Source organism: Streptomyces sp. NPDC086554, assembly GCF_040686095.1.
In the GTDB taxonomy this organism is placed as follows: Bacteria; Actinomycetota; Actinomycetes; order Streptomycetales; family Streptomycetaceae; genus Streptomyces.
Genome location: NZ_JBFBJK010000022.1, coordinates 1 through 173,859, shown reverse-complemented (window position 1 = coordinate 173,859; position 173,859 = coordinate 1). Strand labels below are relative to the sequence as shown.

The window sequence follows — 173,859 nt, the reverse complement described above, 5'->3', positions numbered from 1 at the left end:
CCGGTGCGCGAGGGGCCGGTTGACCGCGGACCAGAGCAGGGCGTAAAGGCCGACGAACCAGGAAACGACGGCCCTCCAGGGAGCGACGGCCACCCCGAATGATCCGGTCGCCAGACGCTTGACGAAGCCGGGACCCATCCCCGAGCGGCCGCGCACCCCTCCAGCGGGACGGCACGTGAAACGAACCAGTCCGCACCCGGCGCTCAAGCCGGATGACCCATCCCCGCCACTTTCAGGCCAACCGGGCGGCCCCGGCGCCAACTCAACGCCGGGCAAGAAAGCCCCCGCCAAATGCCTCAGGCATCAGCTCGGCAGCTCCCACACAGTGGCGGCTATGCGGACCGGGCCTGCAGTCGGCGCGGACACAGTGCGCAGATAGGCCGTGCGCCCTTCCATGGTTTGCGCACAGAACCGGGAACCTCGGGTCAGTTCGGCGGCATAGGCACCGTTCTTCTCGACGGCGTCCGCGCACTCGGCCTCGCTGGGCGCGGGGCCGGAACCAGGAAGCGGCGCCAGCGTCAGCTCACTGCCCTCGGTGGTGAGGGTCGGGCTACCGGAGGTGGCGCCGACGTACACGTCGACTCCCTTGATGTCCGGGCCGGAGACAAGAGGGGGTGTGGAATCCAGGTCGACGTTCTCGCCGCCGTTGGGGAGTTCGACGCGTACTGTCCCCGAGAACCTGACCTTCGGCGAGGCCTGTTCCGCACTCCCGGCGTCGGACGGTGCGGTCGACGCCGCGCCCTTGTCCGCGGCACTCGCGTCAGGTTGCTCCGAGTCGGAGGACCCTCGGTTTCCGATCACCACTGTGACGACGATGCCCACAATCGGGATGACGATGCCGACCAACCACCATGCCCAACGCGGCTGATGAGGCTGAGGCGGGCCGGCCGGAGGGGGCGGCATGGGCGGAGGCGGCATGTAAGGCGTGCGGGACGGCAGGTCATCGGAGTCCGTGGTCATGGACACCTAACCTATGTTCTCTCGCTTCTCGTCGGGGAGCGGTTCCCGCAGGTCACTCAGGACGGCACGAACTCGTACTGCAACTCGTAGAGGTGGCCCGCCTTGACCATCACCGTCGCCTCGATGGGCCGTTCGTCATCGCTGTGGACGACGCGCAGAGTGCGCAGCACCGGGAGGCTGCTGGGGAGCAGGAGAGCCGTGTACTGCTCCTGGGTGGGAACCCGCGCCGAGACTCGGTCCACGCTGAGCCGCGGAGGGAAACCGAGACCGGACAGCAGGGCCGGGGTGCCACCACGAATCCTGCGCCGCTCCGTGATCGGGGTGCCCCGGGCGATCTCCACCGGATAGTAGGAGGCGACCAGCTCCACCGGCTCGTCGTCGATGCTGAGCAGCTGGCGGCGCAGCACCGCCACACCGCCACCGCCGAGCCCCAGCGCCGCCGAGACATCCGCCGGCGGCACCACCTCGGCCACCTCCAGCAGCGTGCTCCGAGGGCTCGCGCCGTGCTCGACAGCCTCGGTCAGCCAGCGATACGGGCGCCCGTCCCCGGCAGGAGCCATGTACGCGGCCGGCCGCAGGGTCCGCTGGCGGTGCTCGCGCACGGTGACCGCCGCCCCGGCCCGGCCGACGGCCAGGCCCTCATCCTTGAGCAGCTGGAGTGCCTTCTGCACGGTGGCACTCGACGCATCGAATCTGGCCTTGAGCTGCGCCGTCGAGGGGAGCCTGGCCCCCGGAGCCAGCTCACCGCTCATGATCTCGTCCCGCACATCGGCGGCGATGCGCTCATGGAGGGCACGGCGGTCGGACGCGTTGGCATCGGTACGGGGCACGGTCATCCGATCCGAATCTCGTAGCGCAGCCGCTGGCGGGTGGCAGGCATCGTCATCAAGTCCGCCTGGATGGCCCGGCCCTCCGCATCCAGGGTGACCCGGGCCAGCCGCAGGACCGGCTCGTCCGGACCTGTGCGCAGGGCCGCCCGCTCCTCCTCGCTCGGCATCCGGGCAGTGACGTCCTCGCGCACGGTGACCCCGGAATGCCCGAGCTCGGCGAGCAGAGTCACCGCGCCGCCACGGATCTTGGCCGTGGCGGCCAGCGGAGTCGCCCTGGCGATCTCGACGGGGTAATAGGTGTCCGTCAACTCATTGGGTTCACCGTCGAGTTCGATGATCCGACGCCGAACGACCACGGGTCCCCCTTCGGCTACGCCGAGCAGTTCGGCCACCTCACGGGGTCCCCCAGGGCCGCGAATTCGAGCTGGGCCTCTCGATCTCACCCGCCGACGCCGAGCTCCGCGCCTTCGGCGTCACGGAACACTCGGTGGGCAAGACCGTGTGGCTCATGTTCAAGGCGGTGAATGCCACCTGCGGTGAACAGGGCACCGGGGCCGCCCGGTTGTCCTGAGTTTGGCGGTTCCGGGCTGGGAGTCAAGGGCGCTCCGCTGCGCTACGCGTCGGCTGCGCCGATTCCGCTTCGCTTCACCCTTGACACCCGTCCCTCCACCGCGAGAAGCGAGATGACCGGGCGGCCCTGGAAGCGGGGCTCACGGGGACCGGCCGTCAGGCCATCCGGCTTGAGCGCCGGGTGCGGACTAGTTCGTTTCACGTGCCGTCCGTCCGGCTGGAGGGGTGCGCGGCCGCTCGGGGATGGGTGCCGGTCTCGTCAAGCGTCCGCCGACCGGACCTTCCGGGGCGGGCGCCGGGTGGGAGGGCCACAACTCACCGTTTCTGGTCGCCAGTTGATTCCCGGGACTGGCCGGTGAGGGGGTGCGGGGGACCTACTTCGGCAAAGTTGCGTTTCGCAGGGCCGCGCGCCCCCCTTGTGCCAGAACACAACTTTCCCAAAGTAGGTCCCCCACCCCCAGTCGCCGACCCCCGCCATTCGTGACGCGCGACCCGTGACGGCCAGCCCGGGAGATCCGGTCGGCGGACGCTTGACGAGACCGGCACCCGTTCCCGAGCCGACCGCGCACCCATGACACTGACGGCACGTGCAACGAACAAGTCCGCGCCCGGCAGGAAAGCCGGATGACCCGACGGGAGTCCCCGAGAGGCCCGCTTCCTGGGCCGCCCGGTCGGCGTTCACCTGCGGTGGAGGGGTGGTTGTCAAGGGTGGAGCGAAGCGGAATCGGCGCAGCCGACGCGGAGCGCAGCGGAGCGCCCTTTACAGCCGGCCCGGAACCGCCAACCTCGTAACAGCGGGCGGCCCCGGCGCCAATCGAGCGCCGGGCAAGAAAGGCCCCGGTGGCACGGCGGAAGAGAGACCGGGGCTCACACCCCCGGTGGACGCGACTCCAGCCCCTCTGCCAGTACCTCTGCCAGGTGCCGTCCCCTTACCCCCTCCCCCAGCTGCTCCAGCTGCGTGCGGCAGGAGAAGCCGTCCGCCAGGACTTCCGCCGAAGCGGGAGCCGCGCGCACCGCCGGGAGCAGTTGTTCCTCCGCGCACGTGCGCGAGACCTCGTAATGGCCCGCCTCGAAGCCGAAGTTGCCCGCCAGACCGCAGCAGCCTCCGCTCAACTCGCCCTCCAGACCCGCCTTCTGACGGAGTCGGCGTTCCGGGGCGTCGCCCAGGACCGCGTGCTGGTGGCAGTGGGTCTGGCCGACCACCGGGCGGTCGATGCGTGGCGGGCGCCAGTCTGGAGCGCGTTCCTCCAGGACCTCGGCGAACGTGCGGACCGCGGCGGCAAGGTGATGGGCTCGCTCGTCGTCGCCGAGGAGTTCGATCAAGTCCGATTTCAGGGCCGCGGCACAGCTTGGTTCCAAGACCACCACCGGTGCGCCGCCCTCCAGGAGCCCCTCCATGTGGTCCAGGGTTCGTCTCAATAGCGTGCGGGCTCGGTCCAGTTGGCCCGTTGATACGTACGTCAGGCCGCAGCACACCCCGCTTCCCGGCACGAACACCGTCAGGCCCGCGTCCTCAAGCACCCGCACCGCCGCCCGGCCCACCTCCGGCGAGAGGTGGTCCGTGAACGTGTCCGGCCATAGGACGACGAAGCGGTCGGAGGACACGATCTGCGTTCCCTTGCGGCGTGACCGCTTGAGCCACCAGCGGCGGAATGTCTCCGGGGCGAGGCGCGGGATCGACCTTTCCGGGGCGATCCCGGCAAGGCATTTGGCCCAGCCCGCCAACACGGCCACTCGGGAGAGGGTGTTCGCGAGGCGGGCCGTGTGCGTGCGGGACGCCAGGCGCAGCCACAGCGGCAGCCAGCCCATCGCGTAGTGCGACGCGGGGCGGCGCCTGCCCTCGTAGTAGTGGTGCAGGAACTCTGCCTTGTAGGTCGCCATGTCCACGCCCACCGGGCAGTCCGAGCGGCATCCCTTGCAGGAGAGGCAGAGGTCCAGGGCTTCGCGGACCTCCGTCGAGCGCCAGCCGTCCTTCACCACCTCCCCCGCCAGCATCTCGTGCAGCAGCCGCGCCCGGCCCCGCGTCGAGTGCTCCTCCTCGCCCGTCGCCCGGAAGGAAGGGCACATCACCCCGCTTGCCGAATTTGTCGATTCTGTACGGCACTTGGCCACCCCTACGCACCGCCGTACCGCCGCCGAGAAGTCGCCGCCGTCGTGCGGATAGCCGAAGGCGACGTCCACCGGCTTCCTCGGCAGCGGGGTGAAGCGGAGGTTCGCGTCCAGCGGCGCGGGGCGCACCAGCATTCCGGGGTTCAGGAGGTCCGCCGGGTCCCATGCCCCCTTTACCCGCTCGAAGAGGCGTACCAGGTCGGCGCCGTACATCTTGGGGAGCAGTTCCGCCCTCGCCTGGCCGTCGCCGTGTTCGCCCGACAGTGATCCGCCGTGCGCGACGACCACCTCCGCGAGGTCCTCCGAGAAGCGGCGGAAGCCTCGTACTCCCTCCTCGCTCATCAGGTCGAAGTCGATGCGTACGTGAATGCAGCCGTCCCCGAAGTGGCCGTACGGAGTGCCGCGCAGGCCGTGGTCCGCAAGCAGCGCCCTGAAGTCCCGCAGATACGCGCCCAGCCGCGCGGGCGGCACCGCGCAGTCCTCCCAGCCCGGCCACGCCTCACTGCCGTCCGGCATCCGCGTCGCCGTCCCGCTGGCGTCCTCCCGGACCCGCCACAGCGCGCGCTGCCCCGCCGGGTCGGTGACCACCACCGAGTCCACGGAGCCGCTGTCGCCGGAAGCCGCCTTCGCGATCGCCTCCGCACGTGCGCGTGCCTCGGCCTCGCTGCCGCCGCCCGTCTCCACGAACAGCCAGGCGCCGCCCTTGGGCAGCCCTTCCGCGCCGCGCACCAGGTCGGCGGCCATGCCCTCCACCGTCAACGGGCCGTGCGGAAGCAGGGCGGCGGCCGCTTCCGCCGCCGCGCTCTCGTCGGCGTATCCGAGAACGGCGAGGGCACGTGCGCGTGGCGCCTCGACGAGGCGCACGGTCGCTTCCGTCAGGACGGCGAGCGTGCCCTCCGAGCCGCAGTAGGCGCGGGCCAGGTCGACGCCGCGCTCGGGGAGCAGGGCGTCCAGGGCGTATCCGGAGATGCGGCGGGGCAGCTCCGGGAAGCCGGTCCGCAGGAGCTTCAACTCGGCGTCCACCAGGGGGCGCAGGCCCTCGGGGGCGCCTTCCCAGCCCTGGGCGAGGCCGAGCCTTTCGCCGCCCGAGGTGATGACCTTCAGGTGGTGGACGTTGTCGGCGGTGGTGCCCCAGGCCACCGAGTGGGAGCCGCAGGAGTTGTTGCCGATCATTCCGCCGAGGGTGCAGCGGTTGTGGGTGGAGGGGTCGGGGCCGAAGGTGAGGCCGTGCCGGGCTGCCTCGTTGCGGAGGCTGTCCAGGATCACTCCTGGCTGGACGACCGCCCTTCGTGCGTCGGCGTCCAGGGCGGTGATCTGGTTCATGTGGCGGGTGAAGTCGAGTACGAGGCCCACCCCGGTGGCCTGTCCTGCGATGGAGGTGCCTGCGCCGCGGGCGACCACGGGGACGCGGTGCTCGCGGCAGACCGTCAGCGCCGCCGCCACGTCGTCCGCGTCGCGCGGGGCGAGGACGCCTTGCGGGACGCGTCTGTAGTTGGAGGCGTCCATGGTGTGCAGGGCGCGGGCGGTCGTGGAGAAGTCCACCTCCCCGCGTACGGCGTTTCGTAGGGCGCGCTCCAGATCTGCGTGATGGTTCATGCGGTTCTCCTTTCCCCGCTGTGTTCATCAGCGCACTTCGTGCGCGGGCACCCCTTCCCGACCTTCCCGACTAACGCCGGGCAATCGGGTGGGTGGGCGGGAAAGATCCGCCGCGGAGCGGCGGCTTTGAGCGGGGTCCGGGGCAGAGCCCCGAGGCGTCCACCCCGCGTGGGGGCGCGATCTCACCCGGCGGACACCAGTCAGACCCCGTGCCCTGAGCCGCTAGGCTCACCCCGTGGCTGAGATCCAGATTCCCGCTGACATCAAGCCCGCCGACGGACGTTTCGGCGCGGGCCCCTCCAAGGTGCGCACGGAGGCGCTGGACGCGCTCGCCGCCACCGGTACCTCTCTGCTCGGCACCTCCCACCGCCAGGCCCCGGTCAAGGACCTGGTCGGCCGGGTGCGCGAGGGCGTCAAGGACCTCTTCTCCCTCCCCGAGGGCTACGAGGTGATCCTGGGCAACGGCGGCTCCACCGCCTTCTGGGACATCGCGACGCACGGCCTGATCGAGAACAAGTCGCAGCACCTCAGCTTCGGCGAGTTCTCCTCCAAGTTCGCCAAGGCCTCGAAGCTCGCCCCCTGGCTGGCCGAGCCCACCGTCATCACCAGCGACCCGGGTACGCACCCGGAGCCGCAGGCCGAGGCGGGCGTCGACGTCTACGCGTTCACGCACAACGAGACCTCGACCGGCGTCGCGGCCCCCATCAAGCGGGTGGCCGGCGCGGACGCGGGTTCCCTCGTCCTGGTGGACGCCACCTCCGGCGCCGGCGGCCTGCCCGTCGACATCGCCGAGACGGACGTCTACTACTTCGCCCCGCAGAAGTCCTTCGCGTCGGACGGCGGTCTCTGGATCGGCGTCTTCTCTCCCGCCGCGATCGAGCGTGCCGAGCGGATCCACGCGTCCGGCCGCCACGTCCCGGAGTTCTTCAGTCTCCCGACGGCGATCGACAACTCCCGCAAGAACCAGACGTACAACACCCCGGCCCTCGCCACGCTCTTCCTGCTCGGCGAGCAGCTGGAGTGGATGAACAGCCAGGGCGGGCTCGAGTTCACGACCGGCCGCACGGCCGCCTCCTCGCGCACGCTGTACGGCTGGGCCGAGGAGTCCAAGTACGCGACGCCGTTCGTCACGGACCCGGCCAAGCGCTCGCAGGTCATCGGCACGATCGACTTCGCGGACGAGATCGACGCCGCCGGGGTGGCGAAGGCGCTGCGGGCCAACGGGGTCGTTGACACCGAGCCGTACCGCAAGCTGGGCCGCAATCAGCTGCGCGTGGCGATGTTCCCGGCGATCGACCCTGCGGACGTCGAGGCGCTCACCAAGTGCATCGACTACGTGATCGAGAAGCTGTAGCAGTAGTTCTTCGTACGACGACGGGGGCGCCCGGCACACACCGTGCCGGGCGCCCCCGTTCGCGTACGGAAAAGCTCCTCAGCGGCTCAACTGCTTGAACTTCCGTACCGCAAGCGGCAGGAACACCAGCGAGACCACCAGCGGCCACACCACCGCCATCAGGATCGCGTGCTGCTCGACCCAGCTCGCGCCGCCCGCGCCCGGGTTGCCGAACAGTTCGCGTGCCGCCGTGCCCGTGGAGGACACCGGGTTCCACGCGGCGATCGGCGCCAGCCAGTCCGGCATCAGCGAAGGCGCCACGAAAACGCTGGAGATCATGGTCAGCGGAAACGCGACCGCGTAGAGGCCGCCCGCCGCCTCCGGGGTCGGGACGACGAGGCCCAGGTAGACGCCCACCCAGATCAGGCTGAAGCGCAGGAGCAGCAGGAGGCCGAAGGCCGCCAGGGTCTGCGGCAGGCCCGCGCTCGACCGCCAGCCGATGGCCAGCGCCGTCAGGGCGAGGATCGTCAGCTCGGCGCAGGCCACGATGAGGTCGGCGAGGCCGCGCCCGGACGCCACCGCCGACGGCGCCATCGGCATCGAGCGGAAGCGGTCGATGACGCCCTTGGCGGAGTCGGTGACGACGCCCATCGCGGTGTTCATGAAGCCGAAGGCCATGGTCATCACGAACATGCCGGGCATCAGGAACTGCTTGTAGTCGCCGTCCTCGCCGCCGCCGGGCACCTTCATCGCCTCACCGAAGACGAAGCCGTACAGGAGTACGGAGATGATCGGGAAGCCCAGCTGCCAGGCGATGTAGACCGGTTGGCGCTGGTAGTGGGTGAGGTAGCGGCGGGTGATGTTCCAGGCGTCCGCGAGCGCCCAGTAGAGGCGCCCGCGCGAGGTGTCCGCGGTCAGTGCGACGCTCATGCCGCGACTCCGTTCTTCTCGTCGGTGCCGATCAGCAGCGGTGGGTCCGCCCGGCGGCCCGTCAGCCGCAGGAACACGTCGTCCAGGCTCGGCCTGCGCAGGCCGATGTCCTCGATCGCGATGCCTTGGTCCTGGAGCGTCCGCGCCACCTCGGTCAGTGCGCCGACCCGGTCCGTGACGTCCGCCTGGACGCGGCGTTCCAGGGCGGTCGTCTCCGGTACGCCGTCGGCCACCCGGGACACGGCGGTCCACGCCGCCGACAGATCGGCGGCATCGCGCACCACGACCTCAAGGCAGCTGCCGCCCACCGTGGACTTCAGACCGTCGGGGGTGTCGTCGGCGATAGCGCGGCCCTGGTCGATGACGGTGATCCGGGACGCCAGCTTGTCGGCCTCCTCCAGATACTGGGTGGTCAGCAGGACCGTCGTACCGTCCGCGACCAACTTCCGTACGGTGTCCCAGACTTCGAGGCGGCTGCGCGGGTCGAGTCCGGTGGTCGGCTCGTCCAGGAAGAGGACGGCAGGCGCGAGGATCATCGAGGCGGCGAGGTCGAGCCTGCGGCGCATGCCACCGCTGTAGTCGCCCGCGCTCTTGTCGGCCGCCTCCACCAGGTCGAACTGTTCCAGGAGTTCCTGGGCGCGGCGGGCCGCCCGCTTGCCGCCCAGGTGGAAGAGGCGGCCGAACATCTCCAGGTTCTGCCGGCCGCTGAGCACCTGGTCGACCGCCGCGTACTGCCCGGTGAGGCCGATGCGGGCGCGTACGGCGTCGGGGCTGCGGACGACATCGGCGCCCGCGACCTCCGCGCGCCCGCCGTCGAGCCGTACCAGTGTCGAGAGGATGCGGACGGCGGTGGTCTTGCCCGCGCCGTTCGGCCCGAGCAGTCCGTGCACCGTGCCGCGCGCGACCGTGAGGTCGAAGGCGTCCAGGGCCTTCTTCTCGCCGTAGCGCTTCTCCAGGCCCTCGGCCCGTACCGCGTAGTCGTTCCCGTCCATCGCCTGCCCCTCCAGCCAGTTCCGCCACAAGCCCAGTGCGCCATGCGCCACACCCGATGAGTACGGCGTACTCAATTGAGAGTACACCGTACCCAGTTTCGCGGGTACACCGTACCCAATTACTTCTCGGACCATTAGGCTGAGCGCCATGACGAGCACGAACGGCGGCGACGTCCAGCGCACCGGCAGCGACATCTCCCGCAGCCTCGAACTGCTCTGGGGCAGCGGCGAGCGCCCGGCGCGGGGCCCCAAGCCGGGGCTCACCCTGGAGCGGATCGTCACCGAGGCGGTGCGCCTCGCGGACGCCGAGGGCCTCACCGCGGTCTCGATGCGCCGCCTCTCCACGGAGCTCGGCACCGGCACGATGTCCCTGTACCGCTACGTCCCCGGCAAGGCCGATCTGGTCGACCTGATGCTGGACCGCGTGTACGCGCCCCCCGAGGACCCCGATGGCGCGGCGCCCTGGACCGGCGGCTGGCGCGAGGGCGTCGAGGAGTACGCCCGCGAGACCCTCGTCCTCTACCGCCGCCACCCCTGGCTGCTCCAGGTCAACCAGGCCCGCCCGGTGCTCGGCCCCGGAGCCGTCGGCGGCCTCGACCGGACACTGTCCCGGATCAAGCCGATGGGCCTGACCGACCCCGAGCTGATCGGGGTGATCGTCATGACCGAGGGGTACGTCACCGGTGTCGCCCGCACCCAGGTGCAAGAGATCGAGGCGGTACGCAAGACCGGCCTGTCCGACCAGGAGTTCTGGGAGGCGCAGGCCCCGGCCCTCGACAGGATCATGCGCAGCGGCCGCTATCCGGCGCTCGCCGGGCTCTCCGAGGACGCGTTCGGCCCGGACTTCGACCACTTCGAGTTCGGCCTGCAGCGGCTGCTCGACGGCCTCGACGTCCTGGTCGCCCGCCGCAAGGCGCAGGAGCAGGAGCAGGAGCAGACAGCGGGACAGGACGGGCAGAGCACGTGACATATCCGGCGATCAGTGCCTCTATGGATACATGACGCCGAAACCCGCGAGCCCACCGAGCCCCGCGCTCGCCCCGTTCGTGAAGCAGTACACCGTCCTGCTCACGAGCCACAAAAAGGACGGCACGGGCGTGGGCGCCCCCGTCAGCATCGTCGTCGAGGGCGACCACGCGTACGTCCGCACCTACGCCAAGGCGTGGAAGGCCAAGCGGATGCGCCGCAACCCCGAGGTCGAGATCGCCCCGTCCACACTGCGCGGCGCACCGACAGGACCCGAGATCAAGGCACGGGTACGGCTGCTCGACCAGGGCGGCGAGGAGAACAAACACGCGGCGAAGCTGCTCAGGCGCAAGTACCCGGTACTGCACGGCCTGTTCGTCCCACTCACCCACAAGATCACGCGGGACAAGACACTGCACTACGAGGTACGGGTACTGGGCGAGTAGCACTGCGGTTGAGCGCCCCGAAGGGGCGCGGGGCTGTGACACTTGCGGCTCCGCCGCGTGGGCGCGACCAGCCACTGACGGCCCGCAGATAAATACCGGCCTAGCGCCGCCGCAACATCCGCTTCAGGCCAAGGAAAGCGGCCAGTACAACCGCCAAGGCCAACGCCCCCACCTTGAAGTCCCCGTCGAGCCCGGAGCCCCCGCCACCCCCGGCGTCCGGGCCCGAACTCCCGCTGCCTGAACCGGCGGTGCCGCCCGCGCCCTCCACCTCCACCGGTTCGACCTCGCCCTGTTCGCCCTCGGTGCCGTACATGAGGGTCGTACCGTCCAGGGTGTACGACACCGACTCCCCCTGGCCCTGCAGCGGCACGCTCAGCCGTCCCTCGCGCGCCGGCATCTTCCCCTCGCCCTTCCAGGCGTACGAGACACCACCCAGGTAGCCCCGCAGCGCGAGCTGCTTGCCGTCGGGGGAGAACGCGCCGTCGGTGGCCCACAGGCCGGTCTTCCCGAGGCGCTTGAAGACATTGACCCCGGAGGCGGACATCTGCGCCGGACCCTCGTACAAGGCCCCGCCCTCCTCCTTCTTGTCGGCGATGTAGATCCGCCCGGTCTTGGGGTGGACCATCAACGCCTCCGCGTCGCGCGCCCCGTCCTCGTACTTCACCGTGTACTGGGTGGCGCGCACGGTCTGGTCGCGGAGCTGCTTCGGCTCGGGCAGCTTGTAGATCCACACGTGGGACCAGGTGCCGCCGAGGTTGTCGCCGATGTCGCCGACGTAGAGGTTCCCGTCGCTGCCGACGGAGACCGCCTCGACGTCGCGCGGCGTCCCGACGCCGGTCAGGGTGATCGTCGCGACCGTCTCGCCGGTCTTGCCGTCCACGGCGTAGAGCAGCGCCCCGCCCTTGTCCTGGTCGTTGTGCGTCCAGTAGACGCCCGGGTGGGCGCGGGACGCGGCGAGGCCGCTGGACTCGATGATGCGGGGGTCCTTCATGGTGAACCCGTCGTGGCTGTCGTCGGCGGCGGCCGGAGCGGCGGCGCCGAGCAGGACCAGGCAGCCGGCGGCGGCCGCGGCACCCATCGAAGTACGCAGTGAACGCATGGCCCCCAGCCTGCCACCCCGGCGCGGGGCGGCGGGCGTCCGGCGGGTGTTGAGCCTCACATCGCAGGCCGGGGGCCTGATCCGGGATGATGAGCGGATGCTCAGGTTCATGTTCGTCGGCGACTCGATGACGATCGGAAGCGCCGGGGAACACACCTGGCGGCACCGGATGTGGCAGCACCTGCGGTCCTCGCTCGGCGAGCACGGCGACGAGGGCTTCGCCGTCGTGGGCCCGCGCCTGACCCTGCACGACAAGTCCACCGGCGAACCGACGTCGCACGCCTACGCCGACGGCACGGACCCCGCCTTCCCCCGCAACCACCTCGCGGGCTGGGGCGAGGGCTGGCTGCACATGGCGCCGCAGATCGCCGACGCGGTGCGCCGCGACGCACCTGACGTGCTGCTGATATCCCTCGGCCTGATCGACCTCGGCTTCTACACGAACGCCGAGCAGACCGCCGAGAACATGCGCCGCTTCGTCGCTCAGGCCCGTACGGCGAACCCGCACATCCGGATGGTCATGCTCCCCGTCATACCGAACGTCCGGGCCCGCACGGACGCCCCGTTCGCGGCGGAGGTCGCCCGCTTCAACACGCTGCTCGCGAAGGCCGTCGCCGACCTCGACACGGGCACGTCCCCGCTGCTCCTGGCCTCGTCCCCGCCGTCGTACGACATCGACGTCGACACGTACGACGGGACGCACCCCAATGCCTCCGGCGAGCACCGCCTCGCGGGGGCGTTCGCCGACGCCATGCACCAGGCGTGGGGCGTGGGCGCGCCGTACGGGACGACGCGCCCAGAACTGCTCAACTCACTTACTACCGGCTGAAGTTGGCCTTGAGGGCCTTGAGCCCCTCGATGTCCCACTTCGTGTACTGACCGGCGTACTTCTTGACGCGGTCCTCGCTGCCGCCCTTCGCCCTGCCGTGGCCGCCGTTGGGCGAGCACATGACCGGGGTGTCCTTGCTGCTGTTGCTGACGCACTCGAAGGGGTCGACGGTGTTGTTGGCGTCAGGCCCGTCGGCATTGGCGTGGTCGAGCCCGATCGAGTGCCCGATCTCATGGCTCATCATGTTCGAGACGCGCGCCGGGCCGATCGCGTAGTCCCCCGGCTTCCAGTACTCGCTGTCGACCCATATCCACCCGCCCCACGCACTCTTGTTGCCGCTCGCCGAGCAGGGGAACGCCTGCGAGTAGCCCGGCTTGTTGCCGGGGGTGAAGGGCCGGTACTTCAGTCCTACGGTGATGACGTGACGCTCGGCGGTGGAGCAGGCGTTCTGCTCCTTGTGATAGCCGTCGGCCAGCGTGAACTTGGTCCCCGTGATCGCGGTCAGCTGCGCCGCGGTCTTCTTCAACTGCGCCCGCAGCTGGGACTCTGCGGTCTTGGTCTGCGCGGCGGTGAGCTTGGTCTCGGAGGCCTTGGGCTTGACGAGATGGATGACGTACGGATCCGGGCTGAGCGACTGGATCCCCCGGCCGTTCAGGATGCGCCATCCGGTGCCCTTGTACACGTCCCCCGCGGCGTACGCCGGATTGCTGAGTGCGACGAGCCCCGCGGCGGCGGCGAGCACGCCGACGGAGCGGACGATCTTCTTCATGGTCATGCAGAGATCTTCGCGGAGGGGGCCAACAAGTCCCCAACGGGGGGGTGTCTTTGGCGGCCGCCGGCCCGTCTCAAGCGCGCGGGGCGGCGCGGAATCGCCTCCGCGCCGCCCCCGTTCCCCCGTTCCCCCCGTCCCCCGTCCCCCGTTCGCCCCCCGTGTGTTCCCCCGGTCGACCTCAGGACCTCAGGACCTCAGTACTTGCCCCTGGCGCTGGACCGTGCCGCGATCCAGCCCTTCTTACCGCTGGGCAACTTGGAGTAGTACCACCAGTTGCCGTGCGGGCTGAGACCCTTGCAGTACGCCTTGAACTGGTCGTTGAAGTACAGCCCCTTGGTGATCTTGTACGTCGCGCCGGGACCACTGTGCATGTATGCCTCGTGGCCGTGGTCCTCGTAGTTGAAGATGTCGATGTGCCGCCAGTGGTTGGTGACGTTCTGGGAGCAGGCGGCGCTGCCCACCGCTCCCGCCGTCGGCGCCACAGTGACGGACCCCGCGAACAGCGCGGCCCCCACCGCGGCCACCGTCCCCATCCTGCGCCACCTGATCCTGCTCACTCGCTCTCCCTCATCCCGCGTCGTTCGTGCCGGGCGCCCCCGTGACGCCCGGCAGGAAGAACGCTAGGCAGCTCCGCCAACACACCGCCAACAGCGGCTTCGTACTTTGGTCGGCGGGTGCGCGGGCGATCGCATCCCTTCGTCGGCCGCTCCCGGCCGGAAGACGGATGCCCGCCCCGCCACCGCTTTCTAGCGTCGAAGCATGACGGTCGAGATCAAGAACACGGACGCCCGCACCGGTCCCCGCCGTGCGGGCGTGCTCCCCGCCGAGCGGGCCCTGGCACCCGACCTCGCGCGCGGGCTCATGCTGCTGTTCATCGTCCTGTCCAACACCGCGTTCCATCTGACGGCGGCCAGGCACGGTCCTTCCGGGTGGCAGCCGGTGGACGGCGGATGGTTGGACCATGCCGTGCAGTTCACCATGATCACCGTCCTTGACCTGCGTATCTATCCGCTCTTCGCGTTCCTCTTCGGGTACGGGATGATGCGGCTCTATCTGCGCCAGACGGCGGCGGGGACGTCGGAGCGGGACGCGGTGCGGCTGCTGCGGAGGCGCAGTCTGTGTCTCGTCGTCATCGGGCTGCTGCACGCCACGCTGCTGATGGCCGGGGACATCATCGGCTTCTACGGCGTGGTCAGCCTCGTCCTCGGCTGGCTGTTCCTGCGGCGCAGTGACCGTGCGCTGAAGTGGTGGATCCGGATCGCCGCCGCGCAGTTCGTGCTGCTGGCCGCCCAGCCCGTCGTATCCGCTGTGCTGGCAGGGGAGTTGGGTTCGCTGGGGGACGCCGGTGCCGAACCGGGTGCCAATGCCTACGCCGCCGGCGAGTCCAGCTGGGTGGCGGCCGCCGGGACCCGCTTGAGCAGCGGGCTCTTCGTGACCTTCGCCGCCGCACCGCTCTCCCTGGTCGGCGGCGCGTACGTCGTCTTCCTGCTCGGCTTCTGGGCCGCGCGCAAGGGCGTACTGGAGAACCCGGGCCGTCATCTGCCGTTGCTGCGGTGGACCGCCGTGACCGGCATCGCGGTGGGCTGGCTGGGGGCGCTGCCCGCCGCGCTTGCGCATGTGGGGGCTCTTGATGTCCCGGACGACGCGCAGAGCGAGGGCGGCGTGCTGACGATGGTGCGGGACGCCACGGGGAACGCGGCCGGGCTCGGGTATGTGGCGGCGGTGGCGCTGTTCGCCCACTGGTGGACGCGGCGGCAGTCCCGCAGGGGTACTCGGGCGCTGTCAGCCGTGACCGCGGTGGGCAAGCGCTCCCTCTCCTGCTATCTCGCCCACTCGCTCCTCTTCGCCCCCGTCCTCGCCGCCTGGGGCCTCGGCCTGGGCGAGCACCTGTCGAGCGCGACGATGGCGCTGTTCGCGGTCGGGGTGTGGCTGGTCACGGTGGCGGGCGCGTACGCACTGGAGCGGGCGGGGCGGCGTGGCCCCGCGGAGGCGGTGCTGCGCAGGGTCATGTACCGGCAGGGCATCCTCAACTCCGGGCGGCGCTCGGCCTAGGGAGCGGCAGTTGACGTACACGTCGTAGTGCAAGCGGACTACCGTAGCTGTGCATGGGGGAGAACACGGTCTCCGGTGGCCGTCAGGACGCTGTCGTCCAGGCCGGCACGGTCCACAACGTGACCATTACGTCGTCTACGTCGTCGCCGCAGAGCGAGGAAACGCTGCCGCGCTATCTGCGGGATCCCGACCGCTGGCCGCTCACCGACGAGTGGGAGGCGCTGGCGGCGGGCGCGCACCGGGCGCGGCCCGGCGATGACGGGAGCAAGCTTCCGCCGTACGTCGAGCGGGACGTGGACGCGGGTCTGCGCGAGGCGGTCGCGCGGGGCGGTCTGATCGTGGTCGTCGGCGACTCCACGGCGGGGAAGACGCGGGCTTCGTACGAGGCGGTGCGGGCGGTGCTGCCGGGCCGGCGGGTGGTGGCACCTCCGCCGGGTGGTCACCTGGAGCGGGCTCCCGAGGTGGTGGAGCGGGCAGGGGTGCCGTGCGTGGTGTGGCTCGACGATCTGGAGCGGTATCTGGGCCCGGAAGGTCTTGAGCCCGACGTGCTCGACGATTTCGTCAGGCTGGATGTCCCCGTCGTCGCGACGATGCGCCTCAAGCCGTACGAGACGTTCAGCGTCGACCAGGAGGACGGCATCGGTTCGCGGGTGCTGCGGCTTGCCGAGGTCGTGGACCTGAACCGCTTGTGGAGCGAGGTGGAGCTGTCCCGCGCCGGCGACTGCGACGACTCACGCATCGTGGACGCCGTCGCGCACCACGGCACTTACGGGATCGGCGAGTACCTGGCGGCGGGGCCCGCCCTGCTGCGGGAGTGGCGGCACGCGTGGGCGGCGCAGGGGCATCCGCGCGGGGCGGCACTGGTGTCGGCGGCCGTCGACCTGACGCGCACGGGGCTGCGCGGACCGTACCCGCAGGAACTGCTGGTGCAGCTGCACGGCCACTACCTGTATGCGGCGGGCGGGCATGCGCTGCGGCCCGAGCCCCTGCAGGAAGCCTTCGACTGGGCGTCGCGCGTGCGGCTCGGGGTGACGAGTCTGCTGGTGCCGGTGGGGGAAGAGCAGTGGGCGGCGTTCGACTACCTGGTGGATGCCGCGGAGTCGGCGGTCCCGGGCTGGACGTGGGACGGGGCGCTCGGCAGCGCCGTGGACGAGAAGGACGGCTTCGCCATCGGGGTGAACGCGTACCGGGCCGACGAGCACACGGTCGCCGAGGCGGCTCTGCGGCCGCTCGTCGACGCCGGCCACTTGGCGGCCGCGTTCAACCTCGCCTTTCTCCTCGCGGAATCCGGCCGCACCGACGAGGCCGAACAGCTCTACCGCCACGCCCACGACAACGGTCATTCCAAGGCCGCCAACAACCTCGCCATCCTCCTGCAGAAGGCCGGCCGCGCCGACGAGGCCGAGCAGCTCTACCGGCACGCCCACAGCAACGGCCACCCCAAAGCCACGCACAACCTCGCCATCCTCCTCGCAGACATCGGCCGCACCGACGAAGCCGAGGCGTTCTACCGGCACGCCCACAGCAACGGCCACCCCAAAGCCGCGTACAACCTCGCCATCCTCCTGCAGAGGGACGGCCGTACCGAGGAAGCCGAGCACTTCTACCGGCGCGCCCACGACAACGGCCACCCCGGCGCCGCCAACAACCTGGCCATCCTCCTCGCGGAATCCGGCCGCACCGAGGAAGCCGAGCACTTCTACCGCCACGCCCACGACAACGGCGACTCCAAAGCCGCGTTCAACCTCGCCAATCTCCTCGCGGAGTCCGACCGCGCCGGGGAAGCCGAGGAGTTCTACCGGCGCGCCCACGACAACGGCCACCCCGGCGCCGGCAACAACCTCGCGAATCTCCTCGCCAAATCCGACCGGACCGACGAGGCCGAACGGCTCTACCGGCACGCCCTCGACAACGGCCACCGCAGCGCCGCGTTCAACCTCGCCATCCTCCTCGCCAAATCCGACCGCACCGACGAGGCCGAACGGCTCTACCGGCACGCCCACGACAACGGCCACCGCAGCGCCGCGTTCAACCTCGCCATCCTCCTCGCCAAATCCGACCGCACCGACGAAGCCGAGCACTTCTACCGCCACGCCCACGACAACGGCCACCCCAAGGCCGGCACCAACCTCGCCAACCTCCTGCAGAGGGCCGGCCGCACCGACGAAGCCGAGGCTCTGCGCCGCCAGATCCGGGGAGACGACGACTGACGGTCACCCGTGGCGTCGGCCGACCGCGCCTCACACCGCCCGCGTCAGCCGATTCGCCAGCGTCGACATCGTGTACGTACCGATGCCGAGGACGACCTCCAGCGCGTTGCGCTCCGTGTAGCCGTGGGAGAAGAACTCCTTCAGCCGGTCGTCATCGACTCCACCCGCGGTCGCAAGCACCTCAAGCGTGAACTGCCGTACCGCTTCGAGCCGTTCGTCCTCCAGCGGGCTTCCCTTCCGCAGCGCGGCGATCAGCTCCGTGCCCGCGCCCAGCTTGCGCAGCTTCCCCGTGTGCATGGTGACGCAGATGTGGCAGTCGTTGCGTACGGCGATCGTCATGATGACGACCTCCCGGGCCACCGGCTCCAGCGTCGAGCGCTCGAAGCTCGCGCTCAACTCCAGGAAGCCGTTGAGGAGTTCGGGTGACTCGGCGAGGAGCGCCACCGCGCTCGGGGTCTTGCCGAATGCGGCTGCCGTGCGCTCCATCGCGGCGCGCGACTCGGCCGGTGCGGTCTCCACGGTGTGCTCGGTGAACAAGAGGTACCCCCTACGATGGACAACATGGTTGACGATAAGAAGGTAAACCGGGTTGACGATTCCCGCAAGGGGGTCGAGGAGCCCGAGAGCGACGGGCGTGGCTACGAGCTGCCCCTGCTCCTCTTCGCCGGGTTCCGCACCCTCATCGACCGGCTGCACGCCGAGCTGGCCCGGCAGGGACACCCGGACGCCCGCCCGGCGCACGGCTTCGCGATGCAGGCGATCGGGATGCAGGGCGCGAGCGCCAGTGAGGTCGGGCGCCGGCTCGGGGTCTCCAAGCAGGCCGCGGGCAAGACGATCGACCGCCTCATCGCCCTCGGCTACGCGGCACGCACCGACGACCCCGCCGACGCCCGCCGCAAACTGGTCCGGCTGACCCCGCACGGCATCGACGCGCTCGCCCGTTCGGCGGCAATCTTCGAGGAGCTGCACGCGGAGTGGGCCAAGGCCGTGGGCGCGCGGCGGCTGCGGGCCATGGAGGACGATCTGCGGGCCGTCGTCCCGGCGGAGGCGTTCCGGCTCGACGCGGCGGGGTGGATCAGCGGCTCGTGACCTTGTCTCCGTGCGTATCGTTGTACTGCGCGGCTGCACTCGACCGAGAGGCGGCCGGGGAGGAGCGCCACGATGACCGCGGTGGATGTACGGACCGACAGGATCGAGATGGCCGACAGCAGCGATGAGCGCACTCTGGACATGATGTTCGAGTGGCTCGAGAAGATGCCCGTCCCCGAGGGAATCAAGGTCGAGATTGTCGAGGGACACATCTTCATGACACCTCAGCGGGACACTCACTGGGAGATCATCGCGGACCTCTACGAGCAGTTGCGGACCAAGTACCCCCGGAAGCGCGTGAAGTCCGACGTACGCGTCGACTACCCGGGCCATCTCAACGGCTTCGCGAGTGACGTGACAGTGATGGCAGACGGCGCCGCCAAGACGGACGAGGGACGTTGGCGCTACCAGGACGTCGAGTTCGTCGCCGAGGTGATCTCCAAGAAGACCGGGCTGAACGACTACGGCTCGAAGAAGACGACCTACGCCGTCGCCGAAATCCCTGTCTACCTCATCGCCGATCCTTACCAGGGCAAGTGCCACCTCTACACCGAGCCCACGGACGGGGAGTACGCGACCGAGACGACCGTCGCCTTCGGAGGCGAACTGGACCTCACCCGCACCCCCGTAGGCCTGACCCTCAAGACCGACGAGTTCCCCCGCGACTGACCCGCACCTCCGCGCCGACCCCCTTGCGTTGAGCGCACTCGAAGTCGTTGGCTAAGCAGTCATGAAGTACACGCAGCTGGGACGCACAGGGCTCAAGGTCAGCCGGCTCACGCTCGGGACCATGAACTTCGGGCCACAGACCAACGAGGCCGACAGCCACACGATCATGGACGCCGCGCTCGGCGCGGGGATCAACTACTTCGACACCGCCAATGTCTACGGCTGGAGCCCGAACAAGGGCCGCACCGAGGAAATCATCGGCACCTGGTTCGCGCAGGGCGGCGAGCGGCGCGACAAGGTCGTGCTCGCCACGAAGCTGTACGGGAGCATGGCCGTCGACGAAGAAGCGCCGTGGCCCAACCACGACAAGCTCTCCGCGCTCAACATCCGCCGGTCGGTGGAGGCGTCGCTGCGGCGGCTGCAGACCGACTACATCGACATCTATCAGTTCCACCACATCGACCGCCGGACCCCCTTCGAGGAGATCTGGCAGGCGGTCGACGTCCTCGTGCAGCAGGGGAAGATCCTTTACGCCGGGTCCTCCAACTTCCCCGGGTACAAGATCGCCCAGGCGAATGAGGTGGCCGCACGGCGCGGCAGCTACGGGCTCGTCAGCGAGCAGTGCCTGTACAACCTCGCCGAGCGCAGCGCCGAGATGGAGGTCATCCCGGCCGCGCAGGACTACGGCGTCGGGATCATCCCGTGGTCGCCGCTGCACGGCGGGCTGCTTGGCGGCGTACTGAAGAAGGAGGGCGAGGGCGTACGGCGTGCCAGTGGGCGGGCCGCCGCGGATCTCGCGAAGCCGGAGGTGCGCGCGCAGGTCAAGGCGTACGAGGAGCTGCTCGACAAGCACGGCCTCGAGCCGGGCGAGGTCGCGCTGGCCTGGCTGCTCACCCGGCCCGGCGTGACCGCGCCGATCGTCGGGCCGCGCACGGCCGAGCAGCTCGACTCCGCGTTGCGGGCGGTCGAGCTCGAACTGTCGGCGGAGGTCCTGGGCTCGCTGGACGAGATCTTCCCCGGGCCGGGGCCGTCTCCGGAGTCCTTCGCCTGGTAAGCGCGTAAGGCATACGCATACGCGGGCGGGCCGCGTCGGCCGGTTGCTGCCCTAGCTGCCGAACGCGGCCGCCACCGCCACTACGACGAACATCATCACGAGCACACCGGCCATGATCCGGTTCCTGGTTTTCGGGTCCACGTAGTCGAGGTTAACCGGCGCCGCCGAGCGGCCAGCGCCCGACCACCTCGTAACGGGGCCGCTCCCCCGGCATCCCACTCCTTGGCAGATTGCTGCGTACGAGGGTCAACTCGTCCACGGTCCACTCCTCGCCCCGGAACGTGGCGAGCTCGTCGGCGTACGGGGCAAGCGGTGGATCGCCCTTGCCGCGGGCCAGGGTGAGGTGGGGGCGGTAGTGGCGGTGCTCCTCCATGGTGATGCCGGACTTGCGGGCCGCGGCGTTTGCGCGGGCGGCGAGCAGGCGGAGGGTGTCGATGTCGCCCGCGACGCCGGTCCACAGGGCCCGGTCGCCGAAGTGGCCTCCGGCGTGGAGGGAGAGGGGGAAGGGGGTGGTGCGGTGTGCGGCGCGGGACAGGCGCTCGGTGAGGTCCGGGACGGTGTCGTCCGCGACCTCCGCCATGAAGGCGAGCGTGAAGTGCCAGCCGTCCGGGGCGGTCCAGCGGAGGTCCTTGGCGCCCGGAAGGGTCTTCAACTTGGCTGCGGCCTGGGCGAGTTCGTCCACCACCGCGTCCGGCGGGAGCACCGCCGCGAAGAGTCTCATGGTGCGATTCTGGCCTCCGGCGGCCTTCCATCACCGGTGACCCGCGTCACACCCGACTCCTGTCAGCAATCGGAGCGCCGTCTCGTTCAAGGGACACGCGAACGAGACAGGAGCAACGCCATGAAGCACCGCATCGTCGTACTCGGTGCCGGATACGCCGGGGCCTTCGCCGCCGGAAACCTGGCCCGCCGGCTCTCCCCCGCCGACACCGAGATCACCGTCGTCAACGCCGTGCCCGACTTCGTCGAGCGGATGCGGCTCCACCAGCTCGCGATCGGCCAGGACCTCACGTCCCGCAAGCTCGCCGACGTCTTCGCGGGCACCGGGGTGCGGCTGCGCCTGGCGCGCGTCACCGGCATCGACCCCGAGCACAGGACCGTCGCCCTGACCGGCGACGACGGGGACGGCGAGCTGGCGTACGACACGCTTCTCTACGCGCTCGGCAGCTCCGTCGCCCACCACGGAGTCCCCGGCGTGGCCGAGTACGCCTTCGACGTCACCGGCAGGTCCTCGGCGCTGCGGCTGCGCGAGCGCCTGGCGGGCCTGAGTGAAGGCGGCACCGTGCTTGTCGTCGGTGAGGGCCTCACCGGCATCGAGACCGCCACCGAGTTCGCCGAGTCCAGGCCCGACCTCTCGGTCGCGCTCGCTGCCCGCGGCGATCTTGGCGCCTGGCTCTCCCCGAAGGCGCGCCGTCACCTGCGCCAGGCCTTCGACCGGCTCGGCGTCACCGTCCACGAGCACACCGGCATCGAAGCCGTCGAGCCGACACGGGCGATCGCCTGCGGTGTCGACGGGCCGTCCATCCCGGCCGACGTGACCGTGTGGACGGCCGGGTTCGCCGTGCACCCGATCGCGGCCGCCGGCGGCCTGGAGGTCGCAGAGACCGGCCAGATCGTCGTCGACCGCACCATGCGCTCGGTCTCGCACCCGGACGTCTACGCCGCCGGTGACAGCGTCTACGCGATCGGCGAGAACGGCAGGCCGCTGCCGATGTCCTGCGCCTCGGCCGGCTTCACCAACATGCAGGCGACCGCCGCGATCATCGCGCGCCTGACGGGTGGCAAGGTCCCGACTGTCGGGATGAAGTACTACGGCAACCACATCAGCCTCGGGCGGCGGGACGCGATCTTCCAGATGGTGGACGGGGACGTCCGGTCGAAGTCCTGGTACCTGGGCGGTTGGACCGCCACGCGGTTCAAGGCGGGCATCCTCAAGGGCTCCGCGTTGGGCATCGCCCACCCGACCTTCGGCATGCCGAAGCGCAGGCGCCGCCTGGCCGCAGCGCCTGACCGGTCCGGCGCGAAGGCCGCCGCATAGGCGGTGCCCCATACGGTGTTCCGCATGGACATTGCAGCCGTCGATCGGTTCGAGGCAAGCCGGGGCCGGCTTGCCTCGCTCGCCTACCGCCTGCTCGGCTCGGCCGCCGACGCCGAGGACGCCGTGCAGGACACGTTCCTGCGCTGGCAGGCCGCGGACCGCGAACAGGTCGAGGTGCCGGAGGCGTGGCTGACCAAGGTCGTCACCAACCTCTGCATCGACCGGCTCCGCTCGGCGCAGGCGCGCCACGAGCGGACGGCCGGGGCCTGGCTGCCCGAGCCGCTCCTCGACGGCGACCCGATGCTCGGCCCTGCCGACACCTTCGAGCAGCGCGAATCGGTGTCCTTGGCCGTACTGATCCTCTTGGAGCGCCTCTCGCCGGTCGAGCGGGCCGTCTATGTCCTGCGCGAAGCCTTCTCCTACCCCCACGCCGAGATCGCCGGGATCCTCGACATCACCGAGTCCGCCAGCCAGCAGCACGCCCACCGGGCCCGGACCCGGGTCGCCGCCGAGCGCCGCCGCGGCGTCGAGGCCGACGCCGCGTCCGCGCGCCGGGTCGTCGAGGAGTTCCTCGCCGCCGCCACGTCGGGGCGCACGGAACGCCTTGTGGCGCTGCTCACCGACGACGTGACGGCGGTCTCGGACGGCGCGGGCCTCGCCAAGCGGCTGCAGCGGTACACCACGCGCGAGCGGGTCGCTACGTACGTACGCGCCGGCTTCAAGCCCACGCCGGCGAAGAGGCGCCTGGCCGGCGGCTCGCCCGCGATGCACATCGCGCTGGTCAACGGCTCCCCGGCGGTCGTCGCCGTGGTCGAAGGCCGGGTCGTGGGCGCCGTGGCGTTCGAAGTCACCGACGGCAAGGTCGCGTCCCTGCGCGGCATCGCCGCCGCGGACCGGCTCACGCGCCTCAACGAGGCCTGGCAGCAGCACGAACCGGACGCGCCGGTCATCAGCGCCTGGTGACCGGCGCCCGATGGTCGGCGGTCGGGAAGGCCGGCGGCCCAGGACCGCACCGGCCAGTTGCCACGCGGCAGCAGAAACCCGGAGGGAATGGGCCGCCCGGCGCAGGCATCCGTGTAGGGGGCGGATACCTGCGCCGGAGGGACCGAGAAGCCCGGCAGGCATCCGTGGGGGGAGAGGGGATGCCTGCGCCGGGGGCTTCGTCATCGACTCTGGCACACGGCGCGACGGACCTGAGTGCTCGATTCACCGATGCCGTCCAACCGTTCACTGAAGTCACTACGGCTCATCACGAAGGGCAAGCGGCAAATCTCCCGTCGGTCCGATTTGTCCGCGTAATGTCACCGGTCATCAACCAGGCTTATGCGTTCAACAATTCGGGCCGTTCGTGCCTTTGGAGAAATGTCGATGCCGCTTCAATCCCTCACCTCCTCGGCGCGCTGCTCTTTGATGCCGCGGACTACCACATTTCGTCCACCGGACGGGGTGTGGCGATCGCTCGACTGGTACGTGCAGGAAACAATGGGGGCACGAAGCTGCCGTGAAGCTCAGTCCATCGTCAAAGAGCGATGGAACAGGCCGGAAGTGGCTTGCCTGCGTAAGCGCGCGTACCGGCTCGGCAACGGACAGGTGGAGCCCGTGGCGCTTCGGCTGGCAGCGATCAGCGTCAATTGCGGCTGGCTCGGCGTCATTTCCGAAGCCGGGGCGGTGGCGACCGGCATACCTGGACACTTCGCCGATGTATGGGCGGTGGTGGCGCAGCGCCTGGGTACCGTCCAGCTCGGCGCTGCCCCTTTGCTCGCCGTCGTGAACCACGCCTCCTCCGTCTCACCCGGAGACGGACTGCATCCGGTCCTGAAGTGGACGGGAACGGAGTGGTTCAGTCGGATTGACCTGCTGCTTGCCACGGCGGCACGAATCGACGCGATCAACGCGTCCGTGCTGCTCAAGTCGCACCTGCTGGAGCACGGTGCTGCCCGGCCGTTGACCGTAGTGCGTGCGCTGGACCGCGTCACACGAGTCCAGAGCATCGTGCACGACGTACTGGCCAGGCGCCACGAAGCCGTTGCGAACGCGCCGTGTCCGGCTGCCGGTCTGACTGCGGCGCGGACTCTTGCCGCGGAGGCTCCCGATGTCCCCGACGGCGTTCCGCCGCGTCTCCTCACACCGGTCCAGCAGGCGGTGGAGGCGCTGCTGGGTCTGCACACGCCGGCAGGCGGACCGGCGGGCATCCCACGAGCCCGGCGGTGCTTGGGCCGTGAACAGCTGCAGGCCCTCCTCGACCTCGATCGCGTCGGTCATGAGGTTCGTGTTCTGGCGGAGAACGACAGGCAGGTGGCGGCGGCTTACGGACCTGCCGTGATGGCGCTCCGCGAGAGCAACACGCTGTACCGGCGGCTCATCGATGCTGCGGTCGAGCCGTTGGCGGAGCGCGGCCGGGTGACTGCGTTGGCGCAGTGGAAATGACCGGTCGCGAACGGGCCCCTGCGCGCCCACGCCGGCCGGGGAGTCGCGGTGCGGGTCGGCAAGCGAGCGTGTTCCGGCGCTTCCTTGCCGTCGGCGCCTTTCTCTTCGTGGTGTGGTGGGTGCAGTTCGGGGCGGTGCACGGCTCTGCGGAGGGGGCGCACACCTCTCCGCCCGTCGCCACGGCGAGTCCTCGGCCCCAGGCCCAGGCCCCGCCGGCATCGGCAGCCACGCCGCCCGGGCGTCTGCCCTTCGACCGTGAGCTCGCACTCGGCGGGCACTTCACGGTCGTGCCAGGGCATCAGCCCCCGGCCCATGGGGGAAAACGGGGGCGCGGACTGCGTTACCGGGTGGACGTCGAGAACGGGCTGGCTGCCAAAGGGCTGGACGGCGGCTACGTTGCGTCGTTCGTCCACCGGACGCTGAACGACCCTCGGAGCTGGTCGCACGAGGACGGCGTGTCCTTCGAGCGGGTGTCCGGCGGACGTGTCGACTTCGTCGTCACTCTGGCGAGCCCCGGAACGGTCGACGCCTGGTGTGCCGGAGCAGGTCTTGACACGTCGGATCAGACGGTGTCCTGCGACGCCCACAACACCGAACGCGTGATGGTCAATGCGTACCGCTGGGCGCAGGGTTCGCCCACGTACGGAGACGACATGCTCGGCTACCGGCAGATGGTCGTGAACCACGAGGTCGGGCACCGTATCGGCCACGGCCACGAACTCTGCGCTGTCGACGGCGCGTCCGCTCCTGTGATGATGCAGCAGACCAAGACGCTCACCTCGGGTACGGCCACGTGCCGGCCCAATCCGTGGCCCCACCCCTGAGGGTCACTGCAGGAGCAGTCTGATCTCCCTGTCGAGATCGAAGTGAAGGTGCTCCGCGCCTCGCGGTACGAGGGCCGCCATCCGTCCGCACCATGCGTCCACCTCATGGACGCTTGCCGAGAGCAGGCATTCGCCTACGTCGGAGGCGAGGCTGAGGTACACCCTGTCCCCGGTGTACTGGCGCATGGGCCATATCCGTACATCGCCCTGCCCGGCGAAGTAGCGGCGGCCGTCCAGCAACAGGTCACGGGCGAATACCCAGGTGACCGGAGCCTTGCCGGCCAGGCGGAACGTCACGGTCATTTCGAAAGGGCGCAGGGCGCTGTAATGCAGCCGAGCCAGGACCAGCTTTCTTTCGCCTTCGCCCTGCAGCAGCATGAAAAGGCTGTTCTGTACGCTCAATTTCACGATGCCGATGTCTCCCGATGGCGATTCGTCGCCCGTGTAGGTGTGGATCCGAGCCGCGGAAAACGTTAGCCCCCCGGTGAATGAAGCCAGTGCGGCCGGGGCGAATGCTCATCCTTTTCCGGATTTCTGTAGACGTAAGTGAATCGATGCCGACCGCTTTCATATCGTTCGGCCGTCGACCGTATACGGCCGTGGGAATCCGGAAAGCCGAAAGGAAACCGCAGGAATGATGGAAAAACCGGTTCGCGGTCCGGAGATTCAAGGGGCGCACCGACCGCATGGCGGCCTCGATGGTCCCGGCGTGGACCAGACCCAAGTGCTCCCCGTGATCACCCCCGGCCGGGACACCCGCACCGCTTCCGCCGGATCCCGGGCGGCCGACCGTACGGCCTCGCTCCGGGCACCCCGCATGCCTCACCTGTGCGAGCGCGAGCGGCGGGCCGTGTCCGGGTGGGCGGGAGCCGTCATGGCGGTGTCGGCCACAGTCGGCGGCTTGGTACTGCTCTCGATCGCCGGCGTCCGCGTGCCGGGCCTGGGCGCGTTCGCGCTCGTGCGGCCGGACGCGGCCCCCGCCCCGGTCTTCTGGCTCGGCGCCGCCGTGTGCGCCCTCATCGCGGCGTTCGCGCTGTCGGGGCTGACGTGGGGGCGCGACGACACCGCTGCCGCTCTCAGCTGGCGTCACGGCTACCGGGGCACGGTTCGCCGGGCAGGTTTCCTCTGGGTTCCGCCGCTGCTGCGCCGCCATCCCGTCGATGTGCGGCTGCGGCACTGGCGCAGTGACGACATCCGGGCCGTGGACGGGCGTGGCATCGCGCTCAGCGCCGTGGTCCTGGTCGTCTGGCGCGTGCGGGACACGGCGCGTGCGGTCTTCGGTGTGGAGAACCACGAGGCGTATCTGGTGGCGGTCGTGGAGGCCGCCGTCTGCCGGATCCTGCCGTCGCTGCCCTGCGACGCGTTCGGCGAGAGCGGGCCGTCGCTGCGGGACGGCGAGTCGCTCGCGGACCGCCTCACGGCCGCCGTCGCCGCCGAGTGCCGTGCGGTCGGCATCGACGTCTATTCCGTACAGCCCTCGCACCTCGATTACGCGCCCGACATCGCGAGGGCAATGCGGCGGCAGCAGCTGTTCGCACTGGACGCGCAGTTGCGGGAGGCGGTCGTGGACAACGTGGTGGACACCGTCAGCGACACCGTCGACCGGCTGATCGAGCGGGACCTGGTGTCGCTCGACGAAGAGCAGCGGTCCGCGCTGGTCAGCGATCTGACCGTGGCTTTCTACGCGGCTCGCGGGTCGGCCCCTCTGCTGGCCATGGAGCCACCGCGCGTGCTGGGCGATGGCGAGCCTTCCTAGACCCTTCCCTCAGACACAGGCTCTTGGACCGCGGCCCCAGCACAGGCCGGGGATCCGGCGCTGGGGAGCCGCTTCACAGCCGGTCGTCGGTACCTTCGTTCGCCTATGGCGCTGTGATCGTCAACGATCGACCCGAGCTCTGCCCTGAGGATCAGCACAGTTGTTGATCACGATGGAGAGAGCCGATGGCCCCGATACCGCCGCCCGACTTTCGCGAACTGCCTGCGCGGCCCGACTGCACCTGCCCCGGCTGTGCGGTCGCGGCCGCCACCCCGTTGCCGAGAACCGCTGCCTCGCCGGTCTGTTCCCGTGCGACCCGGCTCGCCGCGGTGACGACGATGGCCGGCGCCGCTCTCACGGGCCTCGGCGCGGCTCCAGCCCACGCCACAGCCCCGACCCACGTCGCGACACAGGTCCATGCCAACCCCACCGTGGCCGCCGACTCCGTCGCCGCCCGCAATACCTCGACGCGTGCGGAAATCCTGGCCCGGGCGCAGGCATGGGTCGACGCCCGTGTTCCGTACAGCATGAACAGCTCGTACCAGGGCTACCGCACCGACTGCTCCGGCTTCGTGTCGATGGCCTGGGGGCTCGGCGCGAGCCACTGGACCGGTGACCTCCACACGTACGGCGTGCGCATCACGAAGGAGCAGTTGCAGCCCGGCGACATGCTGCTGTTCCACAACTCCGCCAATCCGACCCGCGGTTCCCACGTGGTCCTGTTCGCGGGATGGGCGAACCGCGCGCATACGCGGTACACGGTGATGGAGCAGGCCGGCGGCCGGGGCGCCGTGAAGCGGACCGCCCCCTACGCGTACTTCCGGAACTCCTCCTCGTACGTCCCCTACCGCCTGAAGGGCCTACGGGACGGCGGAAGCTCCGGGGGCGGCGGCTCGCACCACAAGCCGAGCGGCGCCTTCCCGGGTGCGGACCGCTTCGGACCCGGCGCGCGCAACGCCTACGTCACCAGGCTCGGCAGGATGCTGGTCGCCCGCGGTGGAGGACGGTTCTACCCGCAGGGTCCCGGTCCGCGGTGGACCGCGGCCGACCAGGCCGCCACCCGCGCCTTCCAGCGGGCGCAGGGATGGTCCGGCCCGGATGCCGACGGCATTCCCGGAGCACATACGTGGCGACTGCTCATCGACGGCGCGGGCCATGACATTGCTGGGCAGGAAAGCGCTGGGCACGCCGGGCATGCCCCTGACTTCCCCGGCACCCGGTACTTCGGCCCTGGGCGCAGCAACGCCCACGTGCAGCTCCTCGGGCAGCAGCTCGTACGCAAGGGGTACGGGCAGTCGTACCGCCACGGGCCGAGCCCGGCCTGGTCCGAGAGCGACCGGCGTGCGGTGGTGGCGTTCCAGCGGGCCCAGGGCTGGACGGGAGCGGACGCGGACGGTTACCCCGGCCCGGAGACCTGGCGGGTGCTCTTCCCCTGAAGCGGACTGCGTAAGATATGACCGAATTTCCGTTTCATCACCGCATTTCGGCGTGATGTGCCGCCTTCGGCGAAAGATCCATGTTGACCCCCCGCCCTTGCCAGGACGCCTTCGAGCGCTGGTACTTCGCGCTCCTGGCGCCCGTCGGACGGACACCGTGGACCCGCGCCGATCTGCTGATCGTCGTCGTCCTGGCCGCGGAGGCGCTGCAGAACGCGGTCACCCCCGCTCCCGGGCTGGCGCGCGGCTTCCCGCTGAGCACCGTGGCCGGCCTGGCGGTTGCCGTGGCCTGCCTGTGGCGGCGCCGGGCCCCCCTCGCGGTGGCCCTGCTGACCATGCCCGCCCTGATGCTCAGCGGCTGCCCGATTCCGGTCTTCGTCGTCCTCTACGGGCTGGCCAAGTACCAGCGTGGGCGCCGGCCGGTCGTGATCGGGCTCGGCTGTGTTGTGTACGGGACACTGCTGTTCCTGCTCCCCGGGCCACTGTCCCTGATGGACGACGTTCTCGTCTCGACCGTCTTCGTCGTCTTCCCCGTGCTGTTCGGCCTGGGCGCGGGGGCGTACGAGCGGAGCATGGCGGCCCTGCGCGAGGAGCGTGAGCGCCGGATCGCCCAGAGCAGGGTGGAGGAGCGGATCCGGCTGGCCCGGGAGATGCACGACATCCTGGGCCACCGCATCACGATCATGTCCATGCACGCGGGGGCGATCGAGCTGGCGCCCGGGGCGGAGCCCGAGGTCAGGCAACTGGCGCGGTCGGTCGGCGACACATCCCGGGCCGCCATGCGCGATCTGCGGCAGGTGCTCGGCGCACTGCGCGACGGCGATGAATCGGTCATCGTGGGCCGCTGTCCGACGGATCTCGACGAGCTGGTGGAGCAGGCCCGGGCCTCGGGCATCGACCTCGCGTTCGTTTCCGACGTTTCCGATGGTTCCGATGGTTCCGATGTTTCCGACGTGGCGGGTGCCATCCCTCCCGAGGTCGCGCTGACCGTGTACCGCACGGTCCAGGAGGCACTGACCAATGTGGTGAAGCACGCTCCGGGAGCGGCCGCCGAGGTACGGGTCGTGCGATTGGCCGGGGCGGGCGAGACAGGCGGAGCGGGTGAGGCGATAGAGGCCCGGATACGGAATGGCCGAGGGCGCCACACCCGTGCGGTCCCGCAATCGCCGACGGCCGCGCGAGGCGGCGGGTTCGGCGTGATCGGGCTGCGTGAACGGGTGGGGTTGCTCGGTGGCGAGTTCCACGCGGGCCCCACTCCGGACGGTGGCTGGGAGGTCGTGATGTCCGTCCCGCTGGGTGTCCCGGTTCCGGAGGGCTGTCGGCCCGGCCCTCGACGACCGCTGACCGGCCGTGGCTCACCTTCGTCGACCGTTTGTTCACCTTCGTCGACGGGCGCCGTGTCACCCTCCACATTCAAGACCTCGAAGGAGCAGCAACCACATGATCCGCGTGCTTGTGACGGATGACGAACCGCTCGTACGGTTCGGCCTGCGCATGCTGCTGAACACGGCGGATGACATCGATGTCATCGGTGAGGCGTGCGACGGCACCGCAGCGCTCGCCCGGGCGCGGGAGCTGGCACCCGACATCGTGCTCACCGACCTGCGGATGCCCGGGATGGACGGCATCACGGCCACCAGGCAACTGACGGCACTGCCGAACCCGCCGGCCGTGCTCGTGCTGACCACCTTCGACACCGGCGAAGGGGTCACCGAGGCCCTCCAGGCCGGCGCAGCGGGCTATCTGCTCAAGGACGCGCCGCCCGAACAGGTGCTGAGCGCGGTACGCCTGGTCGCGGCCGGCGGCACGGTGCTGGCCTCCGCTTCGGCCGCCCGCCTCCTGGAATCGTCCTCGCGCGCCGCCGGGGCGTCACGGATCCCGCCCGAACAGCGGCGTCGGCTGAGCATGCTGGGCGAGCAGCAGCGGGAGATCCTGGGGCACCTCGGCGGCGGCATGTCCAACGCCCAGATCGCCCGGCGCATGTATCTGACGGAGGGCACGGTCAAGGCGTACGTGTCGCGGCTGCTGACCACTCTCAAGGTCGAAAACCGGACCCAGGCCGCGATTCTGGCTCACCAGGGCGGACTTCTGGAGGAGGCGACGCAAGGCGGGTCCGTGAGCGGCTGAGGCGTCGCCCTCGGACGCCGGAAGGTACGTGGACCGCGTCCCGCGCCGGGTCGCCGAGGCTGTCGACCGGTGCGGGCATGCGTCAACGGATGCCGGCCTCGGCCAGGAGTGCGGTGAAGGCCGTCAGGTCGTACTTCACCGCGTCGGTGCGGACGACGACACCGTCCACGGCCACGGTCGGGGTGGTCGCGGCCCGCGACGCTGCGAAGGCCCGTTGGGAGTCGGCAGCCCACGAGTCGTGCACGCCGGAACGGAGCTTCGCCTCAAAACCCTTGGCCCGAAGCCCGGCGACCGCTTCGGCCACCCGCGTGAGGAACTCCGCCGTGCAGTCGGCGACGCCTCTGGCGGGCCCCGAAGCCATCAGCGCGGCACGGAACTCGGGGAACACGCCCAGGTCCAGGGCGGTCCGAAGTGCGGCTGCCGCGAGCGCGGAGCCCTTGTCACCACGCCGGTCGTCCAGGAACGAGGCGATCGTGTATCGGATCTTCACTGAGCCGTTGGCCGCCAGGGCGGCCAGCTTCGCGCCGGCGACCGCCTCGAAGCGGCGACAGTACGGGCAGCGCGGCTCCTCGTACACGTGCACCGTATGGGCCGCCGTGGGGTCGCCCACGGTGATCGTCACGCCGTCCCTCTCCAGCCGCGCGGGCAGCGTCCTGAGAACGCCCGTCGCCGACGCCGGGCTGTTCCATCCGTCTGCCGCGGGGCCCGGTCGCTGGTCCGCGCCGGCGCACGCCGTGGCGGTGAGGGCGAGTACCACGACCGTCGCCACCACGGAGAGGGCGGGAGACATACGGGAGACGGGGGATGACTCGTACAAGGAAAACTCGTTCCGCCGGTTCAAAAAGGAAAGCGGCCGGGACGTCTGATCCCCGTGGGACCACCCTGACCCGCACAGACGCCCCGGCCGCGATATATGCGGGGCCTGCCGGGACCCCGCACGTCCATGCTGCCCACTTTCACCGCAGAAGAAGTGAATCAGCCGGTCCGGTGTGGTGGGCGAAAGTGGACTACTTATCAGAGCTTTCAGTTCACCATCGGCGTGGATAGCGCGGCGATGCTCATCGGTGTTCCCACTGCTCAAGTGGAGAGTGCTGATTGATGGAGGAAATTGAAATGGGTAAGGAAACCCGCGCCCGGCGCGCCAAGCAGCTGTCCAAGTGGGCGGCCCTTCCGGTGGGTGTGCTCGCGTCCGGCGCGATGGTGTTCTCCGCCACGAACGCCACGATTCACGCGAATGCCTTCAACCACGACAACAAGATCGCGTCGGGTACGTGGTCGGGCTACAAGGTCACCACCAGCAAGCCCGGCAAGGCAGTCGTCAACATGGACAACATGGTCCGCGGCCAGAGCGGCGACGCCCGGGTCACCTACACCTTCGACCGCGACCCGGACTCCAGGGACAAGCTGGTCGGCAATGTGATCCTGAGCCAGTTCACCGCGAAGGACGCCAACGGCAAGCGCATCAAGGACCTTGCCAACTCTGAGCTGGCGAAGCATGTCAACCTCTCGTTCTCGGCCACCGGCTTGACGAAGCCGGTGACGCACACGGTCGCCGAGTGGTACAAGCTGAGGAAGCGGGACGGCTTCGGCCCCGCCCTGGTGAGCAGCCTGCCGGTGGACCACTCGGATACCAAGTCGCAGGTCCATGTCATGTGGTCGCTCTCGAAGGACGCCCCGCTCGACGCGCGCAACAGCTCGCTCGGCTTCTCCCTGGGTGGCGAGCTGGAGTCCACGAAGTAGTCCTGCGGTGAGAGACCGGCGCGGCACACGGGATCCGGCATGGGCCGGGTGCGTGGGCCGCGCCGGTTCCGTGAGAGATGACATGAAGAAGGTGTACGAGCGTGAGTGACCGTCAGCCCGAGGTGGCTGTCGAGGGGTCGGCCGAGAAGTCCGCCGGGGAGTCGGCCGAGAGCTGGCTGCAGGTATTGCGCGTGACCGGCTGCCGTGCCGTGGTGACCATGACGACCTCGCTGTTGTGCTTGCCGCTGCTGGCCCTGGCCTGGGGCTGGAACCCGTCGGTGGTGGTCTCCGGCTCCATGGAGCCCGCGCTCAGCAGGGGTGACGTGGTGATGGTGCGCGCGGTCGAGGCGACGGACGTGGGCGCCGGTGCTGTCATCGCGTTCACCGACCCGGCGCACGGTGACCGGATGACGACCCATCGGGCCATCGAGCGGCACAACGGGAACTCGTACGTGACCAAGGGCGACGCCAACCCCGACCCGGACGACGAGATCGTCACCCCCGATCGACTCAAGGGAGCGGTAGCAGCGGTCGCACCGCTGGCGGGAAGTGCGTGGCTGTGGTGGCAGGAGGGGCAATGGGGGTGGCTTGCCCTCACCGTGGCGCTCTGTGCGCTCGTGCTGCGGGGCTGTGTGGAGCGGCCAGTCGTTCTCGGCCAGGCCCGGCTCGGACGACAGGGCGCCTGAGCCTGGCGGTGTGGTCCGCGCGGGTTGGCAGCATCGGGCTGGAGGGGGGCTCAGGGCCGAGCCAGCCGGGGGAACACGGGGCGTCGTGTCGGTGACCCCAAGTCCGTGCGGGCAAGCAGGAGATCGTACTGCCCTCCTTCCTGCACGAGGACGTCCGCCGCCGCGACACGTTCAGTCGCCCCGCCATGGCGCGGTTGCCTGTCATGACCGCCACCATCCTTGCCGAGGACTCCCGTACCGACCAGGGCTGGGACTTCGGTACCTACCCGTACGCACTGGAGTCCCTGGTGCTGCCGTACCTCGGTTCCGGGTCCGTCAGCGGCAAGCGTGGCCCGAAGGACAGCGCCGAAGTCTTCATTCCACAGAGCGGACCGCGCTGATCTATCTGCACAAGATAAGCCCCGGGCCGCTGGCCTGGGGCTTATCTTTGGAGCGGGTGACGAGAATCGAACTCGCGCTCTGAGCTTGGGAATCTCCCTGCTCCGGGTCGACTGCTGCGCGGGCGGTGGCGGCGAACTCGCCGCGTACTACAGACGCAACGGGTTCACGTTCACGCGGACCGAGGGCTCACGCCGCCGTCGCCAGCTGCTCCCGCGGCACGAACTGCACATGCTGCCGGCCGCGCCGCAGATCCACCTTCAGGCGGAGGTTCGCCGCGCGTGCCAGCATCAGGCCGACGCCCACCGCCGCGAGCGCGCAGACCAGGCCGCCGACGGCCATGCTCAGGCGGACGCCGTACGCGTCGGCGAGCCAGCCGAAGAGCGGGCCGCCCAGCGGCGTACCGCCGGTGAAGACCATCATGAACAGCGACATGACGCGGCCGCGCATCTCGGGATCCGTGGCCATCTGGACCGAGGAGTTGGCGGTGACGTTCACCGTCAGACCGAGGATGCCGATCGGGATGATCAGCGCGACGAACATCCACAGGTCGGGCGCGAAGGCCGCCACCATCTGCAGGACACCGAAGGCGATCGCCGCCCCGGCAAGCAGTCGCAGGCGTGACGTGCCGCGGCGCGCCGCGAGCAGCGCGCCCGCCAGCGAACCGACTGCCATCAGGGTGTTGAAAAGCCCGTACATCCCCACGCCGCCGTGGAAGATGTCGTCCGCGAAGGCGCTCATCCAGATCGGGAAGTTGAACCCGAAGGTGCCGACGAAGCCGACGAGGACGATCGGCCAGATCAGTTCGGGGTGCTTCGAGACGTAGTTCAGGCCTTCTCGCAGCTGGCCCTTGCCGCGCGGCTTGCGCGGGGTGTGGTGCAGTTCGCTCGTACGCATCAGGAGCAAGCCGGTCAGCGGTGCGAGGAACGACAGGCCGTTGGCCAGGAACGCCCAGCCGGGGCCGACGGCCGCGGTGAGTCCGCTCGCCACGGCGGGGCCGACGAGCCGCGCCGACTGGAAGTTCGCCGAGTTGAGGGAGACCGCGTTGCGGACCTGGTCCGGGCCCACCATCTCGGAGACGAAGGACTGCCGGGTCGGGTTGTCGACGACCGTGACGAGGCCGGTGAAGAAGGCCGCCAGGTAGACGTGCCAGACCTGGACGTTGCCGCTGAGCGTGAGCACGGCGAGGAAGAGGCCGCTGAGGCTCATCGCACCCTGGGTGCAGAAGAGCAGCTTCCGCTTGGCGAACCGGTCGGCTATGACGCCGCCGTAGAGGCCGAAGAGCAGCATCGGCAGGAACTGCATGGCGGTGGTGATGCCCACGGCCGCGGACGATCCGGTGAGGCTCAGGACCAGCCAGTCCTGGGTGATGCGGGCCATCCAGGTACCGGTGTTGGAGACAACGGCGCCGGAGGCGAAAAGCCGGTAGTTGCGGATCTTCAGCGAGCTGAACATCGACGACTTACCGGCCGGGGTCTTGTCGAGGGCGGTTGGTGCGGGGGCGGAGTCTGCTCCGGATCCCGTACTCAAAGTGGGTTCGCCTCCTTGGCGTACGTGACAGGGTTTCCTGCCGGGTTACAGATGGGCGAGCTTCTCCAGGACCGGAGCGGCGGCACGCAGCCGCGCCCACTCGTCCTCGTCGAGGTGCTCCGCCAGACCGGCGAGCCAGACGTTCCGCTTGCGGCGGCTCTCTTCGAGCATGGCCTCGGCGGTCTCGGTCTGGGTCACCACCTTCTGGCGGCGGTCCTCGGGATGCGGCTCGAGCCGGACGAGACCCTTGGCTTCGAGTAGCGCCACGATGCGGGTCATCGACGGCGGCTGCACATGTTCCTTGCGGGCCAGCTCACCTGGGGTGGCGTGGCCGCAGCGGGCGAGGGTGCCGAGCACCGACATTTCGGTGGGGCTCAGCGATTCGTCGACCCGCTGGTGCTTGAGTCGACGGGACAGGCGCATCACGGCGGAGCGCAGTGAGTTCACGGCGGCGGCGTCGTCACCATGGGAGAGGTCCGGCATGTTCGTTAGAGTAACTCATTACTCTACCTAAAGACCACCCGGATTCCCGCGTCGGACTACACAGAACCCTTTCGTCACCCATATGAGTGAGGTGACTTCGGAAAGTGAGACGCGCGCGGCGGGGCGGCGGCGACCCTGTCACGCATGGGATCGACAGTGCTCAGCCTGCGGATGGACGGTGAGCTGCTCGACCGGCTCAAGCAGCACGCCGCCAAAAGAGGAATGAGCGTCCAGGACTATGTGGTCCGGACGCTCATCCGTGATGACTTCGACGAACGCTTTGCGACGTCCGTCGAGGAGACAGAGAAGTTCTACGGGGCCGCGTAAGAGCGACGCGCCCTACGTCAGCCCAAGCGCCGGCATCAGGTAGTAGAACCCGAACACCGCCGACACCACGTACATGGCGACCGGCACCTCCCGCCCACGGCCTGCGGCCAGCCTCAGCACGGTGAAGCTGATGAAGCCGATGCCGATGCCGTTCGTGATCGAGTAGGTGAACGGCATCATCACCATCGTCAGGAACGCCGGGATCGCGATGGTGAAGTCGCTCCAGTCGATCTGCCCGATGGAGCCGGACAGGATCAGGAAGCCGACCGCGAGCAGCGCGGGTGTGGCCGCCTGGGACGGCACCATCGTCGCGATGGGCGTGAGGAAGAGCGCGACCGTGAAGAGGCCACCGGTGACGATGTTGGCGAAGCCCGTGCGCGCGCCCTCGCCGACGCCCGCGGTGGACTCGACGAAGCAGGTGGTCGCCGATGAGGACGAGGCGCCGCCGGCCGCGACGGCGATGCCGTCGACGAACAGGATCTTGTTCATGCCGGGCACATTGCCCTTGGAGTCGGTCAGCTTGGCCTCGTCGCTGACGCCCATGATCGTGCCCATGGCGTCGAAGAACGTCGAGAGCAGCACGGTGAAGACGAAGAGGGTGCCGGTGAGCATGCCGACCTTGCCGAAGCCGCCGAACACGCTGATCTGACCGATGAGACCGAAGTCCGGGCTCGCGACCGGGTTGCCGGGCCACTTGGGTGTCGTCAGGCCCCAGGAGGGGACCGTCGCGACGGCGTTGATGATCATCGCGGTGATCGTCATGACGACGATGCTGATGAGGATCGCGCCGGGCACCTTGCGCACGAGCAGCGAGAGCGTGAGCAGCGCGCCGAGCACGAAGACGAGAACCGGCCAGCCGGTGAGGTGGCCGTCGCCGCCGAGCTGCAGCGGGACCGTGGTGTGCGCGGCGTCCGGGATGCGCGAGACGAAGCCGGAGTCGACGAGGCCGATCAGCATGATGAAGAGGCCGATGCCGATCGCGATGCCCTTGCGCAGGCCCAGCGGCACGGCGTTCATCACGCGCTCGCGCAGTCCTGTCGCAACGAGCAGCATCACGATGAAGCCCGCGATGACGACCATGCCCATCGCGTCGGGCCACGACATGCGGGGCGCGAGCTGGAGGGCGACGACGGTGTTCACGCCGAGACCGGCGGCGAGCGCGATCGGGACATTGCCGATGACACCCATGAGCAGCGTGGTGAAGGCGGCGACCAGGGCGGTCGCTGTGACCAGCTGGCCGTTGTCGAGCTGGTTCCCGTACATGTCCTTCGCGCTGCCCAGGATGATCGGGTTCAGCACGATGATGTAGGCCATCGCGAAGAAGGTGGCGAAGCCGCCGCGGACTTCCCTGGCCAGCGTGGAGCCCCGCTCCGTGATCTTGAAGTAGCCGTCGAGGCCGCCTTGCGGGAGCTTCGGCGGCTCATTGCTGGCGTCGACCGGGGCGGTGGCCGAGGAAGGCATGCGGGACCTCATGGGCTCTAGGAAGGGAAAGATCGTTAAGCGGCGACTTTAAGATCGAATTGTTTCTTCGTACGAAAGCAATCAGCCATTAACGAACCGTTTCAGTATGAATACATGAGACAGAAATCGCTATCTCCGCGCGTAGACCCTTGAGCCACAAGGCCTGCCCGCCCCCCGACCTGGCCGGTCCCGCCCTCTCGTAAGGTGTACTCATGGCGAAGTGGACCCCCAAGCACGAGGCGCCGGAGCCCCTTGAGGGCCCCGTCGTCGCCACCATCACGGGCGGCACGATCCTTTGGTTCGTCCTCTTCCTGGTCCAGCTGCCGTTCTATGGCTGGTTCGACGACCGCGACGCGACGTGGTGGATCTGGACCTGCCTCGCCGGAGCGGGTCTCGGCCTGATCGGCATCTGGTACGTCCGTGGGCGCGACGCCGCGATCAAGCGAGCCGCCGAAGATTCAGCGCGCAAGGCGGCCGGGGCCGCGGAGTAGCCCGTACGACCACGGGACCGTTCGCGTCCTACCGTGGTCGGATCTTTCCGGCACTCAAGGGGTGAACGACCCTTCCCGCCCTTACCGTCGAGGGCATGACGCATATCGACGCGGGCGCCGAGCTCGACCCGGTCCACCCGGTGGCACCGGCCACCGGACGCGCGACGGGTCTTACGGCCGCACAGGTCGCCGAGCGGGTCGCACGCGGCGAGGTCAACGACGTACCCGTACGCAGTTCGCGCTCGACCACCGAGATCATCCGGGCGAACGTCTTCACACGGTTCAACGCGATCATCGGCGTGCTCTGGGTGATCATGCTCGGCGTCGCGCCGATCCAGGACAGCCTCTTCGGCTTCGTCATCATCGCCAACACCGGCATCGGCATCATCCAGGAGCTGCGCGCCAAGAAGACCCTGGACGGGCTCGCGGTCATCGGCGAGGCCAAGCCGACCGTGCGGCGCGACGGCGTGGCCGCCGAGATCTCCACCTCCCAGATCGTCCTCGGCGATCTGGTGGAGCTCGGCCCGGGGGACAAGATCGTCGTGGACGGCGAGGCGGTCGAGACCGACAGCCTGGAGGTCGACGAGTCGCTCCTGACCGGTGAGGCCGACCCGGTCATCAAGAAGCCCGGCGACCGCATGATGTCGGGGTCCTTCGTCGTCGCGGGCGGCGGCGCTTTCACCGCGACGAAGGTCGGCCGCGAGGCGTACGCCGCGCAGCTCGCCGAGGAGGCGTCGCGCTTCACGCTCGTCCACTCCGAGCTGCGCAGCGGCATCTCCACGATCCTCAAGTACGTGACGTGGCTGATGGTGCCGACCTCGATCGGGCTCATCATCAGCCAGCTCGTCGTCAAGGACGACAACTTCAAGGAGTCCATCGCCTACACGGTGGGCGGCATCGTCCCGATGATCCCCGAGGGGCTCGTCCTCCTGACCTCGGTCGCCTTCGCGATCGGTGTGATCCGCCTCGGCCGCAAGCAGTGCCTGGTGCAGGAGCTCCCCGCCATCGAGGGCCTGGCCCGCGTCGACACGGTCTGCCTGGACAAGACCGGCACGCTCACCGAGGGCGGCATGGACGTCACCGAGCTGCGCTCGCTCAACGGCTCGGACGAGACGTACGTACGCAAGGTCCTCGGCGCCCTCGGTGAATCGGACCCGCGCCCCAACGCCTCGCTCCAGGCGATCATCGACGCCTACCCCGACGCCGAGGAGTGGCGCTGCACCGAGTCGCTGCCCTTCTCGTCGGCCCGCAAGTACAGCGGCGCCTCCTTCAGCGAGGGCGACGGCGACAACTCGACGTGGCTGCTCGGGGCGCCGGACGTGCTGCTGCCCGCCGACGACCCGTCCCTCACCGACATCGAGAGCCTGAACCAGCAGGGCCTGCGGGTGCTCCTGCTTGCCCGCGCCGCCGGTGATCTTGACGACCCGGACGTCGCCGCAGGGGCCCGCGCCACCGCCCTTGTCGTCCTGGAGCAGCGGCTTCGCCCGGACGCCTCGGACACCCTGCGCTACTTCGATGAGCAGGACGTCGCCGCCAAGGTCATCTCCGGCGACAACGCGGTCTCGGTGAGCGCGGTCGCGGGCAAGCTGGGCCTGCCGGGCGCGGAGAACACGGTCGACGCCCGCCGGCTGCCCACGGAACAGGGCGAGATGGCTCAGGCCCTGGACGCCAACTCCGTCTTCGGCCGGGTCACCCCGCAGCAGAAGCGCGACATGGTGGGCGCGCTCCAGTCGCGCGGGCACACGGTCGCCATGACGGGCGACGGCGTCAACGACGTACTCGCCCTGAAGGACGCAGACATCGGCGTCTCGATGGGCTCGGGCTCGGAGGCGACACGGGCGGTCGCCCAGATCGTGCTCCTCAACAACAGCTTCGCGACGCTGCCGTCGGTGGTCGCCGAGGGCCGCCGGGTCATCGGCAACATCACCCGGGTCGCGACGCTGTTCCTGGTCAAGACCGTCTACTCGGTGATCATCGCGCTGCTCGTGGTCTGCACACAGGTGGAATACCTCTTCCTGCCCAGGCACCTCACCCTGCTCTCGACCCTCACCATCGGCGTCCCGGCGTTTTTCCTCGCACTCGCCCCCAACAAGGAGCGGGCGAGGCCGCACTTCGTGCGCAGGGTCATGCGGTACGCGATCCCGGGCGGCGTCGTCGCGGGCGTCGCCACCTTCGCGACGTACCTCCTGGCCCGGCACCACTACGAGGGCGCGGGCGCGCGGGAAGCCGAGACCAGTGCGGCCACGCTGGCGCTGTTCCTGATCGCCATGTGGGTGCTCGCGATCATCGCCCGCCCGTACACGTGGTGGCGGATCGGCCTGATCAGCGCGATGGGTCTCGGCTTCCTGCTTGTGCTCACCGTCCCCTGGCTCCAGGACTTCTTCCAACTGAAGCTGGTGGGTACGACGATGCCGTGGGCGGCGGTCGCGATCGCGGCGGCGGCCTCACTGGTCATCGAGGTCATCTACCGCTGGGTGAGCCGCCGCTTTCCTGCTTAGTGCTTTTGTGACCGGGGTTTTGGGGGGCCGGTTTTTTGGGTGCGGGTGCGTCGTGGCTGGTCGCGCAGTTCCCCGCGCCCCTTCGGGGCGCCCCCCCGCTGTCAGTCGAACCAGCGGTCCCTCTCCAGCTCCTCAGTCCGGGACGGATCCTCAAGCAGCGCCGCCACCTCGAAACGCCTCGGCCACTGCCCCGCCGCCCAGGCGAGCCCGGCCGCCACGCCCTCCAGCGTCGCCGCATGGATCGTGCCGTCCGGCATCCGCCGCCAGTCCAGCTCCACGCCGCCCGCGATCAGCTCGTCGTGCTCGATGTACGTCTCCGGGGTCGCGGAACCCAGCAGGATCCGCACCGACTCCGGCACCGGATGTTCCGCTCCCTCGCCGGCAGGCGACACCGCCGCCGTCTCGCTCAGTCGCCGTACCTGGAACAGCTCGGCCAGGTCCGCCGCCTTGCGGGGCTCCACGGGCAGCAGCGCCACACCGTCGGCCACCGGCAGCAGGTCGGGCGCGTCCGCCACCACCGCGTCCGCCACGTCGACCACCACGACCTCGCCGTCCAGCACGGCCCGCACCTCGTCCGGCAGCGTGACCTGCTCCGGGTCCAGGTCGGCCAATGCCCCGTAGAGCGCGTGCAGTTGGGCCGCCGAGACCGTCCGCTCGGGGTCCGCGAGGCGGTCGAGGAGTTCGGCCGCGCCGCCGGGCTCCTCCAGGAGGGCGGCGACCGACGTGCGTACGCCGAGGGCGCGCAGCACCTGCTCGTCGTCGAAACCGGAGGCGTCGGCGGCGTCGTAGAGACCTTCGAGCAGCGGGTCGCCGCCCGAGGCCCGCAGACCGGCGGGACGGCGGCCGCCCAGGACCGGGTTACCGCGCAGCCACCACGCCGTGTACGAACGGACGGTCTCCGTCGTGCCGTCCGGGAGCAGGATCCGCAGCGGCTGCGTCAGCGCGTCCCGCAGCGGCGGGCGCGAGAGCAGGGCGAGGGCTTGGGGCCAGCGGTCCTCGTCGACCAGGTCGAGATCCCGTACGGCGACGATCTCGGTCGCGACCGGCGGTACGGGCGTGTCCGGAAGCCGGTCGAGGACGTCCTCGCACCACACGTCGACGGCGTCGAGCAGCCCCGCGTCGTCGGGCTCGGCGAAGTCCCCTTCGCGGGGTTCGAGTTCATCGGGATCGAGTACGACATCCGTGGCGCGGACGAGGGCGAACGTAGCCAGGACGCCGCATGCTGCCAACGGCTGTTCTCCCCAGCGATCGGCCAACTCGGCGTCCACCATGGCGAGTTCGTCCTCGCGCATGACCTCGGCGAACGGGCTGCCCGGCAGCACGAGTTCACCGGCGGGCGCCGGCTCGCCGTCCTCGTCGGGCAGCGCGAGCGCGCCGAGCCAGGGCTCGTCGCCGGGCCCGAGGTTGGCCGCGCGGACGAGTCCGAGGACCAGATCGGCGAGTTCCTCCGCGTCGAGGGCGTCCTCGTCCCAGGTGTCGTCGTCGAGGGAGGCCGCGACGGCGGCACGGACCTGCGGGGTCGTCAGGACGGCGCGGGGCGTGGCGGGCAGCGCGCCGAGCTTCTCCAGGAGGGGGTGGACGGCGTCGGGGTGCGCGACCTTCAGGCCGAGCCGGGCGAGTGCCGCCGGGTCGGTGTCCTCGCTGTCCGCGCCCGTGAGGGGGAGCAGGACCTGGCGGGGCCCGATCGTCGTACGCCCGTCGGCGAGCGGAACAGGCAGGCCCGTCAGCCGGTCCGGGTCGACGCCGGCGAGGGCGTCGTACAACCGCCGCCACCAGTCAGGATCCTTCTCCAGACCGGCAAGCCGGTCGATCGCCTCGGTCAGCGGGACCCGGGCGACACCGAGGGTGCGCAGCTCGGCGCGGCGTTCGAGCCCGGCGGGCAGCAGGCTGGGCAGCACGTCGGCGAGCACGCGTACGGTCTCGGCACCCGCGCCCTCCACGACCTCCGCGTCACGGGGCCGCAGCGCGACGGGAACCTCCCAGTCGGGGACGTCGGACGCGTCGTCCTTCGGGGCGGCGGGCTCGACGGCGGGCGGCAGGAAGGCGGTGCGGGGCAGCCGGTCGAGGATGGCCTGGCGCAGCGCACCGTCGAGTTCGCTCTTGCCGAGCGGCCCGGGGACGAGACCGATGATCCCCTCCCCCACGGGCCGCCAACCGGCGAGGAGTTCGGCGTACGCGTCCGCCGCGCGCTGCACGAGGAAGTCGGTCAGCGGACCCGGCGCGGCATGCCGCCGGGTCGTGTCGAGCGGGAACGAGGCGATGAGCAGCGCGGGCACCCCGAGCGGCTCGTCGCTCGGCGTCGGCGCGTGCAGCACGGGGGCGCTGCGGGGCGGGCGCGGGGCGCCGTCGCGGTCGGTGGGGACGGCCCAGGTCACGGACCAGTGGGGCCGCAGCCGCTCCTCGACGGGGCGGCCGGCGAGCAGCTCCTGCGCAAGGGGGCCTTGTTGCATGACGGTACGCCAGCGAGTCGTACGGTCCTGGTCCTGGTCCTGGTTCTGGTCCTCACGGCTGTCGGATACGTCGACGTACCCGTCCCCGGCGGTACGCCTCAGGACGCGCGACTCGGCGTGCCCGACCTGCACGACGACTTCTTCGAGTCCGGGAAGGGCGAGGAGCAACGCATCGTCGATCCCCTCAAGGAGACGGGTGACGAGATCCTCGGCGGCGGCGTCGCGCAGCGGCAGGATGACGACGGTGTCGTACCCGTCAGGGGCGGTGCCCTCGGCGGCGAGCGGCAGCCGCAGCAGCGGCACATGTCCGTCCCGGCGCCGGATCTCGTCGCCGAGGCCCGGGCTGAACCGGGCGGTGTCGGCGGCGAGTTCGCGGGCCTCACCGAGGGACCAGCGGACGCCGCCGGTACGCCCCACGACGGCGGGCTCGTCGGATACGGCGAGCACGGCGGCGAAGCCGACGCCGAACCGTCCGACGGCGGTCTCCTCATGCCCTTCCCGCTTGGCGGAGGCGCGGAGGGTGGAGAGCGACTCGACTCCGGCGGCGTCGAGGGGGGCGCCGTTGTTGGCGGCGGCGAGGACTCCGTCCCGGAGGGTGAGGGCGAGGCGGCCCCGTGCCCCGGCCCTGGCCGCCGCATCGGCGGCGTTCTGCGCCAGCTCGACCACGAGCCGGTCACGGTAGCCGCCGAGGGCGAGGTCCTCCTCGGCGTTGGCATCCTCACGGAACCTCGCCGGGCTGGCCGCCCAGGCATCGAGGACTCCCCGTCGGAGCCGAGCCGTACCGAACGGGTCAGTCCCCTCGGCCGCCGGCCGCACGGTCTTGCTCACGGTGTCGTCTCCCTCGCTTGGTTCGCGGGCGAACGGTACCGCGTCCTGGCCGGGGGCCTGGGGCGGCACGTTCCCCTGACCGGGGGTGGTGCCCCGGGGGCGCCGGGGCCGACGGCTTCCGGAACCCGGGGGTGGGCTTCCCCTGCGGGCGGCTGGGGGGCGGTGTTCCCGGTACCCGGGGGCGGGGCCCTGCGGGCGGCCGGGACAGGGTGTTCCGGTGCCCGGGGCGGGGCCCTGCGGGCGCGGCCGGGGCAGGGTGTTCCCGGTACCCGGGGCGAGGCCCTGCGGGCGGCGGCCGGGGCTGGTGTGTCGGCTGCGGGTCGGCGGTGGGATTTCCGCGCTCCGCGCGGGTTTTTCCCGCCCACCCACCCGATCACCCGGCAGGGCAATCGGGTGGGTGGGCGGGGAAAGATCCGCGCGGAGCGCGGGAGGAGTTCGTACTGGCCGCAGACGGAAGTGGACAGCTCGCGGGGACGCCCGGGCAAGGCCGACCCGCGGCCCGCAGCCCCGGCCCACCCACGCGGAACGCGGACGAGCAGCCCCCGGCACGGCCCCGGGCGGAGCGCGAAGGCCCCGCAGCCCCGCCCAACCGCGCGGAACGCGGACAAGCAGCCCTCGGGCACCCGCGCGCTGCGGGGTGACCGGGCGGGTGGGTGGGGTAGACCCGCGCGGAGCGCGGGAAGGTGCCGGTCGCCGCGTCGCGGGGGGGGGGAGGGACACCGGGAGACCCGGCCCCCCAGCGCAAAGCCGCGGGAAGAAGGACCAGCCGCCCCCGCCACGACCCCGGGCGGAACGCGAAGGCCCCGCAGCCCCGCCCAACCGCGCGGAACGCGGACAAGCAGCCCTCGGGCACCCGCGCGCTGCGGGGTGATCGGGCGGGCGGGTGGGGTAGACCCGCGCGGAGCGCGGGAAGGTGCCGGTCGCCGCGTCGCGGGGGGGGGAAGGGACACCGGGAGACCCGGCCCCCCAGCGCAAAGCCGTGGGAAGAAGGACCAGCCGCCCCCGGCACGACCCCGGGCGGAACGCGAAGGCCCGCTGGCGTTCGTCCTCGGCACAACCCCGGACGGAGCGCGAAGGCCCACTGGCGTTCGCCCCCGCCACGACCCCGGGCGGAGCGCGAAGGCCCGCTGGCGTTCGTGCTCGGCACGAGCCCGGGCGGAGCGCGGAGGCCCCGCGGGCCCGCCCAGGGGCCGGCTACCCCCAGCGGGAGCTCAGGAGTGGCCGAGGTCCTCGCTCGGGCCCTCCGGCGGGACCGAGCCCGAGTCGGAGGACGGGCGCAGGGGGAGGACGTCGACCCGGGTCTCGTCCAGGACCGGTTCCGCCGGGCGCGGGGGACGGGGCATGACGGCCGCCTCGGAGTGCCCCCCGCAGCCGTACGCGAGAGACACCACCTGACCGTCCGCCGGACTGAACTCGTTCGCGCACACCCCGAACGCCTGGCCGAGCGACCCGCCGATCGGCGCGAGGAACCCGCAGCTGACGCAGGTCGCAGGCGCCGCCTGCGCCATCGCGGTCTTCGCTCCGTGCGTCTCCTCCCACCGGTCGGCCGCGGTATGCAGGCCGTACCGGGAAAGGACACGGGCCCGGCGCATGCCGAGTTCGTCGGCCACCGCGGCGATCGAGCCGCGGGCGGGTGCCAGCGGCAGCTCGGCGGGCGGCCCGGCCGTCACCTCGGCGTCCTCCGCCTCGACCAGCTCCGCCATCTCCTCGGAGACCGCGGAATTCGGCGGCGGCTCCTCCTCGCCGGAGAAGCCGGGCTCCAGGCGGAGGTCCTCCGCGTCGGTCGGGAGCAGGTCGCCGGGGCCCATGTCGCCGGGGCGAAGACGCTCGCTCCACGGCACCCACTCGGGGGCCAGCAAGGCATCGGGGCCCGGAAGGAGCACCGTCTCGTCGAGCGTGACGAACTTGGCCCGCGAGGCGCGCGCCACCGTCACCGCCCAGCGCCAGCCCCGGTAGCCGAACTCCTTGCATTCGAACAGGTGCGTGACCACGCGATCGCCCTCGACCACGACATCGACATGCTCACCGACGACACCCGGCGCTGCGGCCTCCTCGGCCGCCTCACGCGCCATTCCCACCGCCTCGGCGCACAGGCGGTCGGGAGTACGCGGGGTACGCGGGGTACGGCTTCGCGTTGTCGCTGCGCTCACAGGTATCGCTTCTCTCCTACGCCGTCTCACGAGTGCGCCACCCATACGCGGGAGTGCGGACGGAGCGGACCAAGGGGCCGCGTCGACGTCCGCGCCCGAACGTCCTCGGGCGCACCTACGTCATCCATTCTGCGGGATGAGCGAGAGGCGCGCGGCCAAGAACTACCGCCGCAGGCGCGCTACGCACGCTACCTTCTCCTGGCCCCTGGGCCTACACCGGCGTGCCCGGCCCCTGCGGCCGGGGCCCGCCGGTGCCCGCCGCTTCGCGGAGGATTTTCCCGCCCACCCACACGATTACCCCGCGTACCCGGCTGTCGATGCGCACTAGCGCAGGCCAATAGAGGGCACTATGACGAGGTGGCCGCCGCAAGGTCCTCTCAGGGAAACAGCGGAGCGGGCTCGGCGCTGAGCAGGGCCGTCCGTTCCGTCGGGCGTGCCCTGCATCTGCCCTTCACCGGGACCGCACGCGGCATCAGGAAGGCCACGCACGCGCACGGCGCCGGCGAGTCCGGGCTCGGCAAGCTCATCGAGCTGCACGGCGTGAACGGCGCCGGCGACGTCATGATCACCGTGGCGCTCGCCTCGACCGTGTTCTTCTCCGTGCCGACGGACGAGGCCCGCGGCCGTGTCGCCCTCTATCTCGCCATCACCATGGCGCCCTTCACCCTCCTTGCCCCCGTCATCGGCCCGCTTCTGGACCGCCTCCCGCACGGCCGCCGCTATGCGATGGCCGCCGCGATGCTGGCCCGTGCCCTGCTCGCCCTGCTCCTGTCGGAGGCGGTGATCACAGGGAGCATCGAGCTCTATCCCGCCGCGCTGGGTGTCCTCGTGGCCTCGAAGGCGTACGGCGTGGTGCGCAGTGCCGTGGTGCCACGGCTCCTGCCCGCCGGGTTCTCGCTGGTCAAGGCCAATTCCAGGGTCACTCTCGGTGGGCTGCTCGCCACCGGTATCGCCGCGCCCATCGGGGCGGGGCTGCAGGCGCTCGGGCCGCGCTGGCCGCTCTACGGCGCCTTTGTGATCTTCGTCGTCGGGATGTTCCTGTCCCTCTCGCTGCCGCCCAAGGTCGACTCCGCGAAGGGCGAGAGCAAGGCGCTGCTCGCCGCCGACGAGGAGCATCTGCATCTGCACGCGCGGGTCGAAGCCGCGGCGGACACGTCCAAGAAGCGGAAGCTGGGGCTGCGTACCGTCGGACCGGCCGTCACCCACGCCCTTGCCGTCAACGCCGCGCTGCGCTGTCTCTCCGGGTTTCTTATTTTCTTCCTCGCTTTCCTGCTGCGCGAGGAGCCGCTCGGCGGGCAGAGCGCGGCGGTGTCCCTGGGGATAGTGGGTGTCGCGGCGGGCGTGGGGAACGCGCTCGGCACGGCTGTCGGTGCCGGCCTTAAGTCGCGGGCGCCGGAGATCATCATCGTGACCGTCGTCGCCTTCGTACTCGGCGTCGCGGTCACCGCCGCGCTGTTCTTCTCGGCGGTCGGCGTCGCCTGCCTCGGCGCCGTCGCGGGCTTCGCGCAGGCCATGTCGAAGCTGTCCCTGGACGCGCTGATCCAGCGGGACGTCCCCGAACAGGTGCGGACCTCCGCCTTCGCCCGCTCGGAGACGATGCTTCAGGTGGCCTGGGTGATCGGCGGCGGCATCGGCATGGCGCTGCCGCTGAACGGGTCGCTCGGCCTCTCGGTGGCCGCCGCGATCGTCGCCGTCGGCTGGCTGACGACCGTGCGGGGCCTGCTCTCGGCGGCCCGGCACGGCGGCCCGCGGCGGCGCCGAGTGGCGTGAGCCCGTCGGAATTACGGGGTTCGGCACACAGCGGCACACAAACGGCGGGGTGCGGCACGCCGCGACCCCCACGTGGCAGGACGGCACGGGGTGCCCGATAGCCTTCGCCCATGACCTCCCTGCTCCGCGGCGGAGCCGCACACGTTCACAGCTCGGCGCGTCGCCGCCGTTCCGTGGCTGCCATTGGCGCTGTCTCCGCCGGACTCCTCGTCCTGTCCGCCTGCGACAAGCCGACGCCGCTCGCCACCGTCACGGTCGGCAGCAACTCGGTGAACACCGAGGCCTCCTGCTACAACGACGGCGAGGAGCTCAAGCAGTCCCAGCTGCAGGGCTGCCTGAAGGACAAGGACGTCAAGTCCATCAAGGTCGATCCCGACGAGAAGGTCCGCTTCGGCGTCGACCCGGAGATCGCCGAGAAGGGCTGGACGCTCCTGATGAACGGTCAGCCGCTCACCGAGTCCAGCGACAAGACGTACGTCGTCATCCCGGGCAGCGTCTTCTTCAATCAGCAGTACGGCGGCGGCGCCAACGCCACCACCGTCAGCCTGCTCGAGGGCGGCAAGGGCTCCGGGTCCAAGGCGACGGGCCTGTGGTCGTTCAAGCTCGAGAAGGACTCCTGACCGCGTCCTCGGTGACCTCCGTACGCGTTCTTGTGGCCACCGCCGTCCCGGCCGAACGGGACGCGGTGGCCAAGGGCCTGCCGCCTGAGTACGGCGATGTCGTCGCCGCCGGGGTGGGCCCCGCCGCCGCTGCCGCGCACACCGCGGCTGCCCTCGCGCGCGGCATGTACGACCTCGTCGTGTCCGCCGGAATCGGCGGCGGCTTCCGGCCCGACGCGCCCGTCGGCTCCCTCGTCGTCGCCGACGAGATCACCGCGGCCGATCTGGGCGCCCAGACGCCCGACGGGTTCCTGCCGGTCACCGAGCTCGGGTTCGGTGCCGTCACCCACCTCCCGCCGCCGTCCCTCGTACGCGACGTGGCCGCGGCGACCGGCGGCCGCGCGGGCGGCGTCCTCACCGTCTCCACCGTGACCGGTTCCGCCGAGCGCGCCGCCGAGCTGCGGCGGCGCCACCCCGGTGCGCTCGCCGAGGCGATGGAGGGGTTCGGGGTCGCCGAGGCGGCCGCCGCGTACGGACTGCCCGTCCTGGAGATCCGCGCGGTCTCCAACGCCGTCGGGCCGCGGGACCGCGGCGCCTGGCGGATCGGCGACGCGCTCGCCGCGCTGACTGACGCGTTCGGGAAGTTCGCGCCCGTACTGGAGAGTTGGAAGAGGCATGACTGAGACCCAGGCCCAGGTGGACCGGCCGCTGCGGATCGCGTACTCGCCCTGCCCCAACGACACGTTCGTCTTCGACGCCTGGGCGCACGGCCGGGTGCCCGGCGCGCCCGAGCTCGACGTCACCTTCGCCGACATCGACATCACCAACGGCATGGCCGAGCGCGGCGAGTTCGACATCCTGAAGGTGTCGTACGCCGTGCTGCCCTATGTCCTCGACGAGTACGCGCTGCTGCCGTGCGGCGGGGCGCTCGGGCGCGGCTGCGGACCGCTGGTGCTGACCCGGGAGCCGGGCGTCGACCTCACCGGCAGGACGGTGGCGGTGCCGAGCGAGAAGTCGACGGCGTATCTGCTGTTCCGGCTGTGGGCCGCGGACCTCGTGCCCGGCGGGGTCGGCGAGATCGTGGTGCTGCCCTTCGACCAGATCATGCCCGCGGTGCGGGACGGGAAGGTCGACGCGGGGCTCGTCATCCACGAGGCGCGCTTCACCTACCAGAACTACGGCCTGCACTGCCTCGCGGACATGGGCGAGCACTGGGAGCAGACGACGCGCCTTCCGATCCCGCTGGGCGCGATCATCGCCAAGCGGTCCCTCGGCGCCGAGCGGCTGCGGCAGCTCGCCGACGCGGCGCGGACCTCCGTACGCATGGCCTGGGACGACCCCGAGGCGTCCCGGCCCTACGTCCAGGAGCACGCCCAGGAGATGGACCCGGCGGTCGCCGACCAGCACATCGGCCTGTACGTCAACGAGTTCACCGCGGATCTCGGCGAGAGCGGATATGCGGCGGTCCGGGGCCTGCTGACGCGGGCGGCCGCGGAGGGCCTTGTCCCGGCGCTGCCGCCCGGCGCGCTGAACTTCGGCTAGATCTCGCAGGTGGGGCGGGCCGAAAAGCTTCGGCCCGCCCCACGTACGGAAAGAACAGCTCGGCTAGACGTCCAGTTGGTCCGCCACCGCCCGGAGCAGGCCCGCGATCTTCGCGCCGGATGCCTTGTCCGGGTAGCGGCCCTTCTCCAGCATCGGCGTGATGTTCTCCAGAAGCGTCGTCAAGTCCTGCACGATGGACGCCAGTTCGTCCGGCTTACGGCGCTGGGCCGCCGCAACCGACGGGGTCGGGTCGAGGATCGTGACCGAAAGGGCCTGGTCACCGCGCTGGCCCGCGACGACGCCGAACTCGACGCGCTGTCCGGGCTTGAGTGTGTCGACGCCGGCGGGCAGTACGGAGGAATGCACGAAGACGTCGCCGCCGTCATCGCGGGAGAGAAAGCCGAAGCCCTTCTCGCTGTTGAACCACTTGACCTTGCCGGTAGGCACGTGAAGTCCTCGTCCTCGTACTTGTCGTCGTACTCGTCTATGCCGCGGAAAAACGGCTCTGGATAGCACTACAGCGGGTCGCCCGACCCGCCAGGACCAAGACTATTGGTCCGGGAGCCGGTGACAAGACGTCCCCGGATTCTTCCTTCGCGCTGGGAACTACCCTGGTGGGGTGCGTGACAAAACCCAAGCGAATTCCGCCGGACCGGGCGATGGCCTGGTCCGTGCCGGAGCGATCGTCTTCTTCGTCGGAGCCGTGGCCACTCTCGTCACAGTGGCCCCGCTTTTCCTCGGCACGGATCCCTTCCCGTCCATCGCGTACGCGGTGTGCATGCTGATGGGGGTCGGATTCCTCATCGCCGGGGCCGGAGTGCTGCGCGGTATCGCCGTCCAGCGCCGCGAGGCCAGGTCCGCCGCTACTTAGCCGCGCTGTCGGCGACGTACGACGCGAGCCAGGCAGGGAACTCCGTCAGGTCGCCGAGCACAACGTCCGCGCCCGCCGCGCGCAGTTCGGCTGCGTCGCACGGCCCGGTCGGCACCGCGACGGACAGCGCGCCCGCCGTACGCGCGCCGCGTACATCACCGGTGTGATCGCCGACGTACACCGCCGCGTCGTGCTCGCGCAGCGCCTCCGCCTTCGCCTCGGCCCACAGCCAGCCGATCACCGCGTCCGCCTCGATGCCGAGGTGCGCCAGGTGCAGCTTGGCGTTGGGCTCGTGCTTGGCGGTCACCACGATCGCGCGGCCGCCGTGCGCGCGGACCGCGGCGACGGCCTCCCGGGCGCCGGGCATCGCGAGCGCCGGGGCGATGGCGTATGTGGGATAGATCTCACGGTAACGGTCGCCCATCTCCTGGATCTTGTCCTCGGGGAACCAGTGGCGCAGCTCCTCCTCCAGGGGCGGGCCGAGGCGGGTGATGGCCAGATCGGCATCTATGTACGTGCCCGTCTCCGCGGACAGTGCCTCGTAGGCCGCCTTGATGCCGGGCCGGGAGTCGATCAGGGTCATGTCGAGGTCGAAACCGACCGTCGGAGCGCGAGAGGTCATGGGGCCATTGTGCAGAGGCCCGACGGCCGGGGGACTGGGGTTAGGGTCGGCCCTTAGGCTTAGCCAAGCCTTACCTCTGCTCTGCCTCTGATGTACCTCCGCTGTACCTCCGTCCTGCCGATTCCTCCGAAACGAGCTCAGCCGATGCGTGTGCCAGCCAGACGCGCTGTCGCGATGACGGCGGCCGTACTGGCCCTGCTGCTCGCGGTCCTGCTCAGCCTCTCCGTCGGCGCCCGCGCGATCGCGCCGTCCGCCGTCTTCGACGCCCTGCTGCACGGCGGGCACAGCGACGCCGCCGAGGTAGTCCGCGAGATGCGGGTGCCGCGTACGGTCATCGGCCTGATGGTGGGCGCCGCGCTCGCCCTGGCCGGCACCGTCCTGCAGGGCATCACCCGCAACCCCATCGCCGACCCCGGCATCCTCGGCGTCAGCCAGGGCGCGTCGGTGGGCGTCGTCATGGCGATCGCCTTCGCCGGGGTCCACACGCTGACCGGATACGTCTGGTACGCCTTCGTCGGCGCGGGCATCGCGTCCGTCGCGGTGTACGCGATCGCCGCGAGCGGACGGGGCGGGGCGACGCCCGTGAAGCTCGCACTCGGCGGCGCCGCGATCAACGCGCTCCTCGTCTCCCTGACCACCGCCGTCCTCACCACCAAGGCGTCCGCCCTGGACGAGTTCCGCTTCTGGCAGGTGGGTTCGCTCGCCGGACGTGACGCGGAGATCGTCGGGCAGATCTGGCCGTTCCTGCTTGTGGGTCTTGTGCTCGTGCTGTCCGCGGCGCGCGGGCTCGATGCGCTCGCCCTCGGCGAGGACGTGGCGAAGGGGCTCGGGCAGAACGTCGCGACGGTGCGGATCGTGGGCGGCCTCGGGGCCACCGTGCTCACCGGCGTCGGGGTCGCGGCCGCCGGGCCCATCGCCTTCATCGGGCTCGCCGTCCCGCATATCGCTCGCGCGGTCGTGGGCAGTGGGCATCGCTGGGTGCTTCCCATGGCCGCTGTCCTCGGGCCGGTGATGCTGCTCGTCTCCGACACGGTCGGGCGGATCATCTTCCCGCCCAGTGAGGTGCCTGCGGGTGTGATGACCGCGCTCATCGGGGTGCCGTTCCTTGTGACTCTGGTGCGCCGGAAGGCGGTTGCTGCCTGATGGCCGTCGACTCGAAACCGCCGCTTCGCGGCGGATCTCTCCCGCCCGCCCACCCGACTCGGTCCATCCGACCCGCTGGGTACTGGGTGCTTCGCGTCAGCAGCGCAGCCTTCCTGCTGCACCGCCGGGCAACGGCGGTCACCGCCGCCCTCACCCTGCTCCTGGCGGCCGCCTGCCTCGCGTACCTCTGCGTCGGCGAGTCCTTCGTCCAGCCCGGTGAAGCCCTGAAGGTCGTCTTCGGGCAGCCGTCCCCCGACGAGCTGGTCGTGGGAACGCTGCGCGAACCCCGCATGGTCGTCGGCCTCCTCGTCGGCGCCGCGTTCGGCGTCGCAGGCGGGCTGATCCAGACCGTCGCCCGCAACCCCCTCGCGAGCCCCGACATCATCGGCATCAGCCAGGGCGCGAGCGCCGTCACCGTGGGGGCGATGACCCTCGGGGTCACCTCGTACACCGTGCTGCCGTATCTCTCCGTGCTCGGCGGCGTCGCCGCCGCCGCTCTCGTGTACGTCTTCGCCTGGCGCGGCGGCCTGCACGCCACCCGCTTCGTGCTGATCGGCATCGGCTTCGCGATCGCCCTGCGTTCCGTGACGACGCTCTTCATGACCAAGGGCGACTATCTCGTCGCCCAGCAGGCGCAGATCTGGATGACGGGCTCGCTCAACGGCCGCGGCTGGGCGGAGGCGGAGCCCCTCGGCCTGACCCTGCTCGTGCTGCTCCCGTTCATCGCGTGGGCGGCCCGCGCCCAGCGCTCCGTGACCATGGACGACGACACGGCGACCGCGCTCGGGGTGCGCCTGGGACACGTACGCCTCGGTCTCGTCCTGCTCGGCGTCGTCCTCGCCTCCGTGGCGACCGGTGCCGCGGGGCCCGTCGACTTCGTGGCGCTGCTCGCCCCGCAGATCGCCCGCAGGCTGACCCGCACCGCGCAGATCCCGCTGCTCTGCTCGGCGCTGCTCGGCGCGCTGATCGTGGTCCTCGCGGACCTGCTCGCCCGCCGTCTCTTCTCGCCCACGGAACTCCCGGTGGGTGTGCTGACCGCGGCGATCGGAGCCCCGTACCTGATCTGGCTGATCGTGAAAAGTCACAGCATCCGCAGCCGTTCCGTCCGCAATGGAGGCACCTCGTGACCGGCGCCTGTCCGAATGCCCGCCTGAGCGCCCGCGAGCTGACCCTCGCCTACGAGGACCGGGAGGTCGTGCACGCCCTCGACCTCGCGGTCCCGGACGGCGAGGTCACGGTCATCGTCGGCCCCAACGCCTGCGGGAAGTCGACCACCCTGCGGGCGCTCGGCCGCCTCCTCAAGCCGAAGAGCGGCGCGGTCCTGCTGGACGGCGAGGCCCTCGCGAAGCTCCCCACCAAGAAGATCGCCCAGCAGATCGGGCTGCTCCCGCAGACGCCCGTCGCGCCCGAGGCGATCACCGTCGGCGACCTCGTCGCGCGCGGCCGCCAGCCGCACCAGAGCTGGTGGCAGCAGTGGTCGGACGCGGACGAGAAGGCGGTGACGGAGGCGATGGAACGTACCGACGTGTCCGCGCTCGCCGAGCGCTCCGTCGACGAGCTCTCCGGCGGCCAGCGCCAGCGCGTATGGATCGCGATGGCGCTCGCCCAGGACACCGACCTGCTGCTCCTCGACGAGCCGACGACCTACCTCGACATCTCCCACCAGGTCGAAGTCCTCGACCTGGTGCGCCAGCTCAACCACGACCGCGGCCGCACCGTGGTCGTCGTCCTGCACGACCTCAACCAGGCGGCCCGGTACGCCGACCACCTCGTCGCCATGAAGGAGGGCCGGATCGTCGCGGAGGGCGCTCCGGCCGATGTCGTCACCGAGGAGCTCGTACGCGAGGTCTTCGGTCTGGAGTGTGTGGTGGTGCCGGATCCGGTGACCGGCTCACCGCTGGTCGTCCCCGGAGCTCCGTGGGCCGCCGAGTCACCTGCCCAGTCCTCCCCCACACCCTCATCCGCTCGAAAGGTGGCCCAAAAGCCATGACCGCCATGACTGCCACGCCCAGCTCCCCGAACCGCCGCCGCGCGCTGGCCGCCGGCGCCCTCGCGCTCAGCGGCGCGCTCGCCCTGTCGGCCTGCGGGTCGTCGGACTCCGACAAGAACGCGGCGGACTCCGGCGAGACGCATGTCGTCAAGACGGCCATGGGCGACGTGTCGGTCCCGGTGGCGCCCAAGCGGGTCGTGGTGCTCGACACCGCCGAGCTGGACTCCGCGATCACGCTGGGCGTGAAGCCGGTCGGCGCCACGCACGTCGAGGCGGAGTCGGGCTTCCTCGGCTACCTGCCCAAGGACAAGGTCAGCGGCATCAAGGACGTCGGCGAGATGCTGAACCCGAACATGGAGGCCATCGCGGCCCTCGACCCGGACGTCATCCTCACCAGCAAGATCCGGCACGGCGCCAAGTACGACCAGCTCAAGAAGATCGCGCCGACGGTGATGACCGAGACCACCGGCTACCCCTGGAAGGAGAACTTCCAGGTCCACGCCGACGCGCTCGGGAAGAAGACCGAGGCGAAGAAGGTCGTCGCCGACTACCAGGCGCACGCCAAGAAGGTCACCACGGCCGTCGGCGGCCCGGAGAAGGCCAAGGCGACGAAGGTCAACGTCATCCGCTTCATGGAGGGCGCGGACATCCGCCTCTACGGCGAGCAGAGCTACATCGCCACGCTCCTCAAGGATGTCGGCCTGGGCCGCTCGCCGATCTCCGCGAAGGCGAAGGACGGCTTCTCCTACGACCTGTCCCCCGAGAAGATCGACCTCGCGGACACGGACGTCATCTTCCAGGCCACGTACGGCGATCCGAAGAAGGCCAAGGAGACGCAGACCGTCGGCAGCAGCCTCTGGAAGAACATGAAGGCGGTCAAGTCGGGCAACGTCCACACCGTCGACGACGAGCTGTGGATCCAGGGCATCGGCTACACCGCGGCGAACAAGATCCTGGACGAGATGCAGGCGGATCTGACGAAGTAACTTCCGCTCGGTTTACGGCCGTTGCCGCTGCGATCTCCACAACAGGTAGAGCGCGGAGGCGACGGCCGCGCCGCGTACCACCCAGGGCCAGGTGTCGGCCATCGCGTCGTTCATGTGGCCGTCGCGGACGGGATCGCCCCAGCGGCCTTCGTTCCTGCCCCACAGCCAGGTGATCCCGGCGGCCACGGAGAGCCCCGGAAGGCCGAGTACGGCCCATTTCGCCTCGGCGCGGCTGAGCCTGCGCGATGCGTAGGCGAGGAGCCAGCCGCCGCCGAGGGCAAGCCAGTTGCCGAGGATCGCGCCGACGGTGAGGAGCGCGGCGGCGAGCAGGAGCAGGGGGTTGCTGAAGCCGGGGCGGGCGTCGGCGTCGGCGTTGGCGTCGGCTTTGGCCCGTCGGCGAAGCCGGAGCCGCCGCCGGGGAGCGGGCTCCTCATCCTCGCCCTCGCCTTCAACCCCCTCTTCGTCCTCCTCCCACTCCTCCTCTTCGGGCTCGTCGTCGGGGCGCTTCTTCGCCGGGGGCTTGAGTATTTCGGGGATCTCCACGCCGCCGACGAAGCCCGGCACGCTGTCGGCGAAGCCGAAGGGGCCATTGCCGTCGCCCCGCTCCACCCGCCACCAGTCGGGCTCGGAGCCGCTCGGGCCGAGCTCGTCCGTGCCGGCGAGGTGCGGCGGCGACGGGCGGAAGTCCTCCTGCGGGAGCTCCGGTTCGTCGGCGGCGGGGCGGGGGCGGGGGACGATGCGGCGCAGGCGTTTGGGGCGCTGGGGCGGTTCTGCGGTGCGCTGGGTGGGGACGGCGGCGCGGGGTACGTCCGGCCCCGCGCCGGAATCCGCACTTCCCGAGGCTGCCGCCTCGACGAGGTCCTCCGGGGTGCCGAGGCGGTCCAGGATGCGGCGTATCGCTGCCGGGTTGTCGGCCGTGGCCTTGGCCCGGCTGCGGTCGATCTCGTTGCGGAGTTCCGAGACGAGGCGCATGCGGGTGCCTGACGGCAGTTGGCGCTGCTGGGCCAGGTCGCCGACGCGGCTCAGATAGTCGTAGACGAGCTGATCGCTCTCGATCCCCACGAAGTCCCCTCCGGGGCGGCGGTGTTGCCTCGACGGTATCGCGTGTCCTTGGTTGCCCCGCGTCTCGGGGCGAGGAACAAGCTTTCCCGCCCACCCGCCCACCCGCCCACCCGCCCGATTGCCCGGCATCACGGGTCATCACGGGTCAGCACGCCGCACCCACCGCCCAGGTCCGCGAAACGCCCGGCCCCCGCCCCCGACCCGCTACCGTGGCCGGGATGAGCACCGACGAGCAGACACAGCGTCCAGCGGACACCCCCCGGTCACTCGCCGAGGCGCTTCGGTCCCGTGGCGACGAGTCGCTCGGTGCGCTGCTGCATGCCCGCCCCGACCTGCTCACCCCTGTCCCGACCGACCTCACCCAGCTGGCCACCCGCGCCGCGACCCGCGCCTCCGTCGTCCGCGCCCTTGAGCGGCTCGACCGTTTCGCGCAGCAGGTCGCCGAGGCCCTCGCCGTGGCCCCGGAGCCCGCGACGTACACCGAACTGCACGCGCTGATCGCCGGAGACCAGGGAGGCGATGGCAGCGACACGGCAATCGAGGAAGCGCTCGGCCGGGCCATCCGCGTCCTGCGTGAGCAGGCCCTCGTCTGGGGCGCCGACGACCGCCTGCGCCTCGTCCGCACCGCACGCGAACTGCTCGCCCCCGCCCCGCAGTACCCCTCCCCCACCGGCCTCGGCCCCACGGTCGCCGAGGCCACCGCCGGCATGTCGCCGAACCGCATCCAGGACATCGTCGCGGCGGCCGGGCTGCCCTCGACGCACGACGCGGTCTCCGCGGTCCGCTCGCTGACCGAGCTGTTCACGGACCGCACCCGAATGTCCGCGCTGCTCGACGAGGCGCCCGCCGAGTCCGTCGAGGTGCTTTCGCGGCTCGTCTGGGGGCCGCCGTACGGCCAGGTGACCGCCGACCCGGCGCGGCATCTGCGCTGGCTCCTCGACCGGGGCCTGCTCCTGCCCACCTCGCCCGGCACCGTCGTACTCCCCCGCGAGGCGGCCCTGCACCTGCGCGCCGGCCGCGCGCACCGCGTACTCGAACCGGCGCCGCCCGCCGTGGAGCCGCTGCGCGAGCACCGTCCACAGGTTGTGGACGCGGCGGCGGCGAGCCAGGCGTACATGGCGCTCGACACGGTCGAGGAGCTCCTGAAGGACTGGGACGAGGGCGGCCCGACGGTCCTGCGGGCCGGCGGCCTGAGCGTGCGGGATCTGAAGCGGACGGCGGTGGCCCTGGACGTACCGGAGCCGGTGGCCGCGTTCTGGGTCGAACTGGCCTACGCGGCGGGCCTGGTGGCGTCGGACGGCGAGGCGGACGAGCGGTACGCGGCGACACCGGCGTACGACGACTGGCAGGAACTGCCCGCCGCCGAGCGCTGGTCGGCGCTTGCCACGGCCTGGCTGACGGCGACCCGCACGGCGGGCCTGATCGGCGGCCGCGACGGCAAGGACCGCACGCTGTCGGCGCTGGGCCCGCACCTGGACCGCTCCTCGTCACCGGAGATCCGCCACCGTGTCCTGACGCTCCTCACGACACTCCCGGACGGTGCGAGCCCGACGCCCGACTCGCTCCTGGCAAGGCTCCGCTGGGAGCGCCCGCCGCGCGGTTCGGCAGGCGGCGGGGCATCCGCGGGCGGCGTGTCCACGGGCAGCGCATCCGCCGGCAACGCACCCATGGAACTACGCGCCCGCATCGCCCAATGGACCCTGAACGAGGCGGAGTTGCTGGGCATCACGGGCCGCGGCGCGCTGTCGTCGCACGGCCGCGCCCTGCTGGGCTCCGAGGAGGCCGCAGGGGCCCCGGCGGCCGCCGCGCCCGCCCCCGCCGAGCTCGCCGTCTCGGCGGCCCGCGCCGCCCGGCTCCTCACGCCCCTCCTCCCCGAGCCCCTCGACCACGTGCTCCTCCAGGCGGACCTCACCGCGGTGGCCCCCGGCCCGCTGGAGCGCCCGCTCGCCGAGACCCTCGCCGTGCTCGCCGACGTGGAGTCGAAGGGCGGCGCGACGGTGTACCGGTTCACGCCCGGCTCCGTGCGTCGCGCCCTTGACGCGGGCAAGTCCGCCTCCGACCTGCACGCGTTCCTGGCCGCACACTCCCGCACGCCGGTCCCGCAGCCGTTGGCCTACCTCATCGACGACGTGGCCCGTAAACACGGCCACCTGCGGATCGGCGCGGCTTCGGCCTACGTCCGCTGCGACGACGAGGCGCTCCTGAACGAGATCCTGGCCGACAAGCGCTCCCAGGGCCTGCGCCTGCGCCGCCTCGCGCCCACCGTGCTCGCCGCGCAGGCCGACCCCGGCGCGCTCCTCGAAGGACTGCGCGCGATGGGCTTCGCCCCGGCGGCCGAGAGCGCCGAGGGCGACGTACTGATCCACCGCGCGCACGCCCACCGCACGCCGCCACGCACCGCCCCCGAGCCCGTCCACGACGGCCCGCCGCTGCCGGACGACACCATGATCGGCGCCGCGGTGCGCGCCATCAGGGCGGGCGACCTGGCCTCGACGACGCCGCGCAAGACAGCCCCGGAGACGGCAGGCGCACTCCCTCGCACGACGGCCGCGGAGACCCTCGCCACGATGCAGGCGGCCGTCCTGACCGGCGAGGCCGTATGGATCGGCTACGTGAACGCGGAGGGCTCGGCCAGCCAGCGCGTGATCGCCCCGATCCGCGTCGAGGGCGGCTTCGTGACGGCGTACGACCACACGGCGGACGAGGTCAGGACGTATCCGCTGCATCGGGTGACGGGGGTCGCTGAGCTTGCGGACGACTGAGACGCCCGCGGGCGGAAGCAGCGGGTGAGGCCCGCAGCACAGTCAGGGCGGTAATCGCGCGCCATGCGGCACACTGGACGTTTGGCTTACCGAAAGGGTGCGCGCGTGAATGGTCCCCTGATCGTCCAGTCGGACAAGACTCTGCTGCTCGAGGTCGACCACGAGCTGGCCGACGCCTGCCGCCGTGCCATCGCGCCCTTCGCGGAGCTGGAGCGTGCTCCCGAGCACATCCACACCTACCGCGTCACGCCGCTCGGCCTGTGGAACGCCCGTGCGGCGGGGCATGACGCGGAGCAGGTCGTGGACGCCCTTGTGGAGTTCTCCCGCTACCCCGTGCCGCACGCGCTGCTCGTGGACGTCGCGGAGACGATGGCCCGCTACGGCCGGCTCACGCTGTCCAAGCACCCGACGCACGGGCTCGTCCTGACCACCACCGACCGGCCCGTACTCGAGGAGATCTTGCGCTCGAAGAAGGTCCAGCCGCTCGTCGGTGAGCGGGTCGACGCGGACACCGTCGTCGTGCATCCCTCCGAGCGTGGGCAGATCAAGCAGACGCTGCTCAAGCTGGGCTGGCCCGCCGAGGATCTTGCCGGGTACGTCGACGGGGAGGCGCACCGGATCGACCTCGCGGAGGACGGCTGGGCGCTGCGGCCGTATCAGAAGCAGGCCGTTGAGGGGTTCTGGCACGGCGGGAGTGGCGTTGTCGTGCTGCCTTGTGGGGCCGGGAAGACGCTCGTCGGGGCCGGTGCCATGGCCGAGGCCAAGGCGACGACGCTGATCCTCGTGACCAACACCGTCTCCGCCCGGCAGTGGAAGCACGAGCTGGTGAAGCGGACCTCGCTGACCGAGGACGAGATCGGTGAGTACAGCGGGACGAAGAAAGAGATCCGGCCGGTCACCATCGCGACCTATCAGGTGCTGACCACCAAGCGGAAGGGCATCTATCCGCACCTGGAGCTCTTCGACTCCCGTGACTGGGGGCTCATCGTCTACGACGAGGTGCATCTGCTGCCCGCGCCCGTCTTCAAGTTCACCGCCGATCTGCAGGCGCGGCGTCGTCTTGGGCTGACGGCCACGCTGGTGCGGGAGGACGGGCGGGAGTCCGATGTCTTCTCCTTGATCGGGCCCAAGCGGTTCGATGCTCCTTGGAAGGAGATCGAGGCTCAGGGGTACATCGCGCCCGCCGACTGCGTGGAAGTGCGGGTCAATCTGACGGACTCGGAGCGGCTTGCGTACGCGACCGCCGAGGCGGAGGAGAAGTACCGGTTCTGCGCTACGACCGCCACGAAGCGGAAGGTGACGGAAGCGCTGGTCAGGAAGCACGCCGGTGAGCAGACTCTCGTCATCGGGCAGTACATCGACCAGCTCGACGAGCTGGGCGAGCATCTGGACGCGCCCGTCATCAAGGGCGAAACGACGAACGCGCAGCGCGAGAAGCTGTTCGGCGCCTTCAGGGAAGGCGAGATCTCCGTGCTCGTCGTGTCCAAGGTCGCGAACTTCTCCATCGACCTGCCCGAGGCTACGGTCGCGATTCAGGTGTCCGGGACGTTCGGCTCCCGGCAGGAGGAGGCACAGCGGCTCGGCCGTGTGCTGCGCCCGAAGGCCGACGGTCACGAGGCGCGCTTCTACTCCGTCGTGGCGCGGGACACCATCGATCAGGACTTCGCGGCACATCGGCAGCGGTTCCTTGCCGAGCAGGGGTACGCGTACCGGATCGTCGATGCGGATGAGCTGCTGACCGAGGGCTGAGGCCGACGCCGGTCGCCGTCAGGCTCAGGAGCCCGCGAGCATCGCCACCGGGATCGTCACGACCGACGTGAGGGCGAACGCCGTCCGCAGCCACGCCGCGCGCGAGTCACGCGGCGTGAGCCAGCCCGCCGCCAGGCAGCCGGTGCCGCCGAGCAGCGCGAGTACGTAGCGGGCCACCAGGTCCTGGTGCTCCGGCGACGACGCGTCACCGAGCTCCGCGTCGAGCGAGACCACGTACCCGCCGAGCACGAGGAGCAGCACCACGACGGGGGTCGCGAGAGTAGGCCCGAGGATGCGGCTCGGGCGGGGGACGGGGTGCGCGACGGCATAGGCGGCGTTACGGGCGGCCCACGCCTCCCGCGGCTCCGTCTCGGTTCGCGGCTCGGTCTCGGTTCGCGGCTCGGTGTCCATGGGGCGAGTCAACCTCCGCGCGCGGCGCGGGCACCTCCGTCCCCGTACTCAGACACGTACTCAACATCGGCAGCAACGCCACGCCGAGCAGCACGTACGGCGACGCCAACGGCTGCTGCCAGTACGGGAGTTGCAGGTCCAGGTCGCCCTGGTGCGGGATCAGCCACAGGGTGCGGGCCGTGAAGAGGGTCGCCACCGCCGCGGTCAGGCGGGGGCGGCCCTCCGCCATGAGCAGGGCCATGAGCGGTACGCACCACACCCAGTGATGGGACCAGCTGATCGGGGAGATCAGCAGGGCGGTGGCCGCCGTCAGGAGGATGCCGCGGGGTTCGGTCTTGGCGCGGCGGGCCAGCCAGAGGCCGAGCGCGGCGGTGAGGGCTGCGGGGGCCAGCCATGCGACGCCTGGGGTGGGGTCGTGCAGTGCTCTGGCGATCAGGCCCTGGAGCGACTGGTTGTCGACGATCCACGCCTTGCCCACGCGGCTCGTCTCGAAGAGGCGGTGCGTCCAGAAGTCGGCGCTGGCGGCGGGGAGTACGAGGGCGCCGAGAGCGACGGTGCCGGTGAAGGCCACCAGTGCGGTGCAGCCCTCGCGTACGCGTCCTCTCAGGAAGAGGTACGCGATGAAGATCGCGGGGGTGAGTTTGATGCCGGCCGCGACGCCGAGCGCGAAACCCTTGCCAGTGGCGCCTGGCGGGCGGGTGAGGTCCCAGAGGATCAGGCAGGCGAGGGCCAGATTGATCTGCCCGAACAGGATCGTCTGGAAGACGGGCTCCAGCCAGAGCGCTGCCGCTGTGGCCGCGAGGAGGAGCGCGGGGCGGGTGCGGGTGTCTGTCAGGCGGGCGGAGAGGTGGATCAGGAGGGCGAGGAGGGTGATGTTGCCGAGGATGAAGGTGAGCTTGAGGGCGGGGAGGGAGAGCCAGGTGGTGGGTACGAAGAGGATGGCGGCGAAGGGTGGATAGGTGGCGGGCAGCTCCCACTCGGTAACGGTGAACCCGTAGAGGTCCGTCCCGTTGGCCACGGCGGCCCCCTCGGCCCGGTAGACGAGGGCGTCGGCCATGGGGATGCGTTGCGCCAGGCAGAGGGCGGCGATGGCCAGGAGCGAGGCACCGAGCAGGCCGCCCGCGGCCAGGTTCGCACCCTGGCGTGACCGTATCGTCACTGTCGGTTCCGTCACGGCGGTGACCTTAGCGGGTACGGGGCGGAGGACCGCGCCGCAGGCTGTGCCCCTGTGCGGCTCCGCCGCGGGTAGCGCCCCGAAGGGGCGAATGCGCGAACTGCCCGCTACGGGGTGATCGGGCGGGTGGGTGGGAAAGGCCTGTTCAGCGCTCCGAGGCTGCGGGGCGCCCCCAGAAGCCGCCCCCGAGAGGAAATTCGTTGGCCCTGCCACGCAGGCCCACATAAGATGCCCCGTCTGCCCGCGGGATGCGAACCCCGCCGTCGACCGGACGGAAACCGGTCGGCCCCTGTCGCACACGCCACCCGCACCGCCGGAGATGCACCCATGCCCGCAGAGTCCGACCCCCTGGCCCGCGAACGGGCCCACCTCGCCGCCTCCCGAGGAGCGCTCCGCGCCATGCGTGAGGACGCCGAGGCCCTCGACATCCGTGACGTCACCGCGAACTGGGTGAACGCCGCCGTCCTGCAGAGCCAGATCGACGAGCGGATCAAGTCCCTCGCCGATCTCTCGCACACGCCTCTCTTCTTCGGACGGCTCGACTATCTGCACGCCCCCGGCGCCGAGCAGGCGGAAGGCGCCGAGGGCGAGCAGTTCTACATCGGGCGGCGGCATGTGCACGACGCCGAGGGCGACCCCATGGTCATCGACTGGCGGGCACCCGTCTCGCAGCCGTTCTACCGGGCCTCGAAGAAGACGCCGATGGACATCGGGCTGCGGCGCCGCTTCGGCTACACCGGCGGCGAGCTCACTGCGTACGAGGACGAGCACCTCAGCGACCAGGAAGAGGCCGAGCAGACCAGCAAGCTCCTCCAGCAGGAGATCGAGCGGCCCCGCGTGGGGCCGATGCGGGACATCGTCGCCACCATCCAGCCCGAGCAGGACGAGATCGTCCGCAGTGGTCTCGGCGGAAGCGTGTGCGTCCAGGGTGGGCCCGGGACCGGGAAGACCGCCGTCGGCCTGCACCGCGTCGCCTATCTGTTGTACGCCCACCGTGAGCGGCTCGCCCGGACCGGCACCCTCGTCATCGGGCCGAACGCCTCCTTCCTGCACTACATCGAGCAAGTGCTGCCCGCCCTCGGCGAGTTGGAGGTCAAGCAGGCCACCGTCGACGACCTCGTCGCGCATGTGGAGGTGCGGGGCACGGATGATCCCATCGCCGCTGTCGTCAAGGGCGACGCCCGCATGGCCGAGGTACTGCGCAAGGCCGTGCGCTCGCACGTGACCATGCCCACCGAGCCCCTCGTCGTCGTGCGCGGGTCCCGGCGGTGGCGCGTGCCCGCCCATGAACTCGAGGAGATCGTGGGGGAGTTGCTCGAACGCGATATTCGGTACGGGGCCGCCCGTGACGCCCTTCCCCAGCGCATCGCCCACGCCGTACTCGTCCGCATGGAGCAGGCCGGCGAAGCCCCCGACGACCGCGTACAGGACGCCGTCGCCCGTAACCCCGCCGTGAAGGCCGCGGTGAAGGCCGTCTGGCCGCCCGTCGATCCCGCGAAGCTTGTGCTGCGGCTGCTCTCCGACGCCGACTTCCTCGCCGAGCACGCCGAGGGGATCCTGACGGAAGAGGAGCAGAAGGCCGTTCTGTGGGCCAAGCCCGCCCGTAGCGTCAAGAGCGCCAAGTGGTCCGCCGCCGATGCCGTGTTGATCGACGAGGCGAGCGATCTCGTCTCCCGTACTCATTCGCTCGGGCACGTGGTGCTCGACGAGGCGCAGGACCTCTCGCCCATGCAGTACCGCGCCGTGGGGCGACGCTGCACCACCGGTTCCGCCACCGTCCTCGGCGACCTCGCGCAGGGCACCACGCCCTGGGCGACCCGGAGTTGGGCCGAGGCCCTCGCTCACCTGGGCAAGGGTGACGCCGTGGTGGAGGAGCTGACGGCCGGTTTCCGCGTGCCGCGCGATGTCATCGCGTACGCGTCCCGGCTGCTGCCCGACATCGCGCCCGGACTCGCGGCGGTCGACTCGGTGCGGGAGTCGCCGGGATCGCTCGCCGTGCGGCACGTCGAGGACGTCTCGGCGCTCGACGCCGCCTGCCTGGAGGCATGCGCCGATTCGCTGCGGCACGAGGGGTCCATCGGTCTTATCGCCGCGGACGCCCGCATCCCCGCGCTCGCCGACGCCCTGACGGCGGCCGGGATCTCATACCTCTCCCCCGGCCAGGAGACCACGGCCGACGCCCGGCTCACGCTCGTACCCGCGTCGCTGGCCAAGGGTCTTGAGTACGACTATGTGGTGCTCGACGAGCCCGCCGCCGTGGTGGACGGGGAGCCGGACGAACGGACCGGTCTGCGCCGGCTGTACGTGGCGCTGACCCGTGCGGTGTCCGGCCTGATCGTGGTGCACGCGGCGGAGCTGCCTGCGCAGCTCGCTTAGGGCACTTCGCTGGAAGTCCGGGCGCGGGTACGTCGTGGCTCGTCGCGCAGTTCCCCGCGCCCCTTCGGGGCGCTGCCCCGAATCACGAGGCAGCCTCCTTGGACGGCAAGTGCGTCACGACCAGCGCGATGCCCGTAATCGTCACGATGCGCGTGGCCGCGTCCAGGCCGTTCCAGTCCTCCGACTGCCACATGGCGAACCACTCGCCGCCGATCCCGATGAAGCCCACTCCGAACAGCAGGAGGAGCATCAACAGGCCGATGGTGCCCGCGCGTTGGGCGCGGCGCAGGCCCTCGGGGCGGCGCAGGCCCCTGGCCCACAGGACCGTCGCCGTGCCGAGGACGAGCGCGGCCAGCGTCTCCCAGGCGATGATCGCCACGTACGCCGTGTCCTGCAGCGCGGTGGACTCCACCGCGCGCCACATCAGGTCGTCGTCCTTGAACGTGCTGTCCATCGCCAGGACATGGCGGACGAACTGCTGGTTGGAGTCGAAGTCGGTGATGTTCCCGAACGCGACGAGCGCGATATAGAGCGCGAGCGTCCCGGTGAACAGCAACGCGACGACGGGCAGTGTCCCGGCCCTGAGTATTCGTTCCGCGGGACGCGTTTTCTCAGCTGGTCTCGACATGAAGTCCCCTCCGTTTCGATCCCAGTTGTATCGGCCCCGCAGGGAATCGATCAATCGTCGACCGCGGCCCTCCACTGGGCGACGGCCGCCGCGGAGACCGGTGCCGACCAGCCGTCCGGACGCGACGCCCCGCCGATGTGGAAGGCGTCGACGCCCGCCGCCCGCAGCCGCGGAAGGTGGTCGAGGCGGAGGCCGCCGCCGACCAGGATCTGCTGTTCGTAGCCGGGCTCCCCGGACCGTGCCGCCTCGGTGAGGAGCGTGGTCAGACCCTCGTCGACGCCTGCCGCCGAACCCGCAGTGAGGTAGGTGTCGAGGCCCGGCAGGTCCGCGAGCTGCTTGCGCAGGGCGTCGCGGTCGGCGGCCCGGTCGATGGCCCGGTGGAACGTCCAGCGGCAGCCGTCCAGGGCGCCGACCACCGTCTCGACCGCGGCCAGGTCGGGGCCGCCCGCCTCGTCGAGGAACCCGAGGACGAACTCGTCGGCGCCCGCTTCCCTGAGCCCGCGGGCACGGCGTACGAGAGCATCGACGTCACCTGCGGCGAATCCGTCCGCGAGGCGCAGCATCACGCGCAGGGAGATGTCCACGGCTGCGCGGATCTCGGCAAAGGTCTCGCGGGACGGGGTCAGGCCGTCCGCGGCCATGTCGGTGACCAGCTCAAGGCGGTCGGCGCCTCCGGCCTGGGCGGCGACGGCGTCCTCGGCATCGAGGGCGATCACCTCCAGGACTGCACGCTTGCTCATGGATGTCTTCCTTCGGGTCCGGGGCCGCGGGCGCGGGCAACAGGCAAACAGGTCTAGTCCAATTACCCAGCCTACGCGCAGATCACCCCGGCGCGCCCCAAGCGCACCGGGGTGATCGTGGAGACCGTTCAGCTCAGCGGCTTGAATCCCCTCAGGCGCAGGCTGTTGCCGACCACGAAGACCGAGGAGAAGGCCATCGCGGCGCCCGCGATCATCGGGTTCAGGAGGCCGGATGCCGCCAGGGGCAGCGCGCCCACGTTGTAGGCGAAGGCCCAGAAGAGGTTCGACTTGATCGTGCCGAGGGTGCGGCGCGAGAGGCGGATGGCGTCGGCCGCGGCGCGCAGGTCACCTCGTACGAGGGTCAGGTCGCCCGCCTCGATCGCGGCGTCCGTGCCCGTGCCCATCGCAAGGCCCAGGTCGGCCTGGGCGAGCGCGGCCGCGTCGTTCACGCCGTCGCCGACCATCGCGACGCTGCGGCCCTCCGCCTGGAGGCGCTTGACCACGTCGACCTTGTCCTGCGGCATGACCTCGGCGATCACGTCATCGGGGGCGATGCCGACCTCGGCGGCCACCGATGCCGCGACGGCCTTGTTGTCGCCGGTCAGAAGGATCGGGGTGAGGCCGAGCGCGCGCAGGCGCTTGATCGCCTCGGGGCTCGACTCCTTGACCGCGTCCGCGACCTCGAGGACCGCACGCGCCTCGCCGTCCCAGGCGACGGCGATGGCCGTACGTCCTGCCGCCTCGGCCTCCGCCTTGGCGCGCTCAAGGTCGACGGGCAACTGCATCGCCCACTCGGCGAGCAGCTGGGCACGGCCGACCAGGACCGCGTGGCCCTCGACGATGCCCTGGACGCCGAGTCCCGCGACGTTCGCGAAGTCCTCAGGGGTGGGCAGCGTGCCCACCTGAGCTGCCGCACCGGTGGCGACGGCCTGTGCGATGGGGTGCTCGGAGGAGTGCTCCAGCGCGCCTGCCAGGCGCAGCACTTCGGCCTCGGTGGTGCTGTCCGCCGCGTGCGTGGCGAGCAGGGTCATCTTGCCGGTGGTGACGGTGCCGGTCTTGTCCAGGACGATCGTGTCGACCTTGCGGGTGGTCTCAAGGACCTCCGGGCCCTTGATCAGGATGCCGAGCTGGGCGCCGCGCCCGGTGCCGACCATGAGGGCGGTCGGCGTGGCGAGCCCAAGGGCGCAGGGGCAGGCGATGATCAGTACGGCGACCGCCGCGGTGAAGGCGGCGGTCAGGCCGGAGCCATTGCCGAGCCAGAAGCCGAGGGTGCCGATGGCCAAGGCGATGACGACCGGCACGAAGACCGCGGAGATCTTGTCGGCGAGGCGCTGGGCTGCGGCCTTGCCGTTCTGCGCGTCCTCGACGAGCTTGGCCATCCGGGCGAGCTGGGTGTCGGCGCCGACGCGGGTGGCCTCGACGACCAGGCGGCCGCCGACGTTCAGGGTGGCGCCGGTGACGGCGTCCCCGGAGGCGACCTCCACCGGCACGGACTCGCCGGTGAGCATGGAGGCGTCCACGGCCGACGCGCCCTCGACGACCTTGCCGTCGGTGGCGATCTTCTCGCCGGGCCGCACGAGGAACCGGTCGCCGACCTTCAAGTCACTGACGGGGATGGTCTCTTCACGCCCGCCGTCACGGATGACGGTGACGTCCTTGGCGCCCAGCTGGAGCAGCGCCTTGAGCGCGGCCCCGGCCTTCCGCTTCGACCGGGCCTCGAAGTAGCGCCCGGCGAGGATGAAGGCGGTGACGCCGGCGGCGGCTTCGAGGTAGATGTTCCCGGCGCCGTCGCTCCTCGCGATGGTCAGCTCGAAGGGGTGCGTCATGCCGGGCGTGCCCGCCGTACCGAAGAAGAGCGCCCACAGCGACCAGAGGAAGGCCGCCGACGTACCGACCGAGATGAGGGTGTCCATGGTGGCCGCGCCGTGCCGCGCGTTGGTGAAGGCGGCCTTGTGGAAGGGCCAGGCCGCGTACGTCACGACCGGCGCCGCCAGGGTCAGGGAGAGCCACTGCCAGTACTCGAACTGCAGGGCAGGGACCATCGCCATCGCGATGACGGGCAGGGAGAGCAGGACGGCGGCGGTCAACCGCTGGCGCAGGGGCCGCAGTTCCTCGTCGGCGGCCGCCTCTTCGTCGGTCGGTGTGTCCGCGCCGGTGTCGGCGTTCGCCATCACCGGGGCGGGCTCCTTGGCGGTGTAGCCGGTGGCTTCGACGGTCGCGATCAGGTCCTGTACGGCGATGTCCTGGCCGTTGTAGCTGACCTTGGCCTTCTCGGTGGCGTAGTTGACGGTCGCCTCGACGCCGTCCATGCGGTTGAGCTTCTTCTCGATCCGGGCGGCGCACGAGGCGCAGGTCATGCCACCGATGGCGAGTTCGACCTCTGCGGTGGAGGCCACCTCGGTGGTGCCGTGAGTGGTGGACATGGCTGCGGGCTCCTCGCGATCCGGGTACCCGGGGTGGGTACCGCTGACGAGATCTATGTATACCCCTGGGGGGTACCGAAAGCAAGAGGGGATCCGGGGTTGACTTGATACCCCTAGGGGGTATCTTCGAGGCATCGACCGGCCGACCCGCTCACCTCACCCATAGGGAGTCGCCATGAACACCGGACTGAAGATCACCGCCTTCGCCGCCGCCGTCGCCGCGACGTTCGGCACCGCGTACGGCGTGGGGAAGGGCGTCGACCCCGTGACCTCGCAGAAGAAGCCCGCGAGTGAGCACGGGGGCCATGGCGGAGAGGAGGAGGCCGCCGGCGCCGGTGCCGGCGAGAAGCAGGGCGGGGGCCACGCGGCCACCGTCCCCGGCGGCCTCCAGATCTCCGAGCGCGGCTACACGCTTGGCCTGAAGACCACCCGCATCGACGCCGAGAAGCGCGAGCAGCTGCGGTTCACGATCGTCAGGGACGGCACCGGCAAGGACGGCACGGGCAAGAACGTCACGGGCAAGAACGTCACGGCGTACCAGAAGGAACACGACAAGGAGCTGCACCTCATCGTCGCCTCACGCGACCTGACGACCTACCGCCATCTGCACCCGACCCGCGCGACGGACGGCACCTGGTCGACGCCGGTCGAGCTCCCCGAAGCGGGCGGCTACCGCATCTTCGCCGACTTCAAGCCCGCGGGCGTAAAGGAGGGCCTGACGCTGGGGGCGGATCTGGCGGTGGCGGGCAAGTACGACCCCGCGGGTCTGCCGGCCCACAACGCGAAGGCCTCGGTGGACGGCTACGAGGTCAGCCTCAAGGGCGAGTTGAAACCGGGGAAGTCGGCGGGCCTGACCCTGAGCGTGTCGAAGAACGGCAAGCCGGTGACTGATCTCCAGCCGTACCTCGGTGCGTACGGGCATCTGGTCGCCCTGCGTTCCGGGGACCTGGCGTACCTGCACGTCCACCCGACCGGTGAGCCGGGCGACGGCAGGACCGAGCCGGGGCCCGGAGTCTCCTTCCAGGCGACCGCGCCCAGTGCGGGGGCCTATCGGCTGTTCCTGGACTTCAAGCATGAGGGGGAGGTGCGGACGGCGGCGTTCACCGTCCACGCGGGGGGCTCCGCCGGTGGAGCGGATGCCGGGGCCGAGTCGGGGGACTCGGGGCACGCGCACTGAGCGTCGCCGTGCGGGGGCGTGTGTCGCTGCGGGTCTGTTGTGGCTGGTCGCTCCCCCAAGTTCTCGGCTTCGCTCGAACAGGGGGGACCCCCTTCGCGGCGGAGCCGCACATGTCAGAGCCCCGCGCCCCTTCGGGGCCCGAAAGCCCCGGCCTTCCCCGGCCGGGGCTTTCGCATGTCCTGCTGCCCTCAGTCGAAGATCGGCAACTCCGTCTCCTTCGCGCCCGCCAGCTCATAGCGCGTCCCCGTCAGCGGGCGGCCCGTGTACAGCCTGATCAGGGTGGGGGCGTCGCCGATGTAGCGGGCTGGCGGGCGCTTGCCGTCGGGGACTCCCAGGACCAGCGGCTCGTCCCAGCCGTCGACGTCCGCGTGCAGCGGCAGCGCAGACGTCCTCCTGCTGTGCTCCGCGAGCAGCGGCAGCGCGTCCGCGAGGCCGTCGCCGCCGTACGCGCCGGGCAGGCCCCAGGCCTCGCGCACGTCCCCCGCGTGCACCCACTCCCCCAGTGACACGCCGTCGAGGCGCCCCTTGGCCTTGACCATGATCTCGCCCGCCTCGGTCATCCCGCGCTCCAGCTCGTCCACGATGCGGGAGTTGGACCAGTCGGCGCGCTCGGCGATGTCGCGCTCGTTGCTCTCGGGGCTGTACACGCCCTCCTCGAAGCGGGTCTCGACGACACGCATCAGCGCGGAGCCGCAGTGCGCGAGCATGTGCCGCACGGTCCAGCCGGGACAGCAGGTCCTGATCTCGTACGTGGAGTCGTCGGCGCCCCTCAACAGCGGGATCAGTACGTCGCGTTCGGTGCGCAGGAGGCGTCCGGGGCGCTCGGGGTCGTAGGTCTCGTCACGGTTCGGAGTGGTGGTCATGTCTGCCAGCCAAGCTTGTACGGCGCCGCGCGGCAATGACATGGCAACGGACGGGGCCGGAGTTTCCAGCCCGTCCGGCGGAAACATCCAGCCCGTCCGGCGATTGAGGACGAGTACGGCGGAGCCGACGACAGACGGTCACCCCACTAAGCGTTCACCTTCTCCTTCGCGGCAACCGACTCTCCCCGCATCACCAGGAGCGTGACGGCGCCCCCAATCGCGGCAACGGCCGCCGCGCCGGTGAACGCCGCACTGAACCCGTCCGTCAAAGCAGGCAGATTGCCCAGCTCCCCCGCCCCCTGCGACGTCGCAAGCGCGGTCAGCGCCGCGAGGCCAAGCGCGGAGCCCACCTGGTACGTGGTGTTGACGATGCCGGAGGCCAAGCCCGCCTGCTCCTGCGGGGCGCCGGACATCGCGGCCATCATCGCCGGGATGTACGCGAGGGACATACCGAGCGCCGCCACCAGCGAGGCCGGAAGCACGTCGATCACGAACGAGCCGGTCGGGCCGACCTGCGCCAGCCACACCAGGCCGAGCGCGAGCACCAACAGGCCCGTGCCGATCAGCGACTTGGCCCCGAAGCGGCCGAGCAGCCGCGCCGTGATGGCCGTCATGAAGACCATCAGGAGCCCCGTCATCGGCAACAGCGCGGCGCCGGACGCGAACGCCCCGTACCCCATCACCTGCTGGAGGTAGAGGTTGAGGAAGTACCACATCGGGATCCACGCCGCGCCGAGCAGCGTCATCGCCAGGTTGGCGGAACCGAGCCGCGGGATGCGCCACACCTTGAGCGGCATCAGCGGTTCGCGCACCGACTTCTGGATGAGGAGGAAGAGGCCCAACAGGGCGCCGGCCCCGGCCAGTTGGAGGACAGTCGAGGACGATCCCCAGCCCGCCTCAGGCGCCCGTACGACCGCGAAGACGGCGAGTGCGAGACCGGCCGTGACGGAGACCGCGCCGAGGATGTCGACCGAGCCGCGCTTGCCCTCGACCGCGGGCAGCAGGCGCGTCGCCGCGAGGGTCGCGACGCCGATCGGTACGTAGATGACGAACACCCAGGGCCAGCTCAGCCACTCCGTGAAGACTCCGCCGAGGAAGACTCCGGCGGTGCCGCCCGCGGGGGCCGCCGCTCCATAGAGGGCCATTGCCTTGCCGAGCTCCTTCGGGTCGTGGCCGAAGAGCATCATCAGGAGGGTCATCGCGGCGGGCGCGATCAGCGCGCCGCCGACGCCCTGCACTGCGCGCCCGACGACCTCGACGGTCGCGGTCTGCGCGGCCGCGGCGATGACGGATCCCGCGATGAGGACCACCCAGCCGGAGGCGAAGACCTTGCGCGCCCCGAGCAGGTCGGAGAGGCGCCCGCCGAGCAGCAGCAGGCCGCCGAAGGCGATGACGTACGCGTTGAAAACCCTTCCCCAAGCTCTCAACTACGTTCGAGCAGGGGAGACCCCATCCAACTCACCCTGCGAGAAGCCCAGGTCCCGCTGCATCTCGGGGAGCGCGACCCCGATGATCGAGGTGTCCATGATCACCATGAACTGGGCGGTGGCGAGCACGAAGAGCGCCCACCAGCGCTTGGGATTGGCGGTTGACATGACGGTCCCCTCCTGAGAGTCCAAAGAGCGCAAAGAGTCGAGCCAATCTCAATACCCCCAAGGGGTATTCAGCGCTGGGAAGTTAACATACCCCCTAGGGGTACTCAAGGGTTAGGGTCGCCCCATGGCCGACGACGAGAACGACGAGCTGCGCGGGCGCTGGCTCACGACGCTGCTGCGGGCGCGGGACACGGACGAGTGCGTCTACGACCCGTACAAGTACGCCGACAACCTGCTCGCCCGCTGGGCCGAGCCGCAGCGGCGGTACCACACCACCGCCCACCTGACGGCGGTCCTCGACCACATCGACGTACTCGAAGAGCACGCGGAGGACCCCGACCTCGTGCGGCTCGCGGCCTGGTTCCACGACGCGGTGTATCTGCCCGAGCGCTCGACCAACGAGGAACGCTCGGCCCGCCTCGCCGAACGCGCCCTGCCCGAGGCCGGGTTGACCGACGCGAAGACCGCCGAGGTGGCCCGCCTCGTACGGCTCACCGTCAGCCACGACCCCGCCGACGGCGACCTCAACGGCGAGACGCTGTGCGACGCCGACCTGGCGATCCTGGCCGCCGCCCCGGACGCGTACGCCGCGTACGCCGCCGCCGTGCGCGAGGAGTACGCCTTCGTCCCCGACGACGCCTTCCGCGAGGGCCGGGCGGCCGTGCTTCGCCAACTCCTCGCCCTGCCAAGGCTGTTCCGTACGCCGCACGGGGCGCGGGAGTGGGAGGCGCGGGCGCGCGCGAACCTCGCGACAGAATTGGAGCTGCTCAGCCCCTGACGCTCCCGTACTCTCGGCGCATGCTTTCCATGGGCGGGGATCAGGTGGACGAGGCCGTGGCGCACGCGGCGCGGGTGCTGCGTACGGCTGCGGGGCTCGACTGGAGCGTCAAGGCCGGTGGCCTGGAGTGGAGTTGCCTGCAGACCGCCGAGCACATCGCGGGCGATCTCGTCGCGTACGCGGGGCAGTTGACGGGCCGCGCGACCGATGCGTACGTCCCGTTCGACATCTCCCTCGACGAGGGCTCGGGCCCCGAGGACGCGATCAGCGTCATCGAGGCGACCGGCGGTCTCTTCTCGGCGGTCGTCCGGACCACGCCGCCGGGGGTACGGGCGTTCCACCCCTACCCCCACGGCAGCGCCGACGCGACGGGCTTCGCGGCGATGGGCGTCGCGGAGGTCCTGCTCCACACGTACGACATCGCGCGGGCGCTCGGCGTCGACGCGAAGCCACGGGCCGGGCTGTGCGAGGCCGTACTCGCCTGGATCTTCCCGCAGGTCACGCCCGCGTCCCGGTCCGAGGAGCAGTGGGCGACGCTGCTCTGGGCCACGGGGCGTGGCACGCTGCCGGGGCGGCCCCGCCTCGACCGGTGGCGCTGGCACAACTCCCTTGAGATCCCCGCCGGACGGATCGCCCTGCGGGAGGTCAGGCCCGCGGCGGCCGCGGATCTCGCCGTGGGCGGTACGGGGGGTCTGAACTGGATCGAGGGCGGGCCGTTCGAGGGGACGCGGACGGCGGCGGAGATGGTGACAAAGGCGTACGGGTCCGGGGTGCACCGGCCCGAGTGGGGCATGTTCGCGCTGGTCCGCACGGAGGACGACGTCGCCGTCGGCGGGATGGGGTTCCACGGGCCGCCGGACGAGGAGGGGACGGTGGAGGTCGGCTACGACCTGGCGGTCGCCGCGAGGGGTTGCGGCTACGCTTCCGAGGCGCTGTCCGCCCTCTCCGCGTGGGCGCTGGACCGTCCCGGGGTGTCCGCTCTCCTTGCCGTGATCGAGCCCGGCAACGCGGCTTCGCAGGGGGTGGTGACGCGGGCGGGATACGTCCGCGTCTCCGACCGGGAGGAGAACCGGGCTTACGTCCGTCGTGCGTGACGGTCCAAACTTTCCCGCCCACCCACCCGATTACCCGGGGTAATGGGTGGGTGGGCGGGAAAGATCCGCCGCGGAGCGGCGGGCCAGTCCGGGACCGGCCCGCACCCGAAACAACACAAGCCCCCCCCACCGGGGAATGTAAGCCGTCACCCCAGCGCTCACCCCCGTCATGCCGACCCCTGCCCCAAAGGCCCCCGCTGCTCGCCGTGGCGACCCTGCGGCTCCCACGGCGCACGACACTCATCACGCTCATCACGGTCTTCGGCATCGGGCAGGTCGCCGGTGCGCTCGCGCCCACAGCGGGCCCGCGCCATGGCCGTGATGATCGGCGGGCTCAGCATCGCGAACGTCCTCGGCGTCCCCGCCGGTGCCTTCCTCGGTGACAACTTCGGCTGGCGTTCGGCCTTCTGGGCGGTCGGCGTCGCCTCCGCCGTCGCGCTCGTCGGCGTACTGACCCTCATCCCGCGCATCCCGCTCCCGGACGAGAAGCCCGAGCTGAAGAGGGAGCTCGCCATCTACCGGGACCGGCAGGTCTGGCTCTCCGTCGTCGTCACCGCGCTCGCCGCGGGCGGCGTCTTCTGCGCGTTCTCGTATCTCTCGCCGCTCCTGACGGACGTCGCCGGGCTCGACGAGGGCTGGGTGCCGACCGTCCTCGGTCTCTTCGGGGCGGGCGCCCTCATCGGCACCTGGATCGGCGGCCGCATCGCCGACGCGCACCTCTTCGGCGTCCTGCTCAGCGGCATCGCGGCGTCCACCCTCTTCCTCATCGCCCTCGCCCTCTTCTCGGGCACGGCGGCCGTCGCGGTCACCCTCTCCTTCCTCCTCGGCGTCTCCGCCTTCTATACCGCCCCGGCCCTCAACGCCCGTATGTTCAACGTCGCCGGCGCCGCGATGACGACGGTGGCGATCGGCGCCGTGGCGGTGTCGCTGCGGCTGCCCCGCAGGACACCGAGCCGCGTGGTCACGGCTTTCTCCGCCGGCAGCACGCAAGCGGGGGCCGACGTCGAAGCCGCCCGCTAGCAGCGCTCACTCCAGAGGCCGCAGGAACCGCCGCTCGTAGCGGCGGATGCACCCCGTCCGGCGCGCAAGCTCGAAGGCCTCCTGGCACTCGGGGTCGCTCGCGCTGTCGGTGCGGTACCGCTCGTACTCGGCGAAGCTCGGGAAGGAGAAGAGGGCGTACGCGATGTCGCTGTCGCCCTCGCTCGGCAGGAAGTAGCCGTGGTGGTCGCCGCCGAAGCGGTTGACCAGGGTGACCCAGCGGCGGCCGTACTCCTCGAAGTCATCGATGCGGTCGGGATCGATCTCGTACTTCAGATGAACGGTGATCATGCGGCCCACCCTAGGCTCGAACCGCCTTACGCCGGTCTGCCCTTGGGCCTGCGCAGCCCCGCCTCCGTGAGCCGCCGCACCAGCTCCTTGGAGCCGATCTCGACCGCGCCCGCGCGCACCGCGTCCCCGTACCGCTCCGACGGCACGTCGTAGTGATCGCGCTCGAAGGCGCGGCGAGGGGCGCCGATGGCCTCCGCGAACGCATGCAGTTCCTCGTACGAGACGTCGCTGACCAGGTGCGACCACATGCGGCCATGGCCCGGCCAGGTCGGCGGGTCGATGTAGAGCGTCACGTCAGGTCCGTCCCCGTCAGGCCGCCCACCGGGGCCACGACGACTCCCGCCTTGCCGCACACCCGGTGCGGGTCGGGGCCCAACTCCGGTTCCACATCCAGCGCGTGCGGGTCGCCGGAGCCGCAGACCGGGCACAGCGGCCAGCGGCCGTAGCGCTCCAGGAGGGAGTCCTGGACGTCCTGGGCGACGAGCCCCGCGACGTACTCGACGCCGTCGGGCCACTGCTCGACCCACCAGCGGCGGTGCGCCACCGCCTCCTCGACCAGCGAGACGACCTCCGCCTCGGCGACCTCGCGGGCGACGAGGTCGGCGATGACGAGTGCGCGCGCGGCGTGCAGCGCCTGCTCCAGGGGGTCGATCGCGTCCATGCAGCCATTGTCCACCCCATGCGCAACCTGCCAGAGGCCCGTCCGAGACCGGGACCAAAGGGGTCTTGACCCTTCCCCGCTCCGAAAATATCTTTCAGGTGTGACCAATGATGTGAAGGAAATTTTCGCGGGCGCCGCGCCCCCCGCCCCGGCCGCCCTCGCGGCCAAGGTGCGGACCCTCGCGCCGTCCATGACCCGCTCCATGCAGCGGGTCGCCGAAGCCGTCGCCGGCGACCCGGCAGGCTGCGCGGCCCTCACGGTCACCGGCCTCGCCGAGCTCACCGGCACCAGCGAGGCGACGGTGGTCCGCACCGCCCGCCTGCTCGGCTACCCCGGCTACCGCGACCTCCGCCTGGCCCTCGCCGGACTCGCCGCCCAGCAGCAGTCGGGCCGCGCGCCCGCCGTCACCGCGGACATCGCCGTCGACGACCCCATCGCGGACGTCGTGGCCAAACTCGCGTACGACGAGCAGCAGACCCTCGCCGACACCGCCGCCGGGCTCGACACCGTGCAGCTCGGCGCCGCCGTCGCCGCGCTCGCCGTCGCGCCCCGCGCCGAGATCTACGGCGTCGCCGCCTCCGGCCTCGTCGCCCAGGACCTCGCGCAGAAGCTGCTGCGCATCGGCCACATCGCCCATGCGCACTCCGACCCGCACCTCGCGGTCACCAACGCCGTCACCCTGCGGGCCAAGGACGTGGCCATCGCGATCACGCACTCCGGGTCGACCGGCGACGTCATCGAACCGCTGCGGGTCGCCTTCGAGCGGGGCGCCACGACCATCGCGATCACAGGCCGTCCCGGCAGCCCGGTATCCCAGTACGCGGATCACATACTGACCACCTCCACCGCGCGCGAGAGCGAGCTGCGGCCCGCCGCGATGTCGTCCCGCACGAGCCAGCTGCTCGTCGTGGACTGCTTGTTCGTGGGCGTCGCCCAGCGGACGTACGAGACGGCGGCGCCCGCGCTCGCCGCCTCCTACGAAGCGCTCGCCCACCGCCACAGCCCTCGCGGCAGCAGCCGCTGAGCCCGCAGAGCCGCTGAGCACGCAGCAGCCGCTGAGCCCGCACACGTACCGGACCCGCCACCCCCGCCCGCGTATGAAAGAGCCGCACGCCATGACTTCCACGACCGACGCCAGCGACGCCACCGACGAGAACTACGGCGAGCTCCGAGCCCAGCTGGACACGCTGACCACCGAGGCGTTCCGGCCCGAGCTCTCCGAGATCGACCAGCTGCCCACGCTGGAGATCGCGAAGATCATGAACGGCGAGGACGCCACCGTGCCCGCGGCCGTCGCCGAGCAGCTCCCGGCGATCGCCGCCGCCATCGACGGCACCGCCGCGCGGATGGCCCGCGGCGGACGGCTGATCTACGCAGGCGCGGGGACGGCCGGGCGCCTCGGCGTGCTCGACGCGTCCGAGTGCCCACCGACCTTCAACACCTCCCCCAGCGAGGTCGTCGGCCTCATCGCGGGCGGCCCGAGCGCCATGGTCACGGCGGTCGAGGGCGCGGAGGACAGCAAGGAGTTCGCCGCCGAGGACCTGGACGGGCTCGGGCTCACGGCGGACGACGTGGTCGTCGGCATCTCCGCGTCGGGCCGCACCCCGTACGCCATCGGCGCGGTCGAGCACGCGCGTTCCCGCTATGGCGCTCTCACCATCGGCCTGTCCTGCAACGCGGACAGCGCGCTCGCGGCGGCCGCCGACCACGGCATCGAGGTCGTCGTGGGCCCCGAACTCCTCACCGGATCCACCCGGTTGAAGGCGGGCACGGCCCAGAAGCTCGTCCTCAACATGCTGTCGACGATCACGATGATCCGCCTCGGCAAGACCTACGGAAACCTGATGGTCGACGTACGCGCGTCGAACGAGAAGCTGCGGGCCCGCTCCCGCCGCATCGTGTCGCTGGCCACCGGCGCGACCGACGAGGAGATCGAGGCCGCACTCGCCGCCACCGACGGGGAGGTGAAGAACGCCATCCTCACCATCCTCGGCGGTGTCGACGGCCCCACGGCGGCCGATCTGCTCGCGTCCTCGGACGGCCACCTGAGGGCAGCCCTGGACTCCGCACGCACCTCCTGACCACCGCACAGCAAGGCACCGCACAGCAAGGCACCGCACCATGGCACCTGAGAACAAGAACCGCGCCACAGCCGCCGCGATCCTCCCCCTCGTCGGCGGTGCCCGGAACGTCACGTCCATCGCCCACTGCATGACGCGCCTGCGCCTGAGCCTCGCCGACCGCTCGCTGGTCGACGACGAGGCCCTGAAGGCACTGCCCGCCGTGATGGGCGTGGTCGAGGACGACACGTACCAGATCGTGCTCGGCCCAGGCACGGTCGCGCGGGTCACGCCGGAGTTCGAGACGCTGGTGGAGGAGGGCAGGTCGCAGGCTCCCGCCCCCGAACACGCCTCCACCGCCGACGAGTTGGCGGCGCAGGGCGCGGCCCTCAAGGAAGCCCGCAAGGCAAAGAACGCAACGCCCTTCAAACTCTTCCTGCGCCACATCGCGAACATCTTCGTCCCCCTGATCCCCGCCCTGATCGGCTGCGGCATCATCGCGGGCATCAACGGCCTCCTGATCAACCTGGAATGGCTCCCCTCCATCACCCCGGCCCTGGCGGCCATCGCCTCAGGCTTCATGGCGCTGATTGCCGTCTTCGTAGGCTTCAACACGGCGAAGGAGTTCGGCGGTACGCCGATCCTGGGCGGCGCGGTGGCGGCGATCATCGTGTTCCCGGGTGTGGCGAACATCGAGGCGTTCGGCCAGAAGCTGTCGCCGGGCCAGGGCGGCGTGCTCGGCGCACTCGGCGCGGCAGTCCTCGCCACGTACATCGAGAAGTGGTGCAGGAATGGGGTCTCCCCTGGTCGAGCGAAGTCGAGAGCTTGGGGAAGGGTCCCGGGGGCCCTGGACGTTCTCGTGACCCCCACGATCACGGTCCTCCTCTCCGGCCTGGTCACGATCTTCGGCCTGATGTTCCTGGCAGGCGAGGTATCCACCGGGATCGGGACCGCGGCCGACTGGCTCCTGGACAACACGGGCGCGTTCGCGGGCCTGGTCCTTGGCGGCCTGTTCCTCCCCCTGGTGATGCTGGGCCTGCACCAGGCCCTGATCCCCATCCACACCACACTCATCGAGCAGCAGGGCTTCACGGTCCTGCTCCCCATCCTGGCGATGGCGGGCGCGGGCCAGGTCGGCTGCGCGATCGCGGTGTACAAGCGCCTGAGGCACAACACCTCAATCCGTACGACGATCAAGTCCGCGCTCCCCGCAGGCTTCCTGGGAGTCGGCGAACCCCTCATCTACGGCGTCTCGCTCCCCCTCGGCCGCCCCTTCATCACGGCGTGCGTGGGCGGCGCGGCGGGCGGCGCGTTCATCGGCTTCTTCTCGATGATCGGCGAGAAGGTCGGCTCCACGGCGATCGGCCCGTCGGGCTGGGCGCTGTTCCCCCTCCTGGACGGCAACAAGGGCCTGGGACCGACGATCGCGATCTACGGCGGCGGCCTGCTGGTCGGCTACGCGGTGGGCTTCTTCACGACGTACTTCTTCGGCTTCAGCAAGCAGATGCTGGTGGAGTTGAACACAGAGACGGTGGCCCCGGAGCAGGTGGTGGCGGGGTCCGCCGGAGCGACTCCCGAACCAACAAAGGAACCGGCCACGGCCTGAGGCAGTTCCGGACGCACGTCGACGCGGGCTGCACCCTTCCGTGGGGTGCCGCCCGCGTCGATGTGTACACACAGCCGCGTACACGCGAGTACGCTGACGTCATGAGCGAGAACGTCACCATCCGTGAAGCCCGCGCCCATCTCGCCGAGGTCGTCGACAAGGCCGAGGCAGGCGAGGTCACCGTGCTGACGCGCAAAGGAAAGCGTGTGGCGGCGCTGGTGCCCATAGAGGTTCTGGACGCGCTCGATGAAGCGGCCGACGAGCTCGCGGCCCGCGAGGCCGAGCGTCACCGCGACGACCCGACGGTAAGCATGGCCGAACTGCTCGCGGACCTCTTCGAGGGCGACGGCAGCCGAGGCGACGCCGCGTGAAATACGCGTTCCGCTTCACTACGCACGCCCAGCGCCAGCTCCGCGCCATCGACCGCCAGCAGGCCCTGCGCATCCTGACGGCTCTCACCTCACTCGGCGACGACCCGCATCGCGACGACGCGGACAGCAAGAAGCTCACGGGACACGACGGCCTGTACCGCCTCCGCGTGGGCAACTACCGGGTGGTTTACGAGATCCGCGACGACGTCCTGGTGATCCTGGTCGTCAACGTAGGCAACCGGCGGCGCGACGTCTACCGCAACCCGTAGCCCAAAGTCGGAGCCCCCGCCTCTCCTGCGCCGCGTGGCCACCGCGATGAACGCCTCCCCGCGGGGAGTTGTCCGCGAACTCCCCCGGAATTGTCCGTGATCGGTAACGGACGCATCCCTTCGCCGCCGATCTCCGTCCTGCCCTGTGGTCAAAGTGACCGGGGAGCGGCGAGGGGCCGGACGCAAAGGGGCGGGACATGGCACGGCACAGTGGCGGGCGGGGCTGGTACGGCAAGCTGATCGGGGCGGCGCTCGGGGTGACGATGCTCGCCACGGGTGCAGGGGTGTGGAGCGCACAGGCCGGTACGGCAGACGACTCCCCGGCGGCGAAGGCACCGAGCAGCGCCGCCAAGCCGGTCTCGGCGACCATCGCGCACGCCTCGGAGGCGGGCAAGCGCGGCGTCAACCTCACCATCGACGACGGCCCCGACCCCAAGTGGACCCCTCAAATGCTCGACCTGCTGCGGGAGTACGACGTGAAGGCCACGTTCTGCATGGTGGGTACGCAGGCGCAGGCGCACCCGGACATCGTGAAGAAGGTGGTCGCGGCCGGGCACCGCCTGTGCGACCACTCGGTGTCGCACGACACCGCCATGGACAAGAAGTCCGAGGCCTACCAGTCGAAGCAGATACTCGACGCCGAACGCATGATCACCAAGGCATCCGGAGGCGTACGCCCGATGTACTACCGGGCGCCCGGCGGCGCGTTCACCCCCGCCAGCCGCAAGCTCGCCGCTTCCCGGGGCATGCGCCCGCTGGGCTGGAACGTGGACAGCAAGGACTTCGAACGTCCCGGCACGGACGCCATCGTCACCACCGTGGAGCGGGAACTCCCCAACGGCCCCACCCTCCTCTTCCACGACGCGGGCGGCGACCGCACCCAGACCGTCGAGGCCCTGCGCACGCTCCTCCCCCGGCTCAAGCAGCAGGGCTACACCTTCGGCTTCCCGGTCCGCTGAGCCCCGACCGACTCCGGCGACGCCATGACCGTGCCGTCGCCCACCTCCTCGACGATCCAACAACCCCGCTGTTGTGGGCCGTTCTGGACGAGGCCGCCCTCAGGCGGGAGGTGGGCGACGGCACGGTCATGGCGGAGGCGCTGCGCCACGCGGCGGACCTCGCGCGCAGGCGCCGGATCATCATGCAGGTGCTGCCGTTCGACGCCGGGGCTCACGCTTCGATGGACGGCCCCCTGAAGCAGCAGCGCTCTCCCCGAAGGAATCCCTGGCCCTGATTTCGTCACGAACCTCAAGGCCACCTGACAGCGAGGAATCCCGGAGCTCAAGCCGCAAGCAGCGAGCGCCCTACTTGCCCGCGAGCGCGGACTTCCCCGACTCATCGATCTTGCCGGCGACGTTGGCGACGTCGGACAGCACATCCGGGGACTTGCTGATGCGCCGGCCCGCGAGGCCGGTGCTGAGGTTGTCGCGCGCCTGGGCGAGCGCCACGGTCGCGACGGACTCCGCATCCACGTTCTTGTCCCCGGCCGAAGCGCTCGGCGCCGGGTCGGCCGCGAACGCCCCGGAAGCGGAGGCGCCCACCATGGCCGCGGCGGCGGCACCGGTCATCAGGATCTTGGTGATCTTCATGTCAAGGGAAACGAACAGCCCCGCCCTAGGTCACTGCTCGCCACCGCCGCCAACTGCCCAGCCAACCGTCACCCGGCCCGGTCGTCTTCGCGACAGAGTTCCCGCGCCGCGGCGGGGTACGGGCGGCCGGGCCGGGCGCCGTGTTGGCCGACGCGCCGTCGGCCGGCACGGGCCGCGGTGCCAAGGCCACAGGTACGCCCCTGGTCGGCGGACCGCGCCCCTCGCGTCACACGCGTAATCGGCCGAAGTCGCCCTGTCCGAAAGGCTCCTGGCCCCGGTGCGGATCGCCGAGACCGACTGTCGGCGGCTACCCGACGTACCAAAGATGGCACCGAACGTCATGACCACGCGTACGCCATCGCACCGGTACTCCCGGAGGGGACCTTCATGACCGAGCCCAACGAGCCCAACGAAGAGCAGATCGCCGAAGCCCTGCGCAGCGCCGCCCGCATCACCCTCGCGCCCGGCCCCAGGGAAGTCCCCGCCGCCGCGCCCGCCCCGGACGAGGAGTGGACGCTGCCGGGCGGCACCGCCTGGGTGTACCTCGCCGACCCCGAGCAGGGGCTGCGGCGCCCGGTGCTCCTCGGCGACGGGTTCAACTCCGGGCCCAGCGACCTGGACTTCTCGTGGGAGATCCTGGAGCGGGGGCCGTACCCGTTCATCAGCGCGCTGCGGGAGCGCGGGCGTGACGTCGTACTGATCGGCTTCGACGAGCGCAGCGCGTCCATCCTGGAGAACGCCGAGGTCGCGCGGGCCGCGATCCAGGAGGCGATCGCGCGGCGCAGGGGCGAACACCCGCTGGCCGTCGGCGGTTTCAGCATGGGCGGCCTCGTCACGCGGTACGCGCTCGCCAAGATGGAGCACGACGGCGGCGCGGACAACGACCACCAGACCGGGCTCTACTTCTCGTACGACAGCCCGCACCGCGGCGCCTGGATCCCCGTCGCCCTGCAGTCGTTCGCGCACTACATCCGGCGGCTCAACGCGGCCTTCTCGAACCAGATGAACAGCCCGGCCGCCCGCCAGCTCCTGTGGCAGCACATCGCCGAGTGGGACGACGCCCCCGAGACCGACAAACAGCGCACCGAGTTCATCGCCGAGCTGGAGCGGGTCGGCGGCTGGCCCGCGCGGCCGCGGAAGATCGGCGTGGCCAACGGCGTACGGACCGGCGAGGGCAACGGCATCGACCCCGGCGTGCGGGCATTCCGCGGCAAGGGCCTTGCCATCACCGGCACCCACCTCTACACGCAGGCGGCGGGCGAGGACCAACTCGTCGCGCAGCTACGGGTGGTGACCCTGCGCAAACCGCAGATCCGCACCTCGGGCCTGCCCGAGATCGACGGCGCGCCCGGCGGCACCCTGGAGGGCTTCGGCATCCTCGCCGACGAGCTGAACAAGATCCCCGCGATCATCGGTCTCGGCTCGGAGGCCGAGATCCGCGAGCACTGCTTCGTGCCCGCCGTCAGCGCGGTCGCCCTGCGCGACGTCGACACCCACCAGAAGCTGTACGAGCCGTTCCCGGAGACCTCCGGGGACAGCGAGCTCGACGAGTACCTCTGCGCCGCGCAGAACGAGGGCCACACGCTGGTCACCGAGGAGCTCTGCACCTGGATCATGGACCGGCTTCCGTAGGAACGCCGACGGGGCGGCACCCTCCGTGAGGAGAGTGCCGCCCCGTCGTACGAGCAGGCGCTCAGAACTTACGATCCACGAGGGATCAGAAGTCCATGTCACCGCCCGGCATGCCGCCGCCGGCCGGGGCAGCGCCCGCCTTCTCCGGCTTGTCGGCGATGACGGCCTCGGTGGTGAGGAACAGCGCGGCGATGGAGGCGGCGTTCTGCAGGGCAGAGCGCGTCACCTTCGCCGGGTCGAGGATGCCCTCGGCGATCATGTCGACGTACTCACCGGTCGCGGCGTTCAGGCCGTGGCCGACGGTCAGGTTGCGCACCTTCTCGACGACGACACCGCCCTCAAGGCCGGCGTTGACCGCGATCTGCTTCAGCGGGGCCTCCAGGGCCAGCTTCACAGCGGCGGCACCGGTGGCCTCGTCGCCCTCGAGCTCAAGCTTCTCGAAGACGGCGGTGGCCTGGATGAGGGCCACGCCACCACCGGCGACGATGCCCTCTTCGACGGCGGCCTTCGCGTTGCGAACGGCGTCCTCGATGCGGTGCTTGCGCTCCTTGAGCTCGACCTCGGTCGCGGCACCGGCCTTGATGACCGCAACACCGCCGGCGAGCTTCGCCAGGCGCTCCTGCAGCTTCTCGCGGTCGTAGTCGCTGTCCGAGTTCTCGATCTCGGCACGGATCTGGTTGACGCGACCCTGGACCTGGTCGCTCTCACCGGCACCGTCGACGATCGTCGTCTCGTCCTTGGTGATGACGACCTTGCGGGCGCGGCCGAGCAGGTCGAGACCGGCGTTCTCCAGCTTGAGGCCGACCTCCTCGGAGATGACGGTGCCACCGGTGAGGATGGCGATGTCGCCGAGCATGGCCTTGCGGCGGTCACCGAAGCCCGGGGCCTTGACGGCGACGGACTTGAAGGTGCCACGGATCTTGTTGACGACCAGGGTCGACAGGGCCTCGCCCTCGACGTCCTCGGCGATGATCAGCAGCGGCTTGCCGGACTGCATGACCTTCTCGAGGAGCGGAAGGAGGTCCTTCACGTTCGAGATCTTGGAGTTGACGATCAGGATGTACGGGTCATCCAGGGCCGCCTCCATGCGCTCCATGTCGGTCGCGAAGTACGCCGAGATGTAGCCCTTGTCGAAGCGCATGCCCTCGGTGAGCTCAAGCTCGAGCCCGAAGGTCTGCGACTCCTCGACGGTGATGACGCCTTCCTTGCCGACCTTGTCCATCGCCTCGGCGATGAGCTCGCCGATCTGGGTGTCGGCGGCGGAGATGGAGGCCGTCGAAGCGATCTGCTCCTTGGTCTCGACATCCTTCGCCTGCTCGAGCAGGGCGCCCGAGACGGCCTCGACGGCCTTCTCGATGCCGCGCTTGAGGGCCATCGGGTTGGCACCGGCGGCCACGTTGCGCAGACCCTCGCGCACCAGGGCCTGGGCCAGGACGGTCGCGGTCGTCGTGCCGTCACCGGCGACGTCGTCCGTCTTCTTCGCGACCTCCTTGACCAGCTCGGCGCCGATCTTCTCGTACGGGTCCTCGAGCTCGATCTCCTTGGCGATGGAAACACCATCGTTGGTGATCGTGGGGGCGCCCCACTTCTTCTCGAGGACGACGTTGCGACCCTTGGGGCCCAGGGTCACCTTGACGGCGTCGGCGAGCTGGTTCATGCCGCGCTCGAGGCCGCGCCGTGCCTCCTCGTCGAACGCGATGATCTTGGCCATGTGAAGTGGTCCTCCCGGACGGGGTGGAAATGCAAACGGATCGTGCCCGCGCCCGCGACGGACGGCCTGCGTGCCGTGTGGTTCCTTGCCCCACCCGGCCTGCGGACCTCGCTGACCCGATCCAAGTTCTGTCACTCTCACTGGGAGAGTGCTAAGCCAATGATTAGCACTCGCCCCCTGCGAGTGCAAGCGCCTCTGACGGATCCCAGACGTACGAGGGGCCCGTACCCCAGATGGGATACGGGCCCCTCGCCGTGAGTGCGTCGGTGGCCGATCGCGCCGAGATCAGACGGCGAGCTTGACCATGTCCGCCTGCGGACCCTTCTGGCCCTGCGAGATCTCGAACTCGACTCGCTGACCTTCTTCAAGGGTGCGGTAACCGTCCATCTGGATCGCGCTGTAGTGGACGAAAACATCCGCACCACCGTCGACCGCGATGAAGCCGTACCCCTTCTCCGCGTTGAACCACTTGACGGTGCCCTGAGCCATGCCTAACTCCCCTATTACTGGCCCTTGCACGGGCCCGCACTTCGCGGACCCGGGTCAGACCTCACCCCCCCAATGGGATGTGGAGGTGTGCGCCGGAACGCGTCGACCGCGGCTGAATGTATCTGTCCAACTGCCGTCTGCAACAGGTCAATCGGACGAGAATTCCGGGCACGCCCGATCGGAAATATGCGGAGAATTTGCCGGAGTTCAGGGCAAGTCGGGCCAGACAAATGCCGTGATCGGCTCAAATGGGCAGTGCACTTTGGCTACTTCTTGTCGGCCCCGGACCGACTTCGTATATGCGCTCGGCACAAACGGAGAAGCTCGTTTCCCAACTGTACCGCGCTCAACCACACGGAATTGCCCCCTCCACTTCTCTCGCGGAGGGGGCAATTGAGATAACACAGGGTGCTTGCGTAAAGGATCAGCCGCCGGCACTGTGCTCGATGGTCAGCCTCCGGCGACGGCCGGAATGATCGAGACGCCCGCGCCGTCCGGAGTGGCGGTCTCAAGGCCCCGCTCGAAACGGACGTCGTCGTCGTTCACGTACACATTCACGAAGCGGCGCAGCTTGCCCTGGTCGTCCAGGACACGGGCGGCGATGCCGGCGTGGTTCTTCTCCAGGTCGGCGATCACCTCGGAGAGATTCGTCCCCTCGGCGGCGACCTCGGCCTTACCGTCGGTGTACGTACGAAGGATGGTGGGGATGCGGACGTTGACGCTCATGGGGTTCACCTCTTGATACAGGGGGCGGAGGCGCCCCGTAAGGGGCGCGGGGAACTGCGCGACCAGCCACGACGGCCCCGCAGACAAGCGGACAAGCTCAGCCTGCAAGCCCCGCGTCGCGGAACGCATCAAGGCTGGGCCGAATGGTCGCGGTGGCCTGGGACGTCTCGGCAACGGCGTCCAGGGTCTTCAGGCCGTCCCCGGTGTTGAGCACAACGGTGGTGAGGGACGGGTCGATGAGACCGGCCTCGATCAGCTTCTTGGCAACGCCCACGGTCACACCACCGGCGGTCTCCGCGAAGATCCCTTCCGTGCGAGCGAGAAGCTTGATCGCGTCGACGACCTGCTCGTCGTTGACGTCCTCCACCGCACCACCCGTACGCCGCGCGATGTCCAGGACGTACGGCCCGTCGGCCGGGTTGCCGATGGCCAGCGACTTGGCGATGGTGTTCGGCTTCTGGGGACGTACGACGTCGTGCCCGGCCTTGAAGGCGGCAGAAACCGGCGAACACCCCTCCGCCTGCGCCCCGAAGATCTTGTAAGGCTTGTCCTCGACGAGGCCGAGCCGGATCAGCTCCTTCAGACCCTTGTCGATCTTCGTGAGCTGCGAGCCCGAAGCGATCGGGATGACCAGCTGGTCCGGAAGGACCCACCCCAGCTGCTCGCAGATCTCGTACGCGAGGGTCTTGGAGCCCTCGCCGTAGTACGGCCGCAGGTTGACGTTGACGAAGCCCCAGCCCTCGCCGAGCGGGTCGCCGATGAGCTCGGAGCAGAAGCGGTTCACGTCGTCGTAGTTGCCCTCGATGCCGACGAGCTCGCCGCCGTACACCGCGGCCATGACGACCTTGCCCTGCTCCAGGTCGTGCGGGATGAACACGCAGGAGCGGAAGCCGGCGCGGGCGGCGGCGGCGCCGACAGCACCGGCGAGGTTGCCCGTCGAAGAGCACGAAAGAGTCGTGAACCCGAAGGCGCGCGCCGCCTCGAGCGCCTGCGCGACGACGCGGTCCTTGAAGGAGTGCGTGGGGTTGCCGGAGTCGTCCTTGACGAACAACTTGCCCTGCTCGACGCCGAGTTCACGGGCGAGGTTGTCGGCCTTGACGAGCTGGGTCCAGCCGGGGTTCAGGTTCGGCTTGTCGGCCACGTCGGCGGGGACGGGGAGCAGCGGCGCGTAGCGCCAGATGTTGGCGGGGCCGGACTCGATCTGCTTGCGGAGCGCCTCGGGGTCACCGGTCGGCAGGTCGTAGGCCACCTCGAGCGGGCCGAAACAGGCCTGACAGGCGAAGATAGGGCCGAGGGCGTAGAGCTCGCCGCATTCGCGGCAGGAGAGGCCCGAAGCGGGACCGAGGTCTACGGAGTTCGTGGCGGTGGTGGTGTCGTTCGTTGCGACAGTCTGCGCAGCCATGGAGGCGAGGCCCTTTCTCCTCATCTTCCCCGCGGCGCATCTCGCCGCGAGACGGAATTGGCACCTTCCCCACCGTGACCTCGTCGGTCGGCGGGAGGGTTGCCGGGGCTTCAACGGGCCGTATCCCTCTGCCCCTCTGGATGAGCGGTATGGCGCCGGGCTCGCGGTCCCGGTGCATTTGTTACGCGATGACCCCCGACATGCGATGGTCATCCGCGTTGTTCAAGACTGTAACCGAAGGCCTGGACGCTTGAGATAGTCGTCCGAACCGCGAGATGGATCACATAGAGAGGACCCTGACCGTGCTGGAAGAAGCCGAGCGCTGGCTGAGCAGGCGTTCCTGGTCCGTCGCCGACCGCCCGCTGGACCGGCTGACCGCGGCGAAGAAGGCGTCCGGCGCCTCGGTCAGTGTCGTGCTGCCCGCGCTCGACGAGGAGGAGACGGTCGGCGAGATCGTCGCGGAGATCCGCCGTGAGCTGGTCGAGAAGGCGCCTCTCGTCGACGAGCTCCTGGTGATCGACTCGGGCTCGGCGGACCGCACGGCCGAGGTCGCGCGTGCCGCGGGCGCGCGGGTCGTGCACCGGGACGAGATCCTCCCCCGCATCCCGGCCGTGCCCGGCAAGGGCGAGGTGCTTTGGCGTTCGCTCCTGGTGACCGGCGGTGACATCGTCGCTTTCATCGACGCGGACCTGAAGGAGTTCTCTGCGGACTTCGTCTCGGGCATCGTGGGCCCGCTCCTGACCGAGCCCGACGTGGACTTCGTGAAGGCGATGTACGACCGCCCGCTGGGCGAGGCAGCAGGGCAGGGCGGCCGGGTCACCGAGCTGATGGCGCGCCCGCTGCTGAACATGCACTGGCCGCAGCTGGCCGGATTCGTCCAGCCGCTCGGCGGCGAGTACGCGGCGCGCAGGTCGCTGCTTGAGCGGCTGCCGTTCCCCGTCGGTTACGGAGTGGAGCTCGGCCTCCTTGTCGACGCGCTGCACACGGTGGGCCTCGATGCGCTCGCGCAGGTCGACGTCGGTGTGCGCAAGCACCGTCACCAGGACGGGCAGGCGCTCGGCCGGATGGCGGCGGCGATCTACCGGACGGCACAGGTGCGGCTCGCCCGCGGGCACCTCGTACGCCCCGAGCTCACGCAGTTCGAGCGGGGCGAGCACGGATTCGCGCCGCGCACCCACTCCGTGGACACGGAGGAGCGGCCGCCGATGGCCGACATCGCGGAGTACGCGGAACGCCGCGTGGCGTAGCCGAATGGAACGTATACCGCCGGATCCCGCGGGGGTCCGGCCGTACGTTTGAGGGATTCCCGGAGGGGCTAGGTTTCCGCACATGGTCTCCGAGCAGGCAGCGGCTCCCGCCGCCCAGGTCCTTGTCGCGTCCAACCGCGGCCCTGTCACGTACGCCCTGGAGGAGAACGGGGAGCTGACGGCCAAGAGGGGCGGCGGCGGACTCGTCTCCGGGCTCAGTGCGATCGGGGACGAGGCGGATGCCCTGTGGGTCTGCGCGGCGCTGGGGGAAGGCGACCGGGAGGCCGTGCGGCGCGGGGTCGGTGAGCCGGGCGTGCGGATGCTCGACATTGATCCGCGGGTACATGCCGACGCTTACAACGGGATCGCGAACTCGGTCCTCTGGTTCGTCCACCACATGCTGTACCAGACGCCGCTGGAACCGGCGTTCGGCTCGGAGTTCCGGGCGCAGTGGGCCTCGTACGAGACATACAACCGGGCCTTCGCGGAGGCGCTCGCGCAGAGCGCCGGTGACGGGGCGGCGGTCCTCGTCCAGGACTACCACCTCTCCCTGGTCCCTGGGATGCTCCGTGAACTCCGCCCCGACCTGCGGATCGGCCACTTCTCGCACACGCCGTGGGCGCCGGTCGACTACTTCCGGATGCTGCCGGACGACATCGCCGAGCAGCTCCTGCGGGGCATCCTGGGCGCCGACCGGGCGGCGTTCCTGACGGGGCGGTGGGCGGACGCGTTCACGGCGTGCTGCGTGGACGCGCTGGGCGGTACGTCGGGTACGCGGATCGGGGTGCACGGGCTCGGGGCGGACGCGGACTTCCTGCGGGAGCGGTCGCGGCGGGCGGATGTGGAGGAGCGGCTCGTCGCGCTTCGGGACCAGGTGGGGGGCGACCGGAAGGTGATCGTCCGCGTCGACCGGACCGAGCTGTCGAAGAACATCGTGCGGGGGCTGCAGGCGTATCGGCAGCTCCTGGAGGACCACCCCGAGTGGCGGGAGCGGGTGGTGCACGTCGCGTTCGCGTATCCGTCCCGGCAGGACCTGGCGGTGTACCGGGAGTACACGGCGGAGGTGCGGCGGCTCGCGGACTCGATCAACTCGGAGTACGGGGTGGCGGGTTGGACCCCGGTCGTGCTCCACGTGAAGGACGACTTCGCGCGGTCGCTCGCGGCGTACCGACTGGCGGACGTGGCTCTGGTGAACCCCATCCGGGACGGGATGAACCTGGTGGCCAAGGAGGTGCCGGTCGTTTCCGACGAGGGGTGCGTTCTTGTTCTTTCGCGGGAGGCGGGGGCGTACGAGGAGCTGGGCGAGGACGCGCTGGTGGTGAACCCGTATGACGTGACGGGGACGGCGGTTGCGCTGCACGAGGCGCTGACGATGCCGCTGGACGAGCGGGCGGAGCGGACGAAGCGGCTCGCTGCGGCGGCTACGGCGCTGCCGCCCGCCCAGTGGTTCCTGGACCAGCTGGGGGCGCTGGGGTAAGAGCGGTTTCCGTCCAACCCCACCCCACGTTTGTCCATGGGCCCCCGAAGCCCCGCCTCGATACCTTCCGGGGCATGGCCCTACGCCGCACAAGCACCGTAGCCCTCACCGCCCTCGCCCTGGCAGGGGCGACAGCCGCCCCCGCCGCCGCGGAGGCTAAGACGTACTACGTCGACTGCCGGCGCGGCAGCGACGACGCGTCCGGCACCTCCGCCGGAACGGCCTGGCGCTCCCTGGCAAAGGCCGGCGCCCACACCTACGCCCCCGGCGAGAAGCTCCTGCTGCGGCGTGGCACAAGCTGCACGGGGGTGCTGGCTCCCAAAGGTGCGGGTGCGGCCGGCGCCCCCGTGCTGATCGACGCCTACGGAAGCGACAAGGCCAAGCCCCGCATCCAGGCGAACGGCGCCCGCGCCGCCCTGCATCTCATCAACACCGAGCAGTGGGAGATCCGGAATCTGGACCTCTCCAACACCGGTCCCGCCACCACCACCGAACGCCGCGCCGGACTCTACGTCCAGCTCACCGACTACGGCACGGCCGACCACTTCGTCGTCGACGGAGTCGACGTCCACGACGTGAACGGCGCCGACTTCAAGGACCCCGACCCCTCCGGCGGGATTCTCTTCGTCGTACAAGGCAGCACCACCCCCACCCGCTTCAACGACCTCCGCGTCGAGGACTCCACCGTCCGCCACGTCGACCGCACCGGCATCGGCACCATGTCGACCTGGGGCAGCGGCACGGACGCCGACGCCGAACTCCTCTCCAGCGGCGTCGAGTTCGTACGGAACAAGGCGTACGACGTCGGCGGCGACGGCATCGTCATCCACGAGACCCGCAAGGCCCGCGTCGAGCACAACTACGTGGACGGCTTCAACATGCGCTCGGCGGGCTACAACGCGGGCATCTGGGCCTGGGAGTCGCAGGACGCGCTCTACCAGTACAACGAGGTCACCGGCGGCCACGGGACGCGGGACTCGATGGCGTACGACATCGACGGCGGCAACGTCCGCAACACCTACCGCTACAACTACAGCCACGACAACGAAGGTGGCTTCCTCCTCGTCTGCAATGCCCCCGACAAGACCAGCGACGGCAACCGCATCCACGACAACATCAGCGTCAACGACCGGAACACCACGTCTCCGTACGCCGTGATCTCTGTTGTCTGCGGGGCCGCGACCGACACCCAGGTCTATCGGAACACCGTCGTCACCGACCGCGCCGACACTGCGCTCGTCTCCAACAACGGGCCCGCCGGTGTCACCTTCCGCGACAACGTCTTTGTGGGCGCGCCGGGCGCCGGGTCTCCCATCAAGGACACCGTCAGCACCTACAGCAACAACCTGTACTGGCGGACCGCCCAGCCGCGCGACACGTCCGGCGTCAACGCCGACCCCCGGTTCATCGACACCACTCCGGACGCCCCCGACGACGTACGGCTGAAGAGCGATTCACCCGCTCGCGGGATCGGTACGCCCGTCGACGACGGGACCACCCACGACTACTTCGGGAATCCCATCCCCGATCCGCCCAGCCTCGGGGCGGATCAGGGCAGTTGAGCAGCGATCGAAGCGATCAGTTCCACCACGCCCTGCGGGCCTTCCACCACCAGGTCGGCCCGCTCGGCCAGTTCCGCCACCTCCGCGCTGCCGCTGCACACCAGCAGGCCGCGCACCTGGTCCGAGCGGAGCTTCTCGACCGCGGCGAAGGCGGGCAGGTCGCCCAGGTCGTCGCCCGCGTAGACGACCGTCTCGGCGCCCACTTCGCGTACGTAGTCGGCGAGGGCCACGCCCTTGTCCATGCCCGGCGGCCTCAACTCCAGGACCAGGCGGCCCGGTTCGACGATCAGGCCGTGCTTGGCAGCCAGTTCGGCGAGCGGGTCGCGCAGGGCCTCGAAGGCCGCCTGTGGGTCCTGCGCGCGGCGGGTGTGGACGGCGACCGCGCGGCCCTTCTCCTCGATCCAGGTGCCGCGCCAGGCGCCGATCGCGTCGAGGAAGCCGGGGAGTTCGGCGCGGGCGGATGCCACGCCGGGGTGCGGTTCGGCGGCGTGGACCGTGGAGGAGACGGCGTCCCAGCGCTCGGCTCCGTAGTGGCCGAGGACGACCAGGTGTTCCAGGCCCGGGACGCCCGCGAAGCCGCCGTAGCGGACCGCGACACCCGCCGGGCGGCCGGTGACCACGGCGACGGAAAGGACCTTCGGCGCGAGCGCGGCGAGGGCGGGCACGGCGTCCGGGTGGGCGCGTGCCTGCTCGGGGTCGGGGACGATCGGGGCCAGCGTGCCGTCGAAGTCGAGCGCGATCACGGCACGTTCGGGCCGCGCCAGGAGCGCGGCCAGGCCCTCGCGCCCGGCGGGGGTCACGGGTTCGGGCAGCTCGGGAGAGGGAGAGGGAGAGGGAGAGGACGGCGAGTACACGGGGTCACCCATGGGGCCGACCCTACGCTCAACGCTCCTCGCGCCGGGACTCCCGAACCCGCCGAAGCCGGTTGACGGTCACCGGGTCGTGCGCGAGGGCGCGGGGATCGTCGAGCAGGGCGTTGAGGAGTTGGTAGTAGCGGATCGGGACCATGCCGAGGCGTTCTCGGATGGCCCGCTCCTTGGCGCCGGGCCCGGACACCCAGTCCTGCCGCTCCAGGGCGAGGATCGCCCGGTCGCGCTCGGAGAGGCCGGTGTCGTCCGTCTCGTCCGGGAACCCGTCGTCGGTGGTGCCTGGCCCGTCTGCTGTGCCCGTCATGCCGTCACGCTATTCCGAGTTCGCCTCGGTCGCCGCCTTGGTCTGGATCTGGGTGAGGATCGAGCCCGGGTCGGCGTTCCGGGAGACGGCCTTGCCGATGTACTTCTTGACCTCGACGGAGACCCGCGCCCAGGACGTCTTGCCCACCGGGTAGAGCTGCGAGGTGGGCAGCTCCTCCAGGAACTCGGCGAGCGCCTTGTCGTCGTCGTTGCCGGTCATCTGCTGCGCGGCGGAGGTGGTGACGGGCAGCAGGTTGTACTGGCGGGAGAAGTCCAGGACGTTCTTCGTGCTGTAGGCGAAGTCGAGGAACTTGCCGATCTCCTCGCGGTGGCCGTTCTGCTTGAAGGCCATCATCCAGTCGGCGACGCCCATGGTGGCCTTGGCGTTGCCGTTCACGCCGGGCATCGGCACCATGCCGTACTTCACGCCCTTCTTCTCGGCCATCTGCATCAGCGTGGGATGGCCGTTGAGCATGCCCACGTCGCCTCGGGTGAACGCGGCGAAGGCCTCGGCGCGGTCGAGCTCGGCGGGCGGCGTCGGTCCTGTCAGGCCCTTGTCGACCAGCTCGTCCTTCAGCCAGGTGAAGGTCTTCACGTTCTGCGTGGAGTCGATGGCGTACGTGCCGACGTTGTCGGTGTAGCCGCCGCCACCGCTGAGCAGCCACTGCATCGTCTCGGCCTGCGCCTCTTCCGGGCCGAGCGGCAGGGCGTAGGGGATCTTCACGCCGCGCGCCTTGAGCGCCTTGGCGTCGGCCGCAAGCTCGGTCCAGCTCTGCGGCGGGGTGAGGCCGGCGTCCTTGAAGATCTTCTCGTTGTAGAAGAGGAGGCGCGTGGAGGAGGCGAACGGCATGCCGTACTGGACGCGGTTGACTTCGCCCGCCTCGGAGAGGGGCGCCATGAAGTCGGCCTGGGTGGAGATGGCGAGCAGGTCCTCGGCGCGGTAGAGCTTGTTCTGCGCGGCGTAGTCGGCGTACGCGCCGATCTGCGCCATGTCGGGGGCGTTGCCCGCCTTGACCATGTCCTTGACCTTGCGGTCGACGTCCGTCCAGGAGTAGACGCTGACGTCGACCTTGATGCCCGGGTTCTCGTCCTCGAACTTCTCGGCGAGCTTGTCCCAGTACTTCTGGGAGCTGTTGGCCTTGGAGTCGCCGTAGTCGGCGGCCACCAGCTTGAGGGTGACGTCGCCTGAGTCGCCGGGACCGCCGCAGCCGGCGAGAGTCGCCGCCATGCCCAGTGCGGCTACCGCCGCGGTCAGTCCTGTCGCGCGCCGCTGCACAGCTGTTCCCACCCTCGATGATCTACGTGAACTGCGATTTTCCCCCGCGCATGAACACGAGGTCTACACCACTCCAGTATCGCTTGCGCAACTACCTGCTTCGGACACCCGCCCGATTGCCCGCCGATTACCGCACGCAAGTACCCGAAGTGGACTAGACCTCTCGCGGGTCACGCGCGAGACTGTCCCCCGTGAAACACGTCATCGCCCTCGATGTGGGCGGCACCGGAATGAAGGCCGCCCTCGTCGGGGCGGACGGCACGCTGCTGCACGCGGCCCGCAGGCCCACCGGCCGCGAGCGCGGGCCCGACGCCGTGGTCGAGTCCATCGTCGGCTTCGCCGCCGACCTGCGCGCCCACGGGATCGAGGAGTTCGGGGAACCCGCCGCCGCGGCCGGCGTCGCCGTCCCGGGCATCGTCGACACCGAGCGCGGCATCGCGGTGTACGCGTCGAACCTCGGCTGGCACGACGTCCCGCTGCGGGACCTGCTGAGCCGCAGGCTGGAAGGCGTACCCGTGGCCCTCGGCCACGACGTGCGCACCGGCGGCCTCGCCGAGGGCCGGATCGGCGCGGGCAAGGGCGCCGACCGGTTCCTGTTCGTGCCGCTCGGCACGGGCATCGCCGGGGCCATCGGGATCGGCGGCGGCATCGAGCCCGGCGCGCACGGCTCGGCCGGCGAGATCGGGCACATCGTCGTACGTCCCGGAGGACCGCCCTGCGGCTGCGGCCAGCGCGGCTGCCTGGAGCGGCTCGCCTCCGCCTCCGCGGTGAGCCAGGCGTGGGCGGCGGCAAGCGGCGACCCGGAGGCGGACGCCGCGGACTGCGCGAAGGCCGTGGAGTCCGGCGACCCGCTCGCCCTGGAGGTCTGGCAGAACGCCGTCGACGCGCTCGCCGACGGCCTGATCACCGCCCTCACCCTCCTGGACCCGCACACCCTGATCATCGGTGGCGGTCTCGCCGAGGCCGGGGAAACCTTGTTCACACCCCTGCGGGCCGCGGTCGCGGCGCGCGTCGTCCAGTTCCAGACGCTGCCCCAGATCGTGCCCGCGGCCCTCGGCGACACCGCCGGGTGCCTGGGCGCGGGCCTGCTGGCCTGGGACCTCGTCCACCAGAAGTCCGACCCCACGGAGGTAACCGCCTGATGGCCACTAGCAAGGTGCTCGCCGGTGCTCAGGTGGTGCTGCCCACCGGGACCCTCACGGACGGCCGAGTGATCGTCGACGGTTCGCGGATCGCCGGGAGCTCCCCTGCCGACGCGGAGACGATCGACCTCAGCGGCCACTGGGTGGTGCCCGGCTTCGTCGACATCCACAACCACGGCGGCGGCGGTGCCTCCTTCACCTCCGGCACCGTCGATGACGTACTGAAAGGTGTCCAGACCCACCGGCTGCACGGCACCACGACCGTCGTCGCCTCGACCGTCACCGGCGAGATGGACTTCCTCGTCCAGCGGGCCGGGCTGCTCTCCGAGCTCGCCGAGCAGGGCGACATCGCCGGCATCCACTTCGAGGGCCCCTTCATCTCCCCGTGCCGCAAGGGCGCGCACAGCGAGGCCCTCCTTCGCGACCCGGACCCGGCCGATGTGCGCAAGCTGATCGACGCGGCGCACGGCCACGCGAAGATGGTCACGCTCGCCACCGAACTGCCGGGCGGCATCGACTCCGTGCGGCTGCTCGCCGAGCACGGCGTGATCGCGGCCATCGGCCACACGGACGCGACGTACGAGCAGACGGTGCAGGCCATCGACGCGGGCGCCACCGTCGCCACGCACCTCTACAACGCGATGCCCGCCCTCGGCCACCGCGCGCCCGGACCGATCGCCGCCCTCCTGGAGGACGAGCGGATCACCGTCGAGCTGATCAACGACGGCACGCACCTGCACCCGGCCGCCTTCGAGCTGGCCTTCCACCGCGCGGGCGCGGCCCGCGTCGCCCTCATCACGGACGCGATGGACGCGGCGGGCTTCGGCGACGGCCGCTACATGCTCGGCCCTCTTGAGGTCGAGGTGAAGGACAGCGTGGCGCGCCTCGTCGAAGGCGGTTCGATCGCGGGCTCGACGCTGACCCTGGACCGCGCGTTCAAACGCTCGGTGACCGTCGACGGCCTCTCCGTCGAGGACACCGTCCGCGCGATCTCCGCCAACCCGGCGAAGCTGCTCGGCATGTACGACGAGATCGGCTCGCTTGAGCCCGGCAAGGACGCCGATCTGGTGGTCCTCGACGCGGGCTTCGACCTCAAGGGCGTGATGCGCAAGGGCGAATGGATGGTTGAGCCCTTTTAGCCCCCAAAGACCCCAACTCAGGCGGTTTCACCTGCTGTTGAGCGCAAGGCGGTTGGTCCGGCCTCTGGGCCAACCGCCTTCTGTTTGGCATGATCAGACGCCGAAAGCGACCGAACGTGACCGTTCCCGGGGGTGGTACCAGTGATCCTGACTGTCACGCTGAACGCCGCCCTGGACATCACCTACCAGGTCCCCGCCCTCACCCCGCACGCCTCGCACCGCGTCACCGAGGTCACCGAACGCCCCGGCGGCAAGGGCCTGAACGTCGCCCGCGTGCTCGCGGCCCTAGGCCACGACGTGACGGTCACGGGCCTCGCGGGCGGCGACACCGGCCGCACCCTGCGCAACCGTCTCGCGCACGAGCCGCGCGTCACGGACACGCTGCTGCCGGTCGCGGGGGCGACCCGCCGCACGATCGCCGTGGTGGACGCGACAACCGGCGACACCACACAGCTCAACGAGCCGGGGCCGCAGGTCTCCCCCGCCGAATGGGCGGCGTTCCAGTCCGCCTACGAGGAGTTGCTGCGCGACGCGTCCGCCGTCGCGCTGTGCGGCAGCCTGCCGCCGGGCGTGCCGGTCGGCGCGTACGCCGTGCTGGTCCGCGCGGCCCGCGCCGCCAAGATCCCCGTACTCCTGGACACCAGCGGCGAGCCGCTGCGCCGTGGCGTCGCCGCCCGCCCCGACATCGTCAAGCCGAACTCCGACGAACTCGCCGAGCTGACCGGCTCCCACGAGCCCGTCCAGGCGACCCGTGACGCCCGGCGCCGGGGCGCGCACACGGTGGTGGCGTCACTGGGGGCCGAGGGCCTGCTTGCCGTCACTCCCGACGGCACGTGGCAAGCGACGCCGCCATCCCGCGTCCGCGGCAACCCGACGGGCGCAGGCGACTCGGCGGTGGCGGGCCTCCTGTCCGGCCTGGTGGAGGCCCTCCCGTGGCCGGAGCGCCTGGCGCGGTCAATAGCCCTGTCGGCGGCAACGGTGGCTTCGCCGGTGGCGGGAGAGTTCGACGCAGCAGCGTACGAGGAGCTGCTGGGACGGGTTGTGGTGACGGGGGCGGAGAGCGCGGCGTAGGGGCTTTTTCCCCAACCCCGCCCGGGCAATCCGGGGTATCGGGCGGGTGGGCGGGAAAGGCCTGTTCGGCGCGGCCAAGCTGCGGAGTGATCGGGAGAGCGGGGTCTGGGGCGGAGCCCCAGGGAACCGGCCTAGCCCTGGCTGCCCTTGAGCCACATCTGGTCGAGGTTCGCCCCGCAGATGCTGCTCTGGTCGCACGCGAGCGCGATCGTGTTCGTCCCCTTGTTGAGCTGGATCACGGCGAACGTGTTCGTCCAGCCCTTCTCCCAGTCGCCTTCGTCGGCGCCGGCGAAGTTCTTCATGTTCAGCGGGCGGGTTTCCTTCTTGCCGTTCACGATGATGTTCGCGTTGGCATCCTTGCCCGGCACGCCGTACGTCACCTGCAGTTTGTACGTCCCGCCCTTGGGGATGCCGTTCACCGTCCATGTGACCTGGGCGCCGACCTTGTCGAAGCCCGCCACGTAGACACCGCCCGCGGCCTCCGCGCCGGGGACGTCCGACGCCGTCGTCGTGCCGCCCTCCAGCTTCAGGGCCTTCGCGTCCGTCTTGGGGAGGTCGACCGGGTCCTTCGCGGGCTTCGACGGCTTCTCGCTGGGCTCGACCGTCGACGCCTTGCTGGGCCGGCCGCCCGCCTCGGGGCCGTCCTTCTCGTCACCGCCGCCGGTCAGCATCGCAGCGCCGATCCCGATGGCGACGACCGCCACCACCGCGATCGCGCCGATCAGCAGGCCCTTGGTGTTGGGGCCCCGGCCCCGGCCGCCGCCCGTGCCCGCGGGCGCCGGTGAGTACTGGGGCGCACCGCCCGGCTGTGTCTCGGGAGCCGCGTAGTGGGCGTTCGGCTGGCCGTACGTCTGCTGCTGCGGGACCTGCTGGCCGTACGTCTGCTGCGTCTGCTGCTGGCCGTACGAGGGACGCCGGTCGCCGACCGCGCGGACCTGGTTGTACGAGGACCGGGGGCCCGGGTAGCCGTAGCCGCCGCCTCCGCCGGGCGGGGTCGCACCGGCCGCCTGGCCGTCCTCGTACAGATAGCCGAACGGGTCGTCGTCGCCCTGCGGCGCGCTCGGCGTCTGCTCGCCGTTATTGCCGGGCGTCGTCATTCCCAGGTCACTCCCTCATACATATCGCTGACCGGGGGAGCCTACCCGCTCCGAGTGATGCCACGGGGTGGCGTTGACCTCATCAGGACCGTCAGCCGGCCCGCCGGTGCTGCTTGGCACGTGAGCGTTTCTCCACGTACATCCGCTGGTCAGCGGAGTGCAACACTGCGTCGGCCGACATCCCGCAGTGCGCCCAGCCGATGCCGAAACTGGCCCCCACGCGGACCGCTCTGCCGTCCACCCGGATCGGCGGGATGATCGCGTTCCGCAGTCGCACCGCGAGGTCCTGCGCGTCGGCCCTGCCGAGCCCGTCGGCGAGGACGACGAACTCGTCGCCGCCGAGCCTGGCGACCGTGTCCCCGTCGCGTACGCCGTTGGTGAGCCGCCTTGCCACCTCGATGAGGACGGCGTCGCCGGTGTGGTGGCCGAAGCGGTCGTTGATGGACTTGAAGCCGTCGAGGTCGCAGAAGAGAACGGCCAGGCCCTTGGTGCCGTCGTCGGTGTCGCCGTTGCCCTCCGGGGGCGCGGCGGTGTGCACATGGTGGTCGAAGCCTTCGCCGCCCTGCTGCAGGCTGTTCGGCGCCTGCGCGGCGTGCACGCCGTAGTCGAAGCCGTGCTGCCCGTCCGCGTCGTAGGCGCCGTCGTACGCGGCGTCCAGCGAGTCCACCGCGCTGGGCTGGCCCGCGTGCGGGCGGCGGCAGAGGCGGGCGCTGAGGCGCGATTTCAGCTCGGCGGAGTTGGGCAGGCCGGTGAGGGCGTCGTGCGAGGCGCGGTGGGCGAGCTGGAGCTCGCGGCGCTTGCGCTCCTCGATGTCCTCGACGTGGGTCAGGAGGAATCGGGGGCCGTCGGCGGCGTCCGCGACGACGGAATTGCGCAGCGACACCCAGAGGTACGTCCCGTCGCGGCGGGCCAGGCGCAGCTCGGCGCGGCCGCCCTCGGCGGAGGTCCGCAGGAGGGTGCCGATGTCCTCGGGGTGGACCAGGTCGGAGAAGGAGTAGCGGCGCATGGCGGACGCGGGGCGGCCGAGCAGGCGGCAGAGCGCGTCGTTCGTACGCAGGATGCGGCCGTGCTGGTCGCCGCCCATCTCGGCGATGGCCATGCCGGAGGGTGCGTACTCGAAGGCCTGCCGGAAACTCTCCTCGCTGGCCCTCAGTGCCTGCTGCTCGCGCTCAAGCCTGACCAGGGCGCGCTGCATGTTGGCTCGCAGACGCGCGTTGCTGATCGCGATGGCGGCCTGGAAGGCGTACATCTGCAGGGCCTCGCGGCCCCAGGCGCCGGGCCTGCGGCCGTTGCGCGGCCGGTCCACGGAGATCACGCCGAGCAGTTCACCGCCGGCGGCGCCGGTCGCGTACATGGGGGCGAAGAGCCGGTCGGAGGGGTGCCACTCGTCCTCGAAGCGGGGCTCGGGGCCCTCGGTGTACCACTGGGGGACGTCGTCCTCGTCGAGGATCCAGCCCTCTGTGTACGAGATGAAGCGGAGGGCGCCCCAGGGCTCGCCCATGGAGAGGCGGCGCTCCCAGGCGTCGCGGGAGCCGACCCGGCCGGTGATGAGCGCCTCGGCGGCGGTGTTGCCCGCGAAGGCGGCCACGACGAGGTCGCCGTCCGGGCGCACGAGATTGACGCACGCCAGCTCATAGCCAAGGCCGTTGACCACGCCGTCGGCGACGGTCTGCAGCGTGTCCGCCAGGCTTCGGGCCGTGTTCAGGTCCGCCACCACTTGATGCAGCTGCCGCAGGGTCGCAAGACGGACGTACGGCTCCGACTCGGTCTCCATTGCTCGCTCTCCCCGAGACCTCGACAGCAACTCCAGGATTCGCAGCGCCCTTAGTTCCCTCAGTGTCTGAGTCACCCCAGTGTCTGATTGCCACCGTCACTGAATCACAGCGAGCAGCTCACTCGGTACACAGGGTCAACAATTTATGGGTCCTGTGACTCAAGTCACAGATGGGAAGCCTTCGTTGGTCCAGTCCACTGGCCTAGTCCACCCTCTCGGCAGCGGCCCATAGGCCATCGGTCCTAGGCCCGGTCTCGGCCCCGGGCCCGATGTGGCGGCGGCGAGTGCCGGGCTAGCGTCGTGCCGTGGTTCCCGTACCGAAGACACTCCAGACGCCGCAGGCGCCGCCCCAGGGCGCTCCCGCGACCTCCCCCGCCCCGGCATCCCCCGGCATCCCGGCCCCCGACAGGCATCCTGTGGGGGTGAGCAACGAAGAGTTCCGCGCCGCCATGTCCCGGCTCGCAGCGGGCGTGGTCCTGGTGACCGCGCGTGAGCTTCCGCTGGACGCCCAGGACCCGATGGCACCGGGCGGCGAGGACGTCGGCATGACGGCGACGGCGTTCCTCTCCGTCTCCCTGGACCCGCCGCTGGTGCTGGTCAGCCTGCGTGAGGGCTCCCGGATGGACGACCTGCTCGCCGAGCAGCCGCTGTGGGGCGTCTCGGTGCTCGCCGAGAGCCAGCGGCACATCGCGGGCCGGTTCGCCATGAAGGGCCGGATCAGCGACCGGCTGCTCTTCGAGGACATCCCTTACGTACGGGGCGAGGCCTGCGGGGCGCCGCTGGTGGGCGGCGCGCTCGCGACGCTGGAGTGCCGCACCGAGCAGACGGTGACGGCGGGCGATCACACCCTCGTCATCGGGCGGGTGCTCACGGCGCAGGTGCCCAGCGCGGACGGCGGGCCGCTGATGTATTTCAAGGGGAAGTACCGGCATCTTGGCTGAGCACCATTTGCTAACGCGGGGTTTGCTTGGCGTTCAGCCCCAGCCCTGCCCCGAGCGGCCGCGCTTGGTCTCGCTGCGCTGCTTCTTGTTCCGCAGCCGCCGCTCGTTGATGCCACGGGGGATCTTCGTGGCCCTGCGGGGCCGCGGCGGCGGGGCGGTGGCTTCCGCGAGGAGCGAGGCGAGGCGGATCGCGGCCATCTCGCGGTTGCGCCACTGGGAGCGGTGCTCCGAGGCCCGCACGCTGACGACTCCGCCCACGAGGCGGTTCGCGAGGCGCTCCAGGGCGCGCTCCTTCCACACCTCGGGCAGCGCGTCCGTGTTCGCCAGGTCGAACCTCAGCTCCACCTGCGAATCACTGGTGTTGACGTGCTGCCCGCCCGGCCCCGAGGACCGCGAGAAACGCCACATGAGCTCGGCCTCGGGGAGGGAGACGGAGCCGCGGATGACATAGGGACCGGACATGTGCTCCATGGTCCCGCGTCTGTCCGGTCCACGTCACCCGTATTTACGGTCGTCATGCCGACGCGCCGGGGACGTGTGGTGCCAGAGGTGAGTAAAGAAAGTAAAAGGAAGTGGAACCTCTGGGACCCCGGTCGACGTTCATAGAGGTGACGGTAGCTTCGTCCCCAGTACGAAGCCCGTTCGTACGCAACGAGGGAAGGGACTCCCAACAATGGCAGTAAGCCTGTCCAAGGGTGGCAACGTCTCGCTCACCAAGGAGGCTCCGGGCCTGACCGCCGTCACCGTGGGCCTCGGCTGGGACGTCCGCACCACCACTGGCACCGACTTCGACCTGGACGCCTCCGCGATCGCGGTGAACCCCCAGGGCAAGGTCTTCTCGGACGGCCACTTCGTCTTCTTCAACAACAAGGCGACGCCGGACCAGACCATCGTGCACACCGGTGACAACGTCACGGGTGCGGGCGAGGGCGACGACGAGCAGATCAACGTCAACCTGGCGGGCCTCCCGGCCGACATCGACAAGATCGTCTTCCCGGTCTCGATCTACGACGCCGAGAACCGCTCGCAGAACTTCGGCCAGGTGCGGAACGCTTTCATCCGTATCCTCAACCAGGCCGGCGGCGCCGAGATCGCGCGCTACGACCTCTCCGAGGACGCCGCCACCGAGACCGCCATGGTCTTCGGCGAGCTGTACCGCAGCGGTGCGGAGTGGAAGTTCCGCGCGGTGGGCCAGGGCTACGCGTCCGGCCTGGTCGGTATCGCGCAGGACTTCGGCGTCAACGTCTGAGGTTCACCAGGCAGTTGACGAGGGCCCCCGACGGATTCGTTCCGCCGGGGGCCCTCGTCGTCTGTGCCGGGTAATCGCCGGGTAATCGGGTGGGTGGGCGGGAAATGAAGGAGTGTGAGAGCCCATGGCAACCGTGGTGCTGGTCGGCACGCTGGACACCAAAGGCGCCGAGTACGCCTGGCTGCGCGAACGGCTGCGGGAGTACGGAGGCAATGTCCTGCTCGTCGACACGGGCGTACTGCCGCCACCCGCACAGGCGCCCACCGCCGACGTACCGGCCGACGCCGTGGCCCGCGCGGCCGGGCACGACCTGGCAAAGCTGCGGCGCTCGGCCGAACGGGGCGCGGCGGTCGCGGCGATGGCGGACGGCGTGACGGAGGTCGTCCTCGACCTGCACCGCGCCGGCAGGCTGCACGCGGTGCTCGCGGCGGCGGGCAGCGGCGGCTCGGCGATCGCCGCGCAGGCGATGCGGGCACTGCCGATCGGGGTGCCGAAGGTCCTCGTCAGCACGATGGCGGGCGGGGATGTCGCCCCGTACGTCGGCAGCAGCGACATCACCCTCATGTACAGCGTCGTCGACATCTCCGGGATCAACTCGGTCTCCCGGCAGGTCCTCGGCAACGCGGCGGCCGCCGCCTCCGGCATGGCCCGCCGCTACGAACGCAACCACGACGAACTCGCGGGCCAGGGCCGCAAGGTGGTCGCGGCGACGATGTTCGGCGTGACGACGCCCGCGATCGACGCGGCCCGCGCCCGTCTGGAGGAGCTGGGCTACGAGGTTCTGGTCTTCCACGCCACCGGCGCGGGCGGCCGCGCGGTGGAGAAGCTGGCGTCCGACGGTCTCCTGGACGGCGTACTGGACCTGACCACCACCGAACTGGCCGACGATCTGGTCGGCGGTGTCCTCTCCGCGGGCCCCGAGCGCCTCACCGCCGCGGGCCGCGCGGGCATCCCCCAGGTCGTCGCGCCCGGCGCCCTCGACATGGTCAACTTCGGCCCCGAGTCGACCGTCCCGGCCCGGTTCGCGGACCGCAACCTGCTCGTCCACAACCCGACGGTCACCCTGATGCGGACGACCGCCCAGGAGATGGCGACCCTGGGCGCATCCCTCGGCCACAAGCTCGCCGCGGCCCGTGGCCCCGCCGAACTGTTCTGGCCGTTGCGCGGCGTCTCGGCGGTGGACATCGACGGCGGCCCGTTCGAGGACGCGGCGGCGGACGCGGCGGGCCTGTCCGCCCTGCGTACGACGGTGCGGGGCAGCGGAGTGCGGCTCCACGAAATGGACGTACACATCAACGACGCGTCGTTCGCGGTGGCGATGGCGAACCGCCTGGACGAGCTGATCGGCTCGCGCGAGCTGAAGCCGACCCCGTGACGCACCCGCGCACAGGCATCGACGTACGCACTCACCGTCATCAAGGAGCGCTGACCTCATGACCTCGATCACCCGCAAGGAAGCCCTCTCCCGCCTCAACTCCCAAGTGGCGGCGGGGAATCCCGTCATCGGGGCGGGAGCAGGCACCGGCCTCTCCGCCAAGTGCGCCGAGGACGGCGGCGTCGACCTCCTGATCATCTACAACTCGGGCCGCTACCGCATGGCGGGCCGCGGCTCGCTCGCCGGGCTGCTCCCGTACGGCGACGCGAACGCGATCGTGGTCGACATGGCGCGGGAGGTCCTTCCGGTGGTGAAGGACACCCCGGTGCTCGCCGGGGTGTGCGGCACGGACCCGTTCCGGGACATGGGCCGCTTCCTGGACGAGCTGAAAGCGATGGGCTTCGCGGGCGTCCAGAACTTCCCGACGGTCGGCCTCTACGACGGCACGTTCCGCACCAACCTCGAGGAGACGGGCATGGGTTACGCCCTGGAGGTCGACATGGTCCGCGAGGCCCACGCCCGCGACCTCCTGACGGCCCCCTACGTCTTCGACCCGGCCCAGGCGGCGGACATGGCCCGCGCGGGCGCGGACGTCCTCGTCCCGCACGTGGGTCTGACCACGAAGGGCTCGATCGGCGCGGGCACGGCCCTGACCCTGGACCAGGCGGCGGCAGCGGTCCAGGAGATGCACGACGCGGCCAAGGAGGTGAACCCCGACATCTTGGTGCTCTGCCACGGGGGCCCGATCGCGGAGCCCGAGGACGCGGCGTACGTCCTCTCCCGCACCACAGGAATCGTCGGCTTCTTCGGCGCGTCCTCGATCGAACGGCTCCCCACGGAACGGGCGATCGTGGAGCAGACGCGGGCGTTCAAGGCCCTGACGTTCACACCATAAAGGCCCGGAATGGGACGGCCGCCGCCTGCGGAAAGCCGTCCCATCCAGAAGAGGCCTGCGACTAGAAGAGGCCTGCGACTAATCGCTACTGCACCGGAATCTTCGCGCTACTGCACCGGAATCTTCGTGATCCGGTACGTCACTTCGTACTTCCACTTGCCCATCCACGTGCCGCCCTCGAACGGCCACGGCTTGTCACCCGCGTGAATTTCCGAAATGGGGCGGGAGACCGTGAGCTGACCGAGTTCGTCGTCCGGGTCGATCTTCTTGAGGACCTCGCTCATCGCCGTGTACGAGACGTCGATGAGCTGCTGGCCGAACTGGCCGGGGATGGGGACGACCTTGTTGACGGAGTCCAGCATCTCCTTGAGGGCCTGGCCGTACTTGCCCCAGTCCGAGCTGAAGTCCTCGTCGTAGCCGGCGATTCCGAGGGTGAGGGTGTCGGCCATGTCGACCTCGCCCTCGAAGATCACGGACTCGGTCGGGTTGAACATCTTCGTCTGCTGGTCGTTGATGTCGAGCGGCTTGGTCAGCACGACGTTGCGGATGTCACCACAGGCGGCGGCGCCCACGACGTAGAACTCGTCGCCGCCGAGGTTGTCCTCGGTGTCGAAACAGTGGACCTTGACGAGCTCGACGCGGATACGTGCCCTGCTGCTTGCCACGTAATTCTCCCTTCCGGGGAATTGGTTGAGCGCCGCACATCTCGATATGACGCGGCGACGCTCGTACAGATTGAAGAATTCACGCGGCTCGCGGCAGCCGTTCTTCCGGCCAAATCGACAGCTGTCCTGAATTTGTTCAGACGCGTGATGCCGGAATCAATTCCTGGTGCTCGAGGGAAGGAGAGCGAAAAGGGAGGCAGCGGGAACCGGCCTGTCCGTCCACTAATCTGCGCCGCATGATCCTCGAACCGCTCACCCCCTCGGACGGCGGCGCCCTGCCCGGCGAACTGCTCACCGAGCTCACCGCCGTGTACGCCTCCAACCGCGCCTTCCACGCGCTCTCCGGGGACTTCCCGGACCCCGACGACATCCGTCCCGAGCAGGTCGCGGCCGCGCTGGCGGACGAGTTGGCGGTGCCGGGGGCCGAGGTGCTCCTGGCCCGTTCCGAGGGGCGGGTCGTCGGGGTCGGCATCACGCTGGCCCGGCATCCCGACCCCGCCGACCCCGATCCGTGGATCGGGCTGCTCCTGGTGGATGCGCGGCAGCAACGCAAGGGGTACGGCCGGGAGTTCGTGGGCAAGATCGAGGAGCGGTTCCGGGCGGAGGGGCGTGATGGGATGCGCCTGGCCGTCCTCGAGGGCAATGACGCGGGGTTCGCCTTCTGGGGCTCGCTCGGGTACGAGGTCGTGGATCGCAGGAAGGATCGCGGCGCGGATCGTCCGTGCGCCGTGCTCCGCAAGCCGCTGGGGTAGTGAACAGCCGTACGCATAGCGGACATTGGGCCGCACCATTCGGACAAGAACAAGTAAAGAGTTGTTAGTGAACCGTCAATCAACGGGTCACCGGTGTCACTCTCTCTCCGCCGCTCCCCACCCTCGGCCAAGCCCTTTTTCAAGGAGAGCCAGTGAGACAGCAGTCCCCCACCCCTCGCAAGACCGCTGTTCGCGCCGCCGCCCTCGCCGCATCGGCCGCCATGGTCGTGCTCGGCGTACAGAGCACCACCGCCGCCACCGCGGCCGGTGACCAGGAATCCGCCGGCGCGGGCACCCTGCGCCTGAGCGCGGCGCAGCGCGCCGAGGCCATCAAGTCGGCGCAGGCCGACGCCTCTTCGGCCGCCGATGAGATCGGACTCGGCGGCAAGGAGAAGCTCGTCGTCCGCGATGTCGTCAAGGACACCGACGGCACCGTCCACACCCGCTACGAGCGCACCTACGAAGGACTGCCCGTGCTCGGCGGCGACCTCGTCGCGCACACCGCGAAGAGCGGCAAGCTGAAAAGCGTCGACAAGGCCCGCGGCGGACGGATATCCGTGGCGTCGACGGACGCCGATGTGTCGAGCGCCGACGCCAAGAAGTCCGCCGTCGCCGCGGCCGACTCCGAGAAGGCCCGCGCCAAGAACGTACGCAAGGTCATCTGGGCCGGGGACAAGGGCAGTTCGCCCGTCCTCGCGTACGAAACCGTGGTGACGGGCGTCCAGCACGACGGCACCCCCAGCGAGCTGCACGTCGTCACCGACGCCCGCACCGGCAAGCAGCTCTTCAGCCACGAGGCCATCGAGAACGGCACCGGGACGGGGCAGTACAGCGGCTCCGTCGCCGTCGGCTCGACCGCATCCGCGTCCGGCGGCTACGACCTCACCGACGGCGCACGCGGCGGCCACAAGACGTACGACCTCAATGGCGGCACGTCGGGCACCGGCACCCTCTTCCACGACGCCGACGACACGTGGGGCGACGGAACGCCGCAGAACCGGCAGACCGCCGCCGTCGACGCCGCGTACGGAGCCGCGCAGACCTGGGACTTCTACAAGTCCGAGTTCAACAGAAACGGCATCGCGGGCGACGGCAAGGCCGCCTACTCCCGCGTCCACTACGGCAACGCGTACGTCAACGCCTTCTGGTCCGACGCCTGCTTCTGCATGACGTACGGCGACGGAGCGGGCAACCTCAAGCCGCTGACCTCACTCGACGTGGCCGGCCACGAGATGACCCACGGGCTCACCGCCGCCACCGCGAAGCTCAACTACAGCCGGGAGTCCGGCGGCCTGAACGAGGCGACCAGCGACATCCTCGGCACGTCCGTCGAGTTCCACGCCAACAACCCGAGCGACGTCGGCGACTACCTCATCGGCGAGAAGATCGACATCCGCGGCAACGGCACCCCGCTGCGCTACATGGACAAGCCCAGCAAGGACGGCAACTCCGCCGACTTCTGGTCCAAGAACGTCGGCCGCCTCGACGTGCACTACTCGTCCGGCGTCGCCAACCACTTCTTCTACCTGCTGAGCGAGGGCAGCGGCGCGAAGACCATCAACGGCGTCTCCTACGACTCCGCCACGGCGGACGGCAGTTCGCTCACCGGCATCGGACGGACCAAGGCCTACCAGATCTGGTACAAGGCGCTGTCCGTCTACATGACGTCGACGACCAACTACGCGGGCGCCCGCACCGCCACGCTCAAGGCGGCCGCCGACCTGTACGGCGCGGGCAGCGCCGAGGAGAAGGCGGTCGCGGCCGCCTGGACCGGGGTGAACGTCAAGTAGCGCTGGAGCCAGGCCGGATCACCCCTCCGGGTGCCCCTCAGGGGTGGTCCGGCTTTCCGTCGCCGTAGAGCCACGGCCCCCAGATCGCGCGCACCTTCTCGCGCGCCGCGTCGCCGCCCGCGTGCTCCTCGACGTACCGGGTGAAGTCCTTGGTGTCCGCATTCCCGTGGCGACGGGACTTCGTCCAGCCCTGCACGATGTCGTAGAAGGTGTCGTCGCCCACCGCCTGCCGGATCTTGTGGACGACCATGCCGCCCCGCTCGTACACGGGACTGTCCGAGACGCGCGCGGCGGACGGCGGCTTCGCGGGCGGGAAGGCCCAGATCGCCTCGTTGTCCTCGTCGGACTCGTAGTACTCGTCGTCGTAGATCGCGTCGAAGGTCTCCTGGACGCTGTCGCCGCCGTGGTCCTCCTCCCACAACCACTCCGCGTACGTCGCGAAGCCCTCGTTGAGCCACATGTCCTGCCAGGACTTGGGCGTGACGGAGTTGCCGAACCACTGGTGGGCCAGCTCGTGGACGAGGAGTTCGGTGTCGGGGGCGCCGGGGAAGGTGGGGCGGGTCTGGGTCTCCAGGGCGTAGCCCACGTCCTGCTCCCTGTCGACGATCGCGCCCGTCGACGAGAAGGGGTAGGGACCGAAGTTCAGCTCCTGCCACTCCATGATCTCGGGGATCTTGGCGAGCGCCTTCGCGCTCGCCTTGACCTGGGAGGGGTCCACGGCGGTGAGCACGGGGATGCCCGACTTGGTGGTCGAGCGCTTCACCTCGTACGTCCCGATGGCGACGGTCGCCAGATAGCTCGCCATCGGTTCCGCGCTGTGCCAGGCGAAGGTGGTGCGGCCGTTCCTGGTCGACTCGCGGGTCAACTCGCCGTTGGAGATGGCCTTCAGGCCCTTGGGGACGGTGATCCGTATGTCGTACGAGGCCTTGTCCGAGGGGTGGTTGTTCGCGGGGAACCAGGCCATCGAGCCCGTCGGCTCGCCGAGCGCGACGGCGCCGTCCGCCGTCCGCAGCCAGCCCTCCTCGGAGTCGTCCGGGTCGGTGATGGTTTCCGGGGTGCCGGAGTAGCGGACGGTGGTGCGGAACGTCTCGCCCTTGTCGAGGTCGTCGGGCGGACGGATCGTCAGCTCCTGCCCGTCGCGGTGGAAGTTGGCGTCCTTCCCCTCGACGGTCACCGTCTTCACGTCCAGACCCTTGAGGTCGAGGTTGAAGGCGCTGAGGCCCTGCGTGGCACGCGCCGTGATCTCGGCCTCGCCGGTGAGATGGCGGGACTCGGGGTCGTAGCCGATGGTCAGGCCGTAGTGCGCGACGTCGTAACCGCCGTTGCCCAGCTTCGGGAAGTACGGGTCGCGCACACCGTCGGCTCCGGGCGTGCCGTGCACTCCGGAGCCGCTGCATGCGGTGAGGGCAAGGGCGGTGAGGGCGGCCAGTGCGGCGGTGGTTGTGCCGCGGGGCGCGGTGGTTGTGCCGCGGGGCGCGGTGGATCGTGGGTGCACGGATGCGATCTTATGCGGCATATGTTCGGCGGCGGCTCGTTCATCACGTCCAGCATCCCCGGCATCGCCGCCCAGGCGTCGCGCACCGCCCGGGCGCTGCGGACGCTGCGGACACTGCGGACACTGCGGACGCCCTGACGGATGTCAGCCGTTCAGGGCAGCTACACCGGCCTGGGCGAACTTCTCGTCCAGGTCGCCGGACGGCGCGCCCGCGACACCGATGCCCGCGATCGGGGCGCCCTTGACGGTGACCGGGGCGCCGCCCGCCAGGAACAGCGTGCCGGGGATGTCCTTCAGGGTCGGGGCCTGCTCCAAGCGCTTGGTCAGCTCGGAGGTCGGCGCGTTCCAGGAGACGGCGGTGTACGCCTTCTTCTCGGCGGACTCGTAGGACTGCGGGCCCGCGCCGTCGCCGCGCAGGGTCACGACGGTGTTGCCGCCCCGGTCCACGACGGCGACCGTGATCCGCTGGTTCTCCTTCTTCGCGGCGTCCAGGCTCGCCTGCGCGGCCTTGGTCGCTGCGCCCACGGTGAGGTGCGTGGACTGCTGGAGGTTGCCGTCGCCCGCGTCGGCGACGACGGGGGCCTTCGACGCGGCGTCCGGGGTCCCGGCGGTCGCGGACACGGCGCCGAAGGTGCCTGCCCCGAGGGCGGCGATCGCGAGGGCGCCGGTGACGATGCGGGTGCGCTTCGAGCGCTTGTGGCTGGGGTTCTTGGTCATGCGTCTCATGCGTCGATCTTCAGGCCGCGCTCCGGCTCCCCTCGTCGGCGTACCGGCTGCTCCCGAGGAGCGTTCCGGCTGACCCCTGGGTCAGCCGATCGGCTGACCCGTACCTGTCCGCTCAAGGTCACAATAAGAGGGTGAACCAGAACGGCGAGCCCGACCCTGCCGCCACCGCGGTGGACGGGTACGCCCACCCCGGCCCGGGCTACCCGGACCCCGACGCACGCTGGCTCGCAGCCGTCATGCACACGGCGTTCTTTCTCCTCCTCGCCGCCTCGCTGGCCCGCTTCCTGATCCGTCACCCCGGCGAGCCCCGCACCCCGTGGATCATCGCGCTCTCCGTCTCCCTCGCGCTGCTCTACGTACTCGGCCCCTCCCTCGGCACCCGCCCCACCCCGCACCGCCTCGCCTGGCTGACCCTCGTCGTGGCGGCCTGGGGCGTGCTCGTCATGCTCGCGCCGAGCTTCGCGTGGTGCGCGGTGCCGCTCTTCTACACCGGGCTCCGTACGCTGCCGCCGCGCGCCGCTCTGCTCCTGGTGGCCGTACTGACCACCTTCGTGGTCGCCGCGCAGCTGGAACTCGCGGGCCACTTCGACCCGAACCTGCTGTTCGCGCCGCCCGCATGGGCGGCGGTGGCCAGCGCCGTCTTCCTGTACATGCAGCGCCAGGCCGCCCGCCAGCGCGACCTCATCGACGACCTCATCCGCACCCGCCGCGAACTGGCCGCCACCGAGCGCCGCGAGGGCACGCTCGCCGAACGCCAGCGGCTCTCCATGGAGATCCACGACACCCTCGCGCAGGGCCTGTCCAGCCAGCAGATGCTGCTCCAGGCCGCCGACCGGGTCTGGGACGCGGACCCGGCCAAGGCCCGCACCCATGTCCGTACCGCCGAGTCGATCACCGAACGCGGCCTCGCCGAGGCGCGCCGCTTCGTGCACGACCTGGCGCCCGCCGACCTCGCGGACGGCGGCGGCGTGACCCAGGCGCTGCGGGCGCTTGCGGAACGGGAGTCGGACGCGGGCCTGACCGTCCGCTTCCACGCGGAGGGCGCCCCGGTGCCGCTGCCGGACCGGGTCGGCTCGGCGCTGCTCCGTATCGCGCAGGGCGCGTTGGCCAACGTACGCGAGCACGCCGAGGCGACCACGGCGGCGCTGACCCTGACGCTCCTTGACGACCAGGTGGTCCTGGACGTCGCGGACGACGGCAGGGGCTTCACGCCGTCCGCCGCCAGGAGCACCGGCGTACGAGGCCACGGCCTTCCCGCGATCCGCGCGCGGGCGGGCCAGCTCGGCGGCAGACTGACGATCGAGTCGGCGCCGGGCGAGGGCACGGTCCTGTCCGTGTCGATCCCGCTGGAGCCGCCCTTGGAGACCTCATGACGTTGGAGACCCCATGACGAGCACACCTCCCGTCCGCCTCCTGGTCTGCGACGACCACGTCGTCGTACGCGCGGGTCTGCTCGCCCTGCTGGGCAGCGCGCCGGACATCGAGGTGGTCGGCGAGGCGGGCACGGGCGAGGAGGCGGTGGCCCTGGCGGCGAAGCTGACGCCGGACGTGGTCCTGATGGACCTGCAGCTCGGCGAGGGCATCGACGGCGTGGAGGCGACGCGCCGCATCGCCTCGTCGTCCGGCACCCCGCCCCACGTCCTGGTCCTGACGACCTACGACACGGACGCGGACATCACGCGGGCGATCGAGGCGGGCGCGACCGGCTATCTCCTCAAGGCGGAGCGCCCCGAGGAGCTCTTCTCCGCGATCCACGCGGCGTCCCAGGGCCGCACCGCGCTCTCGCCGCCGGTCGCATCGCGCGTCATGGCCCGCATGCGCGCCCCGCACCCCACGCTCACGGACCGCGAACGCGACATCCTCGGCCAGCTGTCCCAGGGCCTGGGCAACCGGGAGATCGCCCGCGCCCTGTTCATCAGCGAGGCCACCGTGAAGACGCATCTGGGCCGCATCTACGACAAGCTCGGCGTGGACACGAGGGCGGGCGCGGTGGCGGTGGCAAAGGAACAGCGACTGCTCCCCTGACCTGACCCCGCCCCCGCCCCTGCCCCTGCCCCCGCCCCTGCCTGACCGCCGCGGACCGGACCACCGCCCGGCCGTGACACCATCGACCCCGTGCTCGACATCGGCTACGCGCTCTCCCGCCGCTTCCCGGACCCCCCGCAGCTGGACTACAGCCGGGCGGACGTCCACACCCTGCGCCACGACCTCTTCTGCGGGGATGTGTACCTGGCGGACACCAAGGCCGACCGGGAGCTGTCCACAGCCTGGGGATGGGTGCCCGTGCTCGACTTCGCATGGGCGCTGTGCGACATCGTCGAGACGCTCGACAAGGACCCCCTCGGGAGCAGGGCCTCCCGCCCCCAGTACGCGGAACTGGACTTCACCGAGTCCAGCGACCGGATGCTGTTCACCCGGCGGTTCGGCTGGGTGGACATCGAGGCGGACTGGATGGACCCGGACGAGCCCCCGCTGAACTTCTCCCACGCGGAGCTGCGCCGCGAGGCCCGCGACTTCCTCCAGGACCTCCTGGCGGACCTCACCGACCTCCACGACTCCCTGGCCGACAACCCGGCGATCTGGACCCTCCAGTCCCGCTACCCCCGCGTGCCTCCGGCGTAGCTACTCCACCCGAACCCCCACCTGCGCGGCGAACGCCGGTGCCAGATCCATCAGTTGACCCGTACTGATCACCGCCCCCGCCAGGCAGTCGATCCCCCGCAGGATGTCCAGCTCCGCCGCCGACCGCAGGTCGACATCCTTCATGCGTACGCCGCTGAAGTCCGCCCCCTTCAGCGCGCAGTCCACGAACTCCACCCGCTCAAGGGCCGCCTGCCCGAAGTCCGGCTCCACCAGCACGCAGCCCTCGAACACGACGTCCTTCAACCGCGCCTTCCGCAGGTTCAGATAGTCGATCTTGCCGCCCCGCACGACGACCCGCTCCAGCACGCTCCCGTGCAGCTGAACGCCCCCAAGACGCGCGTCCACCACCTCGACGTCCCGCAGCGACGCCTCCACCAGCTCCGTACCCACCCCCAGCAGCTCCGTCAGCACGGAGTCCACGAAGCGGGCCCGGCTCAGCCGTGTCTCACTCACCCCGCACCCCGTCACCGCACAGTCGAGGAACAGCGCTCCCCCGCCGTCCTGCCCGCCGAAGTCGAGGTCACGGAACTCCACCCCGTCGTAGTCCCCGTCGGGCGACAACTCGCCCTCCTCGAACGCCCGGAGCACGGGCAACCGCACCTCGGGCCGCCGAGCCTTCTTCACCACTGCCGCACCCTGTCGTCCCATCCCCTCATCGTGCACCCCGCCACTGACAAGGCGCCCCGATGTCACATCCGGTGCACCCCCGCCCGTCGTACCGAAGACGGCCCACAACGGACCCCAACCGACCCCAACCGACCTCCACGGACCCCCACGGACCCCCACCGCGACAGGAGCCCACCCCATGCGGAACACACGGAACCCGCGGAACACCCGCCTCAGCATCATCGGCGGCGGCATCGCCGGCCTCACCGCGGCCATCAGCGCCGCCGAAGCCGGCGCCAAGGTGACCGTGCACGAGTCCCACCACACCCTCGGCGGCCGCGCCCGCACCGCCGAAGGCCCGTACCGCACGAACGAAGGCCCGCACGCCCTCTACAACGGCGGCCCGCACTGGGCCTGGCTCAAGCAGCGCGACCTCATCGGCCCGCTCGCCCCCCTCCCGCCGCTGGAAGGCACCCGCCTCCGCCTCCACCACCAGGGCAGGCTCCGCCGCACCCCACCCCTCGCGATGCTGAAGCTCCTGCGCCGCAAGGCCGAACAGGCCCCCGTGGACGTCGACTTCATGACATGGGCCACCGGCGAGGTCGGCGAGGAGGGCGCCCGCGCCGCCGCGCACTACATCGCCGTGGCGACGTTCCACCACGACCCCGGCTCGCTCTCCGCCAGGTTCGTGCACGAACGCCTGCGCCGCGCCACAAAGCTGCCCCCGGAAGCGCACTACCCGCGCGGCGGCTGGGGCTCGGTCATCGACCGCATGGCGGCGCTCGCCTGGAACCTGGGCGTACGCGTGGAGACACTGTCCCGCGTCGACGACCCCGGCGCCCTGGCCGCCGAAGGACCGGTCGTCGTCGCCACCGCGCTCCCGGCCGCCCGCCGCCTCCTGCGGGACGACTCCCTCCAATGGGACAGCGCCCGCACCACGCTCGTCGACCTGGCCCTGCGCTCCCGCAAGGGCGACCCCTTCGCGATCTCCGACCTGGACGACACCGGATGGGTCGAGCGGTTCACCACCCAGGACCAGAGCCTCGCCCCCGCGGGCCAGGAGCTCGTACAGGCCCAGTTCCCGCTCTCCCCCGAGGAGTCGAAGGCGGAAGGATCGGCCCGCCTCGACCACCTCATGGACCTGGGTTTCCCCGACTGGCGCGACCGCCTCGTCTGGCGCCGCGACGCCGTGGCCGGCGGCCGCACCGGCGCGGTGGACCTGCCGGGCACCACCTGGCGCGACCGTCCGGCGATCGACCGCGGCGACGGCGTCTACCTGGCGGGCGACCAGGTGGCGGCGCCCGGACTGCTCTCCGAGGTGTCCTTCAACAGCGCGCTCCGGGCGGTGACGCTCGCACTGACCCCGGCGAGGCTTGACCTCAAGTCCGCTTGAGGTACGAGAGTGGCGGCACCAAAGCACCAAAGACGGCCACCACCCACGGGAGCCCACCATGCACGCCATCCGCCTGCACACCTTCGGCCCGGCCGAGAACCTCACGTACGAGGAGACGGCGGACCCGGCACCGGCCCCCGGCCAGGTCCGCATCGCCGTGACGGCGGCCGGCGTGCACCTCCTGGACACCGCGATCCGGGCCGGCTTCCAGGGCCCGCTCCCCGAACTGCCGCCGCTGCCCACGATCCCCGGCCGCGAGGTGGCGGGCACGGTCGAATCCGTCGGCGAGGGAGTCGACCCCGCCTGGCTCGGCAAGCGCGCGGTCGCCCACATCGGCTTCGCCCCCGGCGGCTACGCCGAGCTGACCGTCACGGAGGCCGCCCGCCTGCACGAGATCCCGCAGGGTCTCGACGACGCGGCGGCCGTCGCCCTGATCGGCACGGGCCGTACGACGATGGGCATCCTGCAGTTCGCCGACCTGGCCCCCGGCTCCGTGGCCGTGATCCCCGCGGCGGCGGGCGGCATCGGCACGCTCCTCGTCCAGTACGCCAAGCACCGCGGCGCCACCGTCATCGGCCTCGCGGGCGGCCCGCAGAAGACGGCCGGCGTCGAGGCGAACGGCGCCGACCTGGCCGTGGACTACAAGAACCCCGAGTGGCCGGACGAGGTGCGTACATACCTGAAGTCGGTGAACGCCCCCGGCGCGACCGTCGTGTTCGACGGCGTGGGCGGCGACGCGGGCAGCGCCGCCGTGGACCTCCTTGCCCCCGGCGGCACGCACATCGTCTTCGGCTGGTCCGGCAAGGGCCTGCACGACGGCGAGCCCCTGGCGTTCACCGAGGAGGAGCTCGCCGCCCGCGGCATCACCCAGGTCAACGTCCTCGGCCCGGCGATGATGCAGCGGGCCGGCGGCGACAACCCCATCCGCACCCTGGAGCTCGCCGCCCTGACCGAGGCGACGCGGGGCCACTTCACCCCCGCCGTCCAGCGCTTCCCCCTGTCCGACGCGGCAGCCGCCCACCGCGCCCTGGAGAGCCGCGGCACGACGGGCAAGGTCGTACTGATCCCCTGAGAGACCCCTCTTCCCCTGAGAGACCCCTCTACTGGGCGGACCCCAACTCCGCCAACGCCCCATCGGTCAGCCGGTACACGGTCCACTCGTCCTGCGGCAGCGCGCCGAGGGACTTGTAGAAGTTGATCGACGGCTCGTTCCAGTCGAGCACGGACCATTCGAGGCGCTCATAGCCCCGCTGCACACAGATCCGCGCCAGCTCGGTCAGCAGCGCCTTGCCGTACCCGCCGCCCCGCGCCTCGGGCCGTACGTACAGGTCCTCCAGGTAGATGCCGTGCACTCCGCGCCAGGTGGAGAAGTTCAGGAACCACAGCGAGAAGCCGACGACCTCACCGGACGCGTCGTCCTGCGCGATGTGCGCGAACGCGGCGGGCCGCTCCCCGAAGAGCGCATCGCGCAACTGCTCCTCGGTCGCCCTGGCCTCGTCGAGTGCCTTCTCGTAGTCGGCGAGGTCACGGACCATGGCGTGGATCAGGGGGACGTCTGCGGGTGTGGCGATACGAATCATGGCCGCAGGGTACGTCGGGCGCCGCCGAGCAGGCCGTCACCGTCCAAGGAGCAGCCGGGCGACCTCCAGGTCGTCCTCGTCCACCGACCGCCCGTCCTCGATCTCCCACAACGCGTTCTGCAACACGCGCCCCAGCGTCCAGGCACTGGCCCGCTCCCGGTCGAGCCCGAGCACCTCGGTCATGGCATCGAACCGCCACAGCACGTCGTCGGGGTCGAAGCGGTTGTTGAGAGCGGGCCACAGGTCGAACCCCGGGTCCCCGGCAAGCGGCTTCGGATCGATGGCGAGCCAGGGCTCACGATCACTCGCCAGTACGTTCTCGAAGTGCAGATCCCAGTGCAGCAGCCGGTCACCGGGCTCCCCCATGACCTCGCGCACCGCTCCCCCGCACCGCTCGACGATCGCCCGCTCGACGGGGTCGCCGATCGCCTTCAGGGCGCCCGGCAGGTCGTCGACCATCTCCGCTGCGATGTCGCCGAGCCGCCGCATCCCCTCGGGCGCGGGCACCGACGTGAGACGGGCGAGCAGCTCGGCGATGACGAGCACCGCCTTGCGGGTGTCGGCCATGGTCGACAACATCCGCGCGGAGTCGAGCCGTTCGAGCAACATCGTGCCGGTGCCGCTGTCGTGATCGAGAAGCCGCACGGCCCCGTCACCACCCCACACCCGAAGCCCGACCGGCTCCCCCTCGGTCTCCTCGTCGAGCACCTGGAACTTCACCGCGGCCGGCGTCCCGTCGGCCCGCACCACGGGAAGGACGAGGGCGGCCATGCCGTGCATCGAGGGCCCGTCGACGGTCAGGTCCCACCGCTCGACGAACTCCGTCACGCGCGCGGGCAGCCCCGCGATGAAGGCACGGCCCGCCTCACCGGCGTACATGTGCTGCGACTCGACCAGCTCGTCCGGAATACGAATGTCCATCACGCCCGCGACGCTACCGACGCACGGCCGGCCGCCGCACCGGGATTTTCCGGGGCGACGGCCGACTGGCAACGACAAAGGATCAGGCGATCACGAAATGCCGGAAGCCTTGAGCTTCTTGGAGAACGCGGCCTCGTCGAACAGCACGTTGCCCTCCACCTTCTCGCCGTCGATGACGACGGTCGGCGTGCCCTGCATGCCGTCGTCGGTGAAGGCCTGCATGGCCTCACCGACCCACTTCTTGTACGTCACGTTCTTCACCGACTTGTCGAACTCGGCGCCCCGCAGACCGCCCACCTTGTCGGCGATCTTCAGCAGGAAGGCTGCGGTGTACGCGTCCTCGGTCTCGCTCTCGGGCTGGTTGGCGAAGACCGCGGCGTGGAACTGCGGGAACTTGCCCGCCTCCACCGACGCCCGCAGCGCGTTCGCCGCGTTCACCGAGCCGTGGCCGCCGAGGTTCTTGTCGAGGAACGAGGCGAGCGTGTACTCGACCTTCACCCGGCCCTCGGCCACCGGCTTCACCAGGGCCCGCGCCCCGGTCTCCTCGAACTTCTTGCAGATCGGGCAGCGCGGGTCCTCGTACAACTTGACCACGTGGGCGGCAGCCGGGTCGCCGACCGTGATCACGCCGCCCTTCACGGTGGCGGGGGCCTTGGCGAGCGCGTCGGTGCCCGCCGGGGGCTCCTTCGCCTCGGGTCCCGCGGCGGACGTGGACTCCGAGGCGGACCCCTTGTCGCCGCCCCCGCCCGTGAGGTCCTCGGGTCCACAGGCGGCTGCGCCCCCGGCGACGAGTGCGGCGGCGGCCACCGCGGCGGCGATGCGCCCGGCCTTGCGTACGGCCATCTGAACAGTCCTCCAAGATCTCAGCACATGACGCTCCGCCACGCGCCGGATCAACGTATCGGAACCCCGCCCCGAACCCCCGCCCCGAAACCCTCCCCAAAGCCCCCACCAGCGCAGTAACGTCCGGCACATGAGCAGCACGATCAACGGCGGCATCTCGTTCTGGTACGCGGACCACGGCACTCCGGCCCCCCGTGAACCCCTTCCGGGCGACGAGAGTGCCGACGTCTGCATAGTCGGCGGCGGCTACACGGGCCTGTGGACCGCGTACTACCTGAAGAAGGCCGCCCCCTTCCTCCGCATCACCGTTCTGGAGCAGAAGTTCTGCGGCTACGGTGCATCGGGCCGCAACGGCGGCTGGCTCTACAACGGCATCGCGGGCCGCGACCGCTACGCCCGGCTGCACGGCAAGGAGGCGGCGGTCCGCCTCCAGGAGGCGATGAACGACACGGTCGACGAGGTGATCCGCGCCGCCGCCGAGGAGTCGATCGAGGCGGACATCCACCACGGCGGCGTACTCGAAGTGGCCTACACCCCGGCCCAGTTGGCGCGCCTGAAAGAGTTCCACGCCACAGAACTCGCGTACGGCGAGAAGGACCGCACCCTGCACGGCGCGCGCGAGACGGCCGACCGGATCCGCGTCGCGGGCGCCGTCGGCTCGACCTGGACCCCGCACGGCGCACGCCTGCACCCCGTGAAGCTGGTGAAGGGCTTGGCGGCCGCGGTCGAGGCACTCGGCGTGACGATCCACGAGTCAACGCCCGTCACGGAGATCAAGCCGAAGCACGCGATCACCCCGTACGGCACGGTCCGCGCGCCCTACATCCTGCGCTGCACGGAGGGCTTCACGGCGTCCTTGAAGGGCCAGCGCCGCACCTGGCTCCCCATGAACTCCTCAATGATCGCAACGGAACCCCTCTCCCCCTCCCAATGGGAGTCCATCGGCTGGGAGGGCCGCGAGACGCTCGGCGACATGGCGCACGCGTACATGTACGCCCAGCGCACGGCAGACGGCCGCATCGCACTCGGCGGCCGGGGCGTCCCGTACCGCTACGGCTCAAAGACGGACAGCAACGGCCGCACCCAGCCCGCGACGATCGAAGCCCTCCACGAAATCCTGACCCGCTTCTTCCCCCAGCTGGCCGGAGTCGAGATCGCCCACGCCTGGTCCGGCGTGCTCGGCGTCCCCCGCGACTGGTGCGCCACGGTCACCCTGGACCGCGCCACGGGCCTCGGCTGGGCGGGCGGCTATGTCGGCTCGGGCGTCGCCACCGCCAACCTGGCGGCCCGCACCCTGCGCGACCTGGTCCAGCAGGACTCGGGCCAGGCGGACACCACGGACCTGACGACACTCCCGTGGGTCAACCACAAGGTCCGCAAATGGGAGCCGGAGCCCTTCCGCTGGATCGGCGTCCAGGGCATGTACGCGACGTACCGCAGCGCCGACCGCCACGAACTGACGACCCCGACCGCACAGGCCCCACGCCTGGCCCGCATCGCGGACCGGCTTTCGGGGCGGCACTAGGAAAAGCACGGGGAAAAGGGGAAAAAGTAAGAGCCCCCTGTCGGATTCGAACCGACGACCTACGCATTACAAGTGCGTTGCTCTGGCCATCTGAGCTAAGGAGGCATGCACTGACGTGCCCGAGCAGTGTAACCAACACCGCCCGTGCGCCCGTCGAAAATTTCCTCGAAGGTCACGGGCGCCCGACTACTGACAGACCGAGGGCCCCCGGGGTACCGTCCGAACAGTTCACTCAGGTGGACTACACCACTCCCTCTACTCGGATCGTCCGGCACGTTCCTGCCGGTGAAGGGGGCCCTCACCATGGCCACTGTTTCGTTCGACAAGGCGACCCGCATCTACCCGGGTGGCGACAAGCCCGCCGTCGACCAGCTCGAGCTCGACGTCGCGGACGGCGAATTCCTCGTACTCGTCGGCCCGTCCGGCTGCGGAAAGTCCACCTCCCTGCGCATGCTCGCGGGCCTGGAGGACGTGAACCAGGGTGCGATCCGCATCGGTGACCGCGACGTCACGCACCTGCCTCCGAAGGACCGGGACATCGCCATGGTGTTCCAGAACTACGCGCTCTACCCGCACATGACCGTCGCCGACAACATGGGCTTCGCCCTGAAGATCGCCGGCGTCAACAAGGCCGAGATCCGCCAGAAGGTCGAGGACGCGGCGAAGATCCTCGACCTCACCGAGTACCTGGGCCGCAAGCCCAAGGCGCTCTCCGGCGGTCAGCGCCAGCGTGTCGCCATGGGTCGCGCCATCGTGCGTGAGCCGCAGGTCTTCCTCATGGACGAGCCGCTGTCGAACCTGGACGCCAAGCTCCGCGTAAGCACCCGTACGCAGATCGCGTCCCTCCAGCGCCGCCTCGGCATCACCACGGTGTACGTCACCCACGACCAGGTCGAGGCCATGACCATGGGCGACCGCGTGGCCGTACTGAAGGACGGTCTGCTGCAGCAGGTCGACTCGCCGCGCAACATGTACGACCGCCCGGCCAACCTCTTCGTCGCCGGCTTCATCGGCTCCCCGGCCATGAACCTGGTCGAGGTCCCGATCACCGACGGCGGCGTGAAGTTCGGCAACTCGGTGGTCCCGGTGAACCGCGAGGCGCTGTCCGCCGCGGCCGACAAGGGCGACCGCACCGTCACGGTCGGCGTCCGTCCGGAGCACTTCGACATCGTCGAGCAGAACGGCTCCGCCGCGAAGACGCTCAGCAAGGAGGCCGAGGACGCCCCGGCGGGCCTCGCCGTCTCCGTGAACGTCGTCGAGGAGCTCGGCGCCGACGGTTACGTCTACGGCTCCGCCGAGGTCGCGGGCGAGCACAAGGACCTCGTGGTCCGGGTGAACGGCCGCCAGGTCCCGGAGAAGGGCGCGCAGTTGCACGTCGTCCCGCGTCCGGGTGAGATTCACGTGTTCTCGACGTCGACGGGCGAGCGCCTCACCGACTGACCCGGCACGACCGGGCCTTGAGGGCCCCGCACTTCGCCTGCCCGGCGGTGCGGGGCCCTCAGCTTTGGCCAGTGTTGTCGACAAATACCCCGGCAGACCGGCTATTTCGCCCACCGCGCGTCAACACCGCTCCAGAGAAACCGCAATTCACGTCCCTCGACCGGGTGACTAAATGTCTCCAAATCATCACCGACCGCTACGCTCACTCGCGTGACGCACTCCGCCAACCACACCCAGAAGCCGCGCCGAGCCCACCGAGGCCCCGCGCGCCGCATCGGCCGCACCCTCGCCCTCGTCCTGCCCGTGATGCTGGTGCTCTCCGGCACCCTCGCGGTCACCAGCGTCAACTGGTCGGGCAACTCGACGGACTCGATGCTCACCGCGTCCGCCGGTGACCTCTCCGTACCGGCCAAGTCCCGCGCCCCGCAGGACGTCCTGCGCGACCGGCTTCTCCTGGAGCTCCAGGAGAAGAACCCGGGCGTCGCGCTCACCCACCTCCAGAAGGAAGTGGACCGCCACCCGTCGCTCGCCCGGCACTGCGCCTCCATCGCCCGCGCCCTCGGCCGCGCGGCCGTCCGGGCATATGGCCCGACGCGCGCCCAGTCGTACGCGCGCCCGGTCTGCGACACGTCCTTCGCGGCGGGCGTGGCCGCCCACCAGAACGGCTGACGGGGGCGCCACGTAGGGTTGTCCGGTATGACCGGCGACCCGCACGCACCCAGGCCCACGCAGGCCGTCGTCCTGGCCGGAGGCCAGGGCTCCCGCCTCCGTCCGTACACCGACGACCGGCCCAAGCCGATGGTCGAGATCCCCGGCACGGGGACCCCGATCATCGGCCATCAGCTGTCCTGGCTGGCCGCGGAGGGCGTCACGGACGCCGTCGTCTCCTGCGGCCATCTCGCCGAGGTCCTCCAGGAGTGGCTGGAGTTGGCGGACCTCCCGCTGAACGTCACCACGGTGGTCGAGAAGGAACCCCTCGGCCGCGGCGGCGGCCTCAAGTACGCCGCCCGTCATCTGCCGCACACGGACCGCCCCTGGTACGCGACGAACGGCGACATCTGGACCCGCTTCTCACTGCGCGACATGGCGGCCTTCCACGCCGAGCGCGACGCCACCGCGACCCTCGCCCTGGCCCGCCCCCGCATCCCGTGGGGCGCCGTCGAGACGGACGCGTTCGGCCACATCACGGACTTCATCGAGTCCCCGCCGTCCCCGTATCTGATCAACGCGGGCGTGTACGTCTTCTCCGCCTCCTTCACGGAACTGCTCCCCGACCGCGGCGACCACGAGCGCACCACGTTCCCGCGCCTGGCCCGCGAGAAGAACCTGGCGGGCTTCCCGCTGCCGCAGGGCGCGTACTGGCGGGCGATCGACACGGCGAAGGACCTCACGGAGGCGGCCAAGGAGCTTGCTTCACAGCCTCATTGAGGCCTTTTCCCTCGTACGTACGTGACTGGGGCCCGCACAGCTGCTGTGCGGGCCCCAGTCACGTACGTACACGGCGCAGGACCGGTCACCCGCCGCCGAGCAGACCGCCCACGAGCCCGTCGTTGCCGCCCGTGCTGCCGCCCTCGGGCGCGCCGGTGCTGCCGCTGGACGTCGGGCCCGTGCTGGTGGACGACGGGGGCTGCTGGGGCGAAGACTGCTGCGGCGGGGCCTGGCCGGTGCCCTGCGTCTGGGTCGGCTGCCGGCCGGAGCCGACAGTGCCGGTCTCGCGCACCTCGCCCGGAGCGGTCATGCCCGCACCCTGCGTGGGGCTCGCGGAGCTGCCCTGCGTCGGCGCCTGGGAGGCCGTGGGGCTCTGCGAGTGGCGCTGGCGCTGCTGCTTCTTGCCGGGCTCATCGGGGAGCGGTGAGCCCGGCAGTTCGTTGCGCGGCGCCTCGCCGGGCCCGGGCACGGTCACCCGGTCGGCGTCGCGCACGGCGCCGCCCAGCATGGAGCCGATCAGCAGTGTCAGCCCGACGACCAGCGCCGAGACGAGGGCGCCGCGCCGCAGCACACGCCGCCGCAGCTCCCAGATGTCGACGCGAGGACCCAGCGTCCGCCAGGCCTCTCCGGCGAGGCGTCCGTCGATGGAGTAGACGGGCGCGCCGGCGATGATCAGCGGCGACCAGGCGGCCAGATAGATGATGTCGGGCGCGTCGTAGGCGGGAACGGTCTTCCAGCTGACGGTGACGATGAGCGCGGCGGACAGCAGTACGCCGACGCCGGCGGCGACCCGCTGCCAGAGCCCGAGCACCGTGAGCACGCCGACGATGATCTGCAGGAAGGCGATGCAGAGCCCCGCGCCCACCGGATGCTGGAGGGCGAAGTCCCGCAGCGGCTCGGCGAGCGCCCAGGGGTGCAGCGAGTTCAGCCACTGGACCATGGAGCCGCGCTCGCCGCCGTCGAAGTAGACGGGGTCGCAGAGCTTGCCCATGCCGGCGTAGATGGAGATGAACCCGAGGAAGACGCGCAGCGGGAGCAGCACGACACCGAGGTTCATCCGCCGCCCGGGGTAATAGGCGTGCCGCACACCCGCCGCGGCAGCGGCTGATGTCCACGTGGCCCCGTGGCGCCGCCCGGGGGCCTCGCCGCTCTCCTCGAAATCGTCGTCGTCGTACGGGAGTTGCTCCCGCTCGTCGAGATCGCTGCCCGGCATCCGCATCTGCGGGAGCAGCCGGGTGCCGGAGTCGGGTTGGCGGGGCCCGATGACGGCGGGGGTGACCTGCGTGACCTCGAGATCGTCGTCGAGGTCGATGCGCGGGATGACCTGGGTGGCACCCCCGTCGTCGAAGGAGTCGGCGCCGCCTGCGGTCGAATGGCGCACGCCGGTGCCGCGCACCGCCTGCAGCAGTCCGGTCGCTCCGGGGTCGCCCGGCTCCGACTTCCCGCTCCAGACGACAGGCGCGCGGCGCCGTGCGGCGGAGCCGACCGCGGGGATGCGCATGGTGTCACCGGCATTGCTCAAGTGCCGGGCGATACGCGGGGATTGGGTCCACTGCGCGGCGGGGAGCTGCACGCGGAAGCTCGCGTGATTCACGATGACCTGGGCCGGGTCGCTCGGCACCTTCACCATGGTCAGCGCGGGAGCTTCGTCGAACCCTGACGAGCTTCCCCCCGTGGGATTGCGGGGTGTTCTGGTGTCCACACTCATCTAACCGAGTGATGTGTGCTTAGGACACTGCCTTGACCGTGTGGAAATGTCCGGACCGCGTCAAAGATCGCCCTACGTGCACCGCTCCACAAGAAACGCCGGAGGGGCCGTCTTCGGCCCCTCCGGCGTTCGAGAGCGATCTACGCCCGATGGCGAGAGGCCTCGTACAGCACCACGCCCGCCGCGACACCCGCGTTCAACGACTCCGTGCCACCCGGCATCGGGATCCGCACGCGGTAGTCGCACGTTTCGCCGACCAGGCGCGAGAGGCCCTTGCCCTCGCTGCCGACGACGACCACCACGGGTCCGGACAGCGCCTCGAGGTCGCCGACCTCGTGCTCCCCGTCCGCGGCGAGGCCCACGATGGCGAGCCCCTCCTTCTTGTACGCCTCAAGGACCCGCGTCAGGTTCGTCGCGCGGGCGACCGGCGTCCGCGCCGCCGCACCGGCGGACGTCTTCCACGCGCCGGCGGTCATGCCCGCGGCACGCCGCTCGGGAACGACGACCCCGTGACCGCCGAACGCGGAGACGGAACGCACCACGGCACCGAGGTTCCGCGGGTCCGTCACGCCGTCGAGCGCGACGATCAGCGGGTCCTGCCCCGCGTCGTACGCGGCGGCGGAGAGCTCCTCGGGGTGCGCGTACTCATAGGGCGGCACCTGGAGCACGAGCCCCTGGTGGTTCAGGCCGTTCGTCATGCGGTCGAGCTCGGGACGCGGCGCCTCCATGAGGTGGATGCCGCCGCGCTCACCGGCGAGCTGCAGCGCTTCGCGCACCCGCTCGTCGTTGTCGATGAACTGCTGGACGTAGAGCATCGACGCGGGCACGCCCTCGCGCAGCGCCTCGACGACGGAGTTGCGCCCGACGACCATCTCGGAGCTGCCCTTGCCGCCGCGGCCCTTCACGGGACGGCGGCCGCCGGGGGACGACGCGGAGCGCTTCGCCTTCGCGTTGGCGAGGCGGTTCTTCACATGTCCCTTGCGCGCCTCGGCGGGCGGCGTCGGGCCCTTGCCCTCAAGGCCGCGGCGTCGATTTCCGCCGCTGCCGACCTGCGCGCCCTTCTTGCCGGACATGCGGCGGTTGTTAGCGGCCATGACCTACCTGTCTGTCGTGTCGCGTGCGGCTGCACGCCTACTGCGTATGTCTATGAAGTGTGCACGTACGCAGACGCGTATGCGCACGCGTACGTAATGAAGTGTGCCGCCCGGGTCGCCGGGCGGCACATCGCGAGGTCGGAGCGCTCAGCGCGGGCCGAGCGTCCACCGCGGTCCGGAGGGGCCGTCCTCGATGACGAGGCCGGACTGGTTGAGCTGGTCACGGATGGCGTCGGCGGTCGCCCAGTCCTTGCGGCCGCGCGCCGCCTCACGCTGCTGGAGCACCAGGCGTACGAGGGTGTCGACGACCCCGTGCAGGTCTTCGCCGCGGTCGCCCTCACCGGCCCAGTGCGGGTCGAGCGGGTCGAGGCCGAGGACGCCGAGCATCGCCCGGACCTCGGCCAGGCGCGCCACGGCGGCTTCCTTGTCGTCGGCGGCAAGCGCGCTGTTGCCCTGCCGCACGGTGGTGTGCACGATCGCGAGGGCCTGCGGCACGCCCAGGTCGTCGTCCATCGCGTCGGCGAAGGCAGGCGGCACCTCGGGGGCCGGCTCGACCACTCCCCCGGCCTTCTCCACCACGCGCTGCACGAAGCCCTCGATGCGCGCGAACGCGGACTCGGCCTCGCGCAGCGCCTCCTCCGAGTACTCGATCATCGAGCGGTAGTGCGGGGTGCCCAGGTAGTAGCGCAGGACGATCGGGCGCCACGTCTTGACCATCTCCGAGACGAGCACCGAGTTGCCGAGCGACTTCGACATCTTCTCGCCGCTCATGGTGACCCAGCCGTTGTGCACCCAGTACCGCGCGAACGCGTCCCCGAAGGCCTTGGCCTGCGCGATCTCGTTCTCGTGGTGCGGGAAGATCAGGTCGATGCCGCCGCCGTGGATGTCGAACTCGCGGCCGAGGTACTTGTGCGCCATCGCCGAGCACTCCAGGTGCCAGCCGGGACGGCCGCGGCCCCACGGGGTCTCCCAGGACGGCTCGCCCTCCTTGGCGGCCTTCCACATGGCGAAGTCCCGCTGGTCACGCTTGCCGGTCTCGCCCTCGCCCTCGGGCTGCAGGAGGTTGTCGAGCTCCTGGTTGGACAGCTCCAGGTACCCGGGGAAGGAACGCACGTCGAAGTAGACGTTGCCGTCCGCCTCGTACGCGTGGCCGCGCTCGATCAGGCCGCGCATCATCTCGATCATCTCGGTGATGTGCCCGGTCGCCCGCGGCTCGTAGGTCGGCGGCAGGCAGCCGAGGACGTCGTAGCCGTCGTTGAAGGCCCGCTCGTTCTCGTAGCCGATCGACCACCACGGGCGGCCCTGCTCCGCCGACTTCCGGATGATCTTGTCGTCGATGTCCGTGACATTGCGGATGAACGTCACGTCGTAGCCGCGGTGGGCGAACCAGCGCCGCATGATGTCGAAGTTGAGGCCCGACCGGATGTGCCCGATGTGCGGGGCAGCCTGCACCGTCGCGCCACACAGGTAGATCGAGACACAGCCGTCGACGAGGGGGCTGAAGTCACGGATCTGCCGGGCGCTGGTGTCGTACAGGCGAATCGTCACCACACCAGGGTAGTGGGCGCAGGACAGTGCCCTGCGACCTCCTGGGCCAACAGGGCACGGAACTGTGACATGTGCTCTGACTCGGATGGGACTCAGAGGCGGCCGACGACCTTGCGCGGGGTGACGCGTACGACGACGCGGGGCGCGTCGTTCACGGACCGCGGGTTGAACTCCACGTACTTCAGGCCGGTGTACTTGAGCGAGAGCTCATTGATGAGCTCCTGCCCGCCCTCGGTGGTCATGCTCGCCTCGCCGCGGATCTCGGCGTACGTGTACGGCTCGTCGAACGGCTGGAGCAGCACCGTCACGCGTGGGTCGCGCCGCAGGTTCGTCTCCTTGCGGCGGCCGATCGTGGTGGAGAACAGCACGTCGTCGCCGTCCCGTTTCACCCAGACCGGTGACACCTGGGGGCTGCCGTCGGGCTGGATGGTGGCGACGGCGACGAACACCGGGGAGTCGAGCCGGGCCTTGAGCTTCTCGGACAGTTCGGCGGGCATGGAGTCCACTCCTCTACTTCGACGGCTCTTCGAGTCCTACTACCCGCTGTCGCCGTCAGTGCGACGTACGCACCACCAGAGCCGTCGCGATCGCCGCGAGTCCGTCGCCCCGGCCCGGGAAGCCGAGCCCGTCGGTGGTGGCCCCGGAGACCGAGACGGGCGCGCCGGCGGCTTCGGAGAGCACCTGCTGCGCCTCGTCGCGCCGCCTGCCGATCTTGGGCCGGGAGCCGATCACCTGCACGGCCACATTGCCGATGGTGAATCCGGCGTCCCGCACGATCCGCGCGGCTTCGGCGAGCAGCTTGATGCCGGGGGCGCCTGACCACTCGGGGCGGCCGGTGCCGAAGTGGGCGCCGAGGTCGCCGAGGCCCGCCGCGGAGAACAGCGCGTTGCAGGCGGCGTGCGCGACGACGTCCGCGTCGGAGTGCCCGGCGAGGCCGGGACCCTCGTCCTCCCATTTGAGGCCCGCGCACCACAGTTCGCGGCCCTCTTCGAAGGCGTGGATGTCGGTGCCGATGCCGACCTGCGGCAGGACGATCTGCGGGGTCTCAGAAGCCATCGTTGAGCCTCCTGCGGGCGAGTACGGCCTCGGCGAGGACGAGATCGAGGGGGCGCGTCACCTTGAAGGCCTCCTCGTGGCCGGGTACGACGACGACCTGGAGGCCCAGCTGCTCGACCATGCTCGCGTCGTCCGTGACGTTGTCGGTGACCGTCTCGTGGGCGCGCACGAGGATGTCTCGGTCGAAGCCCTGCGGGGTCTGCACGGCGCGCAGCCTGGACCGCTCGGGCGTCGCCACCACGGGCTCGGGCAGGCCTGCGTCGCGCGGCTCGACCTGCTTGACGGTGTCGGCGACGGGCAGCGCGGGCACGACGGCCGGTGCGCCGTCGCGTACGGCCTCGATGACGCCGTCGACGGTGTCGACGGGCACCAGGGGGCGGGCCGCGTCGTGCACCAGGACGACGCCGATGCCGGGCGGCAGCGCGTCGAGGCCGAGCTTCACGGACTCCTGGCGGGTCTCGCCGCCGGGGACGACGACGAAATCGGTGCGCTCGGGCAGGGCGTGGTCGTCCAGGAGCGTCTTGACCTCGGCGGCCCCGTCCGGGGGCGCCACCACGACGACCAGGGAGACGGCGCGGGATGCGGCCATGGCCCGGATGGCGTGGATGAGCATGGGGGTGCCGTTCAGCGCGCGGAGCGCTTTGGGGGCGCCCGGGCCGAGACGCACGCCGCGTCCGGCGGCGGGAATCACGACCGCGGTGCGGGATTCGCTAGACATCGGTTCCGTTCAGGTTTGTACGCTCGGCAGACATGGGTATGGCCACACCGTGCCGGGCGCGAACGCCTTGACCGGACCCTTCCGTGACATCTGGTCGAGCCAGCTGCCCGAGCCCGGCACGCCAAGCAAGCATCGGGGGAATTTCAGCAATACGTAGCAATACGTCTGGACAGGAATACGTCTGGATACGAACATGCCGCAGCGCCCGGCGACACCATTGAGGGTCAGCGGGCACCGCGGCATTTCATGGCGCCAAGACGTATGCGTATGTCAGGACGCGATCAGGACGCGAGGACCTCGTCGAGCAGGGCCTCGGCCTTGTCCTCGTTCGTGTTCTCCGCGAGGGCGAGCTCGCTCACCAGGATCTGCCGAGCCTTGGCGAGCATGCGCTTCTCACCCGCGGACAGTCCGCGCTCGCGCTCCCGACGCCACAGGTCACGCACGACTTCCGCGACCTTGATGACATCGCCGGAGGCGAGCTTCTCGAGATTTGCCTTGTAGCGACGGGACCAGTTCGTCGGCTCTTCGGCGTACGGCGCGCGCAGCACCTCGAAGACCCGGTCGAGCCCGTCCTGACCGACCACATCACGCACGCCGACGAACTCCGCATTGTCCGCAGGCACACGTACCGTCAGGTCGCCCTGGGCGACCTTCAGCACCAAGTAGGTCTTGTCCACGCCTTTGATCTGGCGAGTTTCGATGGCCTCGATCAGCGCGGCCCCGTGATGGGGATAGACCACGGTGTCGCCAACCTTGAACGTCATGTGACAGGTACCCCTTCCGTGGCTATCCATCCTAACACGAGAACGGCCTCTTCTGAATGGCGTTTTCGCAGGTCAGGGCATATCTCGGGGCTTGACAACAGCAACAGGAACGTGCTGCGGACGGCTGGCGGAGCGGGGTATTCGCAGGTGGGAGCCGCTCTTCGGGGAGGGTGAAACGTGCGCGTCACACACCCTCCGAGAGCGCTCCACCAGGCCGAACGTCCCGGTTTGCCGGGATCCAAGCGGTGAACTTCCGCTACTCCGTTCGGCGACGGAAGACAGGTGCGACTCTCCGTTCGGCACGAATCCGGAATTGATCAAGCCATCCCCGTGATCAATTTCCGGCACTTCCCCGGACCGCCATGCATTCCTTACCGGAAATCCGCAAGGCGGGCCGTGATGACTCTTGACGGCGCTTATGTGAATGGTGAACGAGAGGGCAATGATCTCGCCGTGACGGAAGAGACGCGGGTGGTGGGACGCGGGCGCTGCGGGGAGGCTGGTGGTGCCTAGGGGCGGGTCGGGTGCGGTGGTGCGGGAACGGCTCGGTAACCTAAGCCCGCTGACACACCCTTAGGGCGGCTTTACAGCCGTCCGCCCCTCCCGTACCGCTCTCGTTCAAGGAGTTGCCGCCGCCGTGAGCCGCAGCCTTCGACGTGGCGTCATCGCCGCCACCGCCATCGCGTTCTCGCTCACCTCGCTCGCCGCGTGCGGGGCCGGCAACGACGCCGCGACCAACGAGATCAAGCCGGACAACGCCGCGACCGCCGTCGGCGACATCAAGATCCAGAACGCCATGGTCATCACCCAGCCCGACCTGGAGTCGACGGGTCCCGCGGTGATCGCCGCGACGATCTTCAACAACGGCTCGACCGCCCAGACCCTGGACGGCATCACGGTCGTCGGCACCGGCAAGAAGGCCAAGATCACGCCGGGCAAGGACGACAAGAGCTCCAAGCCGGGCGGTCCGCTGACCATCCCGGCCGGCGGCTCCGTCGTCATCGGCGGCAAGGACAACGCGTCCGCCGTCCTGCCCAGCAGCCGCGAGGCCGTCAAGGACGGCAACGCGCAGCCGGTCACCTTCGCCTTCAGCAAGACCGGCGACGTGAAGATGAAGACCTTCGTCATCCCGGCCGAGAGCTACTTCAAGAAGTGGGGCCCGAGCGAGCTCCCGAAGGCGCCGGACACCAAGCCGTCCACGAAGCCGTCGGGCTCGGCCTCCACGACGCCGTCCCAGGGCGCCACCGAGGGTGCTTCGACGAACCCCTCGGGGCAGCCGTCGCAGAACCCGTCCGGTGCGGCCTCGACGCCGGCCGGGGGCGGTGCGGAGTCGCACGGCGCGGGCGACGCCGCCGAGCACTGATCGACGTACGTACGCATACGGAAGGGCGGGAACCCCGAGAGGTTCCCGCCCTTCCGTGCGTCTACGGAGACGTGGCGTACGTCTACGGAGACGCGGTTTACGGCTCGAACTTGTAGCCCAGACCCCGCACCGTCACCAGGTAGCGCGGCGCACCCGGGTCCGGTTCGATCTTGGCGCGGAGGCGCTTGACGTGGACGTCGAGGGTCTTGGTGTCGCCCACGTAGTCGGCGCCCCAGACGCGGTCGATGAGCTGCATGCGGGTCAGCACGCGGCCCGCGTTGCGCAGCAGCATCTCCAGGAGGTCGAACTCCTTGAGGGGCAGGTCGACCTTGGAGCCGGAGACCGTGACCACGTGGCGGTCGACGTCCATCCGGACCGGCCCCGCCTCCAGGGCCTGCGGCGTGACCTCCTCCGGCTCGCCCCTGCGGCGCAGGACCGCGCGGATGCGGGCCACAAGCTCGCGGGACGAGAAGGGCTTGGTGACGTAGTCATCGGCTCCTATTTCGAGGCCCACGACCTTGTCGATCTCGCTGTCCTTGGCGGTGACCATGATCACCGGGACGTTGGAGCGGCCGCGCAGCTGGCGGCAGACTTCCGTGCCGGGCAGGCCCGGCAGCATCAGGTCGAGCAGGACGAGGTCGGCGCCGTTGCGCTCGAACTCGTCGAGTCCGTCCGGGCCGGTGGCCGCGATGGCGACCTCGAAGCCCTCTTTGCGGAGCATGTAGGACAGGGCGTCGGAGAAGGACTCCTCGTCCTCTACGACGAGCACTCGGGTCACGGAAGGACCTCCGGGGCAGGGATGGGTTCGTACGCAGTGGTCTCGTCGGGCCGTGCGGTGTCGGCGTCGTTGCCGAGTCCGCCGTGACCGGATCCGCGGTCGCGGGCAGCGGCTGCTTCGGGCAGCCGCAGGGTGAAGGTGGAGCCCTGTCCCTCCGAGCTCCACACGGTGACCTCCCCGCCGTGCGAGGCGGCCACATGCTTGACGATGGCGAGGCCGAGGCCGGTGCCGCCGGTGGCCCGGGAGCGCGCCGGGTCTACGCGGTAGAAGCGCTCGAAGATGCGCTCCTTGTCCTTGTCGGAGATGCCGATGCCCTGGTCGGTGACGGCCACCTCTATGAGATCCCCGCCGGGTGCGGTGACGCGGCGGGCGGCGATGCCCACACGGGTGCGGGCCGGGCTGTAGTTCACGGCGTTCTCGACGAGGTTGCCGAGGGCCGCCGCGAGCTGGCCGCGGTTTCCCCATATCTGCAGGTCGGCGGTACCGCCCGCGGCCATGGTGATCTGCTTGTGGGAGGCCTGGTGGCGGCTGCGGTCGATCGCTTCCGCCACCAGTTCATCGACACGGACGGGCTCGGCGTCCTCCAGGGGGTCGTCGTTCTGGACCCGGGAGAGGTCGATGAGCTCCTGGACGAGGCTGGTCAGGCGGGTCGCCTCGATCTGCATCCGGCCGGCGAAGCGCTCGACGGCCTCGGGGTCGTCGGACGCGTCCATGACGGCCTCGGAGAGGAGGGAAAGAGCCCCTACCGGTGTCTTCAGCTCGTGGCTCACGTTCGCCACGAAGTCACGGCGTACGGCCTCGATGCGGCGGGCCTCGGTGAGGTCCTCGACCAGGAGGAGCACGAGGCGGGAGCCGAGCGGGGCCACGCGCGCGGAGACGGCCAGGGCCTCGCCCCGGCCGGTGCCGCGGCGCGGCAGGTCCAGCTCGACCTGGCGTATCTCGCCGTCACGGCGGGTGTCGCGGGCCATCTGGAGCATCGGCTCGACGGCGAGCTTGCCGCCGCGGACCAGGCCAAGGGCGTACGCGGCCGAGCTGGCCTTCACCACGCTGTCCGCCTCGTCGAGGACGACGGCGGACGAGCGGAGCACGGAGAGCACCGTGTCGACGCCCGGCGGCAGTACGGGGTCGGTGTGCAGGGAGGTCCGGGTGGGGCGTTTCAGGTCGCGCTCGCTCCAGCGGAACGCCAGCATGGCGATGACACCGGTGCACACCCCGGCGATCGCTGCCGCTGCGGCGACCGCCGCGTTCACGTCCATGCCTCCAGGTTATGCGCCCTTTACGCACCGGCCACAGCCATACGGGTGCGGCCTCGAACACTCGTCGCCCAGAGTTCACCGAGGGGACGGGGATGGTTCACTTCGACTGAACGGGCCGACCGGGGCCTCGGTCGGGCCGCTCCGGGGCGGACGCTCCCCGTCGCCCATAGTTCACCTCGGTGACAGGGACGGTTCATTTGGGATGTCGGAAACGGACGCGTCCGGCCCGCACCGTGGGAGCGTGGGGGTCACCCCCCGGGACGTACTAGAGAGGGACATCCACATGCGGGACGCGTACCACGAGGAACTTGACTCGATCGGCGAGGGCCTGGTCGAGATGGCCCGGCTCGTCGGGTCGGCGATCGGGCGCGCCACCACGGCCATGCTCGACGCCGACCTGAAGATGGCCGAGAGCGTGATCGCCGCTGACCAGAAGGTCGACGATCTGCAGCATGACCTGGAGGCGCGCGCGATAGCGCTGCTCGCGCGGCAGCAGCCGGTCGCCACCGATCTGCGCATCGTCGTCACCTCGCTGCGGATGAGCGCCGACCTGGAGCGCTCGGGCGACCTCGCCCAGCACGTGGCCAAGCTGACCCGGCTGCGCTTCCCCGCGTCGGCCGTGCCGCAGGACCTGCACGCGACGATCCTGGAGATGGGGCAGCTCGCGCAGCGGCTGATGGCGAAGGCCGCCGAGGTCATCATCACCAAGGACGTCGATCTCGCGCTGCAGCTCGAGCAGGACGACGACGAGATGGACCTGCTGCACCGCACGCTCTTCCAGCACCTGATGGACGACCGGTGGAAGCACGGCATCGAGACCGCCGTGGACGTGACGCTGCTCGGGCGCTACTACGAGCGGTTCGCCGACCACGCGGTGTCCGTGGCCAAGCGGGTCGTGTACCTGGTCACCGGTGAGCACGCGGATGAGATTCAGCCGGCGGGGGCGCCTGTGGAAGGGGCCTGAGGTCTCCTTCACGGGCGTCAGGGTGTGCCCCGCACCTCAAGGTGCGGGGCACACCCTTTTTGCGCGCCTTACCCGCAGCACCCGCCGCACTGGCACGGGCCTCCCGACTGGCAGCCGCAGCCGCAGCCCGAGCCGCAGCCGCAGGCTCCCAGCAGGACCAGTTCGGGCAGTCCTGGTGTCTCGGTCGGCTGCTCGGGGGTGAACACGGGGTTGGGGGACTCGGCCATGGGTCTCCTCCTCGAAGGCGTACTGCCTGTCCCCCATCTCATGCCCATGGCTGACGGCGCATCAACGGCGCACACGCGCGCGGAGGTCTTCTCTCTTACGTACGGGCGCGGAGGTCTCCTCCTCCGGCAGCCCCCTCATCAGCGACCAGTAGCCGAGCGCCGCGACCGTACCGATGACGGCGCAGATGCCCCAGAGCCAGTCCGCCCCGAACCGGTCGATCACGAAGCCGGACATCAGCGGGGCGACGAGCGCGGCCACGGCCCACGACATGGTGTACATGCCCTGGTAGCGCCCCCTGCCGTGGAGGGGAGAGAGCCGCACGACAAGACCCGTCTGCGTGGGCGCGTTGACGATTTCCGCCAGCGTCCAGACGCACACGGTCAGCGCGAAGACGCCGATCGACCCGGCGAAGGCGGTGAGCCCGAAGCCGTATCCGGCGAGCAGCGCGGAGATGACAAGGAGCGGCTGCGGGTCCCGGTGCTCGATGAAGCGGGTGACCGGGATCTGCAGGACGACGATCAGTACGCCGTTGACGGCGATGGCCATGCCGTAGTCGGCGGGCGTGAAGCCGGCCTCGCCCATGGCGACGGGGAGCCCCACGGACCCCTGCTGGAAGATCAGCGCGATGAGGAACGAAAGACCCACAACACCCATGAACCGCCCGTCCCTCAGGACGGTCCCGAGCCCCACCTCCGGCTCGGCGTCCTTCTCCAGGGCGGTGCGCACGGGCCGCGACTCCGGCAGTTTCGCGAAGACGACGATCGCGCAGGCCATGGTCATGGCGGCCTCGATGAGGAACCCGGCGAGGTAGCTGAACTCGGCGATGAAGCCGGCGCCCATGGCGGAGATCGCGAATCCGAGGTTGATCGCCCAGTAGTTGAGGGAGAAGGCCCGCACCCGGTCCTCGGGCCGCACGATGTCCGCCATCATCGCCTGGACGGCGGGCCGGGAGGCGTTGCTGGCCATACCCACCAGGAAGGCGACGGCGGCGATGGCCAACGGGTCCTTCATGAACCCGAGCAGGGCGACGGAGAGCGCGGTGGACGACTGGGCGATGAGGAGGGTGGGCCGCCGCCCGAGCCGGTCGGTCATGACACCGGCACCGAGCGACGAGATCACGCCTCCCAGACCGTGCAGGGCGGCGACGAGCCCGGCGTAGGTCGCGGAGTACCCCCGGTCCAGGGTCAAGTAGAGCGCCATGAAGGTGGCGACGAAGGCGCCGAGCCGGTTGACGAGCGTGCTGGTCCACAGCCACCAGAACTCGCGGGGAAGCCCCGAGACGGACTCTCTGGCGGCACGTCTCATGGCGGCGAGCGACATTCGGTTTCCCCCACAGATCAGACAGGCGCGCGAACAGCACGTGTAAGTGTCTCTGTTGACGACTGCACATTACGATCCCGGACTCCCGCAGAGCCAGCGGATTAACAGAAACGGTCAACTGATCCTGCTGCGGCGGGGCCTGTGTCCACGTCCCGGCCGGGCGCGCGGGGCGCCCGGCGGTTCGATTACGCTCAGGGGCATGGCCGACGCACCGTACAAGCTGATCCTCCTCCGCCACGGCGAGAGCGAGTGGAACGCGAAGAACCTGTTCACCGGCTGGGTGGACGTCAACCTCAACGAGAAGGGCGAGAAGGAGGCGGTCCGCGGCGGTGAGCTGCTCAAGGACGCCGGCCTGCTCCCCGACGTGGTCCACACGTCGCTCCAGAAGCGCGCGATCCGCACGGCGCAGCTCTCCCTGGAGGCGGCCGACCGCCACTGGATCCCGGTCCACCGCTCGTGGCGCTTGAACGAGCGCCACTACGGCGCCCTCCAGGGCAAGGACAAGGCTCAGACGCTGGCCGAGTTCGGCGAGGAGCAGTTCATGCTCTGGCGCCGCTCGTACGACACCCCGCCGCCGGCGCTGGACCGCGAGTCGGAGTACTCGCAGTTCTCCGACCCCCGCTACGCGACCCTCCCCCCGGAGCTGCGCCCCCAGACGGAGTGCCTCAAGGACGTCGTCGTCCGCATGCTCCCGTACTGGTTCGACGGCATCGTCCCGGACCTCCTCGACGGCAAGACGGTCCTGGTAGCCGCGCACGGCAACTCGCTGCGCGCCCTGGTCAAGCACCTGGACGGCATCTCCGACGAGGACATCGCGGGCCTGAACATCCCCACCGGAATCCCGCTGGCGTACGAACTGGACGCGGACTTCAAGCCGCTGAAGCAGGGCGGCACGTACCTGGACCCGGAGGCGGCGAAGGCTGCCATCGAGGCGGTCAAGAATCAGGGCAAGAAGAAGTAGCCCTGCCCCGCTCTGCGTAAGCCCCCTCCCCGTGATTCGCTCGCGAGGAGGGGGCTTTTTCGCGCGTAAGGACTTTCGCCGCCTATGGGATGGTGGTCGGGTGACGACGTTGGAGGATCTGGTTCGACTGCGGCGGGCCCGGGACACCATGGACCGCGACTACGCGGAGCCGCTCGACGTTCCCGCGCTTGCGCGCGGCGCCCTCATGTCTGCGGGGCACTTCTCCCGGAGCTTTCGTGCCGCCTTCGGTGAGACGCCGTACAGCTATCTGATGACGCGTCGCATCGAGCGGGCCAAGGCGCTGCTGCGGCGGGGCGATCTGTCGGTGACGGACGTGTGCTTCGCCGTCGGCTGTACGTCGCTCGGGTCGTTCAGCTCGCGGTTCACCGAGCTGGTCGGCGAGAGCCCGAGCGCGTACCGGGCCCGGAGCCATGACGAGGGCTCCGACGTCCCGGCCTGCATCGCCAAGATCCACACGCGACCGGTCAGGAACGGAGAAGCCGGATCCGGCGCACGGCCCTAGCGTGGAACGCATGGACATCAAGCTTTCTCAGACCTTCATCGCCGTCGACGACCACGACAAGGCGCTCGCCTTCTACCGGGACATTCTCGGCCTGGAGGTGCGGAGCGACGTCGGGTACGCCGACATGCGCTGGGTGACCATCGGGGCGCCCTCGCAGCCTGACGTGAACATCGTCCTGGAGCCCCCGCTGGCCGACCCGAACGCATCGGAGGCCGACAAGCAGGCCATGGCCGAGCTCCTCGGCAAGGGCCTGCTGCGTGGCGTCATCTTCTCGACCGACGACGTCGACGCGACCTTCGAGCGCATCAGCTCGGCGGGCGGCGAAGTGCTCCAGGAGCCGGTCGACCAGCACTGGGGCGTCCGTGACTGCGCCTTCCGCGACCCCGCCGGCAACATGGTGCGCTTCAGCCGGCCTCGCGGGCAGTGAGTCCCGCGCTCACAGCTCTCTCTGCGCGTCGTGGAGGTTGCGGGGGCGGACGTCGTCCGTCGTCCCATACAGCTCGATGCGCGAGTGCAGATCTCCGGAGAAGTCCGGTACGTCGATCTGGTCGAACTCCCGGACCTCGTTGATGCCCACCGTGGCGCTGTAAGGGGCCAGACCGTCGATCTTCATCAATCCCGCGCGGTCGTTCGTCACGCGGATGTTCCAGTGGGTGAAGCGGGCGCCGAAGAGCGGGCCTGCGCCGGCGTCTCCACCGTGGCGGCCGTTGTTGTTCACGGTGATGTCCGTGCGGACGTTCGCGAAGGGCATGCCTCGGTGGCTGTCGAAGGTGCCCATGTCCATCGTGCCGCGTGACCAGACGTTGCAGGAGGAGAGCCCTTCTACGTTGATGCCGTGCAGCTGGGTTCCTGACGGAGCCGGGACCGTGCGCTGCTCGATGGTGAAGTCCTCGATCAGGTTGTCGTGGGAGCCCTCGCGGCAGAAGTACGGGTGGTGCGAACCCCGGCCCGCGACACGGGTGTTGCGGAGAGTGCAGGCCGAGGCGCTCACCAGGCCAAAGCCGTTGTCCACATGGCGTACGGCGATGTCGTCCGCCCAGCAGTCGTACGCGCACTGGAACGTGACGCCGTTGTAGCCCTTGTCCAGGAGGTGCGGGGACTGGGGCGTCTCGACCACCTCGAGGGTGAGGCCCTCGACTCCCGCGTTCGTCAGCGCCCTGACGTGGGTGGTGAGTCGGGGGTCCCACTCCGGGCGTACGTCAAGGGGGAGCGGGCGTTCCAGAGTGACGCTGCTCTTGCTCACCGAAGTGACTCGCACCGGCCACTCGTACGGGACGTACGACGTCAGCTTTGTCTTGTCGTCCCAGGTGTAGGCCTCCGGGCCTGGGCCGTCACCCGCCATGTGTTCGAGGAGCGTGTGGTCGGCGTCGTCCGCGAGGCGGAGCAGGACCAGGTCGCCCTTGCGCAGGCGGGAGGTGTCGGTGACCTTCAGGGTGCGGTCGCCGCGACGGGCGGGGCCGGTGGTGGTGAGGGTCTGCCACTCGTCGCGCTTGTTGCCCGTCCAGCCCTCGAAGGGCCAGGCCTTCGCCTTGATGGCGCCGGTGAGGGAGTCCCAACGGGCTTGCGGGCAGAGCCAGATGAGGCCTCCGGCCCAGGACCAGCTGCTCTTGTCCCCGCCGTAGCGGGAGCCGTAGGGGCCGATCAGTTCAGTGAGGTTCTTGGTGGCGTGGAGGGTGGTGCGGGCGCTGCCCGCGCCTCGGAGGACGACGTTGTCGTGGGCGATGCGGATGACGCCGTCGATGCGGTACGCACCGGGCGGGACGAGGACGGTCCCGCCGCCCATCGCCCCCGCTTCGGCGAGGGCCCGGTTGATCGCGGGCGCCGTGTCCGACTTGTCGTCGGGCTTGGCTCCGTAATCGCGTACGTTCGCTACGACTTCGGGGCGGGGCAGGCGACGACGGCCGGCGCGTGCGCCGGCTCGGCCTATGTAGGGAATCTGGGGGTGGGTGTACGGGGCCTTCGTGAACTCCCGCCAGAGGGCGGGGGTTTCACCGCCCGGCCGCTGCCCGGCCGCCCACGCGGTCCCGCCGACCGCACCACCGGCGACGGCTGCCGCCGCGACGCCCATCGCACCACCGAGTACGCCACGTCTGCTGGGCCGCTCCATGCCTGTACCCATACTCGCCACCCTCCACATTCCATGGATGTGAACGCAGTTCATATCTGCGATGGCGGTGAGCATGCCATGGGCTTGGCGCCTGGGGAAGGTGTGCGGCGGGTCACCCGCCGGGAGGCTAGCTCTCCTGGGTCAGGTGGGTGAACGCGTCCAGGTTTCGGGTGGGCTCGCCGCGCGACACCCGCCACGCGTACTCCTTGCGGATCGCCGTCGCGAAGCCCAGCTCAAGGAGTGTGTTGAAGGAGCCGTCCGCGTTTTCGAGGACCGAGCCCAGGAGGCGGTCCAGTTCGTCCGGCGTTACCGCGGAGAGTGGCAGCTTGCCGGTGAGGTAGATGTCGCCGAGGGAGTCGATCGCGTAACTCACGCCGTACAGGCGCAGGTTCCGTTCCAGGAGCCAGCGGTGGACCGCCGCGTCGTTCTCGTCGGGGTGGCGCACCACGAACGCCGTCAGGGACAGGGCGTGCTTGCCGAGTCTGAGTGAGAGCGTCGTGGAGAGTTTGCGGGTGCCTGGGAGCTTCACTACGTAGGAGCCGGGCTCCGGGTTCTCCCACTCCAGCTCGGCGTCGTTCAGCGTCTGCTCGATGATCGCCGGTGCGTCAGCCTGATCAGCCATGATGCGAGCGTACGCGACGCCGGTGCTCATGCATCGCCGCCGTGTAGACGTCCGCCGTGGCGGACGCCGCCGTGTCCCAGCCGAAGGATTCCGCGTGCAGCGCGGCCGCCTCGCCCATGCGGTCCACGAGGTGGGGGTTCTCGGCGAAATCGCGGAGTACGCGCGCGTAGTGGGCCGGTTCGTGGCCGGAGATCAGGAAGCCCGTCGTCTCGTCGCGCACCGCGACCGGCAGGCCGCCCACCGACGCCGCAAGCACCGGCGTGCCCGCCGCCTGCGCCTCTATGGCCACCAGGCCGAAGGATTCGCTGTAGGAGGGCATGACGAGGACCGATGCCGCCCTGAACCAGTCCGCCAGTTGCTCCTGGCCCACCGGTGGCTGGAAGCGCACCACGTCCGCGATGCCCAGCTTGGCCGCCAGCTTCTGGAGGCCCTCCGGCTTGGCGAGGCCGCTGCCGCTGGGGCCGCCCACCACCGGTACGACGATGTTCGAGCGCAGCTCGGGGCGCTGGTCCAGGAGAACCGCGACCGCGCGCAGCAGCACGTCCGGCGCCTTGAGCGGCTGGATGCGGCCCGCGAAGAGGGGGACCAAGGCGTCCTGCGGGAGGCCCAGGCGGTGGCGGGCCGCCGCGCGGCCGTCCGCCGGGCGGAAGCGGTCGAGGTTCACGCCGGGGTGGACCACGGCGACCTTGCCCGCGTCCGCTTCGTAGTGGCGTACGAGTTCGTCGGCCTCTTCGGAGGTGTTGGCGATCAGGCGGTCCGCCGCCCGCACGATCTGTGTCTCGCCGATCACGCGGGCCGCCGGCTCCGGGGTGTCACCCAGAGCGAGTGCCGCGTTCTTGACCTTCGCCATCGTGTGCATGGCGTGCACCAGCGGCACGCCCCAGCGCTCGGCGGCCAGCCAGCCGACGTGGCCGCTCAGCCAGTAGTGGGAGTGGACCAGGTCGTAGTAGCCGGGGCGGTTGCCGGCCCACGCCTGCATCACGCCGTGCGTGAAGGCGCAGAGCTGGGCGGGGAGCTCCTCCTTCGCCAGGCCCTCGTAGGGGCCCGCGTCCACGTGCCGGACCAGGACGCCGGGTGCGAGCTCGACGGCGGGCGGCAGCGTGCCCGTGGTCGAGCGCGTGAAGATCTCGACCTCCACGTTGATCGCGGCGAGGCGCTTGGCCAGCTCGACGATGTAGACGTTCATGCCGCCCGCGTCGCCCGTGCCGGGCTGGTGCAGCGGTGAGGTGTGCACGCTCAGCATCGCCACGCGGCGCGGCCGGCGGGGCGAACCGGGGAGCCGGAGTCTGCCGGGCGCTGCCGGAGAGAGGCGACCGAGCCTGGACACGTACTGGGTCACGTGGCGGTCCTCCTTGCGCGCGCGGGCATGCCTTGAGGGAGGGCCCGCAAAAGCCCTCCAGAGGGAGAACATCGGAAGAGCCACCTCCATTTCCTCTTTGCCAAATCATTACTGGGGCGGGCTCAACCGTTTGTCGGCGATCGCGGGCGCATACCCTTTTCCTCATGGCCTCCCGCACCCCTTCCCGCCCCGTGGGGACGGTGACCCGCGGGACCACCAACCCCAACCGGCTGCGCCGCATGGACCGCTGGATCGCCGCCACGCACGGCGCCGAGCTGCGGCGCGCGACCGACCCCGTGGCCGTCGACCTCGGGTACGGGGCCGCCCCCTGGACCGCCGTCGAGCTGCTGGTGCGGCTGCGCACCGCCGCGCCCCACGCGCGCGTGGTCGGCGTCGAGATCGATCCGGCGCGGGTCGCGGCCGCGAAGCCGTACGAAAGGGAGGGGCTCTCCTTCCGGCACGGCGGCTTCGAGATCCCGCTGCCGGGCAGTCCCGCGCTGATCCGGGCGGCGAACGTCCTGCGGCAGTACGACGAGGAACAGGTCGCCGCCGTGTGGGAACGGCTCTGTGCGCGGCTCGCACCCGGCGGGCTGTTGGTGGAGGGGACGTGCGACGAGATCGGGCGGCGGCACGTCTGGGTCGCGCTCGGCCCCGAAGGACCGCGCACGGTGACCTTCGCGACCCGCCTGGGCTCGCTGGATCGGCCCTCCGACCTCGCCGAGCGGCTCCCGAAGGCGCTGATCCACCGGAACGTGCCGGGCGAGCCCGTACACGCGTTCCTGCGCGACTTCGACCGGGCCTGGGCGGCAGCGGCGCCGTACGCCTCGTACGGGGCGCGGCAGCGGTGGATCAGGACGGTGCGCGAGCTGACCGCGGACTGGCCGGTGGCGGACCGGGCTTCGCGCTGGCGGCAGGGTGAAGTGACGGTGCGGTGGGAGGCGTTGGCGCCCCGTCAGGTGTGAACCGCGCCCCGCGTGGAACGGATCTCCCCGGCCTGACCTGCGGGGAACGATCTCCCAGTGCCGTTCGTCACATGAGACGGGCAGCGGGATGGAGTTGGCTACGCGCTCTGTCGTATTGCGCGCGGACATGGCACCATCCCCGGGGCAACCACAAGTTACTGACGGTAAATCAGTTTTGGGGGAGGCGGGACGTGACCGGCAAGCGGAGTTCGACGATGGCTGGCATGGCGCTGATCTGCGCGGTGACGGTGCTTACGACACCCGGCACGGCCTTCGCGAGTCCGGCGAAGCCAACGCCCGGCAAGGCCAAGTCCCTTGAGGACGTACGCAAGGAGATCGACCGCCTCTACCACGAAGCGGGCGTCGCCACGGACGCGTACAACGCTGCCGAGGAGAAGTCGAAGAAGCAGTCCGAGCAGATCGTGAAGCTCGCCCGCTCCATCACCAAGGGCCAGCAGAAGCTCGACAAGCTCAAGTCCCGTGCGGGCGCCGCAGCCCGCGCCCAGTACCGCAGCGGCGGGATGCCCTCCGAGGCCCAGCTGATGCTCAGCGACGACCCGCAGGAGTTCCTGGACGGCGCGGGGCGGATGCGGCAGGGCGAGAAGGCCACCAAGGGCATGCTGACGGAGATGGGCCGGACGCAGGAGGACCTGCGGATCTACGCCAAGGACGCCACCGCCCAGTGGAAGAAGCTGGAAGCCAACCGCAAGGCGAAGGCCGCGTCGAAGAAGAAGATCAAGAAGAAGATCGAGGCCGCCGAGGAGATGGAGTCCAAGCTCGAGAAGAAGGAGCTCGAGCGGCTCCGGAAGCTCGAGGAGGAGGCCGCCCTCAAGAAGCAGACGGCGTGGGTGAGTTCGGGTGTCCTGAAGGACATCAAGGGCAAGGCGACAGGACAGGGCAAGAAGGCCGTCGAGTTCGCCACCGCGCAGATCGGCAAGCCGTATGTGTGGGGCGCCGAGGGCCCGTCCTCGTACGACTGCTCGGGGCTCACCTCACAGGCCTGGGCGGCGGCAGGACAGGGCATTCCGCGTACGTCGCAGGAGCAGTGGAAGCAACTGCCGCGCATCGACATCAAGAACATGCGCCCCGGCGACCTGATCATTTATCACCAGGACGCCAGCCATGTCGGGATGTACCTGGGCGACGGCGCGATCGTGCACGCACCGCGCCCCGGACGCGATGTCACCATCGCGGGCGCGGGATCGATGAAGATCCTCGGGGTCGTCCGGCCCGACAAGTAGCCCGGCCGCCGGCAAGAAGCGCCCGACAAGTGACCGTCCCTGTGCGGTGAGTCAGTTGCGCGGCCCTTCTGTGCCGTACGTCATGTGACCCACCGCACCCCCACGTTCCGTACTCAACCCCTCCGGCGTGATGTTCGTCATCCCCGGTGGTAGCCGTCGTGCCCAAATCCGGCCCTACATGCGGCATATGACGGTGGCTGTTTGCCGCTCGGCATTCCAATGGGGCCGTGGCTAACGCTATGGTCCCCGTCGGTGGTGCGGCGACCGTCGCCCCACCATGCCCTCGGGGGGAGGGAAGGAACCAAACCGATGCCCGTACCCATACCGCGGCAGAGAGCGATCCCGGCCGCGGAAGGCGGTCAGGCTCACGCTCTGCAGGCGCCCGTACCCACGTCCCTGGACGTGGGCGCAGACCACCGCCCGACGGAGCAGACAAGCGGCACCGGACTCAGCCTGCTGGTGATCGAGGACGACCCGGCAGGTGCGCTGAGCGTCCCCGAGCTGCTCGACTCCGCGGGCAAGCCGATCCGTATCCGCACCGCCCGCAACCTCACCGAGGCCGAGCGGCTGCTCACCGACGACGTGCACTGCATCCTGCTCGACCTCGCCCTGACGGGGGCCGGCGCCCCCGGAGCCGGCGCCTCCGAGGCCGACGAGGACGAGCTCGCCATGCTCAAGCACGTGCTGCTCCTCGCGCCCCGGCACGCCGTCCTCGCGCTCACCGCGAACGGCGACGCCGAGCGCGGCGCCGAGGCGGTGCGCGTCGGCGCCCAGGACTATCTCTTCCGCGACGAGCTGGACGGTCGGCTGCTCAGCCGCGCCATCCGGTACGCCGTGGAGCGCAAGCGCGCCGACGCCGCCCAGCGCCAGCTGACGGAGTCGCGCCTGCGGGCCCAGGAGAACGCCCGTCTGGAGCGCGGTCTGCTGCCCACGCCGCTGCTCGACGGCTCACCGCTGCGGTTCGCGGCCCGCTACCGCCCCGGGCGCTCGCGGGCGCTGCTCGGCGGCGACTTCTACGACACGGTGCGCACCCCCGACGGCTCGGTGCACGTCATGATCGGCGACGTCTGCGGCCACGGTCCCGACGAGGCCGCGCTCGGCGTCGAGCTGCGCATCGCCTGGCGGACCCTGACCTTCGCGGGCCTGTGCGGCGACGAGCTGCTCTCCACCCTGCAGAAGGTCCTGGAGCACGAGCGCGCCGACGACGAGATCTTCGCGACGCTCTGCACCGTCGACATCGCCCCCGACGGCCGCAGGGCGGGACTCTGCCTGGCCGGACACCCGTCCCCGCTGATCGTCCGCGACGGGCGCCTCGCGGAGCTGCTTCCGTACGAGAACAGCGGCCCCGCGCTCGGCCTGCTGCCGAACGCCCGCTGGCCGCGCCGCCAGGTGGAGCTCGGCGGCAAGTGGAGCCTGATGCTCTACACGGACGGCCTGATCGAGGGCCGCATCGGCCGGGGCAAGGAGCGCCTCGGCCAGGAGGGCATGGTGGAGATGGTCCGCCGCAAGATCGCGGCGGGGCTGCGGGGCGACGAGCTCCTGGAGGCCGCGGTCAACGAGGTCCGCGACCTCAACGGCGGCGACCTGACGGACGATGTGGCGGTGCTGCTGCTCGACCGGGACCGCTGAGGCCCCGGGCGGGCTGACTACCGGCCGCCGTTGTACGGGCCGTACGGGCCGTCGCTGCTTGAGCCCCTGCGGCCACCGCCGCCTCCGCCGGTGATCTGCTTGATCGCGGGCCGCACGTCCACCATGTACACGATGGTCGCGATGAGCCCGATGATCGGCAGGAACGACAGGATCGGGAAGAGCAGGCTCGCCACGAAGGCGATCCCGAGGATGATCAGCCAGAACGGCTTGGTCTTCTTGTCCGCCGCGCGGTAGGCGTCCTCGCGCCGGACGGCCGCGTCGATGAGCGCGAAGCCGCTGAAGACGATCAGGGCCAACGACAGCAGCCACATGAAGTTTGCGAACCCCTGCATCAGCACAACGTCCACCACCAGTCCCGGCTCGTGAGGCCTTCGAAAGTCTTGAGTACGCGAGTCTTGAGTACGCGGACACCGTACCCGCTACCCCGAGAACGGGCCGGGCACTCCGAGAGTGCCCGACCCGCTCCCACGGCAGCACCAGCCGTGACACGCGCCTACTTGGCGGGCGACGTGGTCTTCTTCGCCGTCGTCTTCTTGGCGGTGGTCTTCTTCGCCACGGGCTTCTTCGCCGGGGCGGCGGCCTGCGGCTCGGCGGGCTTCGACTCCGCGGCGGCCGGCTCGGCGTCCGGCTCGACGGCCTCGGCCAGCTCCGAGATCTCCTCGGCGGCCTCGCCGCGCCAGGTCTTCACGGCCTGCTCACCGTGCTCGGCGACCTCCTCGTACTTCTCCCGCGCCTTGACGGCGTACTCGGCGGCCACGCCGACCGAGCGCAGCGCCAGGTCCTGAGCGCTCTCGCCGAGCTTCTTCAGGTCGGTGTCGAGGGTCTCGATGAACTCGGTGACCTTGGCCTGGATCGTCTCCTGCGCCTCCTTGGCGCGGGTGGCGGCCTTGTCCTGGACGGCTTTGGTGTCGGTGTTGCGCACGGCGTCGAAACGGGCCGGTGCCTCGGCGATCAGCTGCTCGATCAGGCCCGGCACCTTCTTCGCCTGCTGGTACGCAAGGTCCGCGGTGCCCGCTGCGAAGTAGGCGGGGGTGGGGTCGCTGAGGGTCTTGTACAGGTCGTCCTTGATGGCCATGGGGATGGTCCTCCCGGAATCGCGTCAGCTTGAGGGGTGGTCCTTGGGGCTGGCATCACTGCCGTCGGCCGTGCGGGGGCCGTCAGCGGAGGCGTCCACTTCATCTGAGAACGAGGAGCCGTCCGCGTACGAAACATCCTCCGCGTACGACGAGACCTCGAAGCCGTTCTCCTTGCGGAACGACTCGTAGATCTGCAACAGCACTTGCTTCTGCCGCTCGTTGATGGACGGGTCGGCGAGGATGACGGCGCGCGTCTCCAGCTCGTCCCGCTCCTTCTCGTCGAGGATCCCGGCCCGGACGTACAACGTCTCGGCGGAGATCCGCAGCGCCTTGGCCACCTGTTGAAGGACTTCGGCGCTCGGCTTGCGCAGGCCGCGCTCGATCTGGCTCAGATACGGATTGGACACCCCGGCGGCGTCGGCGAGCTGCCGCAGCGACAGCTGCGCGTTGCGCCGCTGCTCACGCAGATACTCACCGAGATTGCCGACGTTGAGTGATGCCATACGCCGATACTGCACCGCCCTTGCTAACTATTGCAAGCAGGCGCTTGCAATAGTGCGCCAGGCCACGTCGGGCGCCGGAGATGGCGCAAGAGAGATCAGGACCGGAGAGATCAGGATCGGCGAGATCAGGATTCGAGAAGCGCGGCCCCCCGGCCGCCGCCTACCGTGAGGCAGGCGACGGAGCCCGCGCAGACGGCCCGCACGACGGATGGAGACGCGATGAGCACGGCCAAGAGGAAGAGCACGCAGCCGCCCGCGCCGCACGCCGCCGACAGCCACGACATGATCCGCGTGCACGGCGCCCGGGTGAACAATCTGAAGGACGTCAGCATCGAGATCCCCAAGCGCCGCCTCACGGTGTTCACCGGCGTCTCCGGCTCGGGCAAGAGCTCGCTGGTGTTCAACACGATCGCCGCCGAGTCGCAGCGGATGATCAACGAGACCTACAGCGCCTTCCTGCAGGGCTTCATGCCGACCCTTGCGCGGCCCGAGGTCGACGTGCTCGACGGTCTCACCACCGCGATCACCGTCGACCAGCAGCGGATGGGCGCCGACCCGCGCTCCACCGTCGGCACCGCCACCGACGCCAACGCGATGCTGCGGATCCTCTTCAGCCGGCTCGGCAAGCCGCACATCGGCCCGCCGAGCGCGTACTCCTTCAACACCGCATCGGTCCGGGCAAGCGGCGGCATCACCGTCGAGCGCGGCGCCGCCAAGACCAAGACCGTGAAGGCGACCTTCAACCGCACCGGCGGTATGTGTACGCGCTGCGAGGGCCGCGGCGCGGTCTCCGACATCGACCTCACCCAGCTCTACGACGACTCCAAGTCGCTCTCCGAGGGCGCGTTCACCATCCCCGGCTGGAAGTCGGACAGCCAGTGGACCGTGCAGGTCTACGCCCAGTCCGGCCTGGTCGACCCGGACAAGCCGATCCGGAAGTACACCAAGAAGGAACTGCGGGACTTCCTCTACGGCGAGCCGATGAAGGTCAAGGTCAACGGCGTCAACCTCACCTACGAGGGGCTGATCCCCAAGATCCAGAAGTCGTTCCTCTCCAAGGACAAGGAGGCGATGCAGCCGCACATCCGGGCGTTCGTGGAGCGGGCCGTCACCTTCTCCGTCTGCCCCGAGTGCGACGGGACGCGGCTCAGCGAGGGGGCCCGCTCATCGAAGATCAAGCGGATCAGCATCGCCGACGCCTGTGCGATGGAGATCCGCGACCTGGCCGAGTGGGTCCGCGGGCTCAGGGAGCCTTCGGTGGCCCCGCTGCTCACCGCGCTGCAGCACACCCTCGACTCGTTCGTGCAGATCGGCCTCGGCTATCTCGCGCTCGACCGGGCCGCGGGCACGCTGTCCGGCGGCGAGGCGCAGCGCGTCAAGATGATCCGCCACCTCGGCTCCTCGCTCACCGACGTCACGTACGTCTTCGACGAGCCCACCATCGGCCTGCACCCCCATGACATCCAGCGCATGAACAACCTGCTCCTCCAGCTGCGGGACAAGGGCAACACGGTGCTCGTCGTGGAGCACAAGCCGGAGGCGATCGCCATCGCCGACCATGTCGTGGACCTCGGCCCCGGCGCGGGCACGGCGGGCGGCACCGTCTGCTTCGAGGGCTCCATCGAAGAGCTGCGGGCGACCGACACCGTCACGGGCCGCCATCTCGACGACCGGGCCACCCTCAAGGAGACGGTGCGCGAGTCCACCGGCGCCCTGGAGATCCGCGGCGCCACCCGCAACAACCTGCGGGGCGTGGACGTCGATGTGCCGCTCGGGGTGCTGTGCGTCGTCACCGGCGTCGCCGGATCCGGCAAGAGCTCGCTCATCCACGGCTCCGTCCCCACCGACGCGGGCGTGGTCTCGGTCGACCAGGCGCCGATCAAGGGATCGCGGCGCAGCAACCCGGCGACGTACACCGGCCTTCTCGACCCGATCCGCAAGGCGTTCGCCAAGGCCAACGGCGTGAAGCCGGCGCTGTTCAGCGCCAACTCCGAGGGCGCCTGCCCCGCCTGCAACGGCGCCGGCGTCATCTACACCGACCTCGGCATGATGGCGGGCGTCGAGTCCACCTGCGAGGACTGCGAAGGGAAGCGGTTCCAGGCCGAGGTGCTCACGTACACCTTCGGCGGCAAGGACATCAGCGAGGTCCTCGCGATGTCGGTGGCCGAGGCCGAGGAGTTCTTCGGCTCGGGCGATGCGGCCACGCCCGCCGCGCACAAGATCCTCGACCGCCTCGCCGACGTCGGGCTCGGCTATCTCAGCCTCGGCCAGCCGCTCACCACGCTGTCCGGCGGCGAGCGGCAGCGGCTCAAGCTGGCCACCCACATGGGCGACAAGGGTGGTGTGTACGTCCTCGACGAGCCGACCACGGGCCTGCACCTCGCCGATGTCGAGCAGCTGCTCGGCCTGCTGGACCGGCTGGTCGACTCCGGCAAGTCGGTCATCGTCATCGAGCACCACCAGGCGGTCATGGCGCACGCCGACTGGATCATCGACCTCGGCCCTGGCGCAGGACACGACGGCGGCAAGATCGTCTTCGAGGGGACTCCGGGCGAACTGGTCGCCGACCGTTCCACGCTCACGGGCGAGCATCTCGCGGCCTACGTCGGCGCCTGACCGGGGCCCGCTGTCATACGCGGGAAGGCCCGCCGGTAGTCCCCCGGTGACACCCCCACCTGCTTGAGGAAGTGGTGGCGGAGGTTGTTCGCCGTGCCGAGGCCGCTGAGTTCGCCGATGCGCTCGATCGGCAGGTCCGTCGACTCCAGGAGGCTCTGGGCGCGCGCAAGGCGCTGGTTGAGCAGCCACTGGAGCGGGGTCGTGCCGGTGGCCGCCTGGAGGCGGCGGTACAGGGTGCGCGGGCTCATCGCCGCGTGCCGGGCCAGGTCGTCGACGGTCAGGGGGCGGTCGAGGCGGGCGCGGGCCCATTCGAGTACGGGCGCCAGGCCCTCGTCGTCCGTCGCGGGCACCGAGAGGTCGATGAACTGGGCCTGGCCGCCCGGGCGGTGGGCGGGCACGACCATCCGCCGGGCGAGCTGGTTGGCGACGTGCGCACCCAGGTCGCGGCGGACCAGGTGCAGGCACAGGTCGAGGCCCGCGCTCACGCCCGCGCTGGTGAGGATGTCGCCGTCGTCCACGTAGAGGACCGAGTCGTCGACGTCCACCTTCGGGTAGCGCTCGGCCAGTTGGGCCGTGTGCATCCAGTGCGCGGTGGCCCGGCGGCCGTCGAGCAGGCCCGCTTCGGCGAGCGCGAAGGCGCCGGTGCACAGGGAGACCATCCGGGCACCTGCCTCGTACGCGCGGCGCAGGGCGGGGGCGAGGCCGGGCGGGAGCGGTTCGCCGTCGTCGACACAGGCGTCCGGGACCGACGTCACGATGACGGTGTCCGCGCCGACGAGGTCGTCGAGCCCGTGCGGCGTACGCAGCGAAAGCCCGACGTCTCCGGCGCCCCCTGCACCCCCTGCACCCCCGCCTTCGTACGCGCTGCACAGCCGGAAGTCGTACCAGTGGTCCGAGAGATCCGGCTGGGGCTTGCCGAACACCGTGCAGGGGATGCTCAGTTCGTACAGATCCCAGGACGGGATCGCTATCTCCTCGGCCACGACCAACGCGACGGAACCAGCGCTCATGCGGCGAGGGTAGGACGCGGGTCTGACATCGGGCGGCCCGGAACCGTCACCGTGCGTCGCGCAGCCGGAGAAGGTACGCCGCGGTCAGTGCGACGGCACGGTCCCCGTCCTGCGAAAGCTCCACGAGGGCACGTGACGCCGTCCTCCCCGGGATGCCCGCAAGGGCCTGGGTCAGCCGTCCGCGTGCGGGCTCCTCCGTGGTGTCGTGGGCGAGGCGGTCGACGAGCCCGGTCGCAATTCGATCCGCCGTCGCGGAGTCGCTCGCAAGCACGCTCAGTGCGTCGGCCGCGTCGGTGTCGTTCCTTCCCGCCACGATCATGTCGATGAGCGTCGGGACCGCATCGGCCACACCCCGTGTCCCGAGCGCCAGAGCCGCATACCCGCGGACCACCGCGTCAGGGTGCGCGAGGGCATCACGCAGCCGCGCGGCAGCCTCGTCACCGGGCATCTCGGCGAGGGCCTTGACGGCACGTTCCCGCACCGCGGCCTCCGGTGAACCGAGGCCCTCCGCAAGGAGTGCCGGGCCGCCGCCGTCGGCCGATCGTGCAAGGGCCCATCGAAGGGCCCCGGCGACATTCGGCTCCGTCTCGCTCAGTGCCGCCTCGACCAGGGCCTCCACCGGCACCGGAACCTCGTCGACCGAGGAAAGGGCCGCCCGCTGGCGCGCGTCGGGGCTCTTCGACCCCAGCGCCTGGAGGAGCGCGACGACCTGGAGCACGTCCTCCCAGCCTGCGGGGTCCGCGGCATCGATCCGGCGCAGCCGCGTGAGCAACTCGGTCTCCGCCGCGATGCGTTCGCGCGTCTGACGGATGAGGTCGTCGACGAGCGCCGACGGCGTGCGGCCTGGATCGTCGAGCGCGCGCCCGATCTCACGCAGCGAAAGACCCAGCGACCGCAGGCTCTCGATACGGAAGATCCGCCGGATGTCATCGCCGGAGTACTCCCGATATCCGGAGCCCGTACGACCCGAAGGCCGCACCAGACCGAGCGACTCGTAATGCCGGAGCATGCGGGCACTGACCCCGGACCGTCGCGCCACCTCACCGATCAACACGCCCTATCGTCCCTCCTGGCCTGACCCGCCGAGAGCCACGACGCGCTTCGCCTCCTCGATCGCGAACTCGAATCCGGCGTCCGGGTCGCGCAGCAGCCGCTGTGTGGCGAGCGCGTGCGCGCGCATGCGCGGGTCGGCGGCCGTCGACGCGGCCTGCAGAGCGGGCTCGATCACCGCACCCAGCGCGACAAGCGCCCGGCTGAGACTCAGCTGCGTCTCCCGCTCACCGCGCCCGAGCTGCGTCGCCAACACCGCCGCCAACGACGGCTCCTCGCCTTCCGGTACGAGCACGACCGCGGCCCGCCAGGCGCTCCGCGCCACCTCGTCGTCGGCGTCGGACAGGAGGGACCGTGTGATCGCCGGCCACGCCTGCGGGTCCCCGATCTTGGACAGCGTATGCAGTGCCTGGCTCCGTGCCTGCGTGCGCTCCGAGCGGACCTCGCGGAGCAACTCGGGGAGCGTCAGGGACACCGGGTGGCGGGTGAGCGCCCAGGTCAGCATGTCGCGGACGAAGAACTCGGGCTCGATCGCGCATCGTTCGACGAGCTTGGCGACGAAGCGCGGGTCAGGCGTCGTGCCGACCGCCAGGGCGGCCCGCAGTCGCACGGACGAACGGTCGTCCGCCAGCCCCTGGAGCCCTCGCGTCACATCGGTGTCCTGTGTCGTGATCGTCATCGAGACCATCACCTCCTTGGCGAGCAGTGAAGACCTTGTCACCGTGTCAAGGTCAAAGAGGCCGCTGTGCGCGGGGGTGGGGGTGGGGGTGGCGGGAATTTGGTGGTCCGCGTCATCCCTGTCACTGTCCGGTGGCGGCGCGCGCTGCGAGCGTGGTCGGCATGAGCACAGAGATCAACACCACGGACACAGAGATCACCGGCCTCCCGCAGAAGACCCCCGTCACCGTCATCGGCCTCGGCAACATGGGCTCGGCGCTCGCCGCCACCCTCCTGGACGCCGGCCATCCCACCACCGTCTGGAACCGCTCCCCCGGCAAGGCCGATGCCCTCGTCGGCCGGGGCGCGCAGCTCGCCGCGACTCCCGAAGAGGCCGTCGCCGCCGGTCAGTTGATCGTCGCCTGCGTCCTGGACCACGACGCGCTGCACGCCGTGGTCGACCCGGTTGCCGCCGCAGGAGGGCTCGCGGGCAAGGCCCTGGTCAACCTCACGTCCGGCTCCCCCGAGCAGGCCGACGACGCGGCGGCGTGGGCGGCTTCGCTGGACCTGGGCTATCTCGACGGGGCGATCATGACCACGCCGCCGGGCGTCGGGAGCCCGGAGATGATGTTCCTGTACAGCGGTTCGGCCGACGTCTTCGAGACCCACCGCCCGGCACTCGCGGCACTCGGCGACCCGCTGTACCTGGGCGATGAGCCGGGCCGCGCCTCCCTCTACGACGTCGCGCTGCTCGGCCTGATGTGGGCCGCGTTCACCGGCTGGCTGCACGGCACGGCCCTGCTCGGGGCGGACACGGGGACCGCCGGAAGCGGGAAGCCCACCAAGCCCACCAAGGCCACCGACTTCACCCCCGTCGCCATCCGCTGGCTCACGCACGCCGTCGCCGGTTTCCTCACCACGTACGCGCCCCAGGTGGACGCCGGGCACTATCCGGGCGACGACGCCACCGTCGACGTACAGATCGCGACGATCGACCACCTCATCCACGCGGCGGCCGGCCGCGGACTCGACAACGCGCTGCCCGAACTCCTCAAGGCCACCATGGAGCGGGCGAGCGCCGCGGGGCACGGTTCAGACAGCTATGCGAGCGTGATCGAAGTGCTTCGGGGGGAGCCTGTCGTGTGACTGTTCGGAAACAACGGCGGAAAGAGCCGCGGCCGTGCACATGATGGACCCGTGCACATGATGGATCGGCATCACGTCCTGGTGTCACGGGTCTTGGGGGGACCGCATGAACAAGCCGCTGCGCCGCATAGCCATCTTCTGCGGCGTGCTCACGCTCGCCCTGCTGCTGCGCGCGACGTGGATCCAGTTCGCCGAGAGCGACAAGCTCTCGACCCACGAGAAGAACCGCCGCGTCCAGATCGAGGCCTTCTCGCACCCCCGGGGCGACATCATCGTCGGCGGCAAGCCGATCACCGGGTCCAAGGAAGTCAGCGGGACGGACTTCAAGTACCAGCGGGTCTTCAAGGAAGGCCCCATGTACGCCCCGGTCACCGGCTACTTCTCGCAGGCCCAGGGCGGTACGTTCCTGGAGGGCGTGCACAACGGCGTGCTGAGCGGTGACGACGACCGGCTCTTCATCCGCCGCACCCTGGACATGCTGACCGGCGAGAAGCGGCGCGGCGGCGACGTCATCACGACCATCGACCCGAAGGCCCAACGGGCCGCCTACCAGGGCCTGGTGGATCTCGACGCGCGCGGCGCAGTGGTCGCGCTCGACCCGCGCACCGGCAAGGTGCTCGCGATGGCAAGCACTCCTTCGTACGACCCTTCCTCCTTCGCCGGGATCTCGGCGAAGGAGGGCAAGGAGTTCACCCGGCTCAGCAAGAACAAGGACAAGCCGCTGTCCAACCGGGCACTGCGCGAGATCTATCCGCCGGGCTCCACCTTCAAGGTCCTCACCGCGGCCGCCGCTCTGGAGCACGGCGTGATCGACGACATCGACAAGCCGACCGGCGCCAAGGCCCCCTACAAGCTGCCGCTCAGCTCCACCACGATCGGCAACGACGTGCCGGGCGCGCCCTGCGACAAGGCGTCCCTGAAGGTCGGCATGCAGTGGTCGTGCAACAACGTCTTCCTCGACACCGCGCTGAAGGTCGGCGACGACGACATGCGCGAGACGGCGGAGAAGTTCGGCTTCAACGAGGAGCAGTTCATCCCCGTCCGCTCGTCTGCGAGCAGCTACCCGGAGGACCTCGACAAGCCGCAGACCGCGCTGACCGGCATGGGCCAGGGCTCTCTCACCAGTACGCCGCTGCAGATGGCGATGGTCGCCGCGGGGCTCGCCAACGACGGCAAGCTGATGAAGCCGTACATGGTCGAGGAGCTGCGCGGCCCCGACCTGTCGGCGATCGAGAAGGGCAAGCCCGAAGAGCTCAGCCAGGCCGTCTCCGCGGACACCGCGCAGAAGGTGCAGAAGATGATGGAGCACACCGTCGACAAGGGCACGGCGAACAAGGCCCAGATCGACGGCGTCACCGTCGGCGGCAAGACCGGTACCGCGCAGCACGGCTCGAACGTCAACGACGAGCGCCCGTACGCCTGGTTCATCTCCTACGCCAAGCTGGACGATGGCTCTTCGCCGGTCGCGGTGGCGGTGTTCGTGGACCCGAAGGACATGGATATCCCGCGGTCGGAGATCGCGGGTGGGCGGCTTGGGGGGCCGATCGCTAAGTCGGTTATGGAGGCGGTGCTGGACGACTGAGCGCATCACGGTTCGTATGCGTCTGCGGGTGCGTTGTGGCTGGTCGCGCCCACGCGGCGGAGCCGCACATGTCAGAGCCCCGCGCCCCTTCGGGGCGCTGTCACGCCTCCAGCAGTTGACCCGCCAGCCGCTCGATCCGCGCGTGCCAGGCCGCCAGCACAGCATCCGCGTCGTCCATGGCTCCCGTCTGCGTAAGGACCAGCCGAGCCCCGTGGCCCGTGCCCTCGCCGAACTCCCACCGCACCTCGCCCTTCGGGTGCACGGCGTACGTCAGTGAAGTCGGCGCCGACACCGAGGTGACCGGACCCGCCGAGATGCCGTCCGCGAGGAACCCGTCGGGCGCGGTGTCGCCCTCCAACGGCTCCTCGCCCGCGCAGAGTTCGGCCCACACCCGGTCCGCGAACCGGACCAGCTGCCGCTCGAAACGGATGCCGTCGCCGGTCACCTCGCCGTGACCGAGGTCGAACTGCTCCAGATACGCCTCGTGCAGCTCCCCCGCGTCCTGGCTCACCTCGGCCCCGCTGCCGTCGAGGAACTGGCCGAGCGCCGAGAGGCACAGGTGCCAGCCGGAGGCGAAGCTCGCGGCGCCGAAGCGGTCGCCGAAGGTGTGCTCGAGGGTGAGGAGCGAGCCGCCGTCCCCGTCAGGGGCGATCTCCCAGCGCAGATGGTCGTCGCCCCAGCTGAACGCGAAGAGGCGGGGCTCATCGGCGTCGGTGACCTCGCCGGTCATGCCGGGACCCTCGTCGCCGGGGAAGTGGAACCCCATCGCACCGCCCGGCTTCAGCTCAAGCGTCACCTCGGAGGGGAACCAGTTGGCCAGGTGCGCGGGTCGGGTGATCGCGGCCCACACCTTGGCGGGCGGGTGCGCGAGGCGGCGCTCCATCCGCAGGACGCTGTGCCGGCCGTCGTCGGCGGGGCCGAGGGTGTCGGAGTGCGGGTTCATGAGGAGTCACCGTCCATCACATCGAGGCTCACCAGCCGGATGAGCCAACCGTAACGGTCTCGTAGCAGAGTGTGATGCGCGCGCCCGGCTCCCAGGCGACGTCGGGCACCTCCTCGGTGAGGCCGCAGGCCTGACCGACCAGCGCCTCAACGCCCCGCCCCGTCACTCCTCCCACGGCAGCCCCCTGCTGTGCAGCACGTCGAGCCGGGAAACCGCCCTGGTCAGGACCACGTACAGACGGCTCGGGCCGCGGCTCTCCGCCTCCGCGATGGCCGCTGGTTCGACGGCGACCACGTGGTCGTACTCAAGGCCCTTCGCGACAGACGCGGGCAGCACCGTGACACGCGCGCCCAGCTCGTCCGGGCCCGCGCTCTCGATGCCCGCGGCGGTGAGGGCCTCGCGGAGGCCGGGAGTGTCGGCGTCGGCAGCGATGACGCCGACGGAACCCTCGCGGGTCAGCGCGGCGCGCACCGCGTCGACGGCGGCCGCGCCGATGTCCCGTACCTCCCGGATGGTCAACTCACCATCGCCCCGCAGGGATCGGGCGGGCGGCACATCGACGTCGAGGGTGGCGAGGACGCGGTTGGCGAGGCCCACAACCGCCTTCGGGACGCGGAAGCCGGTGGTCAACGGGGCGACGACGGCATCCGGCTTCCCCAGATGGGCGAGGAGTCCGGGCCAGTCGCGGGCGGCCCACGGTGTCGTGCCCTGCGCGAGGTCGCCGAGGACCGTGAGCGAGCCGAAGTCGGCGCGGCGGGCGATCGCGCGGGCCTCCATCGGCGAGAGGTCCTGCGCCTCGTCGACGACGATATGGCCGTACCCCTCGGGCCGTTCGATGAGCCCCGCGAGCTCGTCGAGCAGGACGAGATCGGCGGCGGACCACTTCGCCGACTTGTACGAGCGTGGCGCCTTGCCCCAGCCGATTGCCCGCTGCTCCTCAGCCGTGAGGACGCCGTCGGCCGCGGCGGCGAGCGCTTCCGGGTCGGCGAGCAGGGCTGCGAGCACCTCTTCGGGCCGCGTCCTCGGCCAGGCCGCGTCGACGAAGGCGGACACGGGGCGGGCCCGGGAGATCTTCTGCAGCCAGGCGTTGTTCACGGCGCCTGCGCGGCGCTCGGCCTGGAGCTGGATGTGCCGGACGGCGCGGGTGCGGACGCGTTCACGCCCGACGGCGTACGGGGGTTCCTCCGCGCGCACGTCCTCGATGATCCGCTCAAGATCGTCGAGCGGGACCCGCCAGGTGTACGAACCTTCGGGTACGGCAAGGGAGTTGGCGGGCGGCGCGACGCGCTCGTAGAGGGCCCTTCGCAGTACGGCGGCCATCCGGGCGTCGTGCTTGACGCGGGCGGCGGCCTCGTCGTCGCGGGCGCGCACGGGGGCGGCGGGGCGGGCGATCTCGTCCTCGACGGTGGACTGCCGCACGCCGGTCTCGCCGAGGGAGGGGAGCACCTCGGCGATGTAGCGGAGGAAGGTGCGGTTGGGGCCGAGGATGAGGAGTCCGGCGCGCTGCACACGCTGGGGGTAGGTGTAGAGGAGATACGCGGCGCGGTGCAGTCCGACGGCGGTCTTCCCGGTGCCGGGGGCGCCCTGCACGCAGACGGATGCGGCGATCTCACCGCGTACGAGGTCGTCCTGCTCGGGCTGAATGGTGGCGGCGATGTCACGCATGGGTCCGACGCGGGGCCGCTCGATCTCGCCGGTGAGGATGCGGCTGCTCGGCGCGGGCGGTGCGTCCGGGGTGATCGGGGTGATCGGGGTGATCGGCGCGCCGCCGGCCAGCGGCTCGTCCTCCAGGCCGGTGAGATCGGCGGATTCGCCCTTGCTGCCGGGCGCCCAGCCGAAGCGGCGGCGGACGGCGACGCCCTGCGGGTCGCGCGCTCCCGCCTGGTAGAAGGCGCGCGAGACGGGGGCGCGCCAGTCGACCACCAGGGGCGGGGCGGAGGGATGTTCGGTGATGCGGAGCCGGCCGATGTGGTAGCTCTGCCCGCGGTGATCGCCCGCCTCGTCGGCCGCGGGTCCTGCGGTGGCGAAGTCCAGGCGGCCGAAGAAGAGGGGCGCTTCGGGGAGTTCGCGCATCGCTTTGGCGTGGCTGCGGAACTCGTAGCCGAGGACTTCGGCGTCGGCGCCGGACGCGGAGACGTCCGCTCCCCTGATGACCTGCTCCTGCGCCCCGTCGACCATGCCGGTCAGGGCGGCGCGACAGGCCTCGTGGTAGCCGCGTTCTTGGTCGAGGGCGCGGTCGAGGCCGGCGTCGGGGTTGGGGCCGAGGTCGGGGTCAGGCAGGGCATCGAGGGGCGTCATACCGACGAGAATAATGTAACCGAGTTAAATTTGTCGCCGAGTAAAATTCGTAACCACGAATCACATGTGCGCTACGCTGCCCCCATGACGGACGAAGAGTCGACCCCCAGGGCCCCCGGGGCCCCCGGCCTGCGGGAGCGCAAGAAGCAGCGGATGTACCAGGCGGTCTCGGAGGCGGCGATCGCGCTCTTCCTGGAGAAGGGCTTCGAGAAGGTCCCGGTCGCGGAGGTGGCCGCGGCGGCCGACATCTCCAAGCCGACCCTGTTCCGCTACTTCCCCACCAAGGAGGACCTCGTCCTCCACCGTTTCGCCGACCACCAGGACGAGGCGGCGAGGGTCGTCACGACCCGCCCCGCCAAGCGCACCCCCCTGGACGCCCTTCAGCGCCACTTCCTCGACGGCCTCGAACGCCAGGACCCGGTGACAGGCCTCTGCGACCACCCGGCGGTACGCGCCTTCCACCGCCTGCTGTACGGGACACCGTCCCTGGTAGCCCGCCTCTACGAGTACCAGGACCACTCGGAACAGACCCTGGCCGAGGCCCTAGGCGGCGACGACCCCCTCACCGCTCGCCTCGCCGCCGGCCAGATCATCGCCGTACAACGCATCCTCGCCATGGAGAACTGGCGCCGGATCGACGCGGGCGAGAGCGCGGACGAGGTATGGCCGGACGCGGTGGCGGCGGCGAACAGGGCGTTCGGACAGCTGCGGTCGGGGCTTTCACCGAAGCACGGCTGAGGGCCGGCCGACCGGCCAACCTCCCTAAGAACCCGACGAGTTGTCCACCAGCACGGCAATCCCGTCCAAGACCCGAGCGATCCCGAACTCGAAGTCGAACTCCGCATCCTCGGCGCCTGCCCCGGCGTCGGCCACATCCAGAACCCCCGCCCCCAGCAGCCGCCGCAGCGAGGGAAAGCGTTCGGGTTCGGACGAGGTCAGGGCGTCGACGGTCCGCGCGTACCGCCGCATGGCCTCGCCGGGATCCTGCCCCCGCTCCCGCATGCCCGCGTCGAGATCGGCCATCAGCGCGACATCGCTGCGCACGAAGCCGCTCACGAGCATGAGCACCGACAGCTTCCAGCCCTCTTCAAGGCCACTGTCGTCGAGCGCGGCGAGCCCCTGCTCCATCCACTCCAGCTGGTGCGGTGTCGCGGGCGGCGAAGTGATGGGGATACGGACGATCCACAAGTTGCCCCGCAGAACATCGCGCTGGGCCCGCGCCCACCACTCCAGGCGGGCCCGCCACCCCGTGACGTCGGCCGGCATCGCGGGAGGCGCTCCCGTGGCGGCGTCCTGCATCAGGACGTACAGCTCGTCCCTTGAGGAGACGTACCGGTACAGGGACATGGGCGAGGCGCCGAGCGTCTTCGCGACCTTCCCCATGGAGACGGCGCCGATGCCGTCAGCGGCCGCGATGGAGATCCCCGCGTCGACGATGCGGTCCAGCGTCAGGCCGGGCTTCGGCCCCTTGGGCGACCGCTCGCGCAACCCCCAGGCGGTCTCGAGGCTGGGGGAAAGACCCGTACCGCCCGCAGCACCGTCCGCCGCCTCCGCCATACGCCGCCGCCTCCTCCTGAGCTGCCGTGCTTGACGCACATCGTAGTTCTGCGTAACCCTTACTCAGTATTGCGTAAGCCTTACGCAGAAGAGAAGGGCTCGCCCTCATGCCTCCACCAGTCGCGTCCATCACGGCCAGCGGACTGACCAAGTCATACGGAAAAGGCACCCGAACCGTCCCGGTCCTCCGCGGCGTAGACCTCCAGGTCGCCCCCGGCACGGTCTACGCCCTCCTGGGCCCGAACGGCGCCGGCAAGACGACGGCGGTCCGCATCCTCACCACGCTCACCACCCCCGACGCGGGCACGGCACGGGTGGCGGGTCACGACATCCGTACGCACCGCGCCGAGGTACGGCGCGCGATCAGCCTCACCGGCCAGTTCGCGGCGGTCGACGAGACGCAGACCGGCGCGGAGAACCTGCGCATGATGGCGAGGCTCGCGGGCCTGCCACGCCGGGCGGCCCGGGCCCGCGCCGCCGAACTCCTGGACCGTTTCGGCCTCTTGGACGCCGCGGACCGCCTGGTGCGCACGTACTCGGGAGGCATGCGCCGCCGCGTCGACCTCGCGGCGGGCCTGGTGGGCGACCCGGAGGTCGTCTTCCTGGACGAGCCGACGACGGGCCTGGACCCGCGCAGCCGCCAGGAGATGTGGCGGCTCGTACGCGACCTGACGACGCACGGCAAGACGGTCTTCCTCACAACCCAATACCTGGAGGAGGCAGACCAACTAGCCGACCACATAGCGGTGTTGCACGAGGGCAGCATCGTGGCGGAGGGCTCGGCAGCGGCCCTGAAGTCACGCGTGGCGGGCCACCGCCTGGACGCGACACTGACGACGCCGGATGCCTACGCCCGCCTGGCCACCCGGGCCACGCACCACACCCCCGAAACCCTCACGCTGGGCTTCCCGACGGACGGAACGGCACGCGACGCACGAGAACTCCTCTCCGAACTGGACCCGGACTGCACGCAGTTCAGAACATTCACCCTGACCACGGCAACGCTGGACGACGTATTCCTGACGCTCACGAGCCCTGAACCAGAAGGGCTGACCCATGTCTGAAGCCCTGATCATGACCGGCCGGGCGATCCGCATCAGCCGCCGCAACGTGGACGCCCTGATCACCTCGATGGCGCTCCCGGTGATGCTGCTCCTGATCTTCGTCTACTTCTTCGGCGGCGCGATCGACACGGGTACACCCGCGTACGTGACGTATGTGGTCCCCGGAGTCCTGCTGCTCTGCGCCGGCTTCGGTTCGTCGAAAACCGCGTTCGCGGTCACGGAGGACCTCAAGGGCGGCATCATCGACCGCTTCCGCTCCCTGGACATCGGCGGCACGCAGATCCTCACGGGCCACGTCCTGGCCTCGGTGGCGCGCAACCTGATCGCGATGACGCTGGTCCTGGCCCTGGCTTTCGCGATCGGCTTCCGCCCCTCGGCAACACCCCAAGGCTGGCTGGCGGCCACCGCGGTCCTCTTGGCCTTCATCCTGGCCCTGTCCTGGCTCTCGGCGACGGTCGGCCTCCTGGCCAAGTCCCCCGAAGCGGCGGGAGGCTTCACCTTCTTCGTGGGCTTCCTCCCCTACCCAAGCAGCGCCTTCGTCCCCACGAACACGATGCCGAACTGGCTCCAGCCGTTCGCGACCCACCAGCCGGTGACCCAGGTCATCGAGTCGATCCGGGGCCTGCTCCTCAACCAGCCTGTGGGAACTACGCCTTGGGTGGCGGTGGCTTGGTGTGCGGGGATTCTGGGGGTTTCGGCGGCGGGTGCGGGGGTGTTGTTCAGGTGGCGGACGGGGTGATGCGGGGCGGACGCCGACCGGGCAGGCCGAGGGAAGCCTTGGCGGCGGCCAGCGTCATGGCGTACGAATCGACCGCGCGCCGCACGTTGGGGCTGTCCACGGCGGTACCGGTCGCCAATCGGTCAAGGTCCACATAGGCGGACCGGACGAGCTCGATCCAGCGGTACACCCGCCAGTCCTGCTCCCACCCCACGGTGTACTCGGCCGGGAGCATCTTGCTCCATCGCTCGAACATCCGGCGCCGGATCTCCGAGCCTGTCGGGGTGAGATGGAGATGGCGCACCAAGTCGTACAGGGGGTCACCAATCATGGCCAACTCCCAGTCGATCATGGTGAGTCGGCCGTGCTCGGCCCGCACGAGGTTCCATGGGTTGAGATCACCGTGGAGCAGTACGGACGTGCGGGGCGTGATGCGATGCCTGCCCAGGATCTCCCGCAGTCGGCTGCTGCCGGGGAGGCCTCGCTCACGGGCCTCGCGCCGGGACTCCTCGGGCAGAGACTGCACGAATCGTTCGAGTTCGCCGCTGAGCCAGCCGTAGAAGTCCGATTGCTTCGCTGCCGGGTCCAATCGGTCGTGGTCGACCCGGGTGAGGGCGTTCAACTGGTCTACGAGGTTGTCCGCCTCGTGCGGCAGCAATCCGTGGATGGGATGGTTCGGCGGCTGATCACAGCCGACGGGGCCTTCGTAGGAGTGGACGGCGAACGGATCCTCCCGGTCGCTCACCCCGAGCGCGAGGACCTTCGGCGCCCGGACCCCGGCCCCGGACGCCTCGATGGCGGCGAGCACGGCGTGTTCGCTGAGGAAGCCTCCCTCGCGACGCGGCACGGCGCCGGCCTTGCGGCGCACCACGACAGGGCGCTCGGCGCCGGCCACCCGCACCACCGTATTGAGGTGGGCGGTGCCCTTGAACACCCAGTGCTGCTGGGCCGCGCCCTCCGCGGCCAGCGCCTCGAGGACGGCGGTGCGGGGGAAGTCCGGGCGTTCCGGCACACGTTCGTCGGGTTCCCAGCTGAGGACGGAGGCGGGGCGCGGCCCGCTGTCCGCCGCCGCGCGCCCACCCTCGATCCGGGCCGCCTGCCACCGGAATAGCGCGGACTCGATCACGTTCCTGCCGGGCGGCCGCGCCAGGCCGAGGGCGTGGGCGGCCGCGTCCAGGGACTGGCGTACGGTTTCTGCCGCCGCGACGAGACGCGCGCTGTCGAGCACGTCCCCCAGGGACTCGGCCGCCTCCATCACCTCGAGATGGACCGCCCGGACCTGCTCGAAGGCGACATAGCTCCAGACGTCCTTGGTGGCTCCGGTCACTGCCGCGGGTCTCCGTCTGCGCATGGCGAAGACCCAGGCCTCGATGACTTCGTGCCACTGGAATTCGGGATAGCGCATACGCACCAGGTGGGACGCCAGGTCGTACACGGGGTCGCCGTAGGTCGCCTGCGCCCAGTCGACGCTCACCGGCTGATCACGGTCGTACGAGAGAAGGGTGGTCTCCCGGCGTAGATCCGTGTTCAGGAGGCTGTACGGACGCCGTGACATCGCGGGAGCCCGCTCCGCGCACCGGATCAGCGCGTCCGGCTCAATGCCGAACGCGGCGAAAAGACCACCAAATTCAGCCCAATTGGACCGCACGTCGCCCGTATGCGTACGCCTGGCCAGATCGTGCAGGAATCCTCGGCTGTCCTTCGCGTTGTGCGGCCAGCCGCCGGTCGGCTCGGGCAGCGACTCCTTGCGCACGAGCACCAGCCGCGCGAGCAGTTCTGCGAGGCCCTTGATCAGCGCGGATTCGACCGGTTTTCCGTCCTCGCAGAGACGCGCGATCGGTACGCCGGCCGTGTAACGCAGCGCCTCCAGGTCCTCCGAAGTGACCAGATGGTCCGGCAGCTCGGGGAGTACGGGGCGGACGGCACGGAAGATCACAGATCCGTCCGGCCAGGTGCTGATCGACACGTGCCGCTCCTGATGCTCGCGCGCGTACCCCGAAAGTGCTGCATACCCTAGTGGCGCCCGCGCTTCCCCACGACGCGGGGGAACCGAACGGGCGAGAGTAAACATGGGAATTAACGCGCCCGTGCACTCGGCGTTACTCGGCGAGCAGATCCCAGCAGGAGTTGAACCAGGACTCCATGGAGCGGACGAAGAGCGAGCCCTGCGACAGCGGCCCCGCTCCGTCCTCCTTGGCGTAGTGGATCAGATCGGAACCCAGGCCGCGCACGTCCACGGCGTCGATCTCCTCGCCGTCGTCCAGCGGGATGCGGCGCTCCACCACTTCGTACGGGCCGAACAGCGCCGCGGTGCCGTTCAGCAGATAGAGCTTGAAGCTCGGCTCCAGTCGCACCCGCCGAATCTCGACCTCCACGGAGGGCACCAGTCCTTCGCTCCGCAGCTCCTGCAGCACACGTCGCAGCGACTGTGTGTGCGCCCGGGTGATGGAGCGCAGGCGCTCCTGCGGCCGGGGATCCTCCGGCGCGCCCTTCGCGCGCGGGTAGGGCAGATCCAGCGACTCGGACGGCAGCAGCAGCCGGACCGTGATCCGCTGCGGCCGGATCTCCTCGGCGTGGATGCGCGCTGCCTGCAGGCGCAGATGGGCGTCGAGGGATTCGGAGGTCAGCGTGAACACGTCGAGCTTGACCTCGGGCTGCTCGAAGGTCCGGTCGATGAGTTCCCCCAGGTGGACCCGCCCGCCGGCGGGGGACGTGGAGTGCACCTTCGGCACCTTGATCACTAGCGCGCCGCTGCCCTGCCGTGCCTTGATCCAGCCTTCGGTGGTCAGGATGCGCAGCACCCGCTGGACGGTGTCGCGCGAGACGTCGAACTCGTCGGCGAGGCTCCGCTGCGTGGCCAGCCGGCTGCCCACCCGGTACGTACCGTCGGACAGCCGCGTACGCAGCTCGTCGAGGACGCGCTGGAACTCCTTGCCGCCTAAACCGAGCCGCTCGCCACCCACAGGGCGACGGTACCGCTGCCGGCCGCCAAGCGGGCCGCTTTCAGTCAACTATGCGGTGCCATATGCCAGTTGGTTAATCGATGTTCGCACCAGGGGACAACTCACTCAGTCCATCAGTCCAATTGGACTGGTCTGAGATATCCGATCAGGGGGAGGAAAAGAGACCATGGTCATCTTCCAACTGCTGCCGGCCGTCGTGGTCCGCGGCCTGGAACAGTTCGTGCAGTGGCGGTACGGCCCCATGGGGCTGCTGTGTTTTTTGCTGCTCGTCGCGGGCTTCCGGTTGCGCAATGGGACCACGCTGGCCCTGGGCGCGGTGGTGTTCATGATGCTGATGGCGCAGGCCTGACCGACGGGGGGGTCAGCCTCGTGATCGGAGCAGGCTGAGTACCGGCTCCAAGGAGCCGACGATGTGCTCGTGCTTGACGCCCGCGTCGCGCAGCAGCCCTACCTTGTGGTCGTTACGCGCGTAGCCCAGGAAGTGCACGCCGGCCCGCACCGCGGCCTCGTAGTCCGTCGGGGTGTCGCCGATCATCAGCGCGGCCGAGGGTTCGGCGCCCATGGCGCTCAGGGCGCGGTTGAGGCAGTACGGGTCCGGTTTGAGGAGATCGAGGTTCTGCGTCCGGCCGTAGATGTGCGGGGCAAAACACTGCTTGAGGTGCCGGGAGGTGAGGTACCTCTCCACGGCGCGGGCGGAGTTGTTGGTGGTGACGGCGAGCCGGGCGCCGACATTGACCCAGGTCTGGATCACCGGGTCGGCGTACGGCGTGGGCCACGCGGTGGCCGTCGCCCGCAGCTCCTGCTCGCTGAGCTGCTCCTCGACCTCGGCTATCAGATCGCTGCCGGGGTGCCGGGCGGCGACGGCGTGCATGACGGCCTGGGGGTCCGCCTCCTCCCGCATCCCGTCCGGCAGCAGGCCGTGCAGCCCACGTTGCTCGAGTCCGCGCACCAGCTCTTCCGCGATCCTCTTCGCCGAATGCCCGGCGAAGAGGCGGCAGATGGGCCCGTCGAAGTCGAAGAGCACGAAACGGGCGGGAGTGATCAGTTCTCGAAGTTTCTCGGTCTCTTCTGCCATCCGCTCAGTCTGCGTCGTATCAGGAGTCACCAAGAGAGTGTCAGGTCCGTCGAGATGGTTGCCCAGAGGGCGTCGAACCATTTCTGGGACTCTTCCACGAATGCCGTGTCCCGCTGGGTCGCCCCCGTCTCGAAGGAGAAGAGGGGGGATGCCAGGCCACCCACGTCGTACGCCTCCACCTCCGTGGTGCCGACGTCCAGGGTGTTGCGCCCGATCGTGTAGTAGGCGAGCAGGGCCTCCCTGCCGTTCAGGAGGTATAGCTTCACGGGTGTCGTGAAAGGCAACGCGCGGAACGAGACGTCGACCTCGATGCCGTGCGACTGGCGCAGCGCCAGCAGGTTGTGGCGAAGGACCTGACCCTGAGTGTTGCGCAGTTGGAGCCAGCGCTGGTGGACCCTGCCCCCCTCGTCCTCGCCCTCGATCGGCTTCGGGAAGGCCAGGTCGATCTCGCTGCTCGGCAGCAGGATGCGTACGGAGATCGACTCGGGGCGCAGGGTGCCCTCGTGGATGAGGCGGACCGGCTCGCCCAGCGCGATCATCAGGGTTTCCGCCGTGAAGGACACCACGTCGATCCGGACGTGCGGCTGCGAGAACGCCTCCGCAAGGCGGGGCGCGAGGCCGACCATGGACGCCTGTGGTTCCACCCCCGACGCGGCCGGCGCCGACGGCGCCGCCGCCACCCTCGGCGGACTCCCCTTGCTCACGTTGGCAAGGAGTCCGTCCCCCTGCAGCGTCTTCAACGCCTGCCGCACCGTGCCCCGTTCCACGCCGAACTCCTCCGCGAGCACCGCTTGCGTGGGAAGACGGTCGCCCGGCCTGAGGGCGCCGGAGCGGATGCGGTCACGGAGGGCGTCGGCGATGTCCTGGGGAGAGAGCTTTCTACTGCCGTTCACTGCAACGTTCTCCTGGGTCACGACCAGACGATACAACTCCCCGCCATCTCACGGCAGTTGTCTTGAAGTTGTTTATGTCGTGGGACCAAGTGGGGACAACTTAAGTGAAGTTGGTTGCCAACTTACTCAAGATGGCAGAAGGAGGAACCACCATGACCGTCATAGCCCTCCTCGCAGCCGTGTTCGCCGTCACCTTCGAGCAGTTCGTGCAGTGGCAGTACGGGCCCATGGGCATCGTCGGACTGCTGCTGCTCACCGTTGGCATCAAGGCGAAGAGCCCCACCTGCAGTTCCATCGGCGCCGTCGTCCTCGCGCTGATGATGACCGGGCCCGCCATGTGACACAGGGCGCCGAGCCTTGAGCGCTTCAGCCCCGCGCCAGCTCCAGGTCCTGGCTGATCGTCCCCCACAGCGCGTCGAACCACAGATGCGACTGCTCCACGAACGTCGTGTCCCGCAGCCCGTCACCCTGCTGGAAGGGGAAGAGCATCGACTGCGCGCCCTGGGCGTCGTACATCTCCAGGTGCTCGTGGTCGATCTCCTCGCTCTGCTTGATGAGGGTGTAGTACGCGAAGAGCGCCTCCGAGCCGTTGAGCAGGTACAGCTTCACCGGCGGCGTGAACGGCAGGGCGCGGAACGAGACGTCCACGTCGATTCCGTGCGAGGTGCGCAGCGCGAGGAGGTTGTGGCGAAGGACCTGCCCCTGCGCATTGCGCTGGTCGAGCCAGCGGCGGTGCACCTGGCCGCTCTCGTCGTCCCCGCTGTCCACCGGCGCCGGGAAGGCGAGGTCGATGCTGCGGCTCGGCAGCAGCACCCTGACGGTGACCTTGGCCGGTTTGCGCTGTCCGGCGTGAATCTGACGGAGGGGTTCCCCGATCGCCATCGTGAGCGAGATGGAGGTCAGACAGAGCGCGTCGATCACTACGTGCGGGGCCTCGAACGCGGCGGCTATGCGCGGCGCGAGGCCGACCATGGTGGGCTGCGGCTTGACCCCGCCGGGCCCGGCGGGCGGGCGGCCGCGGGTGTCGGCGACCGTCGCGGGGCTGCCCTTGGACACGTTCGCCAGCAGGTGCTCTCCCTGCAGAATGCGCAGCGCCTCGCGGATCACGCCGCGCTCCACACCGAACTCATCGGCCAACTCCGCCTGGGTGGGCATGCGTTGGCCCGACCGAAGCGCACCGGACCTGATCCGTTCGCGCAACTCGTCGGCCACGTCGCGGTGCGACGTGTGCGGCCTCTTCATCCCATTGACGGGGGCATGTTCCGGGCTCACAACCAAACAGTACAACTTCGCGCCATCTTTGGGGAGTTGCTCGGAAGGTGGTTATGAGTCGAGCCATCGCGGAGATAACTCAGATGAAGTTGGTAGCCAACTTAGGCAACCTGGCAGGACCCTCCGGGGTTGGCCACCAGCCGTTGGCCGTCGGATGGCTACCAGCCGGATGGGACCGGGTCCCCGCCGGGTCCCGAAAGGGGGAACGTCATGCCGCTCATCGCCATCGTCATAGCCGCCCTCGCCATTGGATTCGAGCAGCTCATCCAGTGGAAGTACGGACCGTTGGGCATCGTCGCCTTCGTCCTGCTGACCGTGGGCATCAAAGCCAAGAACACCAAGATCAGCGGGGTCGGGGCCGTGCTCCTCGTCCTGCTGCTTGCCCAGTCGGGCTGACCGGACGGGCTGACCGGGCTCCCATCCGGAGGGGAGCCGGGAGTCCGGTCAGTCGCTTCACCGAACAACTCGAAGAGATCAGAAGATGTCCGGGCACCACGGGCGCCTGGGTGTACGGAACAGCGAGTCGGCGGCAGCGGCCGCGCCCGCCCGCTCCTGAGTCACCCGCCCCGCCCCGGCCAGCCGCACCGCGGACTCGTCACCGAGCCACAGCGTCCCCAACTCGCCGACATCGAGGGACAGTTCGGCCGGGTCCGCGGTCGGTGCACAGACCGCCCCGTCCGGTGTCGCGTCGAGCCGGTAGCGCCCGGCAGCGAAACCCGCGGGGTCGGCGATCTCGAGCACCAGAGACCCCGCCGTCCCGTACGTACGCGATTCCAGCGCCCGTACGACATCCAGGATCCGCACCCAGAGCCAGTCCGACTGCCGGTTGAGGCGGGCGGCGCGCGGGTCGGGCAGGAACAGCGGGAGCAGGTCGTCGGGGGCGCGGTTGTCCGTCTTGACCGTGCTCACCCAGTCGATCGAGCAGAGGTAGCGCCACAGGTCGCGCTCGGCGGCGGTCGTCGTGGCGATCAGGCCGAGCACGGTCAGCGTGTTCTGCGGCTGGCTCGCGTCGCTCCACTTGTCGTCCGTCTTGTACGCCACCAGACCCTCGACCTCGCCGGACGCCGAGCGGTAAAGCGCGTAGAAGGGCTCGGTCCACGGGTCCTCGGGGGTGATCAGCTGCCCGGTGTTCCGCAGCCACCAGCGCTCGTCGCGGTCGATCACACCGTGCCGGCCTGCCCGCATCCGGTCGTGCAGCGCGGGACCTTCCTTGCGTACGTCGCCGCCGTCGACGAGGTCGATACGGGCGCCGTCGGACGGACCCGCCCAGCGCGCGTCGAGCCCGGCCCGCGGTACGTCGATGACCCACTCGGTGACGACCGTGGCGGGCCCGAATCCGTACCGTCCGTAGATCGGGTACTCCGCGGAGATGAGCGTGGCGACCATGTCTCCGCGCTCCTTGGCCGCGGTGAGGTCGGCGGCCATCATGCGGCTGAGGAGGCCGCGGCGGCGGTGCGTCGGGGAGACGGTAACGTTCGAGACGGCGTCGGCGGGGACAGGGGTGCCGCCGGGCGGGGTCAGCTCCTGTGGGAACGACCTGAAGGTCGCGACGATGCGGTCACCGTCGAAGGCGGCGAGGGTACGGGCGTAGTCGATGCTCGCCCTGCGGTTGGCGACGACCTCGTCGGAGACCGTCGCCAAGGGGCGCAGGAACCCCGCGTTGCAGGCACGGATCCACTCCGGCAGCTCGTCATCTGCGATGGGCCTGACGGTGATGTCGCTCATGGGATCACGCTAGGCCGGGGGCCGTCTGGGTCGCATCCGGTTTCTTCTTCGGCCGCAGGTCTGTCGTGGCTGGTCGCGCAGTTCCCCGCGCCCCTTCGGGGGCGCTAGAACGCCGCCCGGATCTCCCCCACCTCCGCGGCCCCGCCGAGCAGCGGCACACGCCCCACCCTGGAGAGGACGTCCGCCTCCACACCCGCCAAGCTCAGCGCCCTCGCAAGGACCGGCCCCAGCGCCCGCAGCCCGCCGTCGTCCACCTTGAAGGCCAGCGCGCGGCCGTCCGGCAGGGCGAGGGCCTGGACCGCCTCGGCGCCCATCTTGGACAGGGCGCCCGGCAGCTCCCGCATGATCCAGGTGTCCGGGCGGCGCGTCCCGGCAACGTACTCGGGATGGGCCCGCATCGCGTCCGCGACCCGGCGCTCGGCGCTGTCCTCGGAGGCCAGGACGAAGTGGCGGAAGGCGCGGGCGAGGCCGGTGAGGGATATCGCCATCAGGGGCGCGCCGCAGCCGTCCGTGCCGACGGAGGCGACCTGCTCCCCCGCCGCCTCCTCGACGACCGTCAGGATCAGCCGCTGGAGCGGGTGCTCCGGGTCGAGGTAGGAGTCGGTGGGCCAGCCGTTCAGCTCGCAGACCGCCAGCATCGCCGTGTGCTTGCCCGAGCAGTTCATCGTGACCCGGTCACGAACGGCACCCGCTGCCAGATATGTCTCGGCCTCGACCGGGTCGAGCGGCAGATCCGGCGGGCACTGCAGATCCGCCGCGGTCAGGCTGTTCTCCGCCAGCATCTTCTGGACGAGATCCCGGTGGAAGCCCTCACCGGAGTGGCTGGCCGCGGCCAGCGCGAGGCGCTCACCGGAGAGGTCGAGCCCCGCCCGCAGAATCGCCGCGGCCTGCATCGGCTTGTTCGCCGAACGCGGGAAGACCGGCGCCGTCACATCCCCCATCGCCAGATCCACGCTGCCGTCGGCCGCGAGCAGCACCAGGCTTCCCCTGTGACGGCCCTCGACGAAGCCGGAGCGTACGACCTCGGCGAGGACCGGAGGTATGAGAGGGGCAGCGGTGGAGGTCATGTTTCGGCCTTCCGGGGCGGAGGTGGCGTGACGGCCGCCCGCGGAAGCCGGGATCACCGGGTCACGAGAGCAGATCGTCTACTTGTGCTTCGCCTTCACGGTACCTGCGGGCGATCTCCGCACTGCAATCGTCCGCCGTACGCTGCAGCTCCTGTCGGCGCCAGGAAACCTGCTGTTCGCAGCGGACGAGCCGCCCCATGGCGGTGTGCAGCTCGTCGTCCGTACGGGCCTCCAGGTCGGAGAGCTCGACCTCGGCCAGCATCTCCGTGGCAAGCAGGCCGTACTCCGCGCTGTGCGGGGTGCCGAGCGTCACATGGCGGGCCGACGAGCGGTGCCGGGCCGGGGCGTCCCTGAGGATCTCCGAGAGCCGGTCGACGACAGGACCGGCCTTCCCTCGCGGGTCCGGCGCCTGCGGGTCCCTGCGCCGGGCCGCCTCTGCCCGCAGGATGTCGATCCGTCCCTGCAGCAGGCGTCGTACGTAACTGAGATCCGCCTCGTTCTGCTGCGCGTCACGGCGCAGCTCGCGCAGTTCCCGCAGGAGCAGCGCGGACAGATCGTGCTCCACCTGATCGGGCAGTACCGGGCTGCCCGTGCGCTGCGTGGGCGGACGCGGCACGTTCGTACGTCGTGCGACGCTCATGCGGGTCAGCGACACAGGTCCGGGCGGCTGCCCCGTACTTGGTGTGCTCATGTGGCTCTACCGTCCCCTCGACCGGCGCGGTACACCGCGTGTGAGCATGGTGCCACCCCGGGTGGCCGCTATGTGAGCGAGTGCCCCCAATCGGCCCCAGATGGGGGGTTCAGGTGCACGCCTTGGAGCAAGGCGTCGCCGCCGTACGGGGCACGGCATGATGGTCCGTATGCGTGCTGTGGTGCAGAGGGTGGACGGGGCGAGCGTCGTCGTCGGCGGCGAGACGGTCGGCGAGATCAAGGGCGAAGGGCTCTGCGTCCTCGTGGGAGTCACCCACGAGGACACCAAGGAGAAGGCGGCCCAACTGGCCCGCAAACTCTGGTCCGTTCGGATGCTGGCGGACGAGAAGTCCTGCTCGGACATCGACGCGCCGCTCCTTGTCATCAGCCAGTTCACGCTGTACGGCGATGCGCGGAAGGGCCGGAGGCCCACCTGGAACGCCGCCGCACCCGGCGATGTCGCCGAGCCCCTCGTCGACGAGGTGGTCGCCCAGCTGCGAGCGCTGGGCGCCACGGTCGCCTGCGGCCGCTTTGGCGCCCAGATGCGGGTCTCGCTGACGAACGACGGGCCGTTCACGGTGCTGCTGGAGATGTGACCGCCCGCCCACCCCGATCCCCTACGGCTCGACCACGACCTCCTGCGCCGCAGCCGTCGTGCCCGCGACCAGCTCCGCGTCCACCGGTACGTTCCGCTTGATGAGACCAAGCGCGATCGGGCCCAGCTCGTGGTGGCGTACGGCCGTCGTGATGAAGCCCAGCTTGCGGCCCTCATCGCCCTCGGAGGCCAGGCGCAGCTCCGTGCCGGCCACCGGCAGATGCACCTCGCTGCCGTCCAGGTGCAGGAAGACCAGGCGGCGCGGCGGCTTGCCCAGGTTCTGGACGCGGGCGACCGTCTCCTGGCCGCGGTAGCAGCCCTTCTGCAGATGCACCGCCGAGCCGATCCAGCCCAGCTCGTGCGGGATCGTGCGGTGGTCGGTCTCGAAGCCGAGCCGCGGCCGGTGCGCCTCCACGCGCAGCGCCTCGTGGGCGAGGATGCCGATCGCCGGGCCGTTCTCGTCGGCGTACGACTCAAGGGACGTACGCGGCAGGAACAGGTCCCTGCCGTGCGGCATCTCGCGTACGACGACGCCGTCCGGGACCGGCGCGATCGAACCGGCCGGCAGGTGCACGACCGCGAACTCGGCCGTGCGGTCGGCGACTTCGACCCGGTTGTAGAACTTCATGCTCTCCAGGTACGCGACCAGCGCGTCCTGCGTGCCGGGCTCGACGTGCGCCCACACCGTCTCGCCGTCGTCGACGAGGGCGAGGTGGTGCTCGATGTGGCCGTGCGCGGAGAGGATCAGCGCCTCGGTGGCCCGGCCCGCGGGCAGCTCGCTCACATGCTGGGTGAGCAGCAGATGCAGCCAGCTCAGCCGGTCGGGTCCTGAGACGGTGACGACGCCGCGGTGCGAGAGGTCCACGAGACCGGTGCCGTCGGCGAGGGCGCGCTGCTCACGGAACAGATCGCCGTAGTGGGCGGCGACGCCTTCGTCCACGCCCTCGGCGGGGACGGCGCCGGGCAGGGACAGGAGGGGGCTCTTCATGTTCACCAACACTACGACCCGGTAGACCGCACGCTTATTCCTCGGCCTGTTCCTCGGTCTGTTCCTCGGCCTATTCCTTGGTCTGTCCCTTGGCCGAACAGTTCTCGCAGCGCCCGAAGATCGCGAAGTGCTTCAGGTCGGTGTCGAAGCCGAAGCTGTCCCGCAGCTTCGCGGTGAACTCCGCCGCGACGGAGACATCGGCCTCGATGACGTTCGTGCAGTCCCGGCAGACCAGGTGCATGTGGTGGTGGCGATCGGCCAGGTGGTACGTCGGCGCCCCGTGCCCCAGGTGCGCGTGGCTGACCAGGCCGAGCTCCTCCAGGAGCTCCAGCGTCCGGTACACCGTGGAAATGTTGATCCCCGACGCCGTCCTCCGCACTTCGCAGAGGATGTCGTCGGGGGTCGCGTGCTCAAGGGTGTCGACGGCCTCGAGGACAAGCTGGCGCTGCGGCGTCAGCCGGTAGCCGCGCTGCCGCAGGTCGCTCTTCCAGTCGGTGCTCACCACACCTTGGAGTCTAGGGCCTGTCCGATGGGTCAGGCCGGTCTTCGCGCCGGGTGCCGATTCAGCAGGGCCGAGCGGGCCCTGGTGCGTGCAGCTGCAAGGCGGAG

At 70.4% G+C, this 173,859-nt stretch carries 165 protein-coding genes, 1 tRNA gene, 5 pseudogenes and 1 riboswitch; of the genes and pseudogenes, 88 read left to right on the top strand and 83 right to left on the bottom strand.

All coding sequences use genetic code 11. The features are described 5' to 3' along the window. Positions 1-303: 303 nt before the first annotated feature. The 4 genes and pseudogenes from AB0O76_RS32125 to AB0O76_RS32110 all read right to left on the bottom strand — a co-directional run bounded on the left by AB0O76_RS32125 (position 304) and on the right by AB0O76_RS32110 (position 6,065). Positions 304-804 carry a hypothetical protein gene (locus AB0O76_RS32125; RefSeq protein WP_365498279.1) on the bottom strand — a complete coding sequence of 167 codons (501 nt, stop codon included), beginning with the start codon at positions 802-804 and terminating at the stop codon, positions 304-306. Positions 805-1,016: 212 nt separating this feature from the next. Beyond that, positions 1,017-1,796: a GntR family transcriptional regulator gene (locus AB0O76_RS32120; RefSeq protein WP_365498276.1), complete on the bottom strand. Its 780-nt coding sequence runs from the start codon at positions 1,794-1,796 to the stop codon at positions 1,017-1,019. Continuing rightward, positions 1,793-2,191: pseudogene (locus AB0O76_RS32115) on the bottom strand (UTRA domain-containing protein); the annotation flags it as partial. The gene AB0O76_RS32120 and the pseudogene AB0O76_RS32115, both read right to left, overlap by 4 nt. A gap of 1,036 nt (positions 2,192-3,227) precedes the next feature. Further along, positions 3,228-6,065 carry an FAD-binding and (Fe-S)-binding domain-containing protein gene (locus tag AB0O76_RS32110; RefSeq protein ID WP_365498273.1) on the bottom strand — a complete coding sequence of 946 codons (2,838 nt, stop codon included), beginning with the start codon at positions 6,063-6,065 and terminating at the stop codon, positions 3,228-3,230. Between the two features lie 235 nt (positions 6,066-6,300). Here AB0O76_RS32110 and serC point away from each other — a divergent pair, with 235 nt between their 5' ends. Then, on the top strand, positions 6,301-7,419 hold the full coding sequence (serC, locus tag AB0O76_RS32105) for a phosphoserine transaminase (protein ID WP_365498270.1): 1,119 nt from the start codon (positions 6,301-6,303) through the stop codon (positions 7,417-7,419). A gap of 78 nt (positions 7,420-7,497) precedes the next feature. On the opposite strand, the gene AB0O76_RS32100 is transcribed toward serC, so the two are convergent. Both AB0O76_RS32100 and AB0O76_RS32095 read right to left on the bottom strand, forming a co-directional pair. Next, positions 7,498-8,328: an ABC transporter permease gene (locus tag AB0O76_RS32100; RefSeq protein WP_365498267.1), complete on the bottom strand. Its 831-nt coding sequence runs from the start codon at positions 8,326-8,328 to the stop codon at positions 7,498-7,500. After that, entirely contained in the window at positions 8,325-9,320 is a 996-nt protein-coding gene (locus AB0O76_RS32095; RefSeq protein WP_365498264.1) for an ATP-binding cassette domain-containing protein, read from the bottom strand. Before AB0O76_RS32095 ends, AB0O76_RS32100 begins: the two co-directional genes overlap by 4 nt. A 148-nt stretch (positions 9,321-9,468) precedes the next feature. Between AB0O76_RS32095 and AB0O76_RS32090 the strand changes: the two genes are divergently transcribed. Next, on the top strand, positions 9,469-10,287 hold the full coding sequence (locus tag AB0O76_RS32090; RefSeq protein ID WP_365498261.1) for a TetR/AcrR family transcriptional regulator: 819 nt from the start codon (positions 9,469-9,471) through the stop codon (positions 10,285-10,287). Between the two features lie 31 nt (positions 10,288-10,318). Beyond that, positions 10,319-10,732, top strand: a complete 414-nt coding sequence (locus tag AB0O76_RS32085; RefSeq protein ID WP_365498258.1) for a PPOX class F420-dependent oxidoreductase — start codon at positions 10,319-10,321, stop codon at positions 10,730-10,732. 100 nt (positions 10,733-10,832) lie between these two features. On the opposite strand, the gene AB0O76_RS32080 is transcribed toward AB0O76_RS32085, so the two are convergent. Then, on the bottom strand, positions 10,833-11,831 hold the full coding sequence (locus tag AB0O76_RS32080; RefSeq protein ID WP_365498255.1) for a WD40 repeat domain-containing protein: 999 nt from the start codon (positions 11,829-11,831) through the stop codon (positions 10,833-10,835). A gap of 97 nt (positions 11,832-11,928) precedes the next feature. Here AB0O76_RS32080 and AB0O76_RS32075 point away from each other — a divergent pair, with 97 nt between their 5' ends. Next, positions 11,929-12,660, top strand: coding sequence for an SGNH/GDSL hydrolase family protein (locus AB0O76_RS32075; RefSeq protein WP_365498335.1), 732 nt, complete (start codon positions 11,929-11,931; stop codon positions 12,658-12,660). On the opposite strand, the gene AB0O76_RS32070 is transcribed toward AB0O76_RS32075, so the two are convergent. Together AB0O76_RS32070 and AB0O76_RS32065 are read right to left on the bottom strand one after the other, a co-directional pair. After that, positions 12,650-13,435, bottom strand: coding sequence for a hypothetical protein (locus AB0O76_RS32070; protein WP_365498253.1), 786 nt, complete (start codon positions 13,433-13,435; stop codon positions 12,650-12,652). The two genes, AB0O76_RS32075 and AB0O76_RS32070, sit on opposite strands and share 11 nt — an antisense overlap. A gap of 191 nt (positions 13,436-13,626) precedes the next feature. Beyond that, a complete protein-coding gene (locus AB0O76_RS32065) occupies positions 13,627-13,989 on the bottom strand; it encodes a hypothetical protein (RefSeq protein WP_365498250.1) in 363 nt (120 codons plus the stop codon). A gap of 202 nt (positions 13,990-14,191) precedes the next feature. Between AB0O76_RS32065 and AB0O76_RS32060 the strand changes: the two genes are divergently transcribed. Next, a complete protein-coding gene (locus tag AB0O76_RS32060; RefSeq protein ID WP_365498247.1) occupies positions 14,192-15,484 on the top strand; it encodes a DUF418 domain-containing protein in 1,293 nt (430 codons plus the stop codon). 53 nt (positions 15,485-15,537) lie between these two features. Further along, the gene (locus AB0O76_RS32055) at positions 15,538-17,694 is read left to right on the top strand and encodes a tetratricopeptide repeat protein (RefSeq protein WP_365498244.1); all 2,157 of its coding nucleotides are present in this window, start codon (positions 15,538-15,540) and stop codon (positions 17,692-17,694) included. A 30-nt stretch (positions 17,695-17,724) separates the two neighbouring features. On the opposite strand, the gene AB0O76_RS32050 is transcribed toward AB0O76_RS32055, so the two are convergent. Then, entirely contained in the window at positions 17,725-18,180 is a 456-nt protein-coding gene (locus tag AB0O76_RS32050; protein WP_365498332.1) for a carboxymuconolactone decarboxylase family protein, read from the bottom strand. Between the two features lie 66 nt (positions 18,181-18,246). Here AB0O76_RS32050 and AB0O76_RS32045 point away from each other — a divergent pair, with 66 nt between their 5' ends. From AB0O76_RS32045 to AB0O76_RS32035, 3 genes are all read left to right on the top strand, one after another. Next, complete coding sequence (locus AB0O76_RS32045) at positions 18,247-18,783, top strand: MarR family transcriptional regulator (RefSeq protein WP_365498241.1); 537 nt, start codon at positions 18,247-18,249, stop codon at positions 18,781-18,783. A 72-nt stretch (positions 18,784-18,855) separates the two neighbouring features. Next, positions 18,856-19,452, top strand: coding sequence for a Uma2 family endonuclease (locus AB0O76_RS32040; RefSeq protein WP_365498238.1), 597 nt, complete (start codon positions 18,856-18,858; stop codon positions 19,450-19,452). Positions 19,453-19,513: 61 nt separating this feature from the next. Then, a complete protein-coding gene (locus tag AB0O76_RS32035; RefSeq protein WP_365498235.1) occupies positions 19,514-20,506 on the top strand; it encodes an aldo/keto reductase in 993 nt (330 codons plus the stop codon). Between the two features lie 151 nt (positions 20,507-20,657). On the opposite strand, the gene thpR is transcribed toward AB0O76_RS32035, so the two are convergent. After that, positions 20,658-21,227, bottom strand: coding sequence for an RNA 2',3'-cyclic phosphodiesterase (thpR, locus tag AB0O76_RS32030; RefSeq protein WP_365498232.1), 570 nt, complete (start codon positions 21,225-21,227; stop codon positions 20,658-20,660). 120 nt (positions 21,228-21,347) lie between these two features. Between thpR and AB0O76_RS32025 the strand changes: the two genes are divergently transcribed. From AB0O76_RS32025 to AB0O76_RS32010, 4 genes are all read left to right on the top strand, one after another. Next, positions 21,348-22,544, top strand: a complete 1,197-nt coding sequence (locus tag AB0O76_RS32025) for an FAD-dependent oxidoreductase (protein WP_365498229.1) — start codon at positions 21,348-21,350, stop codon at positions 22,542-22,544. A 24-nt stretch (positions 22,545-22,568) separates the two neighbouring features. Continuing rightward, positions 22,569-23,507: a sigma-70 family RNA polymerase sigma factor gene (locus AB0O76_RS32020; protein ID WP_365498226.1), complete on the top strand. Its 939-nt coding sequence runs from the start codon at positions 22,569-22,571 to the stop codon at positions 23,505-23,507. Between the two features lie 399 nt (positions 23,508-23,906). After that, complete coding sequence (locus AB0O76_RS32015) at positions 23,907-24,971, top strand: hypothetical protein (protein ID WP_365498223.1); 1,065 nt, start codon at positions 23,907-23,909, stop codon at positions 24,969-24,971. Between the two features lie 68 nt (positions 24,972-25,039). After that, positions 25,040-25,795, top strand: coding sequence for a DUF3152 domain-containing protein (locus AB0O76_RS32010; protein ID WP_365498220.1), 756 nt, complete (start codon positions 25,040-25,042; stop codon positions 25,793-25,795). A gap of 3 nt (positions 25,796-25,798) precedes the next feature. Here the strand turns inward: AB0O76_RS32010 and AB0O76_RS32005 are convergent, their stop codons facing one another. Beyond that, a complete protein-coding gene (locus AB0O76_RS32005; protein ID WP_365498329.1) occupies positions 25,799-26,173 on the bottom strand; it encodes an SsgA family sporulation/cell division regulator in 375 nt (124 codons plus the stop codon). Positions 26,174-26,504: 331 nt separating this feature from the next. Here AB0O76_RS32005 and AB0O76_RS32000 point away from each other — a divergent pair, with 331 nt between their 5' ends. The 4 genes from AB0O76_RS32000 (at position 26,505) to AB0O76_RS31985 (ending at position 31,114) form a co-directional block, all read left to right on the top strand. Next, positions 26,505-27,551, top strand: coding sequence for an SPFH domain-containing protein (locus tag AB0O76_RS32000; RefSeq protein ID WP_365498217.1), 1,047 nt, complete (start codon positions 26,505-26,507; stop codon positions 27,549-27,551). A gap of 185 nt (positions 27,552-27,736) precedes the next feature. After that, positions 27,737-28,987: a peptidoglycan-binding protein gene (locus tag AB0O76_RS31995; protein ID WP_365498214.1), complete on the top strand. Its 1,251-nt coding sequence runs from the start codon at positions 27,737-27,739 to the stop codon at positions 28,985-28,987. A gap of 80 nt (positions 28,988-29,067) precedes the next feature. Then, complete coding sequence (locus AB0O76_RS31990) at positions 29,068-30,453, top strand: histidine kinase (protein ID WP_365498211.1); 1,386 nt, start codon at positions 29,068-29,070, stop codon at positions 30,451-30,453. Next, positions 30,428-31,114: a response regulator transcription factor gene (locus AB0O76_RS31985; RefSeq protein ID WP_365498208.1), complete on the top strand. Its 687-nt coding sequence runs from the start codon at positions 30,428-30,430 to the stop codon at positions 31,112-31,114. Before AB0O76_RS31990 ends, AB0O76_RS31985 begins: the two co-directional genes overlap by 26 nt. An 82-nt stretch (positions 31,115-31,196) precedes the next feature. Here the strand turns inward: AB0O76_RS31985 and AB0O76_RS31980 are convergent, their stop codons facing one another. Further along, positions 31,197-31,904: a thioredoxin domain-containing protein gene (locus AB0O76_RS31980; RefSeq protein WP_365498206.1), complete on the bottom strand. Its 708-nt coding sequence runs from the start codon at positions 31,902-31,904 to the stop codon at positions 31,197-31,199. A 323-nt stretch (positions 31,905-32,227) separates the two neighbouring features. Here AB0O76_RS31980 and AB0O76_RS31975 point away from each other — a divergent pair, with 323 nt between their 5' ends. The 4 genes and pseudogenes from AB0O76_RS31975 to AB0O76_RS31960 form a co-directional block, all read left to right on the top strand. Beyond that, positions 32,228-32,854 carry a hypothetical protein gene (locus tag AB0O76_RS31975; protein WP_365498203.1) on the top strand — a complete coding sequence of 209 codons (627 nt, stop codon included), beginning with the start codon at positions 32,228-32,230 and terminating at the stop codon, positions 32,852-32,854. 101 nt (positions 32,855-32,955) lie between these two features. Continuing rightward, positions 32,956-33,540: a signal peptidase I gene (locus tag AB0O76_RS31970; protein WP_365498200.1), complete on the top strand. Its 585-nt coding sequence runs from the start codon at positions 32,956-32,958 to the stop codon at positions 33,538-33,540. A gap of 203 nt (positions 33,541-33,743) precedes the next feature. Further along, positions 33,744-33,920: a hypothetical protein gene (locus AB0O76_RS31965; protein ID WP_365498198.1), complete on the top strand. Its 177-nt coding sequence runs from the start codon at positions 33,744-33,746 to the stop codon at positions 33,918-33,920. Positions 33,921-34,008: 88 nt separating this feature from the next. Continuing rightward, positions 34,009-34,095 (top strand): annotated as a pseudogene (locus tag AB0O76_RS31960) (GNAT family N-acetyltransferase); the annotation flags it as partial. A gap of 12 nt (positions 34,096-34,107) precedes the next feature. Here the strand turns inward: AB0O76_RS31960 and AB0O76_RS31955 are convergent. Together AB0O76_RS31955 and AB0O76_RS31950 are read right to left on the bottom strand one after the other, a co-directional pair. Then, on the bottom strand, positions 34,108-35,448 hold the full coding sequence (locus tag AB0O76_RS31955) for an MFS transporter (protein ID WP_365498195.1): 1,341 nt from the start codon (positions 35,446-35,448) through the stop codon (positions 34,108-34,110). Positions 35,449-35,493: 45 nt separating this feature from the next. Beyond that, positions 35,494-35,931, bottom strand: coding sequence for a MarR family transcriptional regulator (locus tag AB0O76_RS31950; protein ID WP_365498192.1), 438 nt, complete (start codon positions 35,929-35,931; stop codon positions 35,494-35,496). Between the two features lie 144 nt (positions 35,932-36,075). On the opposite strand from AB0O76_RS31950, the gene AB0O76_RS31945 reads away from it, so the two are divergent. After that, on the top strand, positions 36,076-36,258 hold the full coding sequence (locus AB0O76_RS31945; protein WP_365498189.1) for a ribbon-helix-helix protein, CopG family: 183 nt from the start codon (positions 36,076-36,078) through the stop codon (positions 36,256-36,258). 12 nt (positions 36,259-36,270) lie between these two features. On the opposite strand, the gene AB0O76_RS31940 is transcribed toward AB0O76_RS31945, so the two are convergent. Continuing rightward, positions 36,271-37,719 (bottom strand): NCS2 family permease, encoded by a 1,449-nt coding sequence (locus tag AB0O76_RS31940; RefSeq protein ID WP_365498186.1) that lies wholly within the window; start codon positions 37,717-37,719, stop codon positions 36,271-36,273. A gap of 212 nt (positions 37,720-37,931) precedes the next feature. Between AB0O76_RS31940 and AB0O76_RS31935 the strand changes: the two genes are divergently transcribed. Next, positions 37,932-38,210, top strand: coding sequence for a DUF2530 domain-containing protein (locus AB0O76_RS31935; protein ID WP_365498183.1), 279 nt, complete (start codon positions 37,932-37,934; stop codon positions 38,208-38,210). Between the two features lie 95 nt (positions 38,211-38,305). Beyond that, a complete protein-coding gene (locus tag AB0O76_RS31930; protein WP_365498180.1) occupies positions 38,306-40,708 on the top strand; it encodes an HAD-IC family P-type ATPase in 2,403 nt (800 codons plus the stop codon). A gap of 101 nt (positions 40,709-40,809) precedes the next feature. On the opposite strand, the gene AB0O76_RS31925 is transcribed toward AB0O76_RS31930, so the two are convergent. Further along, positions 40,810-43,986, bottom strand: a complete 3,177-nt coding sequence (locus AB0O76_RS31925) for a molecular chaperone Hsp90 (protein WP_365498177.1) — start codon at positions 43,984-43,986, stop codon at positions 40,810-40,812. Between the two features lie 1,211 nt (positions 43,987-45,197). Continuing rightward, positions 45,198-46,136, bottom strand: a complete 939-nt coding sequence (locus tag AB0O76_RS31920) for a DUF3027 domain-containing protein (RefSeq protein ID WP_365498174.1) — start codon at positions 46,134-46,136, stop codon at positions 45,198-45,200. Positions 46,137-46,493: 357 nt separating this feature from the next. Between AB0O76_RS31920 and AB0O76_RS31915 the strand changes: the two genes are divergently transcribed. The 4 genes from AB0O76_RS31915 (at position 46,494) to AB0O76_RS31900 (ending at position 50,047) form a co-directional block, all read left to right on the top strand. Next, complete coding sequence (locus AB0O76_RS31915; protein ID WP_365498171.1) at positions 46,494-47,906, top strand: MFS transporter; 1,413 nt, start codon at positions 46,494-46,496, stop codon at positions 47,904-47,906. A gap of 110 nt (positions 47,907-48,016) precedes the next feature. Continuing rightward, positions 48,017-48,526 carry a DUF2771 domain-containing protein gene (locus AB0O76_RS31910; RefSeq protein WP_365498168.1) on the top strand — a complete coding sequence of 170 codons (510 nt, stop codon included), beginning with the start codon at positions 48,017-48,019 and terminating at the stop codon, positions 48,524-48,526. Beyond that, positions 48,496-49,188, top strand: a complete 693-nt coding sequence (locus tag AB0O76_RS31905; RefSeq protein ID WP_365498165.1) for a futalosine hydrolase — start codon at positions 48,496-48,498, stop codon at positions 49,186-49,188. Before AB0O76_RS31910 ends, AB0O76_RS31905 begins: the two co-directional genes overlap by 31 nt. After that, the gene (locus tag AB0O76_RS31900; protein ID WP_365498162.1) at positions 49,181-50,047 is read left to right on the top strand and encodes a 1,4-dihydroxy-6-naphthoate synthase; all 867 of its coding nucleotides are present in this window, start codon (positions 49,181-49,183) and stop codon (positions 50,045-50,047) included. The genes AB0O76_RS31905 and AB0O76_RS31900 overlap by 8 nt, the downstream gene beginning before the upstream one ends. Positions 50,048-50,110: 63 nt before the next feature. Here the strand turns inward: AB0O76_RS31900 and AB0O76_RS31895 are convergent, their stop codons facing one another. After that, complete coding sequence (locus AB0O76_RS31895) at positions 50,111-50,494, bottom strand: cold-shock protein (protein ID WP_055701393.1); 384 nt, start codon at positions 50,492-50,494, stop codon at positions 50,111-50,113. Between the two features lie 172 nt (positions 50,495-50,666). Between AB0O76_RS31895 and AB0O76_RS31890 the strand changes: the two genes are divergently transcribed. Beyond that, positions 50,667-50,918: a hypothetical protein gene (locus AB0O76_RS31890; protein WP_365498159.1), complete on the top strand. Its 252-nt coding sequence runs from the start codon at positions 50,667-50,669 to the stop codon at positions 50,916-50,918. Here the strand turns inward: AB0O76_RS31890 and AB0O76_RS31885 are convergent. Continuing rightward, positions 50,911-51,540, bottom strand: a complete 630-nt coding sequence (locus tag AB0O76_RS31885; protein ID WP_365498156.1) for an HAD hydrolase-like protein — start codon at positions 51,538-51,540, stop codon at positions 50,911-50,913. The genes AB0O76_RS31890 and AB0O76_RS31885 overlap by 8 nt on opposite strands. Before the next feature lie 144 nt (positions 51,541-51,684). On the opposite strand from AB0O76_RS31885, the gene AB0O76_RS31880 reads away from it, so the two are divergent. Genes AB0O76_RS31880 through AB0O76_RS31865 form a run of 4 tightly spaced genes read left to right on the top strand, consistent with a single transcriptional unit; the run spans position 51,685 to position 55,659 of the window. Beyond that, positions 51,685-52,683 (top strand): iron ABC transporter permease, encoded by a 999-nt coding sequence (locus AB0O76_RS31880; RefSeq protein WP_365498153.1) that lies wholly within the window; start codon positions 51,685-51,687, stop codon positions 52,681-52,683. Continuing rightward, positions 52,683-53,810: an iron chelate uptake ABC transporter family permease subunit gene (locus AB0O76_RS31875; RefSeq protein ID WP_365498150.1), complete on the top strand. Its 1,128-nt coding sequence runs from the start codon at positions 52,683-52,685 to the stop codon at positions 53,808-53,810. The genes AB0O76_RS31880 and AB0O76_RS31875 overlap by 1 nt, the downstream gene beginning before the upstream one ends. Further along, positions 53,807-54,673: an ABC transporter ATP-binding protein gene (locus AB0O76_RS31870; protein ID WP_365498147.1), complete on the top strand. Its 867-nt coding sequence runs from the start codon at positions 53,807-53,809 to the stop codon at positions 54,671-54,673. The genes AB0O76_RS31875 and AB0O76_RS31870 overlap by 4 nt, the downstream gene beginning before the upstream one ends. Positions 54,674-54,678: 5 nt before the next feature. After that, positions 54,679-55,659 carry an iron-siderophore ABC transporter substrate-binding protein gene (locus AB0O76_RS31865; protein ID WP_365498326.1) on the top strand — a complete coding sequence of 327 codons (981 nt, stop codon included), beginning with the start codon at positions 54,679-54,681 and terminating at the stop codon, positions 55,657-55,659. A gap of 12 nt (positions 55,660-55,671) precedes the next feature. Here the strand turns inward: AB0O76_RS31865 and AB0O76_RS31860 are convergent, their stop codons facing one another. Next, the gene (locus tag AB0O76_RS31860) at positions 55,672-56,721 is read right to left on the bottom strand and encodes a hypothetical protein (protein ID WP_365498144.1); all 1,050 of its coding nucleotides are present in this window, start codon (positions 56,719-56,721) and stop codon (positions 55,672-55,674) included. A 218-nt stretch (positions 56,722-56,939) separates the two neighbouring features. Between AB0O76_RS31860 and AB0O76_RS31855 the strand changes: the two genes are divergently transcribed. Both AB0O76_RS31855 and AB0O76_RS31850 read left to right on the top strand, forming a co-directional pair. Then, positions 56,940-59,483 (top strand): helicase C-terminal domain-containing protein, encoded by a 2,544-nt coding sequence (locus tag AB0O76_RS31855; RefSeq protein ID WP_365498141.1) that lies wholly within the window; start codon positions 56,940-56,942, stop codon positions 59,481-59,483. Positions 59,484-59,588: 105 nt separating this feature from the next. Beyond that, complete coding sequence (locus AB0O76_RS31850; RefSeq protein WP_365498138.1) at positions 59,589-61,232, top strand: DNA repair helicase XPB; 1,644 nt, start codon at positions 59,589-59,591, stop codon at positions 61,230-61,232. Positions 61,233-61,256: 24 nt separating this feature from the next. Here AB0O76_RS31850 and AB0O76_RS31845 read toward each other — a convergent pair whose 3' ends face one another. Both AB0O76_RS31845 and AB0O76_RS31840 read right to left on the bottom strand, forming a co-directional pair. Beyond that, the gene (locus AB0O76_RS31845; RefSeq protein ID WP_365498135.1) at positions 61,257-61,643 is read right to left on the bottom strand and encodes a hypothetical protein; all 387 of its coding nucleotides are present in this window, start codon (positions 61,641-61,643) and stop codon (positions 61,257-61,259) included. After that, complete coding sequence (locus AB0O76_RS31840) at positions 61,570-62,700, bottom strand: glycosyltransferase 87 family protein (protein WP_365498323.1); 1,131 nt, start codon at positions 62,698-62,700, stop codon at positions 61,570-61,572. The genes AB0O76_RS31845 and AB0O76_RS31840 overlap by 74 nt, the downstream gene beginning before the upstream one ends. 444 nt (positions 62,701-63,144) lie before the next feature. Between AB0O76_RS31840 and AB0O76_RS31835 the strand changes: the two genes are divergently transcribed. After that, positions 63,145-65,193, top strand: coding sequence for an ATP-binding domain-containing protein (locus AB0O76_RS31835; protein WP_365498132.1), 2,049 nt, complete (start codon positions 63,145-63,147; stop codon positions 65,191-65,193). Positions 65,194-65,275: 82 nt separating this feature from the next. Here the strand turns inward: AB0O76_RS31835 and AB0O76_RS31830 are convergent, their stop codons facing one another. The 3 genes from AB0O76_RS31830 to AB0O76_RS31820 all read right to left on the bottom strand — a co-directional run bounded on the left by AB0O76_RS31830 (position 65,276) and on the right by AB0O76_RS31820 (position 68,984). After that, entirely contained in the window at positions 65,276-65,821 is a 546-nt protein-coding gene (locus tag AB0O76_RS31830) for a DUF2165 domain-containing protein (protein ID WP_365498129.1), read from the bottom strand. A gap of 50 nt (positions 65,822-65,871) precedes the next feature. Continuing rightward, a complete protein-coding gene (locus AB0O76_RS31825; RefSeq protein ID WP_365498126.1) occupies positions 65,872-66,561 on the bottom strand; it encodes a copper homeostasis protein CutC in 690 nt (229 codons plus the stop codon). Positions 66,562-66,689: 128 nt separating this feature from the next. Beyond that, positions 66,690-68,984, bottom strand: a complete 2,295-nt coding sequence (locus AB0O76_RS31820; RefSeq protein WP_365498123.1) for a heavy metal translocating P-type ATPase — start codon at positions 68,982-68,984, stop codon at positions 66,690-66,692. Positions 68,985-69,159: 175 nt separating this feature from the next. Between AB0O76_RS31820 and AB0O76_RS31815 the strand changes: the two genes are divergently transcribed. Next, entirely contained in the window at positions 69,160-70,161 is a 1,002-nt protein-coding gene (locus AB0O76_RS31815; RefSeq protein ID WP_365498120.1) for a hypothetical protein, read from the top strand. A 188-nt stretch (positions 70,162-70,349) separates the two neighbouring features. Here AB0O76_RS31815 and AB0O76_RS31810 read toward each other — a convergent pair whose 3' ends face one another. Together AB0O76_RS31810 and AB0O76_RS31805 are read right to left on the bottom strand one after the other, a co-directional pair. Further along, positions 70,350-71,024 (bottom strand): maleylpyruvate isomerase family mycothiol-dependent enzyme, encoded by a 675-nt coding sequence (locus tag AB0O76_RS31810; RefSeq protein WP_365498117.1) that lies wholly within the window; start codon positions 71,022-71,024, stop codon positions 70,350-70,352. 146 nt (positions 71,025-71,170) lie between these two features. Further along, positions 71,171-72,619 (bottom strand): annotated as a pseudogene (locus tag AB0O76_RS31805) (MFS transporter). Positions 72,620-72,743: 124 nt separating this feature from the next. Here AB0O76_RS31805 and AB0O76_RS31800 point away from each other — a divergent pair. From AB0O76_RS31800 to AB0O76_RS31790, 3 genes and pseudogenes are all read left to right on the top strand, one after another. Then, on the top strand, positions 72,744-73,397 hold the full coding sequence (locus AB0O76_RS31800; protein ID WP_365498114.1) for a hypothetical protein: 654 nt from the start codon (positions 72,744-72,746) through the stop codon (positions 73,395-73,397). A 20-nt stretch (positions 73,398-73,417) separates the two neighbouring features. Further along, the gene (locus tag AB0O76_RS31795) at positions 73,418-74,491 is read left to right on the top strand and encodes a GNAT family N-acetyltransferase (protein ID WP_365498111.1); all 1,074 of its coding nucleotides are present in this window, start codon (positions 73,418-73,420) and stop codon (positions 74,489-74,491) included. Between the two features lie 194 nt (positions 74,492-74,685). After that, positions 74,686-75,511 (top strand): annotated as a pseudogene (locus tag AB0O76_RS31790) (MFS transporter); the annotation flags it as partial. A gap of 6 nt (positions 75,512-75,517) precedes the next feature. Here AB0O76_RS31790 and AB0O76_RS31785 read toward each other — a convergent pair. Genes AB0O76_RS31785 through AB0O76_RS31775 form a run of 3 tightly spaced genes read right to left on the bottom strand, consistent with a single transcriptional unit; the run spans position 75,518 to position 76,481 of the window. Beyond that, positions 75,518-75,820 carry an NIPSNAP family protein gene (locus AB0O76_RS31785; RefSeq protein ID WP_365498108.1) on the bottom strand — a complete coding sequence of 101 codons (303 nt, stop codon included), beginning with the start codon at positions 75,818-75,820 and terminating at the stop codon, positions 75,518-75,520. A 26-nt stretch (positions 75,821-75,846) separates the two neighbouring features. After that, entirely contained in the window at positions 75,847-76,113 is a 267-nt protein-coding gene (locus AB0O76_RS31780) for a DUF4031 domain-containing protein (RefSeq protein WP_365498105.1), read from the bottom strand. Beyond that, positions 76,110-76,481 (bottom strand): hypothetical protein, encoded by a 372-nt coding sequence (locus AB0O76_RS31775; protein ID WP_365498102.1) that lies wholly within the window; start codon positions 76,479-76,481, stop codon positions 76,110-76,112. Before AB0O76_RS31775 ends, AB0O76_RS31780 begins: the two co-directional genes overlap by 4 nt. Before the next feature lie 100 nt (positions 76,482-76,581). Here AB0O76_RS31775 and AB0O76_RS31770 point away from each other — a divergent pair, with 100 nt between their 5' ends. From AB0O76_RS31770 to AB0O76_RS31740, 7 genes and pseudogenes are all read left to right on the top strand, one after another. Then, a complete protein-coding gene (locus AB0O76_RS31770) occupies positions 76,582-77,505 on the top strand; it encodes a MurR/RpiR family transcriptional regulator (RefSeq protein WP_365498099.1) in 924 nt (307 codons plus the stop codon). A gap of 91 nt (positions 77,506-77,596) precedes the next feature. Continuing rightward, the gene (gene murQ / locus AB0O76_RS31765; RefSeq protein ID WP_365498096.1) at positions 77,597-78,562 is read left to right on the top strand and encodes an N-acetylmuramic acid 6-phosphate etherase; all 966 of its coding nucleotides are present in this window, start codon (positions 77,597-77,599) and stop codon (positions 78,560-78,562) included. 40 nt (positions 78,563-78,602) lie between these two features. After that, positions 78,603-80,147 carry a PTS transporter subunit EIIC gene (locus AB0O76_RS31760; RefSeq protein ID WP_365498093.1) on the top strand — a complete coding sequence of 515 codons (1,545 nt, stop codon included), beginning with the start codon at positions 78,603-78,605 and terminating at the stop codon, positions 80,145-80,147. 101 nt (positions 80,148-80,248) lie between these two features. Continuing rightward, positions 80,249-80,518, top strand: a complete 270-nt coding sequence (locus AB0O76_RS31755; protein ID WP_365498090.1) for a type II toxin-antitoxin system Phd/YefM family antitoxin — start codon at positions 80,249-80,251, stop codon at positions 80,516-80,518. Continuing rightward, the gene (locus tag AB0O76_RS31750; RefSeq protein WP_365498087.1) at positions 80,515-80,787 is read left to right on the top strand and encodes a type II toxin-antitoxin system RelE/ParE family toxin; all 273 of its coding nucleotides are present in this window, start codon (positions 80,515-80,517) and stop codon (positions 80,785-80,787) included. The genes AB0O76_RS31755 and AB0O76_RS31750 overlap by 4 nt, the downstream gene beginning before the upstream one ends. 197 nt (positions 80,788-80,984) lie before the next feature. Further along, positions 80,985-81,746 (top strand): polysaccharide deacetylase family protein, encoded by a 762-nt coding sequence (locus AB0O76_RS31745; RefSeq protein ID WP_365498084.1) that lies wholly within the window; start codon positions 80,985-80,987, stop codon positions 81,744-81,746. A 41-nt stretch (positions 81,747-81,787) separates the two neighbouring features. Next, a pseudogene (locus AB0O76_RS31740) lies at positions 81,788-81,985 on the top strand (Scr1 family TA system antitoxin-like transcriptional regulator); the annotation flags it as partial. 106 nt (positions 81,986-82,091) lie between these two features. On the opposite strand, the gene AB0O76_RS31735 reads toward AB0O76_RS31740, so the two are convergent. Then, positions 82,092-82,376, bottom strand: a complete 285-nt coding sequence (locus AB0O76_RS31735; RefSeq protein WP_365498081.1) for a hypothetical protein — start codon at positions 82,374-82,376, stop codon at positions 82,092-82,094. Positions 82,377-82,763: 387 nt separating this feature from the next. On the opposite strand from AB0O76_RS31735, the gene AB0O76_RS31730 reads away from it, so the two are divergent. Further along, positions 82,764-84,008 carry a hypothetical protein gene (locus tag AB0O76_RS31730; protein ID WP_365498078.1) on the top strand — a complete coding sequence of 415 codons (1,245 nt, stop codon included), beginning with the start codon at positions 82,764-82,766 and terminating at the stop codon, positions 84,006-84,008. A gap of 85 nt (positions 84,009-84,093) precedes the next feature. Here the strand turns inward: AB0O76_RS31730 and groL are convergent, their stop codons facing one another. The 4 genes from groL to thrC all read right to left on the bottom strand — a co-directional run bounded on the left by groL (position 84,094) and on the right by thrC (position 88,336). Beyond that, positions 84,094-85,719: a chaperonin GroEL gene (gene groL, locus AB0O76_RS31725; RefSeq protein WP_365498075.1), complete on the bottom strand. Its 1,626-nt coding sequence runs from the start codon at positions 85,717-85,719 to the stop codon at positions 84,094-84,096. A gap of 285 nt (positions 85,720-86,004) precedes the next feature. Then, positions 86,005-86,208 (bottom strand): cold-shock protein, encoded by a 204-nt coding sequence (locus tag AB0O76_RS31720; RefSeq protein ID WP_005315736.1) that lies wholly within the window; start codon positions 86,206-86,208, stop codon positions 86,005-86,007. 450 nt (positions 86,209-86,658) lie between these two features. Next, positions 86,659-86,934, bottom strand: a complete 276-nt coding sequence (locus tag AB0O76_RS31715; protein WP_365498071.1) for a MoaD/ThiS family protein — start codon at positions 86,932-86,934, stop codon at positions 86,659-86,661. A 97-nt stretch (positions 86,935-87,031) separates the two neighbouring features. After that, positions 87,032-88,336 (bottom strand): threonine synthase, encoded by a 1,305-nt coding sequence (gene thrC, locus AB0O76_RS31710; RefSeq protein WP_365498069.1) that lies wholly within the window; start codon positions 88,334-88,336, stop codon positions 87,032-87,034. A gap of 17 nt (positions 88,337-88,353) precedes the next feature. Then, positions 88,354-88,483: riboswitch (SAM riboswitch) on the bottom strand. A 155-nt stretch (positions 88,484-88,638) separates the two neighbouring features. Between thrC and AB0O76_RS31705 the strand changes: the two genes are divergently transcribed. From AB0O76_RS31705 to AB0O76_RS31695, 3 genes are all read left to right on the top strand, one after another. Further along, on the top strand, positions 88,639-89,583 hold the full coding sequence (locus tag AB0O76_RS31705; RefSeq protein WP_365498066.1) for a glucosyl-3-phosphoglycerate synthase: 945 nt from the start codon (positions 88,639-88,641) through the stop codon (positions 89,581-89,583). 82 nt (positions 89,584-89,665) lie between these two features. Beyond that, positions 89,666-91,060 (top strand): trehalose-6-phosphate synthase, encoded by a 1,395-nt coding sequence (locus AB0O76_RS31700; RefSeq protein ID WP_365498063.1) that lies wholly within the window; start codon positions 89,666-89,668, stop codon positions 91,058-91,060. Between the two features lie 74 nt (positions 91,061-91,134). Continuing rightward, the gene (locus AB0O76_RS31695; RefSeq protein WP_365498060.1) at positions 91,135-92,622 is read left to right on the top strand and encodes a right-handed parallel beta-helix repeat-containing protein; all 1,488 of its coding nucleotides are present in this window, start codon (positions 91,135-91,137) and stop codon (positions 92,620-92,622) included. Here the strand turns inward: AB0O76_RS31695 and otsB are convergent. The 3 genes from otsB to AB0O76_RS31680 are packed head-to-tail and all read right to left on the bottom strand — an operon-like array spanning position 92,610 to position 95,022. Next, positions 92,610-93,488 (bottom strand): trehalose-phosphatase, encoded by an 879-nt coding sequence (gene otsB / locus AB0O76_RS31690; RefSeq protein ID WP_365498057.1) that lies wholly within the window; start codon positions 93,486-93,488, stop codon positions 92,610-92,612. The genes AB0O76_RS31695 and otsB overlap by 13 nt on opposite strands. A 16-nt stretch (positions 93,489-93,504) precedes the next feature. Further along, a complete protein-coding gene (locus tag AB0O76_RS31685; RefSeq protein WP_365498054.1) occupies positions 93,505-93,795 on the bottom strand; it encodes a DUF3263 domain-containing protein in 291 nt (96 codons plus the stop codon). A gap of 9 nt (positions 93,796-93,804) precedes the next feature. Then, entirely contained in the window at positions 93,805-95,022 is a 1,218-nt protein-coding gene (locus AB0O76_RS31680; RefSeq protein WP_365498319.1) for an extracellular solute-binding protein, read from the bottom strand. A gap of 239 nt (positions 95,023-95,261) precedes the next feature. Between AB0O76_RS31680 and AB0O76_RS31675 the strand changes: the two genes are divergently transcribed. The 3 genes from AB0O76_RS31675 (at position 95,262) to AB0O76_RS31665 (ending at position 98,422) form a co-directional block, all read left to right on the top strand. After that, complete coding sequence (locus AB0O76_RS31675) at positions 95,262-96,212, top strand: ROK family protein (RefSeq protein ID WP_365498051.1); 951 nt, start codon at positions 95,262-95,264, stop codon at positions 96,210-96,212. Continuing rightward, the gene (nagA, locus tag AB0O76_RS31670; protein ID WP_365498048.1) at positions 96,212-97,351 is read left to right on the top strand and encodes an N-acetylglucosamine-6-phosphate deacetylase; all 1,140 of its coding nucleotides are present in this window, start codon (positions 96,212-96,214) and stop codon (positions 97,349-97,351) included. The genes AB0O76_RS31675 and nagA overlap by 1 nt, the downstream gene beginning before the upstream one ends. Before the next feature lie 141 nt (positions 97,352-97,492). Further along, positions 97,493-98,422, top strand: a complete 930-nt coding sequence (locus AB0O76_RS31665) for a 1-phosphofructokinase family hexose kinase (RefSeq protein WP_365498045.1) — start codon at positions 97,493-97,495, stop codon at positions 98,420-98,422. Positions 98,423-98,553: 131 nt separating this feature from the next. Here the strand turns inward: AB0O76_RS31665 and AB0O76_RS31660 are convergent, their stop codons facing one another. Beyond that, positions 98,554-99,519 (bottom strand): carbohydrate-binding protein, encoded by a 966-nt coding sequence (locus AB0O76_RS31660; RefSeq protein ID WP_365498042.1) that lies wholly within the window; start codon positions 99,517-99,519, stop codon positions 98,554-98,556. Between the two features lie 91 nt (positions 99,520-99,610). Beyond that, positions 99,611-101,293 carry a diguanylate cyclase CdgB gene (gene cdgB / locus AB0O76_RS31655; protein WP_365498038.1) on the bottom strand — a complete coding sequence of 561 codons (1,683 nt, stop codon included), beginning with the start codon at positions 101,291-101,293 and terminating at the stop codon, positions 99,611-99,613. Positions 101,294-101,685: 392 nt separating this feature from the next. Here cdgB and AB0O76_RS31650 point away from each other — a divergent pair, with 392 nt between their 5' ends. Continuing rightward, positions 101,686-102,234: a flavin reductase family protein gene (locus tag AB0O76_RS31650; RefSeq protein WP_365498316.1), complete on the top strand. Its 549-nt coding sequence runs from the start codon at positions 101,686-101,688 to the stop codon at positions 102,232-102,234. Positions 102,235-102,267: 33 nt separating this feature from the next. On the opposite strand, the gene arfB is transcribed toward AB0O76_RS31650, so the two are convergent. Beyond that, complete coding sequence (arfB, locus tag AB0O76_RS31645) at positions 102,268-102,705, bottom strand: alternative ribosome rescue aminoacyl-tRNA hydrolase ArfB (RefSeq protein ID WP_365498035.1); 438 nt, start codon at positions 102,703-102,705, stop codon at positions 102,268-102,270. A 202-nt stretch (positions 102,706-102,907) separates the two neighbouring features. On the opposite strand from arfB, the gene AB0O76_RS31640 reads away from it, so the two are divergent. The 3 genes from AB0O76_RS31640 (at position 102,908) to AB0O76_RS31630 (ending at position 105,753) form a co-directional block, all read left to right on the top strand. Continuing rightward, the gene (locus tag AB0O76_RS31640; protein WP_135335075.1) at positions 102,908-103,483 is read left to right on the top strand and encodes a TerD family protein; all 576 of its coding nucleotides are present in this window, start codon (positions 102,908-102,910) and stop codon (positions 103,481-103,483) included. A 124-nt stretch (positions 103,484-103,607) separates the two neighbouring features. Next, on the top strand, positions 103,608-104,858 hold the full coding sequence (locus AB0O76_RS31635) for a Tm-1-like ATP-binding domain-containing protein (RefSeq protein ID WP_365498032.1): 1,251 nt from the start codon (positions 103,608-103,610) through the stop codon (positions 104,856-104,858). A gap of 58 nt (positions 104,859-104,916) precedes the next feature. After that, positions 104,917-105,753: a phosphoenolpyruvate hydrolase family protein gene (locus tag AB0O76_RS31630; RefSeq protein ID WP_365498030.1), complete on the top strand. Its 837-nt coding sequence runs from the start codon at positions 104,917-104,919 to the stop codon at positions 105,751-105,753. Positions 105,754-105,860: 107 nt separating this feature from the next. Here the strand turns inward: AB0O76_RS31630 and AB0O76_RS31625 are convergent, their stop codons facing one another. After that, positions 105,861-106,418, bottom strand: coding sequence for a hypothetical protein (locus AB0O76_RS31625; protein ID WP_365498027.1), 558 nt, complete (start codon positions 106,416-106,418; stop codon positions 105,861-105,863). Positions 106,419-106,654: 236 nt separating this feature from the next. Between AB0O76_RS31625 and AB0O76_RS31620 the strand changes: the two genes are divergently transcribed. Further along, positions 106,655-107,170, top strand: coding sequence for a GNAT family N-acetyltransferase (locus AB0O76_RS31620; RefSeq protein ID WP_365498024.1), 516 nt, complete (start codon positions 106,655-106,657; stop codon positions 107,168-107,170). Between the two features lie 221 nt (positions 107,171-107,391). Continuing rightward, positions 107,392-108,960 (top strand): M4 family metallopeptidase, encoded by a 1,569-nt coding sequence (locus AB0O76_RS31615; RefSeq protein ID WP_365498313.1) that lies wholly within the window; start codon positions 107,392-107,394, stop codon positions 108,958-108,960. A 37-nt stretch (positions 108,961-108,997) separates the two neighbouring features. Here the strand turns inward: AB0O76_RS31615 and AB0O76_RS31610 are convergent, their stop codons facing one another. Beyond that, entirely contained in the window at positions 108,998-110,389 is a 1,392-nt protein-coding gene (locus AB0O76_RS31610) for a M1 family metallopeptidase (protein WP_365498310.1), read from the bottom strand. A gap of 78 nt (positions 110,390-110,467) precedes the next feature. Between AB0O76_RS31610 and AB0O76_RS31605 the strand changes: the two genes are divergently transcribed. Further along, positions 110,468-110,593, top strand: a complete 126-nt coding sequence (locus tag AB0O76_RS31605; RefSeq protein WP_365498021.1) for a hypothetical protein — start codon at positions 110,468-110,470, stop codon at positions 110,591-110,593. A 6-nt stretch (positions 110,594-110,599) separates the two neighbouring features. On the opposite strand, the gene AB0O76_RS31600 is transcribed toward AB0O76_RS31605, so the two are convergent. Next, a complete protein-coding gene (locus AB0O76_RS31600) occupies positions 110,600-111,172 on the bottom strand; it encodes a heme-binding protein (RefSeq protein WP_365498307.1) in 573 nt (190 codons plus the stop codon). A gap of 245 nt (positions 111,173-111,417) precedes the next feature. On the opposite strand from AB0O76_RS31600, the gene AB0O76_RS31595 reads away from it, so the two are divergent. The 3 genes from AB0O76_RS31595 (at position 111,418) to AB0O76_RS31585 (ending at position 113,803) form a co-directional block, all read left to right on the top strand. Further along, positions 111,418-112,554 (top strand): sensor histidine kinase, encoded by a 1,137-nt coding sequence (locus AB0O76_RS31595; protein ID WP_365498304.1) that lies wholly within the window; start codon positions 111,418-111,420, stop codon positions 112,552-112,554. A 13-nt stretch (positions 112,555-112,567) separates the two neighbouring features. Continuing rightward, positions 112,568-113,206 (top strand): response regulator transcription factor, encoded by a 639-nt coding sequence (locus AB0O76_RS31590; protein WP_365498018.1) that lies wholly within the window; start codon positions 112,568-112,570, stop codon positions 113,204-113,206. Between the two features lie 90 nt (positions 113,207-113,296). Then, entirely contained in the window at positions 113,297-113,803 is a 507-nt protein-coding gene (locus AB0O76_RS31585; RefSeq protein ID WP_365498015.1) for a hypothetical protein, read from the top strand. On the opposite strand, the gene AB0O76_RS31580 is transcribed toward AB0O76_RS31585, so the two are convergent. Next, on the bottom strand, positions 113,804-114,472 hold the full coding sequence (locus tag AB0O76_RS31580; protein ID WP_365498012.1) for a pentapeptide repeat-containing protein: 669 nt from the start codon (positions 114,470-114,472) through the stop codon (positions 113,804-113,806). Between the two features lie 157 nt (positions 114,473-114,629). Between AB0O76_RS31580 and AB0O76_RS31575 the strand changes: the two genes are divergently transcribed. Continuing rightward, positions 114,630-115,823: an FAD-dependent oxidoreductase gene (locus AB0O76_RS31575; protein WP_365498009.1), complete on the top strand. Its 1,194-nt coding sequence runs from the start codon at positions 114,630-114,632 to the stop codon at positions 115,821-115,823. 58 nt (positions 115,824-115,881) lie between these two features. Beyond that, positions 115,882-116,895, top strand: a complete 1,014-nt coding sequence (locus AB0O76_RS31570) for a zinc-binding dehydrogenase (RefSeq protein WP_365498006.1) — start codon at positions 115,882-115,884, stop codon at positions 116,893-116,895. A gap of 28 nt (positions 116,896-116,923) precedes the next feature. Here AB0O76_RS31570 and AB0O76_RS31565 read toward each other — a convergent pair whose 3' ends face one another. The 3 genes from AB0O76_RS31565 to AB0O76_RS31555 all read right to left on the bottom strand — a co-directional run bounded on the left by AB0O76_RS31565 (position 116,924) and on the right by AB0O76_RS31555 (position 119,167). Continuing rightward, positions 116,924-117,403, bottom strand: a complete 480-nt coding sequence (locus tag AB0O76_RS31565; protein WP_365498003.1) for a GNAT family N-acetyltransferase — start codon at positions 117,401-117,403, stop codon at positions 116,924-116,926. A gap of 36 nt (positions 117,404-117,439) precedes the next feature. After that, positions 117,440-118,324 carry an aminoglycoside phosphotransferase family protein gene (locus AB0O76_RS31560; RefSeq protein WP_365498301.1) on the bottom strand — a complete coding sequence of 295 codons (885 nt, stop codon included), beginning with the start codon at positions 118,322-118,324 and terminating at the stop codon, positions 117,440-117,442. A gap of 90 nt (positions 118,325-118,414) precedes the next feature. Then, positions 118,415-119,167 carry a thioredoxin domain-containing protein gene (locus AB0O76_RS31555; protein ID WP_365498001.1) on the bottom strand — a complete coding sequence of 251 codons (753 nt, stop codon included), beginning with the start codon at positions 119,165-119,167 and terminating at the stop codon, positions 118,415-118,417. Between the two features lie 130 nt (positions 119,168-119,297). Between AB0O76_RS31555 and AB0O76_RS31550 the strand changes: the two genes are divergently transcribed. Further along, positions 119,298-120,692, top strand: a complete 1,395-nt coding sequence (locus AB0O76_RS31550) for an FAD-dependent oxidoreductase (protein WP_365497999.1) — start codon at positions 119,298-119,300, stop codon at positions 120,690-120,692. Between the two features lie 31 nt (positions 120,693-120,723). On the opposite strand, the gene AB0O76_RS31545 is transcribed toward AB0O76_RS31550, so the two are convergent. Further along, positions 120,724-120,797 (bottom strand) — tRNA-Thr (locus AB0O76_RS31545). Positions 120,798-120,995: 198 nt separating this feature from the next. Between AB0O76_RS31545 and ugpC the strand changes: the two genes are divergently transcribed. From ugpC to AB0O76_RS31530, 3 genes are all read left to right on the top strand, one after another. Continuing rightward, positions 120,996-122,132 (top strand): sn-glycerol-3-phosphate ABC transporter ATP-binding protein UgpC, encoded by a 1,137-nt coding sequence (ugpC, locus tag AB0O76_RS31540; RefSeq protein WP_365497996.1) that lies wholly within the window; start codon positions 120,996-120,998, stop codon positions 122,130-122,132. A gap of 210 nt (positions 122,133-122,342) precedes the next feature. After that, complete coding sequence (locus AB0O76_RS31535) at positions 122,343-122,801, top strand: hypothetical protein (RefSeq protein WP_365497993.1); 459 nt, start codon at positions 122,343-122,345, stop codon at positions 122,799-122,801. A gap of 27 nt (positions 122,802-122,828) precedes the next feature. Further along, complete coding sequence (locus tag AB0O76_RS31530; protein ID WP_365497990.1) at positions 122,829-123,560, top strand: nucleotidyltransferase family protein; 732 nt, start codon at positions 122,829-122,831, stop codon at positions 123,558-123,560. An 85-nt stretch (positions 123,561-123,645) separates the two neighbouring features. On the opposite strand, the gene AB0O76_RS31525 is transcribed toward AB0O76_RS31530, so the two are convergent. From AB0O76_RS31525 to AB0O76_RS31495, 7 genes are all read right to left on the bottom strand, one after another. Then, positions 123,646-125,268 (bottom strand): DoxX family protein, encoded by a 1,623-nt coding sequence (locus AB0O76_RS31525; protein ID WP_365497988.1) that lies wholly within the window; start codon positions 125,266-125,268, stop codon positions 123,646-123,648. A gap of 140 nt (positions 125,269-125,408) precedes the next feature. Next, positions 125,409-126,362, bottom strand: a complete 954-nt coding sequence (gene rlmB / locus AB0O76_RS31520) for a 23S rRNA (guanosine(2251)-2'-O)-methyltransferase RlmB (protein ID WP_360776477.1) — start codon at positions 126,360-126,362, stop codon at positions 125,409-125,411. 147 nt (positions 126,363-126,509) lie between these two features. Further along, on the bottom strand, positions 126,510-127,910 hold the full coding sequence (gene cysS, locus AB0O76_RS31515; protein WP_365497985.1) for a cysteine--tRNA ligase: 1,401 nt from the start codon (positions 127,908-127,910) through the stop codon (positions 126,510-126,512). Positions 127,911-128,002: 92 nt separating this feature from the next. Then, positions 128,003-128,407 carry a PPOX class F420-dependent oxidoreductase gene (locus tag AB0O76_RS31510; RefSeq protein WP_365497982.1) on the bottom strand — a complete coding sequence of 135 codons (405 nt, stop codon included), beginning with the start codon at positions 128,405-128,407 and terminating at the stop codon, positions 128,003-128,005. Between the two features lie 55 nt (positions 128,408-128,462). Further along, positions 128,463-128,966, bottom strand: coding sequence for a 2-C-methyl-D-erythritol 2,4-cyclodiphosphate synthase (ispF, locus tag AB0O76_RS31505; protein WP_365497979.1), 504 nt, complete (start codon positions 128,964-128,966; stop codon positions 128,463-128,465). Further along, a complete protein-coding gene (gene ispD, locus AB0O76_RS31500) occupies positions 128,956-129,684 on the bottom strand; it encodes a 2-C-methyl-D-erythritol 4-phosphate cytidylyltransferase (protein ID WP_365497976.1) in 729 nt (242 codons plus the stop codon). Before ispD ends, ispF begins: the two co-directional genes overlap by 11 nt. 281 nt (positions 129,685-129,965) lie before the next feature. Then, the gene (locus AB0O76_RS31495) at positions 129,966-130,448 is read right to left on the bottom strand and encodes a CarD family transcriptional regulator (protein ID WP_003953493.1); all 483 of its coding nucleotides are present in this window, start codon (positions 130,446-130,448) and stop codon (positions 129,966-129,968) included. A gap of 637 nt (positions 130,449-131,085) precedes the next feature. On the opposite strand from AB0O76_RS31495, the gene AB0O76_RS31490 reads away from it, so the two are divergent. Next, entirely contained in the window at positions 131,086-131,811 is a 726-nt protein-coding gene (locus AB0O76_RS31490; protein ID WP_365497973.1) for a DUF461 domain-containing protein, read from the top strand. Between the two features lie 97 nt (positions 131,812-131,908). Here AB0O76_RS31490 and AB0O76_RS31485 read toward each other — a convergent pair whose 3' ends face one another. Beyond that, positions 131,909-132,589: a response regulator transcription factor gene (locus tag AB0O76_RS31485; protein WP_111665435.1), complete on the bottom strand. Its 681-nt coding sequence runs from the start codon at positions 132,587-132,589 to the stop codon at positions 131,909-131,911. Next, complete coding sequence (locus AB0O76_RS31480; protein WP_365497969.1) at positions 132,586-133,845, bottom strand: ATP-binding protein; 1,260 nt, start codon at positions 133,843-133,845, stop codon at positions 132,586-132,588. The genes AB0O76_RS31485 and AB0O76_RS31480 overlap by 4 nt, the downstream gene beginning before the upstream one ends. A 283-nt stretch (positions 133,846-134,128) precedes the next feature. Here AB0O76_RS31480 and phoU point away from each other — a divergent pair, with 283 nt between their 5' ends. Next, positions 134,129-134,809, top strand: a complete 681-nt coding sequence (phoU, locus tag AB0O76_RS31475) for a phosphate signaling complex protein PhoU (protein ID WP_365498298.1) — start codon at positions 134,129-134,131, stop codon at positions 134,807-134,809. Between the two features lie 68 nt (positions 134,810-134,877). On the opposite strand, the gene AB0O76_RS31470 is transcribed toward phoU, so the two are convergent. Both AB0O76_RS31470 and AB0O76_RS31465 read right to left on the bottom strand, forming a co-directional pair. Next, positions 134,878-135,036: a hypothetical protein gene (locus tag AB0O76_RS31470; protein WP_365497966.1), complete on the bottom strand. Its 159-nt coding sequence runs from the start codon at positions 135,034-135,036 to the stop codon at positions 134,878-134,880. Positions 135,037-135,097: 61 nt separating this feature from the next. Next, positions 135,098-136,357, bottom strand: a complete 1,260-nt coding sequence (locus tag AB0O76_RS31465) for an MFS transporter (protein ID WP_365497963.1) — start codon at positions 136,355-136,357, stop codon at positions 135,098-135,100. A 199-nt stretch (positions 136,358-136,556) separates the two neighbouring features. Between AB0O76_RS31465 and AB0O76_RS31460 the strand changes: the two genes are divergently transcribed. The 3 genes from AB0O76_RS31460 (at position 136,557) to AB0O76_RS31450 (ending at position 138,268) form a co-directional block, all read left to right on the top strand. Continuing rightward, complete coding sequence (locus tag AB0O76_RS31460; protein WP_365497960.1) at positions 136,557-137,318, top strand: phosphoglyceromutase; 762 nt, start codon at positions 136,557-136,559, stop codon at positions 137,316-137,318. A gap of 148 nt (positions 137,319-137,466) precedes the next feature. Continuing rightward, positions 137,467-137,841: a helix-turn-helix transcriptional regulator gene (locus tag AB0O76_RS31455; RefSeq protein WP_365498294.1), complete on the top strand. Its 375-nt coding sequence runs from the start codon at positions 137,467-137,469 to the stop codon at positions 137,839-137,841. Between the two features lie 10 nt (positions 137,842-137,851). Next, on the top strand, positions 137,852-138,268 hold the full coding sequence (locus AB0O76_RS31450) for a VOC family protein (RefSeq protein ID WP_365497957.1): 417 nt from the start codon (positions 137,852-137,854) through the stop codon (positions 138,266-138,268). Between the two features lie 9 nt (positions 138,269-138,277). Here the strand turns inward: AB0O76_RS31450 and AB0O76_RS31445 are convergent, their stop codons facing one another. The 3 genes from AB0O76_RS31445 to mshA form a co-directional block, all read right to left on the bottom strand. Beyond that, positions 138,278-139,948 (bottom strand): glycosyl hydrolase family 28-related protein, encoded by a 1,671-nt coding sequence (locus AB0O76_RS31445; protein WP_365498291.1) that lies wholly within the window; start codon positions 139,946-139,948, stop codon positions 138,278-138,280. Positions 139,949-140,075: 127 nt separating this feature from the next. Further along, a complete protein-coding gene (locus AB0O76_RS31440) occupies positions 140,076-140,570 on the bottom strand; it encodes a YbjN domain-containing protein (protein ID WP_365497954.1) in 495 nt (164 codons plus the stop codon). Further along, positions 140,563-141,909 carry a D-inositol-3-phosphate glycosyltransferase gene (gene mshA, locus AB0O76_RS31435; protein WP_365497951.1) on the bottom strand — a complete coding sequence of 449 codons (1,347 nt, stop codon included), beginning with the start codon at positions 141,907-141,909 and terminating at the stop codon, positions 140,563-140,565. Before mshA ends, AB0O76_RS31440 begins: the two co-directional genes overlap by 8 nt. A 164-nt stretch (positions 141,910-142,073) precedes the next feature. Here mshA and AB0O76_RS31430 point away from each other — a divergent pair, with 164 nt between their 5' ends. The 3 genes from AB0O76_RS31430 to AB0O76_RS31420 all read left to right on the top strand — a co-directional run bounded on the left by AB0O76_RS31430 (position 142,074) and on the right by AB0O76_RS31420 (position 145,741). Beyond that, positions 142,074-142,871, top strand: coding sequence for a class I SAM-dependent methyltransferase (locus AB0O76_RS31430; RefSeq protein ID WP_365497948.1), 798 nt, complete (start codon positions 142,074-142,076; stop codon positions 142,869-142,871). 215 nt (positions 142,872-143,086) lie between these two features. Next, positions 143,087-144,112, top strand: coding sequence for an NlpC/P60 family protein (locus tag AB0O76_RS31425; RefSeq protein ID WP_365498288.1), 1,026 nt, complete (start codon positions 143,087-143,089; stop codon positions 144,110-144,112). Between the two features lie 309 nt (positions 144,113-144,421). Then, complete coding sequence (locus tag AB0O76_RS31420) at positions 144,422-145,741, top strand: SpoIIE family protein phosphatase (protein ID WP_365497945.1); 1,320 nt, start codon at positions 144,422-144,424, stop codon at positions 145,739-145,741. A 17-nt stretch (positions 145,742-145,758) separates the two neighbouring features. On the opposite strand, the gene AB0O76_RS31415 is transcribed toward AB0O76_RS31420, so the two are convergent. The 3 genes from AB0O76_RS31415 to AB0O76_RS31405 form a co-directional block, all read right to left on the bottom strand. Further along, positions 145,759-146,094: a DUF2516 family protein gene (locus AB0O76_RS31415; RefSeq protein ID WP_365497942.1), complete on the bottom strand. Its 336-nt coding sequence runs from the start codon at positions 146,092-146,094 to the stop codon at positions 145,759-145,761. Positions 146,095-146,255: 161 nt separating this feature from the next. Further along, entirely contained in the window at positions 146,256-146,837 is a 582-nt protein-coding gene (locus AB0O76_RS31410) for a hypothetical protein (RefSeq protein WP_365497939.1), read from the bottom strand. A gap of 24 nt (positions 146,838-146,861) precedes the next feature. Next, complete coding sequence (locus tag AB0O76_RS31405; protein ID WP_365497936.1) at positions 146,862-147,341, bottom strand: helix-turn-helix transcriptional regulator; 480 nt, start codon at positions 147,339-147,341, stop codon at positions 146,862-146,864. A 219-nt stretch (positions 147,342-147,560) separates the two neighbouring features. Between AB0O76_RS31405 and AB0O76_RS31400 the strand changes: the two genes are divergently transcribed. After that, complete coding sequence (locus AB0O76_RS31400) at positions 147,561-149,957, top strand: excinuclease ABC subunit UvrA (protein WP_365497933.1); 2,397 nt, start codon at positions 147,561-147,563, stop codon at positions 149,955-149,957. Here the strand turns inward: AB0O76_RS31400 and AB0O76_RS31395 are convergent. From AB0O76_RS31395 to AB0O76_RS31385, 3 genes are read right to left on the bottom strand one after another with little or no spacing between them, the layout of a single operon-like run. Continuing rightward, positions 149,942-150,967 carry a helix-turn-helix domain-containing protein gene (locus AB0O76_RS31395; protein WP_365497930.1) on the bottom strand — a complete coding sequence of 342 codons (1,026 nt, stop codon included), beginning with the start codon at positions 150,965-150,967 and terminating at the stop codon, positions 149,942-149,944. The two genes, AB0O76_RS31400 and AB0O76_RS31395, sit on opposite strands and share 16 nt — an antisense overlap. Positions 150,968-151,013: 46 nt before the next feature. Continuing rightward, complete coding sequence (locus AB0O76_RS31390; RefSeq protein WP_365497927.1) at positions 151,014-152,021, bottom strand: MerR family transcriptional regulator; 1,008 nt, start codon at positions 152,019-152,021, stop codon at positions 151,014-151,016. 3 nt (positions 152,022-152,024) lie between these two features. Beyond that, a complete protein-coding gene (locus tag AB0O76_RS31385) occupies positions 152,025-152,696 on the bottom strand; it encodes a HEAT repeat domain-containing protein (protein WP_365498285.1) in 672 nt (223 codons plus the stop codon). A 161-nt stretch (positions 152,697-152,857) separates the two neighbouring features. Between AB0O76_RS31385 and AB0O76_RS31380 the strand changes: the two genes are divergently transcribed. Together AB0O76_RS31380 and AB0O76_RS31375 are read left to right on the top strand one after the other, a co-directional pair. Further along, entirely contained in the window at positions 152,858-153,820 is a 963-nt protein-coding gene (locus tag AB0O76_RS31380; RefSeq protein WP_365497924.1) for an NAD(P)-binding domain-containing protein, read from the top strand. Positions 153,821-153,926: 106 nt separating this feature from the next. After that, on the top strand, positions 153,927-155,402 hold the full coding sequence (locus AB0O76_RS31375; RefSeq protein ID WP_365497921.1) for a penicillin-binding protein 2: 1,476 nt from the start codon (positions 153,927-153,929) through the stop codon (positions 155,400-155,402). A gap of 100 nt (positions 155,403-155,502) precedes the next feature. Here AB0O76_RS31375 and AB0O76_RS31370 read toward each other — a convergent pair whose 3' ends face one another. Both AB0O76_RS31370 and AB0O76_RS31365 read right to left on the bottom strand, forming a co-directional pair. Beyond that, entirely contained in the window at positions 155,503-156,345 is an 843-nt protein-coding gene (locus tag AB0O76_RS31370) for an SRPBCC family protein (RefSeq protein WP_365497918.1), read from the bottom strand. A gap of 162 nt (positions 156,346-156,507) precedes the next feature. Beyond that, positions 156,508-158,643, bottom strand: a complete 2,136-nt coding sequence (locus AB0O76_RS31365; protein WP_365497915.1) for an AAA family ATPase — start codon at positions 158,641-158,643, stop codon at positions 156,508-156,510. An 84-nt stretch (positions 158,644-158,727) separates the two neighbouring features. Here AB0O76_RS31365 and AB0O76_RS31360 point away from each other — a divergent pair, with 84 nt between their 5' ends. Continuing rightward, on the top strand, positions 158,728-159,381 hold the full coding sequence (locus AB0O76_RS31360; protein ID WP_365497912.1) for a TetR/AcrR family transcriptional regulator: 654 nt from the start codon (positions 158,728-158,730) through the stop codon (positions 159,379-159,381). 24 nt (positions 159,382-159,405) lie between these two features. Here AB0O76_RS31360 and AB0O76_RS31355 read toward each other — a convergent pair whose 3' ends face one another. Next, the gene (locus tag AB0O76_RS31355; protein WP_365497909.1) at positions 159,406-160,200 is read right to left on the bottom strand and encodes a TetR/AcrR family transcriptional regulator; all 795 of its coding nucleotides are present in this window, start codon (positions 160,198-160,200) and stop codon (positions 159,406-159,408) included. 107 nt (positions 160,201-160,307) lie between these two features. Between AB0O76_RS31355 and AB0O76_RS31350 the strand changes: the two genes are divergently transcribed. Then, positions 160,308-161,264 (top strand): ATP-binding cassette domain-containing protein, encoded by a 957-nt coding sequence (locus AB0O76_RS31350; RefSeq protein ID WP_365497906.1) that lies wholly within the window; start codon positions 160,308-160,310, stop codon positions 161,262-161,264. After that, entirely contained in the window at positions 161,257-162,003 is a 747-nt protein-coding gene (locus tag AB0O76_RS31345) for an ABC transporter permease (protein WP_365497903.1), read from the top strand. Before AB0O76_RS31350 ends, AB0O76_RS31345 begins: the two co-directional genes overlap by 8 nt. Here the strand turns inward: AB0O76_RS31345 and AB0O76_RS31340 are convergent. Together AB0O76_RS31340 and AB0O76_RS31335 are read right to left on the bottom strand one after the other, a co-directional pair. After that, the gene (locus AB0O76_RS31340; RefSeq protein WP_365497900.1) at positions 161,984-163,948 is read right to left on the bottom strand and encodes a phosphotransferase; all 1,965 of its coding nucleotides are present in this window, start codon (positions 163,946-163,948) and stop codon (positions 161,984-161,986) included. The genes AB0O76_RS31345 and AB0O76_RS31340 overlap by 20 nt on opposite strands. 133 nt (positions 163,949-164,081) lie before the next feature. Further along, complete coding sequence (locus AB0O76_RS31335) at positions 164,082-164,945, bottom strand: winged helix-turn-helix domain-containing protein (RefSeq protein ID WP_365497897.1); 864 nt, start codon at positions 164,943-164,945, stop codon at positions 164,082-164,084. A gap of 166 nt (positions 164,946-165,111) precedes the next feature. Here AB0O76_RS31335 and AB0O76_RS31330 point away from each other — a divergent pair, with 166 nt between their 5' ends. Next, positions 165,112-165,294, top strand: a complete 183-nt coding sequence (locus AB0O76_RS31330; protein WP_365497894.1) for a hypothetical protein — start codon at positions 165,112-165,114, stop codon at positions 165,292-165,294. 12 nt (positions 165,295-165,306) lie between these two features. Here AB0O76_RS31330 and AB0O76_RS31325 read toward each other — a convergent pair whose 3' ends face one another. Both AB0O76_RS31325 and AB0O76_RS31320 read right to left on the bottom strand, forming a co-directional pair. Beyond that, positions 165,307-166,020, bottom strand: coding sequence for an HAD family hydrolase (locus tag AB0O76_RS31325; protein WP_365497891.1), 714 nt, complete (start codon positions 166,018-166,020; stop codon positions 165,307-165,309). Positions 166,021-166,046: 26 nt separating this feature from the next. Further along, a complete protein-coding gene (locus tag AB0O76_RS31320) occupies positions 166,047-166,940 on the bottom strand; it encodes a GntR family transcriptional regulator (protein ID WP_365498282.1) in 894 nt (297 codons plus the stop codon). Between the two features lie 125 nt (positions 166,941-167,065). On the opposite strand from AB0O76_RS31320, the gene AB0O76_RS31315 reads away from it, so the two are divergent. Continuing rightward, positions 167,066-167,254 (top strand): hypothetical protein, encoded by a 189-nt coding sequence (locus AB0O76_RS31315; RefSeq protein ID WP_365497888.1) that lies wholly within the window; start codon positions 167,066-167,068, stop codon positions 167,252-167,254. A 25-nt stretch (positions 167,255-167,279) separates the two neighbouring features. Here AB0O76_RS31315 and AB0O76_RS31310 read toward each other — a convergent pair whose 3' ends face one another. Continuing rightward, positions 167,280-168,155, bottom strand: a complete 876-nt coding sequence (locus tag AB0O76_RS31310) for a GntR family transcriptional regulator (RefSeq protein WP_365497885.1) — start codon at positions 168,153-168,155, stop codon at positions 167,280-167,282. 240 nt (positions 168,156-168,395) lie between these two features. Between AB0O76_RS31310 and AB0O76_RS31305 the strand changes: the two genes are divergently transcribed. After that, positions 168,396-168,581, top strand: a complete 186-nt coding sequence (locus AB0O76_RS31305) for a hypothetical protein (protein ID WP_360776410.1) — start codon at positions 168,396-168,398, stop codon at positions 168,579-168,581. 78 nt (positions 168,582-168,659) lie between these two features. Here the strand turns inward: AB0O76_RS31305 and AB0O76_RS31300 are convergent, their stop codons facing one another. The 3 genes from AB0O76_RS31300 to AB0O76_RS31290 all read right to left on the bottom strand — a co-directional run bounded on the left by AB0O76_RS31300 (position 168,660) and on the right by AB0O76_RS31290 (position 171,668). Continuing rightward, positions 168,660-169,910 carry a GNAT family N-acetyltransferase gene (locus AB0O76_RS31300; protein ID WP_365497882.1) on the bottom strand — a complete coding sequence of 417 codons (1,251 nt, stop codon included), beginning with the start codon at positions 169,908-169,910 and terminating at the stop codon, positions 168,660-168,662. A gap of 104 nt (positions 169,911-170,014) precedes the next feature. Next, a complete protein-coding gene (locus tag AB0O76_RS31295) occupies positions 170,015-170,977 on the bottom strand; it encodes an asparaginase (protein ID WP_365497879.1) in 963 nt (320 codons plus the stop codon). Between the two features lie 61 nt (positions 170,978-171,038). Beyond that, positions 171,039-171,668 carry a hypothetical protein gene (locus AB0O76_RS31290; RefSeq protein ID WP_365497876.1) on the bottom strand — a complete coding sequence of 210 codons (630 nt, stop codon included), beginning with the start codon at positions 171,666-171,668 and terminating at the stop codon, positions 171,039-171,041. 169 nt (positions 171,669-171,837) lie between these two features. Between AB0O76_RS31290 and dtd the strand changes: the two genes are divergently transcribed. Then, on the top strand, positions 171,838-172,263 hold the full coding sequence (dtd, locus tag AB0O76_RS31285; RefSeq protein ID WP_365497873.1) for a D-aminoacyl-tRNA deacylase: 426 nt from the start codon (positions 171,838-171,840) through the stop codon (positions 172,261-172,263). 21 nt (positions 172,264-172,284) lie between these two features. Here dtd and AB0O76_RS31280 read toward each other — a convergent pair whose 3' ends face one another. Further along, complete coding sequence (locus tag AB0O76_RS31280) at positions 172,285-173,250, bottom strand: folate-binding protein (RefSeq protein ID WP_365497870.1); 966 nt, start codon at positions 173,248-173,250, stop codon at positions 172,285-172,287. 70 nt (positions 173,251-173,320) lie between these two features. Continuing rightward, complete coding sequence (locus AB0O76_RS31275; RefSeq protein WP_365497867.1) at positions 173,321-173,755, bottom strand: transcriptional repressor; 435 nt, start codon at positions 173,753-173,755, stop codon at positions 173,321-173,323. Between the last annotated feature and the right edge of the window lie 104 nt (positions 173,756-173,859).

Coding starts and splice junctions, on each gene's coding strand:
- AB0O76_RS32120 (WP_365498276.1), bottom strand. CDS start 1,796: ATGACCGTGCCCCGTACCGATGCCAACGCGTCCGACCGCCGTGCCCTC.
- AB0O76_RS32110 (WP_365498273.1), bottom strand. CDS start 6,065: ATGAACCATCACGCAGATCTGGAGCGCGCCCTACGAAACGCCGTACGC.
- AB0O76_RS32100 (WP_365498267.1), bottom strand. CDS start 8,328: ATGAGCGTCGCACTGACCGCGGACACCTCGCGCGGGCGCCTCTACTGG.
- AB0O76_RS32095 (WP_365498264.1), bottom strand. CDS start 9,320: ATGGACGGGAACGACTACGCGGTACGGGCCGAGGGCCTGGAGAAGCGC.
- AB0O76_RS32090 (WP_365498261.1), top strand. CDS start 9,469: ATGACGAGCACGAACGGCGGCGACGTCCAGCGCACCGGCAGCGACATC.
- AB0O76_RS32085 (WP_365498258.1), top strand. CDS start 10,319: ATGACGCCGAAACCCGCGAGCCCACCGAGCCCCGCGCTCGCCCCGTTC.
- AB0O76_RS32080 (WP_365498255.1), bottom strand. CDS start 11,831: ATGCGTTCACTGCGTACTTCGATGGGTGCCGCGGCCGCCGCCGGCTGC.
- AB0O76_RS32075 (WP_365498335.1), top strand. CDS start 11,929: ATGCTCAGGTTCATGTTCGTCGGCGACTCGATGACGATCGGAAGCGCC.
- AB0O76_RS32070 (WP_365498253.1), bottom strand. CDS start 13,435: ATGACCATGAAGAAGATCGTCCGCTCCGTCGGCGTGCTCGCCGCCGCC.
- AB0O76_RS32060 (WP_365498247.1), top strand. CDS start 14,192: ATGACGGTCGAGATCAAGAACACGGACGCCCGCACCGGTCCCCGCCGT.
- AB0O76_RS32055 (WP_365498244.1), top strand. CDS start 15,538: ATGGGGGAGAACACGGTCTCCGGTGGCCGTCAGGACGCTGTCGTCCAG.
- AB0O76_RS32050 (WP_365498332.1), bottom strand. CDS start 18,180: ATGGAGCGCACGGCAGCCGCATTCGGCAAGACCCCGAGCGCGGTGGCG.
- AB0O76_RS32045 (WP_365498241.1), top strand. CDS start 18,247: ATGGACAACATGGTTGACGATAAGAAGGTAAACCGGGTTGACGATTCC.
- AB0O76_RS32040 (WP_365498238.1), top strand. CDS start 18,856: ATGACCGCGGTGGATGTACGGACCGACAGGATCGAGATGGCCGACAGC.
- AB0O76_RS32035 (WP_365498235.1), top strand. CDS start 19,514: ATGAAGTACACGCAGCTGGGACGCACAGGGCTCAAGGTCAGCCGGCTC.
- thpR (WP_365498232.1), bottom strand. CDS start 21,227: ATGAGACTCTTCGCGGCGGTGCTCCCGCCGGACGCGGTGGTGGACGAA.
- AB0O76_RS32025 (WP_365498229.1), top strand. CDS start 21,348: ATGAAGCACCGCATCGTCGTACTCGGTGCCGGATACGCCGGGGCCTTC.
- AB0O76_RS32020 (WP_365498226.1), top strand. CDS start 22,569: ATGGACATTGCAGCCGTCGATCGGTTCGAGGCAAGCCGGGGCCGGCTT.
- AB0O76_RS32015 (WP_365498223.1), top strand. CDS start 23,907: ATGTCGATGCCGCTTCAATCCCTCACCTCCTCGGCGCGCTGCTCTTTG.
- AB0O76_RS32005 (WP_365498329.1), bottom strand. CDS start 26,173: ATGCTGCTGCAGGGCGAAGGCGAAAGAAAGCTGGTCCTGGCTCGGCTG.
- AB0O76_RS31995 (WP_365498214.1), top strand. CDS start 27,737: ATGGCCCCGATACCGCCGCCCGACTTTCGCGAACTGCCTGCGCGGCCC.
- AB0O76_RS31990 (WP_365498211.1), top strand. CDS start 29,068: ATGTTGACCCCCCGCCCTTGCCAGGACGCCTTCGAGCGCTGGTACTTC.
- AB0O76_RS31985 (WP_365498208.1), top strand. CDS start 30,428: ATGATCCGCGTGCTTGTGACGGATGACGAACCGCTCGTACGGTTCGGC.
- AB0O76_RS31980 (WP_365498206.1), bottom strand. CDS start 31,904: ATGTCTCCCGCCCTCTCCGTGGTGGCGACGGTCGTGGTACTCGCCCTC.
- AB0O76_RS31975 (WP_365498203.1), top strand. CDS start 32,228: ATGGGTAAGGAAACCCGCGCCCGGCGCGCCAAGCAGCTGTCCAAGTGG.
- AB0O76_RS31965 (WP_365498198.1), top strand. CDS start 33,744: ATGACCGCCACCATCCTTGCCGAGGACTCCCGTACCGACCAGGGCTGG.
- AB0O76_RS31950 (WP_365498192.1), bottom strand. CDS start 35,931: ATGCCGGACCTCTCCCATGGTGACGACGCCGCCGCCGTGAACTCACTG.
- AB0O76_RS31945 (WP_365498189.1), top strand. CDS start 36,076: ATGGGATCGACAGTGCTCAGCCTGCGGATGGACGGTGAGCTGCTCGAC.
- AB0O76_RS31940 (WP_365498186.1), bottom strand. CDS start 37,719: ATGCCTTCCTCGGCCACCGCCCCGGTCGACGCCAGCAATGAGCCGCCG.
- AB0O76_RS31935 (WP_365498183.1), top strand. CDS start 37,932: ATGGCGAAGTGGACCCCCAAGCACGAGGCGCCGGAGCCCCTTGAGGGC.
- AB0O76_RS31930 (WP_365498180.1), top strand. CDS start 38,306: ATGACGCATATCGACGCGGGCGCCGAGCTCGACCCGGTCCACCCGGTG.
- AB0O76_RS31910 (WP_365498168.1), top strand. CDS start 48,017: ATGACCTCCCTGCTCCGCGGCGGAGCCGCACACGTTCACAGCTCGGCG.
- AB0O76_RS31900 (WP_365498162.1), top strand. CDS start 49,181: ATGACTGAGACCCAGGCCCAGGTGGACCGGCCGCTGCGGATCGCGTAC.
- AB0O76_RS31885 (WP_365498156.1), bottom strand. CDS start 51,540: ATGACCTCTCGCGCTCCGACGGTCGGTTTCGACCTCGACATGACCCTG.
- AB0O76_RS31880 (WP_365498153.1), top strand. CDS start 51,685: ATGCGTGTGCCAGCCAGACGCGCTGTCGCGATGACGGCGGCCGTACTG.
- AB0O76_RS31875 (WP_365498150.1), top strand. CDS start 52,683: ATGGCCGTCGACTCGAAACCGCCGCTTCGCGGCGGATCTCTCCCGCCC.
- AB0O76_RS31865 (WP_365498326.1), top strand. CDS start 54,679: ATGACTGCCACGCCCAGCTCCCCGAACCGCCGCCGCGCGCTGGCCGCC.
- AB0O76_RS31855 (WP_365498141.1), top strand. CDS start 56,940: ATGAGCACCGACGAGCAGACACAGCGTCCAGCGGACACCCCCCGGTCA.
- AB0O76_RS31845 (WP_365498135.1), bottom strand. CDS start 61,643: ATGGACACCGAGCCGCGAACCGAGACCGAGCCGCGAACCGAGACGGAG.
- AB0O76_RS31840 (WP_365498323.1), bottom strand. CDS start 62,700: ATGGCCGACGCCCTCGTCTACCGGGCCGAGGGGGCCGCCGTGGCCAAC.
- AB0O76_RS31835 (WP_365498132.1), top strand. CDS start 63,145: ATGCCCGCAGAGTCCGACCCCCTGGCCCGCGAACGGGCCCACCTCGCC.
- AB0O76_RS31830 (WP_365498129.1), bottom strand. CDS start 65,821: ATGTCGAGACCAGCTGAGAAAACGCGTCCCGCGGAACGAATACTCAGG.
- AB0O76_RS31825 (WP_365498126.1), bottom strand. CDS start 66,561: ATGAGCAAGCGTGCAGTCCTGGAGGTGATCGCCCTCGATGCCGAGGAC.
- AB0O76_RS31820 (WP_365498123.1), bottom strand. CDS start 68,984: ATGTCCACCACTCACGGCACCACCGAGGTGGCCTCCACCGCAGAGGTC.
- AB0O76_RS31815 (WP_365498120.1), top strand. CDS start 69,160: ATGAACACCGGACTGAAGATCACCGCCTTCGCCGCCGCCGTCGCCGCG.
- AB0O76_RS31810 (WP_365498117.1), bottom strand. CDS start 71,024: ATGACCACCACTCCGAACCGTGACGAGACCTACGACCCCGAGCGCCCC.
- AB0O76_RS31800 (WP_365498114.1), top strand. CDS start 72,744: ATGGCCGACGACGAGAACGACGAGCTGCGCGGGCGCTGGCTCACGACG.
- AB0O76_RS31795 (WP_365498111.1), top strand. CDS start 73,418: ATGCTTTCCATGGGCGGGGATCAGGTGGACGAGGCCGTGGCGCACGCG.
- AB0O76_RS31785 (WP_365498108.1), bottom strand. CDS start 75,820: ATGATCACCGTTCATCTGAAGTACGAGATCGATCCCGACCGCATCGAT.
- AB0O76_RS31775 (WP_365498102.1), bottom strand. CDS start 76,481: ATGGACGCGATCGACCCCCTGGAGCAGGCGCTGCACGCCGCGCGCGCA.
- murQ (WP_365498096.1), top strand. CDS start 77,597: ATGACTTCCACGACCGACGCCAGCGACGCCACCGACGAGAACTACGGC.
- AB0O76_RS31760 (WP_365498093.1), top strand. CDS start 78,603: ATGGCACCTGAGAACAAGAACCGCGCCACAGCCGCCGCGATCCTCCCC.
- AB0O76_RS31755 (WP_365498090.1), top strand. CDS start 80,249: ATGAGCGAGAACGTCACCATCCGTGAAGCCCGCGCCCATCTCGCCGAG.
- AB0O76_RS31745 (WP_365498084.1), top strand. CDS start 80,985: ATGGCACGGCACAGTGGCGGGCGGGGCTGGTACGGCAAGCTGATCGGG.
- AB0O76_RS31735 (WP_365498081.1), bottom strand. CDS start 82,376: ATGAAGATCACCAAGATCCTGATGACCGGTGCCGCCGCCGCGGCCATG.
- AB0O76_RS31730 (WP_365498078.1), top strand. CDS start 82,764: ATGACCGAGCCCAACGAGCCCAACGAAGAGCAGATCGCCGAAGCCCTG.
- groL (WP_365498075.1), bottom strand. CDS start 85,719: ATGGCCAAGATCATCGCGTTCGACGAGGAGGCACGGCGCGGCCTCGAG.
- AB0O76_RS31720 (WP_005315736.1), bottom strand. CDS start 86,208: ATGGCTCAGGGCACCGTCAAGTGGTTCAACGCGGAGAAGGGGTACGGC.
- AB0O76_RS31715 (WP_365498071.1), bottom strand. CDS start 86,934: ATGAGCGTCAACGTCCGCATCCCCACCATCCTTCGTACGTACACCGAC.
- thrC (WP_365498069.1), bottom strand. CDS start 88,336: ATGGCTGCGCAGACTGTCGCAACGAACGACACCACCACCGCCACGAAC.
- AB0O76_RS31700 (WP_365498063.1), top strand. CDS start 89,666: ATGGTCTCCGAGCAGGCAGCGGCTCCCGCCGCCCAGGTCCTTGTCGCG.
- AB0O76_RS31695 (WP_365498060.1), top strand. CDS start 91,135: ATGGCCCTACGCCGCACAAGCACCGTAGCCCTCACCGCCCTCGCCCTG.
- otsB (WP_365498057.1), bottom strand. CDS start 93,488: ATGGGTGACCCCGTGTACTCGCCGTCCTCTCCCTCTCCCTCTCCCTCT.
- AB0O76_RS31685 (WP_365498054.1), bottom strand. CDS start 93,795: ATGACGGGCACAGCAGACGGGCCAGGCACCACCGACGACGGGTTCCCG.
- AB0O76_RS31680 (WP_365498319.1), bottom strand. CDS start 95,022: ATGGCGGCGACTCTCGCCGGCTGCGGCGGTCCCGGCGACTCAGGCGAC.
- nagA (WP_365498048.1), top strand. CDS start 96,212: ATGGCCACTAGCAAGGTGCTCGCCGGTGCTCAGGTGGTGCTGCCCACC.
- AB0O76_RS31660 (WP_365498042.1), bottom strand. CDS start 99,519: ATGACGACGCCCGGCAATAACGGCGAGCAGACGCCGAGCGCGCCGCAG.
- cdgB (WP_365498038.1), bottom strand. CDS start 101,293: ATGGAGACCGAGTCGGAGCCGTACGTCCGTCTTGCGACCCTGCGGCAG.
- arfB (WP_365498035.1), bottom strand. CDS start 102,705: ATGGAGCACATGTCCGGTCCCTATGTCATCCGCGGCTCCGTCTCCCTC.
- AB0O76_RS31640 (WP_135335075.1), top strand. CDS start 102,908: ATGGCAGTAAGCCTGTCCAAGGGTGGCAACGTCTCGCTCACCAAGGAG.
- AB0O76_RS31635 (WP_365498032.1), top strand. CDS start 103,608: ATGGCAACCGTGGTGCTGGTCGGCACGCTGGACACCAAAGGCGCCGAG.
- AB0O76_RS31630 (WP_365498030.1), top strand. CDS start 104,917: ATGACCTCGATCACCCGCAAGGAAGCCCTCTCCCGCCTCAACTCCCAA.
- AB0O76_RS31620 (WP_365498024.1), top strand. CDS start 106,655: ATGATCCTCGAACCGCTCACCCCCTCGGACGGCGGCGCCCTGCCCGGC.
- AB0O76_RS31615 (WP_365498313.1), top strand. CDS start 107,392: ATGGTCGTGCTCGGCGTACAGAGCACCACCGCCGCCACCGCGGCCGGT.
- AB0O76_RS31605 (WP_365498021.1), top strand. CDS start 110,468: ATGCGGCATATGTTCGGCGGCGGCTCGTTCATCACGTCCAGCATCCCC.
- AB0O76_RS31600 (WP_365498307.1), bottom strand. CDS start 111,172: ATGACCAAGAACCCCAGCCACAAGCGCTCGAAGCGCACCCGCATCGTC.
- AB0O76_RS31595 (WP_365498304.1), top strand. CDS start 111,418: ATGCACACGGCGTTCTTTCTCCTCCTCGCCGCCTCGCTGGCCCGCTTC.
- AB0O76_RS31590 (WP_365498018.1), top strand. CDS start 112,568: ATGACGAGCACACCTCCCGTCCGCCTCCTGGTCTGCGACGACCACGTC.
- AB0O76_RS31580 (WP_365498012.1), bottom strand. CDS start 114,472: ATGGGACGACAGGGTGCGGCAGTGGTGAAGAAGGCTCGGCGGCCCGAG.
- AB0O76_RS31575 (WP_365498009.1), top strand. CDS start 114,630: ATGCGGAACACACGGAACCCGCGGAACACCCGCCTCAGCATCATCGGC.
- AB0O76_RS31570 (WP_365498006.1), top strand. CDS start 115,882: ATGCACGCCATCCGCCTGCACACCTTCGGCCCGGCCGAGAACCTCACG.
- AB0O76_RS31565 (WP_365498003.1), bottom strand. CDS start 117,403: ATGATTCGTATCGCCACACCCGCAGACGTCCCCCTGATCCACGCCATG.
- AB0O76_RS31560 (WP_365498301.1), bottom strand. CDS start 118,324: ATGGACATTCGTATTCCGGACGAGCTGGTCGAGTCGCAGCACATGTAC.
- AB0O76_RS31555 (WP_365498001.1), bottom strand. CDS start 119,167: ATGGCCGTACGCAAGGCCGGGCGCATCGCCGCCGCGGTGGCCGCCGCC.
- AB0O76_RS31550 (WP_365497999.1), top strand. CDS start 119,298: ATGAGCAGCACGATCAACGGCGGCATCTCGTTCTGGTACGCGGACCAC.
- ugpC (WP_365497996.1), top strand. CDS start 120,996: ATGGCCACTGTTTCGTTCGACAAGGCGACCCGCATCTACCCGGGTGGC.
- AB0O76_RS31530 (WP_365497990.1), top strand. CDS start 122,829: ATGACCGGCGACCCGCACGCACCCAGGCCCACGCAGGCCGTCGTCCTG.
- AB0O76_RS31525 (WP_365497988.1), bottom strand. CDS start 125,268: ATGAGTGTGGACACCAGAACACCCCGCAATCCCACGGGGGGAAGCTCG.
- rlmB (WP_360776477.1), bottom strand. CDS start 126,362: ATGGCCGCTAACAACCGCCGCATGTCCGGCAAGAAGGGCGCGCAGGTC.
- AB0O76_RS31510 (WP_365497982.1), bottom strand. CDS start 128,407: ATGCCCGCCGAACTGTCCGAGAAGCTCAAGGCCCGGCTCGACTCCCCG.
- ispF (WP_365497979.1), bottom strand. CDS start 128,966: ATGGCTTCTGAGACCCCGCAGATCGTCCTGCCGCAGGTCGGCATCGGC.
- ispD (WP_365497976.1), bottom strand. CDS start 129,684: ATGTCTAGCGAATCCCGCACCGCGGTCGTGATTCCCGCCGCCGGACGC.
- AB0O76_RS31495 (WP_003953493.1), bottom strand. CDS start 130,448: ATGACGTTCAAGGTTGGCGACACCGTGGTCTATCCCCATCACGGGGCC.
- AB0O76_RS31480 (WP_365497969.1), bottom strand. CDS start 133,845: ATGGACGTGAACGCGGCGGTCGCCGCAGCGGCAGCGATCGCCGGGGTG.
- phoU (WP_365498298.1), top strand. CDS start 134,129: ATGCGGGACGCGTACCACGAGGAACTTGACTCGATCGGCGAGGGCCTG.
- AB0O76_RS31470 (WP_365497966.1), bottom strand. CDS start 135,036: ATGGCCGAGTCCCCCAACCCCGTGTTCACCCCCGAGCAGCCGACCGAG.
- AB0O76_RS31465 (WP_365497963.1), bottom strand. CDS start 136,357: ATGTCGCTCGCCGCCATGAGACGTGCCGCCAGAGAGTCCGTCTCGGGG.
- AB0O76_RS31460 (WP_365497960.1), top strand. CDS start 136,557: ATGGCCGACGCACCGTACAAGCTGATCCTCCTCCGCCACGGCGAGAGC.
- AB0O76_RS31455 (WP_365498294.1), top strand. CDS start 137,467: ATGGACCGCGACTACGCGGAGCCGCTCGACGTTCCCGCGCTTGCGCGC.
- AB0O76_RS31450 (WP_365497957.1), top strand. CDS start 137,852: ATGGACATCAAGCTTTCTCAGACCTTCATCGCCGTCGACGACCACGAC.
- AB0O76_RS31445 (WP_365498291.1), bottom strand. CDS start 139,948: ATGGAGCGGCCCAGCAGACGTGGCGTACTCGGTGGTGCGATGGGCGTC.
- AB0O76_RS31440 (WP_365497954.1), bottom strand. CDS start 140,570: ATGGCTGATCAGGCTGACGCACCGGCGATCATCGAGCAGACGCTGAAC.
- AB0O76_RS31430 (WP_365497948.1), top strand. CDS start 142,074: ATGGCCTCCCGCACCCCTTCCCGCCCCGTGGGGACGGTGACCCGCGGG.
- AB0O76_RS31425 (WP_365498288.1), top strand. CDS start 143,087: ATGGCTGGCATGGCGCTGATCTGCGCGGTGACGGTGCTTACGACACCC.
- AB0O76_RS31420 (WP_365497945.1), top strand. CDS start 144,422: ATGCCCGTACCCATACCGCGGCAGAGAGCGATCCCGGCCGCGGAAGGC.
- AB0O76_RS31415 (WP_365497942.1), bottom strand. CDS start 146,094: ATGCAGGGGTTCGCAAACTTCATGTGGCTGCTGTCGTTGGCCCTGATC.
- AB0O76_RS31410 (WP_365497939.1), bottom strand. CDS start 146,837: ATGGCCATCAAGGACGACCTGTACAAGACCCTCAGCGACCCCACCCCC.
- AB0O76_RS31405 (WP_365497936.1), bottom strand. CDS start 147,341: ATGGCATCACTCAACGTCGGCAATCTCGGTGAGTATCTGCGTGAGCAG.
- AB0O76_RS31400 (WP_365497933.1), top strand. CDS start 147,561: ATGAGCACGGCCAAGAGGAAGAGCACGCAGCCGCCCGCGCCGCACGCC.
- AB0O76_RS31395 (WP_365497930.1), bottom strand. CDS start 150,967: ATGAGCGCTGGTTCCGTCGCGTTGGTCGTGGCCGAGGAGATAGCGATC.
- AB0O76_RS31385 (WP_365498285.1), bottom strand. CDS start 152,696: ATGACGATCACGACACAGGACACCGATGTGACGCGAGGGCTCCAGGGG.
- AB0O76_RS31380 (WP_365497924.1), top strand. CDS start 152,858: ATGAGCACAGAGATCAACACCACGGACACAGAGATCACCGGCCTCCCG.
- AB0O76_RS31375 (WP_365497921.1), top strand. CDS start 153,927: ATGAACAAGCCGCTGCGCCGCATAGCCATCTTCTGCGGCGTGCTCACG.
- AB0O76_RS31370 (WP_365497918.1), bottom strand. CDS start 156,345: ATGAACCCGCACTCCGACACCCTCGGCCCCGCCGACGACGGCCGGCAC.
- AB0O76_RS31365 (WP_365497915.1), bottom strand. CDS start 158,643: ATGACGCCCCTCGATGCCCTGCCTGACCCCGACCTCGGCCCCAACCCC.
- AB0O76_RS31360 (WP_365497912.1), top strand. CDS start 158,728: ATGACGGACGAAGAGTCGACCCCCAGGGCCCCCGGGGCCCCCGGCCTG.
- AB0O76_RS31355 (WP_365497909.1), bottom strand. CDS start 160,200: ATGGCGGAGGCGGCGGACGGTGCTGCGGGCGGTACGGGTCTTTCCCCC.
- AB0O76_RS31350 (WP_365497906.1), top strand. CDS start 160,308: ATGCCTCCACCAGTCGCGTCCATCACGGCCAGCGGACTGACCAAGTCA.
- AB0O76_RS31345 (WP_365497903.1), top strand. CDS start 161,257: ATGTCTGAAGCCCTGATCATGACCGGCCGGGCGATCCGCATCAGCCGC.
- AB0O76_RS31330 (WP_365497894.1), top strand. CDS start 165,112: ATGGTCATCTTCCAACTGCTGCCGGCCGTCGTGGTCCGCGGCCTGGAA.
- AB0O76_RS31325 (WP_365497891.1), bottom strand. CDS start 166,020: ATGGCAGAAGAGACCGAGAAACTTCGAGAACTGATCACTCCCGCCCGT.
- AB0O76_RS31315 (WP_365497888.1), top strand. CDS start 167,066: ATGACCGTCATAGCCCTCCTCGCAGCCGTGTTCGCCGTCACCTTCGAG.
- AB0O76_RS31310 (WP_365497885.1), bottom strand. CDS start 168,155: ATGAAGAGGCCGCACACGTCGCACCGCGACGTGGCCGACGAGTTGCGC.
- AB0O76_RS31305 (WP_360776410.1), top strand. CDS start 168,396: ATGCCGCTCATCGCCATCGTCATAGCCGCCCTCGCCATTGGATTCGAG.
- AB0O76_RS31300 (WP_365497882.1), bottom strand. CDS start 169,910: ATGAGCGACATCACCGTCAGGCCCATCGCAGATGACGAGCTGCCGGAG.
- AB0O76_RS31295 (WP_365497879.1), bottom strand. CDS start 170,977: ATGACCTCCACCGCTGCCCCTCTCATACCTCCGGTCCTCGCCGAGGTC.
- AB0O76_RS31290 (WP_365497876.1), bottom strand. CDS start 171,668: ATGAGCACACCAAGTACGGGGCAGCCGCCCGGACCTGTGTCGCTGACC.
- dtd (WP_365497873.1), top strand. CDS start 171,838: ATGCGTGCTGTGGTGCAGAGGGTGGACGGGGCGAGCGTCGTCGTCGGC.
- AB0O76_RS31280 (WP_365497870.1), bottom strand. CDS start 173,250: ATGAAGAGCCCCCTCCTGTCCCTGCCCGGCGCCGTCCCCGCCGAGGGC.